This is a genomic window from Streptomyces sp. NBC_00250 (assembly GCF_036192275.1).
Taxonomy (GTDB): domain Bacteria; phylum Actinomycetota; class Actinomycetes; order Streptomycetales; family Streptomycetaceae; genus Streptomyces.
The window spans coordinates 1,995,914-2,225,233 of record NZ_CP108088.1 but is presented as its reverse complement, the minus strand read 5'-3'; the positions used below and the strand labels follow the sequence as shown (position 1 = coordinate 2,225,233).

The following is a 229,320-nucleotide window of genomic DNA, read 5'->3' as shown; positions in this document are numbered from 1 at the left end:
GGCCGAGGCCTTCCTGAACGCGGCTCTGGAGGAGGGCGGCTTCTGGGACAACGGCAAGATCATCACCCCGTCGATCGCGAAGCAGTTCGCCGACCTCTGCTCGGGCGCCGCCAACCCGATCGACGATGTCCGAGGCACCGCCAAGTACCGCCGTCACGCCGTCGGCATCATGGCCCGCCGCCAGCTCGGCTGGACCTGGGAGCAGTACCGCGGCAGCGGCCGCACGCTTGAGGGAGCTGCATAACCATGCGCGTCAATTTCACGGTCAACGGACGTCCGCAGGAAGCCGACGACGTCTGGGAGGGCGAGTCCCTCCTCTACGTCCTGCGTGAGCGGATGGGGCTCCCCGGCTCCAAGAACGCCTGCGAGCAGGGCGAGTGCGGTTCCTGCACGGTCCGCCTCGACGGAGTGCCCGTCTGTTCCTGTCTCGTCGCCGCCGGTCAGGTCGAGGGTCGCGACGTGGTCACCGTCGAAGGCCTCGCCGAGTTCGCCAAGGACCGCGCGGAGCACGCCGGTTGCGCCACCGGCACCTGCGGCACCTCGCTCGACGCCGCCAAGAAGTGGGAAGCCAAGCCGGGTCAGGACTCGCAGACCGGCGAGGGCGTCGAACTGTCCCCGATCCAGCAGGCGTTCATCGACGCCGGCGCCGTGCAGTGCGGCTTCTGCACCCCCGGTCTGCTGGTCGCGGCCGACGAGATGCTGGAGCGCAACCCGTCCCCGACGGACGCGGACATCCGCGAGGCGCTCTCCGGCAACCTCTGCCGCTGCACCGGTTACGAGAAGATCCTCGACGCGGTCCGCCTCGCGGCCGCTCGCCAGGAGCGTCAGGGAGAGGCGGTCTGACGATGGCTCAGAACACACGCACCGTTCCGGTGGGCACGCCCACCGACGTCACGCAGAACCACGTCAAGGGCGGCATCGGCGAGTCCACGCTCCGCCCGGACGGCACCCTCAAGGTCACCGGCGAGTTCGCGTACTCCTCGGACATGTGGCACGAGGACATGCTGTGGGGCCAGATCCTGCGCTCCACGGTCGCGCACGCCGAGATCGTGTCCATCGACACGACCGAGGCCCTCACGATGGACGGCGTCTACGCCGTCCTGACCCACGAGGACCTGCCGGCCGCGAAGAACTACGGCATGGAGTTCCAGGACACCCCGGTCCTCGCCTACGGCAAGGTCCGTCACCACGGTGAGCCGGTCGCCCTCGTGGCCGCCGACCACCCGGAGACCGCCCGCCGCGCCGCCGCGAAGATCAAGATCGAGTACCGGGAGCTCCCGGTCATCACGGACGAGGCCTCGGCCACCGCTCCGGACGCGATCCTGGTCCACGAGAACCGCGACGACCACCACTCCGGTCACGTCCCGCACCCGAACATCGTGCACCGCCAGCCGATCATCCGCGGCAACGCGACCGAGGCCGCCAAGCGGGCCGACGTCATCGTCAGCGGCGAGTACACCTTCGGCATGCAGGACCAGGCCTTCCTCGGCCCCGAGTCCGGCCTCGCCGTTCCGGCCGAGGACGGCGGCGTCGACCTGTACGTCGCCACCCAGTGGCTGCACTCGGACCTCAAGCAGATCGCCCCCTGCCTCGGCCTGCCCGAGGAGAAGGTCCGGATGACGATGTCCGGCGTCGGCGGCGCGTTCGGCGGCCGCGAGGACATCTCCATGCAGATCCTCGCGTCCATCCTCGCGCTGCGCACCGGCAAGCCGGTCAAGATGGTCTACAACCGCTACGAGTCCTTCTTCGGGCACGTCCACCGGCACCCGGCGAAGCTCTGGTACGAGCACGGCGCCACCAAGGACGGCAAGCTCACGCACATGAAGTGCAAGATCGTGCTCGACGGCGGCGCCTACGCCTCGTCCACGGCATCGGTCGTCGGCAACGCCTCGTCCCTCTCGGTCGGCCCGTACGTCATCGAGGACGTCGAGATCGAGGCGATCGGCCTCTACACCAACAACCCGCCCTGCGGCGCGATGCGCGGCTTCGGCGCGGTCCAGGCCTGCTTCGCGTACGAGGCCCAGATGGACAAGCTCGCGGCGAAGCTGGGCATGGACCCGGTGGAACTGCGCCAGCTCAACGCCATGGAGCAGGGCACGATCATGCCGACCGGCCAGGTCGTGGACTCGCCGGCCCCGGTCGCCGAGCTCCTGCGCCGGGTCAAGGCCCGCCCGCTGCCGCCGGAGCGCCAGTGGGAGACCGCCGGCGAGGGCGCGGACGTCCGCGCGCTGCCGGGCGGCCTGTCCAACACCACGCACGGTGAGAGCGTCGTGCGGGGCGTCGGCTACGCCGTCGGCATCAAGAACGTCGGCTTCTCCGAGGGCTTCGACGACTACTCGACCGCCAAGATCCGCATGGAGGTCATCAACGGCGAGGCCGTCGCCACGGTCCACACCGCGATGGCGGAGGTCGGCCAGGGCGGTGTCACCATCCACGCGCAGATCGCCCGCACCGAGCTCGGCGTCCAGCAGGTCACCATCCACCCCGCCGACACCCAGGTGGGCTCGGCCGGTTCGACCTCCGCGGGCCGTCAGACGTACATGACCGGCGGCGCCATCAAGAACTCCTGCGGGATCGTCCGCGAGAAGGTCCTGGAGATCGGCCGGCGCAAGTTCGGTTCGTACCACCCGGCGTGGGCCAACGCCGAACTCCTCCTGGAGGGCGGCAAGGTCGTCACCGACGGCGGCGAGGCCCTCGCCACCATCGCGGACGTCCTGGAGGGCCAGGCCGTGGAGGTCGAGGAGGAGTGGCGGCACCGCCCCACCCAGGCCTTCGACCTCGTCACCGGCCAGGGCGACGGTCACGTCCAGTACGCCTTCGCCGCGCACCGCGCGGTGGTGGAGGTCGACACCGAGCTCGGCCTGGTCAAGGTCATCGAACTGGCCTGTGCCCAGGACGTCGGCAAGGCGCTCAACCCGCTCTCCGTCGTCGGCCAGATCCAGGGTGGCACCACCCAGGGCCTGGGCGTCGCGGTGATGGAGGAGATCATCGTCGACCCGAAGACCGCGAAGGTGCGCAACCCCTCCTTCACGGACTACCTGATTCCGACCATCCTCGACACGCCGACCATCCCGGTCGACTACCTCGAACTGGCCGACCCCAACGCGCCGTACGGCGTGCGGGGCATCGGCGAGGCCCCGACCCTGTCGTCCACCCCGGCCGTCCTCGCGGCCATCCGGGCCGCGACGGGCCTGGAGCTCAACAAGACGCCGGTCCGCCCCGAGGCGCTCACCGGCACCCTGTAGGACTCTCCGGGCGGTCCGTGCCTCCCCAGGAACGTCACACTTCCCCGCCCGTACCGCCCGGAGTAACCCCAGCAGTACCCGCAGTAATAGCACCACCCAGCAGTACCAGCACCATCAGCAGTACCGCGGAAAACCAGAAGGTACCCAGCAGTACCGCAGTGCCGATCCATTCCGTTCGCCTCGGGCCGTCCCCCGGGTCGTGCAGCCCACGCATCATCCCAAATCCCGCATTCTTCACCAGATCAGAAGTCCTTCGAAGTCTGACGCGGGTGCCCCTTTGAACCTTGGGAGTAGGCCCCATGACCCAGTCGTCTGTGGAGCCCAAGACCGCTTCGGAGGACGCGGGCTCCGGCTCGAACGTCCCCGCCGGCCGCTCTTGGCTCGACCGGTACTTTCACATCTCGGAGAGAGGATCCACCGTCGCGACGGAGATCCGCGGCGGCGTCACCACCTTCATGGCGATGGCGTACATTCTCCTGCTCAACCCCCTGATCCTCGGCGGCAAGGATGTGGACGGCAACGTCCTCAGCCAGCCCGCACTCATCACCGCGACCGCGCTCGCCGCCGCCGTGACCACCCTGCTGATGGGCTTCTGGGGCAAGGTCCCGCTCGCCCTGGCAGCCGGTCTCAGTGTCTCCGGCGTGCTGTCCTCGCAGGTCATCGCCGTCATGACCTGGCCGCAGGCCATGGCCATGTGTGTGGCCTACGGTGTGGTGATCTGTCTCCTGGTGGTCACCGGCCTCCGTGAGATGATCATGAACGCGATCCCGCTGGCGATCAAGCACGCGATCACCATCGGCATCGGTCTCTTCATCGCACTGATCGGCTTCGTCAAGGCGGGCTTCGTCCACGAGAACCCCTCTCCCGGTGGTGGCCCGGTCGTCCTCGGCCCGGCCGGTGAGCTGGCCGGCTGGCCGGTCCTCATCTTCGCCTTCACCCTGCTGCTGATCTTCGCGCTCCAGGCCCGCAACGTGCCCGGCGCGATCCTCATCGGCATCGTGGCCGGCACGATCATCGCCGCCGTCGTCAACGCCGTCGGCGACCTGCCGGCCAAGGCCTGGTTCGCCGGCCCGCCGGAGCTCAACGGCAGCGCGGTCTCCACGCCGGACTTCTCGCTCATCGGCGAAGTGTCCTTCAGCGGCTGGGGTGACGTCGGCTACATCACGATCACCATGATCATCTTCACTCTGGTGCTCGCCGGCTTCTTCGACGCCATGGCCACGATCATCGGCGTCGGCTCCGAGGCCAAGCTCGCCGACTCCCAGGGCCGGATGCCCGGCCTCTCCAAGGCGCTGTTCATCGACGGTGCCGGCGGTGTCATCGGCGGCGGCGTCGGCGGCTCCGGCCAGACCGTCTTCGTCGAGTCGGCCACCGGCGTCGGCGAGGGTGCCCGTACGGGTCTGTCCTCCGTCGTCACCGGCGCGTTCTTCGCGGCCTGCCTCTTCTTCACCCCGATCACCGCGATCGTCCCGGCCGAGGTGGCCTCCGCCGCCCTGGTCGTCATCGGCGCGATGATGATGCAGAACGCCAAGCACGTCGACTGGAGCGACCGCTCCGTCGCGATCCCGGTGTTCCTCACCGTGGTCCTGATGCCCTTCACGTACACCATCACCACGGGTGTCGCGGCCGGCGTCATCTCCTACACCGTCATCAAGACGGCGCAGGGCAAGGCACGCGAAGTGGGCGCCTTCATGTGGGGCCTGACCGCGATCTTCATCGTGTTCTTCGCGATCCATCCGCTCGAGAGCTGGCTGGGCGTCAACTGACGCCCTTACCGTCGCCCTCCACACACATATCGAGGAGTTCGAGATGCTGGACATCGCCGAAGAGCTGCACCGGTGGGTCGAGCAGGGACGCGAGTTCGCCGTCGCCACCGTCGTGGCGGTCGGCGGGAGCGCGCCCCGGCAGCCGGGCGCCGCGCTCGCCGTCGACAGCGACGGCACGGCGATCGGCTCGGTCTCCGGCGGGTGTGTGGAGGGTGCCGTATACGACCTCTGCCAGCAGGCACTCGAAGACGGGAAGACCGTCGTCGAGCGCTTCGGCTACAGCGACGAGGACGCCTTCGCGGTCGGTCTGACCTGCGGCGGCATCATCGACATACTCGTCACCCCGGTCCGCGGCGGGGTCTTCCCCGCCGCCCTGGCCGCCGCCGTCACGGGGGAGGCGGCAGCCCTGGCCCGGATCGTCTCCGGCCCCGAGGACCTCATGGGCCGGGCCCTCCTGGTCCGCCCCGACGGCTCGTACGAGGGGACGCTCGGCGGCCACCCCGAGCTGGACCGCACCGCGGCGGGCGAGGCCCGCGCGATGCTCGACGCGGGCCGCACCGGCACGGTGGAGATCGGCGAGGACGGCAGCCGCTGCGGACAGCCGCTGACCCTGCTCGTCGAGTCCTCGGTCCCGGCGCCCCGCATGATCGTCTTCGGCGCCATCGACTTCGCCGCCGCCCTCGTCCGGGTCGGCAAGTTCCTCGGCTACCACGTCACCGTGTGCGACGCGCGGCCCGTCTTCGCGACGCCGGCCCGCTTCCCGGAGGCCGACGAGATCGTCGTCGAATGGCCCCACCGCTACCTGGAGTCCACCGAGGTGGACGGCCGTACGGTGCTCTGCGTCCTGACGCACGACGCCAAGTTCGACGTGCCGCTGCTCCACGCGGCCCTCAAGCTTCCCGTCGCCTACATCGGCGCGATGGGCTCCCGCCGTACCCACGAGGACCGCAACAAGCGCCTCCGTGAGGTAGGCGTCACCGAGATCGAGCTCGCCCGCCTGCGTTCCCCGATCGGCCTCGACCTCGGGGCCCGTACGCCCGAGGAGACGGCTCTGTCGATCGGCGCGGAAATCGTCGCCAACCGCCGCGGCGGCACGGGCCTCTCCCTCACGGGCGCCCACACCCCGATCCACCACGACGGCCCCCGCGAGCCGGCGGGGCGCATAGGCTCCGTCGCCTAGCCGGTCGAGTACGGGACAGACCGGTTCCCGAGCCGGCCGGACGACCACCCGCTGCTCGGCCACCGGCGGACGACCTCGGCGGCGACGAGTCCTTCCCCGCGTCCGGCGCCGCCGGACGCGGCCGTGGGCGGCGCACGCTCAGTGCGCCGCCCTGTCCCGTACGGTCGACGCCCAGGCCGGCTGTTCCTCGGCGGTCTCCGCCTCGGCCCGCCGCCCGCCCCGGCCGAAGAAGTCCGCGAGCGGCAGGATCGCCGCGCCGACCGTGACCGCGTCGGGGCCGAGCGTGCCCATGGCGATGCCGACCCGGGCCGCCGGGTACGCGAGCGCGTACTCGCTCGCGTACCCCTTGACCGTCTCCAGGAACCGGGCGCCGAGCTGGAGGCCCGCCCAGCCGCCGACCAGGATGCGCTCGGGCTGGAAGAGGTTGATGAGGTCGGCGAATCCGGCGCCCAGGTACTCGGCGGTCTCCTCCAGGACGGCGACCGCGGTGGCGTCGGGCTCCGCCCCCGCCTCCGCCGGGTACGCCGCCGCCAGCATCGCCGTCAGCGCCGTCTCCTCGTCCGCGCCCGCCGGGGGCACTCCACCTGCCTCCCGCCACCGCTCCAGGAGGGCTTCGGCTCCGGCGTACGCCTCCAGGCAGCCCTGGGCGCCGCAGCGGCAGCGCCGCCCCCGGACCCGTACCGTCAGATGACCCCACTCGATCGCCCGGCCCGGCCCCATCGGGTCGGTGACCACGCACGCGCCGACGCCCGAGCCGAAGAGGACCACCACCGCGCTGCGCGCGCCCCGCCCGGCGCCGAACCACATCTCGGCCTGGCCGAGGGTCTTGGCACCGTTGTCGATCCAGTACGGCACGGTGGCCGGCAGGTCCACGCTCTCGCGCAGGAGCCGCTCCAGGGGGACCGCGTCCCAGCCGATCGTCTGGCCGTGCACGACCGCCCCGTCCTCGGCGGTGCGCGCCACGATGCCCGGCACGCCGACGCCGACCCCGAGCAGCCGCTCGGCGGGCACGTCCGCGATCCGCAGCACCTCCGCGATGGCCTCCCGGACGTGCCCGACGACGACCCCGACCTCGTACCGGTCGTGGGGGTTCGGACTGTCGATGGCCAACGGGCGTTCGGTGCGGGCGAGTTCGGTGAGGGTGAGGTCGAACAGCTCGATCCGGACCCGGGTCTCGCCGACATCGACGCCGATCATGCAGCCGCTGTCCGGGGTGATCCGGAGCAGGGTACGGGGGCGCCCGCCGGCCGAGTCGACGCTGCCCGCCTCCTCGACCAGGCCCTCCGCGACGAGCTCGGCGACCACGTTGCTGATGGAGCCGGAGCTGAGACCGGTCGCGGGGCCGAGCGAGAAGCGGCTCAGCGGCCCGTCGAAGTAGAGGCGTTGAAGGACGGCGGTGCGGTTCTCGCGTCGTAGGTCACGCACGGTGCGGCCGTTCCGCATGGTCACTTGGGCCCCCAGGTGAAGTAGTCCTGAGCGCAACATACCTCTGCGGGACCCTCGGCGCGTTCTTCTCTTGAGGTTTAACTCATATCCTGAAATAAGCCGGGGAGGGCTTCAGGACCTGAACGCGGGAGGCTTCGTCCAGGTCCAGGTCCAGGTCCAGGTCCACGTCCACGTCGACACCCGGCCGAGGATCGTGAAGGGCGAGCGGGCGGCGGTACGCGGATCTCGTCCCCGCCCGCCGCACGCTACCCGCCCAGCAGCGTCCGGAGGTGGTCGCAGGCCGCCGCCTCCGTGGGGTGCGTGGCGACCGGCTCGTACGCGCCCCGCTCGTACACTCCGGTCTCCCAGCCGCCACCGCCCGGCTCCGTCCGCAGATAGACGAAGTCGGGCGGGGTGGGCGCCGGCTCGTGGACGCCCTCGATCCAGTAGTACGTCTCGGGCACTCCGGCCTCCCGGAGTGCCCGTTCCAGCGCCCGGCGGTCGGTGCCGCCGGTGCGGTCCGCGCGGTCTGTCACGCGGGTACGCGGACCAGATAGCCGTTGTCGAGCAGCCACTTGACGCTGAGGCGCTGGCCCTCGCCCGGGTTCAGGAACGCCGGGTCCAGCTTGATCTGGCGGCCGCCGCCCGGCTGCTCGAACCAGGGCGCGATGGAGCCCTCCCAGACCACGAACGCCCGCGTCACCTCGTACAGGTGATAGTCGCAGGGGAAGGCCGCGTCCCGGGTGTTGAGGTTCTGCGGGGGCAGTGCGCGCTTGGCGTAGGCGTCACCGGCCGGGGCCAGGTAGGAGCCGAACTCCGAGCCGAAGCGGTCCAGGCGCTCGCCCTCCTGGAGCAGCTCCGGCGCCTTGTCGACGGTTCCGTTGACCTCGCCGAAGCCGTCGTTCGGCGGGTACTTCCAGCTGCCGGTGTCGGCCGGACCCTCCCAGTACTTCTTGAGGAAGTCGGCGGACGAGAGCTTCCCCGTCCGGTGGTAGCGGTTGAGCAGCGGACCCACCGGCTCCTGCCACTTCTTCGGCAGGAACTTCGGGCCGAGCCGCTTGTCGCCCTGGAACTCCCCGGTGCACTGGGCGGGGGGTGCGGCGACGGGCTTCTCGGCCGGCGCGGCCTGCGCCGCCGGGGCGGCGGTGAGGGCGGCGGTGACGCCCAAGGTGGCGAGGACGGCACGGATCCTGAAGGCGGTACGGCTGCGCTCCACGCGGAGGTCTCCCTGGAAGAGGGGTGTTCGATGGCGCGGCATACAGTAGTGGATCAGCTGCGTGGAGTGACCGTACGTGGGGACGGAAATCGGCCATTCGTACCGCGGGGGCCTCAGGCCCTGCGCAGACCGCTGAGGAGCAGCTCGGCCAGCTGTTCGTACGCCTCGGCGTCGGCGAGACCGGTCGCCGCCGCCACCTGGCGGCGCTGGATGCGCACCATCACCGAGGAGATGACGTCGGCCGCGAAGGTCACGTGCACCTCGCGGAAGACACCCGCGCGGACGCCCTCCTCGATGAGCTGCTGGACCCGGCCGGCCGCCGCGCGCGTGTTCCGCTCGTAGACCTCGGCCGCCGGTTCGAACGCGGCCACGTCGTCGAAGAACTGCGGCGAGACCGGCGCCAGCTCGGCCGAAACCGCCCGCAGATAGGCGGCGAGCCGCTCGGCGGGATCGGTCGCGGCGGCGAGGACCGCCTCGACCCGGGCCGTGGCGCGCCGGAAGAAGTGCACGACCGCCGCCCGGACCAGCTGCTCCTTGCTGCCGGCCAGGCCGTACAGGGTCCGCTTCGAGCAGCGGAGGCGGGCGGCGAGGTCGTCGAGCGTCAGCCGGGCGAAGCCCTCACCGACGAGGAGGGCGACGAGCTCCTCGAAGAGGGCGGAGCGGCGCGCCGCACCGCGGCCCGTCAGCTTCGGGGCGTCGGCGGCTGAGGTCTCGATCACGCGGCCAGTATTCCAGGCCGACGTTCCGGGGGGTTACGGCCACACCCTTCTGCGCTACGCTAACCGGTACTGCAGTACCTGCCCCAGTACCACTTTGCGCGCCGATGGAGACGCCATGGATGTCGACCGCCTGCTTCCCACCCCCGAGGCAGCGGACCTCATCGCCCTCACCCGGGAGATCGCCGACAAGGAGCTCTCTCCGCGGGTGGACGAGTACGAGGCCACCGAGACCTATCCCGAAGGACTCTTCACGACCCTCGGCGAGGCCGGGCTCCTCGGCCTGCCGTACCCGGAGGAGTACGGCGGCGGTGGCCAGCCGTACGAGGTCTACCTGCAGGTCCTGGAGGAGCTGGCCGCGCGCTGGGCGGCCGTCGCCGTCGCCACCAGCGTCCACACCCTCGCCTGCCACCCGCTCCACACCTTCGGCACCGCCGGGCAGAAGGAGCGGTGGCTGCCCGAGATGCTGGAGGGCCGCACCATCGGCGGCTACAGCCTCTCCGAGCCGCAGGCCGGCTCCGACGCGGCCGCCCTCGCCTGCAAGGCCGAGCGGCAGGACGACGGCAGCGGGTACCGGATCACCGGCACCAAGGCGTGGATCACCCACGGCGGCAAGGCCGACTTCTACGCCCTCTTCGCCCGGACCGCGCCGGGCAGCCACGGCATCTCCTGCTTCCTCGCCCCCGGCGCCACCGAAGGACTCAGCTTCGGCTCCCCCGAGCGCAAGATGGGCCTCCAGGCCGTCCCCACCACCTCCGCCTACTGGGACGGTGCGCTCCTCGACGCCGACCGGCTCATAGGGGACGAGGGCCAGGGTCTGCAGATCGCCTTCAGCGCGCTCGACAGCGGCCGCCTCGGCATCGCCGCCTGCGCCACCGGCCTCGCCCAGGCCGCCCTCGACGCCGCCGTGGCGTACGCCAACGAGCGCACCACCTTCGGCCGGCGGATCATCGACCACCAGGGTCTCGGCTTCCTCCTCGCCGACATGGCCGCCGCCGTCGACGCGGCCCGCGCCACCTACCTGGACGCGGCCCGCCGCCGCGACCTCGGCCGCCCCTTCAGCCGCCAGGCCAGCGCGGCCAAGCTCATCGCCACGGACACGGCCATGAAGGTCACGACGGACGCCGTCCAGGTCCTCGGCGGCTACGGCTACACCCGCGACTTCCCGGTCGAGCGCTACATGCGCGAAGCGAAGATCACCCAGATCTTCGAGGGCACCAACCAGATCCAGCGCCTGGTCATCAGCCGGGGGCTCGTCGCCTAGCCGCCTCCGTCTGCCGCCGTCACTCCGGGGGCGCGGCGGTCACGGTGGAGGCCTGGTGCAGGCCGACCAGCGTGCGCAGGGCGGGCGGCAGCCAGTCCGACGGATCCTCCCCGTCGGTGTCGCCGATCCTGCGCAGGATCTCGGTGGGGGAGGGACGGCCCGCCGGATCATGGCTGAGACAGGCGGTCGCCACGGCGGCGAGGTCGGCGGGCAGCAGCCGCGAAGCGCCGTCGAGGACCGTGCCCCCGACGGCCGAGGCCGCCCCGCCCGCATGGCACAGCACCATGCCGAACGCGTAGGTGTCGACGGCGGCGGTCGGCGGACCGCCCGCCATCTGCTCCGGAGCCAGGAACCCGCGCGTACCGATGACGAAATCGGTGCGGGTGAGCGCGGTCGCGTCCGCGCCCCGCGCGATGCCGAAGTCGATCACGCGGGGGCCCTCGGCCGCGATGAGGATGTTGCCGGGCTTGAGGTCCCGGTGGACGATGCCGCACGCGTGGATGGCCTCAAGGGCCTCGGCCACACCGAGCGCCGGCGCCCGCAGGGTGGCCGCGGGCAGCGGGCCGTGGACGTCCAGGACCTGCTGGGCCGCGTTGATCTCCTCGCCGGAGGTCAGGGTCCGCTCCAGGTCCATGCCGCCGATGATGTTGCGCAGGGTGGTGATGGTGAGCTGCTCGATCGCCTGGATGTAGCTGGCGACCTCGTAGGTCGCGGCCCTGACGTCGGTCACCTGGTAGTAGACGACCGTGTCGATGTGCACCCCCGAACGCCGAGTCTTTCAGAACTGCCCTGTACGGCACAGGTGTCGGCGTCTCAGGAGGGCCGCGATCCCCGTCAGACCGTGGCGGACCGCGTGGTCCAGGGCCGTCTGCCCGTGGGGGTCCGGGAGTTCGGGGTCGGCGCCCGCCGCCAGGAGGAGGGCGACGACGTCCTGGTGGTCACGGCCGCCCGTGCCGAGGATCACGGCCTCCAGGAGGGCCGTCCAGCCCAGCCGGTTGACGTGGTCGACGTCGATGGCCGTCTCGGTCAGGACGGCGCGGACGTAGGCCACATGGCCCCGCTCGGCCGCCGGGATCAGGGCCGTACCGCCGTACCGGTTGGTCAGCGTCAGGTCGGGGCCCGCCGCGAGCAGGGTCCGCATCATCGTGACGCCGCCCGTGACGCCGGTGACCAGCCAGGGGCTGTCGCACCGGTCGTCCTGGGCGTTCGGGTCGGCGCCCGCGGCGAGGAGGACCCGCGCGGCGGCGACGTGGTCGCGCCGAGCGGCGTGCAGCAGCGGAGTGCGGCGGCGCCGGTCGCGGGCGTCGACCCTGGCGCCCGCGGCGAGGGCCGTGCGGACGGCGACGGTGTCACCGTGCGTGGCGGCCGCCAGGAGGGTGTCGTCGATCGCGTTCATGGCGGTGTTCCTCGGGCGCGGGCGGGGGGTCGGTTACTTGCCGAGGGCGGCGACGCCGGCCTGGGCGAACTTCTCGTCGAGGTCGCCCGAGGGGGCGCCGGCGACACCGATGCCCGCGATGGGCGCGCCCTTGGCGGTCACCGGGGCACCACCGGCGAGGAAGAGGGTGCCGGGGATGTCCTTCAGGTTCGGGGCCTGGGCGAGGCGGCCGGCGAGGACGGAGGTCGGGGCGTTCCAGGAGACGGCGGTGTACGCCTTCTTCTCGGCCGACTCGTAGGACTGCGGGCCCGCGCCGTCGCCGCGGAGGGTGACGATGGTGTTGCCGTTGCGGTCGACGACGGCGACGGAGACGCGCTGGTTCTCCTTCTCGGCGGCGTCGAGGGTCGCCTGCGCGGCCTTCGTTGCGGCCTCGATCGTCAGGTGCGTGGAGCGGGTGGTGTTCTTGTTCTCGGCGTCCGCCTTGGCGACCGCGGCGGCGGGGGCGGCCGCCGTGTTCTCACCGGTGGCGCTGGCGGAGTAGGCCCCGAAGCCACCGAGGGCGAGCGCGGCGACGATCGCGCCACCGGTCACGACACGGGTGCGCGAGGTCTTCTTCACGTGCTTCATGGGGTCTGCTCCAGTGAACTCGGTGGACTGCGGGGGCCGTCGGTGCTCCGTGGCCCGCTTCCCTTCCATCCTGGAGCCGTCCCCCCGCGTCGCCGGTCGTCGTCCCGGCTGTCTCCGGCGCCCGCAACGGTGGACCCCGGGGTCATCCGATCGGTTGACCCTCCTGGCCTTCCGGGGGCAGGACGCCTCCCTGGCCCTCGTCCCAACGCGCCGCCAGCTCGGTGAACGCGCGCGTGGCCGCGCTCCGGTAGTCGGCCGCCCGCCGGAGGAGGGTGACGCCCCGGGGCGGCAGGGCGGGGGAGAGCGGTACGGGGGTCAGATGCGGGTGGTCCCGGGTGACGGCGTCGGGCAGCACGGTGGCCAGGGCGGTGCGGCGGACGATCTCGGTGAGCGCGCTGACGGCGTTGGCCTCCACCGCGATCCGCGGCCGGAGGCCGTGCTCGGAGACGTACGCGTCGACGTGCCGACGGGTGGCGAAGTCCTGGCTGAGCAGGGCGAGGTGACGGTGATTCAGCTCTTCGGCCGGTACGGGTTCGGTCCGGCCGGCGAAGGGGTGGCCGGGGCCCACGACGAGGCCGAGGGTCTCGGTGAAGAGCGCGGTGTCCTCGATGCCCGGCAGGTGGTCGCCCTGGAAGGCGATCCCGAGATCGAGGCGGTCGGCGAGGAGTTCGGCCTCGATGCGGTCCTGGGTCGACTCCCGTACCTCCACGGTGATGCCCGGATGCCGGGTGTGGAAGGCGGCGACCAGTGGACCCGTGAGGTACGTGAAGGTGGGGGTCGCGGCGAGCCGGAGCCGGCCACGGGAGAGGTCGTGCACGTCGAGCACCGCCCGCTCGCCCGCCGCCAGGTCCTGGAGCGCGCGCCGGGCGTAGCCCGCGTAGGCCTCCCCGGCGTCGGTGAGGCGCACGGTGCGGCCGCCGCGGTCCAGGAGCAGCACCCCGAGGGCCTTCTCCAGCTGCTTGATCTGCTGGGAGAGCGTGGGCTGGGCGATCCGGAGCTCCTCGGCGGCCCGGGTGAAGTTGGCGTGCTCGGCGACGGCGAGCAGATAGCGGAGATGACGGAGTTCCGGCTGCATGGCATCGAGTGTAGAGCCAGATATAGATGTCATCTATGGCAGAGATCGATACTGGGTCTTGGACGCTATACACCCTGGTCGTGCAGGGTGAGGGCATGCCTCATCTCGCCGAGGGAATCGCCCGCTTCCAGCGGGAGGTCTTCCCTGCCAAGGCCGGCCTCTTCGCCCGCCTCGCCACCGCCCACCGGCCCGGGACGCTGTTCATCGGCTGCTCGGACGCCCGGGTCGTCCCCGAACTCATCACCCAGACCGACCCCGGTGAACTCTTCGTCATCCGCACCGCCGGAAACCTCGTCCCCGCCCACACCCCGGACGGCGACGGAGTGGCCGCCGGGGTCGAGTACGCCGTCACCGTCCTCGGCGTACGGGACGTCATCGTCTGCGGGCACTCCGCCTGTGGCGCCATGACCGCGCTCGCCGAGCGCCGCGACCTCAGGGGCGCGCCCGCCGTCGCCGCCTGGCTGCGGCACGCCGACGCCTCGCTCGCCCGTACCGCCGCCGGGCGGGCGGGGGACGTGGCCGCCCTGGTACGGGAGAACGTCGCCGTGCAGCTGGCGAACCTGGCCACCCATCCCTCGGTGGCCCGCGCCCTCGCCGAGGGGGACGTACGGCTGCACGGCTGGGTCTTCGACATCGCCGACGGCACCGTCGAGGAGCTGCCCGGGGTCGTCCCCCACGCCGCCTGAGCCCCCCCCACAACCCCCGAACCCCCCGAAAGTCCCCCGAAAGCCCCACCCCCTCCCTGGAAGGACGTACCTCTCGTGGTGCACGCCCAGTTCGACCCCACCGCCCGTCACGCGCTCGCCGTCGCCGCCGTCGAGGCCAAGACCGTCAAGGACCTGAGCTGGCGGCAGATCGCCGACGCCGCCGGTCTCTCCGTCGCCTTCACCACCGCCGCCGTCCTCGGCCAGCACGCCCTGCCCGAGCCGTCCGCGAGGGCCGTCGCCGAGCTCCTCGGCCTCGACGAGGACGCGGTGCGCCTGCTGCGGACGATCCCCACCCGGGGCTCCATCGACGGCGGCATCCCGACCGACCCGACGATCTACCGCTTCCACGAGATGCTCCAGGTGTACGGGACCACGCTGAAGGCCCTGGTCCACGAGGAGTTCGGGGACGGCATCATCTCCGCGATCAACTTCACGCTGGACGTGAAGAAGGTCGCCGACCCCGAGGGCGGGGAGCGCGCGGTCATCACGCTCGACGGCAAGTACCTGCCGACCAGGCCCTTCTGACCGGGACCCGCCGAAGCGGCACCTCACCGGTCGTGCCGACGCGCTCCCGGGCGGGCCTCCTGGTTCCGCTTCCGGGGGCGCGGCCTGCGGTTCTATGGTGGGCGGCGCAGATCGCGCGGACCGCGCGGTCCTCCGCGGGCACGCGCCCGATCCGGCGGCCAACCCGGCGGCAGGGTCGCACCCGCACGACACGAACGAGGAGTTCCATGGACATCGCCGGCTCCGCCGCTCTCGTCACCGGTGCCGCTTCCGGTCTCGGCGCCGCCACCGCCGCGGCGCTCGCCGCCCGGGGCGCCACCGTCTACGGACTCGACCTGGACAAGGCCGTGGCCGCCGCCGGGCCGCTGCCCGAGGGCGTCCGGCTGCTCGCGGCCGACGTCACCGACGAGCAGCAGGTCCGCGAGGCCCTCGCCGCGATCGACGCCGACGGCGCCGAGCTGCGGCTCGCCGTGAACTGCGCGGGCATCGCTCCCTCCGCCCGCATCCTGGGCCGCAAGGGACCGCACGACCTCGACCTGTTCCGGGCCGTGGTCAACGTCAACCTGATCGGTACGTTCAACGTGATGCGGCTCGCCGCCGAGGCCATCGCCCGGCACGAGCCCGACGAGCACGGACAGCGCGGTCTCGTCGTCAACACCGCCTCCATCGCCGCCTTCGAGGGCCAGGTCGGCCAGATCGCCTACGCCGCGTCCAAGGCGGGCGTCGCGGGCATGACCGTCACCGCCGCCCGCGACCTGGCGCAGTTCGGCGTCCGGGTCGTCACCATCGCCCCCGGCATCGTCGACACCCCGATGATGGCCGGGTTCGGGGAGGACGTGAGGGCCGGTCTGGCCGCGAGCGTCACCTTCCCGCAGCGCCTCGCGCGCCCGGAGGAGTACGCCCGCCTGGTGACGATGATCGCCGAGCACGACTACCTCAACGGCGAGACGATCCGGATGGACGGCGCGCTCCGGATGACCGCCCGCTGAGCGTGCCCGCGGGCCGGCGTCCGACCGTGCCCGCGGCCCGGCGGCCGAGCGCCCGCTGAGCCTCCGTACCCTCTGGGTAGCACTGGGTGCCGGATTCGTCCGGCACCTAGTGCCGCGTCGAGGTCGTCCGGGTGTTAGGTTCGGGCCATGGGAACAGCGTCGACGAACTCCACGAAGCCCGCGATGCGGGACTCCCTCATCGCCGCGGCCTTCCAGCTCTTTCTGGAGCGGGGCTACGAGCAGACCACGGTCGACGACATCGTCACCCTCGCGGGCGTCGGCCGGCGGTCCTTCTTCCGGTACTTCCCGTCGAAGGAGGACGTGGTCTTCCCCGACCACGAGCAGTGCCTCGCCGACATGACCCGCTTCCTCGCGGCGAGCGCCGACTCCGACGACCCGATGGTCCGGGTCTGCGGCGCAGCCCGGCTCGTCATGCGGATGTACGCCGAGAACCCGACCTTCTCCGTGCAGCGCTACCGGCTCACCCGCGAGGTGACCGGACTGCGCACGTACGAACTCTCGGTCGTCTGGCGCTACGAGAAGACCCTCGGTGACTATCTGCGCACCCGCTGGGCCGACCGCAGGGACGGCACCCTGCGTGCCAACGTGGCCGCGGCGGCCGTGGTCGCCGCCCACAACCACGCCCTGCGGCACTGGCTGCGCTCGGGCGGCGAGGGCGACCCGCTGGCGGAGGTCGACAGTGCCCTGGAGTTCGTGCGCGCCACCTGGAGCCCCGACGCGGTCGTGGACGCGCCGGCCGAGGAGACCGAGGACGTCGTCGTGGTGATCACCAAGCGGTCCACCCCCATGTGGCGCGTGGTGCGCGAGGTGGAATCGAGCCTCGGCGAGAGCTGAGAGGAACCGCCGGTGGGCCGGTGATCGACGCAGGGGATCTCAGTATCTCTAATTGAGGGAACTCAGGTCTTTATTTGATGGCACTCAGTGCCATATCTTTGCTCCATGCACGGTCGAGCCGCCGAGTGCAAGGAGAAGGCATCGTGTTCCACACGGGACTGAGGAGCGGGACCGCCGTCCAGGCCGCCGAGGAGGCGGGCCCCGACGCCGAGCTCTACTTCCAGCGCTGCCGCTGGTGCTGCAACACGACATTCCAGCGACTGCTCTGTCCGACCTGCGGGTCGACCGATCTCAACCCCGAACTCAGCGAGGGCGAGGGCGTGATCTCCGTACGGCGCGGGGTCGCCGCCGCCGATGCCGACCTCTGGCCGGTGTACATGTCGGAGGGCTTCACCGTCCGCTGCCGGGTCGACGGGCCGCTGCACGCGGTGCGCCCCGGCGTCCGGGTCAAGGTCTCCTCGGGGGTCGGCGTGACCGGTCGCAGGCCGGTCGTCCGGCTCTGTGAGGAGGTCCCCCTCGACGGGTGGATCTGATCCGCCGGATCCGGTTCGGAAGAAACGAGAAGGGGCGGGTGGTGGCACAGAGTGCCACCACCCGCCCCTTCTGCGTCATCGACGCGGACGGGTCAGCGGGCGCCGATCTCGTCCGTCAGCTGCGGCAGCACCTCGAAGAGGTCGCCGACCACGCCGTAGTCCACCAGGTCGAAGATCGGGGCCTCGGGGTCCTTGTTGACCGCGACGATCGTCTTCGACGTCTGCATGCCCGCCCGGTGCTGGATCGCGCCGGAGATGCCCGCCGCGACGTACAGCTGCGGCGAGACCTGCTTGCCGGTCTGGCCGACCTGGTTGGAGTGCGGGTACCAGCCGGCGTCCACGGCGGCGCGGGAGGCGCCGACGGCCGCGCCGAGCGAGTCGGCCAGCTTCTCGACGACCGCGAAGCCCTCGGCCGCGCCGACACCACGGCCGCCGGAGACCACGATCGCGGACTCGGTCAGCTCGGGGCGGCCGGTGGAGACGCGCGGGGTGCGCGCGACGACCTTGGCGGCGTTGCCGGTGAAGGCGACGGTGACGTCCTCGACCGTACCGGCGGCCGAAGAGGCCTCCGGGGCGGCGGAGTTCGGCTTGACGGTGATGACCGGCACGCCGTGGGTGACCGTCGAGCGCACCTGGTACGAGGCGGCGAAGACGGACTGGGTGGCGACCGGGCCGTTCTCGCCGGCCTCCAGCTCGACGGCGTCGGTGATCAGACCGGAGCCGAGGCGGAGCGCGACACGGGCCGCGATCTCCTTGCCCTCGCCGGAGGAGGTCACCAGGACGGCGGCGGCCCCCTTCTCCTTGGCGAGCTGGGTGAGCGCGTCGACCTTCGGCACGACCAGCTGCTCGGTGAACTCGGCGCCGTCCGCGACGTACACGGTCGCCGCGCCGTACTCGCCGGCGGTGGCGGCGATCGAGGCCGCGGCCTCGCCGGCGCCGAGCACGACCGCCGAGGGCTCGCCGATGCGGCGGGCCAGGGTCAGCAGTTCGAGGGCCGGCTTGCGGACCGCACCGTCGGCGTGGTCCACGAGAACCAGGATCTCAGCCATGATTCGTTGCTCCTGTGTGGGTGTCAGGCTGACGGTCGGTCAGATGAACTTCTGGGTGGCGAGGAAGGCGGCGAGCTGCTTGCCGCCGTCGCCCTCGTCCGTGACGATCGTGCCCTGCGTACGGGCAGGGCGGGCGGCCACGGCGTCGACCAGGGTCCAGGCCCCGGCGAGGCCCACCTCGTCGGCGTCGATGTCCAGGTCGTCCAGGTCCAGCTCCTGGACCGGCTTCTTCTTGGCGGCCATGATCCCCTTGAAGGAGGGGTAACGGGCCTCGCCCGACTGGTCGGTGACCGAGGCGATCGCCGGCAGCGGGGCCTCCAGGAGCTCGGTGGCGGCGTCGCCGTCACGGCGGCCCTTCACGACACCGTCCTCGACGGAGAGCTCCGAGAGCAGGGTGACCTGCGGCAGGCTCAGGCGCTCGGCGAGCAGCGCGGGCAGCACGCCCATGGTGCCGTCGGTCGAGGCCATGCCGCAGACGACCAGGTCGAAGCCGGTCTTCTCCAGGGCCTTGGCCAGGATCGCGGAGGTCGCGATGACGTCGGAGCCGTGGATGTCCTCGTCGTTGACGTGGACGGCCTTGTCGGCGCCCATCGACAGCGCCTTGCGCAGCGCGTCCTTGGCGTCGTCCGGGCCCACGGTCACGACGGTGACCTCGGCGTCGTCGGACTCCTCCGAGATGCGCAGGGCCTGCTCGACGGCGTACTCGTCGAGCTCCGACAGCAGGCCGTCGACCTCGTCGCGGTCGACGGTCAGGTCGTCGGCGAAACCGCGGTCGCCGGTCGCGTCGGGTACGTACTTCACACAGACAGCGATCCTCAGGGTCACGGCCTGGCTCCTTTCAAGTGACAGACGATTACGGGAGGTTGCGGGCCATGACGATGCGCTGGACCTGGTTGGTGCCCTCGTAGATCTGGGTGATCTTGGCGTCGCGCATCATGCGCTCGACGGGGTAGTCGCGGGTGTAGCCGTAGCCGCCGAGGAGCTGGACGGCGTCGGTGGTGACCTCCATGGCGACGTCGGAGGCGAAGCACTTGGCGGCGGCGCCGAAGAAGGTGAGGTCTTCCTTGTCGCCGCCGGCGGACACGCGCTCGCTCTTGGCGGCGGCGGCGTAGGTGAGCTGGCGGGCGGCTTCGAGCTTCATGGCCATGTCGGCGAGCATGAACTGGACGCCCTGGAAGTCGGCGATGGGCTTGCCGAACTGCTTGCGCTCGGTGACGTAGCCCTTGGCGTAGTCGAGGGCGCCCTGGGCGATGCCGATGGCCTGGGCGGCGATGGTGATGCGGGTGTGGTCGAGGGTCTTCATCGCGGTGGCGAAGCCGGTGCCCTCGGCGCCGATCATGCGGTCGGCGGGGATGCGGACGTTGTCGAGGTAGACCTCGCGGGTCGGGGAGCCCTTGATGCCGAGCTTCTTCTCCGGGGCGCCGAAGGACACGCCCTCGTCGGACTTCTCCACGACGAAGGCGCTGATGCCCTTGGAGCGCTTGTCGGGGTCGGTGACGGCCATCACCGTGTAGTACTCCGAGACGCCGGCGTTGGTGATCCACCGCTTGACGCCGTTGAGGACCCAGAAGTCCCCGTCCCGGACGGCACGCGTCTTCATGCCGGCGGCATCCGAACCTGCATCGGGCTCGGACAGGGCGTAGGAGAACATCGCGTCGCCCTTGGCCAGCGGGCCGAGGTACTTGTGCTTGAGCTCCTCGGAGCCGGACAGGATCACCGGCAGCGAGCCCAGCTTGTTGACCGCGGGGATCAGGGAGGAGCTGCCGCACGCGCGGGCGACCTCCTCGATCACGATCACCGTGGCCAGGGCGTCGGCGCCCGCGCCGCCGTAGGCCTCGGGGACGTGCACCGCGTGCAGGTCGTTGGCGACCAGCGCGTCCAGGGCCTCCTGCGGGAAGCGGCCCTCCTCGTCCACCGCGGCGGCGAACGGCACGATCTTCGCCTCCGCGAGCGCACGCACCGACTCCCGGAGCATGTCGTGCTCCTCGGAGGGCCGATACAGGTCGAAGTCCTTGCCCATGATGTGGAGCTCCCCTAGACGCTTGTGGCACTGAGTACCCTCAGGAAAACACACTCAGTGCCATGATGCCAGAGCGCCCCGACGCTGATCTGCGTCGGGGCGCTCTGGGGACCGGTTGGTCGGTTTTCCTAACCAGGAGTGTCCGCGAGGTTTCCTTCTCCCCTCTGGAGTTGCCGCAGGTCGTACTCGGCGGCCAGTCGTCGTGCGCGTTCCTCGGTCATCTCGATCGTGGTCAGCAGGGCCGGAGTGCAGATCGTCGGCAGCACGTGCCGGAGCAGCACCAGAACGCGGTAGGTGAGATCATTGCGATCGCACAGGATCTGGGACATCGTCTGGATGCCCGCGAAGGCGCCCGAGAACAGTTCGGCCGTGTCCGTCACGTTGACATGGACGAGGAGCTCCCCGCGGGCCTTCGCGACCGTGAGGACCTCCGAGACCTGATCGATCCAGGCCCGGAACGGAGCCGCCCGGTCGACCCCCGTGGCGCCGCTGTCGAGGGCCAGCGCGACACTCGCGCGCACCAGCGCGTCACGCTGCAGCCGATGGGCGAGGAGGAAGCCCTGGTCCACCAGCTCCTGGAGCTTCACGGGCTGCGGCGTCAGGGGTTCGTCGAGCATCTGGGCGGCGAGCACGCCGAGGGCCACATCTTCCTTGGAAGCAAAGTGGAAATACAGAGCCCCCTTGGTCACCCCGGCGCGCACCAAGATCTCCCCGATGGTCGTGCGCTCGTAGCCACGCTCCGCGAAGACGGCCGCGGCCGACTCCAGGATCGCCCGCCGGGTTCGGATTGCACGCGCTTGCTGCGCCAAGGCGCCTCCTGCTGTATCGCTGACTGTGCTCGACGTGTGACGTGAAGCATTGAAAAGAAAACCGCGCTGTACGTATTCTATGGCGGGCGGGTTTGCCGCCCAGGGGTGCGCGGGAACGCGAGGGGGAACCATGGATCAGAACTGCCGCGGAGCGACGACGGACGTCCCCGGGGAGTTCGTCCACCGAGCGGACCCCGCCGACATCTTTCCCACCGGCTGGACGCAGCGGGGAGAGAACCGATTCTCCGTCTCTGCTCACTGGCCCGCCTCACATCCCTTCTTCTCTCCCGTGGCAGGGGACCGGCACGACCCCGTTCTGGTGGCCGAGACGATACGCCAGGCCACCATGCTCGTCGCTCACGCGGAACTGGGGGTACCCGTGGACGACCAGTTCGTCATGTGGGACCTCCATTTCACCGCCGACCCCGCGGCGCTGGCCGTCAACGGCCTTCCCTCGGACGTCACCGTCGACATCCACTTCCCCGAGCTCGGCGCCCGCCGCGGCCGCGCCAGGAACCTGCCCACCGTCGTGCGGCTCACCCGGGGCGGACGCCCGCTCGCCACCGGTGGCGGCCTCGCCGGATACACCTCGGCCGCGGCCTACCGTCGGCTCCGGGGCGACCGGATGGCGGCGCTCGGCAGACCCGTCCCCCTGGTCCAGGGGGTCGCTCCGCACCTGGTCGGCCGCCGTCGACCGCAGGACGTCGTCCTCGGTCCGGGTACCCGGACGGGCCAGTGGCGGTTGAGGGTCGACACCGACCACTCCATACTCTTCCGGCGCCAGAACGATCACGCACCCGGGATGATGCTCCTCGAAGCCGCCCGGCAGGCCGCGACGATGACGGCCGGCGGCGCAGTGTTCATGCCCACCGCCGTGAACGTCTCCTTCGAGCGCTACGCCGAACTCGACAGCCCCTGCTGGATCGAGGCCGAGGTCGTGCCCACCACCGACCGCTCGACGACCGTCGTCCGGGTCACGGGCCGGCAGCGGGGCCTGTCGGTCTTCGTGTGTACGCTCGCTTCCCCGTCCCCGGCACTCGCGGTGGCCGGAGCCGGCCTCGACGGCCGGCTGGCAGGCTGAACCGGAGCGGAACGATGGGCCCTCGCATTCTGATCACCGGCGCGACCGGATTCATCGGCGCCCGGGTGGCGGCGACGGCGGCGTCGGCGAAGGAACCCACGCACGTACGCCTGCTCGTCCGTCGACCGGAGGACCTCCCGGGCGAGCTCTCGTCGCCGGGGACGGAGACCGTCCGGGGCGACCTCAGGGACCCCGAATCGCTCCGTCGCGCCTGCGCGGGGACCGACGTCCTGATCCACTGCGCGTCGGCGGTCGGCGGCGACGAGGAACTGGCCCGCGCGGTCAATGACGAGGGCACCCGCGCCCTGGTCGACGCGGCCGCCGCCGCCGGGGTGACCCGGATCGTCTCGCTGAGCACCGCGTCCGTCCACGGCCGCGGCCCCTTCCGGGCCGCCGCACCCGGCACCCTGCCGCTCGCCCCGGGCTCGGCCACCAGCCGCACCCGGGCGGCGGGCGACCGGCACGTCATGGACGCCGGCGGGACCGTCCTGCGACCCCATCTCGTGTACGGCACCGGTGACCGGCAGCTGATCCCCGGCCTGGTCCGGCTCCTCGCCGCCCTGCCGGGCCCCCTCGACGGCGGGACCTCGCTGCACTCCCTGATCGACGTCGACAGCCTGGCGGGCGCCCTGCTCGGCGCGGCGCTCTCGCCGGCGACCGAGCCGGGGCCGTACTACGTCCAGCACCCCGATCCGGTCCCGGTCGGGGAGCTGCTCGCGGCAGGCGAGGAGCTGCTCGGACGGCGGACCGGGAGGACCCGGGGGCCGGCGGTGGACGTCACCACCGCCCGTGCGCTGTTCGCCGGAGTCCCCTTCGCGCTGCACCACCTGGACATGCTCGCCACCGACCACTGGTTCGCGGACGACCGCCCCTGGCGGGAGCTGGGCCGCGACCCGGGGCCGGGTTTCACCGCGGGGTTCGCGGACCACGTCCCGTGGTACCGCGGTCTCCTCGAACGTTCCTGAACAGAAGGTAGGCACCACCGACATGTCCGCGTTGGCCGGCAGGACCGCGATCGTCACAGGGGCGAGCCGCGGCATCGGAAGAGGCATCGCCGAGCGGCTGGCCAGGGACGGAGCCCTGGTGGCCGTCCACTACGGGAGCAACGAGAAGGCCGCCCGCGAGACGGTGGAGATCATCGAGGAACGGGGCGGCCGGGCCTTCGCGATCCGCGCGGCACTCGAGGCTCCCGACGCCGTCGACACCTTCTACGCCGCCCTGGACGCGGGCCTGGCGGAGTGCGGTGCGGATCCCGGGTTCGACATCCTCGTCAACAACGCCGGCGCGAGCGGCTCGGGCCGGATCCAGCAGCTCGACACCGAGGTCTTCGACCGGCTGGTCACGATCAATGTGAAGGCCCCGCTCTTCCTCATCCAGCGGGGTCTCGACCGGCTGCGGGACGGCGGCCGGATCGTCAACATCTCCTCGGCGGCGACGAGGCACGCCTTCCCGGACTCGGTCACCTACGCGATGACCAAGGGGGCCGTCGACACCATGACCCTCGCCCTCGCCAAGGAGCTGGGGCCCCGGGGGATCACGGTCAACGCCGTGGCCCCCGGCTACATCGCGACGGACATGAACGCGCGACGCAGGGCGACCCCGGAGGCGAGCGCGGCCCTCGCGGCGCTCTCGGTCTTCAACCGGATCGGGACGCCGGCCGACATCGCGGACGTGGTCGCCTTCCTCGTCTCCGACGACGCGCGCTGGATCACCGGCCAGTACGTGGACGCCACGGGAGGGACCGCGCTCTGATTCAGCCCACCCGGGTGTGCGCGCGGGGCGCGGGCACGGCCGAACTGCCCGCCGGTTCCAGACCGGCGAGCGTCCCGGGGGCGGCGAGCATCGGCAGGAGCGTCCGCCAAAGGCTCGTGACGGTGTCGGGCGACAGCCACTCGCCGTTGTCCCGGCACAGTGCCTCAAGGCCGACGGTGGAGGCCACCACGGTGCGGACGAGGTCCTGCTGACCGCTGTGGCCGGCGGCGAGCTGGCCCTCGTCGGCCGCCTCCGCGAGCCGTTGCTGTACGCAGCTCTGCCACTCCTGGCGCAGATTCAGGTCCGTACGGCTGCCCCGGGAGCAACTGAGCCGGAATCCCGCCCGTACGACGACGTCCTCGCGGAGCAGCCGGGCCAGGGAGTGTGAGGTGTCGGTCAGGTTCTGCAGGGCGTTCGAGCCCTGCCGGTAGACGATCCGGGCGGTTCTTCGCAGGGCGGTCGTCGCCTCGGACTCGACGGCGGTGGCGATCGCCGCCTTGTTGTCGAAGTGGAAGTGGAGCGCGCCGGGGCTCACGCCCGCTCCCGCGCTGATCGCCGACAACTTGGCCAGGGTGTAGCCGTGCTGGTCGAATTCCCTGGCCGCCGACTTGATCAGCGCGTCGCGGGTCCGCGTGGCCCGCTCTTGTGTGGTCACCCATGGCTCCAGTAGCACTGTGCGTCGCAGAGGCACGGGTTTTGCGCCCCGTCGCGCCGTACCGCTCGACGACTCCAAACCGACTGCTTGGTATTGTACGAGCTCTTCGTGTGCCCTGAGCGCTTCGGCGCGGATCGGGCGCCCGGGGCCCCTTCCCGGACGGAAGCAGAACGCTTGCATGGGTGGTGAGTTGGGTGGCGGGCGGGACGGTGGAAATGCTTCCGTGGCCGCGGTGCGCCTCAACTCGCAAACCGAGCTGTAGGTTTGTTTTCGACCGCGGGAGAGGCGCGGTGGCCGTGCTCAGTGGCAGAGGGCGTGCTCGGCGGTGCCGATGAGGGTCGCGGCGATCTGGTCCACCGTCAGCGAGCGTCCCGTGTGGAGCAGATCGAAGCCGTCGAAGGACGAGAGCAGCCAGAGGCGGTGACCCGCCTCGGTGACGGTGACGTCCTCGCGGAGCATTCCCTGTGCGCCGAGCCGACGGGCGAGGTCGTCCATTCCGGTGGCGCGGCAGGTCTCCATCCGCCGGACCGCGCCGCCGACGGCCTCGGCGTCGAGCGAGGCCGTGGAGTACAGGGTGCGCAGGACGTCGTGGTGGGCGGCGTACCTCTCGACGTTGTCCCGGATGCCGCCGCGAAGCCCTTCGAGCGCGTCGGGCCGGACCACCTCGCGCACCATCCGCTCGAAGCCGCCGCGGTGCAGCAGGTCGGTGCCGAGGGCGTCGAAGAGTCCGGTGCGCGATCCGGAGTCCGTGTACACGGTCGACCGTGACGCGCCCGCAGCGCGGGCGATCCGGTCGAGTCCGACGGGCTCGGAGGGCGCCGGGGGGCGACCGCGGCGAGCCCGACGCCGATCAGCGTCCGGGCGGCCCGGCGGTCGTCGGGAAGGAGATCGAGCACGGCGGCGGACAGCCATGCCCCGATCGGCAGCTGTACGAGGAGCGGGTGGACGGGGTGCCCGAGCCCGTGACCCCGCAGGACGTCCCGGCCACGCCCCGGCTCAGTGGCGCGGGTGCGTCGTCACCACCACCACGCCCGCGAGCAGCACCACGTTCTTGACCACGAACTCGCCCACCAGAGTGAGCAGCAGCGGGTTGGAGTGGGCGAACGCCACCGACGGAGTCAGGACGAGCACCGCGAAGGTGCCGCAGAGGTGGGCGGCGAGCACCGGCAGGGCCACCGCGCGGCCCCGCCCCGACATCAGCCAGAGGCCGAGCGCCACCTCCGCCCAGCCGAGCGCCGGCACGAACCAGCCGCCGGCCGGGAACGGCATGACGGCGACGACGAGCGCGGCCGCCGGGCTGAGCCCGATGACCTTGAGGACCCCGAACCACACGAACACGCCGCCGAGCCCGGCTCTCAGCATGCCCAGGCCGTAGTGGTGCAGCCGTGGCGCGAGCCGTTCGAAGAGGCCGAGGGGGGCCGGGAGGGTGGCGGGCGGCGGGGTGGACGTCCCCTGGGCGGGGGCCGTGGCGGCAGGTGTCACCTGAGAGGAAACGGTCATGCGCGGGCATCTCCATCACGAGTCGACGCGGGGGCCGGGCGGGGCCGGGCGGGCGGATCGAGGCCGGTGGGGCGGAAGCCGGGGCGCGGACCGTTCGGATCGCGCCGAAATCCCGGCAGGAGGGTCGGACGCCGTGGCCACGCTAACCACGTCCCGGGCGCCCCTGCGACGCCCATCGCTTCCTTGCATGCCTGCGATGAAAGAAGTCGATCGGGCGTTGCCGGACGCGATCAAATCTCGCCAGCCTGAGCACTGTTCGAGTTTGTGTTTGATCCATGGGCTGATCCACGGACCGCCCCACGGAGCTGATCCACGGACCCGGACCGCGTCCATCCGATCCCGGCATCATGCGAAGGAACCCACGGATGTCCCACCGACCCGCCGCCCCCGCCTCCACCACGACCACCGGGGCCCGCACAGCGCTCACCCGGCGCCGGGTGCTCACCACGTCCGCCGCCGCGGCCGGGGCGCTCGCCCTGCCCGGCACCCCGGCGTGGGCCGTCCCCACCAGCTTCGAGGCGGAGACGCGCACCGGTCGCCGTCGGCCCGGCGCCGTGACCGACCCCAGCGTCGTCATCCGCTGGAACCAGGCCGCGATGGACGCGATTCTCGGCCGCTACCAGGCCGCCGGCAACCGCTTCGGCCCCGCCACCGTGAACGCCCGTGCCCTCGCGATCATCCACAACGCCATCTACGACGCCTGGGCCTGTTACGACCGCTGTGCCGTCGGCACCCGCTTCGGCGGCGCCCTGCGCCGGCCCCGCTCCGAGCGCACCCTCGACAACAAGAACGTAGCGATCAGCTACGCGGCGCACCTCGCCCTGCTCGACCTGTACCCCGAGTACAAGGTCGCCATCGACAACATGCTCCGCAGCCTCGGCCACGACCCCGAGCTCACCGACCCCCGCCGCAACAGCCCCGCCTGGATAGGCCGCCGCACCGCGCGGGCCGTCCTCGACTACCGCCACGCCGACGGCGCCAACCAGCTCGGCACCCCGGCGTACTCCGACACCACCGGCTACCAGCCGCGCAACACCCCGCAGACCGCCGGGGCCTTCGACCCGGCCACCGTCACCGACCCGGCGCACTGGACCCCGTTGATCGTCGGCGGCAAGACGCAGCGCTACCTCACCCCGCAGTTCGCGGTGATGCAGCCCTTCGCACTGTCCCGCCCCGACCAGTTCACGGTCCCCGCCCCGCCCGCGTACCCCTCGGTCCGGATGACCGCGGCGATCGAGGAACTCCTCGACATCAGCGCCCATCTGACGGACGAGCAGAAGGCCATCGCCGAGTTCTGGCTCAACGACGACGTCACCCCGCCCGGCGCGCAGCAGATGTGGGGACGGTACGTCTCCGCCCGCGACGGCCACGGGGTCGACGAGGACGCCCAGATCTTCTTCGGCCTCAACATGGCCGAGTGCGACGCGGCCATCGGCTCCTGGGCCGTCAAGGCCCAGTACGACTTCGCGCGCCCCTCCACCCTCATCCCGTTCGACCAGCGCGGCCGGCAGATCCGCTCCTGGGGCGGCCCCGGCCAGGGGGCCGTCACCATGGACGGCGTCGACTGGCAGGCGTACGTGGCCGTTCCGCCCTTCCCGGCCACCGTCTCCGGGCACAGCACCTTCTCCGGCGCCGCCGCCGAGTTCCTGCGCCGCTTCACCGGCTCGGACTCCTTCGGCGACTCGTACCGCTTCAAGGCGGGCGCCTCCACCGTCGAGCCCGGCCTCACCCCGCGCACCGACGTGGTCCTGCACTGGCCCACCTTCAGCGAGGCCGCGCGGCAGGCCGGCATCTCCCGGGTGTACGGCGGCATGCACTGGAGCTTCGACAACGAGCCCGGCATCGAGATGGGCCACCGCATCGGCAAGGTCGTACACCGGCAGGCCATGCGCTACTTCGGCGGCACGCACCGCTGACCCCGGGCAGGCGCGTCCCGCGGTGGAACCGGCACCGGCGGGACGCGCCGCCCGCCCGTGCGCCTCTCTCGCCCCGCCCTTTCCTCGCCCGCCCGTACGCCTCTCTCGCCCGGCCCGGCCCGGCCCTGCCCGAGCCCGGCCCGCCCCCGCCCGCCCCGCCAAGGAGAGAACACCGTGAGCAACCAGACCCAGACCCCCGCGGGCGCGGCGACCCCGCCCGCCCGCAGCCGCTGGGCGGGCGGCGCCCCGCCCTTCCCCGGCGGCCGGCCCGCCGTCCTCGGCACCCTCGCCACCGTCGTCTCCCTGGTGATCCTCGTCGCCCTCGGCGAGGCCACCGACCAGCTCCTGATGATCGCCCCGCTCGCCGCCACCGCCATGATCATCTGCAGCACCCCCGCCCTGCCCCCGGCCCAGCCCCGGGGCGTCATGCTCGGCCAGGTCGGCTCCGGTGTCCTCGGACTCGTCGCCGTCGCCCTGTTCGGCCGCTCTCTCTGGGTGGCCGCCGTCGCCGCCGGACTCAGCGTCGGCCTCATGCTCCTGCTGCGGGCCGTCCACGCGCCCGCCGCCGCCACCGCCGTCCTCGCCGTCCTCCAGGACCCCGCGCCGCTGCGCTTCCTCGTCCTGCTCGCCATCGGCAGCGCCCTGCTCGTCCTGGTGGGGCTGATCGCCTCCCGCCTCGGCGTGATCGGCAAGTACCCCACGTACTGGTGGTGACCCGCGCCCGCCGGTGGTGAACCCCCTTCCGCCCGCCCGTACCTCCGCGTACCCACCCTCAACGGAGCGCCCGTGAACCGAGACAGACTGCTCGTCAGCTGCGAGCAGATCATGGAACAGCTGCGGAACCCCGCGGCCGGGGACGAGAACACGGTCCTCGTCGAGATCACCGACGGCGGCAGCCGACTGGGCCGGATCCCCGGCTCGGTCCGCCTGGACTGGACCGGCGACCTCCAGGACCCGGTGCGCCGGGACGTCATCGGCCCCGAGGCCTTCGCCGAACTCCTCGGCCGGCACGGCATATCCGCCGACCACACCGTCGTCTTCCTCAGTGGCAACAACAACTGGTGGGCCACCGCCGGGTACTGGCAGTTCACCCTGTACGGCCACCGGGAACTGCGCATCCTCGACGGCGGCCGGCTCCGCTGGGAGGCGCTCGGCGCCGCCCTCACCCAGGACGTCCCCGCGCGCGAGCCCGTCACGTACCCCGTACCGGCCGTCGACGAGACGATCCGCGCCCGCCGCGAGGACATGCTCGACCACATCGGACGCCACCAACTCCTCGACGTCCGATCCCTGGAGGAGTACCTCGGGCAGAGCAACACCCCGCCCGGCGTGCCCGAGGACCTCGGTGTGCGCTGCGGCCACGCGCTCTCCGCCGAGCACATCCCCTGGCACACCGCCGTCCGCCCCGACGGCACCTTCCGCGACGACACGGAGCTGGCCGCCGCCTACGCCGACGTCCGCACCGACACCCCGACCGTCGTCTACTGCCGGGTCGGCTGGCGCTCCGCGCACAGCTGGTTCGTGCTGAGCGAACTCCTCGGCCTGCCCGACATCCGCAACTACGACGGCGCCTGGCGCGAGTTCGGCTCGCTCATCGGCGCCCCCATCGTCAACGGGCCCCAGCCCTGGGGCCCCGACGGCATCCCGTCCATCGTCGCCCAGCGCGACGCCGCCTCGGAGGTCCGCGCCCATGCCTGACGTGACCGTCTTCCGCAACGTGCTCCGCAACGGCTTCGACCAGACCGACCTGCCCTGGGTGCCGTGGACCGAACCCGGCCGCGTCGGCGTCGAGTTCGTCGTCCTCTGGGGCCCCGACCCGGCCGAGGGCGAGGACTCCGCCTCACTGCTGCTGCGCTTCCCGCCGGGCGCGCACGGCGACTTCCACGAGCACCTGGGTCATGAGCTGATGCTCGTCCTCGACGGCACCCTCGACCACAGCGACGGACGCCGCTTCCATCGCGGCGACCTCGTCGTCGAGGAGCCGGGCACCCGCCACCAGATGTCCAGCGCCGAGGGCTGCACCGTCCTCGCCGTCCGCGCCCGCCCCGCCGCCTCCCGCACCCCCGGGGCCGGCGAGATCACCACCGGCGTCGGCGCGGGCGCCGGGACCCCCTCCGTCTGAGGCCCTCGCACCCGAACCAGCGGCCGCCGGGCCCCGCACGCCCGGCGGCCCTTCCGTACCGCTCCCGCCCACCCGCCCACCCCGCACCCCTTCCGGAGAGAGACGCCATGACCCCGTCCGCACGGCCTCAGCCCCTGCGCAGTCCCGAGCCCTCCCGCCGGGTCCTGCTCACCACCGGTTCCTCCGACGCCCACACCTGGAACCTCGTCCACCTCCAGCTCTTCCTGGAGGAGCACGGCCACTCCGTCCTCAACCTGGGCCCCTGCGTCCCCGAGCAGCTGCTCGTCGACACCGCCCGGATGACCAGCCCCGACCTCGTCGTGCTCTCCTCCGTCAACGGCCACGGCCACCAGGACGGGCTGCGCGCCGCCCGCGCCCTGCGCGCCGACCGCAAGACCCGCACCGTCCCCATGGTCATCGGCGGGCTCCTCGGCATCTCCCCGGAGGGCGCCGCCACCCGTACCGCCGAACTCCTCGACGCCGGATACGACGAGGTGTACGCGGACGGCACCCCGCCCACCGCCCTGCTGCGCCGGCTCGCCGACCTCGGCGGCGCGTGTACCGGGCGGGCCGCGGCTTGACGACCTCCGCCCCGCCGCCGCTCGCCCCCGGCGATCTCGGCGTCTTCGTCCAGGAGTCGGCCGCGGCCGGCGAACTGGTCGTCCAGCCCCGGATGGGGATGGTCGGACCCGAGGAGATGGCCGGCGGAGTCGCCGCCGTCGCCGCACTGCCCGAGCGGACCGTCGCCACCCTCACCATCGACAGCTACACCCGCGTCGGCGACCACGCCGCCGCCACCGCCGCCCTGCGCGCCGGCCGGCCCCTCAACGGGTTCCCGCTGGTCAGCCACGGGCCCAGGACCACCGCGCGGGTCGCCGCCGCGGCCGGCCGGGCCACCCCCGTCCAGGTCCGGCACGGATCCGCCGACCCGATGGCCATCTTCCGCACCATGGCCGCCGCAGGGCTCGCCGCCTCCGAGGGCGGCCCCGTCTCCTACTGCCTGCCCTACGGGCGTACCCCGCTCGCCGAATCCGTCGCCGCCTGGCGCGACTCCGTGCAGTTCCTCACGGAGGAGAGCCGCGCACACGGCCGGCGGGCCCATCTCGAATCCTTCGGCGGCTGCCTCCTCGGCCAGCTCTGCCCGCCGTCCCTGCTCGTCGCCGTCTCGGTCCTGGAGTGCCTCTTCTTCGTGGCCAACGGCGCGACCAGCGTCTCCCTCAGCTACGCGCAGCAGACCCATCCCGCCCAGGACACCGGCGCGCTCACCGCCCTGCGGCTGCTCGCCGACGAGTTCCTGCCGCCGTCCGTCGACCGCCACATCGTGCTCTACACGTACATGGGCGTCTACCCGAGGACGGTGCCCGGCGCCCGGCTGCTGCTGCGCCGCAGCGCCGAACTGGCCGTACGGGGCGGGGCCCAGCGCCTGATCGTGAAGACCGAGACCGAGGCGCACCGCATCCCGACCGTCGAGGAGAACCTGACCGCCCTGCGGATCGCCGCCGACGCGGCCCGCTCCGCGCCACGGCGCGGCACACCCCAGGGCACCCGGTCCGCCGCCAGGTCCACCGACGCCGACGCCGAGGAGACGCTCGTCGAGGCACGCGCTCTGGTCACGGCCGTCCTCGGACTCTCCGACGACCTCGGCGTCGCCCTCCTCAAGGCCTTCGACCGCGGCCTGCTCGACGTGCCGTTCTGTCTGCACCCGGACAACCGGGGCGCCGTCCGGTCCACCGTCGCACCCGACGGGCGCCTGCAATGGACGGATCTGGGCGCGCTGCCGCTGCTCACCACCAGCAGGAGGACCGTTCCCATGACCTCACGCCAGCTCTCCGGCATGCTCGGCCGGGTCGCCCGTGAGCACGACCAGGCGGCGGCCGCGAACCCGCCGCCGGAGCCGGCGCCGAGGAACGCCCCCGCGCCGTCGGGTGATCCGCTGCGGATCGCGTTCGTCGGCATGGGCCCGCGCGGCCTCTCCGTACTGGAGCGACTCGCGGCCCGCTGCGCCGACGCGCCGCCCGCCCGCCCGGTCGAGGTGTTCGCGGTGGACCCGTACGAGGCGGGGGCCGGGCGGATCTGGCGTACGGACCAGTCGCCGTGGTTCCTGATGAACACCCCGGCCCAGGAGGTCACCATGTTCTCCGGGCCGGCCGACGCGGGACCGCACCGGCCCGGCGCCGGACCCTCCCTCGGCGAGTGGTGGGCGCAGGACGATCCGGCGTCCGCGGAGCCCGAGGGGTACGCGCCCCGCGCCGTCTACGGCCGCTATCTGACGTACGTCATGCGGCGGATCGAGGAGACCCTGCCGCCCTCGCTCACCGTCCGGCGCGTCCCCGCCCGGGTGATCTGCGCGGAGCGCGGCCGGGCCGAGGGCACGCGGGACAGAGCCCGGCACCGGCTGAGACTCGACCGCGGTGACGTCCTCACCGTCGACCGGGTGGTCCTCGCCACCGGCCACCCCGTCAACGAGCTCGACGCGGACCAGCGGGCCTGGACGCAGTTCGCCCGCGAACACAGCACCCCCACCCGCCCCGTCCGCTACATCGCGGGCGGCTCCGCGAGCGAGATGCCGCTCGCCGGGATCCCGGCGGGCGCGAGCGTGGGAATCCTCGGCATGGGGCTCACCTTCTACGACATCCTCACCGAGCTCACCCTGGGGCGCGGCGGCACCTTCACCGAGGGCTGCGAAGGCCTGCTGTACCTGCCCAGCGGCAAGGAGCCCCGGATCCTGGCGGGTTCCCGCGGGGGAGTGCCCCTGCTCACCCGGGGCGCCAACCAGAAAGGCCCCGAACACCGGTACCAGGCCCGGCTGTTCACCGCCGAACGGATGGCCGCGATCCGCGCGGCGGAGGCGCCCCTCGACTTCGAACAGTCGGTCCTGCCCTGGCTGCTCGCCGAGGTCAACCTCGTCCTCCTCGCCACCCGCATCCGCCAGGTCCACGGGCCCGAGGCGGCCGAAGAGTTCACCGAGCGCGGCGCGCAGGCCCTCGCCGACCGCGACGACCCCGACCCGCGGCTCCTGGAGCGGCTCGCCGCAGGACACCGCATCGACGCCCGGCCGCTCACCGGACTCGACGCGCTCGCCCGCCCGTTCGGCGGCCGACGCTTCGGCTCCCCGGCCGAATACCACAAGGTCCTCACCGAATGGCTGCGCGCCGACCTGTTCGAGGCGCGCCAGGGCAATGCCGACGGGCCCCTGAAAGCGGCCGCCGACGTGCTCCGCGACGTCCGGCAGACGATCCGTACCGTCGTCGACTTCGGCGGTCTCACCCCCGCCTCGCACCGCTGGTTCCTCTCCGAGTTCGGCCCCGTCGCGGCGATGGTCTCGACCGGGCCGCCGCAGGTGCGCTCCGAGCAGTTCCTCGCGCTGCTCGCGGCCGGGGTCCTCGAACCGGTGGGCCCCGGCGCCCGGTTCGGCGCGGACCCCGTCGAGGGGCGGTTCACGGTGGAGTCCGCGCAGGTGGAGAACTCCTGGGTGGCGCTGGACGTCGTCGTCGACGCCCGGGTCCCGGGCACCGACCTGACGGCCGACCGGGACCCGCTGATCCGGGGCCTGATGGTGGACGGGGAGATCCGTACCTTCACCAACGCGGGCGACGGAGCGGAGGAGTTCGCCACCGGCGGCCTCGACTGCACCGACTCCCCGTACCACCCCGTCCGCGCGGACGGCTCGGTGGACACCAGCACCCATGTGCTCGGCATCCCGAGCGAGTACACCCGCTGGTTCACCCAGGTGGGCAGCGGCCGGCCGGGCCTCTGGGGCTCCTTCACACGGGACGCGGACGCGATCGCGGAGGCGCTGGTGGGAGTCGCGGGGGTGGGCCGACCGGCGGCCGACCGGGTGCTGCTCGGGGGTGCGGGGTGAGCGGCGGTGTCCGTCCGCCCGCCCATGAGGAGTACCGGGCCGCCCGGGATCTGCTGCTGCGGCTGCGCGGCGACCGGGAGGCGGCCCGCGCCGCCTTCCGGTGGCCGCGCGCCGAGCACTTCAACTGGGCCCTGGACTGGTTCGACGTCATCGCCGAGGGGAACGGCCGGCCGGCGCTCGAACTCCTCGGCCACCCGGGCCCGGACGGCGGCGTACCCGTCGCCGACCGGGTCTCCTTCGCCGAACTCCGCGCCAGGTCCGATGCGTTGGCGGTGGCGCTCCGCGAGCACGGAGTCGTACGGGGCGACCGCGTCCTGATCCTCCTCGGCACCCGGGCCGAGCTGTGGGAGACCCTGCTCGGCTGCATCAAGCTCGGCGCGGTCGTCGTCCCCGGCTACCAGGACCTGACCCGCGCCGAGGCCGCCGACCGGATCGCCCGGGGTGCCATCCGGCATGTGGTCTCCGCACCCGAACTCGTCGACATGCTCGACGAGTTGCCCGTGCCGGGCATCCGGATGGCCGTCGAGGGGGACGGCCGGGCCGGCTGGGTCCCGTACCCCGACACCCGCCGTCCCGGTCGGCCGCGCTTCGTCCCGGACGGGCCGACCCGCGCGGCCGACCCGTCGTTCTGCTACTTCACCTCCGGCACGACCTCGCTGCCCAAGCTCGTGGAGCACAGCCACGCCGGATACGGCGTCGGGCACCTCTCCAGCCTGTACTGGAGCGGCCTGCGCCCCGGCGACCGGCACCTCAACCTCTCCGCGCCCGGCTGGGCCAAGCACTCCTGGTCCAGCTTCTTCGTACCCTGGGCGGCGGAGGCGACCGTGCTCGCGCCCCCGGACGGCGGCCTCCCGGCGGGCGTGCTGCCCGGCGTCCTCGCCGCGCACGACGTGACCAGCTTCTGCGCGCCGCCCAGCGCCTGGCGGTCCCTGCTCCCGTACGTGACCGCCGGGGCGGCGGCTCCCCGGCTGCGCGAGGCGACGGCGGCGGGAGAGCCCCTGACGGCGGAGACGGTGGAGCGGATCGAGGCCGCCTGGGGAGTCCGGGTCCGCGACGGCTACGGCCAGACGGAGGCGACCGCCCTCATCGGCCGCACCCCCGGCACCCCGGAACCCCTCGCCCCGCTCGGGCACCCGCTCCCCGGGTACCGGATCGTGCTGCGGGACCCGGAGACGGGGGAGCGCGGCGAAACCGGCGAGGTGTGCGTGGATCTGACGGAGCGTCCGCCCGGTCTGATGCGGGGGTACGCGGGCCTGCCCGGGCGCACGGCGGAGGCGTTCGTCGACGGTCTGTACCGGACGGGGGACCGCGGCGAGCGGTGCGCGGACGGCTCGATCCGGCTGCTCGGGCGGATGGACGAGGTCTTCAAGTCCCACGGTCACCGGGTCTCCCCGATGGAGATCGAGGCCGTGCTCCGCACCCACCCGGAGGTGGCCGACGCGGCGGTGGTCCCGTGCGAGGACCCGGCGGGCGGCCTGGCCCCGTACGCGGTCGTCGAACTCCACTCGGAATCCGGCGAGTCGGACTCCGCCGCGCACGGGCGCATCGGCGCGGAGCTGCTCGCGCTGGCCGCCGAACGGCTCGCACCGGTCTTCGTGCCGCACGGGGTCACGGTCGTGGCGAGCCTGCCGCGCACCCGCTCGGGCAAGGTGCGGCGGGGCGAACTCACCCCGAAAGGCTGACCGGGGCCGGGGCCGGGGCCGGGGCCGGGGCCGGGGCCAGGGCCGGGGCCGGGGCCGGGGCCGGAGCCAGAGCAGGGGCCGAAGCAGGGGCCGGATGAGCCGTAGCCGGTGCCGGTTCCGGAGCCAGATGAGTCGGTGCCGGGGCCGGATGAGCCGGGGCCGGTGGCCGCGACCAGGCGGGTGGCCGCGACGGGCGCCGGCCTCCGCCACCCGCCGCCGCGCCCCGGATCGTCAGGCCTTCGCCGGCTCCCGCTCGGCCGTCCGCAACAGGATCTCCGCGACGCCCCTGGCCCGTACCGCCGCCTCCGACGTCCCCTCGCGGAGGGCCGTCACGATCGCTCCGTCGCCGAGCAGGGCCAGCTGGCGGGCCAGGGTCTCGTGGTCGCGGTAGCCGCCCTCGGCGAGCAGGCGGTCCAGGACCGCGATGACCTTCTCCTTGTGCTCGGCCGCCACATGATGGGCCGGGCTGTCCGGGTCGGCCGTCTCGACCATCGTGTTGATGAAGGCGCAGCCGCGGAACGAGGCCGCGGCGAAGCGTTCCGCCAGGCCGTCGAAGAGGGCGAGCGGCAGCTCCGCCGGGGAGCGTTCGCTGGCCTCGATCCGGCCGTCGAGCCAGGCCCGCCACATGCCGTCGCGGCGCCGCAGCACCTCGACGACCACGTCGTCCTTGCTGGGGAAATGGCGGTAGAAGGAGGCGCGGCCCACTCCGGAGTCGGACAGGATCCGCTCGATGCCGACGGCCCGGATCCCCTCTTCGTAGAACAGACGCTCCGCCGCGCTGAGGAGCCGTTCTTTCGCGTTCGTGGCCATACCAGACGGTACCACTCGGTGCCGTATAGGTGATCCCTCAAGGAAAAGGGGAGTGGCCGCCTCCCGTTGCATGAGACGGAACCGATCGGTACCGTCCTGATGGTACCGATCAGTTCCGTCTTGGTCCGGCTCAAGGAGAGCTCCATGCCCCGCCTGCCCCAACTGACCGTCGAGACCGCCAACGAGGAGCAGCGCGAGCTGCTCGAAGGCACCCTCAAGCAGCTCGGCAAGCTGCCCAACCTGTACGCCGCCCTGGCCAACGGCCCCGCCGCCCTTCGCGGTTACCTCGCCATGCGCGAGGCCCTCGTCGGCGGCAGCTTCAGCGCCCGGCAGCGCGAGCAGCTCGCGCTCTACATCGCCCAGCACAACGACTGCACGTACTGCGTCTCCGCGCACACCCTGCGCGGCGGCAAGGTCGGTCTGAGCGAGCAGGAGCTGCTCGACACCCGTCACGGCACCGACGCCGGCGACCCGCACATGGACCAGGTGCTCCGCTTCGCCGGTGCCGTCATGGCCACCGGCGGCCGCGTCACCGACGACTCCCTCGCCGCCGCCCGCGCCGCCGGAGTGACCGACGCCGAGATCGCGGAGATCGTCGGCCACGTCGCGCTCAACGTGCTGTCGAACTTCTTCAATCACGTTGCGCAGCCGGACTTGGACTTTCCGTTGGTCCCGGCCCAGCTCGCCGAGTAGAGTCTTCGCGGCCGAGCAGGGGTGCCGGGCGCGAAGGGGCGTCCGGCACCCCTGCGGCTGTTTCAACCGACTGGGGCGATCGAAGCGGGTGGGCGACCAACCACCTGATGTGAGGAACTGCCGCCTGCGCGGCAGGGGGGAATTCACGTGGACATCGACGCAAGAACCCTTCGCACCTTCCGCGAGGTGACCCTGACCGGGTCGTTCACCCAGGCGGCGCGACGCCTCGGGTACTCGCAGTCCAGCGTCACGGCACAGATGCGTGCCCTGGAACGACAGGTGGGTGAACCCGTCTTCGAGCGGCTCCCCAACGGCGTCCGGCTCACCGACGCCGGCACCGTACTGCGTGACTACGCCCGCCAGATCCTCACCCTCGTCGGTGAGATGGAGACCGCCCTGCGCCGGCCCGCGGCCAACCCGCCGCGGCTGACCGTGGGCATCGTCCCCGCCCTGGCGTACGGACAACAGCTCGCCCGGGTCACCCAGATCGGGCGACGGCTCCTCTCCGGCGTCCAGCTCGCCCTGCGTGTCATGGGAACCGCCGAGGTCCACGACGCCTTCCGGTCCGGAGCGATCGACGGCGCCCTCGTCCTCACCGTCGTCGACGCCGAGGACCCGGTGGTCCAGCTGGCCGACCAGCTGCACACCGAACGCTCCGACGAACTCACCGAAGTACGCCTCCAGGAGGTCGAGTTCGTCCCCGTCACCAGCGTCGGCCACCGACGTGCGAGCCTCGGCCGTCAGGTCGTCATCGCCGACCCCGACTGTCCCTCCCAGCGCTGGCTCCCCGAATTCCTCCGGCTGCGCTGCGACAGCCCGCCCGAGATCCACGAACTGGGCTCCATGGCGGGCGTCCGCGCCGCCACCCAGTCCGGCCTCGGCTGCGCCATGCTCCCCATCGCCCTCGCCGCCTCCCACCAGGAGGCCGGAGGACTGCGCCCCCTCCCCGGCGTACCCCGGATGCGCTGGAACGCCTCCCTCGTCCTCGGCCGCTCCGACACCCGGCCCGCCCTCGACTGGCAGAACCTGACGGAGACCCTCCGCCAGGCCACCGCCCTCTCCTGCGCGGTCCACCCCGGCGAGCCCGGCCCCGCGAGCCCGGTCGACGTGCTCGGAGACGCGGCCCCGGCCCTCGACCCGGACCCGAGCATCGCCTCGTAACGCTCCACTCCACAGACCGGTGCCACGGCGCACCGCCGCCTCCCCCCGGCCCCACCCCCGACCGGGTCCTTGCGGGAGCGACGGAGCGCCGTGGCACCTCCCTCTCCCCGAACTCCTCAGTGCTCCGGCAGCCCCAGCGGGACCCGGCCCGTGGCCCGCCCGTGCTCGTCGAGGAGCCAGCTCATGCGCTTGGGGGAGTGCAGGGCCACCGTCCGGTCCCGTACCTCCAGGGCCGGGAAACGCTCCGCGAGCAGCGCCTCGAAGGGGTCCACCGCGCCCAGACCGTGCAGCCAGACCAGGACGAGCAGGTTGTACGGGCCGCTCACCGACACGCACATCCGCACCTGTTCCAGCCGGGCCAGGGCATTGCCCGTCTGCTCCAGGAGGGCGTGCGGCACCGACGTCCGGTAGACCACCATCGTGGAGAGCCCCGCCATCGGGTGCGCCAGATCGCAGCGCAGGGTGATGTCCCCGTCGCGGATCATTCGCTGCAGTCGTCGTCGCGCCGTGTGCTCGCTCATGCCCGTGAGCACGCCGAGCTCCCCGTACCCGAGCCGCCCGTCGGCGCCGAGCGCGGTGAGCAGCGCCTGGTCCTGCGGCGACGGCCGCTCGTGGAGATGGGTGCTGTAGGTGCGGGGCCGGCCGGTCGGCGCCCCGCCCAGGCCGGCGCGCTCGGCGGGGTTCATCGCCCGCATCCGCCAGTCGCGCCCCTCCCCGTACAGCGTGATGCCCAGCCGGGTGCGGGTCGAGCGGACCCCGCGCAGCCCGCCGATCCCCCGGTGCACCGCGCGTCCCAGGGACGGCAGGTCCGGGGCGGCGACGGAGAGGAACAGGTCGAAGTCCCCGGCCGTCTCGTCGACGCTGAACACCCAGGGCAGCGCCGTGACCGCCGCGCTGACCCGGTCGAAGGCGCGCGGCCGGCACCGCACCTCCACATAGGCGACCGTGGCCGTCTTCGCCGCGTCGTACGCGGTGACCCAGGCGAGCCCCTCCGCGCGGAGCCGTTCGAAGCGGCGGGCGGCCGTCGTCGCGTTCACGCCGAGCGCCTGCCCGATCCGGGTCCACGGCGCCCGAGGGGCCGCCTGCAGCGCGTCGATCAGCGCCAGATCCAGCTCGGAGAAGCCCGCGAGAGCGCCCTCCGTGCCGGAATCCGGCTCAGAGGTGCTCTCGCTGACGCTTTCCGGCAATCCGGAAGGGCTCTCGCTCACGGACCGGATCGTAGGGGCACTTCCGGCCGACCACCAGATTCGGCCACCGGCGAGAGGAGTACCGTGCCTGCTCCGACCCTTCCCGCGTCCCCCGTGGCGCCGTCCGCGCACCGCAGAACCGTCCGCGTCACGGTCGTCCTGCTCTTCGCGGCCTGGCTGGTCGACTACGCCGACCGGCTCGTGATCAACCTCGTCCTGCCCTCCCTCGGCGCCGAGTTCGACCTCGACCGCACCCAGCAGGGCCTCGTCGTCTCCGCCTTCTTCCTCGCCTACGCCCTCTGCCAGATCCCCGGCGGCCTGCTCGCCGACCGGTTCGGCGGCCGACGGGTGACCCTCTGGGCACTGCTGACCTGGTCGGTCTTCACCGCCCTCACCGGCTTCGCCTGGTCCTTCGCCGTACTGCTGGCCCTGCGCTTCGCCTTCGGCGCGGCCGAGGGGATCTTCCCGCCCGCGGCCATGAAGGTCCTGGTCGAGCGCACCCGGCCCGAGGAACGCATGAGTGCCAACGGCACGGTCATGAGCTCCAACGCCCTCGCCGCCGTCATCACCCCGCTGACCGTCGCCCCGCTCGTCGCCGTCTTCGGCTGGCGCTCGGCCTTCTGGTCGACCGCCGCCCTCGGCATCCTCGCCCTCCTCGCCGTACGCCTCTGGCTCCCGGCCCCGCTGCCCCGTACGGACGGTGCGGAGGACGCCGCCACCGGGGCCGCCCGCCCCGCCCTCCGCGCGATCCTGCGCAAGGGCGTCCTGTGGCGCTTCGCCCTCATGATGTTCGGCTACAACACCATCGTCTGGGGCCTCAACACCTGGGTCCCGTCGTATCTCGGCGAGGAACACGGCGTCTCCCTCACCTCCGCCGGAGCCCTCATCGCCGTCCCCGCGCTCGGCGCCGCGATCGCCACCGTCCTCGGCGGCCGGCTCGCCGACCGGCTCGGCGGCCACCACCGCAGGATCATCGTCCCCGGCATGGCCGTCGCGGCCGTCGCCCTGCTCCTCATGGCGAACGCGCCGTCCGTCCCCGGCTTCGTCGTCTTCGGCACCGTCGCCGTGTTCGCCGCCTCCCTCGCCTACATGCCGATCTTCGCCGTCCCCCTCGCCGGTCTCTCCCCGGCCCACGTGGGCGTGGGCAGCGCCGTCGTCATCTTCGGCGGCCAGGTCGCCGGCATGGTCGCCCCGCCCGTCATGGGAGCCCTCGCCGACGCCTTCTCCTTCCAGGTCGCCTTCGGCTTCCTCGTCCTCGGCGCGCTCATCGCCGCCGTCATGGCCTGCCTCACCCCACAGGACGCGGCCGCCTTCCGCGCCGCCGCCGACGAACCGTCGGCCTCCCCGTCCCCGTCCCTCAGCACCGCAAAGGACTCCGCATGACCGTCGAGACCGCAGTCACGTCCGTCGCCCCGCTCCTCTCCGGCCTCGACGCGCGGCTGCCCGAGCTGCTCGCCCTCTACGAGGACCTGCACGCCCACCCCGAGCTCTCGTTCCAGGAGTTCCGGACCGCCGGTGTCGTCGCCGGGCTGCTGCGGGCCCAGGGCTGGGAGGTCACCGAGGGCGTCGGACGTACCGGAGTCGTCGGCGTCCTCGCCAACGGCCCCGGCCCCGTCGTCCTGCTCCGCGCCGACATGGACGCCCTCCCCGTCAAGGAGGAGACCGGACTCCCGTACGCCTCCACCGCCACCGGCACCGACCCCGACGGCAACGAAGTGCCCGTCATGCACGCCTGCGGGCACGACATGCACGTCACCTGTCTGCTCGGCGCCACCGGCCAGCTCGCCGCACACCGGGAGGCCTGGCACGGCACCGTCGTCGCCGTCTTCCAGCCGGCCGAGGAGATCGGCGGCGCGCCCGCCATGATCGAGGACGGCTTCCTCGACCGCTTCCCGCGCGCCGAGGTCTGTCTGGGCCAGCACGTGGCCCCCGCCCCGGTCGGCTTCTTCGGGACCCGGCCGGGACCGGTGATGGCGGCTTCCGACAACTTCCGGGTGACCCTCTTCGGCCGGGGCGGGCACGGCTCCTCCCCGGAGACGGCCGTCGACCCCGTGGTGCTCGCGGCGGCCGTCGTGATGCGGCTGCAGACGGTGGTCTCCCGGGAGATCGGCCCCGCCCAGACAGGTGTCGTCACCGTCGGCTCGCTGCACGCCGGGACGAAGGAGAACATCATCCCGGACACCGCCGAGCTGTGGATCAACGTCCGCTCGACGACCCCGGCCGTACGGGACCGGATCCTGGCCGCCGTCACGCGCATCGTCCGGGCCGAGGCCGTCGCCTCGGGCGCCCCCAAGGAGCCGGAGTTCACCCCGCTCAACTCCTTCCCGGTCACCGCCAACGACGCGGGGGCGACCGCCGTCGTGCAGGACTCCCTCACCGAGGTCCTGGGTGAGGGGCGGGTCTTCACGCTCACTCAGATCATCACCGGCAGCGAGGACTTCGGCACCTTCGGGACCGCGCTCGGCGTCCCCTCCGTCTTCTGGCACTTCGGTGGCGCCGACCCCGCCCTCTACGCGGACGTCGACCCCGACTCGCTCCTGGAGGACGGCCTCCCCGACACCGTCCCCGCCAACCACTCGCCGCACTTCGCTCCCGTACCCGGGCCGACGATCCCGCTCGGCGTGACCGCGCTGCTCGCGGCCGCCGCCCCGTGGCTGACGAGGACGACCGTCCCCGGCGCCTGACACCGGCCGGTCCGGGGACGCGGGGCGGGCTACAGACCGGGGCCGTTGTACGCGCCGCGGTGCGGCTTGGAGGTCGCGGACACCGGGTTCGCCCAGTAGTCGCGGCCTCCGTTGCCGCTGATCACGGAGCCGTTGTTCAACGCCGGGGACGTGGCACGGAGCTTGTAGCCGTCGACGGAGTGGATGGTGTCGCCGCCGGTGCCGGGGTTCACGAACTGCGGGTCGCCCACGATGCCGTTGGCGGTCGGCCTCGGCACGCCCTGGAAGACGTTCCACAGCCAGGAGATCCCCGCGGCCGTGGGCAGCCGGGAGTCGGTGGTGCCCACCCAGATGTTGTTCTCGACGACGCTCTCGTCGGGGAGCGTGATGCTGAACTTCCTGTCCGTGCAGTAGAGGACGTTGTTGTACATGTGCAGCGCGGACCGGCCCGCGCTGACGCTGCTCATCCGGCAGTCGTTCTCGGAGATGTTGTAGCGGATGACCTGCCGGGCGCCGCCGATGGTGCCGCAGCCGTCGCAGTCGAGGAAGAAGCCGCCGATGTTGTCGCGGCTGAAGTTGTACTGGATCGTGCAGGTGCCGGTGTTGCCCCAGTCGCAGTCGAAGGCCTGGCTGTCGGCCACGGACATCCTGGTGATGCCGTACACGGCGTTCTTCTGGATGGTCGGGTTGTGGTCGCCGAGCACCCAGATGCCGGCGAAGTTGCCGCCGGAGAAGGGGTAGACGCCGTTGCCGACGCCGGAGGCGTTGTTGTACTGGATCATGGGCGCGTCGGCGTAACTCGCGATGATGCCGTCGCCGCCGACGTCCTTGACGGCGTTGTGCTCGATCAGGACCCCGGAGCCCTTGACCGCCATGGCACCGACCCGGATCTTGAGGCCGCCCCCGCCCGTGTTGCTGATCTGGTTGTGGTGGACGTGGACGTCGTTGAGGGTCGAGTTGGTGCCGCTCGCCCCCGTGACGATGCCGGCGGACTGGACGAAGTCCTCGGTGGTAGGGCTGTTCTTGCTGGTCTGGCCGGCGACACGGTCGACGACCAGGTAGCCGATGTCGAAGCCGCGGTGCGCCCGTCCGTCGGTGGCGGAGATCCGCAGCCCCGTGCGACGGGCCAGGGAGGCGGCGGGGTTGGTCAGCTTGAGGTTGCTGATCCGCCAGTGGTCCTGGTTGGTCAGGGAGACGGTGTCCGGGGCGCCGTCGCCGTCGATCACGGGCAGCGCGCCGGTGCCGTAACTCGTGAGCGTGATGGGGGCGGCGGCGGTGCCGCTGCCCTTGGGGGCGAGGGACCCGGTGCAGGTGGTGCCGGACGCGAGGGCGAGCGTGTCCCCGGCCGCGTACGTCCTCGCGTTCGCCTGGGCGACGCTGTTGAAGGGCGAGGCCTGGCTGCCGTCGCCGGCGTCCGTGCGCGAGCAGTCCAGGTACGTGGTGCTCCCGGCGGCCGAGGCGGGCACGGCGGTCAGGGCGGGGCCGCCGGTGAGGGCGAGCGCGAGGGCGAACGCGACGGCGACGGGCCCACCGATCGCCCTACCCCGCCCCGGAGTTGGCTCCATGGTCATGAAGCGACACCTTTCTCGTGGTCTGGTGCCGCCAGAAGCTAGGTGGGCCCTGTGATCGAGTCAATGTAAAAGTGTCGATTGATCGAATATCGATCAGGGGGCGGTTGATTGGTCGACTCATGTGTGGTCGAGGCGGGCCCTGCGGGACGGCCGGACGGTCCCCGATCGATAAAGTGGCCTCACGATGACACGCTTTCGTGAAAGTGTTCGGTCCCTGCTGCGCGAGCAGGTGCTCGACGCCGCCTACCGACTCGTCGCCGCCGACGGCTGGGGCGGGCTGCGCATGACCGCCGTCGCGCGGGCCGCCGGCATCAGCCGTCAGACCCTCTACAACGAGTTCGGCTCGAAAGAGGCCATCGGCAAGGCCCTGGTCCAGCGCGAGCTGGAGGGCTTCCTGCTCGGCATCCAGCGCGAACTCGACGCCCACCGGGGCGACCTGGAGGCGGCGGCCGCCGCCGGGGTCGGCTACACGCTCCAGCAGGCCGTGGACAACCCCCTCGTCAAGGGCGTCCTGGTCGCGGCGCGCGGCGGTGAGGACGATCTGCTCGCCTATCTCACGACCCGCCCGGAGCCGGTCTTCGGTACGGCGATGGCGATGCTCGACGCCTACGCGATCGAGGCCTGGCCCGAGGTGGACGAGGAGTCCCGCGGGCTCGCCGTCGAGACGATCGTGCGGCTCACGGTCAGCCACATCGTCCAGCCGGTGGCCTCCCCGGAGGAGTCGGCGCGGCGCATCGCCGCGATCACGGCGAGGATCGCCCACCCGGGCGGCCGGGCCTGACGGAGGGCATGAAGAGGCCTGGTGTCGGACACGGGGGATCTCCGACACCAGGCCTCTGTTGAATATTGTACGAGACTCCGGGGTGTGGTTCGTACACAAGGGCGGCGGCCGGCGCCCGGGGTCCGGGCCCGGCGGGCGAGCGGCGGGCGGACGGGGTACAAGTCCCGTGAGACGCGGATGCGGCCGAGCGGGCCCCTCGCCCCGCCCGGCCGTGTCGCCGATGACGACGAGGAGGCCGCCGTGGAAGGCAGAAGCAAGGGGTTCGTTCAGTCCTTCAACCGTGCCGGCGGGTACGGATTCGTCGTCCCCGTGGGCTCCGAGGAGCAGGTCTACTTCAGCGCCGAGGACATCGAAGGCGAGGGGCGCACGGTCTCCGAGGGTCAGCAGGTCTCCTTCGTCCTGGTCCTGGGTGACGGCCGCTTCGAGGCGAAGGAACTGCGCATCTGACACGGGACGGGCGGCGTCATCCACGAGCGGACGGTGCCCGGGTCCACGGGCCCTGGGGTCGGGACCGGCTCGTCTGCCTACCATGGGCCCATGTCTGAGCGCCTGGACCCCGCGGCCGTCCCCCGTCCGCACGAGCGGACGCCGGGAGCGCTCGAACTCTCCGCGGCGGCGGAGGTGTTCGGCCTGCTCTCCGACCCCACCCGGCTGCACCTTGTGTGGCTCCTCACTCGGGGCGAGGCCGATGTGACCGCCCTGACGGAGGCCTGCGGGGCCGCCCGCCCCGCCGTCAGCCAGCATCTGGCCAAGCTGCGCCTCGCCGGCCTCGTCCAGTCCCGCAAGGACGGACGCCGGGTCGTGTACGCGATGCCGGACGGCCATCTGAAACGACTGGTGGTCGAGGCGATCAGCCGCGCCGACCACGAGGTGAGCGGGGAGCCCTGGCACGACTGAGGGGCCCCTCGAAGGCCTCCTGGCGGGGACCTCCTGGCGTCAACGTGTGCGCAATCATGCACACGTCGGCTACGTTGGACACGTCCGCAGTCCGCCGTGGCCGACCGGGGGCGTCCTCATGCTGTCCGTGCTGCGCAACCCCACCTACCGCCGCCTGTTCGGCGCGCAGGTCGTCGCCCTCACCGGCACCGGCCTGGCGACCGTGGCCCTGAGCCTCCTCGCGTACGACCTGGCGGGCGCGAACGCCGCCGCCGTCCTCGGCACCGCCCTCGCGATCAAGATGGCCGCGTACGTCGTGCTCGCCCCGCTCGTCGCCGCCTTCGCCGACCGCGTACCCCGGCGGGCCCTGCTCGCCTCCATGGACCTGGTGCGCGCGGCGGTCGTCCTCGCGCTGCCGTTCGTCAGCCGGATCTGGCAGGTGTACGTCCTGATCCTGCTGCTCCAGGCCGCCTCGGCCGCCTTCACCCCGGCCTTCCAGGCGACGATCCCGCAGGTGCTGCCCGACGAACGCGACTACACCGAAGCCCTGTCGCTCGCCAGGCTCGCCTACGACCTGGAGAGCCTGGCGAGCCCGATGCTCGCCGCCGCACTGCTGACCGTCGTCCCGTACACCTGGCTCTTCACCGGCACCGCCACGGGATTCCTCGCCTCCGCCCTCCTGGTCCGCGCGACGGCCTTCCCCGGGGCGGACCCGAAGCCCGCCGACGGCGGTGCCCCCTGCCCGCGTGCGTACGCCAGAGCCGTCTCCGGGATCCGGCTCGTGCTCTCCGCCCCGCGCCTGCGGGCCCTCCTCGCCCTCGACCTGGCCGTCGCCGCGGCCGGGGCCGTGGTCCTGGTCGACACCGTGATCCTCGTCCGGGACACCCTCGGCCGCCCTGCCGGACACGTACCGCTCGCCCTCGGCGCGTACGGCGCGGGCTCGATGGCGGTGGCGCTGCTCCTGCCTCGCGTCCTGGAGCGGACCGGCGACCGCGCGGTCATGGCGCGGGCCGCCTTCGTCCTGCCCGGGGCCCTGGGGCTGCTGGCCCTCGGTCTCATGGTCCCGACGGGGGCCTGGTCCTGGCCGGCCCTGCTCACCGTCTGGCTGATCACCGGCGCGGCGGGTTCCGCGGTCCTCACCCCGGCCGGCCGGGTGGTGCGCCGCTCCGTCCGGAGCGACGACCTGCTCGCGGCCTTCGCGGCCCGGTTCTCCCTCTCGCACGCCTGCTGGCTGCTCACCTACCCGCTCGCCGGCTGGCTCACCGCGACGGCGGGCCCGGCCACCGCGGCGGCCGCACTCGCCGCCGTGGCCCTGGCGGGGGCCGCGGGCGCGGCGCGCATGTGGCCGGACGCGGAAACGGATCCCGGGACGGAAATGGACCCGAGGGTGGAAGGGGATCGTCGGACGGAAGCGGACCCGAGGACGGAGGAGGATCGTCGGACGGAAGCGGATCCGGGGGCGGCAGCGGCCCCGGCCCCCGCCTCACCTCAGCGCGGCAGCCGCATCTCCAGGCCGTCCAGAACCACTTCCAGTCCGTAGAAGAACTTCTCGTCCCGGATCGCGACCGGGTCCACCGTCGCGTGGACGGCGGCGTCCGCGTACGCCTCGGTGAGGTGGTCGTGCCCGGCCGCCGCCTGCTGGGCGGCCGGCATCAGGCTGGCGATGAGGTCCCCCTCCGTCCTCCCGGAGCGCGCGACCGTGCTGAGCCAGGCCGCCTCCGTCGTGCTCATGCCGATCACGTACGACATGACCGTGTCGATCGCGCGGCTCGGCTCCGGGAAACCGGCGGCCGTGAACAGGCCGGCGAGCCGCTCCGAGTACGACATCAGGTTGGGGCCCAGATAGGCGAGGCCCGCCTGTCCGAGGACGGACGAGAGCCAGGGGTGGCGCAGGGCCGTCGCGCGGAACGAGACCGAGGCCTCGGTGACGGCGGCGCGCCAGGGGCTGCCCGGCGGCGGGACGGTGAACTCGGCCGCGACCTCGTCCACGGCGAGTTCCATCAGCTCGTCCTTGGTCGCGACATGCCGGTAGAGGGAGGTCGCGCCCGCGTTCAGGCGGGCGCCGAGCTTGCGCATGCTCAGCGCCTCGATGCCGTCGGCGTCGAGCATGGCGATCGCCTCGCGGACGATCGCCGCCCGGCTGAGCGCGGGCTGGTCGGGGGCGGACTGCTGTCGTGCCCATACGGACGGAACGGGATTCGCCTTGGCGGCCATGGTCCTCCTCGATGCGCTTCTGTGCGTACGGCGTTCGCATCCAGCGTACAGCGATCGGGGCTTGCGAACAGTGTGCGCAGCTGCGTACAGTGTTCGCATCGAAGGAAAACGAGCGCCGACGGAAGCCGAGCGCTTCCGAAGCCGAGGGGGAAGTCCCATGGAAACCCGAAACCGCAACCCACGCCGTTGGTGGATCCTGGTCGTGCTGTGCCTCAGCACCCTGGTCCTGGTGGTCGACAGCATGGCGCTGACCGTCGCGGTTCCGTCCATGACGGAGGGCATCGGGGCGAGTGCCCAGGACATCCAGTGGATCCTGGACTCCTACATCCTGGTCTTCGCGGGACTCCTGCTCACCTCGGGAAGCCTCGGCGACCGCTTCGGCCGCCGCAAGATCATGATCATCGGCCTGCTGCTCTTCGGCGCGGCCTCCCTGGCCGCGACGGTCTGCACGACCCCCGGCGAGGTCATCGCCGCCCGGGTCGCCATGGGCATCGGCGGCGCGCTGATCATGCCCTCCACGCTCTCCATCCTCATCACCGTCTTCGACGAGGACGAGCGCCCCAAGGCGATGGCGGCCTGGGGCTCGGTCTCCATGCTCGGTCTGGTCGGCAGCCCGGTCCTCGGCGGCTTCCTGATCGACCACTTCTCCTGGCAGTCGATCTTCTTCATCAACGTCCCGGTCGTCGTCCTCGCCGTCCTCGCCGCCCTCACCCTGATGCCCGAGTCGAAGGGGCCGTGGCAGAAGCCCGACCCGCTCGGCGCGATCCTCTCGGCGGTCGGCATGACCGCGATGATCTGGTGGATCATCGAGATCCCGCAGCACGGCGCCTTCGACGGCCGTGGTCTCATCACCCTGGCGGTCGCGGTCGTCACCCTCGGCGGATTCGTGATCTGGGAGAACGTCACCCCGGAGCCGATGGTGCCGCTGGTCCTCTTCAAGCACCACAACTTCAGCGGCGGTTCGCTCTCGCTGACCCTCGTGCAGATCGGCAACGGCGGCCTGCTCCTCGTCCTCACCCAGTACCTGCAGTTCGTCCTCGGCTACTCGCCGGTCAAGGCCGGTCTCGCCTTCGTCCCGCTCGCCGTCGCCGCCCTCATCGGCAACGGCGCAGGCGCCGGCCTCGCCGCGAAGATCGGCAACCGCCTCCTGATCCTGGCCGGCATGCTGACCATGGCCGGCTCCTTCGCCCTGCTGACCACGGTCGACGCCCACTCCGGCTTCACCGTCCCGGCCGTCGCCCTCGGCCTCCTCGGCCTCGGTGCCGGCCTCGCGATGCCGGCCGCCGTCGGCGCGCTGATGAGCACCATCCCCGCGGAGAAGGCGGGCGTCGGCTCCGCCCTGAACGACACCATCCAGCAGGCCGGCACCGCGCTCGGCATCGCGATCCTCGGCTCGCTCCTCACCAGCACCTTCCGCTCCGAGATGCCGGCCGACGCCCCCGAGCAGGCCAAGCAGTCGATCGGCGGCGCACTGGCCACCGCCCAGGGCGACACCGGTCTGATCGACGCCGCCAAGGAGGCCTTCGCCTCCTCGATGGCCACCACCTTCACCATCAGCGCCGTCGGTGTCCTCGCGGCGGCCGTCCTCGCCACCCTGGTGATGCGTGACGGCAAGCCGGCCCCGACGGCCGACCCGACGGCCGACCCGAAGGGCGAGACGGAGCTCGTGGCCTGACCCCACGCGGCAAAGAGCCGGTGCCCCCGCAAGGGCACCGGCTCTTTCCCGTTCACTCCGACTCCGACCCCGACCCTGGTTTCGGTTTCGACTCCGACTCCGGTTTCGGCTCTGGCTCCGTCACTCGCCCGGAGCGGGCGGAAGCGCGTCCATGAAGGAGCTGACCGAGAACACCGCGCGGCCGGGGCCGGCGGGCCCGTACCCGGGCGGCGCCGTCAGTCCGTACTCCTGCAGCGTCGCCGTGTACGCCTCAAGCAGTCGCAGGTGGTACTCCAGCGGCGCCCCGTCCGGGTTCTCGCGGCCCAGCGGGGTGGTCGGCTCCGGGCACCAGGTGGTGAAGCGGGGCGTGATCCCGCGCGACATGAAGAACCGCAGCCCCTCCCGGGTGGAGGCGATCGCCTCGTCCACGGTCAGGAACCCGGACGGGCGGGCCATCTCGACGCCCGCGACGAAGTTCGGGATGACATTGCGCGGCCCGAAGATCTCGGCGGAGTCCAGGATCCGGCGGTGCCACTCGTCCCGGCCGATGTAGCGCTCCTTGCCGGGGCAGTACAGCTCGAAGAGCCGGCGGTCCCACACCTCGTAGTTCGGGTGGTAGATCCGGATGCCGTAGTCGTGGAAGCGCTGGACGTCCTCCTTCGGCAGGGCCTGCGCGACGACCTTGCCGATCCAGCGGCCGGGGAAGCGCTCCTCGATCGCGCGCGCGTACTGCCCGTAGAAGTCGGCCTCGTCCTTCCCGCCGACCTGGGACGTGACCGCGCCGCCCGTGAGGGTGTAGGCGGTCGAGGTACGGGCGGTGTCGTGACGGTCGATGATCTCCAGCGCCTCCAGGACCTCGTCGACCGGCTTCACCCCGGTGTACGGGCGGCCCGCCGCCTTGTGCTGGCGCCAGTTGTGGTTGATGTCGCAGTACTGGCACTCCTCCTTGGCGCCGAAGTACTGGCAGACCCGGAAGACCGTGAGGTAGATCAGATAACCCCACTGAATGGTCGGGGCGACCTCCATCACGGACTTGCCGTTCGACAGCGGGTGCCGGTAGTACTCCGGCATCGGCGGCAGACCGACGTCGGCGATCTTGACCCCGTCGAGGAACAGCGCCAGCGCCCCGTCGCCGTCGGGCGCCACCCGGTACGGGGACGAGGGGTTGACCCGTACCGACACCACCGTGCGACGCAGCTCGTACGGACCGCCGGTGAGCACGATCTCCTCCGGCGGGCGGTTCAGCGCCGCCTCCCCGAGTTCCGGCAGCGTCCGGTGGTCGAAGGAGAAGATGAAGTACGACTTCGGCTTCACCTCACCCCCCTCGTTCCCGGACAGCGCGGACGGGTCGAAGGCGAGCCCGCCGCGCAGCAGGTCCTCCTTGAACACGGCCTCCGGAGGGACTCCGGGGAAGCGGTCCATGAGGGATTCGACGACGGCGGTGCGGGTCGGGGCGGCGCTGGACACAGGCGGATCTCCAGGTGAGAGACGACGGAGCCGACGCGTCTCACGCTACGCGCGTCCGCGTCCGGGGCCGCGACCGGGACCCCGGCGCGGCCGGACGGGCGGCGGTGGTTACTTGTTGACGGTGAAGCCCTGGTCGTTGCCGTACGTCACCGAGGCCTCCTGCCACTTCTTCAGGCCGTCGGTGATCGTGGTGGGGGAGACGTACGCCTTGCCCACGGTGTCGTTGAAGATCGAGTTCGCGTACACCTGGTACGGCAGGTAGGACCAGTCGGCGCCCACGTCGCGGGCGGAATCGGCGAAGATCCGGTTGGCCTTCTGGCCGCCGAAGTACGGGAACGGGGTGTCGAGGAACGCCTTCGACTCCAGGTCCGCGCGCGTGGCGGGGAAGGCGCCCGCGGCGACCCGGGAGCTCGCACCGGCACCGGTGGTCGCGAACTCCGTGAAGGCGTAGGCCAGTTCCTTGTTCTTGGCGGCCTTCGGCACGGCGAGCGAGCTGCCGCCGTTCTCCGCGCTCACCTTGTCGCCCTTCGTCCACTGCGGCAGCGGGGCGACCCGCCAGTCGCCGGAGGCGGAGGCGACCCCGGAGGTCAGGTTGGCCGGCATCCAGGCGCCGATGGAGAGGGTGGCGAGGGAGCCGTCGGCCAGGCCCTTGTACCAGGCGTCGCTCCACGAGCTGATCGGCGCGACCAGCTTCTCGTCGAGGAGCTTCTGCCAGGTGGCGGTGTACTTCTTGGTGCCCTCGTCGCCGAAGTCGACGGTGACGTCCGTGCCGTCCGTCTTGTACGGCCGTCCGCCGGCCTGCCAGATGAGACTGGTCGTGGCGCCGGCGTCGCCGGTGTCGTTGGTGATGAAGATCTTGGGGTCGGCCTTGTGGAGGGCGCGGGCCGCCTCCACGTACTCGTCCCAGGTGGTCGGCACCTCGATGCCGTGCTTGTCGAAGACCTTCTTGTTGTAGAAGAACGCCATCGGCCCGGAGTCCATGGGCAGGGCGTAGATGGCCTCCTCCTCGGTGACCGCGTTCCACGGGCCGGAGGTGAACGTCGTGCCGTACTTCCGGGCGCCGTAGGAGGAGAGGTCCTCGACGGACTTGCCGATGGCGAACTGGCCCAGGGCGTAGTACTCGACCTGTGCCACGTCGGGGGCACCGGAGCCCGCCGCCATCGCGTTCTGCAGGGCGGTGTACTGCTTGTCGCCGGTGCCCGCGTTGACCAGCTCGATGTCGACCTTCGGGTACTTCTTCTCGAAGTCCTCCGCCACCTTCTTGAGCGTGGGCTCCCATGCCCACACGGTCACCTTTCCGCCCTTCGCCAGCGCGGCCTCGACGTCCTTCGGGCTGCTGCCGCCTGCACCGCCGTCGGAGGCGTCGCCGCCGCCGCAGGCCGTGGCGGTCAGCACGAGCGTGGAGACGACGGCGAGGGCGCCGAGGAGTCTGCGGGTGGTGTGCTTTCTCATGGGCTGTGCTCCTGGTCGAGGGTGCGGAGGGGAGGGGAAGGAGGGTGAGGAGAGAGGAAGGAGGAAAGAGGAGGAGTGGGCGCTATTCCTTGACGCTGCCCGCGGCCAGGCCGGACTGCCAGTACCGCTGGAGCAGCAGGAACACGGCCACGATCGGGACGATCGTCAGCAGGGAGCCGGTGATGATGAGGTCGAACACGGCCTCGCCGCCCGCCGTCTGCGCCTGCGCGTTCCAGGCGTTGAGGCCGAGGGTCAGCGGGTACCAGTCGGGGTCCTTGATCATGATCAGCGGAAGGAAGTAGTTGTTCCAGGTCGCGACCATCGAGAACAGGAGCACGGTGACGGTCCCCGGCATCAGCAGCGGCAGCGCGATGGTGAAGAAGGTGCGCAGCTCGCCGGAGCCGTCGATGCGCGCGGCCTCCAGGAGTTCGGTGGGGACGGACTCGGCGGCGAAGACCCACATCAGATAGAGCCCGAAGGGCGAGATCAGGGACGGGATGATCACCGCCCACGGGGTGTTCGTGAGTCCCATGTTGCTGAACATCAGGAAGGTGGGGACGGCGAGGGCGGTGCCGGGTACGGCCACGGCCCCGAGGACCACCGCGAACACCGCACGGCGGCCGGGGAAGTCGTACGTGGCGAGGGCGTAGCCGCCGAGGACGGCGAGGATCGTGGCGCCGCCCGCGCCGGCGACGACGTACATGAGGGTGTTGAGCAGCCAGCGGACGAAGACACCGTCGTCGTACGTGAGGGTCCGGCCGATGTTGTCCCAGAAGTGGCTGTCCTCGGCGAACCAGAGGCCGAAGGAGTCGAGGAGCCCGTTCTGGTCCTTGGTCGCGTTGATGACCAGCCAGGCGAGCGGGAGCAGGGTGTAGACGAGGACCAGGCCGGTCACGAGGGTCAGCGGCACGCTGGGGCGGGGGTGGAGCGGGGTGTGCGGGGGACGCTTGCGGCGCTTCGCGGTGCGGGTGCGGGTGCGGGTGAGGGTGCGGGTGCCGGCCTTCGCGTCGGTGTCGGCGCCGGGCGAACCGGCGGCGGATGGGGTTCCGGATCCGGAGACCGTGCTGGTGAGGGAGGTGGTCATCGGCTCAGCCCTTCCGCATGCCGCGCAGCTGGACCGCGTAGGCGATGATCGCGGTGAGGACACCCATCACGATCGCCACGGTCGCCGCGTAGTTGTGCTGCTGGCCCGAGAAGGACAGCGAGTAGGTGTAGAGGTTGGGGGTGAAGTCGCTGGTGATGGCGTTGGGAGCGAGCTTCTGCAGGATGCTCGGCTCGTTGAAGAGCTGGAAGCTGCCGATGATCGAGAAGATCGTGGCGATGACGAGCGCGCTGCGGATCGCGGGCAGTTTGATCGAGGTGACGACCCGCCACTCGCCGGCGCCGTCGATCGCCGCGGCCTCGTAGAGCGAGCGGGGCACGACCTTGAGGGCGGCGTAGAAGATCAGCATGTTGTACCCGACGAACTCCCAGGTCACGATGTTGCCGATGGAGGCGAGGACCAGGGAGGGGGAGAGCGGGTCCGGCAGCGCGATCCCGAACGCGTCGTTGACGTTCCCGACGAGGCCGAACCGCGTGCCGTACATGAAGCCCCAGATGAGGCTGGCGACGACGGCGGGCACGGCGTAGGGGAGGAAGATCGAGACGCGGAAGGAGGCCTTGCCGTAGAGCCGGCCGCTGTCGATCGCGAGGGCGACGAGCAGGGCGATGCCCAGCATCACCGGCACCTGGACCAGGAGGAAGAGGCCGACCCGGGTCAGACCCTCCCAGAAGCGGGGGTCGGTGAGTGCCTTGCCGTAGTTGTCGAGCCCGACGAAGGAGGTGCCGCCGATGAGCCGGTCCTGGAAGAGGCTCAGGTACAGCGCGTATCCGATCGGCGCGAGGAAGACGAGGCCGAAGACCGCGACGAACGGGCCGGCGAATCCCCAGCCCACGAGGGCCTCCTTGCGGAGACGGAAGCGGGCTCGTGGGCGGGGCGGTGGTGCTGCCGTAGCGCGCGTCGACAGGAGCGTCATGGCTGGGGTCCTTGCGTCGGTGACCGAGCGGGTCCGGAGACGGGGAGCGGAGCGGGAGAGACGAAGACGGTGCGAGGGGAGCGAGATGTGCGGGCCTGGCGGCCGGAAATCGGCCTCGCGAGGGCTGGCCGACGAGAAATGTTTACGTAATCATCGGTAGCGTGATGGTGACACTCCCACTGGGGGGCGTCAAGCGTGAAGCAGCGGTGAATGAGAGGGATTCGGGTGGCGGAGAAGAACACGGCCGGTGGGTCGACGACGGCCGGGGGCGGCGGCCCACGAGGGGCGAGAGGCAGGCCGCGCCGGGTCTCCATGGCGGACGTCGCCCAGCTCGCGGGGGTCTCCTCGCAGACGGTCTCCCGCGTCTCCAACGGCGACGCGGCCGTCGTCGAGAGCACCCGCACGAAGGTCCTCGACGCCATGAAACAGCTGGGCTACCGGCCCAACAGCGCGGCCCGCGCCCTCAAGCGAGGCGAGTTCCGTGCCATCGGCGTGATCACCATGGGCCTCTCCAGCACCGGCAACGTCCGCACCCTTGAGGCCATCGCCGGATCGGCCTCCCGCGCGGGATACGCCGTCACGCTCATCCCGCTCGACGCGCCCACCCAGGACAACGTCAGGGGAGCCTTCACCCGGCTCGACGAACTGGCCGTCGACGCCGTCGTGCTCATCATGGAGGTCCACCTCCTCGACACCGCCGCGCTCACCCTGCCCCCGCACGTCAAGGTGGTCGTGGTGGACTCCGACGCCACCGGCCGCTTCCCGGTCGTGGACACCGACCAGCGGCAGGGCGCCCGCACGGCGGTGCGGCACCTGCTCGACCTCGGGCACGCCACCGTGTGGCACGTCGCGGGACCCGAGGAGTCCTTCGCGGCCGGCCGCCGCGCGGAGGCCTGGGAGGCCGTCCTGCGCGAGGAGGGGCGGAAGGTACCGCCCGTCCTCCGAGGGGACTGGACCCCCGAGTCCGGATACGAGGCGGGGCTGCGGCTCGCCGACGAGCCCGACTGCGGCGCGGTGTTCGTTGCCAACGACCAGATGGCGCTCGGCGTGCTCAGGGCCTTCCACGAGCGGGGGCGGCGGGTGCCCGAGGACGTGAGCGTCGTCGGCTTCGACGACATCGCGGAGGCGGCCTCCTTCATCCCGCCGCTGACGACCGTGCGCCAGGACTTCGCCCAGGTGGGGGAGTTGTGCGTGGACGCGGTGCTGCGCGAACTGCGGGGGGAGACGGTGACGGGTGTACGCCTCGTCCCGACGACCCTGACGGAACGGGCGAGCACGGGGGCGCCGGGGGGTCCGGAGGGCCCGGGGACGAGGGGCCGGTCGAGGTAGGGAAGCCGAGCTGGAGGGTGGTGCCGTCGACGCCCGCGACCTGCGCGTTCTGGCGGCGGTACGGGGGGCGAGGTCGAGGTGGTGGCGCGTGGGCCGCGTGGGCCGAGAGGGAGGTCGGGGGCGCGGTCGGGGCGGGGCGAGGGAGGGGCGGCGTGCCGGTACAGGTCGATGTGGCGGGTCGAGTCGGGGGTCGCGTGTGGGGTCTCGGTCGAGGTCTCGGCGGGTCGGGTGAGGCGTCGTGCGGGGGCTTGGTCGAGGTCGGCGGGTCGGTGCACGGCCGTGTGCCGGCTCAGGTCGATGTGGCAGGTCGAGTCAGGGGGCGCGTGGGGGAGTGAGGCCCAGGTCGGCGGGTCGGGTGAGGCGGCGCGTGGGGGCTTGGTCGAGGTCGGCGGGGCGGCTCGGTGCAGGGCTGTGTGGGGGCTCAGGCCGAGGTGTCCGGTGGTGGTGGGGCCGTACTCGAACGGACCACCAGAACCGGTTCCACCGCCCTGCGGCGGGGGCCGTCCGTGCGTCCCTCGATCTGGTCGAGCAGCAGCGAGACGCAGTGCCTGCCGACCACCTCGAAGTCCTGGTGCACCGTCGTCAACGGCGGATGGAGGTAGGCGGCCTCGGCGATGTCGTCGAACCCGGCCACGCTGATGTCCCCGGGCACGTCACGCCCCGACTCGCGCAGGGCCCGCAGCATCCCGAGCGCCATCTGGTCGTTGGCGGCGAAGACGGCGGTCACCTCCCGGCGGCGGGCGATGCCGAGGCCCGCCCGGTAGCCGGACTCCGCCGACCAGTCCCCGTACAGCACCGGGGGTACGGGCGCGCCCGCCGCCGTCAGGGTCCGCTGCCAGGACTCGGCGCGCCGCCGCGCCGCGAACGAGTCGCGCGGGCCCGCCAGATGCCAGACCGTCCGGTGCCCGAGGCCGAGGAGGTGGCTCACCACGCTGTGGGCGCCGTGGGCCTGGTCGAAGTCGACATGGGGGTAGCGGTGGCCGGTGTCGCCGTCGGCCACGACCACCGGCATCGACGGTGGGAGACGGAGGGAGGGCGTGTCGAGCATCTGCGACTCGACGAGCACGATGCCGTCGACGGACTGCAGCATCAGGTGCTGGAACGCGCGCCGCACCGCGGCCTCGGTCTGTGCCCGTACGCCCATGAAGTTGACGGAGAAGTCGGCCTCGTGGGCGGCGTCGGCGATCGCGGCGAGGGTGCGGGCGTTGCCGTGCGCGCCGACGTCGAAGCTGACCACGCCCAGGGCTCCGAACCGGCCGGTGACCAGGGCGCGGGCCGCCGTGTTGGGACGGTAGCCGAGCTCCTGCATGGCTGAGAGCACCTTCTCGCGGGTGTTCGCGTCGACGTTCTCACGGTTGTTCGCCACGCGGGACACGGTCTGCGAGGAGACGCCCGCCATCGTGGCGACGTCCGCCATGGAGGGCCACTGCCGGGCAGGCCGCGACCGCGGGGACTTCGTCTTCCTGTCCGTCACCACGCACGCGACCTTCCGCAGGGAGCTGGGGGCCGACCGCGCGCGCGGGCAACCGTACTCCGTGCATGTTGACGCAAACATGAGGGTCGGTCAAACCCTCGGCGGATGTCGTCCGATTCCTTGACAGTCCGATTCGCCCCTCCCAGACTCTCCACCGAAGCGCTCGTGTTAACGCGAACATCGAAGGGTGGCACCTCCGCGAAACCCGGCGCTCGTCCAGGACTCGGCGTGCGCGTTCCGCCCCCGGCCAGCTCCCCGCACCCTCCGGTGCGTCCGGCCGCCCCGCATCGCCTTCCCCCTTTTCTCCCTCCCCACAGCCACGAGGTACGCGATCATGCGACGCACTCCCTCGGGGACGTTCACGGTGCTCACTGCGCTCTGTGCCGTCCTCTTCTCCCTTCTCGGCTCCCTCCTCGGCCCGGCCGGTACGGCCCACGCCGCCACGGCGACCGTCACCAACGCCACCACGTTCACCGACCCGGCGGGCAACCCCGTGCACGCCCACGGCGGCGGAGTCGTCAAGGCCGGCTCGTACTACTACTGGTTCGGCGAGAACCGGAACGCCGACAACACCTTCCGGTACGTCTCCGCCTACCGCTCCACCGACCTGAGGACCTGGGAGTTCCGCCGCCACGTCCTCACCCAGAGCACCCACCCCGAGCTGCAGTCGGCCAACATCGAGCGCCCCAAGGTCATGTACAACGCGGCCACCGGGCAGTTCGTGATGTGGATGCACAAGGAGAACGCCACCGACTACGGCGAGGCGCGGGCCGCGGTCGCCGTCTCCTCCACCGTCGACGGCGACTACACCTGGCTCGGCAGCTTCCGCCCGCTCGGCCACATGTCCCGTGACATCACGACCTTCGTCGACACCGACGGCGCGGGCTACATGATCTCCGCCGCCAACGAGAACGCCGACCTGCACGTCTACCGACTGACGGCCGACTACACCGGCATCGCCTCCCAGGTCCAGAAGCTCTGGCCCGGACAGTGGCGCGAGGCGCCCGCCCTGTTCCAGCGCGACGGCGTCTACTTCCTGCTCACCTCCGGCGCCACCGGCTGGTCCCCCAACCAGCAGAAGTACGGCACCGCGACCAGCGTCACCGGCACCTGGAGCGGCCTGAAGGACATCGGCGACGGGACCGCGTACGGCTCCCAGACCGCCTACGTCCTGCCCGTCCAGGGCACCTCCGGCACCTCGTACCTCTACCTCGGCGACCGCTGGGGCAACTCCATGGGCGGCAACGTCAACGACTCGCAGTACGTCTGGCTGCCGCTCCGCTTCCCCACGAAGACGACCATGACCATGGACTACTTCCCGCAGATCTCCGTGGACACGGCCGCCGGCACGGTGAAGGGCCTCGGCAGCTGGGAGACCCTCACCGCCGCGCACAGCGGCAAGTGTGCCGACGTCGCCGACCGGTCCACCGCCGACGGCGGTGCCGTGATCCAGTGGAGCTGCGGCGGCAACAGCGTCAACCAGCAGTTCTGGCTCCGGAGCACCGGCAGCGGCCGGGTGCAGATCGTCGCCCGGTACAGCGGCAAGTGCCTCACCGTGAGCGGCGGTTCGACCGCCGACGGCGCCGCGGTCGCGCAGTACCCCTGCGACGGCCGTGCCGGACAGCGGTGGAGCGCGGTCGGCGCGAGCACGGGCGTCCAGCTCGTCGCCGCGCACAGCGGCAAGTGCCTCGACGTCACCAACACGTCCACGGCCGACGGGACCCCGCTCGTCCAGTGGACCTGCAACACCGGCACCAACCAGCGGTGGAGCCGTACGGCGGTCTGAACGCCGCACGGCTTGGGACGCCGCACGGCTTCGGACGCCGCTGCAGGAGCGCCACCGCGCGAGAAGCCCGCAGAACACGCATGAGACGCCAGCAGAACACGCGCGGGAACCCCCGCAGAGCACGCGCGAGAACCCCGCAGAACACCGGACCGGCGCGGGACGAACGTCCCTCGTTCCGCGCCACCGGCCCGGCCCGTGCCCAGGGCCCGGCCACGACCTCGTCACCCGCACCCCCTCAGGGAGTGAACACGTGCAGTCCCCACACGTCCGCAAGGCCTCCGGGCGCCGTCGCCGTACCCGACTCGGCTCCCTTGCCGCAGCCTCCGCGCTCGTTCTGCCCGGCCTCCTCGCCGCCCCGGCGAACTCCGCGCCCGCCGCGCCGGACGCCGACGCGCTGACCGTGCGCCCCGATCCCAGCTACCAGCAGCCCGCCTTCGAAGGGTGGGGGACCGCCCTCGCCTGGTTCGCCAACGTCACCGGCGGCTGGCCGGACGCGCAGCGCAACGCCCTCGCGGACGCCCTCTACGGCGCGGACGGGCTCGGATTCACCGTCGCCCGCTACAACATCGGCGGCGGCGACAGCCCCGAGACCGTCCCCTACATGCGACCGGGCGGCGCCGTGCCCGGCTACTGGAACCGGCCGGGAGCCGAGTCCCCCGACTGGTGGGACCCGGACAACCCGGCCCACTGGAACGACCGGGCCGACGCCAACCAGCGGTGGTGGCTCTCCGCCGCCAAGGCCCGGGGCGCCGACACCTTCGAGGCCTTCTCCAACTCCGCCCCGTACTTCATGACCCGCAGCGGTCTGGTCTCCGGCGCGGCGGACCCCCGGCAGGACAACCTCCGCTCCGACCAGTACGAGCGGTTCGCCGCCTACCTCGCCGGTTCGCTCCGCAGGGCCGAACAGGGCTCCGGCGTCACCTTCGACTCGATCTCCCCGGTCAACGAACCCGACACCGACTACTGGCGGGCCGGCGGACGGCAGGAGGGCTCCCACTGGGACCCCGCCTCCCAGGCACGGATGATCAGCACCCTGCGTGCCACCCTCGACGCCCGGGGCGTCACCACACCCATCGCCGCCATGGACGAGACGAACCCGTCGACGGCCCGCGCGAACTGGGAGCAGTACGCACCCGCCGTCCGCGATTCCGTGGGCCGGATCAACACCCACACGTACGGGACGGGCGGGCGCACCGGAGTCCGCGACATCGCCAAGGGCGAGGCCACCCCGCTGTGGATGTCGGAGGTGGACCTCGGGGGCAGCGTGCCGCAGAGCTTCACAGACATGAGCCCGGGTCTCGACCTGGCCCGCCGGATCAACGACGACATCAGGGAACTGGAGCCCAGCGCCTGGGTGTTGTGGCAGGCCGTCGAGGACTACGAGAACATGACGCCGGGCCGGGAGAACTCCAACTGGGGCCTGATCCAGGCCGACTTCACCCCGGCCGACGCGGCCACCGAACCGATCCGGAAGAACAAGAAGTTCGGGGTGATGGCGCAGTACAGCCGCTTCGTCCGGCCCGGCGCCCGCGTCCTCGCCACCGACGACCCCGACACGCTGGCGGCGGTACGGCCCGGGGGGCAGGGGCTCGTCCTCGTCCACACCAACCGCAGCGGAACGGCCCGCGAACTCACTCTGGACCTGGACGGTTTCGGGTCCGTCGGCGGAACCGTCGAGCGGTACACGACCGACGCCACCCGAGACGTCCAGCGCGGTACGGACCTCGCCACGGCGGGCAGGACGCTGAAGGCCACCGTCGGAGCCGGCTCCGTCACCACCTTCGTCCTGCCGGGCGTCACGGGAGTGAACACCGCCGCGACGAGCGCGCCCGTCGGAGCGGCCCGGCAGATCCTCAACGACCACAGCGGGATGGCCCTCGCCGTCACCACCGCCGCCGGGAAGGACCTTCCGGTGCAGCGCACGTCGAACCCGGCGGACTCCGCCCAGCAGTGGACCCTCACCAAGCTCGCGGCGACCGACTGGGGCAGCACGGCCACCTACCGCGTGACCAACGTCCGTACGGGCAAGGCGCTCGCGGTCGCGTCCGGGGCGCTCGGCTTCGCGGCCCCCGGGACCGGCGCCGAACAGCGGTGGATGCGCTCGACGACGGGCGACGGCCACGCCGCACTCGTCAACAGTGCGTCCGGTCTCCTCCTGGACGTCTTCGGCGCGGCGACACACGACGGGGCCGAGGCGGGCGTCTACCGGCCGACGGCCGGGGCCAACCAGTCCTGGACCTTCCGTCCCGCCGCGGCCGGCGCGTGGCGGACCCCGGTGTTCCGGCACAGCGCCAAGTGCCTCGACGTGGTGGGAGGTTCGACGTCCGACGGCACGTCCGTCGTCCAGTACGGGTGCAACGGGGGAGCGAACCAGCAGTGGTCGCTCCGGCCCGCCGCGACCGGGTACGTGAGCGTCGTCGCCCGGCACAGCGGTAAGTGCCTTGACGTCAGCGGCTCTTCGGCCGCCGACGGCGCCCAGGTGTTCCAGTACGCCTGCAACGGCGGCCGGAACCAGGAATGGGCGGTACGGGCGACCACCGCCGGCCATGTCACGCTCATGGCTCGGCACAGCGCCAAGTGCCTCGATGTGGCCGGGTCTTCGGCGGCCGACGGGATCGCCCTGCGCCAGTACACCTGCGACGGCGGAACCAACCAGCAGCTGCGGTTCGGCTGACGGTCGCGACTGCGGCCGGAAGGACGGCCGGGAACGCCGACGGGGCGGCGTACTCCGACAGAGCGTTGACGCGATGTCGGTGTACGCCGCCCTCGGGGCGGGACAGGGCCAGGCCTCCTCACAGGCTGCGGGCGGTGATGTCGCCGTAGGAGGTGGTGGCGTGGATGTTCAGGCTTGCTGCGGGGCCGTCGGTGTTGGTGAGGGCGTTGTGGACGCGGCCGTAGGCGGTGCCGGCGTCGAGGGTGGCGGAGACGCCGCGGGCGGCGCCGACCGTGATCCCGCCGGACTCGGTGTGCAGGACGACGGAGCCGGTGACGGCTTCGGTGATGCGGAGGTCGCCCTTCTGGGTGCTGATCTCGGCGGCGCCGCCGAGGCGGCCGACGGTGATGTCGCCGGCGAGGAGGGTGAGGCGGGCGGTGGCGGTCTCGTCGAGGGTGACGGTGCCCTGTGCGCCTTCGAAGGTGACGTCGCCGAGGCGTCCGACGCCGCGGAGGTCGCCGGCGGCGGTCTTCGCCTCGATCCGGGAGCCGGCGGGCAGCTGGACGGTCACCTCGACCGCTCCGGAGTCGCCCAGGAGCCGGTTCCCGGCCGGGGCGGCGGTGATCCGCAGGATCCCGTCGGCGTACTCGGCCGAGACCTGCTCGGCGGCCTTCACGTCGGCGGACCTGGCGGCGTTCGCGGGCCGGATGTCGACGGTGGCGTCGTCACGGTCGGCGGCGATGAGCTGGATGCGCCCGGCGGGGATGTCGAGGACGGTGATGATCGCGGCGGTGGCGGCGAACTTCTGCAAGGTTCTTCTCCTTCATGGGGCGGGCCCACTCCCGGGCTCACCGTTTCCGATGAGGGAAAAGCTACGTTGCATTCACCATGATGACAACGACTCCGTTGCGTCAAATTGCTGTTATGGCAGGTAGAGGCCTGGAATTCATTGCAATGGTTTTGAGCTTAACGCAACAACCTCGCATGTGATCATTGCAATGAATTGAGAGTGAACGCTATAGTGAGGACTCCACGGACCACGAAGGAGACCGCGATGCCGGGCGGCAGACTCACCCAGCAGGAACGTCAGCAGATCGCGCTGGGACTGGCCGACGGCCTCGCCTACGCCGAGATCGCCAGGCGTCTCGACCGTCCGACCTCGACGATCACGCGTGAGGTCATGCGGAACGGCGGCCCCACCGCCTACCGTTCCGACCTCGCCCACCGCGCGACCGAACGGCGGGCCCGCCGCAAGCAGCCCGCCGTCCGGGACGCGACGGTGCTCCCGCAGGCCCACGGACGCGATGCCGAGGCCGTGCAAGCGTACGAGGAGGTGTTCACCACCGTCATGATGCAGTCGGGCATGCCCCAGATGATGTCCCGGGTGATGAGCTCCCTCTGCCTCGCCGACACGGGCAGCCTCACCGCGTCGGAACTCACCCAGCGCCTCCAGGTCAGTCCCGCGTCCATCTCCAAGGCGATCACGTTCCTGGAGGGCCAGGGCATGGTCCGCAGGGAGCGCGACGAGCGGCGCCGCGAGCGCTACATCGTCGACAACGACGTCTGGTACGAGGCGATGATGGCGAGCGCCCGGTCCACCGCTCGGATAGTCGAAACGGCACGCGAGGGCGTCGGCGTCCTCGGCCCCGCCACTCCGGCCGGTGTCCGCCTGGAGAACATCGCCCGCTTCCTCCAGTTCGTCTCCGAGAGCACCGCGCGCGCCGCCGAGCAGGCCCGCGAGATCCTCCACGCGAAACCCGCGGCGACGGCCGCGGACGACACCGACTGAACCGCGTGCGGATCGCGGTGCCGTGATCCTCGGTCGGCGTACGGGAATCGGGGGCCCGACACGCGTACGCCGACCGGCGCGGAAGTCCTACTCCTCCGTCGGCCCGAGGTCCGGCGCCGCGCGGAACGTGACCGTACGCGCCCGGTGGGCGGCGTGGAGTTCGAGGACGACGAGCTCGTTCGTGCCGGAGCGCAGCGCCGGGGCGGGGACGTACAGGGAGCGCTGCGGGCCGCGGGACCAGTAGCGGCCGAGCGGGAAGCCGTTGATCCAGGCGTTGCCCTTGGTCCAGCCGTCGAGGTGGAGGAAGGTGTCGGCGGTCTCGTCCACCTCGAAGCGGCCCCGGTGGAAGGCCGGTCCGACGGGTGTCGTCGTGGTCGGGGCGAAGGGGATGCCGTCCGGGCCGGGCAGGGGGAGGGGGCGGTTGGTCCAGCCCGCGAGTTCGACCCCGTCGAGGAGCACCTTCCCGGGCAGGCCCTTGCGGTCGTGGATGCCCTCGCCGTAGTTCACCCGGCCCTGGTTCTCGACGAGTACCGTGAGGACGCTGCCCGCCCGGGGCACGGTGAACGCCAGTGCGTGCTCGTGCTGTTCGCGCTCCAGGACACCCACCGGCGAGCCGTCGACGAACACCTGGGCGCGGTCGCGGACCTGCTCGATCTCAAGGAGTGCCGGGCCCCTGACGGGCAGAACGGTCTCGTAGAGGACGAAGCCGAAGTCCTGCTCCAGCTCCTCCATCGTGAGCGGTCGGCGCGACTCCACGGCCGTCGGGGCGAGCGCGGCCGCGTTCGGCAGCAGCTCGGCGCTCTCCGTCAATGCAAGGGCGGGCAAGGCGAGTTTGGGGCCGGGGGCCGGTGTGGGCCCGCTCGGGACGGGCGCGTACTTGGCGATGACGTCACGGAACGCCGTGTACTTCGCCGTCGGGTCGCCGGCCTCGTCGAGCGGTGCGTCGTAGTCGTAGGACGTGACGGTGGGGCGGTACGTGCCCTTGTCGTTGGCGCCGTTGGTGAAGCCGAAGTTGGTGCCGCCGTGGAACATGTAGAAGTTGACCGACGCGCCGGACGCGAGGAGTTCGTCCAGTTCCCGGGCGGCCGCGTCGGTGTCCCGGACCACGTGGTGCGAGCCCCAGCGGTCGAACCAGCCGATCCAGAACTCCGATGTCATCAGCGGACCTTCGGGCCGCTGGGCGCGCAGCGCGGCGAGCTGGTGGGCCGAGCGGCTGCCGAAGTTGGCGGTGGCGAGGACGCCGGGCAGCGCGCCGCGCTCCAGGTCCACCGGCTGGTCGCAGGTGAAGAGGGGGACGTCGACCCCGCAGCGGCGCAGGGAGTCGGCGAGGTGTTCCAGATACGCCGTGTCGTCGCCGTACGCCCCGTACTCGTTCTCCACCTGTACGGCGAGCACCGGACCGCCCTGTGAGGCGAGGTACGGCCGGAGGGGGGTGAGCAGACGCCCGAGGTAGTCGTCGACGGCAGCCAGGAACCGGGGGTCGCGGGAGCGCAGGCGTATGTCCGGTTCGGCGAGCAGCCAGGACGGCAGGCCGCCGCCCTCCCATTCGGCGCAGATGTACGGGCCGGGCCGGAGTAGGACGTGCAGCCCCTCGGCGGCGGCGAGTTCGAGGAAGTGCGGCAGGTCGAGGCCGCCGTCGAGGCGGAAGGTGTCGGGTCGTGGCTGGTGGAGGTTCCAGGGGACGTAGGTCTCGACGGTATTGAGGCCCATGAGCCGGGCCTTGCGCAGCCGGTCGGCCCACTGCTCGGGGTGGACCCGGAAGTAGTGCAGCCCGCCGGACAGAAGCCGGAAGGGGCGGCCGTCGAGCAGGAAACCGGCCTTGTCTGTCTGGAGAACGGGCATGAGGGGGCGGCTCCTGTGTTCGGGTGCGGTGCGCGGTGTCGCGGTACGAGTATGTTTACGTAAACATGCTCGTACCGCAAGCCCCGGGCGGTGCGGCTGTGGTCGACGGGCGGAATTCGGCCCCGCCTCTTGACGGCGAGGCTCGCGAGGGGTCTCATATGTCGCATCACGTTTGAACGTGTTGAGTTTTGAGTGTTTGGCGACCCGTGGTCGCCCCTCCTCGTCGGCGCCTCGCCACTCCCTTCATCACCTCCGCGCCGCCCCCTCACCTCCGCGCCATCCGATCCGTCCCCGCGTCGGGCCGGCCCGTACCCGTACGCGGCCGGCACCAAGGAGAGTCCCGCAGATGTCCCGTACCTTCCGCAGTCGTGCCGTCATGGCCGCCACCCTCCTCGTGGGCCTGGGGCTCACCACCGCCTGCTCGTCCGGCAAGGCCGCATCCGGCGGAGACCCGGCCGCCGCCCCCAAGACCGGAAAGATCTCCCTGACGTACCTTCAGAAGCAGGGAGACCAGGAGTACTTCGTCGGCGAGGCCGCCGGGGCCAAGGCCAGGGCCGACGAGCTCGGCGTCGATCTGAAGGTCGTCAACCTAGGCAACGACGCCAACAAGACCGTCAGCGAGGTCCAGGCCGCCATCGCCCAGAACACCGACGGTGTGATCGTCGTCGTCCCCGACCCGGCCGTCGGCCCCCAGGTCGTCCGTACCGCCCGGGACGGCAAGGTCGCCCTCCTGACCTCCGACGACCAGATCTGCGCCACCGGCCCCGACCCGGCGGCCTGCGCCAAGGCCGACCTCGTGCCCCGCATCGGCTTCAGCGGGGCCCAGATGGGCGGCGAAGTCGGCAAGCGGGCGGCCGCCGAGTTCACGAAGGCGGGATGGAAGGCGTCCGCGACCAGGATCGTCTCCGCCTGGAAGCAGGACGTCACGGTGTGCGGCGACCGCGTGAAGGCCGCGCGGGCCGCCTTCGACGCGGCCGTCCCCGGAGTGGAGGTCATCGACGTCGCCACCGACAACACCCCCACCGGCGCACAGGACAAGGTCGCCGCCACCTTGACGGCCAACCCCGGTGTGAAGAACTGGATCGTGTGGGGCTGCAACGACGAGAACGTCGCCGGCGGCGTCACCGCCCTCACCAACGCGGGCCTCGGTCCGGACAGGGTCATCGGCGTCGGCCTCGGTGCCTACCTCGCCTGCAAGGAATGGGGCTCCGGCAAGCCCGGCGGCATGAAGGCCGCCCTCTTCATCAACGGCAAGGACGTCGGCGCCCTCGCCGTCCAGACCATGTACGACAAGCTCAAGAACGGCAAGGAGTTCCCGGCCGAGGGCTTCGCCCCCACGACGATGGTCGACGCCGGTACGTGGAAGTCCTCGGGCCTGACCTGCGGTTGACCGGCTGCGGGCGGGGAGCCCCACCGGCACCCGCTTCCGCCAGGCGCCGCCCGGGTCGGCCGCGTCCGGGTCGGCCGCGCCCGAGTCCGCCCCGCCTGAGCCCGTCGCGTCCAAGTCCGCCCACCCGAGTCCGCCGCGGCCCCGCCCCCTTCCGCCGCCCCTCGACGCGTCCCGGCCCGACCCGTCCCCCGTTACCGACGGGCCGGGACGCCCCCCCGCATCAGGACCCCCCGACCACCCGACCGCCCGACCGCCCGATCACACACCCCCTCCCACCCCAGCGAGGTCCCCGCATGTCTCCCGCCCGCAGCCCGTCACCCGCCGCCCCGCCGGTTCTCGCTGTCGAGGGCATCGTCAAGCGCTTCGGCAGCGTCCAGGCGCTCGGCGGTGTCACCCTCGACTTCCCCGCCGGTCACGTCACGGCCCTGATGGGGGAGAACGGCGCGGGCAAGTCGACGCTCCTCAGGATCCTCACGGGTGACCACATGCCCGACGAGGGCCGAGTGCTCCTCGAAGGCCGGGCCGTCACCTTCGACTCGCCGGCGGCCGCCCGCGCCGCCGGCGTCCGGGTCATCCCGCAGGAACCCGAGATCATCCCCCATGTCACCGTGGCCGAGAACGTCTGGGCGGGGGCGCTGCCGCGTCGGCGGGGCAGATTCCTCGACCGCCGTGAACTCGTCCGCCGGGTCACCGCGGACCTGGACGAGCTCGGCTTCTCCGACGTCCTCGACCCGCGCCTCCTCGGCTCGCAGCTGACCCCGGCTCAACGTCAACTCGTCGAGATCCTGCGGGCGTTGACCGGTGAGGTACCAGCACGCCTGATCGCCTTCGACGAGCCGACGTCCTCGCTCTCCGAGCACGAGGTGGACGCCCTCTTCGGCCTCATCGGTCGGCTCCGCGCCGACGGCATCGCCATCGTCTACGTCTCCCACCGGATGCGGGAGATCTTCCGGCTCGCCGACCGCATCGCGGTCCTCAGGGACGGCAGCCCCGCGGGCGTGGTGGACGCCGCGCGGACCGATGAACGCGCGCTCGTCCGGCTGATGGTCGGCCGTGACCTGTCGACCGTGTTCGTACGGGAACGGCAGCGGCCCGGTGACGTCGTCCTCGACGTCCGGGACGTCACCACCGACGACGTCCGCGGCGTCACCCTCCAGGTCCGGGCGGGGGAGGTCGTCGGCCTCGCGGGCCTGGTCGGTGCCGGACGCTCCGAACTCGCCCTCGCCCTCGCCGGGGACCGGCCCCTCCGGCAGGGCACGGTCGCCGTGGACGGTGTACGGCTCCGCGGCGGGCGGCCGAGGGAGGCCATCCGCGCCGGACTCGGGCTCGCCCCGGAGGAGCGCAAGGCCCAGGCCCTCTTCCTGCACCGGTCGATCCGGGACAACACCGCGCTCGTGGTCCTCGACCGCATCCGCCGCCTCCGCTTCGTGCGCCGGCGCGCGGAACGCGACCTCGCCCGGGAGTACGCCACCCGGCTGCGGGTCCGTACCCCCTCCGTCGAGCACGAGGTCCGCACCCTCTCGGGCGGCAACCAGCAGAAGGTGGTCCTCGCACGCTGGCTCGCCCGCAAACCCAAGGTCCTGATCCTCGACGAACCGACCCGGGGCATCGACGTCGGCGCCAAGGCCGAGATCTACCAGATCGTCGCGAGCCTCGCCGCCGAAGGGGTCGCCGTCCTCGTGATCTCCTCCGAACTCCCCGAACTCCTCGGTCTCGCCGACCGCGTGGTGGTCATGCAGGGAGGCAGGGTCACCGGCGAACTCGACCACAGCCACGCCACCGAGGAAGCCGTCCTCGCCCTCGCGATGGCCGACGACCTCGCAGGCGACCCGGCCGGCGACGGCCGCGCGCGAGGCGTCCCCGATGCCCCGGCCCCCAATCCCACCCGCACCCCTGGAGCCCCCTGATGTCCTCCCTCACCACCGACCCCCGCCCGACGGCCGACTCCCGGGGCCCGGGAAAGGGCCCCGGACCGGCCGCCGTGGGCGGGGTCCTCGCCCGGGTGGGCGGTCAGAACCTCGGTCTCATCGGGGCGCTGGTCCTCGTCGTCATCCTCTTCGGCGCCCTGAACGAGAACTTCCTCAGCCTCACCAACATGCGGGTGATCGCCGAGGCGGCCACCATCACCGGTCTCCTCGCCGTCGTGCAGACGGTCGTCGTCATCTGCGGCGGGCTCGACATCTCCGTCGGCTCCCAGGTCGGTGTCGCCTCCGTCGTCAGCGCCATGGTCTTCACCGGCACCGGATCGAACGCCGTGGTCGGCATGGCGGCCGCCCTCGGCGTGGGCGTCCTGGTCGGTGTCCTCAACGGACTCGTCATCGTCCACGGCCGCGTCAACCCGACCATCGCCACGCTCGCGGGCCTCGCCGCGTACAAGGGCCTGGCACAACTGCTCTCCGACGGACGCGCCCAGGGGTACGTCCTCGACGACGACTGGTTCGTGTTCCTCGGCCGGGGCAGCATCGCCGGGCTTCCGGTGATGGTCTGGATCCTGGCGGTCGTCGCCGTCGTCGTGCACGTCCTCCTCACGTACACCGACATCGGCCGCAACATCTACGCCATCGGCGGCAACGACACCGCCGCCCGCCTCGCCGGGATCCGGATCAACCGGTATCTGATCGCGGTGTACGCCCTGATCGGCATCGTCGCGGCCGTCGCCGGCATCCTGCTCACCGCCCGCACTGGCTCCGGGCAGCCCACCTCGGGCAGCGAGGGCCTCGAACTCAAGGCCATCACGGCGGCGGCCCTCGGCGGCTGCGCGCTGCGCGGCGGCAAGGGCGGTATCGGGGGCACCCTCCTCGCCGTGGCCCTCCTGGGCTGTCTGGAGAACGGGCTGACCGTCCAGGGCATCAACTCCTTCTGGCAGAACGTCGCCCAAGGCGTCCTGCTCGTCGTCGCGGTCGTCGTCCAACAGCGCCGCAACGGCGAACGCGCGGTCGGCCTCCCCGACTGAGCGGCACGCGGAGCCGGCGGCACAAGGTCAGACCGGCACGCGGAGCCGGTGGCAGAAGGTCAGACCGACACCGGCACCCGGCAGGTCCCGATCCAGATCCCGGTCACCGCGCTCACGTACCGGGCGCCGCAGCGATCGGAGGGGACGACGAGCTGCGTGCCGGCCGCTTCGAGGTCCGTGTCGTCCATGCGGGTCGCGAGCAGGACGGGAGCGTTGCCGAAGTCGGCATCGATCTCCGCCCACGACAGGACCGTGTGGTGCCCGTCGCCCCCGCTCACGGCGAGCAGGAACCGCGAACGCTCCTTGCGCCGGGCGGAGTCGAAGTCCGGCCGGACGCGGCCGAGCACCTCGCGGAGCAGGGGCCCCTCGAAGGTGTGGTGCTGCGGCCCGGCGGTCGCGCAGTCGAAGACGACCTCGGCCCGGTGCTGTTCCCAGCCCGTCCGGAGGTCGGCGACGGTCAGGCGCGACGGCCGTGCCACCTCCCCCCACAGCGTGAACTCACCCGCGCGGGACACGGGCGGGGCGGGCGGAGCGCTGGGTCGACTCATCGGAGATCCCCTTCGGACGGCCGGGCGGTCGGTGCGGCGACTGCGCCCAGTGATACCCGACCGCCGGCGCGGGGAACCGTGCGTGCCAGGCGAATCCCACTCTCCGGTCCGCGATTGTGAGCTTTCTACGAGTGTTCCGATCGCATCCTCCGGGTTCAACGCCCAACGCGTGGCCGGTCGCCACCCGCGGCCGCACGCGCCTGTTCGAGCGCCAGCCACACCCGGTCCCGGGTCACGGGAAGCTCCGTGAAGCGGATGCCGGTCGCGTCGCGGAGCGCGTTCGCGAAGGCGGGGCCCACCGGGTTGAACGGGCTCTCGCTCATCGACTTGGCGCCCAGCGGTCCGATCGCGTCGGCCGTCTCCGTGAAGTGCACCTCGGTGCGGGGCACATCGGCGTACTGGGGGAGGCGGTAGCGGCGGAACGCGGCCGTGGTGACCTCGCCGCGCTCGTCGAGCCGGACCGTCTCGAAGAGGGTGGCTCCGAGGGCCTGGGCGACGCCGCCCTCGACCTGACCCCGGCACTGCATGGGGTTCATGACCTTGCCGGCGTCGGCCGCGTGGACGCTGCGGAGGATACGGATCTCCCCGGTGTCCGGGTCGACGGCGAGCCGGAACCACTGCGCGTTGAACGCGACCGAGCGCGGGGACCCGCCCCAGTGCCCGTCGGCCCGCAGCTCCTCCGCCGCGCCGCTCGCGTGCCCCGCCTCGTACAGCTCCTTGAGGGCCACCGTACGGCCTGCGCAGTCCACGGCCTCGGCGTCGAGCACGCACAGATGGCGGGCGACACCGGTGTGGCGGGCGGCGAGGGTGCGCAGCCGCTCGGCGAGCGACTGGGCGGCCAGGAGGACGGCCTTGCCCGCCACGACGGTGCCCGCGGAGCCGAACGCGCCGGTGTCGTGGCGTACGACGTCGGTGTCGGACTGACGGATCGTGACCCGGTCGCCGGTGGTGTGCAGGGCGCCGGCGGTGATCTGCTGGTGGACGGTGGTGGTGCCGTTGCCGAACTCGGCGGTGCCGACGGCGACGTCGTACGTCCCGTCCTCCAGGAGCGAGACACGGGCGTCGGCGTAGTGGCCGCCGGGCGGGCCGGTGGCGATCATCGCCATCGCCGTCCCCTGCCCGGTGAGCCAGCCCTCGGGCACGTCCCGCTCGCTCGTGTCCTCGGCGATGGCCGTACGGACGACCGAGAGGCACTGGTCCAGGCCGTACGAGGCGATGTGGAGGTCCTCCTCCTCGCCGATGGGGCTGTGCATGGCCTCGCCGGGGCCGATGATGTTCTTCTCGCGGAGCACGAGCGGGTCCATGCCGAGGCGGCGGGCCAGTTCGTCCATGACGGACTCCACGGCGAAGGTGACCTGGCCCAGGCCGTAGCCGCGGAAGGCGCCCGCCGGGACGGCGTTGGTGTACACCGACCAGGCGTCGACCTTCTTGTGCGGGGCGCGGTAGACCGCGAAGGACTCGCCGACGCTGTGGAACATGACGGCCGGACCGTGGTTGCCGTACGCGCCGGTGTTCGACACCACCCGCATCTGCACGGCGGTCAGGGTCCCGTCGGCGCGGGCGCCGACCTTGATGCCGATGGTGAACGGATGGCGGGTGGTCGCCCCGTAGAACTGCTCGGCCCGGGTGTACTCCAGCTTCACGGGCCGCCGCAGCTTCAGCGCCGCCAGCGTCACGATGTCCTCGGTGAGCATCTCCTGCTTGCCGCCGAAGCCGCCGCCGACGCGCCCCGCGACCACCCGGACCTCGTCCTCCGGCAGGCCGTACAGCGCGCACAGCGCACGCCGGGTCAGGAACGGCGTCTGTGTCGAGGAGCGCACGGTGAGCCGCTCGCCCGTACCGTCCTCCTTCGGCTCGAAGTACGCGACGCAGCCGTGGGTTTCGAGACTCGCGTGCTGCACCCGCTGGGTGCGGAAGGTGTCCTCGACGACGACGGCCGCCTCGGCGAAACCCCGCTCGACGTCCCCGATCTCACCGTGCACCTCACCTGCCACGTTGTCCGCCGCGCGGGCGATCCGCGCCTCCGGACCCTTGTCGCCGTGGAGCGCCGGCGCTCCGGGGCGCATGGCCTCCTCGGGGTCGATCACGTGCGGCAGTCGCTCGTACGTCACCTCGATCCGGCGGCAGCCCTCCTCGGCCGCCTGCTCGCTGTCGGCGACGACGGCCGCGACCCGCTGCCCCACGTACCGGACGACACTGTCCAGGACCCGGGTGTCGTCGGGGTCCTCGGTGGGATGCTCGTGGCGGGCGCTGGAGTACAGCGTCGCGGGCGCGTCCTCATGGGTGAGTACGGCATGCACCCCGGGGACCCGGAGCGCGGCGGAGGTGTCGATCGCGAGGATCCGGGCGTGCGGGTGCGGGGAGCGCAGCAGCTTCATGTGGAGCAGCCCGGGGACCTCGACGTCGAAGGTGTAGCGGGCGCGTCCCGTGACGACCTCCGGCCCGGCCGGCGCGCCGACGTTCCGGCCGACCGCCTTGCCGGCGCAGGGGCGTTCGGTGTGCCGGACGCCCTTGACGGCGTCCTCGATCGCCCGATAGCCCGTGCAGCGGCAGATGTTGCCCTTGAAGGCGCGGGGCAGATCGTCCAGCTTGCCGTCGTCGTGCGCGCAGCCCCGCTCGGCTTCCAGGGCGGCGGTGGTCATGAGGAATCCGGCCGTGCAGAAGCCGCACTGGTAGCCCTGGGCATCGAGGAACTTCCGCTGTACGGGGTGGAGTTCGCCGTCCGGCGAGGCGAGACCCTCGACGGTGGTGACGCTGCGCCCGTCCGCCCGCACCGCCGGATAGAGGCAGCTGTGGACCGGTTCGCCGTCGACATGGACGGTGCAGGCGCCGCAGTCCCCGGCGTCGCAGCCCTTCTTCACCCCGAACCAGCCGCGCTCGCGCAGATAGGTGCGCAGGCACTGGCCGGCACGCGGAGTCTCCTCGTGGGGACGGTCGTTGACGTGCAGTCGGAAGCTCATCGGGGGTCCTCCTGGGTGCCGGGCCGGGTCGGTTCACGAGGGGCTTCCGCCCCGGGGGGCCGGGTCAGTTCGCGGCGGACCTCCTCCGCGAGGCGCAGCCCCATGTGCCGCCGCCAGGCGGGCAGCCCATGGATGTCGTCGAACCAGTCGTCCTCCGCGACCGTCGACTCGACGGCCTGCCGGAGGCGCTCGGCGTCCGGCGGCAGCGGGAACCAGAATCGGAACGGGCGTACGGTCGCCGCGCTGATCGTCACGGCCATCGAGCCGTCCACCGGATCGAGCGTCCCGATGACGAGCGCGCCGGAGCGGCCGAGGCCGTACAGCGACGCCTGACGGAAGGCGGTACGGCAGCGCAGGGCACGCGCCGGCAGGGTGACCGAGCGGAGGAGTTCCCCCTCCGCGAGGTCCTTGCGCCCGGCGCCGGTGATGAAGTCGACGACCGGCACGCGCCGCAGTGAGCCGTCCTGGGCGCGCAGCAGGCACTCGCCGTCGAGGGCGGCGGTCAGCGAGATCATCGGCCCGGCCGGAAGGCCGTTGCAGAGGTTCCCCCCGACGGTCGCCATGTTCCAGATCTTGAACGAGGCCAGGAAGGCCCGGCAGCACTGCTCGAACAGCGGTGCCGCCGTGGCCCGCGAGGACCGCCCGAACCGGGACAGCTGGGCGACCGTGCACGTCGCGGCGATCTCCAGGGACCCGTCCGCCCGCTCCGTGAGCGGCTCCCAGCCCATCCGGCTCAGATCGACCAGCCGGCGCAGCTGCGGCTGGGGCTCGGAGAACAGGTACGTCCCGCCGCCCAGCCATGCGTCCCCCGGCCGCCAGGGCTCGTGCCGCCGGGCGTCCCGTACGTCCCTCACGGTGTTGAGGTCCATGTCCTTCCCCGCCTCCTGACCTGTGATTTCAGGCCAGTGAAGCCCGGTGGGGGTAGGCCGGACGACTGGTGCGGCAGCCGGAATAACGCAGCTCGGCGGGTGGGTGCACTGGAGGATCGACCAGGATGACTTCCGGACGGTCGGGTCACTCCGAGCACCGCGGAGCCGGCCGGCCGCGGCACTCCGAGCGGCGCGGGGACGGCGCGAGATTCTTCGGCTGATCCGGCAGGACGAGCCGGCCGCGGGGGAGATCGCGACCCGCTTCGGCGTCCCCTCCGGAGCCGTGTCCCGGCACCTCAAGGTGCTGCGGGACGCCGGTCTGGTTACGCTGCGCAAGGACGGGACGAAGCGGTTCCACCGGGCGGACCGGGAGCGCTCGGCCCGCTCGCCGACCACCTCCAGGCCATGTGGGCCACCAAGCCCGACCCCCTGGCCCGGCTCGCCGAAGAGGCCGAACGAAGCGAGAAGCCCTGATGACGATCCCCGCGACCCCCATGGACACCGTCACCCTGGAGCGGCGCATCGACGCACGCCCGGAGACCGTCTTCGGCTTCTTCACCGACGAGGAGAAGTGGCTGTCCTGGATGGGCGCCGACGGCACGTTCTCCTTCGAGCCGGGCGGCTCGTACCGCACCCGGGTCACCGGGGAGAGCGTCGCCTCCGGCCGCTTCATCACCGTCGACCCGCACCGGCGGATCGTCTTCAGCTGGGGCTGGGAGTCCGGCCCCGTGCTCGTCCCGCCGGGCTCCAGCACGGTCGAGATCACCCTCGAACCCACCCCGGACGGCACCCTCCTCCACCTGATCCACAGTGGCCTGCCCTCCCCGGAGTCCTGCGAGGCCCACGCCGAGGGCTGGCAGCACTACGTGGACCGCCTCGCGATCCGGGCCGAGGGCGGCGACCCTGGCCCGGACGCGTGGATGCGGCAGCAGCCGGAGGGCTGAGCGCCGGACTCCCCCGGGAAGCTCCGGACTCCCCGAAGTGCCCGGAGCGTGCCTGTCAGGCGCCCACCGAGACCGGGGCCCGGCCCGGGGCTCCGGCACCGAGTTCGCGGACGAGCCGGAGACCGAGCCGCAGGTACGCGGCGAGGTCCGCGCGCGGGGCCTTGCGGACGAGCTGACGGATCGCCTGCATGGCCTCCCAGGCGGAGGTGTGCGCGAGGGACCCGCCCCAGGTGTCACCGAGAGCGTCCGAGAGGTACGCGCTGAACCCGAGCTGGAGCGCCCCCGCCCGGCGCCGCTCCTCCTCGTGCGCGTCCAGAGCCCGCACGAAGAATCGTTCCGCCTCTACCGGGGGAAGAGCGGAACGGATGATGCCCAGGTACGGCGCGACAAGCGACGCGACCTCGGGGCACTCCCCACCGGGAACGACCTGGTCGTCGAGAACGGGAGCGGCGGCGTGTTCGGGCGTCTGAGTCATGGACCTATCGATACGTCATCTCATCGCAGGAGCGTCCGTGGCACGCCCAGGTACGGCACCGGTTCGCCCCACTGAGCCAGTGGAGGGAGGCCCGGCGCCCGAACAGGCGCCGGGCCCCCGGCTCACGATGCCGCCCCGCTCGCCGTCAGGAGCAGGTCAGGAGCAGGACAGGGGCTGGTCGGACACCTTCCGGCCGCTGTCCGGACACGCGTACAGGCGCTTGTCAGGCGCTCGTCAGGATGACGAGCTGCCTGGTCGCGCGCGTCATCGCGACATAGCGGTCGACCGCTCCCTCGATGCCCTCGCCGTACTTCTCCGGGTCCACGAGGACGACCAGGTCGAATTCGAGGCCCTTCGACAGGGACGGGGTGAGCGACTGGACGCGGGGCCCGGGCAGGAACCGGGGGTCGCCGATGACACACGCGGTCCCGTCGGCGTTGGCGTCGAGCCAGTCGTCGAGGATCCCGTCCAGCTCCGTCACCGAGCCGTGGACGACCGGGATGCCGCTGCTCCGTACCGACGTCGGCACGTTCGCGTCCGGCAGCGCGGCCCGGATGGCCGGCTCCGCCTCCACCATGACCTCTTCCGGCGTCCGGTAGTTGATGCTCAGGGACGCCACGGTGACCCGGTCGAGCCCGACCCGCTCCAGGCGCTCCTGCCACGACTCCGTGAAGCCGTTCCTGGCCTGGGCGCGGTCACCGACGATGGTGAAGCTCCGGGACGGGCAGCGGAGCAGCAGCATCTGCCACTCGGCGTCCGTCAGTTCCTGCGCCTCGTCCACGACGATGTGCGCGAACGGACCGGCGAGCAGGTCCGGCTCGGTGCCGGAGAGCACGGCCTCGTCGACCAGGCTGTCCTTGAGGTCCTGCCCGCGCAGCATCGTCACCGCGCCCTCGCCGTCGTCGTCCGCGTCGAGCACGTTGGCGATGACATCGGCCATGCGGGCGCGCTCCGCGGCGAGGGTGGCCTGCTGCCGGCGCTTGCGCCGGGCCGCCTCCGGGTCGCCGAGCCGCTGCCGCGCCGCGTCCAGGAGGGGCAGGTCGGACACCGTCCAGGCCTGCGCCTCGGGGCGCTGCAACGCCCGGACCTCCTCACGGTCGAGCCAGGGGGCGCACTTGCGCAGGTACGCGGGGACCGACCACAGGTCGCCGACCAGGTCGGCCGCCTCCAGCAGCGGCCATGCGCCGTGCAGGGTGTCGGACAGCTCCTCGTCCTGCCGCAGCGACTTCCGGAACTGCTCCTCCGGAACGTCGTCGTCGAGCTTGCCCAGGAGGATCGTGCCCAGCTCCTCCCAGATCTGCTCCCGCGCCTCGTTGTGCGGAGTACCGGCCTCCGCCGCCTCGAACGCCTCGGCCCAGTCGCCGGCGGTGAGCCGGACGTCGGCCCAGTCGGTCGAGACCGTCATCCCGTGGGTGGGCGGCTCCTCGTAGAACCGGACGGCGGCCTCGATCGCCCGCACCATGGCCGCGGACGACTTCAGCAGCGCCACCCGGGGGTCGCGCTCGGTCGTGGCCTTGGCCCCCTCGGCGACGAGGTGCCGCACGGTGCAGGTCTGCACGCCCTCCTCGCCGAGGCTGGGGAGGACGTCGGCGACGTACGCCAGGTAGGGCTGGTGCGGACCGACGAACAGCACGCCGCCGCGACGGTGACCGAGGCGCGGGTCCGCGTACAGGAGGTGCGCGGAGCGGTGCAGCGCGACGACGGTCTTTCCCGTACCCGGTCCGCCGTCGACGACGAGGGTGCCGCGGGAGCCCGCCCGGATGATGGCGTCCTGGTCGGCCTGGATGGTGGCGAGCACGTCGCGCATCCGGGGCGACCGGCTGCTGCCCAGGCTGGCGATGAACGCCGACTGGTCGTCGAGCGCCGCGTGTTCCTCCAGCCCGTCGGCGGTGAACACCTCGTCCCAGTAGTCCGTGATCCGGCCGTTGCTCCAGCGGTACCTGCGGCGGCTCGTGAGACCCATCGGTCCGGCGTGGGTCGCCGCGAAGAACGGCTCGGCGGCCGGCGAGCGCCAGTCGACGAGGAGGCGTCGGCCCGTGCTGTCGGTGAGGCCGAGGCGACCGATGTACACGGGCTCCACGTCGACCGCGTCGCCCGTCCCGTCATCGGAGCCTTCCGTGCCCTGCGCGCCTTCCGAACCCTCGGAGCCTTCCGCGCCGACGATGCGCCCCAGGCACAGGTCCAGGCCGAAGCGGCGCAGGGTGCGCAGGCGACCGGTCAGGCGGTGGATCTCCGCGTCACGGTCCATCGCCTCCCGGCCGGCGCCGCCGGGGGCCTTGCGCGTGGCGTCGAGCCGGTCGGACAGTTCGGCGATCGTCTCCTCGAGGCACTTCGCGACGGCCGCGAAGTGCCGCTCGTCGCCGGCGATCAGTGCCGGGTCGGCCTTGGGGGAGAGGCGGTCGGGAAGGTCGAAGGCACTGGTGCCGCGCGACTGGTCCACCGACGAAAGCACACGCACTGGGTGAGTCTCATTTCTGCAGGTCCTGGGCTGAGGAGAGTGATTCTGCGGTACCACCGGGGCCTTGCCGCAAGCCCCCCTGTGCGGTATAAGTTGTTAATGGCGAGAGGTGCGTACACCTTCTCGCCCTTCTCTTTTTGGCGCCGCTGTCGTTCCGCCCGGGCGTCACCGCCGCCGGTTTCAGGCGCCGCCACCGCGCCCCACCTTCTGAAACCGGCCTGAAGCCACCCTGAAGCCGGCCCCGGCCAAGCTCTGCCGCATGACCTTCCCACAGGGCAGCGAAAGGCAGACCGCCATGACCACCGCCGTGCACCTCACCCCCGAGCAGGTCCAGAACACCGCCCCCGGATACGCCGAACTCCGTCGGCGCCCCGAGCTGCCCCACGCGGTCCTGCCCGGCCTCCGGACCCCCGCACGACTCGTCACCCGGTACGCGGACGTCAAGGCCGCCCTCACCGAGCCCCGGTTGGTCCGCGACCGGAGCGCGGTCCCGAGCGGCACCGAAGAGAGCGACCCGCAGGACGAGTTGATGGAGGCCGCCTCCGCCGGACTGCCCGCCGAGTACGTGAAGTACTTCTCCGGCCACCTCGCGCTCTTCGACGGCGAGGAGCACGCCCGCCGCCGCGCCCCGCTCACCCGGGCGTTCACCGCCCGCCGGATCGCCGCCCTGCGGGAGTTCGTCGAGCACAAGGCCGACGAGCTGCTCGGGGCAGCCGAGCGCGACGGCGGCGGCATCGACCTCCTGGGGGAGTTCGCGTACCCCCTCAGCACCCACGTCATCTGCGAGCTCGTCGGAGTCGACGACAAGGACCGGGGCCAGGTCTGCGCGTGGATCCGCGACTTCGCGTACAGCGACGGAAGCCGGATGGGCGAGGCGCTGGTCGGCATCGTCGAGTACTGCAAGGAGCTCATCGTCCGCCGCAGGGCCGAGCCCACCGAGGACCTGATCTCCGCCCTCGTCGAGGGCGCCAGGGAGAGCGAGGACCCGCTCGGCGACGACGAGTTGGTCGGCATCGTCTTCCTGCTCATCAACACCGGCATCACCCCGCCCGCGCTCTTCCTGGCCCACGGCGCGCTCGCCCTGCTCGACCACCCCGAGCAGGCCGCCCGGCTCCACGCCGAGCCCGGTCTGCTCCGTACGGCCGTTCCCGAACTCCTGCGGTACGTCACCCTCGTGCGCATCGGGGCCACGCTGTACCCCACCGAGGACTTCGACTTCGCCGGCACCGCGCTCACGGCCGGCGAGGCCGTGACGGTGGCCCTGCTCGCCGCCGACCACGACCCGGAGGAGTACGGCGAGAACGCCGAACAGCTCGACATCGCCCGGGAGTTCGGCCGGGGCGACGGCCACCTCGCCTTCGGTCACGGCGCTCACTACTGCATCGGTGCGGCGCTCGGCAGGCTCGTCACCACCGTCGTCCTCGACCGGCTGTTCGTCGGCCGGGACGGCCTCCGGCTCGCGACCGCCCGCGAGGACCTGGAGTTCGGGCACTGGCCGGCCGACGGCTTCCACCTGGTGAGCCTGCCCGTACGCCTGTGAACCCGCTCCGGGTTCACTCCCTCCGCTCGTCGAGCAACGCCAGGGCCGCGGAGGCAAGTTCGCCCCGCTTCAGGGCGGCGTACTCCGACACCGCGTCGGCGTAGGCCGCCGGGTCGGCGTCCTCGGCGGCCCGCCGGGAGCGGGCCGAGGACATCGTCGGCTGGAAGCTGCGCAGACAGCGGAACCGGTCCGCGAGGGCGACGAGCCGCACTCCCGTCTCCGTGCGGCCGCGTGCGAGATCCGCGTACCCCAGGGCGAGGAGCAGCGCTCCGCAGGTCGGGAAGCCGACCGGGGTGAGGGGCGCGGCGCCGCCCTCCCGGCCTGAGAGCAGTGAAGCGAGGCCTGCCGGGAGCGCGGTGAGGAGGTCCTCGACGAGATCGAGACGGGAGTGCTGGGCATGGGCCGCGACCGTGACCGCCCGGAGCTCCCGCACCCAGGATTCCACCGGTGGTTCGCCGACCGTGAGTGGTGTGCCGACGTCGTCGAGGACGCCGGTGGCCCGCCGCCAGAGCGCCAGTCCGGACTCCGTCTCACCGCGCGCGAGGGCGATCTCGGCGCGGGCGCCCAGATCGGGCGTGAGCAGATCCACGGCTTCCTCGGGGCGGTGGCGTACGGCCAGGTCCAGCCAGTGCTCGGCCCCGTCGAGGTCGCCGGTCTGGAGCGAGGCCAGCACCATGCCCCAGCGCAGGCCCACCATGTCCTTCCAGTCGCCCAGTTCGTCCATGACACGCATGGCCCGCTCCATGTACCCGAGCGCCTCGGCGCCGCGTTCGGTGTTCAGGCAGAGCTCGCTCATCCGGGAGAGCCCCAGGACCGCGAGCCAGGGAACGCGTCTGCCCTCGAAGTGCGCCAGCATCCGCCGGGTCGACTCCATGGCCCGCTCCGGCTCGTGCGCGCTCTCCCACAGATATCCGGCCAGCCCCTCGGCGACCCCGGCCAGCAGCGGCTCCTCGCTCGCCCGGAGCGCGTCGAGCAGCGTCCGGTCCGAGCCTCCCGCGCCCTCCGGGCCTCCCGTACCCTCCGGGCTTCCCGTACCCTCCGGGCCCTCCGGAGTCTCCGCGTTCAGCACCGCGGGCATGGCGTTCAGTACGGTGGCGATGGCGCCGATCAGACCGGTGGGGGAGGGCGGCGGCAGCCTGCGCAGTACGGCCATGAAGCGGGGCGCCCCGGAACCGGAGCCGAGATAGGCGTTGGCCGTGACGAGGGCCGCGATCGTACGGGTGGGTTCGACGTACGGCGGCGTGGGCCGGTAGTGCGACAGGAGGTGCCCGGTGTCCTCGGCGAGGACGGTGAGACGGACGTAGTTGGCCTCCGTGGTCCACAGGCTGCCGAGGACGGCGGCGATGGCGGTGACCGTCGGCAGGTCGGGAACGCCGTCGGAGTCGAGCGCGAGCCGCAGGGCCCGCGTGAGGTTGTCCTGCTCGGAGCGGATGCTCCGCCAGGCCGCGTACGCGTCGGCGCCAAAGGGAGCGTCGTGATGGGCGAGTCCGAAGTCCCGGGCCCAGGAGGCGAATCGGCGCGCGACCGCGTCGCCCTCGCCCGCCTCGATCCGCCGCGCCGCGCTGAACTCCCGTACGGTCTCCAGCATATGGAACCGGGTACCGACCGGGGTGTCCGTGACCTTGAGCAGCGACTGGTCGACGAGGTCCTGGAGGAGATCCAGAACGTCGAGCGCGTCGAGGGTGCCGTCGCCCCCGTCGTCACCGCCGCGCCCGTCTTCCCCGCCACGCCCGCCGCTCCCGTCGCCCCCGTCCAGGAGATGGCACGCCGAATCGGCGGTGAAGCCCCCGGGAAAGACCGACAGGGCCCGCAGGGCGGCCCGTCCCTCCGTCGTCAGGAGGTTCCAGCTCCAGTCGACGACCGCGTGCAGCGTGCGATGGCGCTGCGGTGCGTCCCGGCTGCCGCCGCGCAGCAGCGCGAAGCGGTCCTCCAGGCGGCGGTCGATCTCGGCGACCGACAGGACCCGCACCCGGGCCGCGGCCAGCTCCGTCGCCAGCGGAAGTCCGTCGAGCCTGCGGCAGAGCGCGGCGACGGCGTCCGGGGGCAGTTCGACGTCCGGCCGGGCGGCACGCGCCCGCTGGGTGAACAGCTCGACGGCCGTGGCCCGGTCCAGCTCGGGCAGGGGATGGACCGACTCGGAGGAGAGACCGAGCGGCGTACGGCTCGTGGTGAGCACCCGGAGGTCGCGGCTTGCCGCGACCAACGCCCGTACGAGTGAGGCGACTCCGTGCACGACGTGCTCGCAGTTGTCGAGCACGAGCAGCGCGGGACCCGGCCCGAGAGCGGCCAGGAGTCCGGCGACCAGCTCCCCGGAGGGTCCGCCCGCCGGCGTGCGGGGCGCGTCGGCCACCCCGAGCGCGGACGCGACCTCCCCGGCGACGTCCGCGTCGTCGGCGACACCCGCCAGCGGCACCATGCACACCACGCGCTGCTCGGCGGCCCGGGACACGGCGGCCGCGAGCCGGGTCTTGCCGAGGCCACCGGGCCCGACGACGGTGGTGACCCGGGAGGAGCGCAGCAGCTCCGCGACGGCGTCGAGGTCACGGGCCCGGCCGAGCAGCTCGTTCGGCTCGTGCGGCACCCCACGTCGTACCGTCGGCGTCTCCTCCCGCAGCAGCTCCTGATGGAGCGCCCGGAGTGCCGGGCCGGGGTCGGTCCCGAGCTCGTCGCGCAGCCCGCGCCGGTAGCGGTCGTACGTGGTGAGGGCGGTGGCCGTACAGGTGGTGGCCGCCTCGCACCGGACGAGTTCGAGCAGCAGCTCCTCGTCCCTCGGCTGCTCTCGTACCAGCTCGCCGAGCCGGGGCGCGGCCTCCTCGCGGCGCCCCGTGCGGGCGAGACCGAGCGCCCGCGCCCTCTCCAACGCCCGGTGCGCGGCGGCCCGTTCGTCCCTCAGTGCCGCCACCGGATCGCCGAGCATCGCCGCCCCCGCGCCCTGCGCCCCGGGGCCGTCCCACAGTTCGAGCCCGGCCTCGGCCTCGGCGAGCGCCCCGGCGTGATCTCCGTTGCGGGCCTTCTCGGCCGCGGCCGAGACATGGAGCAGCAGGGCGGCGCAGTCGACCTCGTCCTCGGACAGCGCCAGCCGATAGCCGACCGGGGTGGAGACGAGCAGCTCGCTCCCGAGCTTGGCGCGGGTCCGCGAGGCCAGGACCTGCACGGCCTTCACCGGATTCTCCGGCTGCTCGTCCGGCCACAGCCCCTCGACGATCCGAGCGGTGCTGCACCCGCCCCGCAACTCCCCGGCGAGCAAGGCCAGAAGACCGCGCAGCCGGGGTGCGGTGATCTCCTCCCCGCGGTACGACACCGTCGACAGAAGGGTCAGCTCGATGCTCATTCGTGCAGGCTAGCGAAGACGCGGTGGACCACCGGCGCCGCGTCGAGGGACCGTGGATCCGGCCCCCGGGTGTCCCCGGGGGCCGGATCCACCGGCACGACGTCCCGACTAACGCGGGGTTACCCCACCGGCGTAGACGTTGTCCGGGGTGGCGACCGCGGTGATCGCACGGGCGAGCAGCGTGGACGGCTCCTGGGTCCCGACCAGGGAGTCCGTGTTGATCATGACGACCAGGGTGGCCTTCTGCGAGGGCAGGTAGACCGTCACGGTCTCGTAGCCCGGGATGGAGCCGTTGTGCCCGATCCATCCGTTGGTGTTGAGGATCCCGAGGCCGTAGCTGGTGCCGGGGAATCCGGTCGGCAGCGTCTTGAGGCGCTGCGCCTGGCTATCGGGGCTGATCAGCTCGCCGGTGGCGACGATCTTCGCCCAGCGGCGCAGGTCGTGCAGGTTCGAGATCATGGCGCCGGCCGCCCAGGCCCAGCTGGGGTTCCAGTCCGTGGAGTCCGCGACCGTGCCGGTCAGCGTCTGGTCGGTGTAGCCGCGCGCGTGCGGCTCGGGGAACTCGGCGTCGTTCGGGAAGAACGTGTCGCGCAGGTGGGCCGGGCGGAGCACCCGCCTGTGGATGAAGTCGGCGAGCCGCTGACCGCTGACCTTCTCGATCACCAGGCCGAGGAGGACCAGGTTGCTGTTGGAGTACTGGAACTGCGCGCCGGGCTTGAAGGTGTTCTTGTGCTTGAATCCGTACGCGAGCGCTTCCTGCGGTGTGAAGGGGCGCTGCGGGTCGCTCAGCAGGTCGTGGACGAAGTCCGCGTCCGCCGTGTACGGGAACAGACCGCTGCGCATCTCCGCGAGGTGACGCAAGGTGATCCGGGGGCCGTTCGGCACTCCGCGGACGTACTTGGAGATCGGGTCGTCGAGGCCGATCCGGCCCTCGTCGACGAGCTTGAGCAACGCGGTGACCGTGAACGTCTTGGTCTCGCTGCCGATCCGGACGAAGGTGTCGGTGAACATCGGCTCGCGGGTGACGGTGTTCGCGACGCCGGTGGTGCGGACGTAGCTTCCCTTGCCGGGCATCCAGAGCCCGACGACGACACCGGGGATGTTCGCCTGCTTGCGGACGTCCTCGATCGTCTTGTCGAGCCGCGCGGTCAGCTCGGGCCCGAGACCGCCAGGCGGGCAGTCGTCCTCGCCGTGCCGCTCGACGCTCGCGGCGTGTACGGGCGTGGCGGGGGTCGCCGCCATCGGCGCCAGCACGGAGGCCACGAGGACCGTCGCGGCGAACAAACGGCGATATCGGGTACGTCGCATGGCGGCACGCCTCTTCCAGGGTCACAGTCAGGGACGGCCACATCACCACCGCCACCCCGCACCACGAGCCCCCCGCCGCTCCCCCTTCCCGGCGAGTCCACTCGTTCGGCGCCACCCGTGTCACCGCGTCGGCCCTGGGTCCGGACAGGTCCTGGACCCCTCGCACGGCTCTCAGCCGTGTTCCTGGGTCGTCCTCCCCGCGCCGACGGCGCGGGAAGGACCTGCCGTGAACCGATCCGGCCGAAGCCGGGCTCTAGCGGTAGACGTCGATGACCAGGCGGTTCGGCTGGGTCAGCTGGAAGATGTTGTAGCGGGTGCTCGGACCGAGAGAGATTCCGAACTCGCCCCTGGCCGCGTGGTAGTTCGTCAACTGGACGCCCTTGATCGTGGGCAGGTTCAGAACCGTGGCCAGATTCAGATCGGTGGCGGTGTAGACCGGGTCCATCGTGATGAAGAGGTACGAGGTTCCCGGGACGTCCAGGTACTCGGTCTTGCCGCTCATCGGGGTGTACTCGCCCGTGGTGTTCGTCGAGGTGCCGGAGACCCTGACACTCGACGTGAGGTCGAACACGAGGCGGTCGTGGTCGGGGTGGGTGGCCGCACGAATCCCCGTGATGCAGGGGTTCTCGTAGCAGATTCCCGCCGAGGTCGGGGTGCCGGCAGCCGTGGTGGCGGCGGTGGCCGCCGGCGACGCGAGCATCGAGACGACGGCAGCGGCGGCGAGCGGCACGGCGACGCGCGTCGCCATGGATCGGATGGTGCGCATCAGGCTTTCTTTCCTTTTCTCGACCGGGTGAGCGGACAGCGGCGGCCGTCCGGTGCGGACTGCCGTACCGCGGGCGGTCAGCGAACGCTCGCGGTGACCTGTCGTGCCGACTCGACGTTGGTGACGGTCTTGTTCCGCGCCGTTTCCAGGGCGGCCCGATTCTTGGAGATCAGCTCCTCCTGGATCTCCTGCTCCGCCTTGAACCAGATGGCCACGAGGTCGGTCTTCTGCTTGCAGTCGATCTCCGCCAGGGCGATCTTCTTCTCCTCCGCGCCGGCGGAAGGAGAGGTGGGGTCGGTGAGGTTCGCGGCCTCCCACACCGTCGCGGCCTGGTGCCCGTTCTCCTTCATGCAGGCGGACCATGCGGCCATGGCCGTCTTGACCTCGGGGGTCTCCTGCGACGCCATGAAACTCTGCCCGGAGAGTTCCTCGGCCAGCGCGATGTCGGGGCTGGGCGCCTGGCGCCGCGATTCTCCGACGCATCCGCCCTCGGGGACGGCCTTCCCCTCGAACGTCCGGACCGCCTTGGCGTTCTCCGCACCCTTGAGGGCGACGACCGCGCGGGGCGTCTCCTGCTCGGCGAGCGCGGCCGTGCTCACCTCGGACTTGCCGGGAACGTGGTACCCGGTCTGCTCGGCCTCGCTCCGGATGGTGAGGCCGTACCGCCGCTCCATGTTCGACGAGCTGCCCGATATCGGGGGGTTCACCCCCAGGGTCTCGGTGCGCCAGTCGGGGAAGCCGAGCGCGCGCATGCACTTGATCTCCGCGTTGCCGCGGCCTTCAAGGAACGCGATCTCATCGGCGTAGGGGACCAGATAGCGCTCGATCGGCAGGGTGAGCCCCTGTGCGAGCCCCTGGGCCGGAACCGCCTCCGGCCATCCCTCCCGCTTCACCTGAGTCCACCCGGCCGCGGTTTCCACCCGGGGGACCTCCCCGATGGCGGCAGGGGATTCCTGTCCCGGCTTCTGCCCCTGACCGCAGGCCGTCAGCAGCGCGGTTCCGCAGAGGGCAAGAATGATCAGGTTCTTCTTCATGATCAGAGCCTCTCGCTGCTGGCGTTCTCGTTCTTGAGTGCGGCAATCAGGTTCTTGCTGTCCCCCGGGTAGTACGTCTGGTACGTACCGCCGTATCCGGTGTTGTAGTAGACGCGATGGGAAGCGGAATCTTCGTTGACGGCACCGGCGGCGTTGTTCTTGACGCCCTGCCCGGATCCCTCGGACGGCCTGCACGCACTGCCGGCGTCGTGGAATTCGAGGTCGTTGCCGTAGTCGAACTGATAGCGAACGGTGTAGAGACCGCTCGGCGTCGGCATGCTGTACCCCTCGTGGGAGTACTCACTCTTGTTGGTGATGAAGCATGACGAGTAGAAGATTCCGATGTTCTGCTTGCTGTTGTAGAAGATGGCGAAGCATCGTGTGGTGGAAGAACAGGAATCAGAGCTGTATACCGTCGTTGCGTTGGCCGGAGTTCCTACGGCAATGATTCCCGCGGCGGCCATGGTGAGACCGAGCGCGGCGCGCGCTATTCGAAACATGGGAATACCCCCCCCATATGCGGATACATCGAACTGCGTGGAGCGGCTCAACCGAAAAGGGCAGTTGTCGACGAATGTCCATTCTCCGCCGCAACTCCCCCCGGGAAAGCGGCTCGAACGATACTGCGACTTCCGGCCGGGGCACGCGGTGCGGCTCAAAATAATCGGACAGCTGTCCCAAAGATGTCTGCCTCGGATACGGATATGTAGCTGTTTTACGTACCTGCGGCAATGTGCGGAGGGGCGTTCTTCGGCCTTCTCGCGCCGGTGCCGGGTCGGCTCCTCCGGGGCGTAGGCGTGGAACCGGCGCCCCGTCCCGCGGCCGAGCGGCCTCGACTCGTCGGCTCGGCGGGTCCCGCTCTTTACGCTTCGCCATGTGCCTGACAGTCGCGGGCGCGGCACTATGCACCATGGACCATGGACCACTCCCGTCCACGTCACCACCACCCGAAGGGGGCGATCGGCGCATGACCCAGCCCGAGAGCGCGGTATCCGAGTACGACGTCGTCATCAGCGGCGCCAGCCTCGCCGGCAGCGCCGCGGCGATCCTGCTGGCCCGACGCGGTGTCCGTGTCGCCCTGCTCGAACGCCGCTCGGACCCCGAGGCGTACAAGGTGCTGTGCACGCACTCCGTCACGGCGAACGCCTACCCGGTGCTGGACGAACTCGGCCTCGTCCCCGCTCTGGAGAAGGCGGGCGCCGTACGCAACGATGCCCGCTGGTACACCCGTTGGGGATGGATCGAGCCGAGGGCCGCACCGGCGGGCCCCGAGCTGCCGCACGCGTACAACGTCCGGCGCAGCGTTCTCGATCCGCTGATCAGGTCCCACGCGGCCCGGACCCCCGGCGTCGATCTGCTCCTCGGTCACCAGGTGACCGGCCTGCTGCGGGAGGCCGGGCGGACCGTGGGGGTGCGCGCGTCGACACGGCAGGGCGAGCGTGAGATACGGGCCCGCCTGGTGGTCGGCGCCGACGGCAAGGACTCCGCCGTGGCGAAGTTCGCCGGGGTGCCCGCCCGGCAGTACGAGAACGCGCGGTTCGGCTATCTCGCGCACTTCCGCAACCTTCCGCTGCCGGGCGGGATCGGCCAGACCTGGTTCCTGGAGCCCGACATGGCGTACGCGTTCCCGAACGACGACGGGGTCACGGTCCTCGCGGTGGTCCCGGACAAGAAGCACCTTCCGGCCTTCCGGGCGGACCTGGAGGGCAGCTTCCTGGACTTCATCCGCGCTCTGCCCGAAGCGCCGCCCATCGACTCGGCCGAACGCATCACGAAGATCATCGGCATGGTCGACTACCCGCTCCACAGCCGCAAACCGACCGCACCGGGCGTCGCGCTCATCGGCGACGCGGCCCTGACCGGCGATCCCCTGTGGGGCGTGGGATGCGGGTGGGCGCTGGAGTCCGCGCAATGGCTGGCAGCGGCGGTCGCCTCGGCCGCGACCGGCCGGGGAGACCTCGACAAGTCGCTCGCGGCGTACGAACGCAGGCACGGACGTCAACTCCGCGGCCACCAGTACCTGGCCGCCGACTTCGCCAAGGCCCGACCCTTCAACCCCATCGAGCGGCTGGTCTTCTCGGCGGCGGCGCGTGACGATTCGATCGCGCGGCACATGCACCTCTTCGCGTCCCGCCTGATCGGCCCCCTGCGCTTCCTGAACCCCGTGATCCTGGCCAAGTCGGCGGCCGTCAACATCAAACACCGAGGGACGGCCGTGTCACCCACACGTTGAGGCGCGCGGCGCGGCCGCGGAACCGGACGAGTTCCTCACGGGGGGACACGGCGCCCGTGCCCGTGCCCGCGCACCTGCCCCTGCCCGTGCCCGTGCCCGCGTACGCGCTCCCGCCCGCGCCCGTGCCCACGCTCCCGCCGGTGCCCGTGCACGGCCGGATCTCGCCACAGACGCCCTGACGGAACACGCCGCCGACCGCGACCACCGGCGGCGCGCACCGCACTTGTCCTGAGCACGGCTCCCGTCACCGCCTAGTGTTGGCGCGTGCTTCTGGACGTCAACGCGACCTTCGGGGCCGTACTGGCCGTGCTGCTCTGCCTCGCCGCCGGAACGGTCGCGCTCGCCCGGCTCGGGCGCGCCCGTGACACGCTCGTCGCCGGAACCCGCGCCGCCGTCCAGCTCGTCGCCGTCTCCCTCGTCATCGGCTGGGTCGTCCGCTCGCTGCCGTTGCTGCTCTGCTTCCTGCTGCTGATGTACGCGGTGGCGGTCCGGACCGCCGGCCGACGCGTCGTCCCCGCGCCCGGCGGCGCGTGGCTGTGGGCTGCGGTCCCGATCGCCGCCGGTGTCGTACCTGTCGTCGTCGCGCTTCTGCTCACCGGGCTCGTACCGGTCCGGGGCATCACCCTCATCCCCGTCACCGGCATCCTCATCGGCGGCGCTCTCACCGTGACCGTACTCAGCGGGCGGCGTGCCCTCGACGAGCTCGCCACGAGGAAGGGCGAGGTGGAAGCGGGGCTCGCGCTCGGGCTCCAGGAACGGGAGGCTCGTCTGGAGGTGGCCCGCGAGGCCGCGTCGGACGCTCTGCTGCCGGGAATGGACCAGACCCGGACGGTCGGGCTCGTCACCCTTCCCGGTGCGTTCGTCGGCATGCTCCTGGGCGGCGCGTCACCCCTGCGGGCGGGCGCCGTACAGCTCTTCGTGCTGGTCGCCCTGCTGCTCGTCCAGGCGGTCGCCGTCGCCGTCACCCTGGAACTCGTGGCAAGGGGGCGGTTGCGGCGGGAGTGGGAGCCACGCAGCCGTGAGACGTGACGCCCCGGGGTTTCGGTAGCCGTCCGACCCGCCCGGGGTGCCGCTACGCCCGCATCGCCGGAGACCGCCGTCCGAGCGCCGAGATCAGGCGGGCGGCGGGTTGCGTCGCCAGGGACGCGATCGCCGCGATGCCGAAGGCCGCCGCGCCCCCGAGCGGCACGACGAGGACCGCGACCAGGAAGCAGAACGCGATGAATCCCCACAGACCCCGCAGCACCCCGGCCACGGTCGCCTCGGCGGCCACGCTTCCACCCTGCGCCAGCGCGAACACCGCGACCACGCTGGTCGCGATGGGGAACGGGGCCAGGACACCGGTCAGCTCGGGCCCGAGCCGTGCGGCCCCACCGGTCACGGCGAGCACCAGCAGACCCGTCACCACGCCCCGGGCCGGCAGGTCCCACCACGGCGGGACGAGGGCGGGCGAGGAAGCCGGGGCGGCACCGCGTCGAGGTCGGCCGCCTCCGGGGCTGCGCCCGTGAGCCGAGATCCGAGTGGCCCAGGCGGTCGCCGACACCGCCCCGCACAGCGCGAGGAGCGCCGGTATCTCCCGTACGGCGAGCACGGCATCGGCCGCCAGGCACGACGCCCAGCCGATCAGCAGCGCACAAGCCCACGCGGGCGCGATGCGGCTTCCGGCGAAGCGGCGTGCCGAGGCCTGGAAGACCACGAGGAACAGGGCAAGCGACACCAGGCCCAGCAAGGACGCCGAGGCGGCGTCGGCCGTGAACTCGCGACCGTGCTCGAGATGGGCGATGAAGAGGATGGGACCGGCGACGATCGGCAGGACCACCAGGGTTCCGGCCACCGAGGGCCCCCACCGTCGACCGGCCAGGGTCGAGGCCACGACCAGCGCCGGAGCGAGCACGAGCTTCAGGAGGAGTATCACCGGTGCATCCTGCCAGGGGAGGACCACCGGCGACGGCGCTGCCTGTGATCGGCCGCTCCCCGATCCGCGGCGACGGTCCGCCCCGGTCCGTCGGTGACACCTTGACGGAGATCCGAAGAGCCGTGTGAACGTCACGTCAGGAGGCCGCGCCAGCGGTCGGCCGACTCCAGCATGTCCTGGACGACCCGCTCCAGGAACGTTCCTCCCCTGGCCAGTCGCCGGCCCACGGGGGTGGTCGGCCCGAGCGTCTCCGCCGCGGTCATCGCGGCCCGCGCCGACTCGAGTGTCTGCCGTGAGCTGATCGCGATCGAGTGGTACCAGGCGTCGTCGTCGACCACGTAGATGTCGCGACGCCGCTGCGGGTCCCGCTCGCGCCGTACATATCCGTGCCGGACCAGGTAGTTCACGGCCACGGAGACGGAGGCCGGGCTGACCTTCAGCCGGCTGGTCAGTTCCGCCGCGGTGCGCCTGCCGTCCTCGGACAGCAACAGGTCGACGTGGACGCGCGCCGTCATCCTCGGCAGCCCCGATCTGACCGCCAGTTCGATGATCTCCTCCGCTGCGACGGTGACGCCCGGCGCTCCGGCCGTGTGCGCGGGTGCCGGAGCGTCACGCCGCGCTCGCCGGACCGTTGCCCGGTGCGCCTGTTGGGGCAGGTAGCCGCCGGGTCCGCCGTTGCGTCCGATCTCCCGGCTGATCGTCGAGGTCGACCGGTCGAGCCGCCTCGCGATCTCGGCGTAGGAGAGCCCGTCGGCGAGTCCGGCCGCGATGCGCGTGCGGTCCTGCTGGGTCAATCGTCCTCCTGGCATGCCGTCAGTATTGCCTTCGCCCTCATCCATTGCAACGGATCATTGCGTTCGAGGGCAGTGTCATTGCATCAATTCATGGCCTTTGAGCTGGGGAAACGCGTATCTGGTGATTGACGTTCACTCAGAACGCAACGTAGCTTTCGGTAAGCGTCAAACACGTGATGTCGCGAGATGAGGAATGGTCATGAGCGAATCCGTCCACACCGTCACGACGCTGCCGGCGGAGCGTCGGCCCGGCTGTCCCTTCGACCCTCCGTCGGAGCTGACCGACGCCCGCCGGCACGGCCCCATCAGCCGCTACACCCACCCCGGCGGCAGACCCGGTTGGCTGATCACCGGATACGACCTGGTCAGGTCGGTCCTCGCCGACTCGAGGTTCAGCTCGCGCAAAGACCTCCTGAACGTCGTCGACTTCGAGATCCCGCCGGCCCCGCCCGGCGAGTTCCTCCTCATGGACGAACCGGAGCACAGCCGCTACCGGAAGCCGCTGGTGGGCAAGTTCACCGCACGTCGCATGCGACTCCTCACCGAGCGCATCGAGCAGATCACCACCGACTGCCTCGACGCCATGGAGGAGACCGGGCCCACGGCGGACCTCGTGACCGCGTTCGCCAAGCCCATCCCCACCATCATCATCTGCGAACTGCTCGGGGTGCCCTACGAGGACCGGGAATCCTTCCAGGAGCAGATCGACAAGTTCATGAACGGGGAGACGAACGACGAGGACCTGATGGCGGCCTACACCGCGACCCAGGACTACCTCGCCCAACTGGTGGCCGCCAAGCGCGTGAACCCCACCGACGACGTGCTCAGCGAACTCACCGACAGCGACCTGACCGACGAGGAACTGCAGGGCATCGCCCTGATCCTGCTGGCCGCCGGGTTCGACACCACCGCGAACATGCTGTCCCTCGGCACGTTCGCGCTGCTGCGGCACCCGGAACAACTGGCCGAGCTGCGCGCCGATCCCGCGCTCATCGACCAGGCCGTGGAGGAGCTGCTGCGGTATCTGAGCGTCGCCAAGACGTTCATGCGGACGGCGCTGGTGGACGTCGAGGTGGGCGGCCAGATCGTCGAGGCCGGCACGACGGTCGTCCTGTCGTACAACACCGCCAACCGTGACCCCGAGCGCTTCACCGATCCCCAGGTGCTCGACCTCCACCGCCAGGACGGCGGTCACCTGGCCTTCGGCCACGGCGTCCACCTCTGTCTGGGTCAGCAGCTGGCCCGCATCGAGATGCGGATCGCGTTCTCCGCCCTGCTCGACCGCTTCCCCACGCTGCGCCTGGCCGTACCGGCCGAGGAAGTCGGCCTGCGCCCGGAGTCCGCGGACATCTACGGGGTGAAGAGCCTCCCGGTCACCTGGGACGTCTGACGGGACTTCGGCGCACCGTACGGGGTGCGTGAAGAGTGGGTCGAGGACCGTACGGACACCGACAAGAAGGCCGGCGGTCCGTCTCCTGGGCGGCTGCGCACCGTAGCCGCAGCCGAGCGGGCACGCGCGGCCCCTGCGTGGAGGCCGCGGGCCGACAGGGGACCCGCTCGGCGCGTGCGAAGGCGTGCCTGCCTAGTCGCAGAGGTGAGTGCCGATCTTGAGGAATGCCTGGAGGAGGGGGACCTGGGGGACGGCGGGGGAGACGATCTGGGAGGCGTAGTGGACGATCACCAGGTCGAGGGCGGGGGAGACGAAGAGGCGCTGGCCGTGGATGCCGCTGGCCATGAAGGAGCCGTAGGGGTCGTTCGGGATCCACCAGAGATCGTGGTACGAGAGCGTGGCGGGCGCCTCGGGAGGTGCGGCGGGGAAGCGCACGCGGTGGGGGTAGCCGTCCGGAACGCCGGAGACGATGGTGGAGGCGACGGCCTCCGGGACGATCTGGCGGTCACCGATCGCGCCGCCGCAGCGGACCATCTCGCCCAGCCGGGCCAGGTCGCGTGCGGTAGCGCTGAATCCACCGCAGGCGGCCTCGGCACCTTCGGAGTCGAGGAGGTAGTACGCGTCCTCCTCCGCACCGATGCGGGACCAGATCATCTCGGACAGCAGGGACGAGGTGGTTGTGCCGGTGACGCGGCGCAGGACCTCGGCGAGCGCCTCGACGTTGCCGTTCTCGTAGCGGAAGTCGATGCCCGGCTCGGCGGTCGCCCGGGCGGTGGCGAGGTGTTCGCGGATCGTGGCCGGCCCGGTGTAGCCGTAGGGGCGCAGTTGGGGGGCGAGGACGGCGAAGTAGCGCTGCGCTTCGAGAGCCTTGTCGTACGGGCGGCCCGCGTAGCTCATCTGCGTGCCCATGTGGAGGAGGTGGTCGACCTGGGCGTCTCCGAAGGCGGTACCGGCGAGCTCGGGGACGATCTTGGCGACCTGGGTGCCGCGGTCGAGCTGCCCTTCGTGGGCGAGGACCGCGGCGACGAGGCCGAGGTAGGACTTGGCGGCCGAGGCGTTGAAGTGCGGGACATGAGGCTCGTACCCGTGGAGGTACTCCTCGTGCACGAGCAGGCCGCGGTGCATGACCAGCAGGGCGTCGGTCTCGGCCCGGGCGAGCAGGTCCGTGAGTGTGACGTCCTGCCCCTGCGGGCCGGTGAAGGCGAGGCCGTCGAGGGCGCCGGCCGGCGCGGCGGGCAGCGTGGACGCGCCGCCGGAGCCCCGCCAGACACGGCGGCTCGGAACGAGTTCCCGACCCGAGGTCGTGTGGCGTCGAGCCCAGGACGGATCGGTGTATCCCCGCGCCCACACAAGATCCGCCAGTGAGGGAATGCCTGTCATGCGTCCGCTCCGCTCGTTCGGTCGTGCACCTATTGGGCTCGATACCGTACATGGTGTCTGGTAACTCGGCCAGGTTGTCAGGCGAGGAGCAGCGCGGGCGTGTGGTGCGGGGCGCGGTTCAGGGAGTGAGGTCGAGGGCTCCTGGGGCGTCGGACGGGGCCAGCCCGGTGGCCCAGACGCGACCGTAGACCGACAGGTCGCGCAGGTGTGCGGTGATCTCGGCGGCGCTGTAGCCGGTGTCGTTCTCGACCCACCAGGTGAGCAGGCCGATGAGTTCCCCGGTCCACGCCCGGGCGACGACGTCGAGGGGGATGCGCGGTGTCACCCCGAGCTGCTCGGTCCGCGCGCGGAACGCGGCCTCGGCGTGGGTGCGGATGAGGTCCGTGAACTCCCGTAGGGCCCGGCCGTCGCCCTCGCCCCGCAGGACGACCCGGTAGACGGGCTTCTCCTGTTCGGCGTGTTCGAAGATGTACTTCACCGGCAGTCCGGTGAACCCCTCCGCGTGCGCCTGCCGGACCGCCGGCAGGAGGCGGTCCCGGTCCTCGGCGAGGTCGCGGACGATGCCGACCAGGAGGTCCTCCTTGTCGCGGTAGTGCGCGTAGAAGGTGGCCCGGCCGACGTCGGCGTGCTCGGTGATCTCCTCGACGGTGATCGCGTGGAACCCCTTCTCCAGGACCAGTTCGACCAGGGCCTGGCGCAGTGCGGCCCGTGTCCTGCGGACGCGGCGATCTCCCGCGGGCTTCATGTCCACTTCGTTTCCTTCTCGTCCGGACCGTTGACCTGACCCTAACGCTGCCTTTACGTTGCCGCACACCAAGCTTGCTACTGGACACATTGTTCGGAAACTCTGGAGGTGCGATGAACTTCGGGCGCTACGTACGCCGGACTGCCGGCCATCAACCCGGCGCGGAGGCGGTGGTCTGCGGACCCGTGCGGCTGACGTACGCGGAACTCGACGACCACAGCGACCGGCTCGCCACGGCCCTGCGCGCCCTCGGCCTGAACCGGGGAGACCGTGTGGCGACCCTCGCCGGCAACCGCGCGGAACTGGTCGTCACGGAAGTGGCCCTCTACAAGGCCGGCCTGGCCCGGGCGCCGATCAACGCCAGGCTCGGCACCACCGAGGTGGCCCACCTCCTCGCCGAGTCCGACGCGCGCGTGCTGCTGACGGACGCCGCCCACCTGGACACCGCCCGCGCCGCGGTGCCCGGCACAGGGGTGAAGACCGTCCTCGGCTACGACGGCCCGAGCGATCTCGGCCCGGGCTACGCCGAGACCCTCGCGGGCACCGAGCCGGAACCCGTCGAGACCGAGTGCGACGAGGACGACATCGCCGTCCTGCACTTCACCTCGGGTTCCACCGGCAAGCTCAAGGCGGCGGTCCAGACGTACGGCAACCGGCTCGCCCTGATGCGCAAGTCCGTGATGAGCGCCGACACCCGGGTGGGCCCCGGTGACCGGCAGATCCTGGCCGGGCCGGTCACCCACGCCTCGGGCATGCCGCTGATGGGCATCTTCTTCGCCGGCGGCTGTGCGATCGTGCTGCCCCGCTGGGACGCCGAGGAGTTCCTCGCCACCGTCCAGCGTGAGCGCGCCACCCATGCCTTCGTCGTGCCGACGATGGTCAACACCGTCCTCGCGCTGCCGAACGCCCGCGACTACGACCTCTCCACCCTGCGCCAGCTGATCTACGGCGCCGCGCCGATGTCACCGGCCAGGATCAGGGCCGCCTGGGACCTCTTCGGGCCCGTCCTCTCCCAGGGATACGGGTGCGGCGAGACGACGTCCGGCGTGCTGTTCCTCTCCACGGAGGACCACCGGCGGGCGATCGCGGGCGAGGACGAGGAGCTGCTGCTGTCCTGCGGCCGGCCGCTCGCCGAGGCCGAGGTCGCCATCGTCGACGACGACGGACAGCCCGTCGCCGACGGGGAGATCGGGGAGATCGCCGTCCGCGGCCCCGACGTCGTCCCCGGCTACCACAACGAGCCGGGCCTCACGGCGGAGACCTTCCACGACGGCTGGTTCCTCACCGGCGACCTCGCCCGCCGTCGCGCGGACGGCTACGTCTTCATCGTCGACCGCAAGAAGGACATGATCGTCTCCGGCGGCTTCAACATCTACGCCGTCGAGGTCGAAGCGGTCCTGCACCAGCACCCCGCTGTGTACGAGGCCGCCGTCGTCGGCGTCCCCGACGAACAGTGGGGCGAAGCCGTCAAGGCGGTCGTCGTGACACGCGACGGCGCCACCCTCGCCGAGAGCGACCTCATCGACTTCTGCGCCGAGCACCTGGCCCGCATGAAGAAGCCCCGCTCGGTCGACTTCGCCACCGCCCTCCCCCACAACCCCAACGGCAAGATCGACCGCCGCGCCATCCGCGACCGCTACTGGGCGGGCGCCGAGCGCCGCGTCAACTGAACAGGACCCCGGCATGCCCTTCACCCTCGAACCCTCCTACGACGACGACCCGCGCCTCCAGGACCTCGTCGTACGCCTCCGCGCCTACCTGGCCGACGAGCTCATCCCGTACGAGCGCGAACACGGCATCACCGCGGAGACCAAGCTCGACCGCACCACCCTCGAACACGTCTGGAAGCGCAGCGCGGAACTCGGCTTCTACGGCATCAGCCTGCCCCCCGAGCTCGGCGGCCAGGGTCTGAGCTTCTACGAACTGTGCGCACTCAAGGAGGAGTTGACCGCCTCCGGCGCCGCTCTCTCCCACTCGGTGCTCGGCGACATGGGCGGCCCGCTGCGTGTCGGCGCGATCGTGAAGTACGCCACCGAGGAACAGCGGGAGCGCTATCTGATGCCCGTCGTCCGGGGCGAGCGGGCGTGCTGCTTCTCCATCACGGAGGAGGACGCGGGCTCCGACGTACGCCGCATGACGACCACCGCCACCCCGCACGGGGACACCTATGTCCTCAACGGCAAGAAGGTGTTCAGCTCCGCCGCACCCTTCGCGGACTTCGCGATCGTCGTCGCCCGCATGGCCGGCACCGAGGAGTCGTACAGCGCGTTCCTCGTCGACCTGGACACCCCCGGCTGTCACGTCCTCGACGGCGAAGTCCCCATGTCCGGCCAGCAGATGGAGGGCGACCTCGTCTTCGACGACTGCCGGATCCCCGCCGCGAACCTCCTCGGGGAGATCGGCCAGGGCCTGCGCATCGGCATCGGCCGCATCACCCTCAACCGCCTCCTGCACTGCCCGTCCCTCATCGGCGCCGCCCGCCGGGCCTGGGACCTTTCGGTGGAGTACGCGATGAACCGCGTCGTCTTCGGCCAGCCGCTCCTCGCCCATCAGGCCATCCACCACAAGATCGCCGAGATGGCCACCGAGATCTACGCCGCCCGCGCGATGGTGATGACCACCGCCGCGAAGGCCGACCGCGGCGACAACGTCTCCGTCGAGGCCAACATGTGCAAGCTCTTCACCTCCGAGGCGACCTTCCGGGTCGCCGACCAGGCCGTCCAGATCCACGGCAAGGCCGGCCTGACCCGCGGCCACGAGGTGGAGCAGATCTTCCGCAGCCTGCGGATGTTCCGGATCGTCACCGGAACCACCGAGATCCACAAGAACGCCATCGCCAAGGGCCTTTTCTGACCGACCCCTTGGCTCCCAGGGCGGTGCCGCGGGCCCCCGCTTCGGCGAGCGGGCCCGCGGCGACGGGGGACGACCGCCCACCCGTACGACCCCCTGCTCCACCCGCACCCGCAGGAGTCGCCCCATGGCACCCCGTACCGCCACACAGCCCCGGCCCGTCGCCGCCCCAGCACCCGACCGCCGCAGAGCCTGGCTGATCACGGCGATGATCGTGGCCTTCATGGTCATCAACTTCGCCGACAAGTCGGTCCTCGGCCTCGCCGCCGTTCCGATCATGGAAGAACTCGACCTCAGCAACAGCACCTACGGCCTGATCTCCAGCTCTTTCTTCTTCCTGTTCAGCGTCTCCGGACTCCTCGTCGGATTTCTCTCCACCCGGATCTCCAGCCGGGTCCTGCTGTTCGTCATGACCGTGGTGTGGGCCGTGGCCCAGCTCCCGGTCCTCGTGGTGGCCTCGGTCCCCACCCTGATGGCCGGCCGCATCCTGCTCGGTGCCGCCGAGGGACCGGCGGCATCCATGTCGATGCACGCCCTGTACAAGTGGTTTCCCCCGGAGCGCCGCGCCCTGCCCTCGGCCCTCCAGATCGGCGGCGCGGCCCTGGGCACGCTGATCGCGGCACCCCTGGTCACCTGGCTGATCGACGGCTTCGGCTGGCGCTCGGCCTACGCCGTCCTCGCGGTCGTCAGCGCCTGCTGGGCGGTGCTGTGGTGGCGCGTGGGCCACGACGGCCCGTACGACCACAAGCACACGGCCACCGGATCCAGCGGGCTCCGGCTGCCGTACCGCAAGATCCTGCTGACCGGCACCGTACTCGGCAGCATCGCCAGCGCCTTCGGAGCGGCGTGGGCACTGTCCCTCAGCCACGCCTGGCTGCCCGCCTATCTCAGGACGCAGCTGGACATGTCGGCGGCGGCCTCCGCGACCGCCATCAGCGTCATCTCCGGCTTCGGACTGGTGCTGCTCCTGTCGGTGTCCCCGTTCGTCGACGCGCTGAAATCCCGTGGCGTGAGCAGCCGTTGGTCCAGCGGCGCGGCACAGAGCATCGCCGTGTGCGTGGCCGGGTGCGCGATGGCGACGTTCCCGTTCGTCGACCCGACCGGTCCGCGGCTCGTGCTGATCGGGCTGGCCTTCGGCGGCATCGCGATCGCCATTCCCCTCCACTACATGACGACCGCCGAGATCGTCCCTCCTGCCCAGCGCGGCGCCGTCTTCGGCATCGTCGCGGGTATCGGAACCCTGCCGGGTCTCGTGGCGCCGTTCCTGACCGGCCACCTCATCGACGCGGCCGACACCCAGGCCGCCGGCTACACCACCGCCTTCCTCGTCGCCGGAGCCGTGATGCTCATGGCCGGCGCCTTCGCCCTGGCGGCCATCCACCCGGAGCGGGATGCTCGACGGCTGGGGATCGACGCCGGGCCCCAGCCCTGAAGCGCCACGTGGGACCTCTGGGCTCAGGCGGAAACGGCCGCAGGTTCCTGGCGCGCTTCGCCCGCCGAGCGCGCGGCGAGGTAGCGCTCGGTGTCGAGGGCCGCGGCACAGCCGCCGGCTGCGGCGGTGACGGCCTGGCGGTAGGTGTGGTCGACGACGTCGCCGGCGGCGAAGACGCCGGGGATGGTGGTGCGGGTGGAGGGCGCCTCCACCTTGATGTCGCCGGTCAGGTCGACGGCGATGATGTCGTCGTCGATCATCTCGGCGTCGAAGCGTTCGGCCTGGGCCCGCATGTCGTCCATGAGGTCGGGGCCGTCGATGCCGGTGGGGAAGCCGGGGAAGTTCTCGACCTCGGTCGTGGTGGTCAGGGAGCCGCCGACGAAGATCGAGCTGCCGAAGAGCACCGGCTTGAGCTGGGCGCGGGCGGTGTAGAGGGCGGCGGTGTATCCGGCGGGGCCGGAGCCTATGACGATGACCTCGCGGATGTCGTCGGTGACGGGCTCGGTCACTTCGGTTACGCCTCCTGCTTCGCGTCGATCTCGGCGATGAGGCCCTCGATGAGGACCTTGATCTCGTCGCGGATGGGACGGACGGCCTCGACACCCTGGCCGGCCGGGTCTTCGAGGGCCCAGTCCAGGTACTTCTTGCCGGGGAAGATCGGGCAGGCGTCGCCGCAGCCCATGGTGATGACGTAGTCCGACGCCTGGACGGCCTCGGTGGTGAGGACCTTCGGCTTCTGGTCGGAGATGTCGACGCCGACCTCGGCCATGGCCTCGACGGCGGCCGGGTTGACCTGGTCGCCCGGGATCGAGCCGGCGGAGCGGACCTCGATGCGGTCGCCGGCCAGGTGGTTGAAGAATCCGGCGGCCATCTGGGAGCGGCCGGCGTTGTGGACGCAGACGAAGAGCACGGAGGCGAGCGGAGCGGTCATCGGTTCTTCCTTGGGCCGGGACGGAGCGTGGTGCGGGGACGGGAAGCTTCAGGCGCTGGGCAGGGTGTCCAGCAGGGCGGTGATGCGGGCGTCGATGGCGTCGCGGAGGGAACGCACGACCGCGATCGGGGCGCCGTCGGGGTCCGGGACCGGCCGGTCCAGGTAGCGGTGGCCGGGCACCACGGGGCAGGCGTCGCCGCAGCCCATTGGTGATCACGATGTCGGCGGCCTGGACGACCTCGTCCGTCAGCGGCTTGGGGTGGACCTCGTCGAGCGCGACGTCGGCCTCGGCGAGGGCCTGGAGCACGTGAGGGTCTACGCCGGCCGCGAGACGTTCGTCGGGAAGGACCGGGTACGACGACTCGGCCATGGCGGGAACCCCCTGGGTTCAAAAGAGGTCATCCCAGGCTGGTATCAGCCCCGGGTGATGTGACAGTATCAGCACATGATGACGTCAGTCGATACTGATCTGATCCGGGTTCTGGGTGATCCCCTGCGCCTCCAGATCGTGACCCTGCTCGCCCGCGAGACGCTGTGCACCACCCACCTCGTGGAGGAGACCGGTGCCAAGCAGACCAACCTCTCCAACCATCTGAGAGTGCTGCGCGAGGCGGGAGTGGTGGAGACCGAGCCGTGCGGCAGGTTCACCTACTACCGGCTCAAGCCGGACGTCATCGAGCAGCTCGCCGGGCAGTTCGCCGCCCTTGCGCAGACCGCGCGCCTGACCGCAGAGGCGAACTTCAAGCGCTCCTGCCCCTGATCCTGCCCCTGTGCCTCACCTGCCGAGGAGTACCCGCCCGTGACCGCCACCGAGCCCGCTGCGAGCGCCGCCATAGCCACCAACACGTCGCCGCAGCCCGCACCCGGCGCCACCCCGCCCCGTACTCCGCTGGTCGCCCGCGCCGCCGCGGAACTCGTCGGCACCGCCGCCCTGGTCGCGATCGTCGTAGGGTCCGGCATCCAAGCGACCGACCTCACCGACGACGTGGCGCTGCAGCTCCTGGCCAACTCCACCGCCACCGTCTTCGGGCTCGGCGTGCTGATCGCTCTCCTCGGGCCGGTGTCGGGGGCGCACTTCAACCCGGTTGTCACCCTGGCCGAGTGGTGGACCGCCCGACGCGGAGGCGCGGGGGTGAACGCCCGAGAGCTCGCCGTCTACGTCCCTTCCCAGATCGTCGGCGCGATCGCGGGTGCCGTGCTCGCGGATGCGATGTTCGGCGAGCCGCTGGTGAAGTGGTCGACGCACGATCGCTCCGCCGGGAACCTGCTCCTCGGCGAGGTCGTGGCCACCGCCGGCCTGATCCTGCTGATCTTCGGCCTGGCCCGTACCGACCGACTCCGCTTCGCGCCCGTGGCCGTCGCCTCGTACATCGGCGCGGCCTACTGGTTCACCTCGTCGACCTCGTTCGCGAACCCGGCGGTGACCATCGGCCGCGCGTTCACCGACACCTTCGCAGGCATCGCCCCCGGCTCCGTCCCGGCGTTCATCGGCATGCAGCTGATCGGCGCGGCCGTGGGCCTGGCTCTGGCCGCGGTGATCTTCATGCGCGGCAGGGCGGACGCGGAGTGACCCCGGTCGTGGACGTGGTGGTGATCGGCGGCGGCCAGTCCGGGCTCGCCGCCGGCTACCACCTGCGGCGCCTCGGCCTCGACTTCGTCATCCTCGACGCCCAAGCCGAGCCGGGCGGTGCCTGGCAGCACACCTGGGACTCCCTGCACCTGTTCTCCCCAGCCGCTTTCTCCTCGCTGCCGGGAAGGCTCATGCCGCCGCAGCCGGGGGAGACGTACCCGGATGCCGCCCACGTCGTCTCCTACCTGACCGACTACGAGCAACGGTACGAACTCCCCGTCCATCGGCCCGTACGCGTCACCGCCGTCCACCGAGACGGCGAGCTCCTGCACGTCGACACCGACTCCGGAACGTGGCGGGCGCGGGCGGTCATCAGCGCCACCGGCACATGGGCGCGGCCCTTCGTCCCCGCGGTCCCCGGGCGTACGGAGTTCCAGGGCACCCAGCTCCACACCGTGGAGTACCGCTGCCCGCGCGACTTCGCGGGACAGCGGGTGATCGTGGTCGGGGGCGGCAACTCCGGCGCCCAGATCGCCGCCGACCTCGCGCACGACACCGAGCTGACCTGGGTCACCTTGCGCGAACCCCGTTACCTCGCCGACGACATCGACGGCCGCGCCCTCTTCGACCACGCCACCGCCCGCCGCCGCGCCCTCGACGAAGGCCGCACGGACACCGGCGGCGTCACCTCCCTCGGCGACATCGTCGCCGTCCCGCCCGTCCGCGCCGCCCGCGACGCGGGCATGCTCAAGGCCCAGCCGATGTTCGACCGGATCACGCCCACCGGGGTCGTCTGGGCCGACGGCATGACCTCGGAGGCGGACGCGATCATCTGGTGCACCGGCTTCCGCCCCGCCCTCGCCCACCTCGCCCCACTCGGATTGCGCGGGCCCCGCGGCCACATCCCCACGGCCGGCACCCGGGCGATCGGGGAACCCCGCCTCCACCTCCTCGGCTACGGCGACTGGACCGGCCCCGCCTCCGCCACCCTCATCGGCGTCGGCCGCCCGGCACGCGAGGCGGCACGGCAGATCGCGGATCTGCTGAGCTGACACTCCCGTGCCGAGGCCGGTCGGCTCAGCGTGCGACGTTCGCGATGTCCACGCAGCGGGCCAGGACGCCGAACGCCGCCAGTTGCTCCAGGGCCTCATGCTCGGGCAGCTCCGGCAGACCGTCCTCGTGGCCCCCACGGATGCATCGTCGCCGTACTGAGCTGGGCAGCGTCGTCCCCCAGGCGCTCGCGGATCTCCGCATCACGCTGGAGAGCCGCGTCGGCACGCTGAGCGGCCTCCCGGTGTCGGCACCAGCGGTTGGTCGTCTCGTTGCGGTCGGACGGAACCTCGGTCTTCCAGTGCGGCAGCACCCGGTCGAGAATCCTCTCCACGACATGGGCGCTCGCCACGACGCCATCATCCACACACCCACTGACACTGAAACCCGCCTTGCAGGCGTCCGTCAGGAGATGGTGAGGCTGCGCCGCTCGACCAGCACGACGTCACGCCAGACGCCATGCTGGCGGCCGATACGCTCGCGGGTGCCGATCACCCGGAACCCGGCGCGCTCGTGCACGGCCAGGCTCGCGGCGTTCTCCGGGAAGATCCCGGACTGGACGGTCCAGATCCCGGCCGCCTCGGTGGAGTCGATGAGCGCCGTGAGCAGGGTGGAAGCGATGCCACGGCCCCGCGCGTCGGGGTGGACGTAAACGGAGTGTTCGACGACGCCGGCGTACGCACACCGGTCGGAGACCCTGGTGACGGCGACCCAGCCGAGCACGCGCCCGGTCTCGTCGAGGGCGGCGAAGCGGTGCTCGGGCAGCTTGGCCGTGTCGAACTGCTCCCAGGTGGGAGCCGTGGTCTCGAACGTGGCGTTGCCCTCGTCGATGCCCGCCTGGTAGATCGCGACGACCTCGTCGGCGTGTGCGGCAGCCAGGGGCACGACGACGACGGTCGCTGCGGTCACGCGGCAGCCGCCTTGGTGAGGAGCGCGCCCATGGCGGCGAGGACGGTGGGCTCCACGCGGTAGTAGACCCAGGTGCCGCGCCGTTCGGAGGAGAGCAACCCCGCCTCCTTCAGCTTCTTCAGGTGATGGGAGACCGTCGGCTGCGAGACCCCGACGTCGGAGATGTCGCAGACGCACGCCTCGCCGCCCTCATGCGAGGCGACCGCCGAGAACAGGCGCAGCCGGACCGGATCGCCGAGGGCCTTGAACATCTTCGCGGTCCGCTCGGCCTCCTCGGCGGTCAGCGGGCGCTCGGTGAGGGGCGGGCAGCAGGGGGCGACCTCAGGCTCGATGAGCGGCAGCGCGGTGACATTCGACATGCATCTATGTTGACACACGTCGAACCAGGAGCCCAAGGGGTGCTCCGGGCTCTCCATTTCGATGAGTGTCTATGTTGACGAGTATCGATTCAAGTGCCATGCTGGCGGCGCAAGGGATCGACAGATGTCGAAACAAAGGGGAATCGTCGTGAACACCGCCGCCACCGACCAACTGCCCGTCGTGGTCATCGGGGCCGGGCCCGCCGGCCTGGCCGCCGCCGCCCACCTCGTCGAGCGCGGCCTCGAACCGCTGGTCCTGGAGGCCGGACCGGCGGCCGGCGCGGCGGTACGCGAGTGGGCACACGTCCGTCTCTTCTCCACGTGGGGAGAGGTCACCGACCCGGCCGCCGAGAAGCTCCTGGCCCCCACCGGATGGGTGAAGCCCGACGCGAAGACCTACCCGTCGGGCGGCGACTGGGCGGCTCATTACCTTCAGCCGCTCGCCGACGTCCTCGGTGACCGCGTCCGCACCGGCGCCACGGTCACGGGCGTCTCCCGCGCCGGCCGCGACCGCATCGTCGACGCCGACCGCGAGGCCCAGCCGTTCGTCGTCCACGTCACCTGTGCCGACGGGCGCGAGGAGCGGCTGTTCGCCCGCGCGGTGATCGACGCCTCCGGCACGTGGTCCACCCCGAGCCCGGCAGGAGCGTCCGGCCTGCCCGCACTCGGGGAGAAGGCCGCCGCCGACCGCGTCACCTACCGCGTCCCCGACCTCGAGGACCCGTCCGTCCGAGCCCGATACGCGGGCAAGCGCACCGCCGTCATCGGCTCCGGCGCCTCCGCCTTCACCGCCCTCGCCTCCCTCGCCGAGCTGGCCAAGGCACAGGACGGCGCGGGGGCGAAGGCCGTGTGGATCCTGCGCCGGGGCATCTCCGGCTCCACCTTCGGCGGCGGTACGGCCGACCAGCTCCCCGCCCGCGGCGCACTGGGTCTTGCCGCGAAGGCGGCGGTGGACGAGGGCCACGCCGACGCCGTGACCGGCTTCCGTACGGAGGCGATCGAGCGCGACGGGGACCGCCTGGTCCTCATGGCCGAGGACGGCCGCCGGCTCGACCCGGTCGACGAGGTCATCGTCCTCACGGGCTTCCGTCCCGACCTCTCGTTCATCTCCGAGCTCCGCCTCGGTCTCGACGGCCGCCTCCAGGCCCCGGTCGACCTCGCCCCGCTGATCGACCCCAACCAGCACTCCTGCGGCACCGTCTACCCGCACGGCGTGAAGGAGCTCTCCCACCCTGAGGAGGGCGTCTACCTGGTCGGCATGAAGTCCTACGGCCGCGCCCCGACCTTCCTCGCCCTCACCGGCTACGAGCAGGTCCGTTCTGTCGTCGCCGCCATCGCGGGCGACCGGGAGTCGGCCGAGCGCGTCGAGCTCGTCCTCCCGGAGACCGGAGTCTGCGGCGGCGCCGGCCTCTTCGACCAGCCGGACACGGAGCAGCCGGCGGACGGCGGAGGCTGCTGCGCCCCCACCCCGGCGCTCATCCAGCTCGGCACCGCGACCTCGGCTCCTTCCTGCGGCTCGTGACCGACCTCGACACCCGCACGGGCGGGGCCGCGACCGGGACGGGGGTCCGGTCGCGGCCCCGCGCCGTGCTTCCCGCGCTCTGCGCCACGCAGATCACCGGATGGGGAATCGTCTACTACGCCTTCCCTGTCCTGAACCCCCAGATCACCGCCGCCACCGGTTGGTCCGCAGGCGTCACGATGGCGGCGTTCTCGCTCGCCCTGGTGGTCTCCGGCATCGCCGGAATCCGCGTCGGCAGGATCATCGACCACCGCGGCCCCCGCACGGTCATGACAGCAGGATCCGTGGGAGGAACCGTGAGCATGGTGATCGTGGCCCTGGCGCCGAACCTGCCGGTGTTCTTCGCCGGCTGGCTCCTGGCCGGGTTCGCCATGGCCGCCACCTTCTACCAGCCCGCCTTCGCCGCCCTCACCCGATGGTTCGCCCCGGACCACGTCCGCGCCCTCACCGTCGTGACCCTCGCCGGCGGCCTCGCCTCCACCGTCTTCGCCCCGCTCACCGCCGTCCTCGCAGACCATCTGACCTGGCGCACCACCTATCTCGTGCTCGCCGCGATCCTCGCCGCCGTCACGATCCCCGCCCATGCCCTTGCGCTACGAGCCCCCTGGCCGCCGGCCCCGCCCACACCCACCGACACGGACTCAACACCCCAGGAGGTCGTCCGCAGCAGGCCGTTCCTCCTGCTCTCGGTCGCGTTCACCCTCTCGGCGTTCGCGATGTACGCCGTGGTCGTCACCCTCGTGCCGCTCCTCGTCGAACGCGGCTACACCACCGCCCAAGCCGCCTGGGCCCTCGGCCTCGGCGGTGCCGGCCAGACCCTCGGCCGTACCCTCTACGCCCCGCTCGCCCGCCACACCTGCACCACCACCCGCACGGTGGTCCTCGTCGCTCTCGGCGGGCTGACCACGGCAGCCCTCGCCATCACCCCCGGCCCCCATGGCCTGTTGATCGCTGTCTCCATCGCGGCCGGCATGGTCCGGGGCAACCTCACCCTTCTCCAGGCCACCGCCATCACCGACCGCTGGGGCGTACAGCACTACGGCAAGCTCTCGGGAATCCTCAGCGCCCCCGCCATGACGGCGTCAGCGCTCGCACCCTTCGCCGCAGCCCTCCTTGCCCCGCCGTTGGGCGGCTATCCGAACCTCTTCGCCGTGCTCGCGGGTCTGGCAGGAGCTGCGGCGCTTGTCTCTCTCGGCTCGTCCGTCCGCCACGCGAGGCAAGGGGCGGCCTCTCGGCCGGCGATCTGAAATGCCGCTTCGCGGAACGTGTTGCGCACGACAGTGAGCGGCTCACGGTCGCGGGGTGAAGTGGAGCTTGTCGGTGAGAAGCACGGCCCAGCGGCTCGAAGGTCAAGCCCACCAGGCGGACGGGCGCGCCAACCAGGACAAGGATTCACGATTCTCTGAATTCAGGGATCGATGTACTGTCTGGGGTGTGCTGACCGTTGCCTCTGACATCGACGTGCTGGCCCGCTTCGGACGCGCGCTCGCCGACCCGATCCGCTGCCGCATCCTGCTCGCCCTGCGCCAGGCGCCGGCCTACCCGGCCGACCTCGCCGACGCGCTCGGCGTCTCCCGGACCCGGCTGTCCAACCACCTGGCCTGCCTACGTGACTGCGGCCTCGTCGTCACCGTGCCCGAGGGGCGCCGCACCCGCTACGAGCTCGCCGACGAACGCCTCGGTCACGCCCTGGACCACCTGCTGGCCGCGGTGGTCGCAGTCGAGTCCGACCAGACCTGCCCGGATGCCGCAACGAAGGACTGCTGCTGATGACCGCGATATCCCTCGGGCCGTCGCCGTCGCCGTCGCCGTCGCCGTCGCCGTCGCCGTCGCCGTCGCGCCGCGACGCGCTCGCCCGCCGAATACGGCTGCTGGTCGCCGCGACGATCACCTACAACGTCATCGAGGCGGTCGTCGCCATCACCGCGGGCACGATGGCCTCGTCCACGGCGCTGGTCGGCTTCGGGCTGGACTCCGTGATCGAGGTGTCCTCCGCCATGGCGGTCGCCTGGCAGTTCTCCGCCCGCGACCACGCAGTGCGCGAGGCCAGGGAGAAGGCCACTCTGCGGATCATCGCGGTGTCCTTCTTCGCCCTCGCTGCCTACGTCACCTTCGACGCCGTCCGCGCGTTGGCCGGCACCGGCGAGGTCGAGCGGTCCGTCCCCGGCATCGTCATCGCCGCCCTGTCGCTGGCGATCATGCCGTTCCTGTCCGCGGCCCAGCGCCGGGCGGGCCGTGAACTCGGCTCCGCCAGCGCAGTCGCCGACTCCAAGCAGACCCTGTTGTGCACATACCTCTCTGCTGTCCTCCTGGTCGGCCTGGTCCTCAACGCCACCCTCGGATGGTCCTGGGCCGACCCCATCGCCGCCCTGGTCATAGCCGCCGCCGCCGTCAAGGAAGGCCGCGACGCCTGGCAGGGCAAGGGCTGCTGCGCGCCCACCGCCGGCACCCCGTTCCCGGTCGAGACCGCACAACCTGAGGCGGACGCATGCGGCTGCAAGCCGGGCTGCACCTGCTGCTCGTGAACATCTCGTTGCCACTGCGCCCTCCCGCAGCCCGCTCCGCCGACAATGGTCGGGCGATCAAGGAGCGGCGGGGGCAGCGGTGGAGTGGACGATCTGGGTCGGGTTCGCGGCCGGACTCTTGATCTCGACGGTGACCGCTCCGGTCGGCGTGTCCGGGGCGGTCTTCCTCCTGCCGGTCCAGCTCAGCGTCCTCGGCGTGCCGAGCCCCGCGGTCACACCGACGAACCTGCTGTTCAACGTGGTGGCCGGGCCAGGCGCGCTGTGGCGCTACCGCCGCGACGGCGCTCTGCGCGGCGGACTGGCCCGGCGCCTCGTCGCCTGGACGATGCCCGGCGTTGTCGCCGGCGCTGCCATCCGAGTCTTCGCCCTCCCCGGCCCAGGCGTCTTCCGCATCCTGGTCGCCGCCTTCCTGCTGCCGCTCGGAGCGTGGCTGTGTATGCGCACCCTGCGCCCCGCCCGGCGGCGGCCGGACGCGGCCGAGCCGTCGGCGCGCGTGCTCGCCGCCCTTGCCCTGACGGTCGGGACGGTGGGCGGGATCTACGGGATCGGCGGCGGTTCTCTGCTCGGGCCCATCCTTGCCGCGCGCGGCATGTCCATGGCCCGCATCGCCCCGGCCACCCTCGCCGCGACCTTCACCACCTCTGTGGCCGGGGCCGCCGCGTACGCCGTACTGGCCCTGGCAAGCCCCGGGCCCGTCGCGCCCGACTGGTGGCTGGGCCTGGCCTGCGGCCTAGGAGGGCTGATCGGCGGCTACCTCGGTGCACGGCTTCAACCCCACGTGCCCGAGACCGCGCTCCGGCTACTGCTCGGCATCCTCGCGGCCGCCCTCGGCGGGCTCTACGCCGCCCAGGCCATGTACTGACGAACCCGCATGCCACCTCCGTTCCGGTCGGCAACAACGGTCCGGTTCAAGGCTCACGGCATCCAGGATTCCGCGAACTGCGGCGGGGGCAGTCGGCGTCCGGCTTTGCTACTACAGCCAGTCCTTCTTCTTGAAGACCACGTACAGACTCGTGCACACCGCTGCCATCAGCACCACCGCGAACGGATACCCGCCCGCCCAGTGCAGTTCCGGCACGGTCTCTGCGGAGAGAACGGCAGCAGCCTGGAGGAGATCCACGCCTTTCTCGCCCTGCGCAGCCTCGGCGTCATCCCGCCCTCCCGGCTGACCGGACACGACCTCCTGCTCGTCCTGATCAAACTCGCCGAGAGCCAGGCCCCGCACACGACGCTCGACACCTTCTTCACCACCACGCCGGCCCCTCACCCCCAGCTCGGTGAACGGAGCAGCAATGTCCCTGCCCCTGCTTGAGACCCCCATCCAGACCCGCCCGCTCCAGGGCCGCAACGCCCTCGTCACCGGCGGCGCCACCGGCATCGGAGCCGAGATCGGCCGAGCGCTCGCCACCGCCGGAGCGACCGTCGCGGTCAACCATCTCGGCCAGGACCCCGACGCCCACGCCCTCCTCGCCGCCTTCGAACGCGCGGGCAGCCCCGGGATCGCGGTCAACGCCGACCTGCCACGCGTTCACGCCCGGCATGGTAGAGCGCCGCTGAGGCCGGATCGTGAACATCGGCAGCGTCAACGCCCGCGCCGGCCGGACGAACCTCGTCGCGTACAGCACCGCGAAAGCCGGGTTGCAGGGCCTGACCCGCTCCCTCGCCCGCGAACTCGGCCCGTACGGGATTTGCGTCAACACGGTCATGCCCGGAGCCATCCAGGTCGAGGCAGAGAACGCCCTCCCCTCCCGGCACCGTGCGCGGCCGGAGGACCAGATCAAGCGCCAGTGCGTCCCGCGCCGTGGTCGGCCCGAGGACGTCGCGGCCCTGGTGGCGTTCCTCGTGGGCCCCTCCGCCTCGTTCATCATGGGGCAGTCCGTCCACGTCGACGGCGGCTGGCTGCTCCACTGAGACCGTCAACAAGCAAGGAGAAGAACCGAAATGATCGAACGAGTCCGCGCCGTCCTCGTCACCGCCGACGACACGATGCTGGTCATCCGCCGTACCAGGCCCGGCATCCCCGAGTACTGGGTCCTGCCCGGCGGTGGCGTGGAGCCCAGTGACGCGTCCCGGGAGGCCGCCCTCCACCGGGAGATCCACGAGGAGATCGCGGGGAAGGCCGACATCGTCCGCCTCCTCCACACGATGGAGACCGACGACGAGCGCCAGCTCTTCTACCTCGCCCGCATCGCGACCTGGTCCTTCGACGACCGCACCGGCCCCGAGTTCAGTGCCGAAGGCCGCGGCGAGTACGCGCTGGAGGAGGTCCCGCTGACTCTTGAGGGGCTCGACGGCATCGACCTCAAGCCCGAGGAGATCGCCCGCGTGCTGAGGGGAGCCATCGGCGCCGGAAGCCTCGGAGTCGAGGCATCGCTCTGAGCCGGCGCGTACGTCGTCCTGCCGCCGGGACCGGCGCTGAGATGAGCCGGTCCCGGCGGCCTTCCGAGGTCAGCGCGGGGAGCCCGGACGCGGCTCCTCGTCCTGCCCAGGCAGCAGCCGCAGCGCGAGGACCGATCCGTCGGCGTGGACGGAGACGGGGCCGCCCCAATCCTTGTCGAAGGTGAGGCGGGGGCGGACGCGTGGGCCGAGGCGGAGGCGCTTCTTGTCGTCCGCCGTGACGGCGGCCTTCACCTTGCCGACGAGTGCGTCGTCGGAGTGGACGGAGATGTTCGACTGCTGGGTCAGTTCCTGGAGCACTTCCTCGCTCGGCTTCAACAGCTCTCCTCACGGCGTGCGCGGGCGGTTTACGTATCGGCTGGACCGCACGGAAGGGAGGAGCGGCGCATGCAAGTGCGCAGGGGCGCATGATGTGGGCCTCTGCCCTCCGTCAGCGCAGCAGTTCGGCGATCCCCCAGGCCGCGTCGCGGGCCGGGGCCTGCAGGGCTTTGCTGGACACCCTCGGTGACCAACCACGCCCAACCTCGCCTGTGAGCCGTCCCCGTGGCGGCCACAGATGCAGGTGGCGGCAGTACGCGTCCACTCCCCAGCGCCGTGCATTCTCCCCAGATTCTCCCCAGGGGCACCGGGCGCCCTGCCTCAATCATTCGTGCTTGTGAAGTTGATCAAGTGATTTCAGGGGGGCTGCTAGAGCCAGCGCCGCCGTTTGAAGACGAAGTACAGCCCCGTACAGACCCCTGCCATCAGGAGGATTGCGAACGGATACCCGCCCGCCCAGTGAAGCTCTGGCATGTTGTCGAAGTTCATGCCGTAGATGGTTCCCACGAGTGTGGGTGCAAAGAGAATCGCCGCCCAGGCCGAGATCTTCTTGATCTCCTCGTTCTGTTCGAAGCCCGCCTCCGCCAACGCCCGCATTTCTGCGTTCTGTTGTTGGGTGACCAGGGTCGCGTTGACCGTGAGGATTTCGGTGAGTGCCTGGCGGAAGCCGTCGACGCGCTCGCTGGTGTGGGTGACGTGGTCGGCGACGTCGCGGAGGTAGCGCTGGAGTTCCTCGTCCGTGCCGTATTTGGCGAAGCCGGCCATCAGGCCGTGGAGCATGCCCACCAGGGGGCGGGTGGCGCGTTGGAACTCGACCATTTCCCGGGAGAGTTCGTAGATGCGGCGGGAGACCGCCGGGTCGCCGCCGAAGACCTCCGTCTCGATCTCGTCGATGTCGTTCTGGACGCCCGCCACCACCGGGGCGTAGCCGTCGACCACCGCGTCCAGGATCGCGTAGAGGACCGCTTCCGGGCCCAGGGCGAGCAGTTCCGGGTCCTTCTCCATGCGGCGGCGGACCGTGGAGAGGTCCGGGGCGGCGCCGTGGCGGACCGTGATCAGGAAGTCCGGGCCCACGAAGACGTGGAGTTCGCCGAAGTCGACCTCCTCCTGGGCGTCCAGGTAGCGGGCCGCCCTGAGGACCACGAAGAGGGTGTCGCCGTACCTTTCCAGTTTCGGGCGCTGATGGGCCTCCATCGCGTCCTCCACCGCCAGTTCGTGGAGGTCGAACTCGGCGGCCAAGGAGTGGAGTTCCTCCTCGGTCGGGCGCTGGAGGCCGATCCATGCCATGCCGTCCGGGTGCTCGCGCAACTGCCGGAAGGTCTCCGCGAGGGTGGTGGGGGAGGAGACGCGTCGGCCGTCGCGGTAGAGGTTCGCCTGGACGACGCTCGGCCGCTCCGCCGGCGGTTCCGGGGAGGTGTTCGCGGGCGGCTCCGCCTGGGGGCGGCGCCACGCCGCGCGCGGGCGGCGGTCGGACATCTCGTACACCTCCTGGGTCTCCGGGAAGCCGGGTCTCCGGGAAGGATATATGGGGTGAATGCTCGCAGCGCGGTCTCTTTCGTCGCGCCTCGCTGTCCGCCCGGCCCCTTCCTGTCCCCTTGCGGACCGTATCTGTCCGCAAGGCCGGGTAGCGTGCCTGACATGGCCCTCAAGACGACCCACGCCGTGCTCGGTCCCCGCGCCCTGAACCGTGCCACCCTCGACCGCCAGCTGCTCCTGCGGCTCTCCCCGATGGGCGTCACCGAGGCCGTCGACCACCTCGTCGGCCTGCAGGCGCAGAACACCAAGCCCCCGTACTACGCCCTCGCCGCCCGCCTCGACGGCTTCCGTCCCGAGGACCTGTCCTCCCTCATGGAGTCCCGCCGGGTCGCGCGGATCGTCTCCATGCGGTCCACCGTGCACACCCACACCGCCCGTGACGCCGACGCCCTGCGCCGCCTCGTCCAGGCCGGGGCCGTCGACCGGGAGCTCAAGATGTTCCGCAAGGGGCTCGAAGGCGTCGACCTCGACCGGCTCACCGCGCTGGCGACCGAGTACGTCGAGGAGCGGCCCCGTACTCCGAAGGAGATGCGCGAGCGCCTCTCGCGCGAGTGGCCCGAAGCCGACCCCTCATCGCTCGGCATCGCGGCCCGCTGCCTGCTCGTCATGGTGCAGGTCACCCCGCGCGGCCTCTGGGGCCGCAGCGGTCAGGTCGCGCTCACCACCACCGACGTCTGGTTCCCCGGCCAGGAGCGGGAGGCCGCCGACCTCGACGAGACCGTGCTCCGCTACCTCGGCGCCTTCGGACCCGCATCCGTCAAGGACATGCAGACCTGGTGCGGCCTCACCAGGCTCCGCCCCGCCTTCGAGCGGCTGCGACCCCGGCTCCTCGTCTTCCAGGACGAGCACGGCACCGAACTCTTCGACCTGCCCGACGCGCCCCGCCCGGACGAGGACACCCCGGCCCCGCCCCGCTTCCTGCCGGAGTTCGACAACCTGCTGCTCTCGCACGCCGACCGCAGCCGCGTCGTGCCCGCCGAACACCGTGGCCGCACCTGGACCGGCAACCAGGCCCACCGGGTCTTCCTCCTCGACGGCTTCCTCGCCGGGATCTGGCACCTCGACGAGGCGAAGGACCGCACGACGCTCACCATCGAACCCTTCGCCCCCATGACGCGCGCCCAGCGTGCCGCGCTCACCGCCGAGGCCGAGCGGACCCTCCGGCTCATGACGCCTTCCGACACCCCGTACGACATCGTCCACGCGGAGGGCTGACGGACCGTCGCGAACGTCCTGGTGACCTGAGAGCGTGTTGAGGGATGCTCCCGCGCGCACCACTGAGAGTGAGCCCGCAATGCCGAGGATGACAACGGAGGAAGTCGAGGCCGTCCTCACCGAGGCGGGCTGGTCACGGGGGCGTGACATCGGTGCTCAGCTGCCCGAGCTCCTGAGCTTCGTCACCGGCCGTTTCGCCGAGGAAGGCCATCCGGTCCAAGCGTTCCCGGCCGCCCAGGACTTCGTCCGGGAGTTCGGCGGGCTGCGGCTGGTGATTCCGGGAACGCCGCCGGACGCCGTCGGATTCACCCCGCACTGGATCTACGAGGCGAGCGGCGAGGATGTCGCCGAACTCGCCCAGAACGTGGGGAAGAAGCTCTTCCCCGTCGGATACGAAACGTTCGACGGGGCCATGGTCCTCATCGATGAGACCGGCCGCTTCTTCCTGATGCATCACACCGGTCCCTATTTCCTGGGCGCGACCACGTACGAGGCCGTCAGCTGTCTGCTGCGCGGCCCTCAGCAGGAAGCACGGGACTACTTCGTCACCCCGGGAGGGACGCCGGTGACGCCGCCGTGATCGCCGTTCTCAAGACGGCGGGCCCGGGGCCTCGGTCTCTCTTCCCACGGAGGCCGCGAGGCCGCACCGGCGCGGACGATCCGACGGCCGTCGACGAGAAGAGCCGGTTGTTCCCCCTCGGCGCGGGAGGCGCCCGGCTCGACGGGGAGACCGAACCCCAGCGCCGGTCCCGCTACGGCAGCGCCCCTGCCCTTCGCGCCGCCACCACCGCCTCCAGCCGGGTGTGGGCGCCCAGTTTGCGCATCGCCGAGCGGAGGTAGCCCTTCACCGTCTCCGGGCGCAGCCCGAGCCGTTCGGCCGCCGTCGCGTTCGTCGCGCCCGAGGCGACCGCCGCGAGGACGTCCGTCTCGCGCGGGGTCAGGGAGACGCCGGGGGTGACGGGGCCCGTGCCGGAGGCCGATTCGAGGCGGCCGCAGACGGCGAGGAGTCGCTCCCGGAGCGCGGGGTCGACGACCTTCGGGGCCAGTTCGCGCAGCTCCCCGTACGCCTGGCGCACCTCCTCCCAGGACGGCCCGGGGGGTGCGGGCGCGAGCAGTTGCCGTACCTCGTCCCGTACCGCGAGGGCCTGCTCCACGTCGCGGGCCGCCGCCATCGCCGCGTCGAAGACCCGCTCGCCGATCGGGAGGGACTCGCGCAGCGCCCCGTACAGCACACCGCGCACCTTGCGGCGTACGACGACGGGGACCGCGATCACCGCGCGCAGGCCCTCCGCCGAGACGGGCACGTCGTACTCGTGGGTGATGTGCCGCGACGCCGGGTAGTCCGTGACCGCGCACGGCCGCGACAGCGCCAGGCACTTCCCGCCGAGCCCGGAGCCGGCCGAGATCGCCAGGCCGCTCAGCGCCGGCGTCACGGCCCCGCTCAGCTCGGCGATCCGCAGCGTGCGGCCCTCCTGGAGCAGCCCGCCGAAGACGACGGGCAGCCCGCTGGCGCGCCTGAAGCGCACCAGCGCCGTCCGCAACTCCACCGCTTCCGTCTTCTCGGGCACGGAACCACTCCTTCACCCCCGAACGGGGGTAGTGAGACCTGGGTCACTGATTACACGATGTCGGGGACGGGTCCCGCAACGAGGAGGACGCATGACGGCTACGAGCGCGACCAGCGCGACGGAGAGGTTCCGGGCCGCCCGGGACTTCCTGCTCCAGCATCGCGAGGACTACGAGACGGCCTACGAGGGCTTCGCATGGCCCCGGTCCGACCGGTTCAACTGGGCGCTCGAATGGTTCGACGTCATCGCCGAGGGGAACGAGCGGACCGCGCTCCACCTCGTCGAGGAGGACGGCACCGAGACCAAGGTGTCCTTCGCCGAGATGTCCGCCCGCTCGAACCGGGTCGCGAACTGGCTGCGCGCCCAGGGCGTGCGCGCCGGCGACCGGATCATCGTCATGCTGGGCAACCAGGTCGAGCTGTGGGAGACCGTGCTCGCCGCCATGAAGCTGCGCGCCGTCGTCATCCCCGCCACCCCGCTCCTCGGCCCCGCCGACCTGCGTGACCGGGTGGAGCGCGGCCGCGCCCGCCATGTCGTCGTGCGCGCCGAGGACACCGCAAAGTTCGACGACGTCCCCGGGACGTACACCCGGATCGCGGTCGGCGGCGACGGGGTGAGCTGGCTGGGGTACGAGCACGCCGCCCGCGAGTCCGAGGTGTTCGAGCCCGACGGCGCCACCCTCGCCGACGACACCCTGATGCTGTACTTCACCTCCGGTACGACCGCCCGGCCCAAGCTGGTCGAGCAGACCCACACCTCCTACCCGGTGGGCCACCTGTCGACGATGTACTGGATCGGCCTCAAGCCCGGCGACGTGCACCTCAACATCTCCTCGCCGGGCTGGGCCAAGCACGCCTGGTCCAACCTCTTCGCCCCGTGGAACGCCGAGGCGACCGTCTTCATCCACAACTACACGCGCTTCGACCCGGCCCGGCTGATGAGCGAGATGGAGCGCAACGGCGTCACCAGCTTCTGCGCCCCGCCGACCGTGTGGCGCATGCTGATCCAGGCCGACCTCAGCCAGCTGAAGACCCCGCCGCGCGAGGTCGTCGCCGCCGGCGAACCGCTCAATCCCGAGGTCATCGAGTCCGTACGGCGCGCCTGGGGCGTCACCATCCGGGACGGCTTCGGCCAGACCGAGACGGCCGTCCAGGTCTCCAACAGCCCGGGTCAGCGGCTCAAGGAGGGGTCCATGGGGCGCCCGAGCCCCGGCTTCCGCGTCACCCTCGTCGACCCGGTGAGCGGTACGCCGGACGTGGCGGAGGGCGAGATCTGTCTCGACCTGTCCGTCAACCCGGTGGGCCTGATGACCGGCTACCACGGCGACCCGGAGCGTACGGCGGAGGCGATGGCCGGCGGCTACTACCGGACCGGTGACATCGGTTCCAGGGATGCCGAGGGGTACATCACCTACATCGGGCGCGCCGACGACGTGTTCAAGGCCTCCGACTACAAGATCAGCCCCTTCGAGCTGGAGAGCGCCCTCCTGGAGCACGAGGCCGCCGCCGAGGCGGCCGTCGTCCCCGCCCCCGACCCGCTGCGGCTCGCCGTCCCCAAGGCGTACGTCGTCCTCGCGGCCGGCTGGGAGCCCGACGCGGAGACCGCGAAGGCCCTCTTCGCCCACTCGCGCGCGGTCCTCGCCCCGTACAAGCGGATCCGGCGCATCGAGTTCGCCGAGCTGCCCAAGACCGTGTCCGGCAAGATCCGGCGGGTGGAACTGCGCCGGCTGACCGCCGAGGGCGGCGGCAGGGAATTCATGGAAGGGGACCTCGCATGACCACGTCCGGCACCCTCGCGCCCATCGAACTCTCCTACGCCCACGGGGTGTCGGAGACCCCGCTCCTCGGCGACACCATCGGCGCCAACCTGGACCGGGCCGTCGCCGCCTGGCCCGACCGCGAGGCGCTGGTCGACGTACCCACCGGACGACGCTGGACGTACGCCCGATTCGGCGCGGACGTCGACCGGTTGGCCGGTTCACTGCTCGGCAGCGGGGTCCGCAAGGGTGACCGGGTCGGCATCTGGGCGGTCAACTGCGCCGAGTGGGTCCTCGTGCAGTACGCCACCGCCCGCATCGGCGCCGTCATGGTCAACATCAATCCCGCCTACCGCGCCCACGAGTTGGCGTACGTCCTCAACCAGGCCGGGATCACCCTGCTCTTCGCCTCGCTCGCGCACAAGACGAGCGACTACCGGGCGATGGTCGATGAAGTGCGGGGAGAATGCCCGGAGTTGCGGGAGGCCGTCTACTTCGGGGATCCGGGCTGGGACGCGTTCCTCGCCCGTACGGCCGGCGAGCTGCGCCCCGAACCGCTCTCCTGCGACGAGCCCGTCAACATCCAGTACACCTCGGGGACGACGGGCTTCCCCAAGGGGGCCACGCTCTCCCATCACAACATCCTCAACAACGGTTATTCCGTCGGCGAGATGATCGCCTACTCCGAGCAGGACCGGATCTGCATCCCGGTGCCCTTCTACCACTGTTTCGGCATGGTCATGGGGAATCTGGCCGCCACCTCGCACGGCGCCTGCATGGTGATCCCCGCCGCCTCCTTCGACCCGGCCGCCACGCTCCGGGCGGTGCAGGAGGAGCGCTGCACCTCGCTGTACGGGGTGCCGACGATGTTCATCGCCGAGCTGAACCTCCCGGACTTCGCCACGTACGACCTGTCGAGCCTGCGCACCGGCATCATGGCCGGGTCGCCGTGCCCGGTGGAGGTGATGAAGCGGGTCGTCGCCGAGATGAACATGGCCGAGGTGTCGATCTGTTACGGCATGACCGAGACCTCACCGGTCTCCACCCAGACCCGCCGCGACGACGACCTGGAGCGCCGCACGGGCACGGTCGGCCGGGTCATGCCGCACGTCGAGGTGAAGGTCGTCGACCCGGCGACCGGCCTCACCGTCGGGCGCGGCACGGCGGGGGAGCTGTGCACCCGCGGCTACAGCGTGATGCTCGGCTACTGGGACGAGCCGGAGAAGACCGCCGAGGCGATCGACACCGGCCGCTGGATGCACACGGGCGACCTGGCGGTGATGCGGGACGACGGCTACGTCCAGATCGTCGGCCGCATCAAGGACATGATCATCCGGGGCGGCGAGAACGTGTACCCGCGCGAGATCGAGGAGTTCCTCTACGGATACGCGAAGATCGCCGACGTCCAGGTCGTGGGCGTGCCCGACGAGCGCTACGGCGAGGAGATCCTGGCCTGCGTCATCCCCCGAGACCCGGCCGACCCGCCCACCCTGGAGGACATCACCGCCTTCTGCCGCGACCGGCTCGCCCACTACAAGATCCCGCGCCGGGTGGAGATCCTCACCGAGTTCCCGATGACGGTGAGCGGGAAGGTGCGGAAGGTGGAACTGCGGCAGCGGTACGGGGACCGGTAGCCCGGGCCCGGCGGAGGGTGCGTCCCCCTAAGGGGCGTCCACCTCCCGGCGCATGCACACCCGGGGCCAGACCGAGAGGCCGTGGGCCGCCTCCGCGTGGCTGATGGCGCGCAGGCCCTCCGTGAGCGCCGGGTCGGAGTCGGTGAGCGGGCGGAAGCCGAGCCGCGTGTAGTACGGGGCGTTCCACGGCACCTCGGCGAACGTCGTCAGGGTCAGCGCCGCCAGGCCCTGCTCCCTGGCGGCCGCCGCCAGATGCTCGATCAGCGCCCGGCCGACGCCCCGGCGCGCGGCGTCCGGATGCACCGACACCTGCTCGATGTGGGCGGCACCGTCGACCGTGTCGGTCAGCAGATACGCGACCGGGCGATCGTCGGCGTCCACCGCCACCCACGCCCGGCCCGCACAGCGGTAGGTCTCCAGGACGTCCAGGGGCAGCGGGTCGTCGTCGGCGATCGCCGCCATGCCGAGAGTGCGGAACGGCTCGCCCGCCGCCCGTTCGATGTCCTGGAGCAGCGGGAGTTCGGCCGGAGCGGCCGCTCTGATGCGCATACGACAGTATGGCGCGGCCTCACCCCGCGCCGTCGCCCGTAACGGGACCACGCTCCTGCGGCGGCCGGTTCCGGTCCGCCTCTCCCGGCCGGTCCAGCAGCCCGCCGTCCCGCGAGAAGTGGGGCAGGAACAGGGCGAGCGCCGGATCGCCGTACAGCGCCACGTACAGCTGGACGAGCCACCCGTCCGTCACCTCACGCCGATGTGCCGGCAGCGGGTACCGCTCCCGCAGTCCGGAGAGGAGACGCCGAGCCGCTCGGGTGGCGGGCGGCAGCCGCAGCAGCACCACGGCCAGGAGGACGGGCAGGGTGCCCAACGCGAGCGCCCCGGCCAGACCCGTGCCGGACGCCCCCGTCGCGTACGCCCCCACCGCCACCGTGAGCGGGACGCAGCCGAGCAGCGTCCTGGCCGCCCACAGCCGCCTCGGCGGCCGCAGCAGCCCCGCCCCGCGCAGCTCGCGGCGCAGCGCGTCCACCGCCTTCCGCGCCTCGGGGCGCACGGCGAGATCCCGCAACGCGAACGCCCGGTGGAGCGCCCCGTGCACCCCCAGCTGTACGGGGTCCCGGGTGCGGCCGGGGCCGCCATTGGCCCGAATCGTATGTTTGCGGCCCGCCGCCACCGCCCCGCGCTGGTGCAGCGCCACCAGCGCCACGGTGACGGCCGCCCGTCGCCCGCCCCGCAGCAGCGCCAGCGCCTGCGGCGGCGGTACGTCGTCCGGGCGCGGCCCTTCGCTTTCCCGGCTGCGGGTTCGCAACAACACGGCGGCGAGCAGCAGTTGCCCGCAGGCCGCTCCGATGAACCACCACATCCCCGTCGGCATGACGCCCACCCCCCGAGGGTGTTGTGCCCGGGAGAGCGTGATCGTCACGCGTGAATGGCCGGTTTCGGATGCCGAGGTGTTGTGGGCGGTACGCCTCCGGGGCCGACCGGGCTCCCGACGTGCCCCCGTGGCGCCTCAGGCGGCGCCCCCGTGGTGCCTCCGACGTGCCCCGTGGCGCCTCAGGCGGCGCCCGAGGCCAGATCGTCGGCGGCGTTGTTCACCGGCTGCGGGGTCCCGGTCAGGTCGAGCACGAAGAGCGGGAGTCCGACCTCGGCGGCGCGCGAACGGGCCTCCGGGGTGTAGCCGGCGAGTGAGAAGAACACGCTCACGGAGGAGCCGCTCAGCCCGTTCAGCCACAGGCACTCGACGGCCCGCAGGCCGGTGGGCCGGGTGCTCGGGTCGACCTGTGCGACGAGCCCCGGCGCCCGCAGGTCCACCCCGGACGCGGGGCGCTCCTCGGGCTGGACGACGTCCCGGAACCCCAGCCAGCGCAGATACCCGGCCGCCGCGGCGACCGCGTCCCGCGCGGTCCGGATCGTCAGCGGCCGGAAGGCCCCGCGCACCGGAGCCGGGCGAGGAGCGGTGGGCGGCAGCGGTATGTGGGAGGGGTACCGCTCGGCGAACGTACGGGGCGAGCCCGGGCGGGGCGGGGTCGCCGGGCGACGGTGGGCGGGCCTGGACCCGGGGGCCGGAGCGCCGGGCCCGTGCCCGGGGGTGCCGGGACCCTGGGCGCCGGGACTCGCGCCCGCGCTGCCGGGACTCGTACCCGCGGCGTCGGGGCCCGTCTCCGCAGCGCCGAGTCCGGTGCCGCCGCCCGGGGCGGCCGGGCCGGTGCGGGGTGTGCCGGCGTCGCGCCGGTCGGTGCGGGGGTCGCCCGAGGGGGGACCGGCGGGGCCGTGCCCGGACGCGGCCGCGCCACGCCCTGCGGTGGGGCCCGCACCGAACCACGCCGAGCCGGGTTCGACCGCCCGGGGATGTGCCGTACCGGTGGAGGTGTCCGCCCTGGGCGGCTGGGGTCCACCTGCGGCGGCCGGGCCGGAGGGGGAGGGCCACGTCTGACCAGTGGCGGAACCGCCGGTGGCGCCGGTGTCGTGGGAGCCCGCGGCACCGGCCTCACCCACGACGCCCCTGCTCGTACCGGATCCCTCACCGCCCGTGCCGGGCCCGCTCGCGCCCGAATCCGTACCCCTGCCCGTAGCCGTCCAGGCGGCACCCGCTTCCGGCCACGGCCCGGCGCCTCCGCCGGAGCCGTCGGCCGGCCCGCTCGTCCCGGGGGCGCGGAACGCCGGGTCGCCGGGACCGCCGGGGCCACCGGGTGCCGTGTCCCGGCTGGGCCGGCCGGTTGCCGGAGCCGTACCGAAGGGTTCCGGCCTGTCGGTCGACCCCCTGGCCCCGTCGGCCGCCGAGGCCCCCGCGTCCACCGGTCGGACCGGCACCCGCAGGACCGTTCCGCAGGTGCAGCCCAGTTCCGGGTGGGGCCAGTCGTCCTCGCGGCCGCAGGCGCCGCAGCGGACGGTGACCCATTCGTCCGTCCAGTTCCGGTGCGTGATGGGTTCCGCCGTCGCGCCCGCCGTGACCGGTGGCGCGACCGGGCTTCCGCACGCGCAGGGGAAGACGGGTGCCGCGTATGCCTGCGTGCGCAGGCATTCCGGGCAGCGCACCGGTACCGACTCGCCCACAACCAACCCCCTGTCGTTCCGTCCCATCGTCCACCCATCGGACGCCTCGGGGGGAGGTGTTCGGCCACTTCCGTGATCCCGCCGCTCGGACTTCTCTTGACGGTTCTCCGGAGCCCGACCTACATTGCTTCCGTATAGCAGAACAGTATTTCCGCATTACGGAAACAAGCGCCCCGGGGCCCCGAGCCGACCGGTGGGCTTGGATCCGCCCGGCCGAAGCAGGAGCACTCCCATGCCTCGTATGACCGCCGCCGCAGCGGCCGTTGAGATCCTCAAGCGCGAAGGCGTCACCACCGCGTTCGGCGTGCCCGGCGCGGCGATCAACCCCTTCTACCGCGAGCTCAAGAACGTCGGCGGCATCGGCCACACGCTGGCCCGCCACGTCGAGGGCGCGTCCCACATGGCCGAGGGCTACACCCGTGCCAAGGCCGGCAACATCGGTGTCTGCATCGGTACCTCCGGCCCCGCCGGTACCGACATGATCACCGGCCTGTACTCGGCGATCGCCGACTCGATCCCGATCCTGTGCATCACCGGCCAGGCCCCGGTCTCGAAGCTCCACAAGGAGGACTTCCAGGCCGTCGACATCGCCTCGATCGCCAAGCCGGTGACCAAGGCCGCGACGACCGTCCTGGAGGCCGCGCAGGTCCCCGGCGTCTTCCAGCAGGCCTTCCACCTGATGCGCTCCGGCCGTCCGGGCCCGGTCCTCATCGACCTGCCGATCGACGTCCAGCTGACCGAGATCGAGTTCGACCCGGAGACGTACGAGCCGCTGCCGGTCTACAAGCCGGCCGCGACCCGCGCCCAGGCCGAGAAGGCGCTGAACTTCCTCCTGGAGTCCGAGCGTCCGCTGATCGTCGCCGGTGGCGGCATCATCAACGCCGACGCCTCCGACCTGCTCGTCGAGTTCGCCGAGCTGACCAACATCCCGGTCATCTCCACCCTGATGGGCTGGGGCACCATCCCGGACGACCACGAGCTGGCCGCCGGCATGGTCGGTGTCCAGACCGCGCACCGCTACGGCAACGCGACCTTCCTGGAGTCGGACTTCGTCCTCGGCATCGGCAACCGCTGGGCCAACCGCCACACCGGCTACAACATGGACGCGTACACCAAGGGCCGGAAGTTCGTCCACGTCGACATCGAGCCCACCCAGATCGGCAAGATCTTCGCCCCGGACTTCGGCATCGCCTCCGACGCCAAGGCCGCGCTCGAACTCTTCGTCGAGATCGCCAAGGAGCTCAAGGCCGCGGGCAGGCTCCCGGACTTCTCCGCCTGGGCCGCCTCCGCGCAGGAGCGCAAGGCGACCCTCCAGCGCCGTACGCACTTCGACAACATCCCCCTGAAGCCGCAGCGCGTCTACGAGGAGATGAACAAGGCCTTCGGCCCGGAGACCCGCTACGTCACCACGATCGGTCTCTCCCAGATCGCCGCGGCCCAGTTCCTGCACGTCTACAAGCCGCGCAACTGGATCAACTGCGGCCAGGCCGGCCCGCTCGGCTGGACCATCCCGGCCGCCATCGGTGCCGCCACCGCGGACCCGGAGACCCCGATCGTCGCCCTCTCCGGCGACTACGACTTCCAGTTCATGATCGAGGAGCTGGCGGTCGCCGCCCAGCACAAGGTCCCCTACGTCCACGTCCTCGTGAACAACGCCTACCTGGGCCTGATCCGCCAGGCGCAGGGCAACCTGGGCATCAACTTCGAGGTCAACCTCGAATTCGAGAACATCAACACCCCGGAGCTCGGCGTCTACGGCGTCGACCACGTCAAGGTCGCCGAGGGCCTGGGCGTCAAGGCGATCCGCGTCACCGACCCCGACAAGCTGGGCGAGGCGTTCGAGGAGGCCAAGAAGCTGGCCGTCGAGCACCAGGTCCCGGTCGTCGTCGAGGCCATCCTGGAGCGCATCACCAACATCGCGATGAGCAAGACGGTCGACATGAGCGACGTCACCGAGTTCGAGGAGCTCGCCACCGAGCCCGGCCACGCGCCGACCGCGATCAAGGCCCTCAAGGTCTGATCGCCCCCTCGTCCGAGGGACCGACCCCCGCCCCGAGGAGCACCGGGGCGGGGGTCTCCCGCGTGCTCAGCGCTGCGCCCGCACGAGCACCGCGCCCGCCTCCGTCCACTCGTACAGCACCGAACGGCCCGCCCGGCCCCGCCGCACGAGCCCGGCGTCGAGCAGCACCTTCAGGTGCCGTCCCACCGACCCCAGGCCCTGCCCGGTGAGCGCCACCAACTGACTGGTGGACGTGGGTGCTTCGAGCCGTACGAGGACCCCGGCACGCGCCGTGCCGAGCAGGGCCCCGAGCGCCTGGGGCGCCACCGGGCCCGTCGCGTTCGTCAGGGCGCCGGAGCACGGGTACACGATCGCGGAGCGTTCGGAGCCCTCCCAGGACACCCAGCCCCTGGCCGGCGTCACCGGGACGAAGAACAGACGGCCGCCCACGATCCATCTCGGCGGATACGCCCGGGGGTTGACCTGGAGCCGTCCGTCGCCCAGCCAGCGCATCTTCCCCGGGCACAGCTCGTCGAGCGTCGCCGCCAAGCCGTCCCGGGCCGACCGCGCGGTCCGCGCCACCACATCGGCCTCCAGGATCCGGCGGCGGCGCGGCCAGTCGGCCAGCACCGTCTCCCGCCACACCCACTCCAGGACGCCCGCCATCCGGTGCGGAAGATCCCCCGCCGACCGCAGCGGCTCCGGGACGGGACCGCCGACCGCGACCTCCAACTGGGGTACCGCATCAGCCGGTTCGGCCTCCCGGACCGCCGCGACCTCCTCCTCGAAGGGCCGCTCGCGCTCGCCCGTGGGCGTCGGCGTCAGGAAGTCGGCGTTCCAGGTGGGCCCGATGGCCGCCCGGACGAGCAGCGCGTCGAGCGGTTCGGCGGCGAGGCGTTCGCGGTACGCGGGAAGGTGCGTGGCCAGCCAGGCGCGCTCGCCGGGGTGGGCGCCGGCAGCCGCGTGCAGGATCTTCAGGGCGGCGGTCGCCTCGGCCAGCGGCGAGACGAGGAATCTGCTCCCGGCCAGCGAGTCCGTGCCGATCTGCCACCAGCCCATGGCGCGCACCCCTCTGTCGTTTCGCGTCTCCGCGAAACAGTACCGAGGCGGCCGGCCCGCCCCGAGACTCCCGGCATGTCCCGCTACCGCGACCTCTTCCGTACCCCCGAGTTCACCCCGCTCTTCCTCACCGGCGCCGCCCACACCGCCGCCCAGACGGTCGTCGGGCTCGGGCTCGCCACGCTCGTGTTCCGCGCGACCGGTTCTCCCCTTCTTTCCGCCCTCGCGCTCTTCGGGCCCTCGCTCGCCCAGCTCGTCGGCGCGACCACCCTGCTCTCGGCCGCCGACCGGGTGCCGCCACGCGCCGCGATCTCCGGGATCGCGCTCTTCTTCGCCCTGGGCACCGCCGTCCTGGCGGTCCCCGGGCTGCCGACCTGGGCGGTCTTCGCGATCCTTCTCGCCGAGGGCCTCGCCGCCTCGCTCGGCGGCGGCGTGCGCTACGGGCTCCTGAACGAGATCCTCGCCCGCGAGGACTTCCTCCTCGGCCGCTCGGTGACGAACATGGCCGTCGGTGCCTGCCAGATCGGCGGCTTCGCGACCGGCGGCGTGCTGATCGCCCTGCTCTCGCCGCGCGGCACGGTCCTGGTGGGCGCGGGGCTCTACCTCGCCGCCGCGCTCCTGGGCCGCCTCGGCCTCGGGGAGCGTCCGCCGCGTGCCGCGGGCCGGGCCTCGGTCGGCGAGACCTGGCGCACCAACCGGCGGCTGCTGTCCTCGCCCGCCCGCCGCCGCTGCTATCTCGCCCTGTGGGTGCCCAACGGCCTGATCGTGGGCTGCGAGTCGCTCTTCGTGCCGTACGACCCCGAGCGCGCCGGGCTGCTGTTCGCGTGTGCCGCGCTCGGGATGCTGGCCGGGGACACGGTCGTGGGACGCTTCGTACCGTCGCGGCTGCGCGGCCGGATCCGGTTCCCGCTCCAGGCGCTGCTCGCGGCCCCGTTCCTGGTGTTCGCCCTGGACCCCGCGCTGCCGCTGGCCCTGCTCGCGGTGACGCTCTCGGCGGCCGGGTACGCGGCGAGCCTCCTGCACCAGGAGCGGCTGATGACCCTGGTGCCGGAGGAACTGAGCGGACACGCCCTCGGCCTTCACACCTCGGGGATGCTCGCGCTCCAGGGGGTGAGCGCGGCGCTGGCGGGCACCCTCGCCCAGTACACGTCACCGCGCACGGCGATGGTGCTCCTCGCCCTCGCCTCGCTCGCCGTGACGTTCTCGCTCGCCCGGTCCGAGGGGAGGGGAAAGGGGCCTACCGAGGCGTCGTCGACCGGAGCACGACCGTCTCCTCACAAGGTCCGTCGGCGAACAGCTTGAGCGCCTCCACCTCGTCCTTGTCGGCCGACAGGCCCCAGCGCAGCTTGGTGGACACCCACTCGCCGACGTAACGGCAGTACCGCGCGGCGTCCGAGGGCACCCAGTCGGCCGGGTCCCGCCCCGCCTTGTCCCGCTGACTGCGGGCGGTGACGGCCACGAGGGTCGCGGCGGCGCCCTGGTCGTTGGCGAAGCGCTCGCGACGGGCCGCGGTCCAGCCGGAGGCGCCCGATTCCCAGGCCTCGGCGAGCGGGACGAGGTGGTCGACGCGGAGCGCGGCCGGGTCGGAGACGTTCTGGCCGTCGTAGAAGGAGGTCCAGCGGCCTCCGGTCAGCCTGCACCCGGTACCGGCCGCGGGCGCGTCGACGGCCTCGGCGAGCAGGACCTCGGAGCGGGTGTCGCAGCCGTCCGTCGCGTCGAGGCCGGCGTTCCAGTGGGGGAACGCCCTCACCTGGAAGCCGTCCGGGTCCTCGCTCGCCTCGGTCAGCTCGGCGAGTGCGTCGGGCAGGAGGACGACGTTCGCGGAGAGGGCGGGAGAGGGGACGGCCAGCGGGGAAAGGATCAGGGCGAGCGGGGCGAGCCCGCGCATAAGGTTCTTGATCATGTACGAGTGGATAGCGCCGGCGCGGTGATCCCGGGGGCCCGAATCGCGGTGCGCTCCTCCGAGCGGGTGCGGATCTTCACCGCAGAAACGATGCGCTCCCGGGGCCGTACGCACGAAGCGGTCTGTTCGAAGCCGTGCGCGCGAAGCCGTGCGCGCGAAGCCGTACGCACGAAGAAGAGCGCGGAACCAGGGACCGTAAACCTGGTTCCGCGCTCTCCTGCTTGTGACCGCCCGACGGCACGAGGCTGGCGCGACAGGACGTTCGCGCCGCCGGGCGGAGTCTGGGGGATTCCCTCGGGAGGGATTCGCTCGGGAGGGGGCGTTGGGACCGCGGCGGTGCCGACGGGCGGCCGGTGATCCCCTTCCTTCAGGTCAAGAAGGGGGCCGGCGCCCTTACCACCGCACTGGCTCGGCGCCGCCGCGGTCCTCACGCTTGTCCGGATCGCCGGCCACCCCTCATCCGGGTCGGCGATCCGGACCACGTACGACACTGACCTCCCGTCAGATGTCGTACGCAGTCTGGGTGTTGCTGGTCGGTCAGTCGCGCAGGGCGTTGACCGCCTCGGCCACGCGCCTGCCGTACTCCGGGTCGGCGGCGGCGAAGTGCGCGAGGTTCTTCTCGATGACGTCCTCGCGGGACACCTGGGACAGACCGCCGGCGATATTGGCGATCAGACGGCCCTTCTCGTCCTCGGACATCAGGCGGTAGAGCTCACCGGCCTGGAAGAAGTCGTCGTCCTTGGTGTGCTGCGGCGCCTCGTGGGTGCCGGTCCAGCCGTGGATCGCGAGCGGGGCGGAGAGCGCCGCGTCGGTCTGGGCCGGGCCCTGGTACGAGTTGGGCTCGTAGTTCTTGTCGTGGCGGGAGCCCTGGCGGGTGGCCATGGCGCCGTCGCGGCCGTAGTTCTCGGCCACGGTCGCCTTGGGGGCGTTCACCGCGAGCTGGGTGTGGTTGACGCCGAGGCGGTACCGGTGGGCGTCGGCGTAGGCGAAGAGGCGGCCCTGGAGCATCTTGTCCGGCGAGGGACCGATGCCCGGGACGAAGTTGTTCGGGGAGAACGCGGCCTGCTCGACCTCGGCGAAGACGTTGTCCGGGTTGCGGTCGAGGACCAGACGGCCCACGCGCTGCAGCGGGTAGTCGCTGTGCGGCCACACCTTGGTGAGGTCGAAGGGGTTGAAGCGGTAGTCCGCGGCCTCGGCGGCCGGCATCACCTGGACGTACAGGGTCCACGAGGGGTTCACACCGCGCTCGATGGCCTGCAGCAGGTCGGTCTGGTGCGAGTTCGCGTCCTTGCCGACGAGCTCGGCGGCCTGGTCGGCGGAGAGGCTGCGGATGCCCTGGTTCGTCTTGAAGTGGTACTTGACGAAGAAGGCCTCGCCCGCCTCGTTGGTCCACTGGTAGGTGTGGGAGCCGTAGCCGTTCATGTGACGGTACGAGGCCGGGATGCCGCGGTCGCCCATGAGCCAGGTGATCTGGTGGGTGGCCTCGGGGGCGTGCGCCCAGAAGTCCCAGACGTTGTCCGCCTCCTGCTTGCCCGTGAAGGGGTCGCGCTTCTGGGAGTGGATGAAGTCGGGGAACTTGATCGGGTCCTTGATGAAGAACACCGGGGTGTTGTTGCCGACGAGGTCGTAGTTGCCCTCCTCGGTGTAGAACTTCAGCGCGAAGCCGCGCGGGTCCCGGACCGCGTCCGCGCCACCGAGCGAGTCGGCCACGGTGGAGAAGCGGATGAACGTCTCGGTCCGCTTGCCCACCTCGCCGAGGAAGTTCGCCTTGGTGAACCCGGTGACGTCGTCCGTCACCTCGAAGAAGCCGTACGCGCCGGAACCGCGGGCGTGGACCACGCGCTCCGGGATCCGCTCACGGTTGAAGCGCGCGAGCTTCTCCAGCAGGTGCTGGTCCTGGAGGAGGAGAGGGCCACCGACGCCGGCGGTGGCGGAGTTCTGGTTGTCGGCGACGGGGGCGCCGGACTCGGTCGTAAGCACGCGCTTCGACATCGTGACCTTCCGTACGGGAGCTCTGCTGACGGTCCGAGGAGCGTAAATTCGGCTCGAACGTGACGTCAACAGTTTGTTGAAAAGGAAGTGTGGTGTTCCGGTCGGCGGCGGCGCCTGGGCGCGACAGGACAGTTGTCAGCGCCGCCACCGACCGGAAATCTGGGGCCCCCGCTCAGGGGGGCGACGGGTCAGACCTGCTGGCCGGAGAGGCGCTCGACAGCGCGCAGCAGGGCCGAGTGGTCCAGGCCGCCGTCACCCTGGGCGCGCAGCGAGGCCACGAGCTGGGCGACGACCGCGCCGACCGGGAGGGCCGCACCGACGTTGCGGGCGGCGTCGGTGACGATGCCCATGTCCTTGTGGTGCAGGTCGATCCGGAAGCCGGGCTTGAAGTCCCGGTTCAGGAAGTTGTCCTTCTTGCGGGTCAGCACGGTCGAGCCGGCCAGACCGCCGTTGAGGACGTCGAGGGCGGCCTGGAGGTCCACACCGGACTTCTCCAGGAAGACCACGGCCTCGGCGCAGGCCTGGATGTTGACCGCGACGATCAGCTGGTTGGCGGCCTTCACCGTCTGGCCGGAGCCGTGCGGGCCGCACAGGACGATGGTCTTGCCGAGGGCCTCCAGGACGGGAAGCGCCTCGTCGAAGTCGGCCTTCTCGCCACCGACCATGATCGAGAGCACGGCCTCGATGGCGCCGGCCTCGCCGCCGGAGACGGGCGCGTCGATGACGCGGATCCCCTTCTCCTTGGCGTTCTTCGCCAGGTCGACCGAGGTCTGCGGGGTGATCGACGACATGTCGACGATCAGCGCGCCCTGCTTGGCGTTCTCCAGGATGCCCGCGGGGCCGTAGGAGATGGCCTCGACCTGCGGGGAGGCGGGCACCATCGTGACGATGACGTCGGCGTCCTTGACGGCCTCGGCGATCGACGCGGCGGAGGTGCCGCCGGCCGCCGTGAGGCGGTCCAGCTTGTCCTGCTCCAGGGTGAAGCCGGTGACCGAGTAGCCGGCCTTGATCAGGTTCTCGGACATGGGGGAGCCCATGATGCCGAGACCGATCCAAGCGATCTTGGGGAGGTTGCTCATGAGGGTGCCTCTCGAAAACTGGTGGTACGGGGGAGGGTCGCGGGGCGGCCGGTCAGCTGGCGGGGCGGGCCTCGGCCGGGAGCCACTCGAAGGACGCGGCGGCGTCGGCGGCCTTGTACTCCAGGCCGATCCAGCCCTCGTAGCCGGCCTTCTTCAGCTCGTCGAGGAGCTGCTCCAGGGGCAGGTCGCCGGTGCCCGGCGCGCCGCGGCCCGGGTTGTCGGCGATCTGGACGTGGCCGGTCTTCGCCGCGTACTCGGCGATGACCTGGCTGACGTTCTCGCCGTTCATCGACAGGTGGTAGATGTCGAGGAGGAACTTGGCGTTGCCGAGTCCGGTCGCCGCGTTGACCTTGTCGATCACCTCGATGGCGGAGGGGGCGCTCACCAGCGGGTAGAGCGGCGACTCCGGCTTGTTGAGGGTCTCGACGAGGAGGATCGCGCCGATCCGGTCGGCCGCGCGGGCGGCCAGGGCCAGGTTCTCCAGGGCGAGGGCGTCCTGGATCTGCGGGTCGACGCCCTCGACGCGGTTGCCGTAGAGCGCGTTGAGCGCCTTGCAGCCGACCGAGGCGGCGAAGTCGGCCGCCACCTCGATGTTGGCGCGGAAGCGGTCCGACTCGTCCCCGGGTACGGAGAGGGCTCCGCGGTCCGGGCCGGGGAGCTGCCCGGCGTAGAAGTTCAGGCCCACCAGCTGGGTGCCGGCGTCCTCAAGAGCCTTCTTGAGGGCGTCGAGCTCGTTCTGCTCGGGGGTGGCGGTGTCGATCCAGGGCCACCACAGCTCGACCGCGGTGAAGCCCGCCGCGGCGGCGGCCGCGGGGCGCTCCAGGAGCGGGAGTTCCGTGAAGAGGATCGACAGGTTCACATCGAAGCGCTGGTCCGTGAATCCCATGAGGGGCGGCGCTCCTTCCGTATCGCGGAAGTAAGTTTCTGTCTGACGGAATGTTGCAAGGTTGCCGACACACTTGTCAAGAGGTCCCCGCAGGTCCGGGGCTCCCGTAGGCCGGAGCGGGGCCGTAGCGTGGGGCCATGGTGCGTTTGAGAGTGGAGTTCACGACCGAGCCGTTCGACCTCGACGAGGCGCCGGCGCACGCGGTCGTGGCTCGTGAGGTCATCCAGTCGGCCGAACTGGACGCGGTCGACGTCGGCCCCTTCGGGAACACGGCGGAAGGCGGTGCCGACGAGGTGCTGACCGCCGTCGACGCGCTGCTGCGCAAGTCGCTGGCGGCCGGCGCCACCCGCGTCTCCCTCCAGGTCAATGTGCTCGGGGAGGACGGGAAGTGAGCGAGCGCCCGCTGGTCGCCGAGACGGCCGAGCATCCCCTGATCGTCGCGGTGAAGCCCCTGGTCGACGCCATGGGCGCCGAGCTGCTCGTCCCCGCGCAGGCGGAGGCCGACGATGTCGTCCTGTCCTGGGAGGGGGAGGACGTGCTCGCCGTGCGGCTGCCCCAGCTGTCCGAATCCCTCGATCACATCCTCGCGGCGATGGAGCGGCGGCACGGGATGCCACTGGCCGAACTGGACCGCAAGTCCAAGCAGGAGGCCGTCCGGCTCCTGGAGGCCCGGGGGGCCTTCGCCGTACGCCATGGAGTGGAGACGGTGGCGGGTGCACTGGGTGTCAGCCGCTTCACCGTGTACAACTACCTGAACAGGGAGACCGCCCTGAGCAGGGAAAAGGCGGCCAAGGGCGAGTAGTTGATCATGTGTGGCCACAAGCCGTCGTCCGTATGTCGGGACGACGGCTTTTGCATGGCCGAGATTTCAACAAAGTGTTGACGTGATGTTGCGGAGGGCGTTAGCTATCCGCAGCCCGTCCGACGCACAGCGAAAAACAGCCACGGAGGCTTCCCGTGACTTCAGGTACGACACCGGGCCTCACCCGGTTCAACACCTCGGCGGACAGCGAGGCCCTCGCCGCGCTCCACGAGGTGTGTTCCAGTTCGGCGTGGGGGAGCAAGATCCTCGCCCAGCGCCCGTACACCACCGCCGACGCTCTCTTCCTCGCCAGCGACGCCGCCATGGCCGAGCTGACCGCCGAGGACCTTGCCGAGGCGATGGCGGGGCACCCGCCGATCGGTCGTCCGAAGGCCGGGGACCCGACCTCCTCCCGCGAACAGAGCGGGATGGCCGGCGCCTCCGCGGAGCTCAAGACCGAGATGCTCGAACTCAACCTGGCCTACCAGGACAGGTTCGGACACGTCTTCCTCATCTGCGCCACCGGCCTGACCGGCGAGCAGATGCGCGACGCGCTCCGGCAGCGGATCGGCAACTCGTCCGAGGAGGAGCGGGAGATCGTCCGCACCGAACTGGGCAAGATCAACCGCATCCGGCTGACCCGTCTCGTAGAGACCTCCGAGGAAGAGAGCTCCGCATGAGCACCGACACCACGGCCTCGGTGTCCACCCACATCCTGGACACCAGCATCGGCCGCCCCGCCGAGGGCGTGGCCATCACGCTCGCGGCCCGCAGCGGCTCCGACGCCGAATGGGTCGCGCTCGGCGGCTCCGCCACCGACGCGGACGGACGATGCAAGGACCTGCCGGCGCTGCCGGAGGGCACCACCCACGTCCGTCTCGACTTCGAAGTCGAGACGTACTTCTCCAAGAAGCAAGCCGAGGCGCAGCAGGACGCCCCCCGCGTAAGGGACAGCGGTGCGTTCTTCCCGGAGGTGGCGATCACGTTCGCCGTCACCCCGGGCGAGCACTATCACGTACCGCTGCTGCTCAACCCGTTCGGCTACTCCGTATACCGAGGGAGCTAGCAGACATGCCCACGATTCTCGGCCAGAACCAGTACGGCAAAGCAGAGAACCGCGTCGTCAAGATCACGCGGGACGGCGACACCCACCACATCAAGGACCTGAACGTCTCCGTCGCCCTCTCCGGCGACCTCGACGACGTCCACCTCACCGGCTCGAACGCCAACTGCCTCCCCACCGACACGACGAAGAACACCGTCTTCGCGTTCGCCAAGGAGTACGGCATCGAGTCCGCCGAGCAGTTCGGCATCCACCTCGCCCGCCACTTCGTGACGAGCCAGGAGCCGATCAAGAAGGCGCGCATCCGGATCGAGGAGTACTCCTGGGAGCGCATCGCCTCCTCCGATGCCAACTCCAAGTTCATCGGGGCCGAAGAGGTCAACCACTCCTTCGCCCGCAAGGGCCAGGAGACCCGCGTCACCCAGATCACCTACGACGGCAAGAACTGGGAGGTCATCTCCGGCCTCAAGGACCTTGTCGTCATGAACTCCACCAACTCGGAGTTCTGGGGCTACATCAAGGACCAGTACACGACGCTCCAGGAGGCGTACGACCGCATCCTGGCCACCCAGGTGTCCGCCCGCTGGCGGTTCAACTGGACCGATGACGACCAGCGCATGCCCAACTGGGAGCGGTCCTACGAGCAGACCAAGAAGCACATGCTCGAAGCCTTCTCGGAGACGTACTCGTACTCGCTCCAGCAGACGCTGTACCAGATGGCCACGCGCATCATCAACCACCGTTCGGAGATCGACGAAGTCCGCTTCTCGCTCCCGAACAAGCACCACTTCCTGGTCGACCTCGAACCCTTCGGCCTCAAGAACGACAACGAGGTCTACTACGCCGCCGACCGCATGTACGGCCTCATCGAGGCCACCGTCCTCCGCGACGGAGCCACGGCGCAGATCCCGGTCGACATGACCAACCTCTAAGCGGCGTCCGAGTGACCGGCCCCCGCCCGCCCGCAGTCGGGCGGGGGCCGCGCCGGACCGGAGGGATTCTCATGGCACAGCCCGCAACGGGGCCGGCGCACGCCGAAGGCCCGTGTTCCACCCCGCCGGACACCATCCAGCAGGTCCATCCGGTGGACGAAAAGCTTCCTGCCTCGCGGCTCGTCCCCGCGGCACTCCAGCACATCGCCGCCATGTACGCCGGCGTGGTCACCCCTCCGCTCATCATCGGCCAGGCCGTCGGCCTGGACGCGGCCGGGATGACCCGGCTCATCGCCGCCAGTCTGCTCATCGCCGGCTGCGCGACGATCCTGCAGACCCTCGGCATCCGCCGCTTCGCCGGCAACCGGCTGCCGTTCGTCAACGCCGCCTCCTCCGCCGGAATCGCGCCGATGCTCGCCATCGCCGAGACCAGCGCCCCGGGCCACCAACTCCCCGCCATCTACGGCGCGGTGATGGTCGCCGGAGTCTTCTGCCTCGCCGTCGGACCCTTCTTCGGCCGGCTCCTGCGCTTCTTCCCGCCGCTCGTCACCGGCGTCGTGATCACCCTCATCGGGGTCACCCTGATGCCCGTGCCCGTCGGCTGGGCACAGGGCGGCGACAAGACCGCCGCCGACTTCGGCGCCATGAAGTACCTGGCACTCGCCGGTTTCACCCTGGTCGTCATCCTGCTCTTCCAGCGCTTCGGCAAGGGCTTCGTCAAGCAGATCGCCCTGCTGCTCGGCCTCTTCATCGGCACCCTCGCCGCGATCCCCTTCGGGATGGCCGACTTCACCGCCCTGCGCGAGGCGCCCGTAGCGGCCCTGCCCGCCCCCTTCGCCTTCGGCGCCCCCGAGTTCCAGCCCGCCGCGATCCTCTCCCTGTGCATCGTGATGCTGGTCCTCATGACCGAGTCCAGTGCCGGCATGCTCGCCCTCGGCGAGATCTGCGAGCGGCGCAGCGACGGCCGCATCATCACCCGCGGGCTGCGCACCGACGGCATCGCCACCCTGATCGGCCCCGTCTTCGGCGGCTTCCCGACCTCGGCCTTCGCCCAGAACGTCGGCGTCGTCTCGCTGACCCGGGTGCGCTCCCGGTACGTGGTCGCCGTCGCCGGCGGCGCCCTGCTGGTCCTCGGCGCCTTCCCGGTCCTCGGCGCGGTCGTCTCGATGGTCCCGATGCCCGTCCTCGGCGGCGCCGGCATCGTCCTGTTCGGCTCGATCGCGGTCAGCGGCATCCGCACCCTGTCGGAAGCCGGCCTCGACGACAGCTCCAACATCATCCTGGTGGCCGTCGCGCTCGGAGCGGGCATCATCCCGCTCGCCGCGCCCACCTTCTACGCCGAGTTCCCCGCCTGGGCGCAGACCGTGCTCGGCTCCGGCATCAGCGCGGGCGCGCTCGTCGCCGTCCTGCTGAACCTGTTCTTCCACCATCTCGGCACCCGGAGCCGTCACGCGGCCCCGGCACTCAAATCCTCCTAGGGTCCTGCCGTGCCCACACCACCCCAGAGGAACGAAGGAACCACCGCCATGGCAGCACCTGCGGCAGCCCAGCGCATCGTCATCGAGAACGCGGCGATCGCGACCGTCGACGCGAACGACACCGAGTACGCCTCCGGCTACCTCGTCGTCGCGGACAACAAGATCGAGTCCATCGGTGCCGGCAAGGCTCCCGAGGGACTGGAGAACGTGGTCCGGCGCATCGACGCCACCGGTCACCTCGTCACGCCCGGTCTCGTCAACACCCACCACCACTTCTACCAGTGGATCACCCGGGGCCTGGCGACCGACCACAACCTCTTCAACTGGCTGGTCGCGCTCTACCCGACCTGGTCGCGGATCGACGAGTCGATGGTGCGCGTGGCCGCGCAGGGCTCCCTGGCGATGATGGCCCGCGGCGGTGTCACCACCGCCATGGACCACCACTACGTCTACCCGAAGAACTCCGGCGACCTGTCCGGCGCCATCATCGGTGCCGCCTCCGACATGGGCGTCCGCTTCACCCTCGCCCGCGGCTCGATGGACATGAGCGAGAAGGACGGCTTCCTGCCGCCCGACTTCGCCGTCGAGACCACCGAGGGCGCGCTCGCCGCCACGGAGGAGACCGTCAAGAAGTTCCACGACGCCTCCTTCGACGCGATGACCCAGGTCGCCGTCGCCCCCTGCTCCCCGTTCTCCATCTCCACCCAGCTCCTCAAGCAGGGTGCCGAGCTGGCCCGCCGGCTCGGGGTGCGCATGCACACCCACGGCTCGGAGACCGTGGAGGAGGAGAAGTTCTGCCACGAGCTGTTCGGGATGGGACCGACGGACTACTTCGAGTCCACCGGCTTCCTCGGCGAGGACGTGTGGATGGCGCACTGCGTCCACATGAACGACTCCGACATCGCGGCCTTCGCCCGCACCGGTACGGGTGTGGCGCACTGCCCGTCCTCCAACGCGCGCCTCGCCGCCGGCATCGCCCGCGTACCCGACATGCTGAAGGCGGGCGTGCCGGTCGGCCTCGGTGTCGACGGCACCGCGTCCAACGAGTCCGGCGAGCTCCACACCGAGCTGCGCAACGCGCTCCTCATCAACCGCCTCGGCGCCCACCGCGAGGCCGCGCTCAACGCCCGCCAGGCCCTGCGCCTCGGCACCTACGGCGGTGCGCAGGTCCTCGGCCGCGCCGACAACATCGGCTCCCTCGAAGCCGGCAAGCTCGCCGACTTCGTCCTCTGGAAGATCGACGGCCTCGGCCACTCCTCGATCGCCGACCCGGTCACCGCGATCGTCTTCGGCGCCGCGGCCCCGGTCACCGCCTCCTTCGTCAACGGCAAGCAGATCGTCGAGAACAACCGACTGCTGTTCGCCGACGAGGAGCAGATCGCGCGCGACGCGCGCGCGGAGGCCCAGCGTCTGGCCCGCATCGCGGCCCAGGGCTGACCCTCCCCATGGAGTCCGACCGAGGGGGACGGCCCTCGGTCGGTCGCCGCGGACCCGAGCGGGGTCCGCGGCAGCCCGACCGGGAGGTGCCTGCGCAGAAGACGTACGGCACCTCCCGGAACGGTGATGTCCGCCCGCCCCCCACCGGGCACCCCGATCCCGCGTCGCGGACTCCCCACGCGCGCACCGCAGCACCGCAGCGCCCCTGCACCGCAGCACCGCACCACCCCGCAACGAGCCGCACCTCCTGCACCCGCACCGCTTGCACCACCTCCCTGAACCCCGCGTCACCGCCGACGTGTAACCGACCGGAGGAACCGCCGTGGCCGCCAAGCCCCAGGTTCGCAATGCACAAGACGCAGGCTCCGCCCCCGACGACCGCGAGACGCATCCGGTCGACGAGACGCTGCCCCCACTGAAGATGGTCACCAGCGGCCTCCAGCACGTGGCCGCCATGTACGCGGGCGTCGTGGCCCCGCCCCTGATCGTCGGAGCGGCCGTCGGCCTCTCCGGTACCGAACTCACCTTCCTGACCGGCGCCAGCCTGTTCACCGCGGGTCTCGCCACCTTCCTCCAGACGCTCGGGGTCTGGAAGATCGGTGCCCGGCTCCCGTTCGTCAACGGCGTCACCTTCGCCGGCGTCGCACCGATGCTCGCCATCGTCGACACCACCGACGACAAGGCCGACGCGCTCCCCGTGATCTTCGGCGCGATCATCGTCGCCGGACTCCTCGGATTCCTCGCCGCCCCCTGGTTCTCCCGGCTGGTGCGGTTCTTCCCGCCGGTCGTCACCGGCACCGTGATCACCCTCATCGGCGTCTCCCTCCTCCCGGTCGCCTTCGGCTGGGCCCAGGGGCCCAACCCCGCCGCCGAGGACTACGGTTCGACCACGTTCCTCTCGCTGGCCGGCATCACGCTCGTCGTCGTCCTGCTGCTCCGCCGCTTCACCCGCGGCTTCCTCAAGCAGATCGCCGTCCTCGTCGGCCTCGTCATCGGCACCCTCATCGCCATACCGTTCGGCGTCACCGACTTCTCCCCGGTGACCGAGGCGGACATCGTCGGCTTCCCGACGCCGTTCCACTTCGGCGGCCCGCAGTTCGCCCTCGCCGCGATCATCTCCATGTGTGTGGTCATGCTGGTCTCCATGACCGAGTCGACCGCCGACATGCTGGCGCTCGGCGAGATCGTCGACCGGCCCGCCGACGAGAAGACCATCGCCGCCGGACTGCGCGCCGACACCCTCGGCTCCGCGATCAGCCCGCTCTTCAACGGCTTCATGTGCAGTGCCTTCGCCCAGAACATCGGCCTGGTCGCCATGACCCGGATCCGCAGCCGCTTCGTCGTCGCCTGCGGCGGTGGCTTCCTGGTCCTGATGGGCCTCTCGCCGGTCGCCGCCTCGCTCATCTCGGTCGTCCCCCGGCCGGTCCTCGGCGGCGCGGGCGTCGTCCTCTTCGGCTCGGTCGCCGCCAGCGGCATCCAGACCCTGGTCAAGGCCGGTCTGGAGAAGGACAACAACGTGCTGATCGTGGCCGTCTCGCTGGCCGTCGGCATCATCCCGATCACCGCGCCGGAGTTCTACCACGCCTTCCCGGAGACGGCGAAGATCATCCTGGACTCGGGCATCTCGACCGGCTGCGTCGCGGCGGTCCTGCTCAACGTGGTCTTCAACCACCTGGGCAAGGGCCGGGACGACGACGAGGTCACCGCGCCGATGGAGCCCGGCGACGAGATCTCCGGCAGCCACACGGTGAAGGCGGCGCACGTCCACTGAACCCGCCCGTAGCCACACCGTCAGCCCCGGTCCCCGCGCCCGCCGCGGGGCCCGGGGCCGTGGTGCTGATCAACCCCAACACCTCCACCGCCACGACCGCGATGATGGCCGCCCTCGCCCGGCGCGCCCTGGGCGACGCCTTGCCTGTACGCGGCGTGACCGTGCGCCGCGGCCCGCGCATGCTCACCGACCCGGCCGCGCTGCGCGCCGCAGCCCCGGAGGTCCTTGCCGCGGGCCTCCGCGCCACGGCCGCCGGCGACTGCGCGGCGCTCCTCGTCGGCGCCTTCGGCGACCCGGGAGCGGCGGAGCTGCGCGCGGCGACAGGGGTGCCCGTGGTGGGGCTGGGCGAGGCGGCCCTCAGGGAGGCGGCCGTCGGCGGCACCCCCTTCGGCATCGCCACCACGACGCCGCTCCTGGCCGAGGCCATCGCCGCCCAGGTGACGGCCCTGGGCCTCGCCGACCGGTACACGGGCCTCCGCCTGACGACAGGCAGCCCCGAACACCTCTCCGCCGACCCGCAGTTGCTCCTCGACGAACTGGGGCGCGCGGTCCGCGCCTGCGTGGAACGGGACGGGGCACGGGCGGTCGTCATCGGCGGCGGCCCACTGGGCGAGGCGGCGCAGGCCCTCCGCACCCGGTGCGCGGTCAGGATCGTGGAGCCGGTCCCGGCGGCGTGCCGGGCGATCGTGCGCTCGCTGTGGCGGTGACGGCCGACGGGCGGCCCACCCGGACTCCGGTGACGGGGCCGGCACCCGGCCGCGCGCCCGCTCACCGCTCCACCGCGATCCGGCGACGACACTCCTCGGTCAGCGCCGGATACACGGCGCCGATCGCCTCGTACAGCCGTCGCCGCAGCAGCCGCTCCGCCTCGCCGCGCCCGGTCTCCCCGTACAGACCGTCGAGCAGCACCTCGTACCGTGCGAGGGCGTGCCGGAGGTAGCTCACCTGCCACCGTACGAGCGCGCCGGCCGGAGCCCCGTCTCCCGGTGACGTCCCGGGACTCCGCGCCCCCAGGAGCTGCCGGTGCCGGACCGCCCGCCGTTCCAGCTCGGGGCCGGGGAGCCGGGGCACCTCGATCGGTTCCGCGCGGATCGCGGCCAGGACGGCGGCCCGGCGCCGCTCGGCGTAGGCCGTGGCGGCGGAGGAACGGGCCGGCGAGAGCACCGACGTCTCGGCGAACTCGGGTGTCCGCTCGACGGTTTCGACCCGCGCCAGGAGGTAGAGGCGCAGGGGCGCGAGGGACCAGCGGCGCGGGTCGCGGCCCTGCACATCGGGCGTGCCGAGCAGGTCCCGCACCATCGTGTCGGTCCAGCCGCGTCGGCGTACCCCGGCGTGGCTCACATAGGTCGTACGGTCCGTCATGATTCCCCCAGATTCGACTACGGAGAGTGATGTTCCCAGTGAAGCGCACGCCACTGACAACGCCCCCTTGCCGAGGTCGGTCCGACTGTGCGATATAGGTCTGGACCTTTCCGACGGAAGGAGGCCGGCCCGTGCAACGCCCGCTAGCCGCAAGCCTGTTGACTGCCCTCGCGCTTCCCCTCGCCCTGACTCTCACCCTCACGGGGTGCGCGGGCGCCGCCGCTCCCGAGGCCAAGGACACCCGCGCCCCCACCACCCCCACCGGAGTCACCGCCACCGCCGGCAGCGCCGGCACGGTCCACGTCATGTGGAGCGCGGCCACCGACGACCGGGCCGTCACCGGGTACGCGGTCTACAGCGAGGGCCGCAGGATCAAGGACCTCCCGGCCACCACCCTGATGACCGACGTGGTCGGACTCGCCCCCGCCACCCGCCACCGCTTCACGGTCCGGGCCCGCGACGCCGCCGGCAACGTCTCGGCGCCGAGCACCACCGTCACCGCGACCACCCTCCGCGCCACCGCCGAGGACCGCACGCCCCCCACCACGCCGGCCGCACTCCGCGCCACCCCCGACGGCAGCCGCGCCGTGACCCTCCGCTGGTCGGCTGCCGAGGACGACACCCGGGTCACCGCCTACGACGTGTATCAGGCCGACACCCGCATCCACACCGTGCCCGGCACCACGACCACCGCCCACGTCACCGGACTGCGCCCCGGCACCGCCTACGCGTTCACCGTCCGCGCCCGCGACGCCGCCGAGAACTCCTCACCGGACAGCGCCCCCGCCGACCTGACCACGGCCCCGTCGCCGGGCGCGCCCGCGAACACCGCCCCCACCCGCCTCACCGCGACGGCGACCAAGGGCGAGATCACCGTCGCATGGACCCCACCGGTCACGGAGGCCCCCGTCACCCACCACGAACTCCACCTCGACGGCAGGTTCGCCACCACCGTCATCTGGGGCACCACCCCACCCCCCGGCCGCGCCACCTACACCTTCCCGGTCCAGGACCCCCCGGGCACCCGCTACACCGTCACCCTCCGCGCCCAACTCCCGGACGGCACCTGGGGCGACTTCTCGGCGCCCCGGACGGTGGTGGTGCGCTGACGGAGTCGCGGATTGGCCGGAAGCGCCCCCTTTCGCCGTGCTCCGCATCCCCTCACCCTGCGAAGCAGGGGATGCAGCGGGCCGCTGGGGGGCGCCGATGTTCGAGCCGATGTCCGATCCGTCGTCAGACCGTTCGTCCGACCCGCTCTACGTGCCCGCGTTGCCCGCCCGCCGGAACGCGCTCGACGCGTACGACTCCCTTCCGCCACGGGTACGCGCGCGCGTGACGCCGCTGTGGAGCATCCCGCCACGGGTCGGGCGGGTCCGCACGAGGGGCGGGCGGCCGCCCCACCCGCTCGACCCCGACCCGGCCGCGCTCGCCGCCCGTCTGGGGGCGGTTCTGCACCGGATCGAGACCGTTCAGCGGGGTCGGCCGGCCTGGGTCGACGCCTTCCACGTCGAGGACCAGGCATGGCCCTTCGACGCACCCGGCCGGCCCGGTGCGGCACGGACCTCGCTCCGGCCGGTGACGGGCGTCGAGCGCCCCGCCGGGCAGCAGACGGCGAGCGCCGAGGCCGCCCGGGCGAGCGGCAGCGGCCTCGGCGTCCGGGTGTTCCCGACCGGGCCGTCCGACGAGAAGCTGAGGGACGAGGTCGGCCTCCTCCTGGACCGGATCGCGTTCGCGCGCTGCCCGTTGGACCTGTTGCTCGACCTCGGCGCCGTCGTCGACGAGCACTGCCCGGCGGAGAAACGGGCGCTGCGCGCCCTCGCCCTGCTCGGTCCCCTCCACCGCTGGCGGACGGTCGTCCTGCTCGCCGGTTCCTTCCCTCCCGGCTACCCCGAGGACTACGGAGCACCGCTCGCGGAGGCGCACCGATTCGACTGGGACGTCTGGCACATGCTCGTCGACGGGCCCGACCGCCCGGAGGTACGCGTCGCCTACGGCGACTACGGCGCCGACCACGCCGGGAGCGCCGACCGGCCCATGGAGGCGGCCGGAGGCTCCCCCTGGGGAGTCGTGCGCTACACCACCGAGCGCACGTTCCTCCTCGCGCGCGTGCCCACCCGGGGGCCCGACCACGCGGACGCGGTCCGCGCGCTGGTCCGGGAGATCGTGTGCGCGGAGGGCTTCCGGGGAGCCGAGTTCAGCGAGGGGGAGCGCTGGCTGGTCTCCTGCGCGGCCGGAGCGGGCAGCGCGGGGGTCGGCGGTCCCGAGGCCTGGCTGCGCTCGGGCCACGTCCAGCACATGGCCCAGGTCGTCCGGGCCCTACGGAGACGCCCGTGACAGAAGCGATTCCTCATCCCTCCGCCTGCGTCGCACGCCCGATTCGTCCTCGCCGAACTACCCTGGGAAGCGTGGCCGAGACCGTTCTCACCAACACCGGGCTCGACGGTTTCCTCGACGGAACCTCCGAGCGCCGCGACCCCGTCTTCGTGCGTGCCGCGGAAGCGGTGCTGGGACTGCTGGCCCTGCGCGGGGCCGATCGGGAGACCGGGGTGCCCGAGCCGACGCCCGGGCTCGTGCGGCAGCTTCTCGTCGAGGACCTGCCGACGTTCGTGTACGCGCCTCCAGGGGCGCTCGCCGTCTATCCGGCCGTGCTCGGACAGCTCGCGGGGCGCTTCGACGGGGGCCGGGGCGAGCAGGTCGCCGTGGCCGTCAGGGAGGCCGTCGGCGACTTCGAGCGGGCCATGACCGACCCGGGGAATCTGACCTGGCACCGGTGGTACGCCTCGCTGCTGCGGACCTGCGGCGCCGACCTCGCCGATCCCGAGGACGTACGGCGCCGGCTCGCCGCCCTCGACGGGGCGCCGCTCCCCGACGGGGTGCACCGGGCCGATCTCATGGGGCGCACGGCCCTCGCCGACGTCCTGCTCGCCGAGGCCCTCACGCGCGCGTACGTACGGGACGCCGAAGAGCCGCCCGCCGCCGGGCCGCTGCTCACCGACCACGACGTGGCGACCGGCATCGGGCAGGTGGCCGCGGCGCTCCTGGACCGGTGGACCGCCGCCGGGCTCGCCGAACAGCTCGCCGGGCCGTACGCGCGCTTCGCGCCCGGGCCCGACGCGTTCCCCCACCTCGTCCTGGCGGATGCCCTCCTCGACGAGCACCTCGACCACTACGGGGACATCGCCGTCCCCGTACCCCCGCCGCCCGCGATCGAGGCGGGGCTCGTCGAGGAGGACGCGGACACCCTCATCGCCGCCGTCGAGGAGCTGGCCGAGGAGGAGTTCGAGCCCTACGGGGGTGAGGCGCCGCATCTGCTGTACGTGGTCTACCGGCGCGGCTGCTCCGCCGAGTCCGTCGCCCGCAAGGCCGCCGAGTACGAGGACTGGGCCGTCGATCCGGCCCTGGAGGACCTGCCCGTACCGGTGCCGGACGAGGCACCCGGCCCGTACACGACCCCGCCCCTGCCGGAGCTCGTACGGCTCCTGGGAACGGACGAGCTGACCGAGGCCGACCGGGCGCGCCTCGAAGGGCCCGCCCGCGACCTCGCCGCCGCCGTCGACCGACTCGCCGCCACCGGCCTGGTCTTCCGCACCGGCGACGCCTTCGGGCTCACGCCGCGCGGTGCCGGCGTCGTGCGCTATCTGCTCGGGGTGCGCGGGATCGCCGCGCCCGACACCGCCCGGGTCAGGAGCTGGTCCGCGCCCGTCGTGGTGGCCGCCGCCGAGGGCTGGCCCGGGTGCGTCGCCGCGCGCGTGCTCGCCGAGTGGCTCCACGCGCGCGGGGACACCGCTGACGCCTGGTCCCAGCTGTTCGCCGCTCTCGGCACGGTCCATGCCGGCACCTCCGACGCCGCCGCCGTCCGGGGCCTCTTCGCCGTCCTGGACACGGCCTCCGCCCCGCCCGAGGCCCTCCGCGGAGCCCTCCGTGACCCGGTGATCGGGGCGTACGCCCATCAGGCGCTCCGCGCGCGTGGTGAGCCGTCCGATCTGATCCAGGTGGGGATCTCGGCGCGGGCGCTGTTCGTGCTCGACGCGCTGCCCGCCAAGAAGGGGCCCCTGGAGTCCCGCCGTGCCGCCTTCGACACGGCGGCGTCCGCCTGGCCCGGTGGTTCCGCCGCCCTGGTCCGGGCGATGCGGGCGGCCGACCGGCACGAGGCCGAGCGGGTCCTCGGCCCGCTCGGCCTCCTGCAGTCGGCGTGATGCTCAGCTCGCCGTGAGGTACATCCCCGACGGTCCCGACCCCGCCGTGTTCCGGCAGGTCTGGTTGCCCGTCGGACGGGCGTGGATCAGGGCCAGGCAGCGGCCGAGGGCCTGCTGGCCGTAGGCGTTGGGGTGCATGGACTCCTGGACCAGCCCCTGCGTGCTCTGGCTGTCGATCCAGCGCGCCCACTCGCTCGCGGTTCCCGACGCGGGCACGGTCGACGTCACCTGACGGCTCGCCTTCGCGCACACCTCACGCCCCTGGAGCGCGTCCCGCAGGTCCATGAACTGCACGCCCTTGGCCGCCGCGACGCCCTTCAGCCGGTTGGCGAGCTGCGGGACGAGGGAGTCGCGGGCCCAATCGGAGTCGGCGTTCCAGAAGGGGCAGCCGCCCGTGTTCGTACGGGACCAGCCGCTCTCCCCGTACCGGTTCTCGGTGGCGCGGGGGATGGGGGAGGGGTACGACTGGAGGACGATCCGGTAGTCGGACGAGCCGTATCCGGCGCCCGTCATGACGGCCCGGATCTCGTCGACCGACCGGCCGACGTCCGCCATGACGCCGTCCATCTTCGCGTCGACCTCGGCCTGCTGGTCGTCGTGGCAGTACGAGTACCAGACGATGTAGTCCTTGGCGCAGGTGGCGATGATGTCGGCGAACCCGAGGTCGTTGCCGCCGATGGAGAGCGCGATCAGTTCCACGTCGTGCGAGGCGGCCACGGCCGCGAGCTGGTCGGCCTGCGGGGCCTCGCCCTTGTAGGCCTGCCCGCCCTGCGAGGAGCGGATGACGTTGTCGGTCGTCGCGCCCGAGCAGGCCAGGTTGATCAGCGAGCTCGCGATCGGTCCCGCGCTCTTCACCTCTGCGGTGTCCGAGCGGTGACAGCCGCCCGCGGTGGTGCCGTACACCCGGGACGGGTCGTAGGCGCTGCCCGTCCAGGCCCGGTCGGTGCCGTTGCGGCTTCCCGAGTTGGTGAGGCTGTTGCCGAGCCAGCGGCCGGCCTCGCCGGAGATGTAGCTGTCGCCCATGGTGACGACGGCGGTGGGACCCGTGCCGGGGGAGGCGGGGCCTGCGGCTGAGGCTGTGGGGGCGGCGACGGAGGCGAGCCCGGCGGCGGTACACAGTGCCAGGAGTGCGCGCAGCGCACGGTGGGGGGTCGAAGGCATGGCTGTGCTCCTGCGGTACGCAGTGACGTGGGGGACAGCCGCCGGCCGGTGGCATGGCGGAATCTGTCACCCCCCGGCTTGTTACCGCTAGGTAGCTGCATATCTCGGTTCCGTCACGTCCCCTGTGGTCCCACAGGAACGGGAACAGGGCCCCGTCTCCGGTGCTGTGCGACACCGGGGACGAAGCCCTGCTCAGACGCTGTCCGACCGCTGTGCGGGCCGTCGGGTCAGCCGTTCTTCTCGGAGATCAGCCGACCAGCTGCTCGTACGCGGGCAACGTCAGGAAGTCCGCGTAGTCCGCGTCGAGGGAGACGTGCAGGAGCAGGTCGTGGGCCTGCTGCCACTTGCCGGCCGCGAAGGCCTCCTCGCCGATCTCCGCGCGGATCGCGGCCAGCTCCTCGGCGGCGACCTTGCGGGCCAGCTCCGGAGTGGCCTTCACCGTTTCTCCGGCGTGCTCGAATTCGACCCCGGCGTTGATCCACTGCCAGATCTGCGAGCGCGAGATCTCGGCGGTGGCCGCGTCCTCCATCAGGTTGAAGATGGCGACGGCGCCGAGGCCGCGCAGCCATGCCTCGATGTACCGGGTGCCGACCTGCACGGCGCTGACCAGGCCCGCGTACGTCGGCTTGGCGTCCAGCGAGTCGATCGCGATGAGGTCGCCGGGCGCGACGGACACGTCCTCGCGGAGGCGGTCCTTCTGGTTGGGCTTCTCGCCGAGGACGGCGTCGAAGGAGGCCATCGCGATCGGGACCAGGTCGGGGTGGGCGACCCAGGAGCCGTCGAAGCCGTCGCCGGCCTCGCGGTCCTTGTCGGCCTTGACCTTCTCGAACGCGACCTTGTTGACCTCGGCGTCCTTGCGGGACGGGATGAACGCCGCCATGCCGCCGATCGCGTGCGCGCCGCGCTTGTGGCAGGTGCGCACGAGGAGCTCGGTGTAGGCGCGCATGAACGGGGCCGTCATCGTGACCGCGTTGCGGTCCGGAAGGACGAACTTGGCGCCGCCGTCACGGAAGTTCTTGACGATGGAGAAGAGGTAGTCCCAGCGGCCCGCGTTCAACCCGGCTGCGTGGTCGCGGAGTTCGTAGAGGATCTCCTCCATCTCGTACGCGGCCGTGATGGTCTCGATGAGGACCGTGGCGCGGACGGTGCCCTGCGGGATGCCGACGTAGTCCTGGGCGAAGACGAAGATCTCGTTCCAGAGGCGGGCCTCAAGGTGCGATTCCGTCTTCGGAAGGTAGAAGTACGGGCCCTTGCCGAGGTCGATCAGACGCTGGGCGTTGTGGAAGAAGTACAGGCCGAAGTCGACGAGCGCGCCGGGCACGGGGCGTCCGTCGAACGTGAGGTGACGCTCCTCCAGGTGCCAGCCGCGGGGCCGCATGACGACCGTGGCCAGCTCGCCGGCGGGCTTGAGGGCGTACGACTTGCCCGAGCGCGGGTCCGTGAAGTCGATCTTCCGGCTGTACGCGTCGATCAGGTTGAGCTGGCCCAGGACCACGTTCTCCCAGGTCGGCGCGGAGGCGTCCTCGAAGTCGGCGAGCCAGACCTTCGCGCCGGAGTTGAGCGCGTTGATCGTCATCTTGCGGTCGGTCGGGCCGGTGATCTCGACGCGGCGGTCGTTCAGGGCCGCCGGGGCCGGCGCGACCTTCCAGGAGTCGTCGACGCGGATCGCCGCGGTCTCCGGCAGGAAGTCCAGGGTGGACGTACGGGCGATCTCGGCGCGACGCTCCGCTCGGCGGGCGAGGAGCTCGTCCCGGCGCGGGGTGAACCGCCGGTGCAGTTCGGCGACGAAGGCCAGGGCGGCCTCGGTGAGCACCTCTTCCTGACGCGGCAGGGGCTCGGCATCGACGACGGCCAGGGGGGACGGCGCTGGTGCGGACATGAACTGTCACTTCCTTCAGCGGACTTCACGGGCGGTGCCATGCGGCCGCCGGGCGTCGTGGGACGGCACGGAGTGCCGCAGGCGCCGAGATACGGCCGCGAGCGCCTTCTGAACGAGCAGGCGCTTCTGAACAGTGGATACTAGTTTCCTCATGGTGGAAGTTCAATGGTTTGTTGATATCGAGATTCTCCGGATCGACAGACCATGGCTCCGGGTGCCACGCCCTTCACTCCAGGTGTGCCAGGTCCGCCTCCGTGTCGATGTCGTAGGGCTCGGCCACATCCGAACAGTCCACGGGCGTGATCGCATCCCGGTGCGCCGCCAGATAGTCCCGCGCGCCCCGGTCGCCCACCGCGAGCTCGGCGATCCCCGCCCAGTGCCCCGCGCCGAACAGCACCGGATGGCCCCGCTGCCCGTCGTACGAGGCCGCCGCGAGCGAATCCCGCGAGGTGTACGCCGCCCGGACCCGGGCCACCGCCTCCGCCCCGATCCCCGGCTGGTCGACCAGGAGGACCAGCGCCGCGTCCACCCCGCGCGGGTCGGCGGCCAGCGAGGCGAGCCCCGCCCGCAGCGAGGAACCCATCCCCTCGGCCCACTCCGGGTTGTCCACGAGCACGCATCCGGGCAGCTCCGCCCGCTCCCGTACGGCATCGGCCGACGCGCCGAGGACCACGTGCACCACCTCGCACCCGGCCGCGCGCAGCACCCCCACGGCGTACTCGACGAGGGGGCGGCCGCGGTGGGGGAGCAGTGCCTTGGGCCGCCCCCCGAGCCGTCGCCCGCCCCCGGCGGCCAGCAGCAGGCCGGCGACGACGGGCGTGTGGACATCCGTTCGGTCATGCGCTGTTGTCATGGGGACTGCATACCTCATCAGGCGGAATGACACGGTCGCCTGAATTACGCGGGCGAAGGGTGGCGCGCCGGGGTGGCGAAGGAGTTAACTGACCGCGACTCACGGCGCCCGACCACCGTCCGACGGGTCGGCTCCGGGCGTGCGGTGTGTTCGGGGTACGGCGTTCTGCGCACAGTGTCGTGCGAGGGGGAGAGCCATGTTGCGAAGCGTGGGGCAGAGGCGAGTGACCGGCGAGGGCATGGACCCGAGGGTGGCCGAACTGCGGTCCGCCGTGTCCCGGCTCCGGCGTGAACTGGCGGCCCACCGCGTCGAGTTCGCCGACCGGGGCATCGCCGAGGACGAACTCGCCGCGCTCGACGCGATGGCGCTGAGCGGCGCCCCCGAGGTACGGCGGCTGCGCCGCTCGCTGCTGCTCGTCGCAGGATCGGTCGGCTCCGTCAGCGCCCTCGCGGCAGGGCTCGCCGGGGTCCGGCGGGCGGTGGAACTCTTCGGACCGCCGACACCGCCGACACCTCCGGCACCGCGCGATCCGGTCGACTGACCCCCGGACTACCGCCTGATCAGACGGCGTGCCGTCGCCGTCGCCACCGCCGCCGTGCGGGAGTCGACGCCCAGCTTCGCGAAGATGTGCACCAGATGGGACTTCACCGTCGCCTGGCTCAGGAACAGCACCTTGCTGATCTGCTGGTTCGACAGGCCCTCGCCCACCAGCTGGAGCACCTCCAGCTCGCGCTTGGTCAGGGCCTCCGCGGGGGTCCGCATCCGGTCCATCAGCCGGTGCGCCACCGCCGGGGCGAGCGCCGACTGCCCGGCCGCCGCCGTCCGGACCGCCGCCGCCAGCTCCTCCGGCGGGGCGTCCTTCAGGAGGTAGCCGGAGGCGCCCGCCTCCACCGCCGCGAGGATGTCCGCGTCCGTGTCGTACGTCGTCAGGACCAGCACCTTCGGCCCGCCGGGCGCCGCCGTGATCGCTGCCGTCGCCTCCGAGCCGTGCATCCCGGAGCCGAACTGCAGGTCCATCAGGACCACGTCCACGTCCCCGGCGGCGGCCAGCTCCACCGCGCGCTCGGCGGTCGCCGCCTCCGCGACGACGGCGAAGTCGGGCTCCGTGTCCAGGACCGCGCGCAGGCCGGCCCGTACCACCGGGTGGTCGTCGGCCAGGAGAAGGCGGATGGTGGTCATGGTTCAGACTCCAGCGGGGAGAGGGAGGGAGACGGCGACGGCCGTGCCCTGGCCGGGGGCGGACTCGACGGTGAACGTGCCGCCCAGCGACTCCGCGCGCGAGCGCATCGCCGGAAGCCCGAAGCCGCCGTCGGAGGAGGGGCGTACCGAACCGGGCTCGAAGCCCTCGCCGTCGTCGACGACGTCCAGGGTCACCGAGGCGTCCATGAACGACAGGGTGATCTCCGCCCGCGAGGCCGCCGCGTGCCGCACCGTGTTCGCGAGCGCCGACTGGGCGATACGGAGCAGCGCCACCTCGTAGGGGGTGGGCAGCTCGACGGGTGTACCGCTCACCGAGAAACGGACCCGCGGCCCGGGACCCGGCTCGTGCGAACCGGCACCGGCCCCCGGACCGTACAGACCCGCTCCCGCCCCCGGCTCGCACAGTCGCTCAAGGGCCGCCGCCAGGGAGCCGTGCTCCAGGTCCGGCGGGGACAGTGCCCGGACGAAGCGGCGCGCCTCCGCGAGGTTGTCCTGGGCCGCCTGCCGGGCCCGGTCGATGTGGTCCGAGGCCGGCGAGTCGGGCGGCAGCGACCGCTCGGCCGCCCGCAGCAGCAGCTGGATCGAGGACAGGCCCTGCGCGAGCGTGTCGTGGATCTCGCGGGCGAGCCGCTCCCGCTCGGCGAGCGTGCCCGCGTGCCGTTCCGCGGCCGCCAGCTCGGCCCGCGTCGCGATCAGCTCCTCGATGAGTCGGCGCCGCCGCTCGCTCTCCCGGTAGAGCGCCTGGTAGCCGAGGACCGTCGCCACCGCGACCGCCGCGCCGAGCAGCGGCCCGATGAACACCCCCGGATTGAGGGCGGCGCCGTGCCCCACGTACGAGAGGATCGCCGCGACCGCCGTCAGTGCCACGGCCGGCAGCGACCAGCGGGTCGGCAGCAGGTGCAGCTGGAGGAAGTAGAGCGGGAAGGCCAGCCAGAGCGCCTCCGGGGTCAGCCAGAGCAGGGCGAGCCAGGACGCCCCCAGGGCGCCCAGCCACAGGGCCGCGGCCCGCTGCGAGTCCCTGACGGACGGCAGGTACGACCCGGCCGCGTAGACCGCGCCCGTCACCACCGCGAGCACCGTCCCGGCGGCCGAGTCCGCCCGCACCGCCGCGAGCACCAGCAGTCCGGCCATCAGGAGATGGAGACAGAGGCGCAGCGCGCGCAGTGCAGGGGTGAGGGGAAGCCGGGCGGGGTGGAGAGGGGAAGGGAGATCCATGTCCCCTCCAGCCTAGACAGCGGCGGACGATCTGGACTCAACCGAAGGATTGATTCGAATGGTCGGACGGGGCCGCGCTGCTCGTTCGGGGTCGGTCCTGCCACGCACCGGAGGCCGCGGCCTCCTTCACGAACAGGGCGAAGGAGCGGGGTTGCCGGCCGAGGGCCTTCTGCACCCCGTCGGACAGGTGGCTGTCCATGTCCCGCCGGATTGGGCCGACCGCGTCGGCGTAGTCCTCGGCATCGGCCCTGGGCCGGCCCTCGGCGACCTGTTCGGCCACGAACTCCTCCGGTGACAGGGACACGTAGCGCACCGTCCGACCGGTCGCCCCGGAGATGGTGGCCACCGCGTCACCAAGGGTGAGGGCACTCGGTCCGGACAGCTCGTAGGTCTCGCCCACGTGGGTGTCCTCGACGAGCGCCGCCACCGCGACCGCGGCGATGTCCTCGGCATCGACGAAGCTCGCCGCGCCGTCACCGGCGGGCAGGCGCAGCTCACCCGCGAGCACCGAGTCGCGGAGGAATCCCTCGCTGAAGTTCTGCGCGAACCATGCGGGCCGTACGATCGTCCACTCCAGCCCGCAGTGACGCACGGCGTCCTCGCCGTCGATGTGCGTCCGGCCCGCGACGCTTTCCGGGTCGGCGTACCCGGGGACGTCGACGCCGCGGCCCGAGAGCAGCACGATGCGCCCGACCCCGAGCTCCTTCGCGCGCTCCACGAACGGGCGCGTCAGCAACTCGCCGTCCTGCGGCACGATGAAGACCTTGCTCACGCCGTGCAGGGCGGCGTCCCACGTGCTCCGGTCGGTCCAGTCGAAACGCGGCTCGGCGGAACGTGATCCGACGCGCACCGGGAGTCCCTTCGAGCCGAGTCGGGCCACGGCGCGTCCGCCGACCTTGCCCGTACCGCCAGTGATCAGAATCGGGTGTTCAGTCATGGGGCAACTCCATCCCGTCGAGGGGGACGAAGCCATGGCCGAGACACCCGGAGCGATGTCCGAGCGTCTACGTTGGAGGCGTGGACAGGTTGGGGGAACTGCTGGACGGGGTACGGGCACGCGGCGCCGTGTTCACCCGGACGGTCATGAGCCCGCCGTGGTCCCTCCGCTTCGCGACCGGCGCGGAGCTGACACTGCTCGCCGTCCTCGACGGCAAGGTCTGGATCACGCCCGCCGACGGTGAGCCGATCAACATCGGCTCCGGCGACATCGCCGTCCTCCGCGGCCCCGCCCCGTACACCGTCGCCGAGGACCCCAGCGCGTCGCCCGAGCGCGTCATCACCGCCGCGGACTACTGCGCGCGCACCGCGCGGGCGGCCGTCACCACCGAGACGGCCACCCTCGACCCGCGCACGTGCGGCGTCGCCGACACGGGGGCGGCCCATCTCGTCAGTGGCGCCTACGAGGGCCGGACCGGCCTCAGCGACCGCCTCCTGGACGCCCTGCCGGACGTACTCGTCGTCCGGGAGGACGAAGCCGACGCCACGCTCCTCGCGCTGGTCGCACGGGAGCTGCGGCGCGACCGGCCGGGCCAGCAGGCGGTCCTGGACCGCCTGCTCGACCTGATCCTCGTCTCCACCCTCCGGGCCTGGTTCGACCGTCCCCGGAACCACGCACCCGCGTGGTACCGCGCCACCGACGAGTCCGTCGTGGCGAACGCCCTGAGGCTGCTGCACGACGACCCGGCACATCCGTGGACCGTGGCGACGCTCGCAGCCGAGGTGGGCACTTCCAGGTCGGGCCTGGCCCGCCGCTTCACCCGGCACGTCGGCGAGCCCCCCATGGCGTATCTGACGATGTGGCGCGTAGCCCTGGCGGCCGACCTGCTCCGCGACACCGGGGCCACGGTGGGTTCCATCGCGCGCAAGGTGGGGTACGCCAACGCCTTCGCCCTCAGCGTCGCCTTCAAACGCCGCCGAGGCGTCACCCCCACACAGCACCGCGCGGCCGCGCAGCGCACCCGCCGGCCGAGTGACTGACCCCGGAGGGGGGCGAGCGACACAGCCCCGTCCCGGGCGAGGCGGAGAAGAGCCACCGAGGGAGCCTCGGAGCCTCTCCACCGCACATCCGTGCAGTCCGTAGCCATCCAGTGGGTCAACCGAAAGTTTGATTGCGGAGCCATCCGTGGCGCGATGCCCGGGAGCCGCCTCGCGGACCACTCTGGTCAGCATGTTCGTGGCATGGAGAGACCTCAGATTCGCCAAGGGGCGATTCGCCCTCATGGGTACCGTGATCGTGCTGATCACCCTGCTCGTGGGGCTGCTGTCCGGGCTGACCGCCGGGCTCGCGCGGGAGAACATCTCCGCGATCACCGGTCTGCCCGCCGACCGGCTGGCCTTCGCGGCGCCGCCGTCCGGGCAGTCGGTCTCCTTCACCAACTCGACGGTGACGGAGGAGCAGTGGCGCGGGTGGGCGGAGCGTCCGGGGGTGGCTTCGGCCGCGCCGCTCGGCATCCGTACGCTCAACGGCGCCGCCGGGGACCGTACCGCCGCCGTGTCCGCCTTCGGTACGGAGCCGGAGGCCGGCCTCGCACCCGTGGCGCCCGCTTCGGGCAAGGCCGTCCTCTCGGAGTCGGCCGCCGAGGAGCTGGGCGTCTCGGCCGGTGACTCCGTCCGCCTCGGCACCCTGGAGCTGACCGTCACGGCGGTCGCCGGTGACGCCTCGTACAGCCACACCCCGGTGGTGTGGACCTCCCTCGACGACTGGCAGCGGCTCGGCCACACCGGCACCACGGTGGAGGAACAGGCGACCGTCATCGCGCTCCGCGGCGGCGGGGAGACCGACTGGGCGGCCGGCGACGCGGCCGTCGGCACCGAGGCGCGGACCGTCGACGAGGCCCTCACCGCCATAGGGTCCTACCAGGCCGAGAACGGCTCGCTCCAGCTCATGCGCGGCTTCCTCTTCGCCATCTCGGCTCTCGTCATAGGGGCCTTCTTCACCGTCTGGACCATTCAGCGCAGCGGCGACGTCGCCGTACTCAAGGCGCTCGGCGCTTCGACCCGGTACCTGCTCAAGGACGCCCTCGGGCAGGCGGTGCTGATGCTCACGGCGGGCACGCTGCTCGGAACGGCGCTCGCGGTCGGCATCGGGGTGCTGGTCAGCGGCGGGAACGTGCCGTTCGTGCTGCAGCCGCTGACCGTGCTCGGGCCGGCGGCCGTGATGGTGGTACTCGGTGTGCTCGGGGCCGCGCTGTCCATTCGGCGGATCACCGCCGTCGATCCCCTCACCGCGCTCGGGAGTGCCCGATGAGTCTCGTCCTCGATGCCGTCACCCTCACCTACCCGGACGGGGACGGCCGGCTGACCGCCCTCGACGCGGTGTCCCTCGACGTCCCCGCGGGTTCCCTCACGGCCGTCGTCGGTCCCTCCGGATCCGGCAAGTCCAGCCTGCTCGCCGTCGCCGCCACCCTGGTGACCCCGGACCGGGGCCGGGTCGAGGTCGCCGGTACGGACACGGGCGCGCTGGACGCGGCCGGGCGGGCGGCACTGCGCCGGGAGCGGATCGGGATCGTGTTCCAGCAGCCCAACCTGCTGCCCTCGCTCACGGCCGCGGAACAGCTGCAGGTGATGGCGCACCTCTCGGGGCGCCCGCCGGCGTCGGCCCGGAGCCGGGCCATGGAGCTCCTCGACGCGGTGGGCCTCGCGGACCTGGCGGGGCGGCGGCCGCACCAGCTGTCCGGCGGGCAGCGGCAGCGGGTCAACATCGCGCGGGCCCTGATGAATGAGCCGGCCGTCCTCCTCGTCGACGAGCCGACGAGCGCGCTCGACCACGAGCGGGGGGCGGCGGTGATGGAGCTGCTCGCCGGGCTGACGGTGGGGCGGGGGACGGCGACGGTGCTGGTGACCCACGACCGGACGCATGTCGCTCGCGCGGCGCGGGTGGTGGAGGTGAGGGACGGCCGTCTGTCGGAACGCGCGGCCGTCTGACCACCGGCCGCCCCCGCGGGGCCGGGGCTCGGGTCACCGCCTGACGGATGCGGCGCGGTGGGTCACGGCGCCGGGGTGTTCCTCGCTGCCGCGGTGGCGTGGGCCCGGGCCCGTTCGATCTCGTTGATGTGGGTCTCCGTCCATCGCCGGAGTGCGGTGATCGGCTCGGCGAGGCTCCGGCCCAGGTCCGTCAGGTCGTACTCGACCTTGGGCGGGATGGACGGGTACACCGTGCGGGTGAGGAAGCCGTCGGCCTCAAGGCCGCGCAGGGTCTGGGTGAGCATCTTCTGTGAGACGCCCTCGATGCGTCGGCTCAAGTCGGTGTAGCGCAGGGTGCCTTCGAGGAGGGCGTCGACGACCAGGATCGTCCACTTGCCGGCGATGTGGTCGAGGACCTGGCGGGTCGGGCATTTCGCGGAGTAGGCGTCGGCCGGTAGTCCGGAGGATTCCACGACGGTCTTCATGCCGGGAGAGTAACGCACCAATAAGTGCCTTCTTCCCAATGGAGAGTGACTCTCCAATAGTTCGTGTCATGACGAACCGCAGGCTTTCCGTCGCCGACGCGATCCGCACCCGCCGCACCGTCCGCCACTACCGGCCCGACCCGATCCCTGCCGACGCCCTCACCACGCTGCTCGAACTCGCGGTCCAGGCACCCTCCAGCTGGAATCTGCAGGACCGGTCGATCGTCGTGGTCACCGACGACGAGGGCCGCGACGGACTGACCTGGGCCACCGGAGGCCAACCCCAGCCGCGGGAGGCCCCCGTGGTCCTGGTCTTCGTCGCCGAGCCGCAGTCCTGGCGTGACGATCACAGTGACGTCCACGACCGGGCCCGCCGCAACGGCGCCTGGGACGACGAGTTCATCACCATGTTCTCCGCCGCCTCGACCGCGTTTCAGGAGGACCTCGACCGGCGTGGTCTCCTGCGGGAGTACGCGGTGAAGGACGCCGTGATCGCGGCATCCTTCGTGATGCTCGCCGCGACCGAGCTGGGTCTGGCCACTTCGCCGATGAACGGCTGGGACGAGGCCGAGGTGAAGAAGGTGATCGGGATCGGCGACCGGGACGACCTGGCCATCGCCCTGCTCATGTCGGTCGGCTACCCGGCGGAGGAACGGCGCCATCCCGGCCGGCGCGCCCTGGAACGCAACGTCTTCCACGGACGCCACGGCGCGTTCTGCGGAGGGCACGGCGCGAAGGAGGGCGCCGCACGCCGGGAGTAGGCGCCTTGCGCCCACACGGCGGGGGCGGGCGGGCGCCGCTCGCGCCGTGGTGGGCGGGGGAAGCGGGGTGCTACGACCCGCCGTTGCCCGTCGTGTTCGCCAGGGCCGCCGAGAGCTCTCGGGCCACTTCCTGGAGGATCGGGACGATCTTCTCCGTGGCCGCCTCCGTCACGCGGCCCGCCGGGCCCGAGATGGAGATCGCCGCGGCCGTGGGGGAGTCCGGGACGGAGACCGCGAGGCAGCGGACTCCTATCTCCTGCTCGTTGTCGTCGACCGCGTACCCCGTCTCGCGGACCGCGACGAGCGCGTCGAGGAAGCCGTCCGGCGTCGTGATGGTCTTCTCGGTGGCCGCCGGCATGCCGGTACGGGCCAGCAGCGCGCGGACCTCCTCCGCCGGGGTGTGGGCCAGCAGTGCCTTGCCGACGCCCGTAGAGTGCGGCAGCACCCGCCGGCCGACCTCGGTGAACATCCGCATCGAGTGCTTGGACGGCACCTGTGCCACGTACACGATCTCGTCGCCGTCGAGCAGCGCCATGTTCGCCGTCTCGCCGGTCTCCTCGACGAGCCGCGCCAGGTACGGGCGCGCCCAGGTGCCGAGGAGGCGGGAGGCGGATTCGCCGAGTCGGATGAGCCGGGGGCCGAGCGCGTACCGCCGGTTGGGCTGCTGGCGTACGTAGCCGCAGGCGACCAGGGTGCGCATCAGGCGGTGGATGGTGGGGAGCGGGAGTCCGCTGCTGGCGGAGAGCTCGCTCAGCCCGACCTCGCCCCCGGCATCGGCCATCCGCTCGAGGAGGTCGAAGGCACGCTCAAGGGACTGGACGCCACCGCTTGCGGCGGGCTTGGCGGCGTCGGTGGTGCTGGCGCTGGACGTCGGCACGTCAACGGTCCTTTCGGGGCAGGCGGGCAAGGCAGCAGCCTACCGGCCCATCGGCCGGGGCACACGGTCCCGCTGTCGGCGTCAGGGCCGGTCAGGACGTGTTTGTCCGGTGTCGGTGACGGCCCGGAGCGGTCCGGGTCAGCCCCGCATGTACGGAGCTACGTTCTACTGTACGAAATTTACATTCCACTTCGTGGAAACATCCAAGCGACCTTCGGCGGCGGCCGGTGTAGGCGGCCATGCTGGAAGTGTGCCCTTGACGACATGTCGTCCGGAAGTGAAGACTCCTTCAACAGTTCGTTGAATTTTTTCTCGAAGCACTGGAAGAGGGGTACGGGTGGACGTCAACCTGGTCCTGCGCTCGACGCGTGTCATCACCCCCGAGGGGACACGCCCGGCGTCGATCGCCGTCTCCGGAGGGACGATCGCGGCCGTGCTGCCGTACGACGCCGAGGTACCCGCCGGTGCCCGGCTGGAGGACGTCGGCGACGACGTCGTCCTGCCCGGACTCGTCGACACCCACGTGCATGTGAACGACCCCGGCCGTACCGAGTGGGAGGGCTTCTGGACCGCCACCCGCGCGGCCGCCGCCGGTGGCATCACCACCCTGCTCGACATGCCCCTCAACTCGCTGCCCCCGACCACCACCGTGGAGAACCTGCGCGTCAAGCAGGAGGTCGCCCGCGCCAAGGCCCACGTCGACGTCGGTTTCTGGGGCGGCGCCCTGCCCGACAACGTCAAGGACCTGCGCCCGCTCCACGACGCCGGCGTCTTCGGCTTCAAGTGCTTCCTGTCGCCGTCCGGCGTGGAGGAGTTCCCCGAGCTCGACCAGGAGCAGCTGGCCACCTCGCTCGCCGAGATCTCCGGCTTCGACGGCCTGATGATCGTGCACGCCGAGGACCCCCACCACCTCGCCGCCGCCCCCCAGCGCTCCGGCGGCGCGTACGCCGACTTCCTCGCCTCCCGTCCCCGGGACGCCGAGAACACGGCCATCGAGAACCTGATCAACCAGGCGCGCCGGCTGAACGCCCGCGTCCACGTCCTGCACCTCTCCTCCTCGGACGCCCTGCCGGTCATCGCCGCCGCCAAGGCCGAGGGCGTCAAGGTCACCGTCGAGTCCTGTCCGCACTTCCTCACCCTCACCGCCGAGGAGATCCCGGACGGCGCCACCGAGTTCAAGTGCTGCCCGCCGATCCGCGAGGCCGTCAACCAGGACGCGCTGTGGCAGGGGCTCGCGGACGGCACGATCGACTGCATCGTCTCCGACCACTCCCCGTCCACGACCGACCTCAAGACGCCCGACTTCGCGTCCGCCTGGGGCGGCATCTCCTCCCTCCAGCTCGGCCTGCCCGCCATCTGGACCGAGGCACGTCGCCGCGGCTTCGACCTGACGGACGTCGTCCGCTGGATGTCGGAGGGCCCGGCCCGGCTCGCCGGACTCACCCGCAAGGGCGCCATCGAGGCCGGCCGCGACGCCGACTTCGCCGTCCTCGCCCCCGAGGCCACCTTCACCGTCGACCCGGCCGAGCTCCAGCACCGCAACCGGATCACCGCCTACGCGGGCAAGACCCTCCACGGCGTCGTCACCTCCACCTGGCTGCGTGGCGAGCGGATCGCCGACCACGGCACCCTCGCCGAGCCCTCCGGCAGCCTCCTCGAAAGGAACAACTGACCCGTGAGCACCGGCATACCCTCCTTCACCGGCGACGCCAGCCCCTACGGCGGCGGCGACCCGTACGCCGACTACCGGACGGCCGACTTCCCCTTCACCCGGTACGCGGACCTCGCCGACCGGCGCCTCGGCGCGGGCGTGATCGCCGCCAACGACGAGTTCTTCGCCGAGCGCGAGAACATGCTCAAGCCCGAGGCCGCCGAGTTCGACCCCGAGCACTTCGGCCACAAGGGCAAGATCATGGACGGCTGGGAGACCCGCCGCCGCCGCGGCGTCTCCGCCCAGCAGCCGCACCCCACCGAGGACGACCACGACTGGGCCCTCGTACGGCTCGGCGCCCCGGGCGTCGTCCGCGGCATCGTCCTCGACACCGCCCACTTCCGCGGCAACTACCCGCAGGCCGTCTCCGTCGAGGCCGCCTCCGTCCCCGGCTCGCCGTCGCCCGAGGAGCTCCTCGCCGACGACGTGAAGTGGACGACGCTCGTCCCGCGCACCGCCGTCGGCGGCCACGCCGCCAACGGCTTCGCCGTCGACGTCGAGCAGCGCTTCACGCACCTGCGCGTCAACCAGCACCCCGACGGCGGCATCGCCCGCCTCCGTGTCTACGGCGAGGTCGCCCCCGACCCGGCGTGGCTCGGGGTCCTCGGGACCTTCGACCTCGCGGCCCTGGAGAACGGCGGCCAGGTCGAGGACGCCTCCGACCGCTTCTACTCCCCGGCCACCAACACCATCCAGCCGGGCCGCTCCCGCAAGATGGACGACGGCTGGGAGACCCGCCGCCGCCGCGACAAGGGCAACGACTGGATCCGCTACCAGCTCGTCGCCGAGTCCGAGATCCGCGCCGTCGAGATCGACACCGCGTACCTCAAGGGCAACAGCGCCGGCTGGGCCGCGCTCTCCGTCGCCGCCGAGGGCTCGGAGGAATGGACCGAGATCCTGCCCCGGACCCGCCTCCAGCCCGACACCAACCACCGCTTCGTGCTCGACACCCCGGCGGTCGGCTCCCGCGTCCGGATCGACATCTACCCGGACGGCGGCATCTCCCGCCTCCGCCTCTTCGGCTCCCTCACGGAGGCCGGTACGGCCCGGCTCGCGGCCCGCCACCAGGAACTGGGCGGCTGACCGACCCGGAAACACGGACGGGCCGGGGGACCCCCCCCGGCCCGCCCCATGAACTGGGCGGGTGCGACACCCCGCCCGGCCCGCGAGGGCGCACCGGACCGACAGCACCGGTGCGCCCTCGCGTAACCCCCCTTCTTGGGGGCTCGGTTCGCCTCCGGGCGCGTCGAGCCGGTGGAACGACGGCGCCCTTCGGCTCACTGGCCGGCCCGGTCTGCGGGCGCTTCGAGTCGGCCCACGTACGGGCGCTTCGAGTCGGGCCCCGTACGGGCGGTGCCGCGCCGAGCGCCCCCTCGCAGGTGTTACGCCGCGTGCCCGCCGTCCACCGAGAACTCCGCGCCCGTCACGTACCGTGCCTCCGGGCCCGCCAGGAAGGCGACCATGGCGGCCACCTCGGCCGGGGTGCCGAAGCGGCCCAGTGCGGTCATGGCCGCCTGGCCCTCCGCGTACGGTCCGTCCGCCGGGTTCATGTCGGTGTCGACGGGGCCGGGGTGGACGAGGTTCGCCGTGATCCCACGGCCGCCCAGCTCCCGGGCCAGCGCCTTCGTGAGGCCGGTCAGGGCCGACTTGCTCATCGCGTACAGCGTCCCGCCGGGCCCCGGCACCCGCTGGGTCATGCAGCTGCCGACGGTGATGATCCGCCCGCCGTCCGGCAGCCGCCCGCCCGCCGCCTGCGAGGCGAGGAACGCCGCCCGGACGTTCACCGCGAGGACCCGGTCCACGTCCGTGAGGGCCAGGGACTCCAGCGGCCCGAGGACACCGGCACCGACGTTGTTCACCAGGACGTCGAGCCGGCCCAGGGCGTCCGCCGCCCAGTGCACCGCGCCCGCCGCGTCCCCGGCGTCGGCCGCGTCCGCCCGCAGGGGCAGCGCCTTGCGCCCGGTCGCCTCGATCCGTGCGGCGACCTCCTTGGCCCGTACCTCGTCACGGACGTACGTGAAGGCGACGTCGGCGCCCTCCTGCGCGAGGCGCACGGCCGTGGCGGCGCCGATCCCGCGGCTGCCGCCCGTCACCAGTACCGCCGCGCCGTTCATCGTGGACATCCCGAAACCTCCGTAGCAAGAAGCCGTATGTGGTTGCGGGTTCAATGAAAGTCGCCGGGGCGTCCCGAGGCTGGCACGAATCGGACGCCGATCCGATCACCGATGAGTTCCGCCGGGCGGCACGGTCCGAACTGCTGAGACACGATGGACCGGAGACGAAAGGGCACCACCATGGCCACGCTCAGCCTCACCCAGTTCCTGACCCTCGACGGCGTCCACCAGGCCCCCGGCGGCCCGGAGGAGGACCCCAGCGACGGCTTCACGCACGGCGGCTGGTCCGTGCCGTTCGGGGACGAGGACTTCGGACGGTTCATGGACGGGGTCTTCACCCGGCCGACCGCCTTCCTCCTCGGCCGCCGCACGTACGACATCTTCGCCGGTTACTGGCCGAAGCAGACGGACCCCGCCAACCCGATCGCCACCAAGCTCAACGCGCTCCCCAAGTACGTCGCCAGCACCACCCTCGAATCCGCCGACTGGGACGGGACCACCGTGCTCCGCGGCGACGTCGTCGAGGAGGTCGGGGCACTCAAGGAGCGCACCGACGGCGAGATCCAGATGCACGGCAGCGGCGGCCTCGCCCGGACCCTGCTCGACCACGATCTGATCGACACCCTGCATCTGCTCGTCTTCCCGGTGATCCTCGGCACCGGCCGCCGCCTCTTCACCGACGGCGTCCGCCCCACCGCCTTCCGGCTGACCGACGCGCGCACCACCGGCGCGGGCGTCACCCTCACCACGTACGAGCTCGCGGGCCGCCCCGAGTACGGCAGCTACGCCTGACCCACCGTCGCGCCTGACGTACGGCCACGCCTGGCCCACAGGGACGACACGCGCCCGCGTGCACCCCACAGGCGCCCGCACCGCAGGCGGGGAGCCCTGAAAGGTGTAGCCACCACAGGCCCGTCCCGGTACGGTGATCGCTCCACGTGCGAGCCGTCGAAGTCTCCACCCCGCCCCGAGTGTTGGAGATACGGCCGCAATGTCAGCTTCGTCGATCGCCGCCCCCGTGTCCCTCGGCGCCCCGCGCCGGGCCTGGCTCACCGACCTGCCCGTTCTGCTCGTCGCCGTCGTCTGGGGCGCGAGCTATCTCGCGGCCAAGGGCATCACCACCACCCACACCGTCATCGCCGTCCTCGTGCTGCGGTTCGCGGTGGTGCTGCCCGTCCTGGTCGTCGCCGGGTGGGCCAGGCTCCGGGCGCTCAGCGCGGCCCAGTGGCGCGGCGCCGGGGCCCTCGGGCTGATCCTCAGCGGGATCTTCCTCCTGGAGACCTACGGCGTCGTCCACACCTCCGCCACCAACGCGGGCCTGATCATCAGCCTCACCATGATCTTCACCCCGCTGGCCGAGGCCGCCGTCACCAAGGTCAGGCCGCCCCGCGCGTTCCTCGGCGCCGCCGCGCTCTCCGTGGCCGGCGTCGTGCTCCTCACCCAGGGCGGTGGCTTCACCGCTCCCTCCCTCGGCGACCTGCTGATGCTGCTCGCCGCCCTCGCCCGTACCGTCCACGTCCTGGCGATGTCCCGGATCAAGGCGGTCCGGTCGGCCGACTCGCTCTCCCTCACCACCGTGCAGCTCGGCTCCGCCGTGGCCGTCTTCGCCGTCATCGCCGCCTTCCCCGGCACCGGCGCCTCGCCCTGGGCCGTGGCCCTCGACTTCGGGCCGCGCGAATGGGCGGGGCTGCTCTTCCTCTCCGTCTTCTGCACGCTCTTCGCCTTCTTCGTGCAGATGTGGGCGGTCCGCCGCAGCTCCCCGTCGCGGGTCAGCCTCCTCCTCGGTACGGAGCCGCTGTGGGCGGCCGCCGCGGGCATCGCCCTCGCCGGCGACCGCCCCGGCGTCCTCGGCCTCGCGGGCGCGATCCTCGTTCTGGCGGGCACCAGTTGGGGTCGCCGGGCCGCCGACGGCGACGCCCGGTAGGTTCTTCGACCATGCGTTCAATTGCCTACGACAACGAGTTCCGCGCCAAAGCCCGGCGCACCCAGGGCTGGGGCCTCGGCCTCTTCACGATCGCCGCGCTGCTCTGGGTCTGGTTCGGCGTCCAGCTCCTCACCCCGTACGAGGACGCCGACGGCGGCGGCAGTCCCTGCCCCGCCCTCCTCACCAGCGAGTACGTCCACGACAAGGAGTGCGTCGCGAGCCGGGACTGGCCCGGGATGCTCGCCCTCCTAGGCGGTTCCGTCCCGTTCGCCGTCGTCGGCGGCGCCCTCTACACCAGCGGCTCCGTCTCGCACCGGATGGCCGAGCACCTCGCCGAGGTGAAGCGCCTCGACTCCGCGAGCGCCTGACCCCGGGAAGGAACCGGTCAGGACTTCGCCACCCGGTCCGACAGGATCATGAGGACCAGGCCGAGCACCGCGATCACGATGTTGGTGAACAGCTCCCGGCCCTCCAGGAACCACACGTTCTCGGTGAGGAACCGGGTCACGCCGAGGAGCCGGAACCAGCCGTCCGTCAGCTCGCGCACCACCCCGGCCACACCGAAGAGGGCGAGCAGGAAACCGGTGACCTCCAGAAACTTCTTCATGAGGTGATCATGGCGCGGCCCCGGGACCGGCCGCGTCCGTCGCAGGTCCACGGGCGCCGCGACCGAAGTATCGACCTCCGCGACTTCGGTAGCGGCCCCGCCGCCGATGCCCCGCACGGCGCCCCCGGCTGCGTACATTTGCCGGCATGACTCGTACGGACCGGCAGCGCTGGCTGCTCCCCTCCCACCTGGTCGAACCGGGTGGGAACGGAGCGGCGCGGCCCCGCCGTACCGTCCGCGACTGGATCGTGGACACCTCGCTCTTCCTCCTCGCGGCCTTCGTCGGCCTCATCGCCGCCGACACCAGCGCGCAGTACACCAGCGGGGCCGTCACCCTCGTCGACCAACTCCTGGGCGCCGCCGCCTGCTGCGCCCTCTGGCTGCGCCGCCGCTGGCCCGCCGGGCTCGCCATCGGGCTCTCGCTGCTCAACGTCGTGGCCCCGGTCGCCGCCGGCGCCCTCCTCGCGAGCCTGTTCAGCGTCGCCGTACGCAAGCCCTTCCGTGAGGTCGCCGCGATCGGCGCGCTCGCCGTGGCCGCCTCCACCGCGCAGGCGTTCATCCGGCCCGACCCCACCACCAACACCGGGCTCTCCATCGCCCTCGGCTTCACCCTCATCCTGCTCGTCACCGCCTGGGGCATGCTCGTCCGCTCCCGGCGCCAACTCGTCGACGCCCTCAGGGAACGCGCCCGTCGCGCCGAGGCCGAGGCCGAGCTGCGCGCCGCCCAGGCCCAGCGGCTCGCCCGTGAGGCCATCGCCCGCGAGATGCACGACGTCCTCGCTCACCGGCTCACCCTGCTCAGCGTGCACGCCGGAGCCCTGGAGTTCCGGCCCGACGCCCCGCCCGAGCAGGTCGCCCGCGCCGCCGGGGTCATCCGCGACAGCGCCCACGAAGCGCTCCAGGACCTCCGCGAGATCATCGGCGTCCTGCGCGCACCCGGCGAGAACGGCGAAGGCGACCGGCCCCAGCCCACCCTCGTCACCCTCGACGCGCTGATCGAGGAATCCCGCGAGGCCGGGGCGGACGTCGTCCTCGACACCACCGTGGACGAACCGGCCGCCGTGCCCGCCGCCACCGGCCGTACGGTCTACCGCATCGCCCAGGAGGGCCTCACCAACGCCCGCAAGCACGCCCCCGGCACCACGGTCACCGTCACCGTGCGCGGCCGTCCCGGCGAGGGCCTCACCGTCGACATCCACAATCCGGCGCCCGCCGGACCGGTCCCGCACGTCCCCGGCTCGGGCCAGGGCCTCATCGGGCTCACCGAACGCACGGCCCTCGCCGGCGGCCGGATGGAACACGGACCGGCCCCCGACGGCGGATTCTCGCTCCACGCCTGGCTACCGTGGCCCCCATGACCATCCGGCTGCTCATCGTCGACGACGACCCCCTGGTCCGCGCGGGCCTCACCTTCATGCTCGGCGGTGCCGAGGACCTGGAGATCGTCGGCGAGGGCGCCGACGGCCGCGAGGTCCCCGAACTCGTCGCCCGGTACGCCCCCGACGTCCTCCTCATGGACATCCGCATGCCCCACGTGGACGGGCTCACCGCCACCGAGCGGCTGCGCGCCGCCGGGCCCGGCGCGCCCGAGGTCGTCGTCCTCACCACGTTCCACGCCGACGAGCAGGTGCTGCGCGCCCTGCGGGCGGGCGCCGCGGGCTTCGTCCTCAAGGACACCCCGCCCGCCGAGATCGTCGCCGCCGTCCGCCGGGTCGCCGCGGGGGACCCGGTGCTCTCCCCGGCCGTCACCCGCCAACTCATGACCCATGTCGCCGAACAGCCGGAACAGTCCCCGCGCACCGCGGCCGCCGGACGTCTCACCGAACTCGCCGACCGCGAGCGGGAGGTGGCGGTCGCCGTGGGCCGAGGCCTCTCCAACGCCGAGATCGCCGCCGAGCTGTACATGAGCGTGCCGACGGTCAAGACCCATGTCTCGCGCGTTCTCGCCAAACTCGGTCTCAACAACCGCGTCCAGATCGCCCTCCTCGTCCACGACGCCGGTCTCCTGGACGAAGACGGCCGGAACTGATCGTTTGGGACCGGGAACAGTCGGCTAGTCTGCGGTGATGTCCGTCATCGAACTGGGGGAGTACGGCGCGGACTTCACCGCGAACCCGTACCCCTACTACGCCACGTTCCGCGAGGCCGGCCCCGTCCACGAGGTGCGGATGCCCGACGGCTTCCGGTTCTGGCTGGTCGTCGGCCACGAGGAGGGCCGCGCGGCGTTCGCCGACCCCCGACTCGCGAAGTCCCCGCACGTGATCGGCGTACGGGCGCCGGAGGAGGACATCATCGGCGTCCACCTCCTCTCGGCCGACGCGCCCGACCACACCCGGCTGCGCCGCCTGGTCACGGGCGAGTTCACCGGCCGCCGGGTGGAAGCCCTGCGGCCCCGCATCGAGCGGCTCACCGCAGACCTCGTCGACGCGATGGAACCGGCCGGTCGGGCCGACCTCGTCGAGGCCTTCGCGTATCCGCTGCCGATCACCGTCATCTGCGAGCTCCTCGGGGTCCCCTCGGCGGACCGCGACACCTTCCGCCGCTGGTCGACGGAGCTGGTCACCCCCACCGGCGACGAGGACTTCACCCGGAGCATGGTGGACTTCGGCGCCTACCTCGACGCGCTCATCGAGGACAAGCGGGCCGCGGGCCCCACCGACGACCTGCTCTCCGGTCTGATCGCCGCCCGCGCCGAGGACGGCGACCGGCTCTCCGGGCCCGAACTCCGGGCCATGGCCTATCTGTTGCTCATCGCGGGCCATGAGACCACCGTCAATCTGATCGCCAACACCGTCCGCAATCTGCTCACCCACCCCGAGCAGCTCGCCGCCCTGCGCGCCGACCCGAGCCTCCTGGACGGGACGATCGAGGAGTCCCTGCGGTACGACGGGCCGGTGGAGACCAGCACCTTCCGTTTCAGCCGGGAGCCCGTCACCCTCGGCGGCACCGAGATCCCGGCAGGTCAGAGCGTTCTCGTCGCCATCGGGGCGCTCGACCGCGACCCGGCCCGGTTCCCCGAGCCCGACCGCTTCGACATCCGCCGGGACACCAAGGGCCATCTGGCGTTCGGGCACGGCATCCACTACTGCCTGGGCGCCCCGCTCGCCCGGCTCGAAGGCCGGATCGCGCTCCGGACCCTCCTCGACCGCTTCCCGAACCTGGAACTCGACCCCGAGGGCGAGCCCTGGGAGTGGCTCCCGGGCCTCCTCATGCGAGGAGTCCGGCACCTTCCGGTCCGGTGGTGAACCCGGTGGGCCGCTGAACGGATGTCCTGCCGACCGGGCCGCGCCCGCCTAGCCGATGTCGTCCACCCGGACCGGACGCCGCTCCCGCCGCGAGCGCTCGCACGCCTCGGCGATCCGGAGCGCCGCCAGGGCCTCCCGGCCGTCGCACGGGTTGGGCGCCTCGCCGCGCACCACGCGTACGAAGGCGTCGAGCTCGGCCTCGTACGCGGGGGCGAACCGCTCCAGGAAGCCGGTCCAGGGCTTCCCCGGCGGGGCCGGAGCCCAGGGTTCCACCGAGGTGAGCGGGGTGCGGTCGTCCAGGCCCACCGCGATCTGGTCCCGGTCGCCCGCCAGCTCCATGCGGACGTCGTACCCGGCGCCGTTGCAGCGGGTCGCGGTCGCCGTGACCAGGGTGCCGTCGTCCAGGGTGAGCAGCGCGGCGGCCGTGGACACGTCCCCGGCGTCACGGAACATCGCCGGTCCGACGTCCGAACCCGTCGCGTACACCTCCACCACCTCCCGCCCGGTCACCCAGCGGACGATGTCGAAGTCGTGCACCAGACAGTCGCGGAAGAGACCGCCGGAGAGCGGCAGGTACGCGGCCGGCGGCGGCTCCGGGTCGGAGGTCGCCGCCCGCACGGTGTGCAGCCGGCCGAGCCGGCCAGAGCGCACCGCCTCGCGCGCCGCCCGGTACCCGGGGTCGAAGCGCCGCATGAAGCCGATCTGGAGCTCCGTACCGGCCTCCGCCACCGCCGTGAGCGCGGCCGTCGTTCCCGGCACGTCCAGGGAGATCGGCTTCTCGCAGAAGGCCGGGAGCCCCGCGCCCGCGGCGCGGGCGATCAGCTCGGCGTGCGCGGCCGTCGCGGAGGCGATCACCACGGCGTCCAGGGCGTGCGCGAACAGCGCGGTGACGTCCGGCGCCGCCTCCGCCCCGAGCGCTCCCGCGACCCCGGCGGCCCGGACGGCGTCCGCGTCCGCCACGACCAGCGACTCGACCTCCGGGTGGCGGGCCAGCACCCCCGCGTGGAAGCTCCCGATCCGTCCCGTACCGATGAGTCCGATGCGCATGGCCCCACCGTGGAGCCGTACGTCCCCGGTGTCAAGGATTTGTCAGGACAACCGGACGTCACGACTTCCCGTCATCAGCGCACCGGGCTACGCTCCCCCCGTGTCCAAGCAGTCAGGCTCCGCCCTGCCCCCGCTCTCCGTGGACCGCACCAGCCCGGTCCCGCTCTACTTCCAGCTGGCCCAGCAACTGGAGAGCGCCGTGGAGAACGGGACGCTGACCCCGGGCACCCTCCTCGGCAACGAGATCGACCTCGCCACCCGCCTCGGCCTCTCCCGCCCCACCGTCCGCCAGGCCATCCAGAGCCTCGTCGACAAGGGCCTCCTGGTCCGCCGCCGGGGCGTCGGCACCCAGGTCGTGCACAGCACGGTCCGCCGCCCGCTGGAACTGAGCAGCCTCTACGACGACCTCGACGCCGCCGGACAGGTCCCCGCCACCCGGGTCCTGGTCAACCGCCTCGAACCCGCCACCGGCCAGGTCGCCGCGGCCCTCCGCGTACCCGAGGGGAGCGAGGTCCTCTATCTCGAACGGCTCCGCACCGCACACGGCGAGCCCATGGCGTACCTGCGCAACCACCTCCCCGCCGGACTCGTCGACCCGGACACCGCCCGGCTGGAGGCCACCGGCCTCTACCGGATGCTCCGCTCCGCCGCGCTCACCCTGCACAGCGCCCGCCAGGCCGTCGGCGCCCGCGCCGCGACCGCCGCCGAGGCGGCCCTGCTGGACGAGCGGGAGGGTGCCCCGCTGCTGACCATGGAACGCGTCACCTTCGACGACACCGGCCGCGCCGTCGAGTACGGCTCCCACCTCTACCGGGCCGCCCGCTACTCCTTCGAGTTCCAGCTGATGGTCCGTCCGTAGGCCGTACCCCACCGGCGGGAAAGGCCGGACACAGGCCCCCTGACAAGCGCCACGACCTGCATGACCGATACTGCAATGCACGACTGCAATGCACGCAAAGGACACAAAGGAGGGCACGGCCTCGTGACCAGGCTTCGGACAGGAGGGGTACGGGCCGCAGTCGGCGCCGTGCTCGCGCTCGCGCTCACCGGGGCGCTCGCCGGGTGCAGCAGCACCGGCGGAAAGCGGGCGGAGGACGCGCGCAAGGCCGCCGAGGCCCAGGGCAGGGCGGCCGTCGACACCCCCCGCTGGACCTTCGCCATGGTGACCCACTCGGGTGACGGCGACACCTTCTGGGACATCGTCCAGAAGGGCGCCAAGCAGGCCGCCGCCAAGGACAACATCAACTTCCTCTACGCGCACAGCGACGAGGCCCAGCAGCAGGCGCAGCTGATCGACTCGTACGTCGCCAAGGGCGTCGACGGTCTGATCGTCACGCTCGCGAAGCCCGACGCGATGAAGGCCGCCGTCGAGAAGGCCGTCAAGGCCGGCATCCCGGTGATCACCGTGAACTCCGGCGCCGAGCAGTCCAAGGCGTACGGGGCGCTCACCCACATCGGCCAGGACGAGACCGTCGCGGGCGAGGCCGTCGGCGAGGAACTCGACAAGCGGGGCAAGAAGAAGGCGCTCTGCGTCCTGCACGAGCAGGGCAACGTCGGCCACGAGCAGCGCTGCGCCGGAACGAAGAAGACCTTCGACGGCGAGTTGGTCAACCTCTACGTCGACGGCACCAACATGCCCGACGTGAAGGCGTCCATCGAGGCCAAGCTCCAGTCCGACAAGAGCGTCGACGCCGTCGTCACCCTCGGCGCCCCCTTCGCCGACGCCGCCGTCCAGGCCGCCAAGAGCGCCGGGAGCAAGGCCGAGATCGACACCTTCGACCTCAACGCCAAGGTCGCGACCTCCCTCCAGGCCGGCACCCTCGGCTTCGCCGTCGACCAGCAGCCCTACCTCCAGGGCTACGAGGCCGTCGACCTGCTCTGGCTGTACCGCTACAACGCCAACGTCCTCGGCGGCGGCAAGCCGGTCCTCACCGGCCCGCAGATCATCACCAAGGACGACGCCGCCCGGCTCGTCGAGTACGCGGAGCGGGGCACCCGATGAGTTCCACCGCCCCGGCGTCCGGACCCTCGGGCCCCTCAGGCATCGACCACGTCGACGAGCGGCTGCTGCGCACCACCCCGCTGAAGAAGCTCCTCGCCCGCCCCGAGCTCGGCTCGATCGTCGGCGCGATCGCCGTCTTCGTCTTCTTCTCGGTGGTCGCCGACAGCTTCCTGAACCCGTCCAGCCTGGGGACCGTGCTCTACGCGGCCTCCACCATCGGCATCATGGCCGTCCCCGTCGCGCTGCTGATGATCGGCGGCGAGTTCGACCTGTCCGCCGGTGTCCTGGTCACCAGCTCGGCCCTGATCTCCTCGATGTTCAGCTACCAGATGACGGCGAACGTCTGGGTCGGGGTCGGCGTCTCGCTGCTCGTCACGCTGGCGATCGGCGTCTTCAACGGCTTCATGCTGACCCGTACCCAGCTGCCCAGCTTCATCATCACGCTCGGCACCTTCCTCATGCTGACCGGCCTGAACCTGGGCCTCACCAAGCTCATCAGCGGCACCGTCTCCACCAAGACCATCGCCGACATGGAGGGCTTCGACTCCGCCCGCAAGCTGTTCGCCTCGCAGCTGACCATCGGCGGCGTCGAGTTCAAGGTGACCATCCTGTGGTGGTTCGGCCTGGTCGCGCTCGCCACCTGGATCCTGCTCCGGACCCGCTTCGGCAACTGGATCTACGCGGTCGGCGGCGGCGCCGACGCGGCCCGCGCGGTCGGCGTCCCCGTCTACCGGACGAAGATCGGCCTCTACATGGGCGTGGCGTTCTGCGCCTGGATCTCCGGCCAGCACCTGCTCTTCTCCTTCGACGTCGTCCAGTCGGGCGAGGGCGTCGGCAACGAGCTGATCTTCATCATCGCGGCCGTCATCGGCGGCTGTCTGATCACCGGCGGATACGGCTCCGCCATCGGCTCGGCGGTCGGCGCCCTCATCTTCGGCATGACCAGCAAGGGCATCGTGTACGCCGAGTGGAACCCGGACTGGTTCAAGTTCTTCCTGGGAGCGATGCTCCTCCTGGCGACCCTGCTGAACGCCTGGATCCGCAAGCGCGTGGAGGCCACCAAGTGACGACGGCCACGAAGACCGAGTCCGCTCCGCTCGTCGAGCTCGACGACGTCAGCAAGTACTACGGCAACATCCGCGCCCTCGAAGGGGTCTCCCTGGAGGTCCGCTCCGGCGAGATCTCCTGCGTCCTCGGCGACAACGGCGCCGGCAAGTCCACCCTCATCAAGATCGTCGCCGGGCTGCACCGGCACGACGCGGGCACCTTCCGCATCGAGGGCGAGGAGGTCACGCTCGCCAACCCTCGCGACGCCCTCGACCGGGGCATCGCCACCGTCTACCAGGACCTCGCCGTCGTCCCGCTCATGCCCGTCTGGCGGAACTTCTTCCTCGGCTCCGAGCCCACCAAGGGCTCCGGACCCTTCAAGCGGCTCGACGTCGGCCTGATGCGGACCACCACCCGCGAGGCGCTGCTCCGCATGGGCATCGACCTGCGCGACGTCGACCAGCCGATCGGCACCCTCTCCGGCGGCGAGCGCCAGTGCGTGGCCATCGCCCGCGCCGTCCACTTCGGCGCCAAGGTCCTCGTCCTCGACGAGCCGACCGCCGCGCTCGGCGTCAAGCAGTCCGGCGTCGTCCTGAAGTACGTGGCCGCCGCCCGCGACCAGGGACTCGGCGTGGTTCTCATCACCCACAACCCGCACCACGCCTATCTCGTCGGCGACCGGTTCGTCCTCCTCAAGCGCGGCGTGATGGCCGGCAGCCACACCAAGGGCTCCGTCACGCTCGACGAGTTGACCCGGCAGATGGCCGGCGGCACCGAGCTGGAGGACCTCCGCCACGAGCTGGAGCGGCCCTCCGGGCCGTAGCGGCGCCGCCCCGATGTAACGGCCCCTTGACACCCCACCTGGCAGAATCGGAGCCGATGAGTACCTACCGTGACCTCGCGCACCGGGGCTCCGCCCGCGGCACCGTGCTGCGGACCGTCGGCACCCGGGAGCGGCGCTCCCATCTGACGGCGCCCCGGGTGCCGACCGTCGGCATCGACATCGGCGGTACGAAGGTGATGGCCGGTGTCGTCGACGCCGACGGCAACATCCTGGAGAAGCTCCGCACGGAGACCCCGGACAAGTCCAAGAGCCCCAAGGTCGTCGAGGACACCATCGTCGAGCTGGTGCTGGACCTCTCCGACCGGCACGACGTGCACGCCGTCGGCATCGGCGCGGCGGGCTGGGTGGACGCCGAGCGCGCCACCGTGCTCTTCGCCCCGCACCTCGCCTGGCGCAACGAGCCCCTCCGGGACGCCCTCCAGGGCCGTCTCGCCGTCCCCGTCATGGTCGACAACGACGCCAACACCGCCGCCTGGGCGGAGTGGCGCTTCGGTGCCGGACGGGGCGAGGACCACCTCGTCATGATCACCCTCGGCACCGGCATCGGCGGCGCCATCTTGGAGGGCGGCCAGGTCAAGCGCGGCAAGTACGGGGTGGCCGGCGAGTTCGGCCACATGCAGGTCGTCCCCGGCGGCCATCGCTGCCCGTGCGGCAACCGCGGCTGCTGGGAGCAGTACAGCTCGGGCAACGCGCTGGTCCGCGAGGCCCGCGAGCTGGCCGCCGCCGACTCCCCGGTCGCGTACAACATCATCGAACGGGTCAAGGGGAACGTCCCGGAGATCACCGGGCCGCTCATCACCGAGCTGGCCCGCGAGGGCGACGCCATGTGCGTCGAGCTGCTCCAGGACATCGGCCAGTGGCTCGGCGTCGGCATCGCCAACCTGGCCGCCGCCCTCGACCCCTCCTGCTTCGTCATCGGCGGTGGTGTCTCGGCCGCCGACGACCTGCTCATCGGCCCCGCGAGGGACTCCTTCCGCCGCCACCTCACCGGCCGCGGCTACCGTCCCGAGGCCCGCATCACCCGCGCCCAGCTCGGCCCCGAGGCGGGCATGGTCGGTGCCGCCGACCTCGCCCGGCTCGTCGCCCGCCGCTTCCGCCGCGCCAACCGGCGCCGGGTGGAGCGGTACGAACGGTACGAGCGTTACGCCCAGGCCCTGCGCAACGGGACCTCGGGCCGGGCCGCCCGTACCCCCGAGGATCCGCCTTCATGACCCTGCCCCACCAGTCCACCCCGCCGCGCGACCCCCGGGGCAAGCTTCCCGAGGACCGTCGGCACATGATCCGCCGCCGCTGGATCACGGCCGTCATCATCGTGCTCCTGGTCGGCATCCCGGCCGGCTATCTCGTCATCTCCGCAGGTCAGAGCCGGGACAGCGGACGTGACAAGGAGCGCGAGTCCTCGGCGGCCGGCCTCCAGGCCAACTGGCCGTCGCTGATGAAGCGCCGGGTCTTCGAGGTCCCGGTTCCCGGCGGGGCCTGGGGCGTCGCGTACTACGAGACCAGCAACTGGAAGACGAGCCGGCTGTACGTCCAGTTCACGACCACCGCGGCCGGCCTCGACGGCTTCCTCGCCGAGTCCGGGACCGGTCGCGCGGAACTCACCGCGGGCCGGATCACCGTCGGCGAACGCGACGCCGACATCGCGGGCTGGACCTTCGCCGAGGGCATGAACTGGGCCGGTACGACGGTGAAGCGCGAGGAGCCGCGCCCGACGACCGACATCACGGTCGACCTCACCGACCCGGCGTTCCCCCGGGTGTACGCGGTCTCCACGACGAGCCCCTGAGGCCTCCCCGGATCCCTCCGGGTCGTGTGTCCCCAGGTCAGGCGTTCTTCTCCATGCCCGGGCGCAGCCGGGCGAGCAGGGCGTAGAGCGTCGTGCTCTCGTCCTCGTCGAGGGTGTCGAGCGCCCCGCCGGTGGCCTGCATCTCCTCGCGGACGCGACGGATGATCTCCCGGCCCTCGTCGGTCGCCACGACGTTCTTGACGCGGCGGTCGGCGGGGTCGGGCTCGCGGCGGACCAGGGAGCGGGCCTCCAGGCGGTCGATGATCCCGGTGACGTTGGACGCGTCGCACACGAGCAGGGTGGCGAGGGCGCGCATCGGCAGCGGGCCGTCGAGCTGAGCGAGGACCTTCGCCTGCGTGGAGGTCAGTCCGTGGTGGGCCGCGGCGGCCGCGAAGTCGCGCCACTGGGCCGTGCCGATGGCGGCGAGGAGCTCCAGGAGCTGGAGCTTGGTGGGGGTCACGGGGGTCGTCGCGCTCATGGTTCGAGCGTACTCAGAACACTTGACATTATCAATTGTTTACTTGACCACCTCAAGTATCGGGGTCTACCGTCGGCGAAGTACTTGATGACATCAAACATCGACGATCTGAAGCAGTGACGCTCCGAAGCGCCGACGTTGCCGAAGCACTGAAAAGGCCCTCCTCTGCCATGAGCCACGCCCCCACGACGTCCACCGCCGATCCCCGGCGCGAGACGGTCATCGTCTTCGCCCTGAGCCTCGCCGCCATGGTCGTCTCGATGATGCAGACCCTGCCGGTCCCGATCCTCGGCCTCATCCGGGCCGACCTCGGCACCTCGACCGCCAACGTGAGCTGGGTGACCACCGCCACGCTGCTCTCCGCCGCCGTCTTCACCCCGCTGCTCGGCCGCTTCGGCGACCAGCACGGCAAGAAGCCGACCCTCGTCGCCGTGCTCGGCGTCATGGTCGTCGGTTCCGTGGTCGCCGCCCTCGCGACCTCGCTGCCCCTGCTGATCCTCGGCCGCGTCCTCCAGGGCGCCGCCACCGCGATCTTCCCGCTCGCCCTGTCCGTGCTCCGCGAGGAGGTCAGGCCGCAGCGGCTGCCCGGCGCCATGTCGCTGGTCAGCGGCACCCTCGCCTTCGGCAGCGGCCTCGCGCTCGTCGCCACCGGCCTGCTCACCTCCGGGTCCGACGCCGACTACCGCAGCGCCTTCTGGATGGCGACCGGCTTCGCGGCGCTCGCCCTCCTCGCGGTCGTCTTCCTCGTCCCCGCGACCCGCCACAAGACGGGCGGCCGGACCGACTTCCTCGGCGCGCTGACCCTCGGCATCACGCTGCTGCTGCTCCTGCTGCCCATCTCGCAGGGCCACGAGTGGGGTTGGGCCTCGGCCCGGACGCTCGGCAGCTTCGCCGGTGCCGCGGTCATGGCGGTCGTCTGGGTCCTCGTGGAACGGAAGGTCCGCGAACCGCTCGTCGACATGAAGATGTTCGTGCACCGTCCCGTGCTCATGGCCAACCTGGCCGGCATCCTCGTCGGCTTCGGCATGTTCGCGAACTTCCTCGGCGTCTCCTACCTCGTCCAGATGCCCGAGGCCCTCACCGGTTACGGCTTCGACGCGTCCATCCTGCGCGCCTCCGTGGAGTTCCTGCTGCCCGGCGCGATCGTCTCGCTGCTCGCCTCCCCGATCGGCGGCCAGCTGGTCCGCCACCGCGGCCCGCGCGCGGCCCTCGCCCTGGCCGCCGGCCTCGGCGCCGTCGGCTTCGCCTGGCTCGCCCTCGATCACGGTCACACGGCCTCGGTGATCGGCGCGGGTGTCGTGGTCGGTGCCGCCGTGAGCTTCGGATACGCGGCCATGCCGGCGGTCATCATGTCGAGCGTTCCGCACCACCAGAGCGGCATCGCGAACGGCATCAACTCCATCTCCCGCTCCACGGGCAGCGCGATCGGCAGCGCGGTCGTCACCACGATCCTCGCCTCGCAGACGATCGAGCACCTTCCGGCCGGGGTCCCGCCCCTGCCCGCCGAGTCCGGCTTCACCCTCACCTTCTGGATCGGGGCCACGGCCTTCGCCCTGGTCGCGGCGATCGCGGGGCTGGGTCTGCGCGGTCGGCAGGCGCCCCGCACGACTCCGGCGACGGCCGAGGACTCTGCCTCCGCTTCCGCCCCTCTCTCCGCTTCTGCCTCCGCCCCTTCCTCTGCTTCCGCTTCCGCTTCGGAGGGGGCGACGGCGACGGTCGCGGCGTCCTAGGCGAGGCCCTCTTCGCCGGAGCGGCGCTCGGGTTCGGCCGGCACCTGGTGTGTCGTCGTCGTCACCGAGCGTCGCTCCGGCGAATCTTCACATCGTGCGAGTGGAGGGGGCGCCTCCCCTTGTGTCCTTCCTCGACCCGCCGGCCGCGCTCCCGCCGGTTGAGGTGCCTATGTCCCCTTGCGTTCCGCCGGGGCGACGGAGGGTCGATTTCTGTTACTCGATCCTGCGGAGAACCTGTGGCGATCTGCGGGCGATCTTCCTGATGGATCGAAACGCTCTTCGTTTCGGTGATGAATTCGTGTGCCGCGGCACGTCAACTCGGTTGGCCGGGTAACCCGTTCGCGTGCTTACATCTGCCCATCGCGGCCGCCGTCGGAACGGTGCTTGATTCCGGCCGGGGTAAAAACATTCACACGAATTGAAGGGTGCGCACACATGCGTAACGACATCGAGACCCGTGAGATCGCCGACGCCGAGCTGGACGCCGTCTCCGGCGGCCTCGCCATCACCGGTGGCCTCGCCGGTGCCGTGATCGGCGACGTCAGCACCGTCCTGGGCACCGTGACCTCCCTCCAGACGGTCCAGGGCGTGCAGGCCGTGCCGGGCGTCGTCACGGGCCTCGCCGGTGTCAACGTCGGTATCGCCGGTCTCTGAGCGGTATATCCGTGAACCCCGGAACTCTTTCCCGTTCCGGGGTTCACGGATGCCCGTCACGCCCTTGGCCGACGGGCTTCGGCCGGTCAATTCGGCAGCCCTGTAAAGAATGCAGTCGAAGGAAGAGTCCGTGCAGTTCCGTCAGAAGGCGCTTTCCAAGCTGCAATCGCCCGAAGAACTCGACCTGCCCGTACGGTTCGCGCGTCCGCCCGGCCGGCTCGTGCTGGCCGTCACGGTCGTCGTCATGGCCGCCGCGGCCTTCTGGGCCTTCACCGGATCCGTGTCCCCCAAGCTGAGCGCGCCCGGCGTCCTCACCCGCGCAGAGGGCAGCTACCTCCTGCAGAGCCCGTACGCCGGACAGGTCACCGAGGTCCTCGCCGAGGAGGGCCAGCTGTTGTCCCCGGGCGCCCCCCTCCTCACGGTCCGGACGGAGAAGGGCGACCGCGAGGTCAGCGTGGTCGAACGTGGGCGGGTGACCGGCCTCCTCGCCAAGACCGGTCTCGTCGTCACCACCGGCGCCGACGTGGCGACCGTGGAACGCGTGAGGAACCAGGACGACCCGCTGGTCGCCATGCTCTACGTGCCCGGCGGCAGCGGCGCGGCGATCCCCGTCGGGGCCCAGGTCGACCTCGGCGTCCAGTCAGCGCCCCGCCAACGGTTCGGCGTGCTGCGCGGCCGGGTCAAGGCGGTCGGCCGAGCCCCCCAGACGCAGGCGCAGATCAGCGGCTTCCTCGGCGACAGCAGGCTCGCCGCGCAGTTCGCCCGGCAGGGCGACCCCGTCGCGGTGCTCGTCCAGCTGGAACGCTCCGCCACCACGTCCGGCTACCGGTGGTCCTCGGCGGACGGGCCCCCGTACGCCGTCGACTCCACCACGCCCGTCACCGGAACCGTCCACCTCGCCGCGCAGCGCCCCGTCGATTGGCTGCTTCCGTGACCGCGTCGCCCGACACGACCCCCCGGCTCCCGTCCACCGGACACCGGCGCCATCGCCCGGCGCCCCAGGGCGGCACCCGGCGCCGCCGCCCGGAACCGGCGGGCCGCAACCCCCGGCGCCGCCCGTCCGTCCCCAAGGGCCGTACCCCCCGCCCCGTACGCACCCCCACCGTGCTGCAGATGGAGGCGGTTGAGTGCGGCGCCGCCGCACTCGCGATGGTGCTCGGCCACTACGGCAGGTTCGTCGCCCTGGAGGAACTGCGCATCGCCTGCGGGGTCTCCCGCGACGGGTCCCGCGCCAGCAACCTCCTCAAGGCGGCGCGCGGTTACGGCCTGAAGGCCAAGGGCATGCAGATGGACCTGGCCGCGCTGGCCGGCGTGGGCCCCCCGGCCGTCCTCTTCTGGGAGTTCAACCACTACGTCGTCTTCGAGGGCATCGGACGCCGCCTCGGCCGCCGGGGCGTGTACATCAACGACCCGGCCAAGGGCCGGCGGTTCGTCCCGATGGACGAGTTCGACACCAGCTTCACCGGAGTCGTGCTCACCTTCGAGCCCGGCGAGGGCTTCCGCCGCACCGGGCGCAGGCCCGGCGTCATGGGCGCCATGCCGGCCCGGCTGCGCGGCACGTCGGGCACCCTGCTCGCAGCCGTGCTCTCCAGCCTCCTGCTCGTCGCGGTCGGGGCGGCGGTGCCCGCGCTGAGCCGCACGTACATCGACATGTTCCTGATCGGGGAGCAGACGTCCCTGCTCGGCGTGCTCTTCGCGTCGATGGCCACGGCCCTGGTGCTCACGGCGGTGCTCACCTCCGTGCAGCAGGCCAACCTGCTGCGCGGCCGCATCATCTCCTCCACCCTGGGCAGCGCCCGCTTCCTGCGGCACCTGCTCAGACTGCCCGTCACCTTCTTCTCCCAGCGCAACCCGGCCGACCTGGTCCAGCGTCTGCAGTCCAACGACGCCGTCGCCGAGACGCTGGCACGCGACCTCGCCGCCGCCGGTGTCGACGCGGTGGTCGTGGTCCTCTACGCGGTGCTGCTGTGGACGTACGACCCGCAACTCACGGTCGTCGGCATCGGCATCGCCCTGCTCAACGTCGTCGCCATGCGGATCGTGATCCACCTGAGGGCCACCGACACCCAGAAGCTGCGCGCCGAGAACGCCCGGCTCACCAACACCTCGTACAGCGGCCTGCAGCTCATCGAGACCATGAAGGCCACGGGTGGCGAGAACGGCTTCTTCCGCCGCTGGGCGGGCCAGCACGCCGTCACCCTCGACGTACAGCAACGCCTCGGCGTGCCCAGCATGTGGCTCGCGGTCGTCGCCCCCACCCTGGCCGCGCTCAACAGCGCGCTGATCCTGATGATCGGCGGCCTGCGCGCGGTGGAGGGGCACCTCTCGGTCGGCCTGCTCGTCGCCTTCCAGGCCCTGGTCACCAGCTTCACCGCGCCGATCACCCGCCTCAACGGCGTCGCCGGACGCATCCAGGACTTCGCGGCCGACGTCGCCCGCCTCAAGGACGTCGAGAACTTCCCCGTCGACCCGATCTACTCACGGCGGGAGCCGCCCGCCGCCACCCGGCGGCTCAAGGGCCATGTGCTGCTCGACGGCATCACCTTCGGCTACAGCCCGCTGGACGCGCCGCTGCTCCAGGACTTCTCGCTCTCCGTAGGCCCAGGGCAGCAGGTCGCGCTCGTCGGCGGCTCCGGCAGCGGCAAGTCCACCGTCTCGCGGCTGATATCAGGGCTCTACGCCCCCTGGGAGGGCACCATCCGCATCGACGGCATGCGGATCGAGGACATCCCGCGCGGCGCGCTCGCCGCCTCCGTCTCCTTCGTCGACCAGGACGTCTTCCTCTTCGAGGGCACCGTCCGCGACAACGTCGCCCTGTGGGACCCCTCCATCCCCGACGAGGCGGTGGTGGCCGCCCTGGAGGACGCCGCCGTCCACGAGGTGATCGCGCGCCGCCCCGGCGGCATCCACAGCCGGGTCGAGCAGGACGGCCGCAACTTCTCCGGCGGCCAGCGCCAACGCCTTGAGATCGCGAGGGCCTTGGTGCGCCGCCCCAGCGTCATGGTCCTGGACGAGGTGACCAGCGCTCTGGACGCGGCGACCGAGCAGCTCGTCATCGACAACCTGCGGCGCCGGGGCTGTGCCTGTGTGGTCATCGCCCACCGGCTGAGCACCGTGCGCGACAGCGACGAGATCGTCGTCCTCGAACGCGGCACGGTCGTCGAACGCGGGCGTCACGAGCACCTGCTCGCCGCGCGGGGCGCGTACGCCGAACTCGTCAAGGAGCACTGAGGTGACGTCCCCCCACGCCCCACACGTCGCCGTGGATCCGGTCGTGGCCGCCCTGGGCGGACTCGGCTCGCCCGTCGACTGCACGAGCACGCGCAGCCTGTCCCTGGAGGGTCCGCTCGTCCTGTGGCTCGTCGTCGAGGGCGCGCTGGACCTCTTCGCGATCGACGCGGCACAGGAGGGCCACTGGCACTTCCTGGGCCGCCTCGAACCGGGCACGCTGCTGCTCGGCCCGGCCGAAGGCCCCGGCCACACCCTGATCGGCCGCCCCCTGGCGGGCTGTCTGCTGCGCCGCATCGAACTGCGCGAGCTGCAGTACGGATCCGGGCAGTACGGATCCGGGCAGTATGGATACGGGCAGTACGGCTCCGAGCAGTACGGCGACGTCTCCGAGGTGCCCCTGAGCCCGCTGGAGAACGCCTTCGCCCTCGGCATCGGGCGCGGCCTGCGCGTCCTCTACCAGGCGCCGCTGGAGAGCCGCGCCACCGCGGCACCGGCCGCGGCCGACGACGACATCCTGTGGATGCAGATCACCCCGGGCAGCGTCCAGTACGGCGCCTTCTACGAGGGGTACGAGGGGTACGACACGGCGGGCGCGCTCCTCGTCGACGGGGCGATGTGGCAGGGCATGGTCGACCAGCAGTACCGGCTGCTGTACGCCCTGGACCACTGGATCGAGCAGGTCGAGCGCGCCCACGAGGACCGCACGGCGGCCGGCATCGAGGCCGGTGAGGCCGCCCGCACCCAGGCCGACCAGGCGCTGCTCGCCTCGATCGGCCGCTCCGGCGACCGGTCGCGCGGGGCCGCCCGGCGCGGCGCGAGCGACGACGCGGTCTTCGCCGTGTGCCGGCTGGTCGCGCGCGAGGCGGGCATCGCCCTCTCGGAACCGGTCGGGACCGGCGCCGACTCCGGAGGTACGGACCCCGTCGAACGCATCGCGCTCGCCTCGCGGATCCGCACCCGCGCCGTGCGGCTCCACGGCCGCTGGTGGCGGGAGGACAGCGGGCCCCTGGTGGGGCGGCGCGAGGAGGACGGCGCACCGGTCGCCCTGCTGTGGCGGCGCGGCGGATACGAGGCCGTCGACCCCGCCACCGGCAGCCGGGAGCGGGTGGGCTCCGCCGACGAGGACGCCTTCGAACCGAGCGCCGTCATGTTCTACCGCCCCCTGCCCGACGGGAAGCCGGGCCTCCTGCGGCTGCTCCGCTTCAGCCTGCGCGGGACCGGCGGGGATCTGCGGAGCCTCCTCGTCGGAGGTCTCGTCGCGGTCGGCCTCGGCGCGCTCGTCCCCCTCGCCACCGGCAAGGTCCTCGGCGAGTACGTACCGCGGGCCGAGGACAGCCTCATCGTGCAGACCGCGCTCGCGCTCATCGCGACCAGCGTCGTGTCGGCCTCCTTCATGCTGCTGCAGAACATGGCGATCCTGCGGATGGAGGGCCGAATCGAGGCCACCCTGCAGCCGGCCGTCTGGGACCGGCTGCTGAGGCTGCCGGTGACGTTCTTCGCCGGCAGCTCCACCGGTGAACTGGCGAGCGCGGCCATGGGGATCAGCTCCATCCGCAGCGTGCTGTCCGGCATCGGCTCGGTCTGTCTGCAGGCGGGCACCGTCGGCACGATGAACCTCGTCCTGCTGCTCTTCTACAGCGTGCCGTTGGCGATGGCCGCGCTCGCCATGCTGCTCGTCATCGCCGCGCTCTTCCTGGGGCTCGGACTCTGGCAGCTGCGATACCAGCGGCAGCTGCTCAGGCTCGGCAACAAGCTCGACAACCAGGCGTTCCAGACCCTGCGCGGCCTGCCCAAGCTGCGGGTGGCCGCGGCCGAGAGCTTCGCCTACGCCGCCTGGGCGCGGGAGTTCGCCCGTACCCGGGAACTGCAGCAGCGGATCGGCCGGATCAAGAACGTCATCACGGTCCTCAACGCGGTCTGCGGGCCGCTGTGCATGCTCGTGATGTTCATGCTGCTGGCCGGCCCGGCCCGGGGCAGCATGTCCGCCGGTGAGTTCCTCACCTTCAGCACCGCCGTGACGATCCTGCTGTCCTCGGTCACCCAGCTGACCGGTGCGCTCATCTCGGCCGCCGCCGTACAGCCGATGTTCGAGCAGATCAGGCCGGTCTTCGAAGAGACCCCCGAGATACGCGGCTCCAGCACGCGGCCGGGTGTGCTCGCCGGGGGAGTCGAGGCACGGAACCTGTCCTACCGGTACACCGAGGACGGTCCGCTGGTCCTGGACGACGTGTCGGTGCGGGTGCGGCCGGGCGAGTTCGTCGCGATCGTCGGAGCCAGCGGCTGCGGCAAGTCGACCCTCCTCCGGCTGCTCATCGGCTTCGACCGGCCGGTCGCGGGCAGCGTGCTGTACGACGGGCAGGATCTGGCGGCGCTCGACCGGGCGGCCGTGCGCCGTCAGTGCGGCGTCGTCCTGCAGAACGCGCAACCGTTCTCCGGCTCGATCCTCGACTGCATCCGCGGGGCCGAGCCGTACCCGCCGGAGGAGGCGTGGGAGGCGGCCGCCATGGCCGGTCTCGCCGAGGACATCAAGGCCATGCCCATGGGCATGCACACCATGCTGTCCGACGGCGGCGGCACCGTCTCGGGCGGTCAGCGCCAGCGGCTGATGATCGCGCAGGCCCTCATCCGCAAGCCGCGCATCCTCTTCCTCGACGAGGCCACCAGCGCCCTGGACAACGAGGCCCAGCGCGTGGTCATCGAGTCGACGCGCACGCTGCGCTCCACCCGTGTCGTGATCGCCCACCGGCTGTCCACGGTCATGGACGCCGACCGGGTGATCGTGATGGCGGAGGGACGGGTCGCCCAGCAGGGCCCGCCCGCCGAGCTGCTCGCCGACACGAGCGGCCCGTTCCACGAGCTCGTACGCCGCCAGCTCGGCTGATCGGCGCCCGGCCGGACCCGGGACGGTCGACAGGGGGCGGAGGTCGAGCCGGGCCCGGGACGCCGGCCGCCCCGGGGCCGAGGCCGCGGAGAAGCCGGCGGATCGGGCGTTCGCGGGTTCGCCGTGCACGGTCCGGACCGTGGCCCGATCACCGCGAAGCGGCCGGAACCTTGCTGTCGACGCTCGGCTCCCCGGCGGGCTGCGCCGCCGGGTGCGCCTTGGTGAGCGTGCAGACGCCGTCCACGCACTGGCGCTCCAGACGCCCACGGGAGATGGTCTGAGCCAGGCCGACCATCCAGCAGGTGGGGCAACCGCGGAAGGCGATCAGGGCCAGCGGGGCCGCGAGCAGGGTGGCCGGGCCGGCGACCGGCACCATGGCGATCGAGCCGATGATCAGCCCGAAGCCGATGACGCCGCGCGCCAGGTGGCGTGGGACGGACTTGCTGGCGAAGTCGGGCGCCGCGGACTGCACGGTCGTCCGGATCTCCACGTCCGGTGCGGGCTTCACTGTGTTCACGGTCGTGACTCTCCTCCGACTGGGTGGTCGATGTCTCGATCGGGCGCCTACGCGGCGGCTCGATCGGATGCTTCTTCGGTCGCTTCCAGGGCGTCGCGCACCGTCGCGCGGGCCCTGTGCAGCCGCGACTTCATCGCGGCGGTGCTCAGACCGAGCGCATGAGCGACGGTCCTGCCGGGCAGGCCTTGTACGTCCCGCATGATCAGGACCTGCCGCTGGTCGCGGGGCAGAGCGCTGACCGCGGCCGCGATCCGCTCCACCTCCAGCCGGTGCAGCACCGCCTCCTCGGCGGACGGTTCCGGGGACGCCTCCGGTTCGGCCGACGGCTCGTCATTGCGCGAGACGAGGAGTCGCACCTGCCGGAGGCACTCGTTGCGCACGATCCGGAACATCCACGAGGCGAGCGCGCCGGTGGCCCGCAAGGAGCCGATCTTCCGGTAGAGGATGATCAGCGCTTCCTGCGCGGCGTCCTCGGCATCCTGCGGCGAGGCGCACAGCGACTTGGCGAACTTGCGCACATGCGGCTGCGATTCCATGACGACGGTGGTGAGCGACGTGACGTCGCCGTCCTGAGCGGCCTTGATCAGTCGCTCGTCCGGCCAGGAGAAACGTTGGTTCATGTGCTACTCATACCTGGCGGGTGCCCTGTGCGGAGGCACTCGTCAGCTTCGGCTCTTGAAGCGGCGCATGAGGTGCCAGCTGCACGCGCCCACGAGCAGGACTCCGATGACGACGATGGCCGTGACCATGGTGTTTCTCCTGTGTTCTGCCGGCGCCGTTCGGCCGGTACACACATAAGAGACGGCGAGGTCCCCAGAGGATTCACCTCCGGCCGAACTTTTTCGTCTCGACACCAACGAGAAGGGCTCCAAGGACATCGGATAGCAACCCGTCGGCGCCACTCACAGCGACGACGACCACCGCCGCCCGCGAGGGTGCGCGGCGTCACTCCCCGTCGTCGTCGCCGGGCTCGTAGTCGTCCAGTTCGCCTCGCAGTGAGGCCGGGCCGGACGTGGGGCCCTCCCGGAGGAGGGCGAGGAAGCTGCTGAGCGGATGGTGCTGGGGGCGGGCGTCGTAGTCGATGCCCTCGGGGTCCCGGTACTCGTCCAGACGGGCGAAGGGCACGATGACATAGGGGCGTTGGGACCAGGGGTGGCTGTCGGCGGGGTCGGGGTCCATGCGCCACTGGGTGCCGCGCGTGCGGTTGTGGACTTCGCCGACGTACCAGCAGGCGGTCTGGATCATCGGGGTGTGCTCGCGGACGAACAAGTCGTCGACGGACGTGACGTGTTCGCGGATCAGGGCTTCCATGCGGTCGAGGGAGCGTTCGTCGAAGTCCCATCCACCGCCGTGGCGGCGGCTCCACTCGTCGAAGCGGCCCCGCTGCTCGCCCAGCCACGCCGTCAGGCGGGGGTTGTCGGCGTGCGCCCTGTCGATGCGCTCGGCGACGGCGTACTCGTCCTCGTCTTCGTGATCCCAGATGTCATCGCTCACGGCCGCTAAGCCTAGCCCTCGATGTCACGGCAAGAATCAGTGATCTGCACGGAGTTAACACATGCCACGCCGACGAAATGGCATTGCGGCGGCAAAGCTCGGCCCTAGGATCGGACCGCTTGTGCGGCGCCGACATGAGCAACGGGGGCCCTGGCGTCACACAGCCGGAACCGAACCCGTGGGGCTCCCGGGGAGAGCACTGTGAAGCCAGCACGAATAGCGCGCCGCTGGCGTGCGCTCAGGAACAGCCTGCTAGCGCTCGCCTGTGCCACCGTCATCACCGTCACCGGCCAGCCGGTCGTCGGTGTCACCGGCGTCGCCGAAGCCGCGCCGCTGCCGCGGCCGAAGCCGGGCAAGCGCTGCGACGAGATGTACGGGGTGAAGAACGTCCCCACCGGCGGCCTGCCCCAGGGGGACGCCTCACGTGCGGTGGACCGTTGGGACACGTACGACTACACCAACCCTGGTCTCCAGTTCGACGGCCTGAACCCGACCCAGGCCGAGCTCGACGCAGCGGGCACCGACTACAAGAAGTTCGACCACAGCGACCCGCGGCGCATCTACGCCCGGTTCAACGCGCAGAAGCGGTGGAAGGTCTTCGGCGACTACCTGGCGAAGGTCTACATCCCGAACCAGGGCCACGATGCCCGCGGCAAGGCCTTCATGGCCAAGGTCGTGCGCGAGATGGGCCTGACCGGCCCGGACTGGATCTGCGAGAAGGAGTTCTACTTCGTCGATCCCGACAACCCCCGCGACCGCCACTTGCGCCGGCCGGACGCCTACAACAAGCGCACCCGGGAGATCGTGGAGGTCAAGTCCAACGGCAGCCCCGCCGCCAGCGAGAAGGCCGCGGACCGGGCGTGGGCCAAGCACCCGGGCTGGCGCTCCTACAAGTACACCTATGTGTTCGCCGAGAACCAGACCCGCGACGCCAAGAACTTCATGAAGGAGCTGAAGGACAGCGCGGGCAAGGACGCGCTCGGCCGCGACCGGCTCCGTACCTACGACTACCAGTCCCACCACAGGGGACTGCCGCCCAAGGGCACCGAGAACGGCCCGTACCGCGCGAACGGTACGACGATGTCACCGGGCAACGGCACCTCCACCGGGTCCCGCGGCTCCGGCAACCAGGTGATCAACCAGTCCCCGGCGAACCCGCAGACCCTCAAGGAGCAGCTCGACCGGTTGGGCAAGACCGGACAGCGCTCCTTGATGAACCGCGGCCTCGGCGGCATCGACTTCACCACCCTCGACCTGAGGTACATCGGCAAGGCCAAGAGCGGCAAGGGACTGGACTACGCGTTCTCCGCCAAGTCGGTGGAGGACGAGTACGCGGCCGGGTGGGGCGGCCAGGAGAAGGGCAACCTGATCTCCGACGCGTTCTTCACCTGGCTCGCCCTGGACCCGTCCACGTTCTGGGTGAACCTCAACCCGGACGAGCCGAACCGCATCATCGACAAGGACTTCGGCAAGACCGACGCGGGCCGGGTGCTCCTGGAAGCGGACCTGGAGCTGAAGCACGACATCTTCAAGGCCATGGACCCGGAGACGGACGCGGGCCGCAACTTCATGAACGCCCTGCCCAAGCGCGACGGCTTCCCCTGCTGGGCCGGATTCCGCTACTGGATCGAGCCGGAGACCGCGGTCGTGCGCGAACAGGACGGCGGCATCCACATCCTCGACACCCCGCTGAAGCTGTCCACGGTGCCGCAGGAGACCACCACACAGCCGCCCGGCGGGAAGGGCTGCGACCTCACCGAGGCGGAGACGCAGCAGTCCGACCGCGTCCTCGACCAGTACATCACCCCCCTGGTCTCGGAGAAGGTCAACAACGGGGACTACTACGCCGACCTGCGCCGCGTCTACACCGCCCGCGTCGCCGCCGAGTGGGTCCGTCAGAACGCCGCCGACATGCCCGACGAGTACCGCAGGATCATCAACAGCAACGACGTGAAGCGCTGGGCGCTGCGCGCGCCGCATCAGGACTGGACCGGCAAGCAGGTCTGGGTCCGCTACTACAAGGCGTTCACCGAAGGCACCTTCAAGTACCAGTGGTCCAACGGCGAGGACGTCTACGTCTACACCGTGGGCGGGGTCGACTTCTCCAAGCAGCCCAAGAGCAACATGAACCCGGTGCGTTTCCGCACCGAGCAGCGCTACAAGCCCCGCACGGTCGGATACGCGGTCGACACGCTCGCCGACGATCCGAACAAGAAGGGTTATCTGATGTTCGGCGGAAACAGCGCCGGACACTCCGATGGCGGCACCCCCAGTCCCACTCCCACCCCCACGGGAACCGGGGAGCCGACCCAGACCGCGACCCCGACCCCGACGGGTACGGGGACGCAGACCCCGGCCCCGACGGATCCGGCACCGACGGCCAGCCAGTCGCCCGGGGCCACCACCCCGCCCGGTCCGAAGGACCCCGACGGCGACCTCGCCGACACCGGCAGCAGCACGCCCCTGGGCCTGATCGGCGGCATCGCGGCCGCAGCGATCGCCGCGGGCGGCGCACTCGTCTGGTGGCGCCGCCGCCGGGCGAACAGCGGAAGCTGACCGGCACCGCACCTTTCAGCACCGCGCAGCAGAGGGGCCCTTCCCGTCCACGGGAAGGGCCCCTCCCGCATGCCGGGGCGGAAGAGCCCGGCCTCGGACCCCCATGGAGTCGCCATCAAATGCCTTGCTGTTTCTCCGAATTGCCGAAATCGGCGACCGCCTGGAAAGGCCGGAAACATCGGAGATCTCTTCTCCGTCGGGTTCCCGGCCGAATGCGGTGGCGGGTTTGTGACATGAAGCCGACCCGCCACCGCCGGCCGGTTGCCCCGGTCCCGTGCTGAGCCCGAACGTGTCTGTCGAATGCGGCAAGTACTTCTCTCTCGACGATGAGTAGGAGACGCTCATGCATCCCCCGTGCCATTTTCACGGCGAATCCGATGGAACGGCATCCCCGGAGGCGTCACGATGAGGCGTTCCGGGCGCCTGTTGGCCACCGCGGTCGTCGGCATCACCGTCCTCGGGACGGTCATGACGAGCACTGCGGCGAGTGCCCCCGACCCGACTCCGACCCGGACTCCGTCCTCGACCCCCGCTTCGACCCCCGCTTCCCACGAACTGAGCCTGCCCCCGTCTGTCCGCGAGAGCCTCCTCCAGGCCGCCGACGGAAACCGGGCGAACGTGCCCCTGACGCTGGTGACCGGTGACAAGGTGCGCATCGGCGTCACCGAGGACCGGCGCCCGGTCGTCAGCGGGATCGAGCCCGCGGCACGGCCCGGGCACGAGTCGGTCGCCTTCCACACCGTCACCCGGAACGACCAGGTCTACGTCGTACCGGACGACGCGTTGCCGCTGCTCCGCGCCGACCTGCTGGACTGGGAGCTCTTCAACCTCGCCAAGCTGGCCGACTGGGCGGCCGCCGGCACGACCGGCGAGGTCCCGGTGATCGCCACGTACACCGGAACGGCCCGGGCCCGGACGGCGACGACCGTCACCGGTACGACGGCCAAGAACGTCCTGCCGAGCATCAACGCCCGCTCGATGGCCATCAAGGGCGATGGCCAGTGGTGGCGAGAGGTACGGAAGAAGGACACCGGCACGTCCGCCGCCTCCCGGGCCACCGGCCCGCTGGCCGGGGTGGACAAGGTGTGGCTCAACCAGCTGACGAGGCTCGAACTCGACAAGTCCGTGGCGCAGATCGGCGCGCCCGCCGCCTGGGAGCGCGGCTTCGACGGTTCGAACGTGAAGGTCGCGGTGCTGGACAGCGGCATCGACGCCACCCACCCCGATCTCGCCGACCGGATAGTCGAGGCGGTCGACTTCACCGGCAGCCCGAACGGTCCGGTGGACGGACACGGACACGGTACGCACGTGGCGTCCACGATCGCCGGCACGGGCAAGGCCTCCGACGGGCTGCGCCGCGGTGTGGCGCCCGGTGCCAAGCTCGCCATCGGCCGGGTGTGCGACAACGAGGGCAGGTGCGCCGGCGACGCGGTCATCGCCGGCATGGAATGGGCCGCCAAGTCCGGTGCCCCTGTGGTGAACATGAGCCTCGGCAGCCAGCCCACCAACGGGACCGACCTCCTGAGCACCACGCTCAACAGGCTCAGCCGCACCTACGGCACCCTGTTCGTCGTGGCCGCGGGCAACGCCGGCCCCAACCCCGAGACGGTCGGATCGCCGGGCGCCGCCGACGAGGCCCTGACCGTCGCGGCCGTGGACAAGAGCGACCAGATGGCCAGGTTCTCCAGTCGCGGACCCCGCCTCGGGGACGGCGCGGCCAAGCCGGACATCGCGGCTCCGGGCGTCGCCATCGCCGCGGCCCGCGCCAAGGGCACCGCGATGGGCACACCCGTGGACGACTTCTACACGTCCGCCAGCGGCACCTCCATGGCCACGCCCCACATGGCCGGTGCCGCGGCGATCGTCGCCCAACAGCACCCGGACTTCACCGGGCGGCAGATCAAGGCCCTGCTGATGGGGACCTCGCGGGACCTCGGGCACGACCCGTACGCGCAGGGCGCGGGCCGGGTGGACGTGGCCCGCGCGGTCGATCCGAGGATAGTCCCCGACGGAAACCTGAACTTCGGACGGGCGATGTACCCGCACTCGCCGGTGTCCAGGACGATCACCTACACCAACTGGACCGACGAGCCGATCACCCTCACGCTCTCCGCCTCGGCAGCCTCCTCGGGCGGCTCCGCACCGGCCGGGCTGTTCACGCTCAGCGCCGACCAGGTGACCGTACCGGCCAAGGGTTCGGCCGAGGTGACGGTGACCATGGACGGCAGGACGGTGGACGGTTCAGGGCAGTACGGCGGATACCACGGCGTCCTGACCGCCAAGGACGGCGCCGGCGCACTGCTGGGATCGTCGCGGCTCTCGGCGTTCGTGGAGCCGATGCGCCACGACCTGACCATCAAGGTCATTCCCCCGGCCGGTGCCACCGAGGTGTCGTACGGCGACGCGCTGATCGTCCCGGTCGACGAGGACAAGCAGAAGCTGTACGAGGAGCCGCTGACCGCACCGGGCGGCGAGACGATCACGGCACGGGTGTTCGCCGGCACGGTCGTGGCGGCCGTCCCGGTGACGTGGCGGGACGCGGCCGGCGAGCTGCACCAGGCACCGCCCATGGCACCGGAGGTGAAGATCACCGGGGCGACCGCGGTGGAGCTGGACCTTCGGAAGCTCAAGCCGGTCAGGGTGAACACCCCGGAGCGGACCGAGACGTACCAGGCGAACTTCAAGGTCGAACGGACCTCCGTGGACGGCGCCTGGGGGATCACCGCGGGGCTGTCCACCGAATACGGTCCCGGTGAGCCGCACTGGTGGGTGCTGCCGACCGGTGGGGTCAGCCTCGGCACGCTCGCCTTCGACAGCCGGCACGTCCTGGTGCCGCCGGCGGTGACGATGAAGGTCACGGGGAAGGGCGACTCGTTCGATCTGGGCGCCCGCTACGCGACACCGGACACCACCATCAACGGTGGCAACCAGAAGTGGCTCCAGGACGGGAAGCCGGTGACCACCCTCGTGCGGTCGGCGATTCCCCGACTGCCCACCCATGGGCGCAAGACCGTCGTCCACGCGGGCACCGGCTCGGCCGAGGAGCTCGCCAAGGTCGACGCCAAGGGTGCGCTGGTGCTGCTGAAGCCGACCGACATCTGCGGGACGACCTGCGACTTCACCGCACTGCGCAAGCGAGTGGCGGCGGCTGCCGCCGCAGGCGCGGCCGGGGTGCTGGTGACCGGCGAGACCGATCGGGTCGCGCTGCTCAAGTACGAGTCGTTCCGGCAGTACAAGTGCGGAAACGGCCCCGACGACTGCCCGCCGGTCGATCCGTACGCGGCGCTGCCGATCGTGACCGTACCCCCGGTCGAGGGCGCCACGCTGATCCGGCGGATCGAGGGCGCAGGGAAGTCCGGCGTCCAGATCGAACTCGGCGGCCAGAGAGAGGTGTCCAAGGCCTACGCCCTGGCCTTCGGCTCCCCTGATCGGGTTCCCGGCAACCTGCCGTACCAGGTCCAGACGCGGGATCTGGACCGGGTCGACCACCGTCTCCACGCCGATCGGCCCGGCGCGGTTCCCCACTTCAGCTGGAACCGGATGACCGAGTCCGGCCCGGTGACGGAGGAGATCATGCTGCCCAAGCCGGACAGCCAACGGCAGTTCACCACCCTGGTCGGGCCGCGGGACGGCAACGCGATCGACCGCTTCGAGCTGTCGGCCAGGGACTATCTCGCGCCGTCCGTGGCGCGACCGTCGGGCCCGAACGAGACGCAGGACCTGGTGCTCGGCACGAAGAAGACGATCGACTGGAACGCGGGTCCGACCCTTCCCGGGGCGGCGCCCCAGGCCCGCACGAAGTCGGGCTTCACCCTCGCCACGGGTCTGCCGTGCGCCGGCTGCCGGGAAGGCGACCGCTTCTGGCCCACCCTGTACCTGACCAGCGGCGGGGGCGGCCGCCAGGCCATGATGGGCATGCTCGACGACACGGGCGTCGCCCATCTGATCTACGAGATCCAGGCCTGTGAGCCCCCCGCCTGCGGCGTGAGCCTCCTCGACGGCGCCGGCCACGAGCTCCCGCAGAAGCTTCACCCCGTCGAGTTCGTCTTCGAGCTCGGTGAGCCCGGCGCGGTGCCGGACCTGACGTCGAGGAGCGGGCGGTGATGACCGACATGGGAAAGGAGACCGACCCGATGAACGCGGCCGAACCATCGAGATGGCGCCGGACGGTGAAACTGGCGGCGGCGGCAGCCGTGGCGACGCTCGCGCTGGTGGGGTGCAAGGCCGACGTCATCGCGTACGACCTGCCGGCGGAATCGGCCCGCTACACGTTCCAGGCGGAGACCAACGGGGTCAGGACCGCGTGGGAGTACACGTCCGACCGGCCGACGAAGACCGACACGCCGACGTCCCAGCCGTGCGTCGCGGACGCCGTCGTCAAGGATCCCGGTGTGTGCCGTCCGGAGCCGTTGATCTTCCTGCGGTACGACCTGGGCCTGGGGCTGGACAACACCTCCGAGGCCGGCGGGTCCCACCCCGTCACCGTCACCGGCTACTACCAGGATCGGCTCAGCAGGCCGCCGACCGTGACCGGTCTGCGGATGGAGGCCAGCTTCGACGGCGGCAAGACCTGGCAGCGGGTCGGCACTCGGGCCGAGAAGCAGAACACCTTCTCGGCGCGCGTCCCGCACCCGAGGCGTGACAAGGCTCCCGAAGGAGTCGCGCTGCGGGTCACCGCGACCGACAGCGCGGGGAACACCGTCGAGCAGACCATTCCCCAGGCGTACCGACTGCGCTGAGGCACCGCTGAAGCGGTGAACCGACCTGAGGGGTCGCGGCCGGGGGCGGGAGACACAGGCGCCCCCGGCCGTCCCTCGCGTCATCGGACGAGCCGAACGCATGCGGACAGAGGCGGTCCGCTCAGACCTTTCGACGACAGGCCGAAGTATCGACAGACATGTGGAGGGCTGGAGCGCACCATGCTGTCAGACGTGCTGGGACTCACCCCCGAAGAGGCGGACGCCTACCGCACCCTGGTCTCGGTGGCCTCCGCCACTCCCACCGGACTCGCCGAACTCGTCGGCTGCGACGCCCGCCAGGTGGTACGCGTCCTCAGCAGGCTCGAAGGCCGGGGGCTCGTCGGGCGCAGCCTCGGCGACGCCACCCGGTTCGTCGCCTCCCCACCGGCGGCGGCACTGCGGGCGCTCCTGATCCAGCGGCAGAACGAGCTCAATCTGGCGGAACTCGAACTCGACTCCCTCGACGAGACCTACCGCGCGGCCAACCGAGGGCGCGGCGCGGCGGAGGTCGTCGACGTGGTCCACGGCGACGAGGCCGTCCGCGAGCGCGTAGGACGCGTCCAACTCGGCGCGCGGAAAGAGATCATGAACTTGGTGAAGGCGCCGTTCTTCTCCTCCGGCAACATGACCGACGACGCGATCATCGAGCGCGGTGTCCGGTATCGCGTGGTGCTCGAACGCGGCATGCTCGACGGGGGAGTTCCGTCCTTCGACGAGATCATCCAGGCGCGGACCGCAGGAGAGGAGGTCCGCATCGCCGACACCGTTCCACTGAAGCTCTTCATCGTGGACCGAGAGCTGGCGATCGTTCCACTCCTCGGGTCGGCCAATGCCGCGAAGGCGGGGGCCCTGCTCGTGCACGAAAGCAGCTTGCTCGACGCGCTGATCGCGCTGTTCGAGGCGGAATGGGCGAAGGCGACGCAGTTCGTCACCACCGCGGGCGCCTTGCGGAGCGCGCCGGCCATCGACGATCTCAGCGCACAGATCCTCAGCCTGTTGCTGACCGGCCTCACCGACCAGGCGATCGCCACCCAGCTGCGTGCCTCCCTGCGGACGGTGCAGCGTCGGATCCGTCACCTGATGGATACCGCGAACGTGCAGAACCGCATGCAGCTGGGCTTCCACACGGCACGGCTGGGCTGGCTCCAGGACGAGCGGGACGCACAGCCTCCCGAACCGGGCGAACCGGCACAGGGCGGCGTCCCGGCCGTGGGATAGGGTCCGGCCGAGAAGATTCCGCTCGGTCCGCCCGAGCTGCGTCAGGGTGGGGGACGGCGGCCGTCCGAGGGAGGCGCTGGATGCTGCAGGCATTGGGACTGGGGACGGCCGAGGAGGCCGTCTACACCGCACTGCTGGCCCGCCCGACCGCCTCCGCGCATGAGCTCGTACGCCAGACCGGACTCGGGGAGTCCGCGGTCGCCCGGGTCCTCCTCGACCTGTCGGAACGCGGGCTCGTGGTGGTCGCCACCGAAGGCGGCGACCGGGTGCCCGACCCCTCTGGCGGCAGCGGGTCCGCCCGGTCGTCCGCCCGCTATCGGCTCACCCCGCCCTCGGTGGCCCTGGCCCCGCTTCTCGTCGAGCAGCGCAACGCGCTTCATCGGGCCGAGGCCGCGTTCACGATGCTGACCGAGCAGTACCGCAGCACCGCCGCGCATCCGGCGGGCAGCGTCGTGGAGGTGGTGGTCGGCAGGGAGCAGGTCGCGCACCGGTTCCACCAGCTGCAGCGCGGAGCCCAGCGGGAGCTGCTCATGTTCCTCGTCGGGGAGCCCAGCGCGGTGGCCCGCGAGGACGCCGACATCTCGGAGAGTTCCGCACTGGACCGCGGAGTCGACTTCCGGGTCGTGGCCACCAAGGACTATCTCGACGGTCCCGGCGTGGGGAGGGACGTGAGGGAGGGCATCTCCGCGGGCCTGGAGATCCGCCTGGCCGAGTCCTTGCCGTTGAAGATGATGGTGTCGGACCGGGAGCGTGCCATGGTGCCGCTGGACATGGCGGACTCCGGCGCCGAGCCGAGCGCCATCGTGGTGCACCGCAGCGGTCTGCTGACGGCCCTGGTCCAGCTCTTCGAGCGGGAATGGGCCCAGGCCCGGCCGCTGTTCGACACCTCCACGGGTGTGCGTGCGGAGCCGGTGGCCGACGATCGGCCGACCGAGGGGGAGTTGGAGGTCCTCGCGCTGATGCTCGCGGGGGTCTCCGACCGGAGGGTGGCCTCGCAGCTCGATGTCTCGATCCGCACCGTGGAGCGACGCACCCGCCGCCTGATGGACCGCGCCGGAGCGGATTCACGTCTGCAACTCGGCTGGCACGCCGCGCGTGCGGGCTGGCTCTGACCCGTCGTCGGCCGAAGGGCCACGGGTGTGACTGACCGGTGTACGCCCCCGATTCCCGCGGTGTGAAGCGTTACCGGATGCAAGCGCGTGACGGGTGACCGCCATGCGGGGAACCCGCCACGTCCGGCATCCCTCGGCGATCCGTGTGTCTGCCAGGCTGCAGCTGCATCCCGACACGTTCACGGTTTCCACTGGGAGATTCATGCGCTCCATAACGCGTACAGCCCTGGGCGCGGCCACCGCCGCCGTCCTGACCGTCACCGCGGTCGCACCCTCCATGGCGGACACCCCGCCTGACGGTGCCTCGGGCAAGACGCCCATCGTCGGCAGCGGGTCCGCGGCCACGGGCGGCAAGCAGGCCACGGTGACCCTCGTCACCGGTGACAGGATCGTGGTGACCACGGACCCGTCGGGTCGCAGTTCCGCGGCCGTCCTGCCCCGCGAGGACGGCACGCAGCCGACCGTCCAGACCTACCAGACGGGCAAGGACCTCTACGTCTACCCGGAGGGCGCCACCCAGGCGATCGCCGACGGCACGGTGGACGAGCAGCTGTTCAACGTCACCGGGCTCATCCGCCAGGGATACGACGACGCGCACACCGACGCGCTGCCGCTCATCGCCACCTACCTGCCCGGCGTGAACGTCCTCGACAGCGCACCGCCGGCTCCACGCGGGGCCGAGCGGGGCCTCGCCCTCCCGGCGGTGGACGGCGTCGCGCTCAAGGCCGACAAGGACACCGCCGCCACCTTCTGGCAGGACGTGACCGACCCCCGCTCGCGTTCCGCCGCCACGCTGAAGAAGCTGTGGCTGGACGGCAAGGTCGAAGCGACGCTCGACCGGTCCACCGCCCAGGTGCACGCGCCCGAGGCGTGGGCGGCCGGGTACGACGGCAAGGGCACCAAGGTCGCCGTCCTCGACACGGGCGTGGACGCCGAGCACCCGGACCTGGCGAGCCGGGTCACCGCGTCGAAGAACTTCACGGACTCCAGGACCACCGACGACCTGGTCGGCCACGGCACGCACACCGCCTCCACCGTCGGCGGGTCGGGAGCGGCGAGCGAAGGCCGCATGAAGGGCGTCGCCCCCGGTACCTCCCTGCTCGTCGGCAAGGTCCTCAACGACGGGGGCTACGGTCAGGACTCCTGGGTCATCGCCGGCATGCAGTGGGCCGTCGACCAGCAGGCCGACGTCGTCTCCATGAGCCTGGGCAACGCCACGATCGGTGACTGCACGGACCCGGTGGCCCAGGCCACGAAGCAGCTGGCGCAGAGCAGCGACTCGCTGTTCGTCGTCGCCGCCGGCAACGCCGGTTCGGGCACCGAGACCGTCTCCTCGCCCGGCTGCGTGCCCGACGTGCTGACCGTCGGCGCCGTCGACCGCGACGACACCACGGCGTGGTTCTCCAGCCGCGGACCGGTGGCCGTCACGCGCACCCTCAAGCCCGAGATGGCCGCGCCCGGCGTCGGCATCTCGGCCGCGAGCGCGGGCGGCCGGGGCGTGTACGCCTACCGCTCGATGTCCGGCACCTCCATGGCCACCCCGCACGTCGCGGGCGCCGCGGCCATCCTCCGCCAGGTCCACCCGGACTGGACCCCGCAGCAGCTCAAGGCCGCCCTGGTCTCCTCCGCCCGCACCGGCGGTAACATCGCGGGCGCCGACCAGACCGGCGCCGGAGTGCTGGACGTGCTCGGCGCGGTCGACCAGAAGGTGCTCTCCGCGCCCGCCGTCCAGGCCGGCAGCTACAACTGGCCGCAGGACACCTCGGACCGCGCCACCGTGCAGGTCCCCTTCACCAACACCGGCGACAGCGACCTCACCCTGAACCTCAGGGTCAGCGGGGTGCACGGCAACGACGGCAGCGACATCCACTCCGGCATCGCCAAGCTGGAGGACACCAGGGTGAGGATCCCCGCGGGGGCCACTGTTCAGGTGCCGCTGCGGATCGACCCGACCGCCCGCCTGAAGGACTCCCAGTACGGTGCGGTCACCGGCCGGATCCTGGCCACCGGCGGCGGTACGCACGTCTCCGTACCCTTCACCCTCTACGTCCAGCCGGAGACGGTCACGCTCCGGATCAAGGTCATCGACCGCGACGGCAAGCCCGCGACCGGCCCTTCCTCCCTGGAACTCGTCAATCTCGACATCGACAAGGGCGAGCGGCGCTTCAACGCGGGTGCGGCCGAGCAGACGTTCAGCCTGCGGCCCGGCGACTACGCCCTGAGCAGCTTCGTCGCGTCGTACGACGCGAGCAACACGACCGAATCGCTCAGCTACCTGGCGCGGCCGCAGTTCCGGATCACCAGTGACACCACCGTCGTCCTCGACGCCCGCGAGGCCCACCGGCTGAGCCTGCGCACCGACCGTCCCTCGACGCCGGACAGCACCACGCTCAGCTACGCCCGCACCTGGGACGACACGTGGCAGGCAGGCGGATCGCTCGTGATCCCGAACAGCATTCACCAGCTCTACGCGGACATCGACGGACGCGCGCGCAACGGCACCTTCGAGTTCCGCTCCACCTGGCGCGCGATCGGTTCCGAGGGCGGCTCCCCGTACGTCTACAACCTGTCGTACCCGACGCAGGGTCCGCTGCACTCCGACCAGGTCTACCGGCCCAAGGACGCCAAGCTGGCGCAGGTGAGGGAGACCTGGAAGGCCCTGGGCAAGGAGGCCGACTACCTCGACTCGCTGCACGTCCGCCCCTCCGGCGGCGACAGCGGCTTCGTCACCGTCGCCGCGTTCAGGAACGTCAAGGCGCCCGGGATCCGCACCGCGTACTACACGACCGGCGACGACTCCTGGTACCACGGCGCGATGACCAGTTTCCCGTTCGCCGCGTTCATGGGCGACCAGGAGCGCACCTACCGGGAGGGGCAGCGCAGTGCCGAGGAGTGGTACGGCGGCCCCCTGCGGCCGGGTGCGCCGCGCGACGCGGCCGGCAAGCCGATGCTGGCCGCCGAGCGGCAGGGCGACCTGATCGGCTTCCAGAACGCGCTCTGGATCGACGGCTCCGGCGACCACTGGACCTACGGCGGATCGTTCGGCGACCTCGGCAACCTGGTGCTGAAGCGAAACGGTGAGCGGATCGGCACCCGCGTCGATCCGTACGGCGTCTTCGAGGTGCCGGACGAGGACTCCGCGTACGAGCTGACCCAGAAGCTGGACAAGATCCTCACCGGGGACCGGAACTGGCTGCGCTCGACCTCGGCCACCACCACGTGGAGCTTCCGCTCCCACCGCGAGCCGGACGTCTACTCGCGCGGTCTGCCCATCCTCTCCCCGGCGTACGACCTGCCGGTGGACGGCCTGAACACGCTGCCCGCGCAGAGCGGCATCAAGGTCGGCCTGTCGGTCGAGGGCCACGCCGGGTACACCCCGGGCGCGATCACGGCGGCCTCGCTGTCCTACTCCTACGACGGCGGCACCACCTGGACCGAGGCGCCGACGCAGCAGCTGGGCGGCAAGTGGACGGCCGTCCTCGACCACACCGGCGCCACCGGCAAGCAGGTCATGACGAAGGCCACCTTCACCGACGCCAACGGCAACGCGGTCACCCAGACCATCACCCGCGCCTACGACGTCCGGTAACCCCACGGTCCGGCCGGGCGGTCTCCGAGCGGGGGCCGCCCGGCCGGGCATCCGCTGTTCCCACCCGTTGTTCCCACCCGTTGCTCCCACCCGTGATCAGCGGAGCCGGCGCCCCCTCGGCACGAGCGTGCGTACGTCCTCGCGACGGTGCGAGCCGGGCGCCGGCTCACCCGTTCGGAGCAATTGAACGATCGCTCCCGGACCGACGGCCGGACGATGAGCCCATGAGCCAGAACACCGCACCCCGCCCGCCCCAAGCCAGTTCAGGCGCCACGGAGGCCTCCGGCGGAACCCTGTTCGCCGGTGTCCTCATGGTGGTCATCGGTATCCTGGACATCCTCCAGGGCATCGTCGCCATCGCCAAGGACGACATCTACACCCGCGTCGGCGACTACGTCTTCGAGTTCAGTCTGACCAGCTGGGGCTGGACCCACCTCATCCTCGGCATCCTCGTCGCCCTCGCCGGCGCCGGAATCCTCAAGGGCTCCGAGTGGGGGCGGATGGGCGGCATCACACTCGCCTCCCTGAACGCCGTCGCCCAGTTCCTCTTCCTGCCCTACTACCCCTGGTGGGCACTCTTCTCGATGGCCGTCTCGATCGTCGTGGTCTGGGCGCTGGCCACGGACGACACGTCCTTCCGGAAGACCGGAGCGGCGTGATCCCTCATCCCGCGGTCGCGGACCGCCGAGGCGCGAAGGGGCCCGTGCACGCACCGGTCACGAGGGCAGCCGTGCCCACTCGACGGCTGCGGACCGTGAGGCGAGCAGGGTCCCTTCGACGCTGAACGGCACCGCGGCGTCGCCCACGAAACCGATGCGGTGCCCCATGGCGGTGAGGCGGTCCAGGACGACGCGGACGAGACCTTCGGCGGCCGCGTCGACGGCGGTGACGCGCACGAGGTCGATGACGGCGCGCCCACGGCCGACCTCGGGCAGCCGCTCCGCCAGGGCGTAGACCAACTGTTCGGCGGCTGTGAAGTCCAGCTCTCCTTGCGCCGCGACCCATGCGGGCAGATCGCCGGGCGCCGTCCCGCCTCCGGCCTGGCGCCAAGCGGCTTCGTCGGGTCCGTCGCTCAGGCCGGGGCGGATGATCGTCGGGGCGCCGGACGGGGGGTTGTGCATCAGATGGAGCCCGAACTCTCGCGACAGCTCGGCCAGCGCCGCGACCGCGCGGACGGGGTTCCCGGCGGCGTCCAGCAGGGGGCTGTAGCAGCCGACTCCGGAGCGCCCCGGCCTGACCGCCACCAACCCCCCGGAGACGCCGCTCTTCGCGGGCAGCCCCACACGCAGGAGCCAGTCGCCCGAACCGTCGTACATCCCGCATGTCGCCATGACGGCCAGGACCTGCACGGTCACCGGCTCCGGGACGACCCTCGCGCCGGTGACAGGGTTGACGCCTCCGTTCGCCAGCGTCGCGGCCATCACCGACAGGTCGAGGGCGGTGACCCGGATCGCGCACTGCCGGAAGTAGACGTCCAGCACACCGGACGGATCACCGGCGAGGGATCCCGCCGCGCGCATCAGGTGCGCGAGGGCGATGTTCCGGTCGCCCGTGGCCGCCTCGGCGCGGTAGACCTCGTCATCGACGTCCAGGGACCGCCCGGCGAAGCGGCCCAGCGTCTCCAGGATCCGCGTGAACCGCTGCTCGGCACTCGCGGCCGGCACCAGGGCGGTGGTCGCGATGGCCCCCGCGTTGATCATCGGGTTCGCCGGCCGGCCCGTCTCCGGATCCAGACTGATCGCGTTGAACCGCTCGCCGCTCGGCTCGACCCCCACCCGGCGGAAGACCTCGTCCGCGCCGAGTTCGGTCAGCGCGAGCGCCAGGACGAACGGTTTGGACACCGACTGGATCGTGAACGGCTTGTCCGCCTCGCCCGCCTGATAGCGATGCCCGTCCGCACTCGTCAGCGCCATGCCGAAGTCCGCGGGATCCGCCCGCGCCAGAGGCGGAATGTACGTGGCGACGTGCCCGCTGTTCAGTTCACGGAACTCACGGCAGAGGTTCGCCAGCACGGCGTTCACTGCGTCGAACACGACACGTTTCACCATGCGCTCATCCTTGTCCGGAACGACCGTTTCGCAACGCAGGCGCATGGGGAACACGTCACGGAAGCACGGCCCTCCCGAAGGGGAGACCTTGCCTACGTCATGTCGGCGGGCCGGTCTCGTCTGTCTTTCCGCTCCAGTCTCTTCTTCTTCGTGCCTTCGATCTCCTGGACGTCCCAGGGGCCGGAGACGACCGACGGGGCCTCGCCCGAGATCACGGAGGCGATGGGTTGGCCGTCCTCGTCGTAGACGGTGGCGACATCGGTCAGCTGCCAGAAGAGGTTGAGCTCGGGGTGTTCGCCGAGGTTCTGGTAGGTGCTGGAGACGAAGGACGTCGTCTGGGTGGACACGGTGAGCTGCTGGGTGGAGGTGGAGGACTCGCTCAGGGAGGCGGAGACGGATGCGCTGAACGGGCCCCAGCCGGCGCTGGCGCTCACGCCGACGGACGCGTTGGTGGTATCGCTCTGCGAACTGCTCTCCTGCATGCCCTGGGTGACGGTGTAACTGACGGTCCGGGTCTCGCCGGGCGCGAGGCTGTAGGACTCTCCCGTGCAGTGCCAGAACTGCTCGCGGGTGACGGCCACGCCGAGACCGACCTGGTCGTCCGCGAACGTGTTCACCGGGGTGCGGGTCGTGGTGCCGTGCTGGACGAGACCGGTGGCCACCAGGACGCTGGGGCCGTCCTGCGGGATGAGCATGTCCGCGGTGGGTTGGGGGATCGGTCCGATGTCGTTGGGGTCCAGCAGGTCGAAACCGGAGAAGGTGAGGGTGCTCTTGCCCGCGGGGTTCTGCAGTACGGCGGCGAAGGCGCCGGAGTAGTGGGACTTGGCCAGCCAGTAACTGCCGGCCCAACAGTCGCCGGTGATCACGACGTTGTCACCGTCGGGGTCCATGACGAGTCCGGGCAGGCCCGCGGTCCAGTTCCCGTCCTCGTCGGGCCCGCACAGGTTGCCGGACTGATCGACGTAGAAGACGTCGAGGGGGATGGAGAGGTCGTTGATGACGAGGACCGAGGCCCTGAACTCCTTGAGGGGTGAGACGAGGGTGCCCGCGAGGGCCGCTCGGTAGTTGTCGTTCATTCGCATGGTGAGCTCCGATCACCTGCCGCGCATTCGCGTGCGCGGCAGAGCCGTTCAGAAGTCGGGCTCGTCGGTGAGGTAGTAGATGCGCGTGCCGTGCTCGGTCTGTACCAGAGCCAGTGGCCCCTGCGTGGCGACCTTGGCGGCGGCCGGAAGGTCCAGCCCGTCGGTCAGGTCCCACCAGTTCCAGTCCGACCCCGGCCCTCTCCACAGGGAGAGGTGATTGTTCCAGTCCACGTAGGACACCCAGGGGCGGCCGTCGGTGGTCGCCGCGCATGCGACGGAGCTGTTCGCGGCCGCGGTCGTGACGATCTCCTGGGTCGACCAGCCGTTCTCCCAGTTCGCCCAGAGCGGTTCGGATCCCCAGCCCACCAGTGCGACGCCCTTCAGGGTGCCGTCGGCCGACGCGGCCGCCTGCGGACTTCCGTCCTTGAGCCGTCTGACACCCTGGCTGGAGAGGTTCCTCGACGACCATCTGCCGTTCTCGTCCCCGTCCCCGTAACTCCTCGCCATCTCGATGAGGCTGCCGCTGGTGTCCGCGTAGTAGATGCGCCGGTGGTCGCTGCCCCACCCTGTGGCGGTCAACCCGCTGAGTGGGGAGGGAGAGGGGAGTTTCATGAACTTCGTGAGATCGGAGATCCGGCGTGGCGGCTTTCCGAATCCCTCCACCTCGATGACGTGGCCGTTCTTGTTGAAGAAGTAGACGAAGCGGCCTCGGGCGTTCTGCAGCGCTGCCAGCGGACTCATCGCCGGCACCGTGGGGATGAAGTCGGCGATGTCGGAGTGCCAGGTGCGCTCGGACTTCAGGGGCTTCATGGACTTCAGGACGATGAGTCCGCCGCCCTCGTCCACGTAATAGACCATCATCGTTCCGAATCGCATGCCGCCGGTCGTCAGCGGACTGTTCCACCGGGCCGCGGGGACGCCGAGGCTGCTGGTGAGGTTGAGGAATTGCCAGCGGCCTCCGTCGGTCTTCAGCTCGATGACGGCGCCGTCGGTGTCCGCGTAGTACACGCGCCGACTGTCCGATCCCCAGCCGGCCGCCGCGAAGCCGCTGGTCAGGGCCGGGAAGGGGGCTGGTCTGAGGATGCCGCGTCCCACGTCCCTGCCCGCGGCGATGTTGAGGTTGGTCCATTGGAACGAGCCATCCGGCTGCTGAGCCACTTCGATGACAGCCGTGTAGCCTCCGCCCTGGGTCACGCCCATGGGTCGGGCACCCGTTGTCGCCATGATCTCCTCCAGCTGTTGGTGGGTGCACCCTGCTCTCGGGGTCCGTGGTGTGTGCCGCTGTTCGATCGGCCTGTCGCGGTGAGCCGAGGTACGAGGGGGCCGCCTAGGCCGGCCGGACGGAGACGATCTCGGGAGTGTCGTGTCGGATTTCGGTGGGCGGGGCGGGCGGGTCCAGATCCTCCTTCACCAGTTTGTCGACGTCGACGGGGCCCCAGACGACGGACGGGCCCGTGGCGGAGACGATCGACGCCAACTGGGTCCCTGTCTCGTCGAACACGGTGAGGACGTCGGTGAGTTGCCAGAACAGGCACATCCACCCGTGGCTGTCGTCGTTGGAGTACTGGTTCGACGTGAAGCTGGTCGTCTGGGTGGACACGGTGACCTGCTGGGACTTGGTCGAGGACTGGCTCAGGGAGGCGTTGACGGAGGCGCTGAAAGGGCCCCAGCCGCCGCCGGCACTGGCACTGACCGAGCCTGTCACCGTCCTGGTGTCGGACGAGCTTTCCTGCATCCCCTGAGTCTGCGTGTAGTCGACGGTCTTGTCCTCGCCCGCTGCCAGGCTGTAGGAGTTCGGCAGACGCTGCCAGAACTGCTCACGGGTGACGAACCTGTTCTTCTGCAGTGTCCCCGTCCCTACCAGGATCCTCGGTCCGTGGGGTGGGACGATCACGGAGCCGGTGGGTACGGGAGTCTCCCCGATGTCGTCCGGGTCCAGGAGGTCGCGGCCGGTGAGGGTCACGGCGGCGTTGTTCCGGTCGGCCCTCCAGACTGCCGCGAAGGCGCCCGAGTACCCGACCTTGGCGACGAAGTAGTAGGACCGGTCGATGTTCTTCCAGGTGATGGTCGCTCCGGGGTCCAGGATCTGGCCCGGGTAGCCGGGGGCCAGCCTGTTCGTCCGCTTGTTGCGGCCGTACAGCAGGCGGTCGAACCCGACCCAGTACACCCATAGATGTACGGGCGTGCCGTTGGTGACCGTCATGTTCGTCCGGCTTCCGTTGTCCACGGAGGCGAGGGTTCCGCTCACGGCGTCCTGATAGGTGTCGTTCATGCGCATGGGATGGTCCTCCCTTTCCCGGAGAGGCGATCGGCGCCTGCCGTCCGCGACGGCGCGGCGGACGCCCCGTCACTCCCGCCACCGCATCAGGTCCGGAAGGCGGTTCGGGTGTCGTGCGCGGCCCGGCCCGACCGCCCTGCGGGCGGTCCCGTCGCGTGGTCGGCCGCACGGGCGCCGTCAGCGCCGCGGGCGGGCACAGCGCCGGGGCGCCCGCGGCGTCTACTCCTCGCTCGTGTAGTAGACGCGCGGGCCGCTGGTGCAGATGGCGGTGATCGGGCTCGGAACGCCGGTGGCGACAGCGGGAAGGTCCAGCTCGGCACCCAGGGAGCGGGAGGTCCACGTGTACCCCGACCCCGACCCCTGCAGTTCGATCAGGTGGTTGTCGCCCTCACCGGGGTAGTCGGCGGTGCCCAGGTAGTACACCTGGGCCCCCGGGCGATCGGCACGTGCCACCGCGGCCAGTGAGCTGCCGGCGGTGGCCGGAGGAGTGCCCGCACCATCGTCGGCATTCACGCCCACACGGTCGACGTCCCAGCCGCGGCCGTTGAACCCCACCCCGACCACCATCCGGTCGGTGTCCAAGTAGTAGAGCTGCGGATGGCCCTCCGCGGTGAGCAGGACCGCGAGCCGGCTGCCGGCTGCCGCGGCCGGGGCTCCGTAGACGGACAGGCTGCGTACCTGCCACACCACGCGGCTTTCCGGACGCTTCTTCGTCCCCCCGATGACGGTGCGTTCCAGTTGTACGGGCCTGTCGCTCTCGTCGAGGAAGTACACACACCGGGAACCGGTACCGCAGACGCCGGCGGTCAGCCGGCTGAGCGGGGCGGGCGTCGGGCACGCCTCGATGCCGGACGTCAGATCGTCGACCGACCACCCCTCCGTCCCGAGCCACGACGCCTCGACGATGTGGCCCAGCCCGTCCAGGTAGTAGACGTATTCGCCCTGTTCGGTGGTGACAGCGGACAGCGGACTGATCGACGAACCTCGCGGGGTGTCGTCGGACACGTCGTACGTCCACTCCCGCGACCGTTCCTCCAGCCGTACCAAGCGCCGACCGCCGTCGAGCCGGCCGTCGTCGAAGTAGTAGACCCCCAGGCCCCCGACGTGTCCCGTCACCGCCAGCGCACTGCCCGCATCGGCGGTGGGGGCACCGATCTCGGTGGTGAACACCCGGTATCCGTCCCATCGACCGTCCGGCAGCGAAGGCTTGTACGACGCTCCGACCAGGCTTCTGTTCAGGTCCTGGTAGAAGACCCGTCGATCGTCCTCAGTCGATCCCAGGGCCGCCAGCCCGCTTCCCGCGATCGCCACCGGACTGACCTGGCGCCACACCGGCCCACCGTCGGACTCCGGGGAATCGGGTGTTTCCTCCTCGGAGAAATTGATGTCCGAGTACCCCCATTTCCCGTCCTGTTCGGCCACCTCGATGATGCTGAAAACCTTTTCGGCCATCCTTCTCACGCCCCCGTTCCTTCCATCCGTCAGGCAGGCCACGGCAGCGGCCCCACTGCCCCGGCCACCTCCTACCGCTGCCCCACCCGGCGGAGTTCGGACCGGTGGCACGACCGCTGCCCTCCCTCCACGATGCACCTCCGAGGCAGCTGTCGCACGTGGAAGGGAGGGCCGATTGGCTGGTCAGCATGGGCAGTTGACACGCTCGCCGAGAGCCTCCGCCCGGACGTCGGACACTCCCGCCGCAAGATGCGGGAAACCGTGAACGGTGGGTAGATGAATGGAGCGGCACGCTGCCGACCGATCGGCCGGCAATGTGCGGGTCGCCGTCGGCACCGGCAGCGCCGGTGGGGGTCGAAACACGGCGACCGGCACGTTCACCCTCCGTTGTCGCCCCACCGAGAAGGCTCATCGCCATGCGGCCTGGTCAAGGACGGATAACGTGAAGGCATTCCCGAGCGATCGATTGCATGAGTCCGTAGCGCATTGGATGTACGATCCGAATGTCGTCGGGCTCGACATGAGGTACAAGGTCACCGGTGGTCGGGTGACGCGCGAATGGGCAATCTGCGTCCAGGTACTGGAAAAGAAGCGGACATCAGCCCTCGCGGTGGGAGAGCTGCACATTCCGCCCACCGTGGAGACGTTGACAGTCGATCCGGGAACATCCGCAGCCAGAACACTCACGCCGACGGACGTGATAGAAGTCGCCCCCCCCACCCTCTGTAGCGGATATTTGGGCTGGTATGCGCGCCCGGCCTGGGGCGGGCTCGGAATAGGTATTCGGTCCCATGACGGCAAAGAGTGGCTCGACGGGACGATGGCTGTCGCCGACTGGGGCGGCGTGCGCAGGATTTTTACTGCAGGCCATTGCCTTAACACGCTGAGGTCGGACGATGGATCCGTGACCGAGGAGAAGATGGAACCGTCCAAGTTCATCTACCAGCCGCCGAACGGGTATGAGCTGCACCCTCCGGGTAAATGGAGCTCCAGGAATATGAAAATCGGAAAGGTGGAAAATTCCTACCCCCTCTTCGTCTACCCAGCAGGCGCCGAGGGGCCGTTCTACTTCAACACTTACGACCTCGCGTGGGCCATTCCGAAGCGCGCCGCGACAAGCTACGCGATCGGACCTGAGGGCCTGTGCGCCTTTTGGCCCCAACCGAGCCAGAGTGTCAGAATCACCGACATTGCCACGATATCGCAGCAGGCGGATCTTGAAACATACAAAGGGTCCGCCTATGGACTCCGCGTGGGTTTCGTGGGAGCAAAGACCGGAATGCATGAAGGGCTCATCAAAAATGCTTATGCGCTCATCAAGGCATTTGGTGACGATCGGGCCAACTTCTACTGCTTCAGGGGCGTTGTGCGCGTAGAGGTCACTTCTGGCGAAAAGCCCGATAATGGGGATTCGGGTTCGATGCTCGTCGGGCTGGGCAGCAAAATGGGTACGGGGCTGGGTATCGCCGTCTCAGTCAGCTCAAATGCAGCGTATTTCTCGAGGATCCCTACTGCCAATCCAGGAGGCGCGCTGCTGCACCAGCCGAAGTTCGCTCCCGGCCCGCTGCCACAGTGAAATGCCGAACTCATCGCCGAAACAGGCCTGTTGTGGCATCGGCGTCACCGGGCCGGGCTTGCCCCTCGGCCGCGAGAGCGGGCCGCGGGGTCGGCGCGAACACCGGCTGGTGTGGTCGGCCGGCTCCTGTGTCCGCCGGGCTCCGGGCGGGGCAACGCCGCATCGCCGGCGCAACGCCGCATCAAGGACGACAAGACCCGGCGCGACATCGTCAGACGCCTCGAACACTGTGCTGCCCCGGAAGGTCTTCCACCTGGCCGAACCCGTGCAGTCGTGCCCCAGTCACAGCGGCGGTCGTGAGAGATGAGAGGGTCTTGCGGGTGAGTGAGACACCGACGAACACCCTGCAATACCGACTCGACGGCCGCGAAGAAGCTCCGGTCCTGGTTCTGGGACCCTCGCTGGGGACGACCTGGCACATGTGGGACCGGCAGATACCGGAGCTCACCCGGGACTGGCGGGTCGTCCGATTCGACCTTCCCGGGCACGGCGGCGCACCCGCCGAACCCTTCACCTCCGTCGCCGAGCTCGGCGACCGGCTGCTCGCCACCCTCGACTCGATCGGCGTCCAGCGCTTCGGGTACGCCGGCTGCTCCCTCGGCGGAGCCGTCGGCCTCGACCTGGCCCTGCGCGCGCCCCACCGGGTCGCCTCCCTCGCCCTGGTCGCCACCTCGCCCCGGTTCGGCACCGCCGACGAATTCCGCCAGCGCGGAGTCATCGTCCGCGCCAACGGCCTGGAACCGATGGCCCGCACCGCGCCCGAGCAGTGGTTCACCTCGCTGTTCGCCGGTGCGCAGCCCGCGATCGTGGACTGGGCGGTGCAGATGGTCCGCACGACCGACCCCGGCTGCTACATCGCCGCCTGCGAGGCCCTCGCCGTCTTCGACGTCCGGGATGCCATGGACCGGATCGCCATCCCCGCCCTCGTCCTCGTCGGCTCGGAGGACCAGGTCACCGGCCCCGCCGAGGCCCGCACCCTGGTCGCGGGGATCGCCGACGCCCGGCTCGCCGTCGTCCCCGGCGCCTCGCACCTGGCTCCCGTCGAGCAGCCCGCCGCCGTCACCGACCTGCTCATCGAGCACTTCGCGGGTACGGCCCCGGACACCAGCGGCACCCTGACCGCGCCGCCCCTGCCCGCGGCCCCGGCGCCCGTCGCCGAGCCCGCCCCGGCCGCCGAGCCCACCGAGGCCGGCCGCCCCGACCCGTACGAGCAGGGGCTCGGGCTGCGTCGCGAGGTCCTCGGTGACGCCCATGTGGACCGGGCGCTCGCCGACGACCCCGACGGCGTCTTCCAGGACCTCGTCACCCGGTACGCCTGGGGCGAGGTCTGGAGCAGGGACGGTCTCGACCGGCGCACCCGGAGCGTCGTCACCCTCACCGCCCTGATCGCCGGCGGCCACCGGGAGGCCCTCGCCGACCACACCCGCGCGGCCCTCCGCAACGGCCTGTCGGCCGAGGAACTCCGCGAGATCGTGCTCCACGCGGGCGTGTACTGCGGCTTCCCCGCCGCCGAGACCGCGCTGCGCGTCGTGGCCCGAGTGGTCGAGGAGGAGACGACGCCCCCGGCGTAATCTGGCCCCGTGAAGCTGACGAAGAAGTCCCACGCGTGCGTGCGGCTGGAGAAGGACGGGCGGACGCTCGTCCTCGACCCCGGCATGTTCACCGAGGAGGACGCGGTCCTCGGGGCCGACGCCCTGCTCGTGACGCACGAGCACCCCGACCACTTCGACGAGAGCCGCCTCCGGGCGGCCCTGGGCGCCAACCCGGCCGCCGAGATCTGGACGCTGCGCAGCGTCGCCGACCAGCTCTCGGCGGCCTTCCCCGGCCGGGTGCACACCGTCGGTCACGGCGACACCTTCACGGCGGCCGGCTTCGACGTCCAGGTGCACGGCGAGCTGCACGCCGTGATCCACCCGGACATCCCGCGCATCACGAACGTCGGGTATCTCGTGGACGGCGCCGTCTTCCACCCCGGCGACGCGCTCACCGTGCCCGACCGGCCGGTGGACACGCTGCTGCTCCCCGTCATGGCCCCGTGGAACAAGATCTCCGAGGTCATCGACTACGTCCGTGAGCTCAAGCCGCGCCGGGCCTACGACATCCACGACGCGCTGCTCACCGATCTCGCCCGGCCCATCTACGACCGTCAGATCGGTGCCCTCGGCGGGACCGACCACCAACGGCTCGCCCCCGGCGCCTCCGCCGAGCTCTGAGCCCGGCGCGGCAGCTGCCCGGCGAGGCGCCGATTGTCGGACCCCGCACGTAGGCTTGCGCTCATGCGCATCGCCACCTGGAACGTCAACTCGATCACTGCCCGGCTGCCCCGGCTCCTGGCCTGGCTGGAGAGCAGCGGCACGGACGTGCTGTGCATCCAGGAGACCAAGTGCACCGCCGAGCAGTTCCCCACCGAGGAGCTGCGCGCCCTGGGGTACGAGTCCGTGGTCAACGCCACGGGCCGGTGGAACGGCGTGGCCCTGGTCTCCCGCGTCGGCCTCGCGGACGTGGTCACGGGGCTGCCCGGCGGTCCGGAGTACGACGGGGCCGAGGAGCCCCGGGCGATCTCCGCGACCTGCGGCCCGGTCCGCGTCTGGTCGGTGTACGTGCCGAACGGCCGGGAGGTCGCCCACGACCACTACGCGTACAAGCTGCGCTGGCTGGAGGCCCTGAAGGCGGCCGTCGCGGAGGACGCGGCGGGGGACCGGCCCTTCGCGGTCCTCGGCGACTACAACATCGCGCCGACCGATGACGACGTCTGGGACCGGTCGGCCTTCGAGGGCCTGACGCACGTGACGGAGCCCGAGCGGGCCGCGCTCGCCGGCCTCCGTGAGACCGGTCTGGCCGATGTGGTCCCGCGCCCCCTCAAGTACGACCACCCCTTCACGTACTGGGACTACCGCCAGCTGTGCTTCCCGAAGAACCGGGGCATGCGCATCGACCTGGTCTACGGCAACAAGCCCTTCGCCGAGGCGGTCACGGACAGCTACGTGGACCGCGAGGAGCGCAAGGGCAAGGGCGCGTCGGACCACGCGCCCGTCGTGGTCGACCTCGACGTCTAGACGCGCGGACGTGCCGACGTGGCACGGGTGGGTTGCCCCGCGGCGGGTGCCTGACCTCGGTGTACGGCGGCCCCGGACCGACCCGGCGGCGGAAACGATCTCCGCGCGCCGGGTGGTCGACCGGGAGGTGACGGTGCAAGGCTGTTCGGATGAACATTCCGTTTCTGGACAACTGGCTCAAGCGGCACGAACGCGAGTCGGCCGACGCCCCGCTGGTGGCGGCCTTCGACCGTGACCCCGAGGGCGTGGCCGAGCTGCTCGCCGAGTGCGAGCTGCTGCGTGCCCGGGTCGCGGAGTCCGGGGTGGCGCTCGACGACACCCCGCGCTCCCTCCAGGAGCTCGACCAGCTGCCGCCCCGCTGGCGCGACGATCCGGAGGAACTGCCCTGGATCGGGAACGACGCCGGGCTCTACCTCGGCACCGTGATCGTGCGGAACGTGCCGGGCGCCCGCTGGCAGGTGTGGCCGGGCGGTGGCCCGGTGGTGCGGCTCGCCTCCGGCCGGGAGATCCAGGTCGTCGAGTCGGGTCTCGACTGGGCGATGACGGGCTCGCCGGAGCTCTCCCAGGTGTACGCGGAGGCCGCCGAGCACTGATGCGGACGGCCCTCGTGGGCAGGGTCCGCACCGCCGCCTCCACCACCCTTTTGCAGTAAATACGGCTTATTCCTGTTTCATGCGTGTCGGGCGTGAAGTCCCTTTTCTGCTGGATAGTTTGCGCTGACTCGACACCGCTGAGAAATGGGGCAGGGCAGCGTATGGCCGTCGTCGATCCGTTGATCGAACTGCGTGGCGTCAACAAGCACTACGGCACGTTGCACGTCCTCCAGTCCATCGATCTCACCGTCGGCCGGGGCGAGGTGGTCGTCGTCATCGGCCCGTCCGGATCCGGCAAGTCCACCCTCTGCCGGGCGATGAACCGCCTGGAGAGCGTGGAGTCGGGCGAGATCGTCATCGACGGACAGCCGCTCCCCGAGGAGGGCAAGGCACTCGCCCGGCTGCGCGCCGAGGTCGGCATGGTCTTCCAGTCGTTCAACCTCTTCGCGCACAAGACCGTCCTCGCGAACGTCTCCCTCGCGCAGATCAAGGTCCGCAAGCGCAAGAAGGAGGAGGCGGACCGGCGTTCACGCGAACTCCTCGAACGCGTCGGACTCGCCGCGCACGCCGACAAGTACCCGGCGCAGCTCTCCGGCGGCCAGCAGCAGCGCGTGGCCATCGCCCGCGCCCTCGCCATGGACCCCAAGGCGCTCCTCTTCGACGAGCCGACCTCGGCCCTCGACCCCGAGATGATCAACGAGGTCCTGGAAGTCATGCAGCAACTCGCCCACGAGGGCATGACGATGGTGGTCGTCACCCACGAGATGGGCTTCGCCCGTTCCGCCGCCAACCGGGTCGTCTTCATGGCCGACGGGAAGATCGTCGAGGACCGCGCGCCGGAGGACTTCTTCACCGCCCCGCGCAGCGAGCGCGCCAAGGACTTCCTGTCCAAGATCCTCAAGCACTGAGCGGGGTGGGACGCATGCAGCGCACGCACCGCACCACCCTGCCCGCGCTCGCCCTGCTGCTCGCCGTGGCGGCGGTGCTCGGCGGCTGCGGCAGAGAGGGCAGCCCGCCCGTCAAGGGCCCGCAGCCCGATCAACTCCCCGTCTACCAGGTTCAGTCGGGGTTCACCCTGCCCGACTCCCCTACCTGGACCCGGGCGAAGAAGCGCGGACATCTCGTCGTCGGCGCCAAGGAGGACCAGCCCTACATGGGCGAGCGGGACCCGGCCACCGGCCGCTACTCCGGCTTCGACATCGAGATCGCCAAGATGATGGCGGCCTCCCTCGGCTTCGACCCGGCCGGCATCGACTTCCGTACGATCGCCTCGGCCAACCGCGAAACCGCCCTGCAGAACGGGCAGATCGACTACTACGTCGGCACCTACACCATCAACGACAACCGCAAGAAGCTCGTCGGCTTCGCAGGGCCCTACTACCTCGCCGGACAGTCCCTGCTGGTCCGCACCGACGAGAACGACATCAAGGGCCCCCAGGACCTGGCGGGCAAGCGGGTCTGCTCGGCCGCCGGCTCCACCCCGTACCAGCGGATCGAGAAGGACTACCCGGAGGCCGAACTCGTCGCCTACGACACGTACTCCGCCTGTGTGGACAACCTCCTGACCTACCAGGTCGACGCGGTCACCACCGACGACACGATCCTCATGGGCTATGCCGCCAAGGTCCCGGACGAACTCAAGGTCGTCGGCAAGCCGTTCTCCGAGGAGCCCTACGGCATCGGCGTCCCGCGCGGTGACAACGCCCTGCGGTTCGCCCTCGACGACGCCCTCGCCGCCCACGAGAGGAACGGCGACTGGAAGAAGGCCTACGACGCCACCCTCGGCCTCTCCGGGGTCCCCGCCCCGACACCGCCCCCCATCGACCGCTACCCGGCGAGCTGACGAGAGGAGCCTCCCGACATGGACGTCCTGACCGAAAACTTCTCGCTCTACGCCGAGGGATTCTGGGGAACCGTCGAACTCACCGTCTACTCCTCGGCGTTGGCCCTCGTCCTGGGCTTCCTCATGGCCTCGTTCCGGGTCGCGCCGGTGGGCTCCTTCCGGGTCTTCGGCACGGTCTGGGTCACCCTCCTGCGCAACACCCCGCTGACCCTGCTCTTCTTCGCCGTCATGCTGGGCCTGCCCCGGTTCGGACTCGTGCTGCCCTTCGAGCTGTTCGCGGTCCTCGCCCTCGGCTGCTACACCTCGGCCTTCATCTGCGAGGTGCTGCGCTCCGGCATCAACACCGTGCCGCGCGGGCAGGGCGAGGCGGCCCGCAGCCTCGGCATGACCTTCTCGCAGACCCTCGGCACGGTGGTCCTGCCGCAGGCCTTCCGCACGGTCATCCCGCCGATCGGCTCCACCCTGATCGCCCTCGCCAAGAACTCGGCGATCGCCGGCGCGTTCAGCGTCACCGAACTCCTCGGCACCTACAAGACCTTGAGCGAACTGGGCTACAACATCGTCTGGACCTTCGTCTGGATCGCCGTCGGATACCTGATCATCACCCTCACCATCAGCGCCGTCTTCAACGTCCTGGAGAAGCGCTGGGGAGTCGCCCGATGACCGAGTCCACCGCCCTCTACGACATCCCCGGGCCCAACGCCCGGCGGCGCCACCTGCTCTACGGCCTCGCGTCCACCGTGGTGCTCCTCGCGCTGGCCGGCTGGATCCTCTATCTCCTCTTCGACACCGAACAGTTCACGTACACCAAGTGGTCGCCCTTCCTCTACGAGGGCATCCAGGAACTGCTGCTCGAAGGGCTCGGCAACACCCTCAAGGCCTTCGCCTACGCCTCGGTGCTGTCGCTCGCCCTCGGCGCGGTCCTCGCCACCGGCCGCCTCTCGGAGCACCGGGTGCTCCGCTGGATCTCGACCCTGCTCGTCGAGTTCTTCCGCGCCATGCCCGTCCTCGTGATGATCTTCTTCATCTTCGTCGCGCTCAAGGTGCAGCCGCTGCCCGCGCTGGTCGCCGGACTGACCCTCTACAACGGCTCCGTGCTCGCCGAGGTCTTCCGCACCGGCATCCACGCCGTCGCGCGCGGCCAGGGCGAGGCCGCGTACGCGCTCGGCATGCGCAAGACGCAGGTCATGACCTACGTCCTGGTGCCGCAGGCCGTCCGCGCGATGCTGCCGGCCATCATCAGCCAGTTGGTGGTCGCGCTCAAGGACACCTCGCTCGGATTCCTCATCACCTACGAGGAGTTCCTGCACGCGGGCAAGCTGATCGCCTCCAACCTGGACTACGACCTTCCGTTCATCCCGGTCGTCCTGGTGATCTCACCCCTCTACATCGGGATGTGCATGCTGCTCTCCTGGTTCGCCACCTGGGTGGCCGGAAGAGAGCGCCGCAACCCGAAGACGAAGGCCGTGGACGTTGCTCCGGCCGACCCAGGGACGCTGCTGCCGGGACCGCAGTAGCGAGCGAGGAGCCGCACCCGCCCGGCAGCAGCCGGTGATCACTCCTTCCGCAGAGGTACCGACACGTACGACGGGTCGGCCGAGGGGGAGGAGAAGGTCAGCTGCGCGCCGGTCGGGTTGTGCTCGATGTAGAGCGGGTCGACGGTGTCGACGACGAGCGCGAGCCGGTGCCCCGCCGGTACGTCGTACGCCGTGGAGAACAGCTCCAGATCGACGCCGAAGGACTTCCCCGGCGTCCGGTCGTGGAAGGTGTACGGGGCGTTGCTGACCAGCTTGCCCACGCCGAGCGGGCCCACGTCGTAGAGGTAGGCGACGAGGGTGCCGCTCTCCTTGGTGGAGGTGACGGTGGTGTGCACCCTCACCGTGCCGCGCACCCGCTGCGGGGTGTCGTACCGCTCCGACTGCCAGACACCCGCGAAGGCGCGGGGGAGGAGGGGGACGGAGACGACGGGCGGGGTGCGGAGGAACTGGTCCAGGGCGTTGGTGAGCAGGGTGATGCCGCCGTTGGCGCCGGAGTCGATGTTCGCCCAGACCCGCTGCGTACCGCCGAGGTCGAACTTCCGCTGGTCGGCGTGGACGGACTTCCAGTCGGGGTAGCCCTCGTAGCCGCCGGTGGACCGGGACTTGAGCTGGACGGGCTGCTCGCGGTCGATGCCGTTGTCGACGCCCTTGAGGTAGCGGTCGAACCAGCGGTGGGCGCTGGTCCAGGTGTCGTTGGGCAGGCCGAACAGGCCGGTGGCCTCGGCGGTGGCGTGGTCGCCGGGACGGAATTCGAGGCGCTTGGGGCCGGTGAGCTTCTCGAAGAAGCTCGCGTACTGGTTGGGCGGGAAGATGGTGTCGCCCCAGGCGTTGCCGAGCATGATCGCGGCGCCGTTGGCGTTGATCCGGTCCAGCTGCTCGACGGCGGAGCGCTTGCGGCCCCAGGCGATCATGTCCTCCTCCTTGTCCAGGTTGGAGGAGAGGAAGTCGCCCAGGATCTGCTTGAGTTCGGGACCGGGGCGGCCGGTGAGGTAGCCGGCGCCGCCGAGCAGGGCGGCGGCCTGGAGGTGCTGGGTGCGGCCGCTGTAGATGGACTCGATGAGGTCGGCCCAGCCGCTGAGCGCGGCGACGGCCTTGATCCGCGGGTCGTGGGCGGCGGCGAGGAGGCTGATCCCCGCGCCGTACGAGACGCCCGCCATGCCGATGTGGGCGGGGTCGGCGGCGGTGTTGGCCAGGGCCCAGTCGATCACCTTGGAGGCGTCGGCGATGTCCTTCGGCCCCGCGGTCTCGATCTCCCCGCCGGACTGCCAGAAGCCGCGCGAGTTGTAACTCACCACGACGTAACCCGAGTCGGCGAGCTGCTTGGCCTGGGCGAGGTACTCGATCTGCGGCATCGCCCAGCTGGTGGGCAGCACGATCAGGGGGTGGCGGCCGGTGCCGGCGGGGGTGACCACGTTCGCCTTGAGGACGGTGCCGCCCTCCCCGGTGATGTCCACGAAGCGGATGTCGGTGCCCGCTGCCTCTCCGGCCTGGGCGGCGGGCGCGAGCGCGAGGGCCGTCCCGGCCACGAGGGCGGCCGAGACGGCGAGGGCCAGGGGTGTGCGTCGCACGGGTCACTCCTCACTGGGGCGCTGCTGGGTGGGCAGCACCGGGCACTGATGGGGGGCAGTGAAAGTGACCCGACGGTAACCTGGGCGCTTTACCCGTGGTAACCAGTCGGTAAGTTACGTGCGGGTAACGATTGGTGGCCGGATGGCGCCCTCCAAGAGGCCGACGACCTCCGCGAAGTCCGCCTGTGCCTCCCCGTACCGCTTCGCGGCGACCAGGAACATCGCGCGGTCGGCGAGAGCGCGGGCGATGACCGCCGGCGAGTCGGGAAGGCGCCGGGCCAGCGCCACGCCCTCGTCGAAGAGGGGGCGCAGACACTCCTCGATCCGGTGCGTGCGCCGCTCGTGGAGGACGGCCGAACGCCGGACCAGCCGGTGATGCGCCCCCACCGCCCCGGAGAACCGTCCGGCCCCGGTCAGTTCGGCGACCCGCGTCTCCAGCGCGGGGATCTCGCCGAGATAGGACTCCCTCGTGTCGGGAGACCAGTGGAGGAAGGCGACACCGAACGGTGGCTGGGGCGCCTCCCGGGACGCGGCGGGCTCGGCCGCCCGACCCGACAGGGCGAACAGGGTGACCCACCAGGAAAGGATGTTGCTCCAGACCCTGGGCTCGCCCGCCTCCGCCAGACGGGCGAGGAGGCGCAGGACCTCCTGACGATCCGCCGAGGCCTCTTCCCGTCGGCCGGCGGCATCGAACATCTGTGAACGGTGGGTGAGTTCCCACACCAGGTTCGCCAGGGACGTCGCCTTGGTCGCCACCTCGGCCCTGGAATGGTCCACGAGTTCCGTGAAGGCGGTCAGGGCATCCTCGTGCCGCCCGGCGGCGTCCAGCTCCGCCGCCCACTCGACCGTGGTCCAGAAGCAGACCTCCGGCCCCCGCCGTGCGGCACCCCTCCCGCGGATCTCGGCCGATTCCCCGTGGTCCCCCTGCTCGGCGAGCATCGTCGCCAGCCGCCCATGCCCGTACACAGGGCTTTGCACGTGACCTCGCTCGAAGGCGATCCGCCCCGCCTCGGCCATCTCCTCGCACACCGTGAAGGCCTCGGCTCGCCGCCCGACGGTGAGCAGCGTGCGCTGGTACGAGCTGAGGACGTCGCAGACCACATCAGCCCTGTTCGGTTCGTCGGCGCCGATGCGCCGGGCGGCGTCCGCCGCCTCCGCGTGGAGGGCGAGCCGCAGTTCCATGCCGCCCTGGTCCCCGACCTGGTCTCCGTACGAGACCAATGCCCGCGTCAGCTTCGGCAGATAGGGCGCCGGGCTCACCCGTGCGAGCACCCGGTACGCCTGGACCTCCTGCGACAGGCTCGGCCTGTCGGATCCGAGCAGCATCGTCCGTGCCCGCAGCACCGCATCGTGATCGACGTTCTCGGAGTGATTCATGACGGCGATTCTGGGATCCGGGGGAGGCGCCGGACAAGGCTGTCGAAGTGTGCGATCAGTCCTACGAAAACCGCCTCTGACCTGTCATGATGGATACGTCATCACCCCTGACGGGAGGTGCGGTGGAGGATTCGAGCGGCGTACCCGACGTCTTCGACCCACGGATCTACGCGACCGGGATCCCGCACGACCGCTTCCGCGCCCTGCGCGACCACGCGCCCGTCGCGTGGCAGGAGGAGCCCGAGATCCTGGGGTGGCCCGCCGGTTCGGGATTCTGGGCCGTCACCCGGCACGCCGATGTCGTCCGGGTGTTGAAGGACTCCGGTACGTACTCCTCGCGACTCGGCGCCACCCAGATCCGCGACCCCGACCCCGCCGATCTGCCGTTCATCCGCCGCATGATGCTCAATCAGGATCCGCCCCAGCATGGTCGGCTGAGGCGACTCGTCAGTCGAGCCTTCACGCCCGGTCGGATCGAGCGTTTCGAGGCCACCGCGCGGGATCGGGCCCGGGAGTCGGTCGTGCGGGCTGTCACGGCAGGGGGCGAGGTGGACCTCGTCCGGGCCGTCACCGACGACTACGCCCTGCTCAATCTCACCGATCTGCTCGGCGTGCCCGCGAGCGACCGGGGCCTGCTGCACACCTGGACCGAACGGGTGATCGCGTACCAGGACCCCGACGAGCCGCCCGTCCTCGACGCAGCGGGACGACCCGTCAATCCGCGCTCGCCCGCCATGCTGGCCGAGATGTTCGGCTACGCCCAGGAACTCGCCGCGTACAAGCGGAAACACCCCGCCGACGACGTCATGAGCACGCTCGCGTCCTCCGAACTCGCCGACGCAGAACTGGAGATGTTCTTCTTCCTGCTCACCGTCGCCGGAAACGACACCGTCCGCAGCGCCGCCCCCGGCGGACTCCTCGCCCTCGCCGAACACCCGGACGAACAGCGGAGATTGTGGAGCGGTGAGGTCGGCACCCGCACGGCGGTGGACGAACTCCTCCGCGTTCACCCGCCCGTGCTCTCGTTCCGGCGCACGGCCACAGCCGACACCGAGCTCGCCGGGCAGGCCGTCCGACGCGGCGACAAGGTCGTCGTCTTCCACGCCTCCGCCAACCACGACGAGCGGGTCTTCCCCGACCCGCACCGCCTGGACCTCGGCCGGAGCCCGAACCCGCACGTCTCCTTCGGGGACGGTCCGCACGTCTGCCTCGGCGCCCACTTCGCCCGGCTTCAGCTCCGGGTGCTCCACGAGGAGGTGCGCCGGGCCTGCGGCGGCCTGGAACTCGCCGGACCGCCGCGGCGCCTGGTCTCCAACTTCATCAACGGCATCAAGTCGCTGCCGGTTCGGCTACGGGAGCCGTCCGCGCCGCGCGCGTGACATCGGCCACGAGCTCCACGACATCGGGGCCGTACGCCTGCGAGTTGACCACCTTCAGGAGCAGCGCGAAGGAACCGTCCGATCCGTATGTGCCGGCCAGTGCCTGGTAGTGGCGGGCCAGATGCCGCGCCGCTGCCTGATTGGTGACCGCGGCCTGGCCGCAGAGCAGGAACACCGGCCGGCCGCCCTCGCCGCGGGTGACGCGCGCGAGGACGACGTACTCGCTGACGCCCGACTCCGCGCGGTAGGTCTCGCCGGCCACGGTGAACATCCCCCGGTCCTCGGGAGGCTCCTGCTCGACGTTCATCGTGAGTCCCGGCAGCAGGTTGGGCAGATGGGCTGCCATGCGCCGATTGGAGTAGGGGCCGCCGATGCAGAACTCGGCTATCTCGCCGAGTCCCTGACGGGCCGTGTCGTGCTGCACGATGCGGGGTCGCGCCCCGCAGTCCTTGACCAGCGCCGACAGTTCGAGCAGCGCCGAAACGTCGGTGGTGTGCACGCCGCGCTCGCTGCCGGCCAGGCGGTTCACCACGAGCAGGCAGTCCGAACCGGAGGGCAGCCCGAAGAACTCCTGCTTGCGGCGGAGCTTGCGCCGCCAGAAGTAGGTGCGGCCCAGCCAGCCGAAGGATGCGCTGACACCCGTCGCGAGCACCCCGAGCACGATGTTGCGCAGGTCTTCGTCCATGGGCGCGCATGCTAGCGGGGAAACGGCCCCTTGTTCGAGGCGGTCCTGACGGGAGGGGCCGAGGGAAGTTACGCTGCGCGGACGGTCATTGACTGGAGGTAGGGAATGCGTCGTTCCGCCGCTGGGCAGGTCTCCGTTCTCGCCGTCGCGGCGACGGTGCTCTCGATGGGTGCCGCCGCTCCGCCCACGGCCGCGCCGGCCGCGCCGCCACCCCCGGTCAAGGAACCCGTCGCCGTCGGCTACGGCGGTGCCGTCGCCAGTGTCGACGCCGACGCCTCGGCCGCCGGCGTCGAGGTCCTCCGCAAGGGCGGCAACGCGGTGGACGCCGCCGTCGCCGTCGCGGCCGCCCTCGGCGTCACCGAGCCCTACTCCGCGGGCATCGGGGGCGGTGGCTACTTCGTGTACTACGACGCGAAGAGCCGCACCGTTCACACCGTCGACGGGCGCGAGACCGCGCCCCGCTCCGCCGACGCGAACCTCTTCGTGGAGAACGGGGCGCCGATCCCCTTCGAGGAGGGCATGACCAGCGGCCTCGGCGTCGGTACCCCCGGCACCCCGGCGACCTGGAGGACCGCCCTCGACGCCTGGGGCAGCAAGCGGCTCGGCACCCTGCTCGAACCCGCCGAGCGGCTCGCCCGCGAGGGCTTCACCGTCGACGCCACCTTCCGGGCGCAGACCGCGGGCAACGAGGCGCGGTTCCGCGACTTCCCGGCGTCCTCCGAACTCTTCCTGCCGGGCGGGCAGTTGCCCGTTGTCGGCTCGGTCTTCAAGAACCCCGACCTGGCCCGTACGTACAAGACGCTCGGCCGCGAGGGCATCGGCGCGCTCTACCGTGGCCCGCTCGCCCGGGACATCGTGAACACCGTCCGGGCGCCCCAGGTGCGCGAGGGCGCCACCCGGAAGGTCCGCCCCGGTGATCTGACGGAGCGTGATCTCGCTGCGTACCGCACCGAGTTCCGCAAGCCGACGAAGGTCGCGTACCGGGGACTCGACGTCTACGGCATGCCCCCCTCCTCCTCCGGCGGTACGAGCGTCGGCGAGGCCCTCAACATCCTGGAGGGCGCCGACCTCGCGAAGGCCTCCCCGGCCCGCTATCTGCACCGCTTCATCGAGTCGAGCCGCATCGCCTTCGCCGACCGGGGCCGCTGGGTCGGCGACCCCGCCTTCGAGTCCGTGCCCACGCGCGGCCTGCTCTCCCAGCGGTACGCCGACTCGCGCGCCTGCCTGATCCGCGACGACGCCGCCCTGACCAGCCCGCTCGCGCCCGGCGACCCCAACAGCCCGGTGCCGTGCGCGAGCGGCGGCACGGCGGCCCCGACCACGTACGAGGGGGAGAACACGACCCATCTCACGGTGGCCGACAAGTGGGGCAACGTCGTCGCCTACACCCTCACCATCGAGTCCACCGGCGGCAGCGGCATCACCGTGCCCGGCCGGGGCTTCCTGCTCAACAACGAGCTGACCGACTTCTCCTTCGCCCCGGCGAACCCGGCGGTGCACGACCCGAACCTGCCGGGACCCGGCAAGCGGCCGCGCTCCTCCATCTCGCCGACGATCGTCCTCGACGGACACGACCGACCCGTCCTCGCGCTCGGGTCGCCGGGCGGCGCGACCATCATCACCACGGTCCTCCAGACCCTCACCGGGGTCGTCGACCGGGGCCTGCCGCTCGTCGACGCGATCGCCGCGCCGCGCGCCAGCCAGCGCAACCAGGCCACCACCGAACTCGAACCGGGTCTGTGGAACAGCCCGGTCAGGGCGGAGCTCGAAGCCATCGGGCACGGCTTCCGGCAGAACCCGGAGATCGGCGCGGCGACGGGTGTCCAGCGTCTGCCGGACGGCCGCTGGGTGGCCGCCGCGGAGACGGTCCGCAGGGGCGGCGGGTCGGCGATGGTGGTCAGGCCGGCGGGGAAGTAGCGGCGGGAGGGGGCACGCGGGTGCCCCTTCCTCTTCTTCCTCCGCCTCCGCCGGACGTGCGTCCTACAGCGCCGTCAGCACCCGCGGGCCCTCGTCCGTGATCGCCACCGTGTGCTCGGCGTGCGAGGCGCGCGAGCCGTCGAGCGTCCGGATCGTCCAGCCGTCGCGCGCCGTGTAGTGGTCGTCCGTGCCGCCGCCGATGAGCATCGGCTCGATCGCGAGGACCATCCCGTGGCGCAGCTTCATGCCGCGGCCCGGTCGTCCCTCGTTGGGGACGCCCGGGTCCTCGTGCATCGTGCGGCCGATCCCGTGGCCGCCGAAGCCGTCCGGGATGCCGTAACCGGCGGCGCGGCACACCTGCCCGATCGCGTGCGCGATGTCGCCGATGCGGTTGCCGACGACGGCGGCCGCGATGCCCGCCGCCAGTGCCTCCTCCGCCGCGGCGATCAGCCGGGCGTCCTCCGGCCGGGCCGGGCCGACCGTGAAGCTGATCGCCGCGTCGCCCGCCCAGCCGCCCAGCAAGGCCCCGCAGTCCGCGGAGACCAGGTCGCCCGGGGCGAGCCTCGTCCCGTCCGGGATGCCGTGGACGATGGCGTCGTTCACGGAGAGGCACACGACCGCCGGGAAGGGCACCGGAGCCCACTCCGGGTGGTAGTCCAGGAAGGGTGATCCGGCGCCGGCCGCGGCCAGGACCTCCCGCGCCGCCCGGTCGAGCTCGGACAGCGTGACGCCGGGCGCCGCCTTCTCCCGTACGGCCGCGAGGGCACGGCCCACCACCCGCCCCGCCTCACGCATCGCGGCCAGGTTCTCGTTCGTCTTGATCTCCACCATTCCAATTACTATACCGGTATTAGAATGGCGTCATGGTGCGCACACCCCTGACCCCCGAAGAGCGCGAGCGCGGCGAGCGCCTCGGCCTGTTCCTGCGTGAGGCGCGCGGCGAACGGTCCATGGCCGAGATCGCCGCGGCCGCCGGACTGTCCGCCGAGACCCTCCGCAAGATCGAGACCGGCCGGGCCCCGACCCCGGCGTTCTTCACCGTCGCGGCCCTCGCCGGCGTCCTCGGTCTCTCCATGGACGAGCTGATCGTCCGGTGCGCGCTCGTGCCCGTCTGACGGCCGGAACCCGAGCCCCGGAACCCGAGCCCCGGACCCCGAGCCCCGGACCCCGAGCCCCGGATCCCAGCCCCGGCCCCGGGGGAACGCCGAAGCGAGAATTCGATGGCGGATCGGACCGGCGCGGACGATCATGCGACGCATGAGCGACGAACCCGCACGATGGACCACAGCGACCGTCTACCCCGACATGTGGGCGGACCCGGACGATGACCCCCGCAACAACAACGGCGGTTCCAGCCCGGAGGGCGAGGTCGCGACGCTGCAGGACTCCCTGCGGGACTACCGCCTGACCCTGCGGATGAAGTGCGAGGGGCTGGACGCGGAGCAGCTCGCCCGCCGGTCGGTCCCGCCGTCGACCATGTCGCTGCTCGGCCTGATCCGGCACCTCGCCGAGGTGGAGCGGGACTGGCGCAACTGGATCACCGAAGGCGAACCGCTGCCGAAGCTGTACGGCAAGAAGGACGCGGACTTCCACGGGGCCGTCGCCGAACAGGCCGTGGTCGACGCCGCGTACGCCGATCTGGAGCGCGAGCAGGCGGCGCTCGACGCCGAACTGGCCGAGCACCCGGACCTGGGCGCGCGGGTGGGCAGGGACAAGATCGCGATCCGGGAGCTGATGGTGCACCGGATCGACGAGTACGCCCGCCACTGCGGACACGCCGATCTGCTGCGCGAGTGCGTCGACGGCCGGGTGGGCCAGTGACGCCCTCCGGGCGGGTCCGGGCCGGGTCCGGAGAGTCCGGCCCGACCCGACCCGGGGCCCGTCCCTAGACCGAGACGGCCAGCTGTACGCGGCTGTGGCGCGGGTGCTCGATCTCGTCGAGGAGCGCCCGTGCCAGGTCCCCGTGGGCGATCCGGCCGGGTCCGTCGATCACCGTGCCGACGGCCGTCCGGTAGCCACCGGTGACCTCGGCCTCCGCGTTCAGATCCTGCGGCGGCACGACCATCAGCCAGTCGAGCTCCGGCCCCGCCTCGGCCGACAGCAACGCGAACTCGGCCACGTGCCCCTGCGAGAACACGCGCCACTGCTCCGGGAATTCCGGTGCGTCCATGATCCGCACCCCCGGTTCCGTCTCCAGCGTCGTGGCGATCCCCAGGGTCAACAGCCGCCGCACGCCCGCCTCTTCGAGGCCCGCGATGAGCGCCTTGGCCGCCGTGGTGAAGTACTTCTCCGACGGGACGTCGAGACGGACCGACGCGTTCACGGCCGCGTCGTGGCCTGCCGCCAGGGCGGCGACCGATGCCGGGTCGGTGACATCGCCCCGTACCAGCGTGACCGAACCACCCTCCAGATCCCGGTACTTCGACGGATCGCGCACCACCGCGGTCACCCGGTGGCCACGGGCCACCGCCTCAGTGAGCGCCGCCCGGCCGACCCGTCCACCCGCCCCGAAGACGATGATGTTCCTGCCCTTGCCCTTGCCCTTGCCGTCGACGGTGCCGTTGTCGTTGCTCGTGTCGTTGCTCATGGCGGGACCGTAGAACCGGAGTGCCTGGTTACTTCAACGGTACTGGGCTAGCTTCGAGGACATGAAGCAGCCGTTGCCCGCCGACCTCTTCCACGACCCGGACTGCTCCGACCGGGCACAACCCATCCGCGTCGGCGGCAAGTGGACCGCCATGGTCCTCCGCTGCCTGCAGGACGGTGAGCCGCGCCGCTTCTCCGAGCTGAGGGTCCCGCTCCACTGGATCACCCCCAAGGTGCTCACCGAGACCCTGCGCACCATGGAGCGCGACGGCTTCCTCACCCGCACCGTGTACGACGAGAACCCGCCCCGCGTCGAGTACGCCCTGACCGCCCTCGGCCGCTCCCTGATCGATCCCCTCGACACCGCCTGCGCCTGGGCGCGCGCCCACGTCCCGGAGATCACCGAGGCCAGGACCGCGTACGCGCGGAGCGGCTGACCCCGAGGCCGGGCGGTAGGGACGACCTCTTCGTCGCCCGGGAGGCCCTGGCCCGCACCTCCGGCCCGACCCCGGCATAGGCTCCCGGGCATGATGCCCGAAGAGCTGCGGCGCGGCCGCTACGTCAGCCTGACCACCTACCGCAAGAACGGGACGGGGGTCGCGACACCCGTCTGGTACGCGGTGGACGGCGACGAGCTGTACGCCTGGACCCGCACCGACTCCTGGAAGGTCAAGCGGCTGCGGAACGACCCGAGGGTCGAGGTCGCCGTCTGCGACCTGCGCGGCAACATCGCCGAGGGCGCCGGACGCTTCACCGGCGAGGGCCGGCTGGTGACGGGGGAGGAGCTGCGCCGGATCCGGGGGCTGCTCTCGCGCAAGTACACCTGGCAGTACTGGCTGACCGACGTGCCCGCCATGATCGTCCGGCTCGGGAAGCGCCCGCACACCGGGATCGTCGTGCGTTTCGGGTGAATTGGGCGGCAGGGCACGCGCAGGAAAACGGTCCGTAGTCGTCCCGTAACACGACTGCGGTCCAATACCCGCGGACCGGAAGGTTCCAGTCGACTGCGGGGCAGGTGCGTAACGCATGACCGTGTATCAACTCCCGGTGGAAGTCGCCACGTTCAGGCGCTGGCTGACGGAGCTCGCGAGCCGCATCCGGCCCGACGGCGGCTGGTACGGAGTCTTCGCCGAGCGTGACCCCGAGGGGCTGCGGGCCTGCTTCGACGGGACGGAGATCCTGCCCTGGGACGTCGTCGAATCCCTGCTCCAGGACGCCGGCGAGGCCGCCGACGGGCCGCTCGCCCTCCGCGGCAGGACGCTGTACGCGGCGGCCACCGGCGCCCACGACCGCCGCCCCGGCGGAGCGGCCGCGCTCACCGAGCGCCGGGAGCTGATGGAACGCGAACGCCGGTACGCCGAGAGCCGGGTCCGCGACCTGCTCGACCGGCTCCGCGCGACCCCGGCCCCCGGCCCCGAGGAAACGGCCCGGCTGGAACACGACCTCGCCTGGACTCGCGACGACCACACGAGGGCGGTGGCACGGGTCGTCGACCTGACGGCCCGGTCGGCACGGCTGGGGGAGCCGGGTACGGGCCTGGCGCCGCCAGGACGGGCGGAGGCGGCTCCGAGCGGTGTCACGGAAGCCTCGGGGCGCGCCCCGAGGGACCTGACTCCGCCGGGAGGGCGACGTGGAGCGGCGGCTCCGGCCGCGGTCCAGGAGGCCGGCAAGGCCAAGCGTCGCCCCCGTGGCGCCCGATACGCCTGGCTGGAGGACGGCGCCGAGGACCAGGGGCCCGAGTCCGCGCCCCTGCCCGTACCCGTACCACCGGCCGGGGGCAGGGCGCCCCGAGGGGCTCGGTTCGGTGGGGCCGCCGCGCCGGAAGGCGCGGGCGGTACTGCCCCGGCCGTCCCGCAGGCCGCCGCCGACGAGGCCGCCCGCGCCGCCGCCAACGCGGTCTACGCGCTTCAGCGGCTCCGTGCCCAGGGCCGTAGCGGCGAGGCCCACGCCCTGCTCTGCGAGGCGCTCGGCGGACCTCCCGCCCGGTTGCCCGCCCTCGCCGGGGAGCTGCACCGGGCCGGGCTCGGCGCCGACTGGTCCATCCTGCTCTGGGAGGCGGCCTCGCTGCCGCCCGAAAGGCTCGCCGCCGTCGCCGGGGCGCTCGCCGACGCCGGCCGGGCCGCCGACTGCGAGCAGCTGCTCCGGCAGGGCGTGGCGCGCCCCGTCGAGGAACTGGCCGGGGCGTGCGCCGCCCTGCGGGCCGAGGGCCACCACCGCGAGGCCCACGCGCTGCTCACCGCCTTCGTGCGGGTACGCGCCCCCGAGGACGCGGCCCGCCTCGCGACCGAGGATCCGCGCGGGCTCGCTCCTCAACTCCTGGAAGCGGCCCGATCGGTGTCCGTGGCCCGCGAGCGCGACCTGCTCCACGCCCTGCGCGTGGCTGGCCTCGCCGGCGCCTGACGGGCCCGGGCTCGGGCATCACGGACGGGCGCCGCGGACGCGCCGGGCGGCGGGGTGGGTGCGGGGGACGGGCGGCGGACGGGCGGGGACCCGGCGGGAGACGCCCGCCCCGCGAAGGGGCTCGGCACGCACGTGTCAGTCATGCCCGTACGTGTCGGTACGTGTCCGACGTGGACCACTCGGGTATGAAACATGATCGACCCGGCCGCTTACCGGCGGCGGTCTTGCTCCGGGGTGTGACGGGGCTTACGTTCTCCTCCTACGCACCGCATCTACGTGCGTAGAGGCTCTCTGACGCCGTGCCGAAGGAGCAGATCATGACCGACGTCGTACGCGCCGCGCTCGTCCAGGCGACCTGGACCGGCGACACCGAATCCATGATCGCCAAACACGAGGAGTACGCCCGGGAGGCCGCCCGCCAGGGTGCCAAGGTGATCGGCTTCCAGGAGGTGTTCAACGCCCCCTACTTCTGCCAGGTCCAGGAGCCCGAGCACTACCGCTGGGCCGAGCCCGTCCCCGACGGCCCCACCGTCAGCAGGATGCGGGAGCTCGCCCGGGAGACCGGCATGGTGATCGTGGTGCCCGTCTTCGAGGTCGAGAGCGAGGGCTTCTACTACAACACCGCCGCCGTGATCGACGCCGACGGCAGCTACCTCGGCAAGTACCGCAAGCACCACATCCCCCAGGTCAAGGGATTCTGGGAGAAGTACTACTTCCGCCCGGGGAACGCGGGCTGGCCGGTCTTCGACACGGCCGTCGGAAGGGTCGGGGTCTACATCTGCTACGACCGGCACTTCCCCGAAGGGTGGCGCCAACTCGGCCTCAACGGCGCACAGTTGGTCTACAACCCCTCGGCCACCCACCGCGGCCTCTCCTCCTACCTCTGGCAGCTGGAGCAGCCCGCCGCGGCCGTCGCCAACGAGTACTTCGTCGCCGCCATCAACCGCGTCGGCATCGAGGAGTACGGCGACAACGACTTCTACGGCACGAGCTACTTCGTCGACCCGCGCGGCCGGTTCGTCGGCGACGTCGCCTCCGACAAGACCGAGGAACTCCTCGTCCGCGACCTCGACTTCGGGCTGATCGAGGAAGTGCGCCAGCAATGGGCGTTCTACCGGGACCGGCGCCCCGACGCGTACGACGGGCTGGTGCAGCCGTGAGCAGCCTCTTCGACCGGCACAAGGCCGTCATCCCCGACTGGGTCGCCCTCTACTACAAGGACCCCATCGAGATCACCCACGGCGAGGGGCGCCATGTCTGGGACGCCGACGGACGCCGGTACCTCGACTTCTTCGGCGGCATCCTCACCACCATGACCGCCCACGCCCTGCCCGAGGTCACCAAGGCGGTCGCCGAGCAGGCCGGGCGGATCATCCACTCCTCGACGCTCTACCTCAACCGCCCGATGGTGGAGCTCGCCGAGCGGATCGCCGGACTCTCCGGCATCCCCGACGCCCGTGTCTTCTTCACCACTTCCGGCACCGAGGCCAACGACACGGCGCTCCTCCTCGCCACCGCCCACCGGCGTTCGAACCAGATCCTGGCCATGCGGAACAGCTACCACGGCCGTTCCTTCTCCACCGTCGGCATCACCGGCAACCGCGCCTGGTCGCCCACCAGCCTCTCGCCGCTGCAGACCCTGTACGTGCACGGCGGCGTCCGCACCCGAGGCCCGTACGCCCAGTACACCGACGAGCGGTTCATCGAGGCCTGCGTCGCGGACCTGGAGGACCTCCTCGGCCACACCCGGGACGTCGCCGCGCTCATCGCCGAACCCATCCAGGGCGTCGGCGGCTTCACCGCCCCGCCCGACGGTCTGTACGCCGCCTTCCGCAGGGTCCTCGACCGGCACGGCATCCTGTGGATCTCCGACGAGGTGCAGACCGGCTGGGGTCGTACCGGCGAGCACTTCTGGGGCTGGCAGGCGCACGATCAGGCCGGGCCGCCCGACATCCTCACCTTCGCCAAGGGCATCGGCAACGGCATGTCCGTCGGCGGGGTCGTCGCCCGCGCCGACATCATGAACAGCATCGACGCCAACTCCATCTCCACCTTCGGTGGTTCGCCCGTCACCATGGCGGCCGGGCTCGCCAACCTCTCGTACCTCCTGGAGCACGACCTCCAGGGCAACGCGCGCCGGGTCGGCGGTCTGCTCATCGAGCGGGTCAGGGCCGCCTGCGCCGGAGTCGAGGCGGTACGGGAGGTCCGCGGCCGCGGTCTCATGATCGGCATCGAGCTCACCGAACCGGGCTCCGACCGCGCCGACCCGGACGCGGCAGCCGCCGTCCTGGAGGCCGCCCGCGAGAACGGCCTGCTGATCGGCAAGGGCGGCGGCCACAACACCAGCACCCTGCGCATCGCCCCACCGCTCTCGCTCACCGTCGCCGAGGCGGAGGAGGGCGCGGCAATGCTCGAAGAGGCCCTTCGACAGCTGTAGTCACTCCTCAGCACCATCCCGCCGTATCGCCGTATCGCCGTATCTCCGTATCGCCGTATCGCCGTATCGCCGTATCGCCGTATCGAGCAGGGAGAGTCCCGTGAGCACCCGTACCGTCATCCGGGGCGGCCTCGTCGTCACCGCCGCCGACGAACTCCACGCCGATGTGCTGATCGAGGACGGCCGCGTGGTCGCCCTCGCGGCCCACGGCTCGGACGTGGCGGCCGGCTGGACCGCCGAACGGACGATCGACGCCACCGACCGCTACGTGCTGCCCGGCGGCGTCGACGCCCACACCCACATGGAGCTGCCCTTCGGCGGCACCTTCGCCTCCGACACCTTCGAGACCGGCACCCGCGCCGCGGCCTGGGGCGGCACCACCACCATCGTCGACTTCGCCGTCCAGAGCGTCGGCCACAGCCTGCGCGAGGGGCTCGACGCCTGGTACGCCAAGGCCGACGGAAACTGTGCGATCGACTACGCCTTCCACATGATCCTCTCCGACGTCAACGAGCACACGCTCAAGGAGATGGACCGGCTCGTCCAGGAGGGCATCACCTCCTTCAAGCTCTTCATGGCCTACCCCGGCGTCTTCTACAGCGACGACGGCAAGATCCTGCGGGCCATGCAGCGCTCCGCCGACAACGGCGGGCTGATCATGATGCACGCCGAGAACGGCATCGCGATCGACGTCCTCGTCGAGCAGGCCCTCGCCCGCGGCGAGACCGACCCCCGCTACCACGGGGAGGTCCGCAAGGCGCTCCTGGAGGCGGAGGCCACCCACCGGGCGATCCAGCTCGCGCGGGTGGCGGGGGCGCCGCTGTACGTCGTCCACGTCTCGGCCGAGGAGGCGGTCGCCGAGATCGCGACCGCCCGCGACAAGGGGCTGCCCGTCTTCGGCGAGACCTGCCCCCAGTACCTCTTCCTCTCCACCGACAACCTCGCGGAGCCGGGCTTCGAGGGCGCGAAGTACGTGTGCAGCACCCCGCTCAGGCCGAAGGAGCACCAGGCGGCGCTCTGGCGCGGGCTGCGGACCAACGACCTCCAAGTGGTGTCCACCGACCACTGCCCGTTCTGCTTCACGGGCCAGAAGGACCTCGGAATCGGAGACTTCTCGAAGATCCCCAACGGTCTTCCCGGGGTGGAGAACCGCATGGACCTCCTCCACCAGGCGGTCGTCGACGGGCACATCTCACGGCGCCGGTGGATCGAGATCGCCTGCGCGTCACCGGCCCGGATGTTCGGCCTCTATCCGCAGAAGGGCACGATCGCCCCCGGCGCCGACGCCGACATCGTCATCTACGACCCGCACGCCGTCCAGACGCTGTCCGTGGACACCCACCACATGAACGTCGACTACTCGGCGTACGAGGGGAAGACGGTCACCGGCCAGGTCGAGACCGTCCTCTCGCGCGGCGAACTCGTCGTCGACCAGCGCAAGTACGTCGGTCACGCCGGCCACGGCACCTTCACCCCCAGGTCCACCTGCCAGTACCTGGGCTGAGCCACCCCAGGACCGAACCGCACCGAACGAACCAGGAGGTCCCGCGTGGACTTCGGACTTGTCCTGCAGACCGACCCGCCCGCCTCGCAGGTCGTCGGCCTGATGCGCCGGGCGGAGCGCAACGGCTTCCGCTACGGCTGGACCTTCGACTCCGCCGTGCTCTGGCAGGAACCCTTCGTCATCTACAGCCAGATCCTTGCCAACACCACGAAACTCCACGTCGGCCCCATGGTCACCAACCCCGGGACGCGTACGTGGGAGGTCACGGCCTCCACCTTCGCCACCCTCAACGACATGTACGGCAACCGCACCGTCTGCGGCATCGGCCGAGGCGACTCCGCGATGCGCGTCGCCGGCCGCAAGCCCAACACCCTCGCCCGGCTCGGGGAGGCCATCGACGTCATCCGAGACCTGGCGGAGGGCCGGGAGGCCGAGGTCGACGGCAACGCGATCCGCATCCCGTGGATCACGAACGGAAGGCTTCCCGTCTGGATGGCGGCCTACGGCCCCAGGGCGCTCGCCCTCGCCGGACAGAAGGCCGACGGCTTCATCCTCCAGCTCGCCGACCCCTTCCTCACCGAATGGATGGTCAAGGCCGTCCGGGAGGCGGCCCGGGAGGCCGGCCGCGACCCCGAGGCCCTCACGATCTGCGTCGCCGCCCCCGCCTACGTCACGGCGGACGACTCCCCGGAGGCCCTGGCCCACGCCCGGGACCAGTGCCGCTGGTTCGGCGGCATGGTCGGCAACCACGTCGCCGACCTGGTGTCCAAGTACGGCGAGCACTCCTCGATGGTCCCGGAGGAGCTGACGGCCTACATCAAGGACCGGCAGGGCTACGACTACTCCCACCACGGCCGTGCCGACAACCCCGACACCGTCTTCGTCCCCGACGAGATCGTCGACCGCTTCTGCCTCCTCGGGCCCCCCGAGGCCCACATCGCCAAGCTCCGCCATCTCAAGGACCTCGGCGTCGACCAGTTCGCCGTCTACGACATGCACGACAACCGCGAGGGCACCATCGACGCCTACGGCTCCGACATCATCCCCGCGATCAACGCCTGACCGGCCGCCGAACCTCCGCCTGACCGGCCGCCGAACCTCCGCCTGACCGGCCGCCGAACCTCCGCCGGCCCGGCACGACGTCGTGCCGGGCCACCGGACCCCTACCACTCAGATGGACAGCCGTTCAGCTTCTGGCTCGTGACAGGCGCTCCTGCCTTCAGCCCGTCCGGAAACGTGAACGCATGGCACTGGTAGGACTTTTCTTCACCCGGCACCGGATACTTCACCACGATGCGCGGCGGTGTGCGGTCCCGCTCCGCACGCCAATCTCCGCCCGCTGCTCGGCCGATCTCCAGGTCGGTCAGTGTGCCGTCCTCCAGCGCTTGGCCGAGGCGGTACCGGGTCAGTCCCACTTGCTTGCCGACCGCCTCCTCCGGGACCGGATCGGGTCGGTCGAAGAACGCCGGCACGGCATGGGCGACCAGCAGCGCGACTGCCACGAAGGCCAGTACGGCCGCACCGAGGACCATGCCCGCGCACCCGTTCAGCCTGCTCGTCAGAGGGGCCGACCAGGTACGCGGGCCCGGTTCTTGCGTCATCTCAGATACCTGTGTATCCGATCTCGTTCAGGCGGCTCACCATCACCTGAGCGTAGCCCGTCGTACCCGAACTCTTCGGGTGGAAGGACTCACGGCTGAGGCAGTCCCCGCCGAGCCACTCCCATGTGCAAGCCTGGGAGGCAGGGTCTCCGGCATGGAAGTCGCCGTCACCGTTCGGACCTATGACGATCTTGTTGATCCACTCCGGTTCATCGCAGCCGCCGTGTCCCACGAACGCGTCGACGGGGTTGGCGTACTGGATCTTGAGCTTCTGCTGGCCGGTGCGGAGACCATCCGCCACCTTCCGCTGCTCCGCATCGGCATAGTTCACGAGGTCGGCGAGGGCGGCCACCTCCGTCAGGTCGTAGTACCACGATCCCGAGCACTTGACCGTGCGGCTGAGCAGCTCCGGGTATCCCATGAGCACGATCGACGCGTTGGGGGCCTTCGTCGCGATGGTCTCCAGGACGCTCTTCAGATCGGGGATCATCCGGTCCACGATGGCCTTGTTGCGGGGCAGGAAGGTCGAGTCGTTGCTGCAGTTGCTCAGGCTTCCGCACTCCTGCATGGCGTTGGCGAAGCCCCC

At 71.5% G+C, this 229,320-nt stretch carries 210 protein-coding genes and 3 pseudogenes (2 of these 213 only partly in view); 128 read left to right on the top strand and 85 right to left on the bottom strand.

Annotated features, from left to right (window positions below; genetic code table 11):
* The 5 genes from OG259_RS10015 to OG259_RS09995 all read left to right on the top strand — a co-directional run.
* Positions 1-244, top strand: partial view of an FAD binding domain-containing protein gene (locus tag OG259_RS10015; RefSeq protein ID WP_055601527.1) — the 3' portion only. The gene continues 647 nt to the left of window position 1, outside the view; the window shows 244 of its 891 coding nt (coding positions 648-891); its start codon lies beyond the left edge, outside the window; it ends in the stop codon at positions 242-244.
* A 2-nt stretch (positions 245-246) separates the two neighbouring features.
* A complete protein-coding gene (locus OG259_RS10010) occupies positions 247-843 on the top strand; it encodes a (2Fe-2S)-binding protein (RefSeq protein ID WP_328941949.1) in 597 nt (198 codons plus the stop codon).
* A 2-nt stretch (positions 844-845) separates the two neighbouring features.
* Positions 846-3,245 (top strand): xanthine dehydrogenase subunit D, encoded by a 2,400-nt coding sequence (pucD, locus tag OG259_RS10005; protein WP_328941948.1) that lies wholly within the window; start codon positions 846-848, stop codon positions 3,243-3,245.
* A 299-nt stretch (positions 3,246-3,544) separates the two neighbouring features.
* The gene (locus OG259_RS10000; protein ID WP_328941947.1) at positions 3,545-5,011 is read left to right on the top strand and encodes an NCS2 family permease; all 1,467 of its coding nucleotides are present in this window, start codon (positions 3,545-3,547) and stop codon (positions 5,009-5,011) included.
* A gap of 43 nt (positions 5,012-5,054) precedes the next feature.
* The gene (locus tag OG259_RS09995) at positions 5,055-6,191 is read left to right on the top strand and encodes an XdhC/CoxI family protein (RefSeq protein WP_328941946.1); all 1,137 of its coding nucleotides are present in this window, start codon (positions 5,055-5,057) and stop codon (positions 6,189-6,191) included.
* A gap of 138 nt (positions 6,192-6,329) precedes the next feature.
* Here OG259_RS09995 and OG259_RS09990 read toward each other — a convergent pair whose 3' ends face one another.
* From OG259_RS09990 to OG259_RS09975, 4 genes are all read right to left on the bottom strand, one after another.
* The gene (locus tag OG259_RS09990; RefSeq protein ID WP_443051941.1) at positions 6,330-7,676 is read right to left on the bottom strand and encodes an ROK family protein; all 1,347 of its coding nucleotides are present in this window, start codon (positions 7,674-7,676) and stop codon (positions 6,330-6,332) included.
* Positions 7,677-7,882: 206 nt separating this feature from the next.
* The gene (locus OG259_RS09985; RefSeq protein ID WP_328941944.1) at positions 7,883-8,152 is read right to left on the bottom strand and encodes a hypothetical protein; all 270 of its coding nucleotides are present in this window, start codon (positions 8,150-8,152) and stop codon (positions 7,883-7,885) included.
* Complete coding sequence (locus OG259_RS09980) at positions 8,149-8,832, bottom strand: TNT domain-containing protein (protein ID WP_328941943.1); 684 nt, start codon at positions 8,830-8,832, stop codon at positions 8,149-8,151. Before OG259_RS09980 ends, OG259_RS09985 begins: the two co-directional genes overlap by 4 nt.
* A 113-nt stretch (positions 8,833-8,945) precedes the next feature.
* Positions 8,946-9,551 carry a TetR/AcrR family transcriptional regulator gene (locus OG259_RS09975; protein ID WP_189806881.1) on the bottom strand — a complete coding sequence of 202 codons (606 nt, stop codon included), beginning with the start codon at positions 9,549-9,551 and terminating at the stop codon, positions 8,946-8,948.
* A gap of 115 nt (positions 9,552-9,666) precedes the next feature.
* Here OG259_RS09975 and OG259_RS09970 point away from each other — a divergent pair, with 115 nt between their 5' ends.
* On the top strand, positions 9,667-10,812 hold the full coding sequence (locus OG259_RS09970; protein ID WP_328941942.1) for an acyl-CoA dehydrogenase family protein: 1,146 nt from the start codon (positions 9,667-9,669) through the stop codon (positions 10,810-10,812).
* A 19-nt stretch (positions 10,813-10,831) separates the two neighbouring features.
* Here OG259_RS09970 and OG259_RS09965 read toward each other — a convergent pair whose 3' ends face one another.
* The 4 genes from OG259_RS09965 to cynR all read right to left on the bottom strand — a co-directional run bounded on the left by OG259_RS09965 (position 10,832) and on the right by cynR (position 13,889).
* Positions 10,832-11,572, bottom strand: coding sequence for a protein kinase domain-containing protein (locus tag OG259_RS09965; RefSeq protein WP_328941941.1), 741 nt, complete (start codon positions 11,570-11,572; stop codon positions 10,832-10,834).
* An 18-nt stretch (positions 11,573-11,590) separates the two neighbouring features.
* Positions 11,591-12,208, bottom strand: a complete 618-nt coding sequence (locus OG259_RS09960) for an ankyrin repeat domain-containing protein (RefSeq protein WP_328941940.1) — start codon at positions 12,206-12,208, stop codon at positions 11,591-11,593.
* A 33-nt stretch (positions 12,209-12,241) separates the two neighbouring features.
* On the bottom strand, positions 12,242-12,805 hold the full coding sequence (locus OG259_RS09955; protein WP_328947040.1) for a GlcG/HbpS family heme-binding protein: 564 nt from the start codon (positions 12,803-12,805) through the stop codon (positions 12,242-12,244).
* Between the two features lie 151 nt (positions 12,806-12,956).
* Entirely contained in the window at positions 12,957-13,889 is a 933-nt protein-coding gene (cynR, locus tag OG259_RS09950; protein ID WP_328941939.1) for a transcriptional regulator CynR, read from the bottom strand.
* Positions 13,890-13,984: 95 nt separating this feature from the next.
* On the opposite strand from cynR, the gene OG259_RS09945 reads away from it, so the two are divergent.
* The 5 genes from OG259_RS09945 (at position 13,985) to OG259_RS09925 (ending at position 17,477) form a co-directional block, all read left to right on the top strand.
* Positions 13,985-14,575 carry a carbonic anhydrase gene (locus OG259_RS09945; RefSeq protein WP_328941938.1) on the top strand — a complete coding sequence of 197 codons (591 nt, stop codon included), beginning with the start codon at positions 13,985-13,987 and terminating at the stop codon, positions 14,573-14,575.
* 75 nt (positions 14,576-14,650) lie between these two features.
* Complete coding sequence (cynS, locus tag OG259_RS09940) at positions 14,651-15,121, top strand: cyanase (protein ID WP_328941937.1); 471 nt, start codon at positions 14,651-14,653, stop codon at positions 15,119-15,121.
* A gap of 206 nt (positions 15,122-15,327) precedes the next feature.
* Positions 15,328-16,089, top strand: coding sequence for an SDR family NAD(P)-dependent oxidoreductase (locus OG259_RS09935; protein WP_328941936.1), 762 nt, complete (start codon positions 15,328-15,330; stop codon positions 16,087-16,089).
* Between the two features lie 147 nt (positions 16,090-16,236).
* Positions 16,237-16,944 carry a TetR family transcriptional regulator gene (locus OG259_RS09930; RefSeq protein WP_266898152.1) on the top strand — a complete coding sequence of 236 codons (708 nt, stop codon included), beginning with the start codon at positions 16,237-16,239 and terminating at the stop codon, positions 16,942-16,944.
* A gap of 143 nt (positions 16,945-17,087) precedes the next feature.
* Complete coding sequence (locus OG259_RS09925; RefSeq protein ID WP_328941935.1) at positions 17,088-17,477, top strand: hypothetical protein; 390 nt, start codon at positions 17,088-17,090, stop codon at positions 17,475-17,477.
* Positions 17,478-17,569: 92 nt separating this feature from the next.
* Here the strand turns inward: OG259_RS09925 and OG259_RS09920 are convergent, their stop codons facing one another.
* From OG259_RS09920 to OG259_RS09905, 4 genes are all read right to left on the bottom strand, one after another.
* Positions 17,570-18,526: an electron transfer flavoprotein subunit alpha/FixB family protein gene (locus tag OG259_RS09920; RefSeq protein WP_328941934.1), complete on the bottom strand. Its 957-nt coding sequence runs from the start codon at positions 18,524-18,526 to the stop codon at positions 17,570-17,572.
* Positions 18,527-18,565: 39 nt separating this feature from the next.
* Positions 18,566-19,351, bottom strand: coding sequence for an electron transfer flavoprotein subunit beta/FixA family protein (locus tag OG259_RS09915; protein ID WP_266898155.1), 786 nt, complete (start codon positions 19,349-19,351; stop codon positions 18,566-18,568).
* Between the two features lie 28 nt (positions 19,352-19,379).
* Positions 19,380-20,546 carry an acyl-CoA dehydrogenase family protein gene (locus OG259_RS09910; RefSeq protein WP_328941933.1) on the bottom strand — a complete coding sequence of 389 codons (1,167 nt, stop codon included), beginning with the start codon at positions 20,544-20,546 and terminating at the stop codon, positions 19,380-19,382.
* A 128-nt stretch (positions 20,547-20,674) separates the two neighbouring features.
* The gene (locus tag OG259_RS09905; protein WP_328941932.1) at positions 20,675-21,355 is read right to left on the bottom strand and encodes a ScbR family autoregulator-binding transcription factor; all 681 of its coding nucleotides are present in this window, start codon (positions 21,353-21,355) and stop codon (positions 20,675-20,677) included.
* Positions 21,356-21,434: 79 nt separating this feature from the next.
* Between OG259_RS09905 and OG259_RS09900 the strand changes: the two genes are divergently transcribed.
* The 3 genes from OG259_RS09900 to OG259_RS09890 are packed head-to-tail and all read left to right on the top strand — an operon-like array spanning position 21,435 to position 24,188.
* Positions 21,435-22,436, top strand: coding sequence for a ScbA/BarX family gamma-butyrolactone biosynthesis protein (locus OG259_RS09900; RefSeq protein WP_328941931.1), 1,002 nt, complete (start codon positions 21,435-21,437; stop codon positions 22,434-22,436).
* 14 nt (positions 22,437-22,450) lie between these two features.
* Entirely contained in the window at positions 22,451-23,401 is a 951-nt protein-coding gene (locus OG259_RS09895) for an NAD-dependent epimerase/dehydratase family protein (protein WP_328941930.1), read from the top strand.
* A gap of 22 nt (positions 23,402-23,423) precedes the next feature.
* A complete protein-coding gene (locus tag OG259_RS09890) occupies positions 23,424-24,188 on the top strand; it encodes an SDR family oxidoreductase (protein ID WP_328941929.1) in 765 nt (254 codons plus the stop codon).
* Between the two features lies 1 nt (position 24,189).
* Here the strand turns inward: OG259_RS09890 and OG259_RS09885 are convergent, their stop codons facing one another.
* The 3 genes from OG259_RS09885 to OG259_RS09870 all read right to left on the bottom strand — a co-directional run bounded on the left by OG259_RS09885 (position 24,190) and on the right by OG259_RS09870 (position 26,343).
* On the bottom strand, positions 24,190-24,843 hold the full coding sequence (locus OG259_RS09885) for a ScbR family autoregulator-binding transcription factor (protein WP_328941928.1): 654 nt from the start codon (positions 24,841-24,843) through the stop codon (positions 24,190-24,192).
* 300 nt (positions 24,844-25,143) lie between these two features.
* Positions 25,144-25,599 (bottom strand): TetR/AcrR family transcriptional regulator, encoded by a 456-nt coding sequence (locus tag OG259_RS09880; protein WP_328941927.1) that lies wholly within the window; start codon positions 25,597-25,599, stop codon positions 25,144-25,146.
* A 240-nt stretch (positions 25,600-25,839) separates the two neighbouring features.
* Complete coding sequence (locus OG259_RS09870; protein ID WP_328941926.1) at positions 25,840-26,343, bottom strand: hypothetical protein; 504 nt, start codon at positions 26,341-26,343, stop codon at positions 25,840-25,842.
* Positions 26,344-26,708: 365 nt separating this feature from the next.
* On the opposite strand from OG259_RS09870, the gene OG259_RS09865 reads away from it, so the two are divergent.
* The 7 genes from OG259_RS09865 (at position 26,709) to OG259_RS09835 (ending at position 35,925) form a co-directional block, all read left to right on the top strand.
* Entirely contained in the window at positions 26,709-28,259 is a 1,551-nt protein-coding gene (locus tag OG259_RS09865) for a vanadium-dependent haloperoxidase (RefSeq protein ID WP_328941925.1), read from the top strand.
* A gap of 174 nt (positions 28,260-28,433) precedes the next feature.
* Positions 28,434-28,973 (top strand): HPP family protein, encoded by a 540-nt coding sequence (locus OG259_RS09860; RefSeq protein WP_328941924.1) that lies wholly within the window; start codon positions 28,434-28,436, stop codon positions 28,971-28,973.
* Positions 28,974-29,045: 72 nt separating this feature from the next.
* Positions 29,046-29,957, top strand: a complete 912-nt coding sequence (locus tag OG259_RS09855) for a sulfurtransferase (protein WP_328941923.1) — start codon at positions 29,046-29,048, stop codon at positions 29,955-29,957.
* The gene (locus OG259_RS09850; protein ID WP_328941922.1) at positions 29,950-30,381 is read left to right on the top strand and encodes a cupin domain-containing protein; all 432 of its coding nucleotides are present in this window, start codon (positions 29,950-29,952) and stop codon (positions 30,379-30,381) included. Before OG259_RS09855 ends, OG259_RS09850 begins: the two co-directional genes overlap by 8 nt.
* A gap of 107 nt (positions 30,382-30,488) precedes the next feature.
* Positions 30,489-30,962: a cobalamin B12-binding domain-containing protein gene (locus OG259_RS09845; RefSeq protein WP_328941921.1), complete on the top strand. Its 474-nt coding sequence runs from the start codon at positions 30,489-30,491 to the stop codon at positions 30,960-30,962.
* Positions 30,959-34,243, top strand: coding sequence for an FAD/NAD(P)-binding protein (locus tag OG259_RS09840; RefSeq protein WP_328941920.1), 3,285 nt, complete (start codon positions 30,959-30,961; stop codon positions 34,241-34,243). Before OG259_RS09845 ends, OG259_RS09840 begins: the two co-directional genes overlap by 4 nt.
* Positions 34,240-35,925 carry an acyl-CoA synthetase gene (locus OG259_RS09835; protein WP_328941919.1) on the top strand — a complete coding sequence of 562 codons (1,686 nt, stop codon included), beginning with the start codon at positions 34,240-34,242 and terminating at the stop codon, positions 35,923-35,925. Before OG259_RS09840 ends, OG259_RS09835 begins: the two co-directional genes overlap by 4 nt.
* Before the next feature lie 231 nt (positions 35,926-36,156).
* On the opposite strand, the gene OG259_RS09830 is transcribed toward OG259_RS09835, so the two are convergent.
* Positions 36,157-36,735 (bottom strand): TetR/AcrR family transcriptional regulator, encoded by a 579-nt coding sequence (locus tag OG259_RS09830; RefSeq protein ID WP_328941918.1) that lies wholly within the window; start codon positions 36,733-36,735, stop codon positions 36,157-36,159.
* Positions 36,736-36,879: 144 nt separating this feature from the next.
* Here OG259_RS09830 and OG259_RS09825 point away from each other — a divergent pair, with 144 nt between their 5' ends.
* The gene (locus tag OG259_RS09825) at positions 36,880-37,428 is read left to right on the top strand and encodes a carboxymuconolactone decarboxylase family protein (RefSeq protein WP_328941917.1); all 549 of its coding nucleotides are present in this window, start codon (positions 36,880-36,882) and stop codon (positions 37,426-37,428) included.
* Between the two features lie 147 nt (positions 37,429-37,575).
* On the top strand, positions 37,576-38,589 hold the full coding sequence (locus tag OG259_RS09820) for a LysR family transcriptional regulator (protein ID WP_328941916.1): 1,014 nt from the start codon (positions 37,576-37,578) through the stop codon (positions 38,587-38,589).
* A gap of 116 nt (positions 38,590-38,705) precedes the next feature.
* Here the strand turns inward: OG259_RS09820 and OG259_RS09815 are convergent, their stop codons facing one another.
* Positions 38,706-39,797 (bottom strand): Lrp/AsnC family transcriptional regulator, encoded by a 1,092-nt coding sequence (locus OG259_RS09815; RefSeq protein WP_328941915.1) that lies wholly within the window; start codon positions 39,795-39,797, stop codon positions 38,706-38,708.
* A gap of 63 nt (positions 39,798-39,860) precedes the next feature.
* Between OG259_RS09815 and OG259_RS09810 the strand changes: the two genes are divergently transcribed.
* Together OG259_RS09810 and OG259_RS09805 are read left to right on the top strand one after the other, a co-directional pair.
* Entirely contained in the window at positions 39,861-41,159 is a 1,299-nt protein-coding gene (locus OG259_RS09810) for an MFS transporter (protein WP_328941914.1), read from the top strand.
* Positions 41,156-42,460: an amidohydrolase gene (locus OG259_RS09805; protein WP_328941913.1), complete on the top strand. Its 1,305-nt coding sequence runs from the start codon at positions 41,156-41,158 to the stop codon at positions 42,458-42,460. Before OG259_RS09810 ends, OG259_RS09805 begins: the two co-directional genes overlap by 4 nt.
* Positions 42,461-42,489: 29 nt before the next feature.
* Here the strand turns inward: OG259_RS09805 and OG259_RS09800 are convergent, their stop codons facing one another.
* Positions 42,490-44,010 carry a right-handed parallel beta-helix repeat-containing protein gene (locus OG259_RS09800; RefSeq protein ID WP_328941912.1) on the bottom strand — a complete coding sequence of 507 codons (1,521 nt, stop codon included), beginning with the start codon at positions 44,008-44,010 and terminating at the stop codon, positions 42,490-42,492.
* A gap of 184 nt (positions 44,011-44,194) precedes the next feature.
* On the opposite strand from OG259_RS09800, the gene OG259_RS09795 reads away from it, so the two are divergent.
* The 4 genes from OG259_RS09795 (at position 44,195) to OG259_RS09780 (ending at position 47,207) form a co-directional block, all read left to right on the top strand.
* Positions 44,195-44,791 (top strand): TetR family transcriptional regulator, encoded by a 597-nt coding sequence (locus tag OG259_RS09795; RefSeq protein WP_328941911.1) that lies wholly within the window; start codon positions 44,195-44,197, stop codon positions 44,789-44,791.
* Between the two features lie 240 nt (positions 44,792-45,031).
* Positions 45,032-45,238 (top strand): cold-shock protein, encoded by a 207-nt coding sequence (locus tag OG259_RS09790; protein WP_328941910.1) that lies wholly within the window; start codon positions 45,032-45,034, stop codon positions 45,236-45,238.
* A gap of 90 nt (positions 45,239-45,328) precedes the next feature.
* Positions 45,329-45,688 (top strand): ArsR/SmtB family transcription factor, encoded by a 360-nt coding sequence (locus OG259_RS09785; protein WP_266898189.1) that lies wholly within the window; start codon positions 45,329-45,331, stop codon positions 45,686-45,688.
* A 118-nt stretch (positions 45,689-45,806) separates the two neighbouring features.
* Positions 45,807-47,207 carry an MFS transporter gene (locus tag OG259_RS09780; protein ID WP_328941909.1) on the top strand — a complete coding sequence of 467 codons (1,401 nt, stop codon included), beginning with the start codon at positions 45,807-45,809 and terminating at the stop codon, positions 47,205-47,207.
* Here the strand turns inward: OG259_RS09780 and OG259_RS09775 are convergent.
* Positions 47,156-47,881, bottom strand: coding sequence for a TetR/AcrR family transcriptional regulator C-terminal domain-containing protein (locus OG259_RS09775; protein ID WP_328941908.1), 726 nt, complete (start codon positions 47,879-47,881; stop codon positions 47,156-47,158). The genes OG259_RS09780 and OG259_RS09775 overlap by 52 nt on opposite strands.
* Before the next feature lie 157 nt (positions 47,882-48,038).
* On the opposite strand from OG259_RS09775, the gene OG259_RS09770 reads away from it, so the two are divergent.
* Positions 48,039-49,556: an MFS transporter gene (locus tag OG259_RS09770; RefSeq protein WP_328941907.1), complete on the top strand. Its 1,518-nt coding sequence runs from the start codon at positions 48,039-48,041 to the stop codon at positions 49,554-49,556.
* Positions 49,557-49,676: 120 nt separating this feature from the next.
* Here OG259_RS09770 and OG259_RS09765 read toward each other — a convergent pair whose 3' ends face one another.
* The 4 genes from OG259_RS09765 to OG259_RS09750 form a co-directional block, all read right to left on the bottom strand.
* Positions 49,677-50,957: a radical SAM protein gene (locus OG259_RS09765; RefSeq protein ID WP_328947039.1), complete on the bottom strand. Its 1,281-nt coding sequence runs from the start codon at positions 50,955-50,957 to the stop codon at positions 49,677-49,679.
* A gap of 153 nt (positions 50,958-51,110) precedes the next feature.
* Positions 51,111-52,454 (bottom strand): ABC transporter substrate-binding protein, encoded by a 1,344-nt coding sequence (locus tag OG259_RS09760; RefSeq protein WP_328941906.1) that lies wholly within the window; start codon positions 52,452-52,454, stop codon positions 51,111-51,113.
* An 82-nt stretch (positions 52,455-52,536) separates the two neighbouring features.
* Complete coding sequence (locus tag OG259_RS09755; RefSeq protein WP_328941905.1) at positions 52,537-53,538, bottom strand: carbohydrate ABC transporter permease; 1,002 nt, start codon at positions 53,536-53,538, stop codon at positions 52,537-52,539.
* Positions 53,539-53,542: 4 nt separating this feature from the next.
* On the bottom strand, positions 53,543-54,469 hold the full coding sequence (locus OG259_RS09750; protein ID WP_328941904.1) for a carbohydrate ABC transporter permease: 927 nt from the start codon (positions 54,467-54,469) through the stop codon (positions 53,543-53,545).
* A gap of 312 nt (positions 54,470-54,781) precedes the next feature.
* Here OG259_RS09750 and OG259_RS09745 point away from each other — a divergent pair, with 312 nt between their 5' ends.
* A complete protein-coding gene (locus tag OG259_RS09745; protein WP_328947038.1) occupies positions 54,782-55,798 on the top strand; it encodes a LacI family DNA-binding transcriptional regulator in 1,017 nt (338 codons plus the stop codon).
* 421 nt (positions 55,799-56,219) lie between these two features.
* Here the strand turns inward: OG259_RS09745 and OG259_RS09740 are convergent, their stop codons facing one another.
* On the bottom strand, positions 56,220-57,215 hold the full coding sequence (locus tag OG259_RS09740) for a LacI family DNA-binding transcriptional regulator (protein WP_328941903.1): 996 nt from the start codon (positions 57,213-57,215) through the stop codon (positions 56,220-56,222).
* A 391-nt stretch (positions 57,216-57,606) separates the two neighbouring features.
* On the opposite strand from OG259_RS09740, the gene OG259_RS09735 reads away from it, so the two are divergent.
* Together OG259_RS09735 and OG259_RS09730 are read left to right on the top strand one after the other, a co-directional pair.
* Positions 57,607-59,058, top strand: a complete 1,452-nt coding sequence (locus OG259_RS09735) for an RICIN domain-containing protein (RefSeq protein ID WP_328941902.1) — start codon at positions 57,607-57,609, stop codon at positions 59,056-59,058.
* A 250-nt stretch (positions 59,059-59,308) separates the two neighbouring features.
* Entirely contained in the window at positions 59,309-61,732 is a 2,424-nt protein-coding gene (locus tag OG259_RS09730; protein WP_328941901.1) for an RICIN domain-containing protein, read from the top strand.
* 118 nt (positions 61,733-61,850) lie between these two features.
* Here OG259_RS09730 and OG259_RS09725 read toward each other — a convergent pair whose 3' ends face one another.
* Positions 61,851-62,522, bottom strand: coding sequence for a DUF4097 family beta strand repeat-containing protein (locus tag OG259_RS09725; RefSeq protein ID WP_328941900.1), 672 nt, complete (start codon positions 62,520-62,522; stop codon positions 61,851-61,853).
* Between the two features lie 243 nt (positions 62,523-62,765).
* Here OG259_RS09725 and OG259_RS09720 point away from each other — a divergent pair, with 243 nt between their 5' ends.
* On the top strand, positions 62,766-63,500 hold the full coding sequence (locus OG259_RS09720) for a helix-turn-helix domain-containing protein (RefSeq protein ID WP_328941899.1): 735 nt from the start codon (positions 62,766-62,768) through the stop codon (positions 63,498-63,500).
* A gap of 87 nt (positions 63,501-63,587) precedes the next feature.
* Here OG259_RS09720 and OG259_RS09715 read toward each other — a convergent pair whose 3' ends face one another.
* Positions 63,588-65,342, bottom strand: coding sequence for a glycoside hydrolase family 35 protein (locus OG259_RS09715; protein WP_328941898.1), 1,755 nt, complete (start codon positions 65,340-65,342; stop codon positions 63,588-63,590).
* Between the two features lie 346 nt (positions 65,343-65,688).
* Between OG259_RS09715 and OG259_RS09710 the strand changes: the two genes are divergently transcribed.
* The 3 genes from OG259_RS09710 to OG259_RS09700 all read left to right on the top strand — a co-directional run bounded on the left by OG259_RS09710 (position 65,689) and on the right by OG259_RS09700 (position 69,685).
* Positions 65,689-66,732, top strand: coding sequence for a substrate-binding domain-containing protein (locus OG259_RS09710; protein ID WP_328941897.1), 1,044 nt, complete (start codon positions 65,689-65,691; stop codon positions 66,730-66,732).
* Between the two features lie 293 nt (positions 66,733-67,025).
* Entirely contained in the window at positions 67,026-68,639 is a 1,614-nt protein-coding gene (locus tag OG259_RS09705; protein WP_328941896.1) for a sugar ABC transporter ATP-binding protein, read from the top strand.
* Positions 68,639-69,685 carry an ABC transporter permease gene (locus tag OG259_RS09700; protein ID WP_328941895.1) on the top strand — a complete coding sequence of 349 codons (1,047 nt, stop codon included), beginning with the start codon at positions 68,639-68,641 and terminating at the stop codon, positions 69,683-69,685. Before OG259_RS09705 ends, OG259_RS09700 begins: the two co-directional genes overlap by 1 nt.
* Positions 69,686-69,744: 59 nt before the next feature.
* On the opposite strand, the gene OG259_RS09695 is transcribed toward OG259_RS09700, so the two are convergent.
* From OG259_RS09695 to OG259_RS09685, 3 genes are all read right to left on the bottom strand, one after another.
* Positions 69,745-70,233 (bottom strand): molybdopterin-dependent oxidoreductase, encoded by a 489-nt coding sequence (locus OG259_RS09695; RefSeq protein ID WP_328941894.1) that lies wholly within the window; start codon positions 70,231-70,233, stop codon positions 69,745-69,747.
* A gap of 155 nt (positions 70,234-70,388) precedes the next feature.
* The gene (locus tag OG259_RS09690) at positions 70,389-73,193 is read right to left on the bottom strand and encodes a molybdopterin-dependent oxidoreductase (protein WP_328941893.1); all 2,805 of its coding nucleotides are present in this window, start codon (positions 73,191-73,193) and stop codon (positions 70,389-70,391) included.
* Positions 73,190-74,062 (bottom strand): FAD binding domain-containing protein, encoded by an 873-nt coding sequence (locus OG259_RS09685; protein WP_328941892.1) that lies wholly within the window; start codon positions 74,060-74,062, stop codon positions 73,190-73,192. Before OG259_RS09685 ends, OG259_RS09690 begins: the two co-directional genes overlap by 4 nt.
* A gap of 46 nt (positions 74,063-74,108) precedes the next feature.
* Here OG259_RS09685 and OG259_RS09680 point away from each other — a divergent pair.
* A pseudogene (locus OG259_RS09680) lies at positions 74,109-74,378 on the top strand (helix-turn-helix domain-containing protein); the annotation flags it as partial.
* Positions 74,379-74,535: 157 nt separating this feature from the next.
* Positions 74,536-75,006, top strand: a complete 471-nt coding sequence (locus OG259_RS09675; protein WP_328941891.1) for an SRPBCC family protein — start codon at positions 74,536-74,538, stop codon at positions 75,004-75,006.
* Positions 75,007-75,061: 55 nt separating this feature from the next.
* Here the strand turns inward: OG259_RS09675 and OG259_RS09670 are convergent, their stop codons facing one another.
* The gene (locus tag OG259_RS09670; protein ID WP_266898231.1) at positions 75,062-75,481 is read right to left on the bottom strand and encodes a hypothetical protein; all 420 of its coding nucleotides are present in this window, start codon (positions 75,479-75,481) and stop codon (positions 75,062-75,064) included.
* Between the two features lie 223 nt (positions 75,482-75,704).
* On the bottom strand, positions 75,705-77,939 hold the full coding sequence (helR, locus tag OG259_RS09665; protein WP_328941890.1) for an RNA polymerase recycling motor ATPase HelR: 2,235 nt from the start codon (positions 77,937-77,939) through the stop codon (positions 75,705-75,707).
* A gap of 259 nt (positions 77,940-78,198) precedes the next feature.
* Here helR and OG259_RS09660 point away from each other — a divergent pair, with 259 nt between their 5' ends.
* Positions 78,199-79,479 carry a cytochrome P450 gene (locus tag OG259_RS09660; RefSeq protein ID WP_328941889.1) on the top strand — a complete coding sequence of 427 codons (1,281 nt, stop codon included), beginning with the start codon at positions 78,199-78,201 and terminating at the stop codon, positions 79,477-79,479.
* 13 nt (positions 79,480-79,492) lie between these two features.
* On the opposite strand, the gene OG259_RS09655 is transcribed toward OG259_RS09660, so the two are convergent.
* From OG259_RS09655 to OG259_RS09635, 5 genes are all read right to left on the bottom strand, one after another.
* Positions 79,493-82,810, bottom strand: a complete 3,318-nt coding sequence (locus tag OG259_RS09655; RefSeq protein WP_328941888.1) for an ATP-binding protein — start codon at positions 82,808-82,810, stop codon at positions 79,493-79,495.
* A gap of 108 nt (positions 82,811-82,918) precedes the next feature.
* Positions 82,919-84,118 (bottom strand): serine hydrolase domain-containing protein, encoded by a 1,200-nt coding sequence (locus OG259_RS09650; protein ID WP_328941887.1) that lies wholly within the window; start codon positions 84,116-84,118, stop codon positions 82,919-82,921.
* 253 nt (positions 84,119-84,371) lie between these two features.
* Complete coding sequence (locus tag OG259_RS09645) at positions 84,372-84,884, bottom strand: AMIN-like domain-containing (lipo)protein (protein WP_328941886.1); 513 nt, start codon at positions 84,882-84,884, stop codon at positions 84,372-84,374.
* A 77-nt stretch (positions 84,885-84,961) separates the two neighbouring features.
* Positions 84,962-85,918 carry a hypothetical protein gene (locus tag OG259_RS09640; protein ID WP_328941885.1) on the bottom strand — a complete coding sequence of 319 codons (957 nt, stop codon included), beginning with the start codon at positions 85,916-85,918 and terminating at the stop codon, positions 84,962-84,964.
* Between the two features lie 2 nt (positions 85,919-85,920).
* Positions 85,921-86,418 carry a hypothetical protein gene (locus OG259_RS09635; protein ID WP_328941884.1) on the bottom strand — a complete coding sequence of 166 codons (498 nt, stop codon included), beginning with the start codon at positions 86,416-86,418 and terminating at the stop codon, positions 85,921-85,923.
* Positions 86,419-86,885: 467 nt separating this feature from the next.
* Here OG259_RS09635 and OG259_RS09630 point away from each other — a divergent pair, with 467 nt between their 5' ends.
* Both OG259_RS09630 and OG259_RS09625 read left to right on the top strand, forming a co-directional pair.
* Positions 86,886-88,151: an NAD(P)/FAD-dependent oxidoreductase gene (locus OG259_RS09630; RefSeq protein ID WP_328941883.1), complete on the top strand. Its 1,266-nt coding sequence runs from the start codon at positions 86,886-86,888 to the stop codon at positions 88,149-88,151.
* A 264-nt stretch (positions 88,152-88,415) separates the two neighbouring features.
* Positions 88,416-89,180, top strand: coding sequence for an ABC transporter permease (locus OG259_RS09625; protein ID WP_328941882.1), 765 nt, complete (start codon positions 88,416-88,418; stop codon positions 89,178-89,180).
* Positions 89,181-89,223: 43 nt separating this feature from the next.
* Here the strand turns inward: OG259_RS09625 and OG259_RS09620 are convergent, their stop codons facing one another.
* Positions 89,224-90,066, bottom strand: coding sequence for a hypothetical protein (locus OG259_RS09620; protein WP_328941881.1), 843 nt, complete (start codon positions 90,064-90,066; stop codon positions 89,224-89,226).
* Between the two features lie 131 nt (positions 90,067-90,197).
* Positions 90,198-90,875: a helix-turn-helix domain-containing protein gene (locus tag OG259_RS41760; RefSeq protein ID WP_443051940.1), complete on the bottom strand. Its 678-nt coding sequence runs from the start codon at positions 90,873-90,875 to the stop codon at positions 90,198-90,200.
* A gap of 184 nt (positions 90,876-91,059) precedes the next feature.
* Between OG259_RS41760 and OG259_RS09605 the strand changes: the two genes are divergently transcribed.
* Positions 91,060-92,250, top strand: a complete 1,191-nt coding sequence (locus OG259_RS09605; protein WP_328941880.1) for a cytochrome P450 — start codon at positions 91,060-91,062, stop codon at positions 92,248-92,250.
* Between the two features lie 192 nt (positions 92,251-92,442).
* Here OG259_RS09605 and OG259_RS09600 read toward each other — a convergent pair whose 3' ends face one another.
* Entirely contained in the window at positions 92,443-93,630 is a 1,188-nt protein-coding gene (locus OG259_RS09600; protein ID WP_328941879.1) for a serine hydrolase domain-containing protein, read from the bottom strand.
* 118 nt (positions 93,631-93,748) lie between these two features.
* Positions 93,749-94,375, bottom strand: coding sequence for a TetR/AcrR family transcriptional regulator (locus OG259_RS09595; protein ID WP_443051939.1), 627 nt, complete (start codon positions 94,373-94,375; stop codon positions 93,749-93,751).
* Between the two features lie 113 nt (positions 94,376-94,488).
* On the opposite strand from OG259_RS09595, the gene OG259_RS09590 reads away from it, so the two are divergent.
* From OG259_RS09590 to OG259_RS09580, 3 genes are all read left to right on the top strand, one after another.
* A complete protein-coding gene (locus tag OG259_RS09590) occupies positions 94,489-96,045 on the top strand; it encodes an acyl-CoA synthetase (RefSeq protein ID WP_328941877.1) in 1,557 nt (518 codons plus the stop codon).
* A gap of 13 nt (positions 96,046-96,058) precedes the next feature.
* Positions 96,059-97,228, top strand: coding sequence for an acyl-CoA dehydrogenase family protein (locus OG259_RS09585; RefSeq protein ID WP_328941876.1), 1,170 nt, complete (start codon positions 96,059-96,061; stop codon positions 97,226-97,228).
* A 124-nt stretch (positions 97,229-97,352) separates the two neighbouring features.
* Complete coding sequence (locus tag OG259_RS09580; protein WP_328941875.1) at positions 97,353-98,657, top strand: MFS transporter; 1,305 nt, start codon at positions 97,353-97,355, stop codon at positions 98,655-98,657.
* 188 nt (positions 98,658-98,845) lie between these two features.
* On the opposite strand, the pseudogene OG259_RS09575 reads toward OG259_RS09580, so the two are convergent.
* The 3 genes and pseudogenes from OG259_RS09575 to OG259_RS09565 all read right to left on the bottom strand — a co-directional run.
* Positions 98,846-99,166, bottom strand: a pseudogene (locus tag OG259_RS09575) (NAD(P)/FAD-dependent oxidoreductase); the annotation flags it as partial.
* A 5-nt stretch (positions 99,167-99,171) separates the two neighbouring features.
* Positions 99,172-99,588, bottom strand: coding sequence for an arsenate reductase ArsC (locus tag OG259_RS09570; protein ID WP_328941873.1), 417 nt, complete (start codon positions 99,586-99,588; stop codon positions 99,172-99,174).
* Positions 99,589-99,636: 48 nt separating this feature from the next.
* On the bottom strand, positions 99,637-99,795 hold the full coding sequence (locus OG259_RS09565; protein ID WP_328941872.1) for a hypothetical protein: 159 nt from the start codon (positions 99,793-99,795) through the stop codon (positions 99,637-99,639).
* Positions 99,796-99,847: 52 nt separating this feature from the next.
* On the opposite strand from OG259_RS09565, the gene OG259_RS09560 reads away from it, so the two are divergent.
* The 4 genes from OG259_RS09560 to OG259_RS09545 are packed head-to-tail and all read left to right on the top strand — an operon-like array spanning position 99,848 to position 102,210.
* Positions 99,848-100,021: a hypothetical protein gene (locus OG259_RS09560; protein WP_328941871.1), complete on the top strand. Its 174-nt coding sequence runs from the start codon at positions 99,848-99,850 to the stop codon at positions 100,019-100,021.
* 12 nt (positions 100,022-100,033) lie between these two features.
* Positions 100,034-100,348 (top strand): ArsR/SmtB family transcription factor, encoded by a 315-nt coding sequence (locus OG259_RS09555; RefSeq protein WP_030842180.1) that lies wholly within the window; start codon positions 100,034-100,036, stop codon positions 100,346-100,348.
* Between the two features lie 39 nt (positions 100,349-100,387).
* Positions 100,388-101,158, top strand: coding sequence for an aquaporin (locus OG259_RS09550; RefSeq protein ID WP_328941870.1), 771 nt, complete (start codon positions 100,388-100,390; stop codon positions 101,156-101,158).
* Positions 101,155-102,210: an ArsO family NAD(P)H-dependent flavin-containing monooxygenase gene (locus OG259_RS09545; RefSeq protein ID WP_328941869.1), complete on the top strand. Its 1,056-nt coding sequence runs from the start codon at positions 101,155-101,157 to the stop codon at positions 102,208-102,210. The genes OG259_RS09550 and OG259_RS09545 overlap by 4 nt, the downstream gene beginning before the upstream one ends.
* Before the next feature lie 25 nt (positions 102,211-102,235).
* Here the strand turns inward: OG259_RS09545 and OG259_RS09540 are convergent, their stop codons facing one another.
* The 3 genes from OG259_RS09540 to OG259_RS09530 form a co-directional block, all read right to left on the bottom strand.
* Entirely contained in the window at positions 102,236-102,436 is a 201-nt protein-coding gene (locus OG259_RS09540; protein WP_328941868.1) for a hypothetical protein, read from the bottom strand.
* Between the two features lie 177 nt (positions 102,437-102,613).
* Entirely contained in the window at positions 102,614-103,117 is a 504-nt protein-coding gene (locus OG259_RS09535; RefSeq protein WP_328941867.1) for a GNAT family N-acetyltransferase, read from the bottom strand.
* Positions 103,114-103,476, bottom strand: a complete 363-nt coding sequence (locus OG259_RS09530; protein ID WP_328941866.1) for an ArsR/SmtB family transcription factor — start codon at positions 103,474-103,476, stop codon at positions 103,114-103,116. The genes OG259_RS09535 and OG259_RS09530 overlap by 4 nt, the downstream gene beginning before the upstream one ends.
* 148 nt (positions 103,477-103,624) lie before the next feature.
* Between OG259_RS09530 and OG259_RS09525 the strand changes: the two genes are divergently transcribed.
* The 9 genes and pseudogenes from OG259_RS09525 to OG259_RS09485 all read left to right on the top strand — a co-directional run bounded on the left by OG259_RS09525 (position 103,625) and on the right by OG259_RS09485 (position 109,902).
* The gene (locus OG259_RS09525; protein ID WP_328941865.1) at positions 103,625-104,998 is read left to right on the top strand and encodes an FAD-dependent oxidoreductase; all 1,374 of its coding nucleotides are present in this window, start codon (positions 103,625-103,627) and stop codon (positions 104,996-104,998) included.
* Entirely contained in the window at positions 104,995-106,245 is a 1,251-nt protein-coding gene (locus OG259_RS09520) for an MFS transporter (protein ID WP_328941864.1), read from the top strand. Before OG259_RS09525 ends, OG259_RS09520 begins: the two co-directional genes overlap by 4 nt.
* 187 nt (positions 106,246-106,432) lie before the next feature.
* Entirely contained in the window at positions 106,433-106,768 is a 336-nt protein-coding gene (locus tag OG259_RS09515; RefSeq protein WP_328941863.1) for an ArsR/SmtB family transcription factor, read from the top strand.
* Entirely contained in the window at positions 106,768-107,523 is a 756-nt protein-coding gene (locus OG259_RS09510; protein WP_328941862.1) for a cation transporter, read from the top strand. The genes OG259_RS09515 and OG259_RS09510 overlap by 1 nt, the downstream gene beginning before the upstream one ends.
* 79 nt (positions 107,524-107,602) lie before the next feature.
* A complete protein-coding gene (locus OG259_RS09505; RefSeq protein WP_328941861.1) occupies positions 107,603-108,385 on the top strand; it encodes a sulfite exporter TauE/SafE family protein in 783 nt (260 codons plus the stop codon).
* Between the two features lie 201 nt (positions 108,386-108,586).
* Complete coding sequence (locus tag OG259_RS09500; RefSeq protein ID WP_328941860.1) at positions 108,587-108,835, top strand: hypothetical protein; 249 nt, start codon at positions 108,587-108,589, stop codon at positions 108,833-108,835.
* Positions 108,816-108,983: pseudogene (locus OG259_RS09495) on the top strand (short-chain dehydrogenase); the annotation flags it as partial. The gene OG259_RS09500 and the pseudogene OG259_RS09495, both read left to right, overlap by 20 nt.
* A 106-nt stretch (positions 108,984-109,089) precedes the next feature.
* Positions 109,090-109,434, top strand: a complete 345-nt coding sequence (locus OG259_RS09490) for an SDR family oxidoreductase (RefSeq protein ID WP_328941859.1) — start codon at positions 109,090-109,092, stop codon at positions 109,432-109,434.
* 30 nt (positions 109,435-109,464) lie between these two features.
* Complete coding sequence (locus tag OG259_RS09485) at positions 109,465-109,902, top strand: NUDIX hydrolase (RefSeq protein WP_328941858.1); 438 nt, start codon at positions 109,465-109,467, stop codon at positions 109,900-109,902.
* 69 nt (positions 109,903-109,971) lie between these two features.
* Here the strand turns inward: OG259_RS09485 and OG259_RS09480 are convergent, their stop codons facing one another.
* Both OG259_RS09480 and OG259_RS09475 read right to left on the bottom strand, forming a co-directional pair.
* Entirely contained in the window at positions 109,972-110,238 is a 267-nt protein-coding gene (locus OG259_RS09480; protein WP_328941857.1) for a hypothetical protein, read from the bottom strand.
* Between the two features lie 369 nt (positions 110,239-110,607).
* Positions 110,608-111,714: a magnesium and cobalt transport protein CorA gene (locus OG259_RS09475; RefSeq protein ID WP_328941856.1), complete on the bottom strand. Its 1,107-nt coding sequence runs from the start codon at positions 111,712-111,714 to the stop codon at positions 110,608-110,610.
* Between the two features lie 162 nt (positions 111,715-111,876).
* Here OG259_RS09475 and OG259_RS09470 point away from each other — a divergent pair, with 162 nt between their 5' ends.
* Positions 111,877-112,989, top strand: coding sequence for a winged helix DNA-binding domain-containing protein (locus tag OG259_RS09470; RefSeq protein WP_328941855.1), 1,113 nt, complete (start codon positions 111,877-111,879; stop codon positions 112,987-112,989).
* 88 nt (positions 112,990-113,077) lie between these two features.
* Positions 113,078-113,569 carry an SUKH-3 domain-containing protein gene (locus OG259_RS09465; RefSeq protein ID WP_328941854.1) on the top strand — a complete coding sequence of 164 codons (492 nt, stop codon included), beginning with the start codon at positions 113,078-113,080 and terminating at the stop codon, positions 113,567-113,569.
* Positions 113,570-113,741: 172 nt separating this feature from the next.
* On the opposite strand, the gene OG259_RS09460 is transcribed toward OG259_RS09465, so the two are convergent.
* The gene (locus tag OG259_RS09460; RefSeq protein ID WP_328941853.1) at positions 113,742-114,557 is read right to left on the bottom strand and encodes a response regulator transcription factor; all 816 of its coding nucleotides are present in this window, start codon (positions 114,555-114,557) and stop codon (positions 113,742-113,744) included.
* A 91-nt stretch (positions 114,558-114,648) separates the two neighbouring features.
* Between OG259_RS09460 and OG259_RS09455 the strand changes: the two genes are divergently transcribed.
* On the top strand, positions 114,649-116,334 hold the full coding sequence (locus OG259_RS09455; protein ID WP_328941852.1) for an AMP-binding protein: 1,686 nt from the start codon (positions 114,649-114,651) through the stop codon (positions 116,332-116,334).
* Positions 116,331-117,947: an AMP-binding protein gene (locus OG259_RS09450; protein ID WP_328941851.1), complete on the top strand. Its 1,617-nt coding sequence runs from the start codon at positions 116,331-116,333 to the stop codon at positions 117,945-117,947. Before OG259_RS09455 ends, OG259_RS09450 begins: the two co-directional genes overlap by 4 nt.
* Positions 117,948-117,974: 27 nt before the next feature.
* Here OG259_RS09450 and OG259_RS09445 read toward each other — a convergent pair whose 3' ends face one another.
* From OG259_RS09445 to OG259_RS41755, 3 genes are all read right to left on the bottom strand, one after another.
* Positions 117,975-118,496 (bottom strand): GNAT family N-acetyltransferase, encoded by a 522-nt coding sequence (locus tag OG259_RS09445; protein ID WP_328941850.1) that lies wholly within the window; start codon positions 118,494-118,496, stop codon positions 117,975-117,977.
* A 19-nt stretch (positions 118,497-118,515) separates the two neighbouring features.
* On the bottom strand, positions 118,516-119,316 hold the full coding sequence (locus OG259_RS09440; RefSeq protein ID WP_328941849.1) for a TIGR04222 domain-containing membrane protein: 801 nt from the start codon (positions 119,314-119,316) through the stop codon (positions 118,516-118,518).
* 179 nt (positions 119,317-119,495) lie between these two features.
* A complete protein-coding gene (locus OG259_RS41755) occupies positions 119,496-120,995 on the bottom strand; it encodes a hypothetical protein (RefSeq protein WP_443051938.1) in 1,500 nt (499 codons plus the stop codon).
* A gap of 241 nt (positions 120,996-121,236) precedes the next feature.
* Between OG259_RS41755 and gcl the strand changes: the two genes are divergently transcribed.
* Positions 121,237-123,015, top strand: a complete 1,779-nt coding sequence (gene gcl / locus OG259_RS09425) for a glyoxylate carboligase (protein WP_328947036.1) — start codon at positions 121,237-121,239, stop codon at positions 123,013-123,015.
* A 66-nt stretch (positions 123,016-123,081) separates the two neighbouring features.
* On the opposite strand, the gene OG259_RS09420 is transcribed toward gcl, so the two are convergent.
* Positions 123,082-124,053 carry an ArsR family transcriptional regulator gene (locus OG259_RS09420; protein ID WP_328941848.1) on the bottom strand — a complete coding sequence of 324 codons (972 nt, stop codon included), beginning with the start codon at positions 124,051-124,053 and terminating at the stop codon, positions 123,082-123,084.
* Between the two features lie 75 nt (positions 124,054-124,128).
* Here OG259_RS09420 and OG259_RS09415 point away from each other — a divergent pair, with 75 nt between their 5' ends.
* A complete protein-coding gene (locus tag OG259_RS09415; RefSeq protein WP_328941847.1) occupies positions 124,129-125,355 on the top strand; it encodes an MFS transporter in 1,227 nt (408 codons plus the stop codon).
* On the opposite strand, the gene OG259_RS09410 is transcribed toward OG259_RS09415, so the two are convergent.
* From OG259_RS09410 to OG259_RS09395, 4 genes are all read right to left on the bottom strand, one after another.
* Positions 125,291-125,956 (bottom strand): HNH endonuclease, encoded by a 666-nt coding sequence (locus OG259_RS09410; RefSeq protein WP_328941846.1) that lies wholly within the window; start codon positions 125,954-125,956, stop codon positions 125,291-125,293. The two genes, OG259_RS09415 and OG259_RS09410, sit on opposite strands and share 65 nt — an antisense overlap.
* Positions 125,957-126,493: 537 nt before the next feature.
* Positions 126,494-127,948: a catalase gene (locus tag OG259_RS09405; protein ID WP_328941845.1), complete on the bottom strand. Its 1,455-nt coding sequence runs from the start codon at positions 127,946-127,948 to the stop codon at positions 126,494-126,496.
* A gap of 188 nt (positions 127,949-128,136) precedes the next feature.
* Positions 128,137-129,027: a 2-hydroxy-3-oxopropionate reductase gene (locus OG259_RS09400; protein WP_328941844.1), complete on the bottom strand. Its 891-nt coding sequence runs from the start codon at positions 129,025-129,027 to the stop codon at positions 128,137-128,139.
* A 52-nt stretch (positions 129,028-129,079) separates the two neighbouring features.
* Positions 129,080-129,913: a TIM barrel protein gene (locus tag OG259_RS09395; RefSeq protein ID WP_328941843.1), complete on the bottom strand. Its 834-nt coding sequence runs from the start codon at positions 129,911-129,913 to the stop codon at positions 129,080-129,082.
* A 140-nt stretch (positions 129,914-130,053) separates the two neighbouring features.
* Between OG259_RS09395 and OG259_RS09390 the strand changes: the two genes are divergently transcribed.
* From OG259_RS09390 to OG259_RS09350, 9 genes are all read left to right on the top strand, one after another.
* The gene (locus OG259_RS09390; RefSeq protein ID WP_328947035.1) at positions 130,054-130,305 is read left to right on the top strand and encodes a thiamine-binding protein; all 252 of its coding nucleotides are present in this window, start codon (positions 130,054-130,056) and stop codon (positions 130,303-130,305) included.
* Positions 130,306-130,376: 71 nt separating this feature from the next.
* On the top strand, positions 130,377-130,715 hold the full coding sequence (locus tag OG259_RS09385) for a helix-turn-helix domain-containing protein (RefSeq protein ID WP_266900949.1): 339 nt from the start codon (positions 130,377-130,379) through the stop codon (positions 130,713-130,715).
* Positions 130,716-130,870: 155 nt separating this feature from the next.
* Positions 130,871-131,395, top strand: coding sequence for a 2-oxo-4-hydroxy-4-carboxy-5-ureidoimidazoline decarboxylase (uraD, locus tag OG259_RS09380; RefSeq protein ID WP_328941842.1), 525 nt, complete (start codon positions 130,871-130,873; stop codon positions 131,393-131,395).
* Positions 131,392-131,781, top strand: coding sequence for a hydroxyisourate hydrolase (uraH, locus tag OG259_RS09375; protein WP_266898335.1), 390 nt, complete (start codon positions 131,392-131,394; stop codon positions 131,779-131,781). The genes uraD and uraH overlap by 4 nt, the downstream gene beginning before the upstream one ends.
* 5 nt (positions 131,782-131,786) lie before the next feature.
* Positions 131,787-132,710: a factor-independent urate hydroxylase gene (gene pucL / locus OG259_RS09370; protein WP_328941841.1), complete on the top strand. Its 924-nt coding sequence runs from the start codon at positions 131,787-131,789 to the stop codon at positions 132,708-132,710.
* A gap of 71 nt (positions 132,711-132,781) precedes the next feature.
* The gene (locus OG259_RS09365; RefSeq protein WP_328941840.1) at positions 132,782-134,188 is read left to right on the top strand and encodes a nucleobase:cation symporter-2 family protein; all 1,407 of its coding nucleotides are present in this window, start codon (positions 132,782-132,784) and stop codon (positions 134,186-134,188) included.
* 48 nt (positions 134,189-134,236) lie between these two features.
* Complete coding sequence (locus OG259_RS09360) at positions 134,237-135,625, top strand: 8-oxoguanine deaminase (protein WP_328941839.1); 1,389 nt, start codon at positions 134,237-134,239, stop codon at positions 135,623-135,625.
* A gap of 421 nt (positions 135,626-136,046) precedes the next feature.
* On the top strand, positions 136,047-137,396 hold the full coding sequence (locus OG259_RS09355) for a nucleobase:cation symporter-2 family protein (RefSeq protein WP_328947034.1): 1,350 nt from the start codon (positions 136,047-136,049) through the stop codon (positions 137,394-137,396).
* Positions 137,397-137,455: 59 nt separating this feature from the next.
* Entirely contained in the window at positions 137,456-138,103 is a 648-nt protein-coding gene (locus tag OG259_RS09350) for an aspartate/glutamate racemase family protein (protein ID WP_328941838.1), read from the top strand.
* Positions 138,104-138,164: 61 nt separating this feature from the next.
* Here the strand turns inward: OG259_RS09350 and OG259_RS09345 are convergent, their stop codons facing one another.
* On the bottom strand, positions 138,165-138,758 hold the full coding sequence (locus OG259_RS09345) for a hypothetical protein (protein WP_328941837.1): 594 nt from the start codon (positions 138,756-138,758) through the stop codon (positions 138,165-138,167).
* A 131-nt stretch (positions 138,759-138,889) separates the two neighbouring features.
* On the opposite strand from OG259_RS09345, the gene OG259_RS09340 reads away from it, so the two are divergent.
* The 3 genes from OG259_RS09340 to OG259_RS09330 all read left to right on the top strand — a co-directional run bounded on the left by OG259_RS09340 (position 138,890) and on the right by OG259_RS09330 (position 142,954).
* Positions 138,890-139,867 (top strand): fibronectin type III domain-containing protein, encoded by a 978-nt coding sequence (locus OG259_RS09340; protein WP_328941836.1) that lies wholly within the window; start codon positions 138,890-138,892, stop codon positions 139,865-139,867.
* Between the two features lie 109 nt (positions 139,868-139,976).
* Positions 139,977-141,092 carry a beta family protein gene (locus OG259_RS09335; RefSeq protein WP_328941835.1) on the top strand — a complete coding sequence of 372 codons (1,116 nt, stop codon included), beginning with the start codon at positions 139,977-139,979 and terminating at the stop codon, positions 141,090-141,092.
* Between the two features lie 71 nt (positions 141,093-141,163).
* Positions 141,164-142,954: a hypothetical protein gene (locus tag OG259_RS09330; RefSeq protein WP_328941834.1), complete on the top strand. Its 1,791-nt coding sequence runs from the start codon at positions 141,164-141,166 to the stop codon at positions 142,952-142,954.
* A gap of 3 nt (positions 142,955-142,957) precedes the next feature.
* Here OG259_RS09330 and OG259_RS09325 read toward each other — a convergent pair whose 3' ends face one another.
* From OG259_RS09325 to OG259_RS09315, 3 genes are all read right to left on the bottom strand, one after another.
* Complete coding sequence (locus OG259_RS09325) at positions 142,958-144,115, bottom strand: GDSL-type esterase/lipase family protein (RefSeq protein WP_328941833.1); 1,158 nt, start codon at positions 144,113-144,115, stop codon at positions 142,958-142,960.
* Between the two features lie 247 nt (positions 144,116-144,362).
* Positions 144,363-145,994 (bottom strand): malate synthase A, encoded by a 1,632-nt coding sequence (gene aceB / locus OG259_RS09320; protein WP_328941832.1) that lies wholly within the window; start codon positions 145,992-145,994, stop codon positions 144,363-144,365.
* A 226-nt stretch (positions 145,995-146,220) separates the two neighbouring features.
* Complete coding sequence (locus OG259_RS09315; RefSeq protein WP_328941831.1) at positions 146,221-146,847, bottom strand: nucleotidyltransferase family protein; 627 nt, start codon at positions 146,845-146,847, stop codon at positions 146,221-146,223.
* Positions 146,848-147,043: 196 nt separating this feature from the next.
* Here OG259_RS09315 and OG259_RS09310 point away from each other — a divergent pair, with 196 nt between their 5' ends.
* Positions 147,044-147,388, top strand: coding sequence for a DUF5955 family protein (locus tag OG259_RS09310; RefSeq protein ID WP_328941830.1), 345 nt, complete (start codon positions 147,044-147,046; stop codon positions 147,386-147,388).
* An 8-nt stretch (positions 147,389-147,396) separates the two neighbouring features.
* On the opposite strand, the gene OG259_RS09305 is transcribed toward OG259_RS09310, so the two are convergent.
* From OG259_RS09305 to OG259_RS09295, 3 genes are read right to left on the bottom strand one after another with little or no spacing between them, the layout of a single operon-like run.
* Positions 147,397-148,026, bottom strand: coding sequence for a response regulator (locus OG259_RS09305; protein ID WP_266898361.1), 630 nt, complete (start codon positions 148,024-148,026; stop codon positions 147,397-147,399).
* A gap of 3 nt (positions 148,027-148,029) precedes the next feature.
* Entirely contained in the window at positions 148,030-149,262 is a 1,233-nt protein-coding gene (locus OG259_RS09300) for a sensor histidine kinase (RefSeq protein WP_328941829.1), read from the bottom strand.
* A gap of 37 nt (positions 149,263-149,299) precedes the next feature.
* A complete protein-coding gene (locus tag OG259_RS09295; protein ID WP_328941828.1) occupies positions 149,300-150,199 on the bottom strand; it encodes an NAD(P)H-binding protein in 900 nt (299 codons plus the stop codon).
* Between the two features lie 80 nt (positions 150,200-150,279).
* Between OG259_RS09295 and OG259_RS09290 the strand changes: the two genes are divergently transcribed.
* The 3 genes from OG259_RS09290 (at position 150,280) to OG259_RS09280 (ending at position 153,186) form a co-directional block, all read left to right on the top strand.
* Positions 150,280-151,239, top strand: a complete 960-nt coding sequence (locus OG259_RS09290; RefSeq protein WP_328941827.1) for an AraC family transcriptional regulator — start codon at positions 150,280-150,282, stop codon at positions 151,237-151,239.
* 190 nt (positions 151,240-151,429) lie between these two features.
* Complete coding sequence (locus OG259_RS09285) at positions 151,430-152,509, top strand: ABC transporter permease (protein ID WP_328941826.1); 1,080 nt, start codon at positions 151,430-151,432, stop codon at positions 152,507-152,509.
* Entirely contained in the window at positions 152,506-153,186 is a 681-nt protein-coding gene (locus tag OG259_RS09280) for an ABC transporter ATP-binding protein (RefSeq protein ID WP_328941825.1), read from the top strand. Before OG259_RS09285 ends, OG259_RS09280 begins: the two co-directional genes overlap by 4 nt.
* Positions 153,187-153,248: 62 nt before the next feature.
* On the opposite strand, the gene OG259_RS09275 is transcribed toward OG259_RS09280, so the two are convergent.
* Complete coding sequence (locus OG259_RS09275) at positions 153,249-153,650, bottom strand: winged helix-turn-helix transcriptional regulator (protein WP_328941824.1); 402 nt, start codon at positions 153,648-153,650, stop codon at positions 153,249-153,251.
* 68 nt (positions 153,651-153,718) lie between these two features.
* Between OG259_RS09275 and OG259_RS09270 the strand changes: the two genes are divergently transcribed.
* Positions 153,719-154,411, top strand: coding sequence for a nitroreductase family protein (locus OG259_RS09270; RefSeq protein WP_328941823.1), 693 nt, complete (start codon positions 153,719-153,721; stop codon positions 154,409-154,411).
* Positions 154,412-154,481: 70 nt separating this feature from the next.
* Here OG259_RS09270 and OG259_RS09265 read toward each other — a convergent pair whose 3' ends face one another.
* Positions 154,482-155,288: an IclR family transcriptional regulator gene (locus OG259_RS09265; protein ID WP_328941822.1), complete on the bottom strand. Its 807-nt coding sequence runs from the start codon at positions 155,286-155,288 to the stop codon at positions 154,482-154,484.
* Between the two features lie 337 nt (positions 155,289-155,625).
* Here OG259_RS09265 and allB point away from each other — a divergent pair, with 337 nt between their 5' ends.
* On the top strand, positions 155,626-156,960 hold the full coding sequence (gene allB / locus OG259_RS09260; RefSeq protein WP_328941821.1) for an allantoinase AllB: 1,335 nt from the start codon (positions 155,626-155,628) through the stop codon (positions 156,958-156,960).
* A 3-nt stretch (positions 156,961-156,963) separates the two neighbouring features.
* On the top strand, positions 156,964-158,082 hold the full coding sequence (gene alc / locus OG259_RS09255) for an allantoicase (protein WP_328941820.1): 1,119 nt from the start codon (positions 156,964-156,966) through the stop codon (positions 158,080-158,082).
* Between the two features lie 299 nt (positions 158,083-158,381).
* Here the strand turns inward: alc and OG259_RS09250 are convergent, their stop codons facing one another.
* Entirely contained in the window at positions 158,382-159,122 is a 741-nt protein-coding gene (locus OG259_RS09250) for an SDR family NAD(P)-dependent oxidoreductase (RefSeq protein WP_328941819.1), read from the bottom strand.
* A gap of 171 nt (positions 159,123-159,293) precedes the next feature.
* On the opposite strand from OG259_RS09250, the gene OG259_RS09245 reads away from it, so the two are divergent.
* The 3 genes from OG259_RS09245 to OG259_RS09235 all read left to right on the top strand — a co-directional run bounded on the left by OG259_RS09245 (position 159,294) and on the right by OG259_RS09235 (position 161,405).
* Positions 159,294-159,905, top strand: a complete 612-nt coding sequence (locus OG259_RS09245) for a dihydrofolate reductase family protein (RefSeq protein WP_328941818.1) — start codon at positions 159,294-159,296, stop codon at positions 159,903-159,905.
* A gap of 199 nt (positions 159,906-160,104) precedes the next feature.
* Positions 160,105-161,037 (top strand): DMT family transporter, encoded by a 933-nt coding sequence (locus tag OG259_RS09240; RefSeq protein ID WP_328941817.1) that lies wholly within the window; start codon positions 160,105-160,107, stop codon positions 161,035-161,037.
* An 11-nt stretch (positions 161,038-161,048) separates the two neighbouring features.
* Positions 161,049-161,405 carry a hypothetical protein gene (locus tag OG259_RS09235; RefSeq protein WP_328941816.1) on the top strand — a complete coding sequence of 119 codons (357 nt, stop codon included), beginning with the start codon at positions 161,049-161,051 and terminating at the stop codon, positions 161,403-161,405.
* Between the two features lie 17 nt (positions 161,406-161,422).
* Here OG259_RS09235 and OG259_RS09230 read toward each other — a convergent pair whose 3' ends face one another.
* Positions 161,423-161,644: a hypothetical protein gene (locus tag OG259_RS09230; protein ID WP_328941815.1), complete on the bottom strand. Its 222-nt coding sequence runs from the start codon at positions 161,642-161,644 to the stop codon at positions 161,423-161,425.
* A 146-nt stretch (positions 161,645-161,790) separates the two neighbouring features.
* Between OG259_RS09230 and OG259_RS09225 the strand changes: the two genes are divergently transcribed.
* Genes OG259_RS09225 through OG259_RS09215 form a run of 3 tightly spaced genes read left to right on the top strand, consistent with a single transcriptional unit; the run spans position 161,791 to position 164,889 of the window.
* Positions 161,791-163,002 carry a sensor histidine kinase gene (locus OG259_RS09225; RefSeq protein ID WP_328941814.1) on the top strand — a complete coding sequence of 404 codons (1,212 nt, stop codon included), beginning with the start codon at positions 161,791-161,793 and terminating at the stop codon, positions 163,000-163,002.
* A complete protein-coding gene (locus tag OG259_RS09220) occupies positions 162,999-163,673 on the top strand; it encodes a response regulator transcription factor (protein WP_328941813.1) in 675 nt (224 codons plus the stop codon). Before OG259_RS09225 ends, OG259_RS09220 begins: the two co-directional genes overlap by 4 nt.
* Positions 163,674-163,710: 37 nt before the next feature.
* On the top strand, positions 163,711-164,889 hold the full coding sequence (locus OG259_RS09215; RefSeq protein ID WP_328941812.1) for a cytochrome P450 family protein: 1,179 nt from the start codon (positions 163,711-163,713) through the stop codon (positions 164,887-164,889).
* A 48-nt stretch (positions 164,890-164,937) separates the two neighbouring features.
* Here OG259_RS09215 and OG259_RS09210 read toward each other — a convergent pair whose 3' ends face one another.
* Positions 164,938-165,936 (bottom strand): Gfo/Idh/MocA family protein, encoded by a 999-nt coding sequence (locus OG259_RS09210; RefSeq protein ID WP_328941811.1) that lies wholly within the window; start codon positions 165,934-165,936, stop codon positions 164,938-164,940.
* Between the two features lie 139 nt (positions 165,937-166,075).
* Between OG259_RS09210 and OG259_RS09205 the strand changes: the two genes are divergently transcribed.
* From OG259_RS09205 to OG259_RS09180, 6 genes are all read left to right on the top strand, one after another.
* Positions 166,076-166,795, top strand: a complete 720-nt coding sequence (locus OG259_RS09205) for a GntR family transcriptional regulator (protein ID WP_266900951.1) — start codon at positions 166,076-166,078, stop codon at positions 166,793-166,795.
* Between the two features lie 123 nt (positions 166,796-166,918).
* A complete protein-coding gene (locus OG259_RS09200; RefSeq protein WP_328941810.1) occupies positions 166,919-167,938 on the top strand; it encodes a sugar ABC transporter substrate-binding protein in 1,020 nt (339 codons plus the stop codon).
* Positions 167,935-169,005: an ABC transporter permease gene (locus tag OG259_RS09195; RefSeq protein WP_328941809.1), complete on the top strand. Its 1,071-nt coding sequence runs from the start codon at positions 167,935-167,937 to the stop codon at positions 169,003-169,005. The genes OG259_RS09200 and OG259_RS09195 overlap by 4 nt, the downstream gene beginning before the upstream one ends.
* Positions 169,002-169,808, top strand: a complete 807-nt coding sequence (locus OG259_RS09190; protein ID WP_328941808.1) for an ATP-binding cassette domain-containing protein — start codon at positions 169,002-169,004, stop codon at positions 169,806-169,808. Before OG259_RS09195 ends, OG259_RS09190 begins: the two co-directional genes overlap by 4 nt.
* 56 nt (positions 169,809-169,864) lie before the next feature.
* Entirely contained in the window at positions 169,865-171,040 is a 1,176-nt protein-coding gene (locus OG259_RS09185) for an ROK family glucokinase (RefSeq protein ID WP_328941807.1), read from the top strand.
* Positions 171,037-171,615 (top strand): hypothetical protein, encoded by a 579-nt coding sequence (locus OG259_RS09180; protein ID WP_328941806.1) that lies wholly within the window; start codon positions 171,037-171,039, stop codon positions 171,613-171,615. The genes OG259_RS09185 and OG259_RS09180 overlap by 4 nt, the downstream gene beginning before the upstream one ends.
* Positions 171,616-171,652: 37 nt before the next feature.
* On the opposite strand, the gene OG259_RS09175 is transcribed toward OG259_RS09180, so the two are convergent.
* Entirely contained in the window at positions 171,653-172,093 is a 441-nt protein-coding gene (locus tag OG259_RS09175) for a MarR family winged helix-turn-helix transcriptional regulator (protein WP_328941805.1), read from the bottom strand.
* 170 nt (positions 172,094-172,263) lie between these two features.
* Between OG259_RS09175 and OG259_RS09170 the strand changes: the two genes are divergently transcribed.
* The 5 genes from OG259_RS09170 to OG259_RS09150 all read left to right on the top strand — a co-directional run bounded on the left by OG259_RS09170 (position 172,264) and on the right by OG259_RS09150 (position 180,589).
* Positions 172,264-173,823, top strand: coding sequence for an MFS transporter (locus tag OG259_RS09170; RefSeq protein WP_328941804.1), 1,560 nt, complete (start codon positions 172,264-172,266; stop codon positions 173,821-173,823).
* Between the two features lie 435 nt (positions 173,824-174,258).
* Complete coding sequence (locus OG259_RS09165; protein WP_266898412.1) at positions 174,259-174,477, top strand: hypothetical protein; 219 nt, start codon at positions 174,259-174,261, stop codon at positions 174,475-174,477.
* Between the two features lie 130 nt (positions 174,478-174,607).
* Complete coding sequence (locus OG259_RS09160; protein ID WP_328941803.1) at positions 174,608-175,411, top strand: biotin/lipoyl-containing protein; 804 nt, start codon at positions 174,608-174,610, stop codon at positions 175,409-175,411.
* Complete coding sequence (locus OG259_RS09155) at positions 175,408-177,708, top strand: NHLP family bacteriocin export ABC transporter peptidase/permease/ATPase subunit (protein ID WP_328941802.1); 2,301 nt, start codon at positions 175,408-175,410, stop codon at positions 177,706-177,708. Before OG259_RS09160 ends, OG259_RS09155 begins: the two co-directional genes overlap by 4 nt.
* A 1-nt stretch (position 177,709) precedes the next feature.
* Complete coding sequence (locus tag OG259_RS09150) at positions 177,710-180,589, top strand: NHLP bacteriocin export ABC transporter permease/ATPase subunit (RefSeq protein WP_328941801.1); 2,880 nt, start codon at positions 177,710-177,712, stop codon at positions 180,587-180,589.
* Positions 180,590-180,737: 148 nt separating this feature from the next.
* Here OG259_RS09150 and OG259_RS09145 read toward each other — a convergent pair whose 3' ends face one another.
* The 3 genes from OG259_RS09145 to OG259_RS09135 all read right to left on the bottom strand — a co-directional run bounded on the left by OG259_RS09145 (position 180,738) and on the right by OG259_RS09135 (position 182,600).
* On the bottom strand, positions 180,738-181,106 hold the full coding sequence (locus OG259_RS09145; protein ID WP_443051937.1) for a hypothetical protein: 369 nt from the start codon (positions 181,104-181,106) through the stop codon (positions 180,738-180,740).
* Between the two features lie 47 nt (positions 181,107-181,153).
* Positions 181,154-181,726: an RNA polymerase sigma factor gene (locus tag OG259_RS09140; protein ID WP_328941800.1), complete on the bottom strand. Its 573-nt coding sequence runs from the start codon at positions 181,724-181,726 to the stop codon at positions 181,154-181,156.
* A gap of 325 nt (positions 181,727-182,051) precedes the next feature.
* Complete coding sequence (locus OG259_RS09135; RefSeq protein ID WP_328941799.1) at positions 182,052-182,600, bottom strand: hypothetical protein; 549 nt, start codon at positions 182,598-182,600, stop codon at positions 182,052-182,054.
* Between the two features lie 201 nt (positions 182,601-182,801).
* Between OG259_RS09135 and OG259_RS09130 the strand changes: the two genes are divergently transcribed.
* From OG259_RS09130 to OG259_RS09100, 7 genes are all read left to right on the top strand, one after another.
* Positions 182,802-185,156 (top strand): LPXTG cell wall anchor domain-containing protein, encoded by a 2,355-nt coding sequence (locus tag OG259_RS09130; RefSeq protein ID WP_328941798.1) that lies wholly within the window; start codon positions 182,802-182,804, stop codon positions 185,154-185,156.
* Between the two features lie 405 nt (positions 185,157-185,561).
* Entirely contained in the window at positions 185,562-189,260 is a 3,699-nt protein-coding gene (locus OG259_RS09125; protein WP_328941797.1) for a S8 family peptidase, read from the top strand.
* Entirely contained in the window at positions 189,260-189,895 is a 636-nt protein-coding gene (locus tag OG259_RS09120) for a hypothetical protein (protein ID WP_328941796.1), read from the top strand. Before OG259_RS09125 ends, OG259_RS09120 begins: the two co-directional genes overlap by 1 nt.
* 180 nt (positions 189,896-190,075) lie before the next feature.
* Positions 190,076-191,113, top strand: coding sequence for a helix-turn-helix domain-containing protein (locus tag OG259_RS09115; RefSeq protein ID WP_328941795.1), 1,038 nt, complete (start codon positions 190,076-190,078; stop codon positions 191,111-191,113).
* Positions 191,114-191,193: 80 nt separating this feature from the next.
* Positions 191,194-192,225: a helix-turn-helix transcriptional regulator gene (locus tag OG259_RS09110; RefSeq protein ID WP_328941794.1), complete on the top strand. Its 1,032-nt coding sequence runs from the start codon at positions 191,194-191,196 to the stop codon at positions 192,223-192,225.
* Between the two features lie 202 nt (positions 192,226-192,427).
* Positions 192,428-195,814: a S8 family peptidase gene (locus tag OG259_RS09105; RefSeq protein ID WP_328941793.1), complete on the top strand. Its 3,387-nt coding sequence runs from the start codon at positions 192,428-192,430 to the stop codon at positions 195,812-195,814.
* Positions 195,815-196,038: 224 nt separating this feature from the next.
* On the top strand, positions 196,039-196,473 hold the full coding sequence (locus tag OG259_RS09100; RefSeq protein WP_328941792.1) for a DUF7144 family membrane protein: 435 nt from the start codon (positions 196,039-196,041) through the stop codon (positions 196,471-196,473).
* A gap of 57 nt (positions 196,474-196,530) precedes the next feature.
* Here the strand turns inward: OG259_RS09100 and glsA are convergent, their stop codons facing one another.
* The 5 genes from glsA to OG259_RS09075 form a co-directional block, all read right to left on the bottom strand.
* Positions 196,531-197,862, bottom strand: coding sequence for a glutaminase A (glsA, locus tag OG259_RS09095; RefSeq protein WP_328941791.1), 1,332 nt, complete (start codon positions 197,860-197,862; stop codon positions 196,531-196,533).
* Positions 197,863-197,954: 92 nt separating this feature from the next.
* On the bottom strand, positions 197,955-198,944 hold the full coding sequence (locus OG259_RS09090) for a hypothetical protein (protein ID WP_328941790.1): 990 nt from the start codon (positions 198,942-198,944) through the stop codon (positions 197,955-197,957).
* A 48-nt stretch (positions 198,945-198,992) separates the two neighbouring features.
* Positions 198,993-200,168, bottom strand: coding sequence for a hypothetical protein (locus OG259_RS09085; protein WP_328941789.1), 1,176 nt, complete (start codon positions 200,166-200,168; stop codon positions 198,993-198,995).
* A 103-nt stretch (positions 200,169-200,271) separates the two neighbouring features.
* On the bottom strand, positions 200,272-201,222 hold the full coding sequence (locus OG259_RS09080) for a hypothetical protein (protein ID WP_328941788.1): 951 nt from the start codon (positions 201,220-201,222) through the stop codon (positions 200,272-200,274).
* Between the two features lie 219 nt (positions 201,223-201,441).
* Entirely contained in the window at positions 201,442-202,674 is a 1,233-nt protein-coding gene (locus OG259_RS09075; protein ID WP_328941787.1) for a hypothetical protein, read from the bottom strand.
* 442 nt (positions 202,675-203,116) lie between these two features.
* On the opposite strand from OG259_RS09075, the gene OG259_RS09070 reads away from it, so the two are divergent.
* The 9 genes from OG259_RS09070 (at position 203,117) to OG259_RS09030 (ending at position 211,259) form a co-directional block, all read left to right on the top strand.
* Positions 203,117-204,250, top strand: a complete 1,134-nt coding sequence (locus tag OG259_RS09070) for a hypothetical protein (RefSeq protein WP_328941786.1) — start codon at positions 203,117-203,119, stop codon at positions 204,248-204,250.
* Between the two features lie 320 nt (positions 204,251-204,570).
* Positions 204,571-205,821, top strand: coding sequence for a bifunctional 3-oxoadipate enol-lactonase/4-carboxymuconolactone decarboxylase PcaDC (pcaDC, locus tag OG259_RS09065; protein WP_328941785.1), 1,251 nt, complete (start codon positions 204,571-204,573; stop codon positions 205,819-205,821).
* 9 nt (positions 205,822-205,830) lie between these two features.
* The gene (locus OG259_RS09060; RefSeq protein ID WP_328941784.1) at positions 205,831-206,463 is read left to right on the top strand and encodes an MBL fold metallo-hydrolase; all 633 of its coding nucleotides are present in this window, start codon (positions 205,831-205,833) and stop codon (positions 206,461-206,463) included.
* A gap of 63 nt (positions 206,464-206,526) precedes the next feature.
* Entirely contained in the window at positions 206,527-207,306 is a 780-nt protein-coding gene (locus tag OG259_RS09055; RefSeq protein WP_266898441.1) for an exodeoxyribonuclease III, read from the top strand.
* 149 nt (positions 207,307-207,455) lie between these two features.
* Positions 207,456-207,899, top strand: coding sequence for a DUF6278 family protein (locus tag OG259_RS09050; protein WP_328941783.1), 444 nt, complete (start codon positions 207,456-207,458; stop codon positions 207,897-207,899).
* Between the two features lie 161 nt (positions 207,900-208,060).
* Positions 208,061-208,807: an amino acid ABC transporter ATP-binding protein gene (locus OG259_RS09045; RefSeq protein WP_266898445.1), complete on the top strand. Its 747-nt coding sequence runs from the start codon at positions 208,061-208,063 to the stop codon at positions 208,805-208,807.
* Between the two features lie 14 nt (positions 208,808-208,821).
* The gene (locus tag OG259_RS09040; protein WP_328941782.1) at positions 208,822-209,742 is read left to right on the top strand and encodes a glutamate ABC transporter substrate-binding protein; all 921 of its coding nucleotides are present in this window, start codon (positions 208,822-208,824) and stop codon (positions 209,740-209,742) included.
* Positions 209,743-209,760: 18 nt separating this feature from the next.
* Complete coding sequence (locus OG259_RS09035) at positions 209,761-210,405, top strand: amino acid ABC transporter permease (RefSeq protein WP_328941781.1); 645 nt, start codon at positions 209,761-209,763, stop codon at positions 210,403-210,405.
* Positions 210,402-211,259, top strand: a complete 858-nt coding sequence (locus OG259_RS09030; protein ID WP_328941780.1) for an amino acid ABC transporter permease — start codon at positions 210,402-210,404, stop codon at positions 211,257-211,259. Before OG259_RS09035 ends, OG259_RS09030 begins: the two co-directional genes overlap by 4 nt.
* Positions 211,260-211,297: 38 nt before the next feature.
* Here the strand turns inward: OG259_RS09030 and OG259_RS09025 are convergent, their stop codons facing one another.
* Complete coding sequence (locus OG259_RS09025) at positions 211,298-212,848, bottom strand: CocE/NonD family hydrolase (RefSeq protein WP_443051936.1); 1,551 nt, start codon at positions 212,846-212,848, stop codon at positions 211,298-211,300.
* A gap of 114 nt (positions 212,849-212,962) precedes the next feature.
* On the bottom strand, positions 212,963-214,225 hold the full coding sequence (locus OG259_RS09020) for a hypothetical protein (RefSeq protein ID WP_328941779.1): 1,263 nt from the start codon (positions 214,223-214,225) through the stop codon (positions 212,963-212,965).
* An 89-nt stretch (positions 214,226-214,314) separates the two neighbouring features.
* On the opposite strand from OG259_RS09020, the gene OG259_RS09015 reads away from it, so the two are divergent.
* Complete coding sequence (locus OG259_RS09015) at positions 214,315-215,604, top strand: cytochrome P450 (RefSeq protein WP_328941778.1); 1,290 nt, start codon at positions 214,315-214,317, stop codon at positions 215,602-215,604.
* On the opposite strand, the gene OG259_RS09010 is transcribed toward OG259_RS09015, so the two are convergent.
* Positions 215,555-216,289 (bottom strand): hypothetical protein, encoded by a 735-nt coding sequence (locus OG259_RS09010; RefSeq protein WP_328941777.1) that lies wholly within the window; start codon positions 216,287-216,289, stop codon positions 215,555-215,557. The two genes, OG259_RS09015 and OG259_RS09010, sit on opposite strands and share 50 nt — an antisense overlap.
* A gap of 105 nt (positions 216,290-216,394) precedes the next feature.
* Here OG259_RS09010 and ggt point away from each other — a divergent pair, with 105 nt between their 5' ends.
* A complete protein-coding gene (ggt, locus tag OG259_RS09005) occupies positions 216,395-218,206 on the top strand; it encodes a gamma-glutamyltransferase (RefSeq protein WP_328941776.1) in 1,812 nt (603 codons plus the stop codon).
* A 63-nt stretch (positions 218,207-218,269) separates the two neighbouring features.
* Here ggt and map read toward each other — a convergent pair whose 3' ends face one another.
* A complete protein-coding gene (gene map, locus OG259_RS09000) occupies positions 218,270-219,037 on the bottom strand; it encodes a type I methionyl aminopeptidase (protein WP_328941775.1) in 768 nt (255 codons plus the stop codon).
* A gap of 32 nt (positions 219,038-219,069) precedes the next feature.
* Between map and OG259_RS08995 the strand changes: the two genes are divergently transcribed.
* Positions 219,070-219,321: a helix-turn-helix domain-containing protein gene (locus OG259_RS08995; protein WP_266898469.1), complete on the top strand. Its 252-nt coding sequence runs from the start codon at positions 219,070-219,072 to the stop codon at positions 219,319-219,321.
* Positions 219,322-219,454: 133 nt separating this feature from the next.
* Entirely contained in the window at positions 219,455-220,027 is a 573-nt protein-coding gene (locus OG259_RS08990) for a DinB family protein (RefSeq protein ID WP_328941774.1), read from the top strand.
* A 64-nt stretch (positions 220,028-220,091) separates the two neighbouring features.
* Here OG259_RS08990 and OG259_RS08985 read toward each other — a convergent pair whose 3' ends face one another.
* Complete coding sequence (locus OG259_RS08985) at positions 220,092-220,793, bottom strand: NAD(P)-dependent oxidoreductase (RefSeq protein ID WP_328941773.1); 702 nt, start codon at positions 220,791-220,793, stop codon at positions 220,092-220,094.
* Positions 220,794-220,854: 61 nt separating this feature from the next.
* On the opposite strand from OG259_RS08985, the gene OG259_RS08980 reads away from it, so the two are divergent.
* From OG259_RS08980 to OG259_RS08950, 7 genes are all read left to right on the top strand, one after another.
* Positions 220,855-221,229: a winged helix-turn-helix transcriptional regulator gene (locus tag OG259_RS08980; RefSeq protein ID WP_328941772.1), complete on the top strand. Its 375-nt coding sequence runs from the start codon at positions 220,855-220,857 to the stop codon at positions 221,227-221,229.
* 90 nt (positions 221,230-221,319) lie between these two features.
* Positions 221,320-221,703: a PPOX class F420-dependent oxidoreductase gene (locus OG259_RS08975; protein WP_328941771.1), complete on the top strand. Its 384-nt coding sequence runs from the start codon at positions 221,320-221,322 to the stop codon at positions 221,701-221,703.
* Positions 221,704-221,818: 115 nt separating this feature from the next.
* Positions 221,819-223,192 carry a UL36 very large tegument protein gene (locus OG259_RS08970; RefSeq protein ID WP_328941770.1) on the top strand — a complete coding sequence of 458 codons (1,374 nt, stop codon included), beginning with the start codon at positions 221,819-221,821 and terminating at the stop codon, positions 223,190-223,192.
* Between the two features lie 317 nt (positions 223,193-223,509).
* Positions 223,510-224,352 (top strand): nitrilase-related carbon-nitrogen hydrolase, encoded by an 843-nt coding sequence (locus OG259_RS08965; RefSeq protein WP_266898481.1) that lies wholly within the window; start codon positions 223,510-223,512, stop codon positions 224,350-224,352.
* Entirely contained in the window at positions 224,349-225,629 is a 1,281-nt protein-coding gene (locus OG259_RS08960) for an aspartate aminotransferase family protein (RefSeq protein WP_328941769.1), read from the top strand. Before OG259_RS08965 ends, OG259_RS08960 begins: the two co-directional genes overlap by 4 nt.
* Positions 225,630-225,729: 100 nt before the next feature.
* Positions 225,730-227,133, top strand: a complete 1,404-nt coding sequence (gene hydA / locus OG259_RS08955) for a dihydropyrimidinase (protein WP_266898485.1) — start codon at positions 225,730-225,732, stop codon at positions 227,131-227,133.
* A 45-nt stretch (positions 227,134-227,178) separates the two neighbouring features.
* Positions 227,179-228,195, top strand: coding sequence for a TIGR03842 family LLM class F420-dependent oxidoreductase (locus OG259_RS08950; protein WP_328941768.1), 1,017 nt, complete (start codon positions 227,179-227,181; stop codon positions 228,193-228,195).
* Positions 228,196-228,296: 101 nt separating this feature from the next.
* On the opposite strand, the gene OG259_RS08945 is transcribed toward OG259_RS08950, so the two are convergent.
* Together OG259_RS08945 and OG259_RS08940 are read right to left on the bottom strand one after the other, a co-directional pair.
* A complete protein-coding gene (locus OG259_RS08945; protein WP_328941767.1) occupies positions 228,297-228,665 on the bottom strand; it encodes a hypothetical protein in 369 nt (122 codons plus the stop codon).
* 70 nt (positions 228,666-228,735) lie between these two features.
* Positions 228,736-229,320: the final stretch of a hypothetical protein gene (locus tag OG259_RS08940; RefSeq protein WP_328941766.1), read on the bottom strand. The gene runs 3,369 nt beyond the window's last position; only the last 585 of its 3,954 coding nucleotides appear in the window; its start codon lies beyond the right edge, outside the window; the stop codon is at positions 228,736-228,738.

Coding starts and splice junctions, on each gene's coding strand:
- OG259_RS09770 (WP_328941907.1), top strand. CDS start 48,039: ATGGAAACCCGAAACCGCAACCCACGCCGTTGGTGGATCCTGGTCGTG.
- OG259_RS09990 (WP_443051941.1), bottom strand. CDS start 7,676: ATGTTGCGCTCAGGACTACTTCACCTGGGGGCCCAAGTGACCATGCGG.
- OG259_RS09325 (WP_328941833.1), bottom strand. CDS start 144,115: ATGCCTTCGACCCCCCACCGTGCGCTGCGCGCACTCCTGGCACTGTGT.
- OG259_RS09315 (WP_328941831.1), bottom strand. CDS start 146,847: ATGACAACAGCGCATGACCGAACGGATGTCCACACGCCCGTCGTCGCC.
- OG259_RS09900 (WP_328941931.1), top strand. CDS start 21,435: ATGGCGGGCGGGTTTGCCGCCCAGGGGTGCGCGGGAACGCGAGGGGGA.
- OG259_RS09695 (WP_328941894.1), bottom strand. CDS start 70,233: ATGAGTCGACCCAGCGCTCCGCCCGCCCCGCCCGTGTCCCGCGCGGGT.
- OG259_RS09270 (WP_328941823.1), top strand. CDS start 153,719: ATGACGAACCGCAGGCTTTCCGTCGCCGACGCGATCCGCACCCGCCGC.
- OG259_RS09765 (WP_328947039.1), bottom strand. CDS start 50,957: ATGGACCGCTTCCCCGGAGTCCCTCCGGAGGCCGTGTTCAAGGAGGAC.
- OG259_RS09035 (WP_328941781.1), top strand. CDS start 209,761: ATGGACGTCCTGACCGAAAACTTCTCGCTCTACGCCGAGGGATTCTGG.
- OG259_RS09830 (WP_328941918.1), bottom strand. CDS start 36,735: ATGGCCACGAACGCGAAAGAACGGCTCCTCAGCGCGGCGGAGCGTCTG.
- OG259_RS09445 (WP_328941850.1), bottom strand. CDS start 118,496: ATGCGCATCAGAGCGGCCGCTCCGGCCGAACTCCCGCTGCTCCAGGAC.
- OG259_RS09165 (WP_266898412.1), top strand. CDS start 174,259: ATGCGTAACGACATCGAGACCCGTGAGATCGCCGACGCCGAGCTGGAC.
- gcl (WP_328947036.1), top strand. CDS start 121,237: ATGACCGCCGCCGCAGCGGCCGTTGAGATCCTCAAGCGCGAAGGCGTC.
- OG259_RS09090 (WP_328941790.1), bottom strand. CDS start 198,944: ATGCGAATGAACGACAACTACCGAGCGGCCCTCGCGGGCACCCTCGTC.
- OG259_RS09080 (WP_328941788.1), bottom strand. CDS start 201,222: ATGCGCATGAACGACACCTATCAGGACGCCGTGAGCGGAACCCTCGCC.
- OG259_RS09510 (WP_328941862.1), top strand. CDS start 106,768: ATGACCGCGATATCCCTCGGGCCGTCGCCGTCGCCGTCGCCGTCGCCG.
- OG259_RS09755 (WP_328941905.1), bottom strand. CDS start 53,538: ATGACCACCTCCCTCACCAGCACGGTCTCCGGATCCGGAACCCCATCC.
- OG259_RS09045 (WP_266898445.1), top strand. CDS start 208,061: ATGGCCGTCGTCGATCCGTTGATCGAACTGCGTGGCGTCAACAAGCAC.
- OG259_RS09010 (WP_328941777.1), bottom strand. CDS start 216,289: ATGGACGAAGACCTGCGCAACATCGTGCTCGGGGTGCTCGCGACGGGT.
- OG259_RS09250 (WP_328941819.1), bottom strand. CDS start 159,122: ATGTCCACGATGAACGGCGCGGCGGTACTGGTGACGGGCGGCAGCCGC.
- OG259_RS09040 (WP_328941782.1), top strand. CDS start 208,822: ATGCAGCGCACGCACCGCACCACCCTGCCCGCGCTCGCCCTGCTGCTC.
- OG259_RS09595 (WP_443051939.1), bottom strand. CDS start 94,375: ATGAAGCCCGCGGGAGATCGCCGCGTCCGCAGGACACGGGCCGCACTG.
- OG259_RS09930 (WP_266898152.1), top strand. CDS start 16,237: ATGGGAACAGCGTCGACGAACTCCACGAAGCCCGCGATGCGGGACTCC.
- OG259_RS09760 (WP_328941906.1), bottom strand. CDS start 52,454: ATGAGAAAGCACACCACCCGCAGACTCCTCGGCGCCCTCGCCGTCGTC.
- OG259_RS09185 (WP_328941807.1), top strand. CDS start 169,865: ATGAGTACCTACCGTGACCTCGCGCACCGGGGCTCCGCCCGCGGCACC.
- OG259_RS09125 (WP_328941797.1), top strand. CDS start 185,562: ATGAGGCGTTCCGGGCGCCTGTTGGCCACCGCGGTCGTCGGCATCACC.
- OG259_RS09415 (WP_328941847.1), top strand. CDS start 124,129: ATGTCCCGCTACCGCGACCTCTTCCGTACCCCCGAGTTCACCCCGCTC.
- OG259_RS09215 (WP_328941812.1), top strand. CDS start 163,711: ATGTCCGTCATCGAACTGGGGGAGTACGGCGCGGACTTCACCGCGAAC.
- OG259_RS09635 (WP_328941884.1), bottom strand. CDS start 86,418: ATGTTTCGAATAGCGCGCGCCGCGCTCGGTCTCACCATGGCCGCCGCG.
- OG259_RS09280 (WP_328941825.1), top strand. CDS start 152,506: ATGAGTCTCGTCCTCGATGCCGTCACCCTCACCTACCCGGACGGGGAC.
- OG259_RS09210 (WP_328941811.1), bottom strand. CDS start 165,936: ATGCGCATCGGACTCATCGGTACGGGACGGATCGGGAGCTTCCACGCG.
- OG259_RS09590 (WP_328941877.1), top strand. CDS start 94,489: ATGAACTTCGGGCGCTACGTACGCCGGACTGCCGGCCATCAACCCGGC.
- OG259_RS09650 (WP_328941887.1), bottom strand. CDS start 84,118: ATGCGACGTACCCGATATCGCCGTTTGTTCGCCGCGACGGTCCTCGTG.
- OG259_RS09365 (WP_328941840.1), top strand. CDS start 132,782: ATGGCACAGCCCGCAACGGGGCCGGCGCACGCCGAAGGCCCGTGTTCC.
- OG259_RS08970 (WP_328941770.1), top strand. CDS start 221,819: ATGACCGTGTATCAACTCCCGGTGGAAGTCGCCACGTTCAGGCGCTGG.
- OG259_RS09630 (WP_328941883.1), top strand. CDS start 86,886: ATGACCCAGCCCGAGAGCGCGGTATCCGAGTACGACGTCGTCATCAGC.
- OG259_RS09740 (WP_328941903.1), bottom strand. CDS start 57,215: ATGGCGGACGTCGCCACGATGGCGGGCGTCTCCTCGCAGACCGTGTCC.
- OG259_RS09715 (WP_328941898.1), bottom strand. CDS start 65,342: ATGCCCGTTCTCCAGACAGACAAGGCCGGTTTCCTGCTCGACGGCCGC.
- OG259_RS09485 (WP_328941858.1), top strand. CDS start 109,465: ATGATCGAACGAGTCCGCGCCGTCCTCGTCACCGCCGACGACACGATG.
- OG259_RS09140 (WP_328941800.1), bottom strand. CDS start 181,726: ATGAACCAACGTTTCTCCTGGCCGGACGAGCGACTGATCAAGGCCGCT.
- OG259_RS41760 (WP_443051940.1), bottom strand. CDS start 90,875: ATGCCAGGAGGACGATTGACCCAGCAGGACCGCACGCGCATCGCGGCC.
- OG259_RS09935 (WP_328941936.1), top strand. CDS start 15,328: ATGGACATCGCCGGCTCCGCCGCTCTCGTCACCGGTGCCGCTTCCGGT.
- OG259_RS09890 (WP_328941929.1), top strand. CDS start 23,424: ATGTCCGCGTTGGCCGGCAGGACCGCGATCGTCACAGGGGCGAGCCGC.
- OG259_RS09920 (WP_328941934.1), bottom strand. CDS start 18,526: ATGGCTGAGATCCTGGTTCTCGTGGACCACGCCGACGGTGCGGTCCGC.
- OG259_RS10000 (WP_328941947.1), top strand. CDS start 3,545: ATGACCCAGTCGTCTGTGGAGCCCAAGACCGCTTCGGAGGACGCGGGC.
- OG259_RS09710 (WP_328941897.1), top strand. CDS start 65,689: ATGTCCCGTACCTTCCGCAGTCGTGCCGTCATGGCCGCCACCCTCCTC.
- map (WP_328941775.1), bottom strand. CDS start 219,037: ATGGTGGAGATCAAGACGAACGAGAACCTGGCCGCGATGCGTGAGGCG.
- glsA (WP_328941791.1), bottom strand. CDS start 197,862: ATGGTGAAACGTGTCGTGTTCGACGCAGTGAACGCCGTGCTGGCGAAC.
- OG259_RS09700 (WP_328941895.1), top strand. CDS start 68,639: ATGTCCTCCCTCACCACCGACCCCCGCCCGACGGCCGACTCCCGGGGC.
- OG259_RS09775 (WP_328941908.1), bottom strand. CDS start 47,881: ATGGCCGCCAAGGCGAATCCCGTTCCGTCCGTATGGGCACGACAGCAG.
- OG259_RS09895 (WP_328941930.1), top strand. CDS start 22,451: ATGGGCCCTCGCATTCTGATCACCGGCGCGACCGGATTCATCGGCGCC.
- OG259_RS09305 (WP_266898361.1), bottom strand. CDS start 148,026: ATGACCACCATCCGCCTTCTCCTGGCCGACGACCACCCGGTGGTACGG.
- OG259_RS09195 (WP_328941809.1), top strand. CDS start 167,935: ATGAGTTCCACCGCCCCGGCGTCCGGACCCTCGGGCCCCTCAGGCATC.
- OG259_RS09745 (WP_328947038.1), top strand. CDS start 54,782: ATGGCGGACGTCGCCCAGCTCGCGGGGGTCTCCTCGCAGACGGTCTCC.
- OG259_RS09220 (WP_328941813.1), top strand. CDS start 162,999: ATGACCATCCGGCTGCTCATCGTCGACGACGACCCCCTGGTCCGCGCG.
- OG259_RS08980 (WP_328941772.1), top strand. CDS start 220,855: ATGAAGCAGCCGTTGCCCGCCGACCTCTTCCACGACCCGGACTGCTCC.
- OG259_RS09865 (WP_328941925.1), top strand. CDS start 26,709: ATGTCCCACCGACCCGCCGCCCCCGCCTCCACCACGACCACCGGGGCC.
- OG259_RS09050 (WP_328941783.1), top strand. CDS start 207,456: ATGAACATTCCGTTTCTGGACAACTGGCTCAAGCGGCACGAACGCGAG.
- OG259_RS09455 (WP_328941852.1), top strand. CDS start 114,649: ATGACGGCTACGAGCGCGACCAGCGCGACGGAGAGGTTCCGGGCCGCC.
- OG259_RS09470 (WP_328941855.1), top strand. CDS start 111,877: ATGGCCCTCAAGACGACCCACGCCGTGCTCGGTCCCCGCGCCCTGAAC.
- OG259_RS09735 (WP_328941902.1), top strand. CDS start 57,607: ATGCGACGCACTCCCTCGGGGACGTTCACGGTGCTCACTGCGCTCTGT.
- OG259_RS09645 (WP_328941886.1), bottom strand. CDS start 84,884: ATGCGCACCATCCGATCCATGGCGACGCGCGTCGCCGTGCCGCTCGCC.
- OG259_RS09605 (WP_328941880.1), top strand. CDS start 91,060: ATGAGCGAATCCGTCCACACCGTCACGACGCTGCCGGCGGAGCGTCGG.
- OG259_RS09670 (WP_266898231.1), bottom strand. CDS start 75,481: ATGACTCAGACGCCCGAACACGCCGCCGCTCCCGTTCTCGACGACCAG.
- OG259_RS09850 (WP_328941922.1), top strand. CDS start 29,950: ATGCCTGACGTGACCGTCTTCCGCAACGTGCTCCGCAACGGCTTCGAC.
- OG259_RS08945 (WP_328941767.1), bottom strand. CDS start 228,665: ATGGTCCTCGGTGCGGCCGTACTGGCCTTCGTGGCAGTCGCGCTGCTG.
- OG259_RS09410 (WP_328941846.1), bottom strand. CDS start 125,956: ATGATCAAGAACCTTATGCGCGGGCTCGCCCCGCTCGCCCTGATCCTT.
- OG259_RS09405 (WP_328941845.1), bottom strand. CDS start 127,948: ATGTCGAAGCGCGTGCTTACGACCGAGTCCGGCGCCCCCGTCGCCGAC.
- OG259_RS09475 (WP_328941856.1), bottom strand. CDS start 111,714: ATGTCCGACCGCCGCCCGCGCGCGGCGTGGCGCCGCCCCCAGGCGGAG.
- OG259_RS09465 (WP_328941854.1), top strand. CDS start 113,078: ATGACAACGGAGGAAGTCGAGGCCGTCCTCACCGAGGCGGGCTGGTCA.
- OG259_RS09275 (WP_328941824.1), bottom strand. CDS start 153,650: ATGAAGACCGTCGTGGAATCCTCCGGACTACCGGCCGACGCCTACTCC.
- OG259_RS09995 (WP_328941946.1), top strand. CDS start 5,055: ATGCTGGACATCGCCGAAGAGCTGCACCGGTGGGTCGAGCAGGGACGC.
- OG259_RS09845 (WP_328941921.1), top strand. CDS start 30,489: ATGACCCCGTCCGCACGGCCTCAGCCCCTGCGCAGTCCCGAGCCCTCC.
- OG259_RS09825 (WP_328941917.1), top strand. CDS start 36,880: ATGCCCCGCCTGCCCCAACTGACCGTCGAGACCGCCAACGAGGAGCAG.
- OG259_RS09870 (WP_328941926.1), bottom strand. CDS start 26,343: ATGACCGTTTCCTCTCAGGTGACACCTGCCGCCACGGCCCCCGCCCAG.
- OG259_RS09100 (WP_328941792.1), top strand. CDS start 196,039: ATGAGCCAGAACACCGCACCCCGCCCGCCCCAAGCCAGTTCAGGCGCC.
- ggt (WP_328941776.1), top strand. CDS start 216,395: ATGCGTCGTTCCGCCGCTGGGCAGGTCTCCGTTCTCGCCGTCGCGGCG.
- OG259_RS09295 (WP_328941828.1), bottom strand. CDS start 150,199: ATGACTGAACACCCGATTCTGATCACTGGCGGTACGGGCAAGGTCGGC.
- OG259_RS09750 (WP_328941904.1), bottom strand. CDS start 54,469: ATGACGCTCCTGTCGACGCGCGCTACGGCAGCACCACCGCCCCGCCCA.
- OG259_RS09180 (WP_328941806.1), top strand. CDS start 171,037: ATGACCCTGCCCCACCAGTCCACCCCGCCGCGCGACCCCCGGGGCAAG.
- OG259_RS09285 (WP_328941826.1), top strand. CDS start 151,430: ATGTTCGTGGCATGGAGAGACCTCAGATTCGCCAAGGGGCGATTCGCC.
- OG259_RS08990 (WP_328941774.1), top strand. CDS start 219,455: ATGCGACGCATGAGCGACGAACCCGCACGATGGACCACAGCGACCGTC.
- OG259_RS09960 (WP_328941940.1), bottom strand. CDS start 12,208: ATGAACGCGATCGACGACACCCTCCTGGCGGCCGCCACGCACGGTGAC.
- OG259_RS09945 (WP_328941938.1), top strand. CDS start 13,985: ATGCCTCATCTCGCCGAGGGAATCGCCCGCTTCCAGCGGGAGGTCTTC.
- OG259_RS09720 (WP_328941899.1), top strand. CDS start 62,766: ATGCCGGGCGGCAGACTCACCCAGCAGGAACGTCAGCAGATCGCGCTG.
- OG259_RS09800 (WP_328941912.1), bottom strand. CDS start 44,010: ATGACCATGGAGCCAACTCCGGGGCGGGGTAGGGCGATCGGTGGGCCC.
- OG259_RS09170 (WP_328941804.1), top strand. CDS start 172,264: ATGAGCCACGCCCCCACGACGTCCACCGCCGATCCCCGGCGCGAGACG.
- OG259_RS09705 (WP_328941896.1), top strand. CDS start 67,026: ATGTCTCCCGCCCGCAGCCCGTCACCCGCCGCCCCGCCGGTTCTCGCT.
- OG259_RS09015 (WP_328941778.1), top strand. CDS start 214,315: ATGGATACGTCATCACCCCTGACGGGAGGTGCGGTGGAGGATTCGAGC.
- pucD (WP_328941948.1), top strand. CDS start 846: ATGGCTCAGAACACACGCACCGTTCCGGTGGGCACGCCCACCGACGTC.
- aceB (WP_328941832.1), bottom strand. CDS start 145,994: ATGTCCGCACCAGCGCCGTCCCCCCTGGCCGTCGTCGATGCCGAGCCC.
- OG259_RS09335 (WP_328941835.1), top strand. CDS start 139,977: ATGTCCGATCCGTCGTCAGACCGTTCGTCCGACCCGCTCTACGTGCCC.
- OG259_RS09785 (WP_266898189.1), top strand. CDS start 45,329: ATGTCTGAGCGCCTGGACCCCGCGGCCGTCCCCCGTCCGCACGAGCGG.
- OG259_RS09115 (WP_328941795.1), top strand. CDS start 190,076: ATGCTGTCAGACGTGCTGGGACTCACCCCCGAAGAGGCGGACGCCTAC.
- OG259_RS09420 (WP_328941848.1), bottom strand. CDS start 124,053: ATGGGCTGGTGGCAGATCGGCACGGACTCGCTGGCCGGGAGCAGATTC.
- OG259_RS09400 (WP_328941844.1), bottom strand. CDS start 129,027: ATGAGCAACCTCCCCAAGATCGCTTGGATCGGTCTCGGCATCATGGGC.
- OG259_RS09055 (WP_266898441.1), top strand. CDS start 206,527: ATGCGCATCGCCACCTGGAACGTCAACTCGATCACTGCCCGGCTGCCC.
- OG259_RS09225 (WP_328941814.1), top strand. CDS start 161,791: ATGACTCGTACGGACCGGCAGCGCTGGCTGCTCCCCTCCCACCTGGTC.
- OG259_RS10010 (WP_328941949.1), top strand. CDS start 247: ATGCGCGTCAATTTCACGGTCAACGGACGTCCGCAGGAAGCCGACGAC.
- OG259_RS09175 (WP_328941805.1), bottom strand. CDS start 172,093: ATGAGCGCGACGACCCCCGTGACCCCCACCAAGCTCCAGCTCCTGGAG.
- uraH (WP_266898335.1), top strand. CDS start 131,392: ATGAGCACCGACACCACGGCCTCGGTGTCCACCCACATCCTGGACACC.
- OG259_RS09385 (WP_266900949.1), top strand. CDS start 130,377: ATGGGCGCCGAGCTGCTCGTCCCCGCGCAGGCGGAGGCCGACGATGTC.
- OG259_RS09555 (WP_030842180.1), top strand. CDS start 100,034: ATGATGACGTCAGTCGATACTGATCTGATCCGGGTTCTGGGTGATCCC.
- OG259_RS09910 (WP_328941933.1), bottom strand. CDS start 20,546: ATGGGCAAGGACTTCGACCTGTATCGGCCCTCCGAGGAGCACGACATG.
- OG259_RS09110 (WP_328941794.1), top strand. CDS start 191,194: ATGCTGCAGGCATTGGGACTGGGGACGGCCGAGGAGGCCGTCTACACC.
- OG259_RS09780 (WP_328941909.1), top strand. CDS start 45,807: ATGCTGTCCGTGCTGCGCAACCCCACCTACCGCCGCCTGTTCGGCGCG.
- OG259_RS09245 (WP_328941818.1), top strand. CDS start 159,294: ATGGCCACGCTCAGCCTCACCCAGTTCCTGACCCTCGACGGCGTCCAC.
- cynR (WP_328941939.1), bottom strand. CDS start 13,889: ATGCAGCCGGAACTCCGTCATCTCCGCTATCTGCTCGCCGTCGCCGAG.
- OG259_RS09085 (WP_328941789.1), bottom strand. CDS start 200,168: ATGGCGACAACGGGTGCCCGACCCATGGGCGTGACCCAGGGCGGAGGC.
- OG259_RS09440 (WP_328941849.1), bottom strand. CDS start 119,316: ATGCCGACGGGGATGTGGTGGTTCATCGGAGCGGCCTGCGGGCAACTG.
- OG259_RS09345 (WP_328941837.1), bottom strand. CDS start 138,758: ATGACGGACCGTACGACCTATGTGAGCCACGCCGGGGTACGCCGACGC.
- OG259_RS09235 (WP_328941816.1), top strand. CDS start 161,049: ATGCGTTCAATTGCCTACGACAACGAGTTCCGCGCCAAAGCCCGGCGC.
- OG259_RS09360 (WP_328941839.1), top strand. CDS start 134,237: ATGGCAGCACCTGCGGCAGCCCAGCGCATCGTCATCGAGAACGCGGCG.
- OG259_RS09030 (WP_328941780.1), top strand. CDS start 210,402: ATGACCGAGTCCACCGCCCTCTACGACATCCCCGGGCCCAACGCCCGG.
- OG259_RS08995 (WP_266898469.1), top strand. CDS start 219,070: ATGGTGCGCACACCCCTGACCCCCGAAGAGCGCGAGCGCGGCGAGCGC.
- OG259_RS08965 (WP_266898481.1), top strand. CDS start 223,510: ATGACCGACGTCGTACGCGCCGCGCTCGTCCAGGCGACCTGGACCGGC.
- OG259_RS09355 (WP_328947034.1), top strand. CDS start 136,047: ATGGTCACCAGCGGCCTCCAGCACGTGGCCGCCATGTACGCGGGCGTC.
- OG259_RS09795 (WP_328941911.1), top strand. CDS start 44,195: ATGACACGCTTTCGTGAAAGTGTTCGGTCCCTGCTGCGCGAGCAGGTG.
- OG259_RS09585 (WP_328941876.1), top strand. CDS start 96,059: ATGCCCTTCACCCTCGAACCCTCCTACGACGACGACCCGCGCCTCCAG.
- OG259_RS09395 (WP_328941843.1), bottom strand. CDS start 129,913: ATGGGATTCACGGACCAGCGCTTCGATGTGAACCTGTCGATCCTCTTC.
- OG259_RS09120 (WP_328941796.1), top strand. CDS start 189,260: ATGACCGACATGGGAAAGGAGACCGACCCGATGAACGCGGCCGAACCA.
- OG259_RS09685 (WP_328941892.1), bottom strand. CDS start 74,062: ATGGACCTCAACACCGTGAGGGACGTACGGGACGCCCGGCGGCACGAG.
- OG259_RS09675 (WP_328941891.1), top strand. CDS start 74,536: ATGACGATCCCCGCGACCCCCATGGACACCGTCACCCTGGAGCGGCGC.
- OG259_RS09020 (WP_328941779.1), bottom strand. CDS start 214,225: ATGAATCACTCCGAGAACGTCGATCACGATGCGGTGCTGCGGGCACGG.
- OG259_RS09300 (WP_328941829.1), bottom strand. CDS start 149,262: ATGGATCTCCCTTCCCCTCTCCACCCCGCCCGGCTTCCCCTCACCCCT.
- OG259_RS08985 (WP_328941773.1), bottom strand. CDS start 220,793: ATGAGCAACGACACGAGCAACGACAACGGCACCGTCGACGGCAAGGGC.
- OG259_RS09105 (WP_328941793.1), top strand. CDS start 192,428: ATGCGCTCCATAACGCGTACAGCCCTGGGCGCGGCCACCGCCGCCGTC.
- OG259_RS09450 (WP_328941851.1), top strand. CDS start 116,331: ATGACCACGTCCGGCACCCTCGCGCCCATCGAACTCTCCTACGCCCAC.
- OG259_RS09660 (WP_328941889.1), top strand. CDS start 78,199: ATGACCTTCCCACAGGGCAGCGAAAGGCAGACCGCCATGACCACCGCC.
- OG259_RS09310 (WP_328941830.1), top strand. CDS start 147,044: ATGTTGCGAAGCGTGGGGCAGAGGCGAGTGACCGGCGAGGGCATGGAC.
- pucL (WP_328941841.1), top strand. CDS start 131,787: ATGCCCACGATTCTCGGCCAGAACCAGTACGGCAAAGCAGAGAACCGC.
- OG259_RS09970 (WP_328941942.1), top strand. CDS start 9,667: ATGGATGTCGACCGCCTGCTTCCCACCCCCGAGGCAGCGGACCTCATC.
- OG259_RS09075 (WP_328941787.1), bottom strand. CDS start 202,674: ATGGCCGAAAAGGTTTTCAGCATCATCGAGGTGGCCGAACAGGACGGG.
- OG259_RS09580 (WP_328941875.1), top strand. CDS start 97,353: ATGGCACCCCGTACCGCCACACAGCCCCGGCCCGTCGCCGCCCCAGCA.
- OG259_RS09600 (WP_328941879.1), bottom strand. CDS start 93,630: ATGACAGGCATTCCCTCACTGGCGGATCTTGTGTGGGCGCGGGGATAC.
- OG259_RS09655 (WP_328941888.1), bottom strand. CDS start 82,810: ATGAGCATCGAGCTGACCCTTCTGTCGACGGTGTCGTACCGCGGGGAG.
- OG259_RS09240 (WP_328941817.1), top strand. CDS start 160,105: ATGTCAGCTTCGTCGATCGCCGCCCCCGTGTCCCTCGGCGCCCCGCGC.
- OG259_RS09640 (WP_328941885.1), bottom strand. CDS start 85,918: ATGAAGAAGAACCTGATCATTCTTGCCCTCTGCGGAACCGCGCTGCTG.
- OG259_RS09690 (WP_328941893.1), bottom strand. CDS start 73,193: ATGAGCTTCCGACTGCACGTCAACGACCGTCCCCACGAGGAGACTCCG.
- OG259_RS09570 (WP_328941873.1), bottom strand. CDS start 99,588: ATGACCGCTCCGCTCGCCTCCGTGCTCTTCGTCTGCGTCCACAACGCC.
- OG259_RS09530 (WP_328941866.1), bottom strand. CDS start 103,476: ATGTCGAATGTCACCGCGCTGCCGCTCATCGAGCCTGAGGTCGCCCCC.
- OG259_RS09565 (WP_328941872.1), bottom strand. CDS start 99,795: ATGGGCTGCGGCGACGCCTGCCCCGTGGTGCCCGGCCACCGCTACCTG.
- OG259_RS09230 (WP_328941815.1), bottom strand. CDS start 161,644: ATGAAGAAGTTTCTGGAGGTCACCGGTTTCCTGCTCGCCCTCTTCGGT.
- OG259_RS09805 (WP_328941913.1), top strand. CDS start 41,156: ATGACCGTCGAGACCGCAGTCACGTCCGTCGCCCCGCTCCTCTCCGGC.
- OG259_RS08975 (WP_328941771.1), top strand. CDS start 221,320: ATGATGCCCGAAGAGCTGCGGCGCGGCCGCTACGTCAGCCTGACCACC.